The following is a 226620-nucleotide window of genomic DNA, read 5'->3' on the forward strand; positions in this document are numbered from 1 at the left end:
AACACTCTCTTAGTTCACGCCGCTTTTGGTTCCAAAAACTTTGACGACGGACAGTCACGGACAAGGAGGCCCAGCTGCCCAAAGAACCCGGCTTTCTCTTTGCCAATCTCTGGGCCGTGGACAAATCCGTCCAATCCTGGGCCGGTCTCGCGCCGGACGGCACCACCGCACAAGCCTTTGTTGGCGAAGTGACATTTGCGCCGCTGGAAACACTCACGGCCGGTATATACTCCGCAAGGCCATTTCTGCGACGGGTCCCCTAGAGGGCCGCCATCACCTCATCGATTACTCAGAAACTCAAGGTTGGTGGAAGCCGCAAAGCTCTTTTCGGCAGAGCCGGTGACCGCCATAGCAGAGACCGCCAGCACGGTCAGCGTCACAAACATCATTGCGCGTTTTTGCATCACAAGTCCTCTACTGACACCACTCCCCCGAGTGCCTTCATCGTGGCTGGATTCGGTAAAGCTGGCGTGAAGAAATCCGCCTTTCCTCTCCACAAAAGCAAAGGCCGGCGTGCGATCTCCGCACCCCGGCCTTTGTCAAATCTGTGCGTGTTTGGAACGCCCGTCAGGCAGACTGACGATAATCCTCTTCATAAGCCGTAGAGGACGCACCCCCAACAGAAGACGGACGGAAGCTTGCCACCAGTTCGGCCAACTCGCGGGCCGCTTCTTGCAAGGCCCGGCCTTGCGCGCTGGAGCGGTCCACCAGGCTGGCATTCTGTTGCGTCACGCGGTCCAAATCCATCACACCGGAATTGATCTCGGTGATCGCGGTCGCCTGATCGCGCGAGCTGTCGGCAATCTGCACAGCCAAGCGGCTTACTTCCTGGATTTTGGTGATGATACCCTCGATCGCCTTCCCTGCCTGATCGACAAGGTCCACACCCACTTCCACCTGATCCGCCGATGTGTCGATCAACTCTTTGATCTCATGCGCACTTGTTGCTGACCGCAGCGCCAGAGAGCGCACTTCGGAGGCCACAACCGCAAAGCCGCGACCACTGTCACCAGCCCGTGCCGCCTCAACCCCGGCGTTCAATGCCAACAGGTTGGTCTGGAAGGAGATATCTTCGATCACGCGGTTGATTTCGCTGATCTTACCGGCGCTGTCCTTGATGTCCTGCATCGCATCCACGGCAGACTTCACAATCTCGCCGCCGCGCAGAGCCTCGGCCTTGGTGGCATCCACGGTGTTTTCCACCGACTTGGTTTGATCAGACGCAGTCTGCACCCCATCAGTGATCGAACCAATCGCCGCCGCAGTCTCTTCCAACGTTGCCGCCTGCGCCTCAGTGCGTTTGGCGAGGTTCTGCGTGCCCTCCGCCATCTCGCCGGTCTCGTCCTCGATCTGCGAAATGGTGCCCAACACGCGGCCAATCACATCGTCCAACGCCTCGGCAGTTTTGTTGAAGTCCGCCCGCAGCATCTCATAGTCGCTGCTAAATTCAACGCTAATGCGGTGGCTCAACTGCCCCTGCGCCAGCTGGTTCAACCCGTCGGCCAGCTCATTCACAACTTCGGATTGCTCCCGCGCAGACTCTTTGGCCTGATCTTCCATTGCCTTGTTGGCTTTGATCGTCTCCACAAACTCGCGCACGGCCCGCGCCAACCGGCCCAATTCGTCCTTACGCTCGGTTGACGGCACATCGCTTGCGGTGTCGCCCTCACGCAGCGCCGTGATCCGGGCCACGATCCGCGCCAAGGGACGTGTCACACCAGCCGCGGAGAAGTAGACAATCGCCGACATCACCAGACAGATCACCGCAACCGCAATCAACGACTGCATGTATAGCTCATTCACCACCGCCGCGATCACGCCGTCGTAAAAGCCCATGACCATCTCGGCCACAACTGTGCCGTCGGTGTGGTGGATCGGGAATTTCACATAGGCCACATGATTGGCTTCCAACCGCGCCTCTGCCTCTTCCATCGCCAGGATCTCTGCGATGCCTTCTTCCCAGCCGGTTTGATCGGCGCCTTCCACGGACACTTCCGCGAATTGCTCGCCGTCCACGAACACTTTGGCAAACAAAGCGTTTTCCATCTGGGTCACACCCGCAATCGCGCCCGCGGCGCCATCGGTGTTGAAATCCCATACCGCTGCGGCCACAGGCGGCGCCACAAAGGTCTGCGACAACGCCAATTCACTCTCAAAGGCCTTGATCAGTGTGTTGCTCTGTTTGGTTACCCAAAACACGGTGGTCGCAATGAAGGACACCAAGATACAGGCCACGATCGGCAGCAGCAGCCGCCCCATGATCGACAGCCCAAAGGACCGCTTCTTCTCACCAGTCATTATTCGCTCCGGCCAGACCGTCGCTACATCCTGTAGCGGAGCCTGATTAGGCGCCAGCTTTTTGGCGCAGTTTCAATCTGTTACGCGCTCCCTCCCTGCCAATTGCGCAGACCGGAAGCCTCATCCCCCCAGCCGACGCAACGCCGGATGAGAAACCGTTACCTCTGTGTGTGTCTCTGTGCTTTGACATGGAAACCGCAAATTCGGCCGGCCAAAAGACGCAGAGACGCCTTTAGTTCCTCGGTCAAACTAGACTTGCTGAGTTAATAGAGACTTACGGGGTGCGACAGAAATTCACAGGTGACGCGCTTGGCACTTGACCCTTTGGCCAAGAGCCATTTTTTCGCAACTGCGTGGAGCTAATATCTTGCATAGGCACGTTCACAAAGGCCCAAACCGGGGCATCCTGACGACTCAGCGCGCGGCTGTTGCGCGGATGGAGTTGCGCGCGCCGAAACACTTGCGCCGCCTTGGCTGTGCGCGCCTCGATCCGGTCCCCCGGCCGCGCCAGCACCCCAACGGGCACCCGCGCCATGATGTCCTGCCAGTCTTTCCAGCGGTGAAACTGCGCCAGATTATCCGCGCCCATCAACCAGACAAACCGCGCTTGCAGACATGTGTCCTGCAACACCGCCAGGGTCTCCGCCGTATAGCGCGTGCCGACATGGCTCTCAAAGTCACAGATATGCACGCGCGGATGGTCCATGATCTCCCGCGCCGCCGCCATACGCCGCGCCAGCTTGGCCGGCCCGCGATCTTTGAGCGGATTGCCCGGGCTCACCAGCCACCAGATCTGATCCAGATCGAAGCGCTTCAGCGCCTCTTTGGTGATATGCACATGCCCTGCATGCGGCGGATCAAACGATCCCCCAAGCAGCCCAATCCGCTGGCCGCGCGCAACATATGGCAATCCGTAAGGCACGGGGTTTAGTGGGCTTTTGTGATGGGAAGGTCAACTCTAAGTGCAAACGACAGCTCTATTTAATAGGTCGACCCAGTTTGTCTGATGTTGTGATAATCCAACGACAAAGTTGCCATCCTAGAAACAAAAAACTCCTGTTGGTTCGGCCACAATTTTTGATTATCAAGTTCCAATGAAACATTACCGCGACATGACCAAAAGTGAGCAAGTTCGAGTTGATTTGACCTGCTATATCGCAATTTGCACGATGTTCCTTCTCTTCTCGGACGACCTGCCACAAGGCGACGGCATCGCAGTGGCCAGAGCATCCCTCTTTGTCATGCCGTTCTACATAGCGCACCAATTTTACCTCCTTTGGAGGGAGACGCGGAAGAAAAAGTAAGACTCCTAATTTTTGTTGTCTGCGCCTGTACAACTGGCAATTTCCGCATAATGTCGCCGCGACCAAAATTGGAACTTGGATGCAACGTAAAGCGTGAAAAACGAAAGAAAAGAAGAGGCTCGGCGCGTTGATGATCGTCTTTTTGTGCGCGCTCTGCCTCGCCGGTTTCTATTCGGCATACATTTGGGAAAGTCGGCATGAGACGCACCTTTACAGTGACACGACGATGAAAACAGCTTTCTGGGTAAGTTTGTTTTCGGCAATTTTTCTCATATCCAAAATCCTTCCTGCAATATTTTCAAGGGAAGACTAGCTGGAGGAGCTTTGCACGGGAAATGAACTACCTATCTCGCATTGCAGTTTTTGCAGTCTTTGTGCTGGTTGGCTATTTCGACGATGCGCGCATTAGCGTTTTCGACCTTTTTGGCTTGTTCATGATCGGACTGTGCTTGGTGTTTTATGACCAAAGTCGGAAGTTCCTTGAGCCGTTCATTGGGCCACCGTCATAGGCTAGATTGAGAACCACTTTTGAATTCTAGGGCAAAACAAACATGGCGAAGGGCACTATGATCCGAGGCTTGAAAGCGATCTATCTCATATTGCGGATTGTTCTTTTTGTGATTTCTTTTTTGGGGCCCATAATTTACCTGCTTTTGGGGGCGGACATCGGCCTCAAAGAAGTATCTGCATGTATAGCATATTATGCCGTCATTGGAGTCAACGTGCTTGTTCGACGCACTGAAAGGCGTGCTGAGGACAAATGAATTACCCATCCGTGCCTTTCAACAAAGCGAACGAAAACTCCATGTCCCATGAAACCGCCTCAAACCTTTTCTCGAAGGCAAATTTAGTGAGCTACCTGAGTAACCGCCTACGCCAAACAGGCGGCAAACGAAAAGCGGTAGTTCTTTTTGTGATCTATTTGGGAGGGATTTGCACCCTGCTTTTTACAACTGAAGACACGATGCGAGACACTTATGGGCGCTCCATTGACCACGTGAAGACCGTTACTTTCTGATACATGCACGGTCAACTTTTTGCACAAGTCGTCTCGTGGAAAGTTCAGAAACACACGGATACTACGTTGACCAACATACAACCCATAGCTTAGATTTGACCAGCAGTATCTATCTTGTAACTAGCGAATACCGAAAAAATGCAACCTCCAAAACAAAAACTCCCACAACTACCACTATGGTTGGATTTAACGGTGAGCGCTGTGGTTTATGCTGCTGCATTTTCATATTGGCACTTCATCGCGAGACATATTGAAAACCCTCACTTCTACACCCGTCAACTTTATACAATTGTTTGGCTGTATCCGATACTGTCCTTGGTATATTTTTTGAGGAGGTATTTGAGGAAGTATAAGTAAGTGTTCAGGAATGAGATCCGGCTTCGACAAGCGACAACTAGAAAACACAGAGAATGTCTAAGTTTTCCTACAAAAACCTTCCACCAAAAGAACAGCTGAAAATCGATCTCATCGGCTATGCGCTCGCTTTGATCCTTTACTGCTTACCTTATGTTGGAGTGGACTTCGGAGGCAGCGATAGGTTTCTGCGCATCGCCGTTTTTCTTGGCCCCTTCTACTTAGCTTTTCAGTGCTACCGCGTGTTGCAGCGAAAGTGATTTATCTTTTGGCCTTAGCCAATGCGCGCTCCCAATCAAACGACCAGCACACCAACCTCCATTGCCCCCGCCCCCGCCCTCCGCTATCACACCTCCCAACGTGAATTCTGGCGAACGGAGTCGTCCCAATGGCCTCATATCAGTACGTCTACCATATGCAGGGTGTGTCCAAGACCTACCCCGGCGGCAAAAAGTGCTTTGAAAACATCCACCTGTCCTTCCTTCCGGGCGTGAAAATCGGTGTCGTCGGCGTCAACGGCGCCGGTAAATCGACCCTGATGAAAATCATGGCCGGTCTGGACAAGGACTTCACCGGCGAGGCCTGGGCCGCTGAGGGCGCCAAAGTCGGCTACCTGCCGCAGGAGCCAAAGCTCGACGAAAGCCTCAACGTGCGCGAAAACGTCATGCTGGGCGTGGCCGAGAAAAAGGCCATTCTGGACCGCTACAACGAACTCGCCATGAACTACTCGGACGAAACCGCCGAGGAGATGGCCAAGCTGCAGGACGACATCGACGCCCAGAACCTCTGGGATCTGGACAGCCAGGTCGACATCTCCATGGAAGCCCTGCGCTGCCCGCCCGATGACGCCGCTATCGCCGACCTCTCCGGTGGTGAAAAACGCCGCGTCGCGCTTTGCAAACTGCTGCTTGAAGCGCCTGACATGCTGCTGCTCGATGAACCAACCAACCACCTCGACGCGGAAACCATCGCCTGGCTGCAACAGCACCTGATCGACTACAAGGGCACCATCCTCTGCGTCACCCACGACCGCTACTTCCTCGACGACATCACCGGCTGGATCCTCGAGCTCGACCGCGGCCGCGGCATCCCTTACGAGGGCAACTACTCCGCATGGTTGGAGCAAAAAGCCAAACGTCTGGAGCAGGAAGCCCGCGAAGACAAATCCAAGCAGAAAACGCTGGAGCGCGAACTGGAATGGATGCGTCAGGGCCAAAAAGCCCGTCAGGCCAAGTCCAAAGCCCGTATCGCGGCTTACAACGATCTCGCCAGCCAGTCTGAGCGCGAGAAAATCACCCGCGCGCAGATCGTCATTCCAAACGGGCCGCGTCTTGGTTCCAAAGTCATCGAGGTCAACGGCCTCTCCAAACACTTTGGCGACAAGCAGCTGATCGAAAACCTCGAATTCTCCCTGCCCCCGGGTGGGATTGTCGGCGTGATCGGCCCCAACGGCGCCGGTAAATCCACGCTCTTCAAAATGCTCACCGGTCAGGAACAACCGGACGAAGGCACCGTGGAATACGGCGACACCGTAAAGCTCTCCTACGTCGACCAGTCCCGCGATGACCTGAACGACAAAGACACCGTCTGGGAAGCCATCTCCGGCGGCGCGGAAATCATCGAACTGGGCGACGCCCAAGTGAACTCCCGCGCCTACTGCTCGTCCTTCAACTTCAAAGGCGGCGATCAACAGAAACCGTTGAACCTGCTGTCTGGCGGTGAACGCAACCGTGTGCACATGGCGCGTCTCTTGAAAGAGGGCGGCAACGTCCTCCTGCTCGACGAACCGACCAACGACTTGGACGTGGAAACCCTCCGCGCGTTGGAAGACGCCTTGGTGGATTTTGCCGGCTGCGCCGTGGTCATCTCCCACGACCGCTTCTTCCTCGACCGCATCTGTACTCACATCCTCGCCTTCGAAGGCGACGCCCATGTGGAATGGTTTGAAGGCAACTTTGAGGACTACGAAGAAGACAAGAAACGCCGCCTCGGCCCGGATGCCTTGGAGCCCAAGCGCCTGAAGCATAAGAAGTTTACACGGTAAGTGTTTGACCCCGTCAAACACTTACCGCGCGTGGCAGGGTTTTGGCGCAGCCAGAACCCGTACGCGCCCCGGTGAGACGGCACCCAAACGCTGAGTGACCCAAAACTAAAAACACCCGCGCCCCGCCGCGGGTGTTCTTTTTTCTACAACATCCAAAACTGCCACCCCAAAGCCCGCAAAGCAGGCTTACGCGTCCGACCCGCCCCCACGGGCGGGCGCGTTCGCACCCACCCTCGGTTCGGACGCGATTGGCAAAACATCCAAGCTTTCGAACACCACAACTTGAAGGCGATAACGCCCGTAGTTATGTTTCAGGTCATGACATCACTGAATCGCTTCAAATCGCTGAAATTCTGGCTCAAGCACGCAATATGGTTCGTCCCAACCGCGTATGTCTTAAATTTCATTTATGCCATCTCTTCCGATCAAACGGGGGGCACATTTGGCGACACCTTCGGCGCTGCGAACGCTCTGTTTTCTGGGACCGCCTTGTTGATGCTTGTGTTGGCAGTCACTCTGCAACGCGAAGAGCTTGAGCAGGTGAAAGAAGAACGCAACGATACAAGAGAACTTCTAAAAGGGCAGGAAGAACTTACGGAACTTCAAAAGAAAGCGCTTGAAAAGCAAATTTTTGAACAAACTTTTGGCTCGTTTTTGACCTCAGCGCTTAGCGAGAAAGCAAGACTGGACATAAAACCAGTCGTCAACAACCGGGAAGAGTCCTCACCGTATTTTAACGCAGCGCTGTTTGCCAAGCGCCTGCTTGAGATGGCAGCCAATGACGAAGACCCCTTTAATCAGAATAGCGTAAATGCGGCGGCCTACGTAACCAAATGCTTCATACTCGCTAATATGCTTCTTCACATAGATAATCTTATACGACGCACTTGTCCGGAAGACGAGTTGGTCCACCTTTCCGCATTTTTTGAATCTTTGATTGAAGACGAAATTGCTTACTGCATTGCTTGGTTTGCGTGTAAGGCAAAGCACGAACACCAAGACCAAAAATCGCTCGAAGAGTTTATTGAGAGGTATAAGTTTGAGGGCCGTTTGTCGGCGGCTGCGTGGAGTGGCTACAAAAAACTAATTTCTTAAGCGCACGCAGGCTATTGGGCTGAAAGGCTTGCTTCGCAAGCCGCTGGGCATTGCCCCACTGACCGACAGGGTCGTGCGCAGCAAGATCCCGAGAGGTGACCTCCCCCACGGGAGGGCGATCTTGCACCCGTTGCACCACAAACCACCGCCAGAAGTTTTGGCACACAGCGCCCCAAGCCATGCACCAACCCTCGCCCACCCGAGGTCGTTCGACGCCCAGCCCTCCTACACCAATCATCACACCCCCGCCATCCCACTGTAACACCTCTTAAAACCACCACACCGCGCCCCCATCCTCAGTACACCACCACTCACGAGGATCCCCCCATGCGTCATCTGCTCCCCGCCCTCATCGCCGCGCTCGTCATGGCCGCGCTCATCGCGCTGGACATCGCCCGCCCCCTCGGTGCGCACCCATGGTGGAGCCAAAAAACCCTGCTCGTCGGCGCGCCCATCGGCCTGATCCTCGCCACCCTCGCGGGCCTCAAACTGCGCCCGATCTCGCTCACCGTCACTTTGACCATCACCACAGCCCTAGCATTCGCCACCGCCAAATACGGCCAAACCCAATTCGCCGCCTCCTATGCCGAGGACGCGCTTGCCGGCAAGCTCTGGTATTTCGGCTGGATCGCCACAGGAGCCACCCTTGGCGCGACCTTCACGGCCATCGTCTCAGCCCTCTTCAAAACCCGACGCCCCGACAAACCCAGATAAGTTTTAGCCACCGCCCACAGCAAAGCCCCAACCGTGCCACATTTGCGCCCCATTTCACCCTAGTAATGGTTAACGACATCAACCGGAGACGCAGACATGGCCCTCATCCTCATCTTTGCTGGCAGCATCGCAGGCATCCTGCTTGGTGGCATTCAGATGATGTTTCAGGACGCCTCGGTCTGGACCGCCCTCACCACTTACCTGAGCTTCTCCCTCGGCTTCCCGCTCAGCGCTGGCCTCATTGGCCTCACGCTCACCGCCCTGCGCGGCCGCTTTGCCGAGCAAGACGAGTTTGGCCTCTACAAAGCCTAAACCCTTCACAGTCTGAAAATATCCTGGGGGAGGCCCTGCCCCGCAGGGACGGGGGCAAGGCCCCTAATCCCGCAACCGCGCCGCCAGATGCGCGTCCAGTTGCACCTCCTCGGCAATCTTCATCTGCGCCCAGGTCGCGAGCAACCGATTGATGCGCGCCTAATAGCCCTGCCCCATGGCGCGGTAAAACTTCGCCACCGAACGATCCAGATACAGTGTCACCTTCTCCTTCGGCTCAGCCACATCCAAATCCTGCTCCAGCGTGTGCCACGCCTCCGGTACCGCCTCCCGCAAGGCCTCCGTCACCCAGGTCTCTGACGTCAACACTAACAGGTTGCGCCCCAACGCCTCCCGCGCCATGCGCTGCGCCTTTGTGCCTTTGCTGGCCCGCTGAAACAGCGGCAACTCTTCGCTCTGATCCTCAGACATCCTGCGCCTCCTCAGAACAGACCCTGCCCATCAGAGGTTAAAGCCGCAAAACCCCACCGCCCGCCGCCGTTGCGGAGGCCAAAAAATGCACCTCCGCAAAACAGCCGCGATACAGACGCAATACCGACGTGCAAATCCGCCCTAATTAGCGTGGCGGCCAGGCCGCATCTTCTTCGGGCACAGGCCGCGGTTTGCCATCTTCATCAATCGCCACATAGGTGAACACCGCCTCTGTCACCTTCTCCGAAACACCCCGCCGATGCCGCACCGCCCAGGCCTCGATTTTCACGCCCATAGAGCTGCGCCCCACGCGTTCCACCCAGGCCCAGACGCAAAGCACATCGCCCACTTGCACAGGCCGAATAAACTGCATCGCATCCACCGCCACCGTGGTCACCCGTCCCTTGGCCCGTTGGGCGGCGACAATGCCGCTGGCAATGTCCATCTGGCTCAACACCCAGCCGCCAAAGATGTCGCCATTGATGTTCACATCTGACGGCATCGCCAGCACCCGCAGGGTTGCTTCTCCGTCTGGTTGTGTCTCGTCACTCATGGCGCTTCCTTTCTTGGCTTCCCCCACCCTAACCCTCTGGCGCCGCCGCGAAAAGCTGGTAGAAACCCGCCCCAGAAGGACACGCGCATGACCCAGTTTGACATCATTGTAATTGGCGCAGGCCCCGCCGGCAGCTCTGCGGCCACCTGGGCGGCAAAACAGGGCCGTTCTGTGGCTCTGATCGACAAGGCGACCTTCCCGCGCAACAAACTCTGCGGCGGGCTGTTTACCGAGCGCAGCCGAACCTATTACCACGAGATTTTTGGCCAGGATGTTAACCTCGCCCACGCTGTCACGCGCGAGGAAATTGCCTTCTGGCATGACGGGCGCGAGCTGGCCGTGCTCTCTGACATCCCGCCCTTGCATCTGACCATGCGACTGGATCTCGATGCAGCGATGTTTGCCCATGCGCTGGACGCAGGCGTCGAGGATTTCACCGGACAGGCCATCGCGGAACTCACTGAAACCGCGGTGAAATTGCGCGACGGCACCACACTGACCGCCGCTGTGATCATCGGTGCGGATGGCGTAAACTCAATTGTCGCCAGGCAGCTATTTGGCAAATCCTTTGACACCAAAACCATCGGCTTTGGTCTCGAAATCGAGGCGCCTTTGTCGGCGCAGGACCCAGCGGAGCAGCCTTTGCGCATCGACTTTGCCGCCGCCACCTGGGGCTATGGCTGGTACTTCCCCAAACAAGGCTCCACCACGGTGGGCGTCGGTGGTCTGCGGGCACCAAACCCGGACATGAAAGACCACATGCAGCGCTACATGCGCACGTTGGGCCTGCCCTCTGAAGCCGTGAAAATCAAAGGCCACCACCTGCCATTTGGCGACTTCCGCCCCACCCCGGGGCGCGCCCATATCCTGCTGGCGGGCGACGCCGCTGGGCTGGTGGATCCGATCACCGGAGAAGGCATTGCCTTTGCGATGAAAAGCGGCCAGCTCGCCGCGCAGGCCGCCTGTGACGCGTTCAAAGCCAACGCGCCCCACACCGCCATCAATCTGTATAAAACCGAGCTCAAAGACATGCACCGCAACCTGCGCATCGCCCGCAACCTGCGCCGCATCATCTTTGCACCCCGCTGGCAGAAAGCCTTCATCGGCACCTTCCGCCGCTCCGGCACTGTGCGCATGATGTACATGCGGCTTCTGGCGGGCGAAGTGGAATATCCGGAACTGGCCCGCCGCGTGCTGGCCCGCCTGCCGCGCTACCTGCTCAACGCCCTCAGACGGACGCCTTGACCCACTTCACAATTGCGGCTTTGGGCATCGCGCCGGACTGCCGTGCGCGCTCTTTTCCGTTGGTAAACGCGGCCATGGTTGGAATACCCCGGATGCGATACTTGGCCCCCGCATTTTTATACGCTTCGGTGTTGAGCTTCACCAAGCGCACCGCGCCTTTGACCTCCTGTGCCGCCGCCTGATACTGCGGCGCCATCTGCCGGCACGGCCCACACCACGGCGCCCAGAAATCCACCACCAATGGCACATCATCCGTGCGTACAGCCTTCTCAAAGGTTGCGAGATCAACCTCCGCCACCTTGCCACTCATCAGCCCTTTGCCGCAGGTGCCGCACTTCGGCCCGGCACCCAACTTGTCATATGGCACACGGTTCACCTGGCCACAGTCAAAACAGGTCAGCTTCTTACCGCTCATAAAAAGTCTCCGCCGTCACATTCCGCAATCCACATATGTGGCGCGCTACAAAATTGGAACCCTGCCACCAAAGAAAAGGCCGGGCAAAACCCGGCCTTTCCGCACGCCTGAAACAGATCTTAGTTCAGCGCTTTGTCGGTGATCGCGTGGGTCCACGCGCCTTCCGGCTTCTTGGTGATCACAGGGTCAGAACCACCAGACATCAGGCTGTCCACAGTACGCTCATAATCCGCCACATCGAGCGCGCCGTTGCTGCCTGCGGTCAGCTTGGCAATCTCGCTCATCATGCGCACCTGATGCTCTTCGGTCTGTGCACCGGAGGCATCGTTGTCCAGCACGATCAGCGCCGCCTCTTCCGGGTTCTCTTCCGCCCACTTCCAGCCTTTCATGGACGCACGCACAAAGCGCACCATCTTGTCCTCAAATGCCGGATCGGCCAGCTTCTCTTCCATGACGTACATGCCGTCTTCCAGCGTCGCTACGCCCTGATCTTCATATTTGAACACCACCAGGTCATCTGGGCTCAGACCCGCATCAATGATCTGCCAGTATTCGTTATAGGTCATGGTCGACACACAAGCCGCCTGCCCCTGAAGGATCGGGTCCACGTTGAAGCCCTGCTTCAGAACCGTCACACCACCGTCAGAGCCGTCTGTTGCCAGGCCCAGCTTGCTCATCCAGCTCAGGAACGGATACTCGTTGCCAAAGAACCAAACGCCCAGCGTCTTGCCGGCGAAATCTTCCGGCGAGGTCACGCCGGCGTCCTTGCGGCAGGTCAGCATCATGCCGGAGGATTTGAACGGCTGCGCAATGTTCACCAGCGCGAGACCCTTTTCGCGGGACGCCAAAGCAGATGGCATCCAGTCCAGCACCACATCGGCACCACCACCGGCAATCACCTGCGCCGGGGCAATATCCGGGCCACCCGGCTTGATGGTCACGTTCAGGTCTTCTTCGGCATAAAAGCCTTTGTCCTGCGCCACATAGTAGCCCGCAAACTGGGCCTGCGTGACCCATTTGAGCTGCAAGGTTACGTCATCTGCGGCCTGCGCCACGCTGGCAGCCACGCCCAGCGCCGCTGCTGTCAGAGCTTTCATCATCGTTTTCATTTTGGCTTATCTCCTTGTTGGTTTTAGCTATTTTATAGTTGTCACACCGTCTCTGCGGCGTTTGTTACAAAGCTGAACCCCTTGGGGTAGCTATGAAAATCGTCAAAATCACCTTTGCCAATAGCCACGCCCTGCGCCCGCAGGATCGCGTAGCCCATGTTCAGATGAAAAAAGAAATTTGGCATCCCGTAAAGGGTGATGAAGTCGCAAGCCGGCTGGGTAAGCGTGGCTTCGCCGGCCACATGGGTCACTGCGCGGGTCTCCGCCCCCGCAAAATCCGCGGGCGTCAGGGCCGCAATCTGCGCCCGTACAAACGCCCCGCGCAAGTTTACATCCGCCACCGAACTGGCCTCTGCCAACTCCGGCACCTCCCGTCCCAAAAACGGAAACAGACTGCGCAACACATAGCCCTGCGCAATCGCAAAGTTCTCCAGCGCCGTGAAACTCTCCGGCGTCAACCGCCCTTCCAACGCTTCCGGCGTGGCCTGTGCCATCAGGTACGCGATGCGCTCCAGATAGTGCTCAAACACACGCACGTAAGAGTGGAAAGACGTGTCGCTCATCGCGATTTCCTCTGTGAGGGATGCCAGAAGGTCACAGACTTCTCAAGCAAGGCCACACCGCCGTAAAACAGCGAGCCTGCCAAGGCTGCGACCACAATCTCCGCCCAAACCATATCCAGCGCAAGCCGACCAACCTCTGTCGAGATCCGGAAGCCCATGCCTTTGATCGGACTGCCAAAAAATTCAGCAACGATCGCCCCGATCAAGGCCAGCGTGGTGGAGATTTTCAATCCATTGAAGATAAACGGCATCGCCGCAGGCAGCCGCAGTTTCATCAACGTCTGACCATAGCTGGACGCATAGGTCCGCATCAGATCCCGCTGCATATGATCCGTCGCTTGCAGGCCTTCCACCGTGTTCACCAACATCGGAAAGAACACCATGACCACAACCACGGCGGCCTTGGATTGCCAGTCAAAGCCAAACCACATCACCATGATCGGTGCCATGCCAATGATCGGCAGCGCGGCGACAAAGTTGCCCACCGGCAGCAAGCCCCGTTGCAAAAACGGGAAACGGTCAATCACCAGCGCGGTCAGGAAAGCTGCACCACAGCCCAGAATGTACCCAGACATCGCGCCTTTGATCACCGTCTGCACAAAGTCTTCCCACAGGATCGGGATCGACGTGGCAAACTTCAGCGCAATCGCCGTGGGCGCAGGCAGAAGCACCGGGTTGATCTCAAACCCGCGCACCGCGCATTCCCAAAGCACCACAATGGTCAGACCAAATATCACTGGCACCGCCAACGCGCTAAACTGCGTCCGCGGACGATGGGACAGGTAAGAATTCACCCGCCAGCCCACCAGCCACGCAACTAGTCCAAAAACAATCCAACCCATCACGCCATCCCCATCCGTTTGAGAACCACTTTCTGGATCACGCCAATGATCGCCACCAGTGCCGCCGCAAGGGCCGCTGCCGTGATCAACGCGCTCCAGATCTGGATCGTCTGTCCATAGTAACTGCCTGCCAGCAACCGCGCGCCCAATCCGGCCACAGCCCCCGTCGGCAATTCCCCCACAATGGCCCCCACCAGCGAGGCCGCCATGGCCACCTTCAACGAGGGGAACAGGAACGGCATCGAGCTTGGCAAACGTAGTTTCCAGAACTCCTGGCCTTTGGTAGCGCTCCAGGTCTTCATCTGATCGACCATCATATGATCCGGGCTGCGCAGGCCTTTCACCATGCCGACAACCACCGGGAAGAAGCTGAGATACATGGAAATCACCGCTTTGGGCAGCAGGCCGGAAATGCCAATCGCGTTTAAAACCACAATAATCATCGGCGCAATCGCCAGGATCGGAATGGTCTGACTGGCAATCACCCAGGGCATGACGCTCATGTCCATGGTGCGGTTGTAAACAATCCCCACCGACAGAGCGACGCCCAACCCCGTGCCCAGCGCAAAGCCCAAAAGGGTCGCGGAGAGCGTGATCCAGCTGTGATAAATCAGGCTGCGCTTGGAAAATGCGCGACCTTTGGCGACCATCTCGCCGGTGGTTTTCCAAATTTCCTTGCCCACCTGATGCGGTGCCGGAAGCTTGGGTTTCTTTTGCTGCATCGTGTCGGCCACCATCTCAGAGAAGGTGATCTCCACATTGGCGCGTTTGGCTTTGTCATAGGCCCAAGGCGCATTGAGCGCGACGGCCCCCGCATACCACAGCACAAAGATCGCAGCGACAACGGTCAGGATCGGTCCGATATTCCTCATGCCCGCCACTCCATCCGCACTTCACGCACCGTGTTTGGTGGCTCCGCGTCATGACGACTAACCTCTTCAAACCCTTCACGTTTGTAGAACTTCTGCGCCCGCTCATTTGGTTCATGCGTCGTCAGCCAGACAAAGTCACGCCCTGCTTTCGATTTATCCATCAACGCCTTGCCCACACCAGCGCCCGTGGTCTTGCAGTACAGGCCACCAACACGCGACACGCTCGGATCAAACGACAGGTAGCCCTCAATCGGCTCACCCGCGACCCAAATCTCACGCTCCGGCATCGCCTCGCGAATAAACCCAGCAATCTCTTCGGGACCATAAGGCGACTCCATCCAATCCGTGGCCGCCTCCCAGTCACAGACGATCTGCGCCATTGCAGGCACATCCGCCTCCACCGCCAGTCTCACGGCAACCTCAGTCATCGCCATGCCCCGCACGCAGACCATCCCGCACGCGATGTGCAATTTCGATGAACTCAGGGCTGTCGCGAATGTCCAGCGGCCGCTCTTTGGGCAATGTGCTTTCAATCACATCATGTATGCGCCCCGGACGGGGGCTCATCACCACAATCTTTGTGCTCAAATACACCGCTTCCGGGATCGAGTGTGTCACAAAGCCAATGGTCTTATTGGTCCGCGCCCACAGCTCCAAAAGCTGCTCATTGAGGTGATCGCGCACAATCTCATCCAGCGCACCAAACGGCTCATCCATCAACAGAATGTCGGCCTGAAACGCCAACGCCCGCGCAATCGACGCCCTCTGCTGCATCCCGCCAGACAACTGCCAGGGATACTTATTCTCAAACCCTTCCAGATGCACCAGCTCCAGCACTTCCTTCACGGACTTGTCCTGCTCGGCTTTATCAACGCCCATGATCTCCAACGGCAGGCGAATGTTGCCACCTATGGTGCGCCACGGGTACAGCCCCGCATGCTGGAACACATAGCCATAAGCCCGCGCCTTACGCGCCTCTGCCGGGCTCACCCCATTGACGGTGATCTCCCCCGCTGCGGGCTGTTCCAGATCGGCCATACAGCGCAGGAATGTGGTCTTGCCACAGCCCGACGGCCCGATGAAGGAGACAAAATCCCCTTTGTTGATCTCAAGGTTGATGTCCTTGAGCGCATGCACCGGCCCATCGTTGGTCTGAAACGTCAGGCTCAGGTTCTTGGCGCTGATCACGCTTGACACACCGCTCTCCACTTCTCTGATAGTCTTATTGTTTTTGTCCACTGCGGGAAGGAGCCCCCATGTCGACCCCCATGCCCACCACCTGTCAAAAGCTGCGCCTTGGCGAGACTTATGACGGCAAACAAGGGTTTAGTTATTTTCAAGGCATTGCGCGCGAAACCACCGGAGCGCAGGGCATTTGTATGCACCTCCTGCGCATCCCGCCCGGCGGCCGCGCCAAAGCCCATCTGCACGAAAGCCATGAAACCGCGATTTACGTGCTCGAAGGCAATGCCGTGATGTATTGGGGCGAACAGCTGGAGCACTTTATGTGCACCGATCCGGGTGATCTGGTCTACATCCCCGCCGGCGTGCCGCATTTGCCGATCAACACCGGCGAGGTTGAGGCGGTTGCTGTGATCGCCCGCACCGACCCGCACGAACAAGAAAGCGTGCGCCTCCTGCCCGAACTTGAAGATTTGGTACCAACCTGAAGCGCCACGCTCAATTCTTGAGTACAGCCCTCGTCCGCGGGTGGGGGCAAAGCCCCCGCCCATGGGAGCGGTCGGGGGCTGCCCGGCCAAAGGCCGGGCCATGTCTTCAACAACCTGCATCACGAGGCCACTTTTTTCTTCGAGTATGTGAAGCCCCAGCGTCCTCATGACGTGACCTCAGCAGCAGACAAGGCCCGGCTGCGACGCCAGATACGTACCATGATCACCCCAAGGCAAAGTACAGCTGCAGGGCCAACCATATATAGATAAACCCGATCCACTATGCCGCCTGCACTGTCGCAATTGGCGATGATCTGGCCTTCGCCACCCTCGCTCGGCGAAGGCGGTACATAGACCGGGTCTTCATTGCAATAGGCGATGCCACGGGCAATGTTTTGAACAAGATACAAAATGGCAGCAATGCCCACACCCATAGCTGCATAGAGATGCAACCATCGGTCAGCGGCCCACATGATGCCCCAGATAAGAGCAACAGTAACCGCTGAAAAACCGATCAAAGCTATGAGCATCACGCCTAGCATCACACCCCCGTCGCCGGAATACCGGACCGCTGTACAGGCTGCGGCGAGGTCAGCTCTTTCCAGGTGGACAGCGCCTTGTTCACCGTGGTGTTGGCCTCGCGCGCCACAAACTGGCCGTGGCCTCCCTGCGTGCGAATTTCACCGTCATGCACCGCCACCTGACCACGGGTCAGCGTAAAGCGTGGCAGACCTTTGACCTCATGACCTTCAAAGACGTTGTAATCAATCGAGGACTGCTGGCTGCCTGCCGTGATGGTCTTAGACTTCTCCGGATCCCACACCACAAGGTCTGCATCCGCGCCCACCAAAACGGCACCCTTCTTCGGGTAGCAGTTCAAGATTTTGGCAATGTTGGTCGAGGTCACAGCCACAAACTCATTCATCGTCAACCGGCCGGTGTTCACCCCATGGGTCCAGAGCATCGGCATCCGATCCTCAAGCCCGCCGGTCCCATTCGGAATTTGACTGAAGTCTTTAAGACCAAAGCGTTTCTGCTCCGTGGTAAAGGCACAGTGATCGGTGGCCACCACACTCAGCGAGCCAGATTGCAGACCGGCCCACAGGCTGTCCTGATGCTTCTGATTTCGGAACGGCGGCGACATCACACGGCGCGCAGCATGGTCCCAATCCGGGTTGAAATACTCGCTCTCATCCAGCGTCAGGTGCTGGATCAGCGGCTCACCCCAGACGCGTTTGCCCTGCATGCGCGCCCGGCGAATGGCCTCATGCGCCTCTTCACAGGAGGTGTGCACCACGTAAAGTGGTACGCCCGCCATATCGGCAATCATGATCGCCCGGTTGGTGGCTTCCCCTTCAACCTGCGACGGACGAGAATAGGCATGCGCCTCCGGCCCGGTGTTGCCCTCGGCCAGCAGCTTCGCGGTCATTTCCGCCACCACATCGCCGTTCTCGGCATGCACCATAGCAATCCCGCCCAGCTCTGCCAGACGGTTGAACGAGGCAAACAGCTCGTCGTCATTCACCATCAACGCGCCTTTATAGGCGAGGAAGTGCTTAAACGTGTTGATGCCGCGCTGCTCGATCACGGTTTTCATATCGTTGAAAACCTGCTCGCCCCACCAGGTCACCGCCATGTGGAAGGAGTAGTCACAGTTCGCGCGGGTCGATTTGTTGTCCCACCGCTTGATCGCGTCCAACAGGCTCTCGCCCTGGTTCGGCAGACAGAAATCCACCACCATCGTGGTGCCGCCCGCAAGACCAGCCCGCGTGCCGCTTTCAAAATCATCGCTTGAATAGGTGCCCATAAACGGCATCTCAAGGTGCACGTGTGGGTCAATCCCGCCCGGCATCACGTAACAGCCGGTCGCATCCAGCGTCTCGTCGCCTTTGAGGCCTTTGCCAATCTCAATGATCTGCCCGTTCTCAATCAGCACATCCGCCTCATAAGACAAATCCGCCGTCACCACGGTGCCGTTCTTAATGACTTTTGTCGCCATATCGTTTTCTCCCTGCTTGCGCCTGCGCGCACTATCCGAATTTTCGGTCTTTGATGCTGCCGAGCACTGAAACTAAAGCAACCTTCTCCAGATCAGCCGAGCAAGCCATCCCCCGAGAGTGGCCCCTATTAAGACCGGGGCGAAGTAGATGGGCCCAGCATAAGGCGCCAAAGGCCCGCTTTGCTCAACGATAAGCCAGCCGATGATTGCTCCAACAGCAACTCCCAAGCTAACAACGATGACGCGGACCACTGGCTTACTCCACAACTTCCGCTGTCTCGAGCACCGCGTGCAACATCACATCCGTGCCTGCGCTCGCCCACTCTTTGGAAATCTCTTCCGCCTCATTGTGGCTCAGCCCGTCCACACAAGGACACATGATCATCGCGGTCGGCGCCACATCATTGATCCAGCAGGCATCATGCCCCGCGCCGGAGACAATATCCATGTGGCTATAGCCCAGACGCTCCGCCGCTTCGCGCACCGCGCCCACGCAGGTCTCGTCAAAGGCGGGCGGATCAAACTGGCCGACAATCTCCCAGTCCAGACCCACTTCGATCTCTTCACAAAGCTGCGGCGCCTTCTCAGCAAACTCCGCCAACATCGCGTCAATCACCTCTTGCAGGTGGCTGCGGAAATCGATGGTGAAGACCACCTTGCCCGGAATGATGTTGCGCGAGTTTGGATAGACATCCACATGCCCAATCGCGCCTACCGCATTGGGCTGATGCTTCATCGCAATTTCATGCACCAGCTCGGTGATCCGCGCCAAGCCGCGCCCAGCGTTCTTGCGCATCCGCATCGGTGTGGAACCCGTATGGCTTTCTTTACCCGTCACGGTACACTCAATCCAGCGCAGGCCCTGACCATGGGTCACAACCCCGATGTCCTTGCCTTCCGCTTCCAGAATAGGCCCCTGCTCGATGTGCAGCTCAAACATCGCGTGCATCTTGCGGGCGCCAACCTCTTCGTCGCCAACCCAGCCAATCCGCTTCAGCTCATCCCCAAACTTCTTGCCCTCAGCATCGACGCGATCATAGGCCCAATCCTGCGTGTGCCGCCCGGTGAACACACCGGATGCCAGCATCGCTGGCGCATAGCGCGTGCCCTCTTCGTTGGTCCAGTTGGTGACCACAATCGGGTGTTTGGTCTTGATGCCCAGATCATTCATCGAGCGCACAACTTCCAGCCCGCCAAGCACACCCAGCACGCCGTCATACTTGCCGCCGGTTGGCTGCGTGTCGAGATGGCTGCCCATATAGACCGGCAGCGCGTCGGGGTCCTCACCTGGGCGGGTGGCAAACATATTGCCCATCGTGTCCACGCCCATGGTCATGCCCGCGGCCTCACACCACGACTGGAACAGCGCGCGGCCTTCCGCATCTTCATCGGTCAATGTCTGGCGGTTGTTACCACCGGCGATACCGGGGCCAATTTTGGCCATTTCCATCAGGCTGTCCCACAGCCGATCCGCGTTCACCTTAAGGTTCTCACCCGGTGCACCCATAGCATCTACTCCCTATTATCTGGCCCGGGCTTGCGCCCAATTGGGCTGCCCTTGCTGGTGGGGCTCTTGATCTCACGGCCTTCCTGACCGTATGGTCAAATTCAGACGAGCACACCCTGACCAACCGGTCAAGATTTTTTATCAGGGCATTTTTGATGGCAGAGACCACAGCGGCATCCCCCAAAGCGACCAGCAAAAAAATGCGCCGCCAAGAGGCAGAGGCGCTCATTTTGTCAGCAGCAGAAAAAGTCTTCGCCGAGGCTGGCTTTGGCGGGGCCACGATGCAGCTCATTGCCGACGTCGCCGGACTGCCCAAGGCCAACCTGCATTACTACTTTCCTACCAAGGAGTTGCTCTATCGGCAGGTGGTGCAAAAAATCTTCCAAATCTGGCTCCAGGCAGCCGATATCTTTGATCAGGCTGACGGCCCCGAAGAAGGCATTGGCGCCTATATCGACGCCAAAATGGAGATCTCCCGCCGCCATGCGGATGGCTCCAAAGTCTGGGCCAGCGAGGTTATGCACGGCGCGCCGGTGATTCAGGATTATCTGGAGACCACCCTCACCGATTGGACCAACGGGCGAATCGAGGTGATCGAACGCTGGATCGCAGAGGGCCGTATGGCGCCGATAGATCCGCGCCACCTGCTCTACATGCTTTGGGCCACCACCCAGCATTACGCCGACTTTGGCCACCAGATCGACACCCTTAACGGTGGCAGCCCCCTCAACGACAAACAGTGGGAAGCGGCCAAAACCAATATCAAAACCATCATCCTGCGCGGGATTGGTGCCGTTGAGTAAGGCTTTCCTATCCTAAATCCCTGTAGACCCACGCCTTTGGCTGCATTAGCCTAAAAGGCAAAGAAATACGGAACGTTACCTATGGCCGAGGCATCGACGCGCAAACCCAGCCGCATTCAGCAGCGCAACCGCAAGCGCATTCTGGACGCCGCTCTCGAAGTGTTTTCCCGCCACGGCTATCGCGGCGCCACGCTGGACCTGATCGCCGAAGAGGCTGGTCTCTCCAAGCCCAACATCCTCTATTATTTTGGCGGCAAGGAAGACATCCATGTCACCCTGCTCAACCAGTTGATGGAAACCTGGCTCGACCCGCTGGACCACATGGATCCGGACGGCGAACCGCTTGAAGAAATCCTCGACTACGTGCACCGCAAATTGGAAATGAGCCGCGAATTCCCGCGCGAAAGCCGCCTCTTTGCCAATGAAATCCTGCAAGGCGCGCCGCGTATGGAGCCGCATCTGGAAAGCGACCTGAAACCGCTGGTCGACAAGAAGACCGCGCTCATTCGCGCATGGATCGCCCAAGGCAAACTGGCCGATGTGGACCCGCGCCATCTGATGTTCTCGATCTGGGCCACAACCCAGCATTACGCCGATTTTGACGCGCAGGTGCAGGTGCTCAGCGACCGCGACACCGACGCGCTCGACGGCGCCGACACTTTCCTCGATCAGATGTATCGCAAGCTGCTGACGCCTTAATCCGCGCTGTGCAAGACCGCCATCACGGCCCCCATCATCTGGGCAAACGCACCTTCCGCGCCGGGGGTGACCACCTGCAGTTCCGCCCGTGCACCAATGAAGGCCTCCACCGGCAGGTCACCCTCTGACACGGCCAGCAAATCCTCATATCCAGCGGTCAAAACCACATCCGGCGCCTCATGCGCACCGTAGCTGGCACGCACCGCCCCATCCGCCACATCCAGTTGCATCATCTCACCATCCACAACCAGCCCAACGCGCAGCGCGATGTCGCCAAGCTCGGCCCGCCGCGCTGCCGCCAGCAACGTGGTGACTACTGTGCGCAAATTGCCCGGTTTGACCACCTCGCCCTCAGGCTCAAATTCCGCGCCAAACACCGCCAACTCGAACAAAACATCCAGCGTCCGCGCCCCCAAAGGCGTCAGCGCATAGGTCTCCTCCTTTGACACCAGACCATCCGCCACCAGTTTGTTGAACCGGTCGGTCAACAAGTTCGCCGCAATCCCCGGCAAGCCTTTCTGTAGCTCACCAAACCGCATCGGTCCCGCGTGCAAATCCCGCAGGATCAGCAACGTCCACCGGTCCCCAATCCGATCCAAAGCCCGTGCTATGGGACAGAGCAATTTATACGACCGCGCCTTTGCCATCTTCGACCTCACGAAAGCGTTGCTTTATTTTTTAAAGTGATAACTTTAAATTTTAAAGCACACTACCACATCCCTCCCATCGGTCCAAGACCAACCGATGACCTATTGAAAACAAGGAGCAATTATGTCCAACACATCCACCCTACTCGAACGCAATCAGGCATTCGCGACCAATTTTGCCGAGGCGGATCTCTCCGTCTTCCCCACGCTTAACACCATGATCCTGACCTGCATGGACGCCCGCGTAGACCCGGCCCATATCTTCAACCTCGACCTCGGCGAAGCGGTTGTGGTGCGCAACACCGGCGGACGCGTCACCCCGGCTGTGATCGACGAAATCGCTGCGCTTTCGGTGATGATCAACCAAATCAACGGCGGACAAGACACCCCGTTTGAACTCATCCTGATGCAGCACACCCACTGCGGCTCCGAACGGCTCACCGACCCAAATCTGGCGGCCGCGATCAAATCCAAAACTGGCGTCGATGTTGCTCCCCTGGCCATCCACGACCATGAAGACAGTCTTCGTGAAGACCTTGAGACTCTGCGCACCTCCCCCGCCGTAGCGGACTACTTGACCGTGTCCACCATGATCTATGATGTGAAAACCGGCCTTGTTTCAACACTCACCCCACCGGCGCAACTCACCTAACGATCGCACAAACAAAAAACCGTCGCGGGGGACACCGCGACGGTCAGTTTCAGGAAGGGAAGATCCCTGAAAAGCGGGCCAAACCGCCCTGTGTGAAGCTTACTCCGCTGCCGTGGACATCGGGTTGTTTGGATGCGCGGTCCAGTTGCCGTAATCGGCCTCCACTGGTGTGTTTGTGCGCTCATCCATCTCACCCGGCTCCAGTGTGCGCATGGTGATACAGTTCTCCACCGGACACACGTTGACGCAGAGGTTACAGGCCACGCATTCATCGTCTTTCACGGTGAACACACGGTCCTCAGACATCTCAATCGCCTGGTGAGACGTATCCTCACACGCCGCGTAACAGCGGCCACAGCTGATGCAGTCATCCTGATTGATCACCGCTTTGGTGACGTGGTTCAGGTTCAGATACTGCCAGTCGGTCACGTTTGGCGTCGCCATGCCGACAAAATCTGCGGTGGAGGTGTAGCCCTTCTCGTCCATCCACTGGGAAAGACCAGAGATCATCTCCTGCACAATCTTGAATCCATAGGTCATCGCCGCGGTACAAACCTGCACGTTGCCTGCGCCCAGCGCCATGAATTCCGCCGCATCGCGCCAAGTGGTCACGCCACCGATGCCGGAAATCGGCAACTTCGCCGTTTCAGGGTTGCGCGCAATTTCCGCGACCATATTGAGCGCAATCGGCTTTACAGCTGGGCCGCAATAACCGCCGTGCGTGCCTTTGCCGTCAATCATCGGCTCCGGGCTCATCGCATCCAGGTTCACAGAGGTGATCGAGTTGATCGTGTTGATCAGGCTCACCGCATCAGCCCCACCGCGCAGCGCCGCTTCCGCAGGATGCAGGATGTTGGTGATGTTTGGCGTTAGCTTCACGATCACCGGCAGGTCGGTGGCTTCTTTACACCAGCGCGCAACCATTTCGATATAGTCTGGAACCTGCCCCACAGCGGAGCCCATGCCGCGCTCCGCCATACCGTGTGGACAGCCAAAGTTCAGCTCAAACCCGTCACAGCCGGTCTCCGCGATCATGGGAAGGATGCGTTTCCACTCTTCCTCTTCGCACGGCACCATGACCGAGGCGATCAGCGCGTGATCGGGATAATCCCGCTTCACCCGCGTCATTTCTTCAAGGTTCACTTCCAGCGGACGGTCGGTGATCAGCTCGATGTTGTTCAAACCCAGCAACCGGCGGTCTGCACCGTGAATTGCGCCGTAGCGCGGTCCGTTGACGTTCACAACGGGCGGCCCTTCCGCACCCAGAGTTTTCCACACAACACCGCCCCAGCCCGCTTCAAAGGCACGGCGCACGTTGTATTCCTTATCCGTTGGCGGCGCCGAGGCGAGCCAGAACGGGTTGGGGGATTTGATCCCTACAAAGTCACTTTCGAGATTGGCCATATGCTTATCTCCTTTTTTGCTTGGTCCCGCCGCGCCCCGAACCTGATCCGGGGCCTCTAACCATCGCGCAGCCGGCGCGAGGTCCCGGGTCAAGCCCGGGACGGGGCCTATGGTGTCAACCGGCGCTCAAAGCCGCATGAATATCCTCAGCCGCGTCACGACCCTCAGCCACCGCAGTCACGGTCAGATCATCGCCGCCCGTGGCACAGTCGCCACCAGCCCAGATGCCATCCACGGACGTGCGCCCGTTGTCATCCACTTTGATCTTGCCCCACTCCAGCGCTGGCAGGCCCTCGCCTTCCAGTGTCTGGCCGATGGCTTTGAACACCTGATCCGCCGCCAGACGAATGGTCTGTCCGGTTGGTTTCAGATCGTTGTCGGTGTATTCGAACTCGATCTCGCGCACCGCGCCGTTGCCAATCACCGCTCTGGGCGAGGCATTGGTGATGATCCGCACGCCTTTGGAAGCCGCCAGATCCTGTTCAAACTCGGACGCATTCATCCGGTCTTTACCGCGACGATAGACAAGGCTCACGTTCAGCGCGCCCAAGAGCTTCGCTTGCACAGCTGCATCCACAGCGGTCATGCCACCGCCAATCACCACAACGTCCCGGCCAATTGCCATTTTGCCGAGGTCATCCGCCTGACGCAGCTCCGCGATGAAATCCACCGCATCATCGACGCCGTCTTTGTCTTCGCCATCCACGCCGAGCGCGTTCACGCCGCCCAGACCAATGCCAAGGAACACCGCGTCAAACTCCGCATTCAGACCATCCAGCGACAGCCCGTCGCCCAGCTTCTTGCCGGTCTCAACCGTGATGCCACCAATCTTCAGCAGCCATGCGACCTCGCGCTCGGCAAAGCTCTCAACCGATTTATAGGCCGCGATGCCAAATTCGTTCAGACCACCCGCTTTTGGACGCGCATCATAAACGGTGACATCATGCCCATGCATGGCCAGACGGTGCGCCGCGGACAGACCCGCTGGCCCCGCGCCGACCACAGCGACTTTCTTGCCGGTGCTGTCGGCTCGGCCAAAAGGGTGCAGACCCGCATCCACCAGCTTATCAGTGGCATAGCGCTGCAGCCGGCCAATCTCGACCGGATTGCCTTCGGCGGTTTCACGCACACAGACCTGCTCACAGAGCGTTTCCGTAGGACACACCCGGGCGCACATGCCACCCAGAATGTTCTGATCAAAGATCGTCTTGGCCGCCGCTTCCGGCGTGCCAGTGGCGATCTGACGAATGAACAGAGGAATATCGATGTCTGTCGGACAAGCCGTCATACAGGGCGCGTCGTGACAGAAATAACAGCGATCCGCCGCCACAAGGGCCTCGTGATCGTCAAACCGGGGGTGCAAATCCCCAAAATTCTCGGACAATTCCGCAGAGTCTAAACGCCCCGCTTGGATGCCGTCGCTGAACGGTGTGTTGGACATAGGACCTCCCCATACACCTTGTTGGCTACCCATTCAGGCTTGCACAGGTTTTTTGACCAATCAATAAAAAAATTTACCACATGGTCAAAACATGACAAACGGCTCCAATGCGCGCGCTTCAAGGCAACCTGCTCAAAACTTTGGCAGTACGCAAATCCAGGCGTCATTCTGCGCAAACCTCCCCGCTGGGGTGCGGCACCCCGCTTGTGGCAAGCAATGCCATGAAATTTTTGTAGAATCTGACAAGCTAAAACACTTATTGCACAAAAAGTCCTTGTTTTCTGCGGGCGTTGTTATCACATGGGGGGTGCGCAGTTTCTATTTTCGACCCCCTGCTCCTAACCGGCTCAGCTTTCGATCAAGATACCCGCCGGGTTGCCGCATGTCGCGGGCGACACAAAACATGGAGAAACGACGATGGCTACTGGCACCGTCAAATGGTTCAACACCACCAAAGGCTTCGGCTTCATTGCACCTGATGAAGGCGGCAAAGACGTATTTGTACATATTTCTGCTGTTGAGCGTTCCGGCCTGACCGGCCTCGCAGACAACCAGAAAGTCAGCTACGAGCTGCAGGCTGGCCGCGACGGCCGCGAAAGCGCTGTGGATCTGGCCCTGCTCTAAACGAGCGACGGATCAGACATGAGAAAGGCGCCATACGGCGCCTTTTTTGTTGCCCTAAAACCGCCAACGTCCTTTTGTGTTCATGTGAGCCCATTTTCACCCAACAACGTGAAATCACACACAGTCGGTGCCCCGAGCCCTCAATTTCGCGTGTAAATCCGCGCGGCTTTCAAAACTGGCTCAATGTAAATCCCATAAAGCGACCGATAGTCTTTGGTTTCCTCACCAATGCCAAAATTCAGCTCTTCACGCCCATTCGGCACATAAAGCGTGCCGCCCAAGCGATCCCAGATCGCCAATCCACCACCCATGTTTTTGTCCCAATGCTTCGGATCACTGGAATGGTGGATTTGATGCATTGCGGGCGAAATCAGCCATTTTTCCAACCGCGGCCCATAGCTTACCCAAGCTGGGCTGTGCCTCAACACCCCCCCTATCAGGTTTGACGCAAAGAAAATGACGTTTGCACCGCCCAATTGGTAAACCGTCAGATGCTCCCCAAACAGTCCGACAAAAACACCATTCACAATCGCCGCCGCAGTGACCGTCCCAAAAGAGAAAAACACCGCGTCAAACGGATGGTGCCGTTCTGCTGTGGCAAAATTCAACTGCTCCGCAGAGTGGTGGATTTTGTGGAACTCCCACAAAACAGGCACCTTGTGCTGCAGGTAATGCAACCACCAACGCATGAAGTCATTGACCACATAAAGCGATACGGTCAACGCCACCGCAACCCAGATAGAGCCCCCCTCCGACTGTAGGTCCACGCCCAATGCTCGGATTGCATCCGCGACAACAGGCACAAGCTGCCACAAAGTCCGCAATAGCCAATCCAAAACAAAAACCAGCAAGATCGGATTAAGCAGCAGGATGGAATAGTCGATCAACGCAGATCGAGAGCCCCAGACTTGCTTGTTAAAAAAGACAGAACGAAACTTTCTGTCGTCTCCACCAACCCGATGCGCAACGACAGCAATTCCCATTCCACAAAGGACATAGACCCAGAAATGACGCAAGTTCGCATTGGTCGTCATGCCGGTAATTTTGGACAGAGCCAATTGAGCAATTTCAGAGAGTTCCATTCTGGCTCCGCTACTTAACGTTCAACTTCAGGCGCCCAAAAAACTCACATGAACAGCAAAAACAGCACCTTTTGATCTACCTAGCTTACTTGCTACGGCTTTGAAAATTGTAAATTCTGCCCGGCCCAGCCAACGGGCCAAAAGGGGCAAAAACGTAGCCTGACAGCCACGCCTTTCCCTTGTCCGTCATAGCTCCGCCTACGTAATCAGATAGTTTCCAGATACCCATGGCCCAAGGCGTCCAGAGTTCCGGTCGGCACCGTCGCATCGCGCAGGGATTCCACTTCTGCACCAGACGACATGGCCATGAACTGATCACATAATCGCCGCCGGAATTTTGCGCGCGCGCCCTGCAAGCCACCAGCGCCGTCATTCCCAAGAAGAAATCGGTCATGCGCTTTTCCGGTGTCTGCGCCGGGCACATGATTTTCCAATCGGTTCCCATCTTGGGCCCGCGCCTAGATGGTATTGCGGCAGCTCCGTCCCAACCACTCTGCGCGCGGAGCGGATCGATCCAAATGTCTTTGATCGACAAATAGCCCGAGCACTTACAAAATCGCCTTCAACGAGGAGCTGTGACCGAAGCAGTCAATCACATACCTGGCCAAAAGCAGACCACTGCCCGATCAAGCGGGCATGCGCTGCAGACGCGGATCCTGTGCCTTTTCGCTACCAGGCATCCATGGTTTTGCGCACCCGCCCAAAAGAAAAAGACGCAGCCGGAAGGCTACGTCTTTTTTCTTTTCCTCTGGGAGGAAAATGGTCGGGACGGCAAGATTCGAACTTGCGACCCCCTGTACCCAAAACAGGTGCGCTACCAGGCTGCGCTACGCCCCGACTTGTGAGGCAGGGTTTACCCCCACTGTTCCGGAATGAAAACCCCCTAACAACGCCAGTTTGCAATTTCTTGTAAAAAATTTTGGTGGCGCATTTCACTGCCAACAGAAATCCCCATCGCCTTGGCCAAACCGCCATTTATTTCAAGCACATAGCGCACAGAATTGCCGCCAAAAATCGGGGTTTCGTCTAGTGGAATGGCGTTGCTGTGAATGTGTTGGATCACCCCATGCTCGTCTGCAAACAGCATATCGAGGGGAATCAGAGTGTTGCGCATCCAGAAAGATGCAGGCCGTGTGGTCTCATAGATAAACAGCATGCCCGCGCTACTTGGCATGTGAGATCGATGCATCAATCCCTGTGCCCGCTCGGCCTCTGTGTCTGCCACTTCTACGGAGAATCGCGCCTGACCAAAGTCGCCTCGTATCAACAGGCTGCTTTCGTCACAGGCGTCTTGGGCTTGGGCGGGCAAGGAGATCATGAACCCTGCCGCCAGCCACAAAAATCCGGCGCCGATCATGCGACCCGCGCCAGAGAATTTTAGTCGTTTTCCAAAACTGCGTTTTCCCACGCCAATACCTCGGTTGCCATGCGACCACGTTTACCGTCGATCACACGCAGCGCCAAGGCTTCGCCAGGCTGTAGGTCTGACAGACCTGAGCGGCGCAATACTTCGATGTGCAGGAAAATGTCTTCCGGGCGGCCAAACACATTGGCAAAGCCAAAGCCTTTGCCTTTGTCGAACCACTTCACCCGCGCGGGCTCCAGCGGCGTCGCGCGAATATCATCCAGATCCATGCCCTCAAAATCGGACAACGCCACCGGCGTTTCCGTTTCCGGTGCTTCGATCTTATACACTTCGACTGCCTGCGCCCCGCGCTGTGTCACTTGTACGGACACTTCAATCGCGGACCCGTCTGCAACAGAGCTCTGACCGAAATTGCGCAGCACGTTTGCATGCAACAGAATATCCGGCCCGCCGTCGTCAGACACAATAAATCCGAATCCCTTGACCGGATCGAACCATTTCACCACGCCCATCACCTGCGTGACGTCATTTTCTAGAGTACTCAATGCCTCAACCTTAGTTTGTATCATCCCCATGATCTGCGTGACTGTGCTGCATCAAGACGACTTCGGCAAGCGCAAAATTTCCATGCTTTTCATGCGCTTGCCACGAAAATTTTTAACTAATTAAGGGTTAAGACGCTGAATTTCCCACTGTTTTTCAGGGGCTTCACGGGTCCATCGGAAGCGGTCGTGTAACCGAAAGGCCCCATCCGCCCAAAATTCAATTTCGGCTGGAATAAGCCGATATCCGCCCCAGAAAGGCGGGCGTTTGGGATGGGTACCGTGCGCAGCTGTCATTTTTGCCACTTTTGCTATTAATTCTGTACGCGAATTTAGAGGTTGAGACTGTTCCGACGCCCAGGCGCCCAGCTTGCTCTTCAAACTGCGCGACTCAAAATATGCATCCGCCTGCGGACCCTCTTCCCGCATAACGTGTCCCCTGACCCGAATTTGGCGGCGCAAAGATTTCCAGTGCATCACAAAGGACGCCTTGCCTGCGCCGTCCAGTTCCTGCGCTTTGGCGCTGCCATAATTTGTATAGAACACAAACGCCGCATCCTCGATGTCCTTCAAGAGCACCATGCGGGAATTTGGCATGCCGTCCGCGTCCACTGTCGACAACGCAATCGCATTGGGGTCATTTGGCTCGCTCTTCTCAGCCTCCGCCAACCATGACCGCGCGATCTCAAACGGGTCCTCGCCCGCAAAAATCCCTGTTCTCTCGCTCATCACTGCCTCCAAATGCATCATCCAGCCTCTCAGGCTAGGCATATTCCACGTCGGCGAAGACCTTGATGCGACAGGGTCAATCGCCTAAACGTCACGCATAACCAAGTGGGACGGAGTTCACCGGATGTCAAATCAACTCATGGCAGGCAAACGCGGTCTGATTATGGGACTTGCCAATGACAAGTCTATTGCCTGGGGTATTGCCAAAGCCTGTGCCGACGCCGGCGCCGAACTGGCATTCTCTTATATGGGTGACGCTTTCATAAAGCGTGTGGTCCCGCTCGCTCAGCAACTCAATGTTGACACGCTGATCGACTGTGATGTTTCCGACGCAGCCTCCATCGACGCAGCCTTTGCTGAGATCGAAGAGAAATGGGGCAAAATCGACTTCATCGTGCATGCCATTGGCTTCTCGGACAAAAACGAGCTGCGCGGCCGCTATGTCGACACCTCCAAAGACAACTTCCTGATGACCATGGACATCTCCGTCTATTCCTTCACCGCCGTGATGCAGCGCGCGGAGAAGCTGATGACGGACGGCGGCTCTGCCCTCACTCTCACCTACTACGGTGCCGAGCAGGTCATGCCGCACTATAACGTCATGGGTGTCGCCAAGGCCGCCCTGGAAGCCTCCGTGAAATACCTCGCGGAAGACCTCGGTAAAGACGGCATCCGCGTGAACGCCATCTCCGCAGGCCCGATCAAAACCCTCGCGGCTTCTGGTATCGGCGATTTCCGCTACATCCTGAAATGGAACGAGTTGAACTCCCCACTGCGCCGCAACGTTGGCATCGAAGACGTGGGCAACTCCGCGCTTTACCTGCTGTCCGATCTGGGCAGCGGCGTCACCGGTGAGAACTTGCACGTGGATGCTGGCTATCACGTTGTAGGCATGAAAGCGGTCGACGCGCCGGACATCGACGCCGTGGTGGGCCGCAAATGAGCCTCGCCGCCTTTATCGCCGCCGTCTCTCTTTGCCTGATGGCCGCCGTCAGCCCTGGCCCCGCCGTGCTCATGGCCGCCCGCGTGGGTCTGCAACAAGGCCTCAAAACCGGCGCGGCGCTCTCGGTGGGCATCGGCCTCGGCGCGGTCTTCTGGGCGGCCTCCGCCCTCTTTGGCCTTGCCTTGCTGTTTGAATACGCACCGTTCCTGCTGACCGTTCTCAAGATCGGCGGCGCAGCCTTCCTGATCTGGACCGCGTTCAAAATGTGGCGTGCAGCGGATGAACCTCTGGAAGACAACGGCGCCGAAGTTGCCGCCATGACACCTTTGTCCGCACTGCGCCTCGGCATCTGGACCCAGCTCGCCAACCCAAAACCCGCTGTCTTCTTTGGCGCGGTCTTTGTCGGCACCGTGCCAACTGACGCCACCCCGCTGGCGCTGGCGCTACTGCTGGTATGTATCTTCCTCGGTGAATTCCTCTGGAACACCTCCGTGGCGCGTCTGTTCTCTCTGGACCGCACCCGCAAAATCTACATCGGCCTCAAGCACCTGATTGACCGCGTCTTTGGCGGCCTTCTGGCGGCTCTAGGTGTCAAGATCGCGGCCACCTAAGCCGCGCTCGGACCATGCGCAAACTCCTCAAGGCTCTCTTCTTTTTGCTCTGCATCATGAGCGCCTTGGGGATTTTTGCGCTCTACCGTCCGCATTTCATTCCGCCCCCGATCAAAGACGCCATATGGCCGCGGGACAACATCGCCGTGGTACGCGCCCGTCAAACGCCTGTTCTGAACGCGGGCTTTGCCGCTCACAACACCACCCTTGGCGCGCCGGTCTACATCCGCATTTTCAAAGAAGAACGCGAGTTGGAACTCTGGGTACAAACCCCAAGCGACACCTACGCCCTCTTCAAAACCTATCCGATCTGCAACCACTCCGGCGACCTCGGCCCCAAGCTCAAAGAAGGTGACCGCCAATCGCCTGAGGGCTTTTACACGGTCACCAAATCCGCCTTAAACCCAAACAGCAGCTACCACCTGTCTTTCAACTTGGGCTTCCCCAACCGCTTTGACCGCGCACACGACCGCACCGGCAGCTTCCTGATGGTACATGGCGACTGCGTCTCTATCGGCTGCTACGCCATGACCGATCCTGCGATCGAGGAAATCTACGTCGCCGTCGAAGCGGCCCTGAACAACGGTTTATCCTCAGTGCCCGTGCACGCCTTCCCCTTCCGCCCCATACCGCAACGCATGGCGGCGGCATCCGGTCACAAGTGGGAAGACTTCTGGCAGCAGCTCGCCCCCGCCTACCACGCCTTTGACAAAACCGGCCGCCCGCCCAAAATCACGCTGAAAGAAAACAAATACCGCGTCACCGCTTGGTAGGCACGCAAACAGTTTGCGCCGCCCTTCCCGTCTGCTAGAACAGCCCAAATCTGCGACAAAGGGGTGAGTCCACATGAGCGAGCGTCTGCCACACGAAAAAGGCTTCCACATCAGCTGGGATCAAATCCACCGCGACAGCCGCGCGCTGGCATGGCGTCTGGACGGCAAAGGCCCAAATGATGGCGCATGGAAGGCCGTCGTGGCCATCACCCGTGGGGGCATGGCCCCGGCGATGATCGTCAGCCGGGAACTCGACATCCGTACCGTCGATACCATCTCCGTAAAATCCTACTACTCCGGCGGTGGTGCACAGGACAAACAGCGTGAGGCGCAGGTCCTCAAAAGCCCGGACGCAGAGCTGATGGGCGACGGTGAAGGCATCCTGATCGTCGACGATCTGGTGGATTCCGGCAAAACCCTCGAACTGGTGCGCCAGATGTTCCCTAAGGCCCACTTCGCCACCGTATACGCCAAACCTGCAGGCGAGCCGATGGTCGACACCTTCATCACCGGCGTCAGCCAGGACACCTGGATTTTCTTCCCATGGGACATGGCGTTGCAATACGTCGAGCCTTATCGCGGCACCGATTGATCGCACCGGTTGGTGGGCTTGGCCCACATCACAAACCGCCCAATTCGGACCGCAGCGAGGCGCCTCGCTGCGGTTTTCTTTTGCCCGCTTTTGCCTGAGAGATTGACCAAATGACCCTCACCCGCACCGCCGCCACCTTTGCCCCGCCCGTGATGGAGGCCCGCCGCTGGCTCGAAGGCGTGACCTTTCCGGCCGACCGCCCGCTGATCAACGTCAGCCAGGCCGCCCCTGTCGCCGCCCCACCGGAGCCCCTCCTGCACCACATCGCAGACACCGCGCTCAACCATCCGGAGGCCCACCTCTATGGCCCTGTGCTAGGGTTGCCCGAGTTGCGCGCCGAAGTCGCCACGCAATGGTCCGCCGCCTACGCAGGCGACATCGCCCCGGCGCAAGTCGCCATCACCTCTGGCTGCAACCAAGCCTTCTGCGCCACCCTCACCGCAATTGCTGGCGAAGGAGATGAGGTCATCCTACCAACCCCATGGTACTTCAATCACAAAATGTGGCTCGACATGCAGGGCGTCACCACCGTGCCGTTGCCCACCGACGCCCATCTCCAACCAGACCCAGAGCACGCCGCCGCCCTGATCACAGAGCGCACCCGCGCCATTGTACTGGTCACGCCCAACAACCCCGGCGGCGTCGAGTATCCGGCAGAGCTGGTACGCGCCATGTATGAGCTTGCCAAATCCCGTGGCATTCGCCTGATCGTCGATGAAACATACCGCGATTTTGACAGCCGCACCGGCGCACCGCATAACCTCTTTGGCGACCCGGATTGGCAAGACACATTGGTGCAACTCTACTCCTTCTCCAAAGCCTATCGCCTCACCGGCCACCGTGTCGGCGCCATGGTAGGCAGCGCGACGTTGCTGGCGGAGGCGGAAAAATTCCTCGACACCGTCACCATCTGCCCCAACCAACTCGGCCAGCACGCCGCGCTCTGGGGCATGCAAAATCTGAGCCAATGGCTCGCCGGCGAACGCGCCGAAATCCTCGACCGCCGCGCGGCAATTGCCGACAATCTGCCCCTGCTCACCGACCAGGGTTGGGAACTTCAAGGCGCAGGCGCCTACTTCGCTTACATGAAGCATCCCTTCGCCCTGCCATCTGACCAATTGGCGCAGCAACTGGTGCAAAGCCACGGCATCCTGACCCTGCCAGGCACCATGTTCACGCCTGAGGGCGATCAGGCGGGCAAAGACACCCTGCGTATCGCCTTTGCCAACGTCGATCGCGCCGGAATCGGCGATCTCTTTGCCCGTCTGGCCACGGTCAGCGCCTGACGCAACCACTACACAGGGGCGACAAGCCAATCATGCTTGCCCCCCCTGCCCCAACCGCGTAGACCTTCGCAGAAGAAACTTGAACGATTACAGGGCGGACATCGGACATGGCGCAGAGCAAAACCTCCAAAACAGCGGTCTGGATTCTCATGGGCTTGCTCATTCTGGGCTTGGGCGGTTTTGGCGCGACCAGCCTCACCGGCACCGTGCGCACCGTGGGCACCGTGGGCGACAAAGACATCTCAGTCGACGATTACGCCCGCGCCCTGCAAGAAGAGCTGCGCGCGCTTGAGGCCCAAACCGGCCAGTCGCTGCCATTTGTGCAGGCACAGGCCTTTGGCATCGACCGCATGGTGCTCTCCCGCCTTTCCACCACCCGCTCGATAGATGCGGAGAATGAACGCCTCGGCATCTCCATTGGCGACGAAAACCTGCGCCAGGAGCTGATGAACATCCCGTCCTTCCAAGGGCTCGACGGCTCCTTTGATCGCGACGCCTACAGCTTTGCCATCGACCAGGCCGGCATGAACGAATCCGAGTTTGAAGACAGCGTGCGCGAAGACACCGTGCGCTCCCTGCTGCAAAGCGCCGTGGTCTCCGGTCTGGTGATGCCCGATGTCTACGCCGACACCGTGATCAAATTTGTCGCCGAAGAGCGCGACTTCACCTGGTCCAAGCTCACAGCCGACAACCTGACCCGCGCCGTGGACGCCCCCACCGAGGCCGAGATCGAAGCCCACTACACCGAAAATCAGGACCGCTTTATGCTGCCCGCCACCCGCCAGATCACCTACGCGTGGCTGTCGCCTGAAATGATCATCGATCAGGTGGACGTGGACGAAGCCTCCCTGCAAAACCTCTATGATGAGCGCGACGCCGAGTTTAACCGCCCGGAGCGCCGTCTGGTCGAGCGTCTGGCCTTTGCCGACGAAGCCGCCGCGCAAGCCGCCATGGACCAGATTGCTGCGGGCACCGCCACCTTCACCAGCCTGGTTGAAGGACGTGGCCTGTCGCTGTCTGATGTGGACCTTGGTGACGTGACCAAAGCGGACCTTGGCGAAGCCGGTGAAGCTGTCTTCCTCGCACCCGCCAACGGCATCGCCGGTCCTGCGCCGTCCAACCTCGGCCCAGCCCTGTTCCGCGTGAACGGTGTGTTGGCCGCGCAGACCACCACCTTTGACGAAGCCAAAGAGCTGCTGCGCGAAGAGCTCGCCGCAGATCGGTCCCGCCGCCTGATCGACACCCAGATCGGCAACATCGACGACCTGCTCGCCGGTGGCGCGACCCTGGAAGAACTGGTGGCCGAAACCGACATGGAGCTTGGCACCATCAATTGGCACCCGCTGTCAGAAGATGACCTCGCTGGCTACGAAGGCTTCCGCGAAGTGGCTTCTACCGTGACCGTCGAAGACTTCCCACAGATCGAAGTGCTTGAAGACGGCGGCATCTTTGCCCTGCGTCTGGAGGGCGAAACCCCAAGCCAGCCTGCCCCATTGGCAGATGTGGCCGAAGAGGCCGCCGCGCAGATCACCGCCGACCGCACCACCGAAGCGCTCAAAGGCCTGATCGAAACCCTGAAGCCACGCCTGAACGACGGCACCAGCTTCACCTCCTTTGGCTTCACCGCCAACGAAGAGGTCGAAATGGACCGCGCCGCCTTTGTGCCGGGCACCCCTGCAGAATTCCTCTCCGAAATCTTTGAGATGGAAGTGGGCGAGCTGCGCACACTGGACAGCCCGGACGGCCTGATTGTGGTGCGCCTGAACGCCATCACCGAGCCTGCGACCGACGATCCAGAAGTCACCGCGCTCAAGGCGGCGATCACCGCACAGCTCTCCAGCGGCATCTCTCAGGACGTCTTCGCCGCCTACGCACAGGCGCTGCAAGGCATGTACCCGACCCAGATCAACCAGCAGGCACTGAACGCGGTGCACGCGAACTTCCAGTAAAGAAAGGCCGCCAAGGTGGACCTGACTCCCTCGTTTGAAGATTTTGCCAAAGCCTATGAGGCCGGTGAAAATCAGGTAGTGTACACGCGGCTCGCCGCCGACCTCGACACCCCAGTGTCGCTCATGCTCAAGCTCACCGGCGCTCACAAAGACGCCTTCATGCTGGAGTCTGTGACCGGTGGTGAAGTGCGTGGACGGTATTCCATGATTGGCATGAAGCCCGATCTGATCTGGCAAACCCACGGCACCGAAAGCCGCATCAACCGCACCGCGCGGTTTGATCCCGATGGCTTCACCCCACAGGACGGCGACCCGCTCACCAACCTGCGTGCCCTGATTGCCGAAAGCAAAATTGACCTGCCCGAAGACCTGCCACAGGCCTCCGCCGGTCTGTTTGGCTACCTCGGCTATGACATGATCCGGCTGGTGGAGCATCTGCCCAACATCAACCCGGACCCGCTTGGCCTGCCCGACGCCTGCATGTTGCGCCCTTCTGTGGTGGCCGTGCTCGACGGCGTGAAAGGCGAAGTCACCGTGGTTTCTCCCGCTTGGGTCAGCGACGGCCAATCCGCCCGCGCCGCCTATGCGCAGGCTGCCGAACGTGTCATGGACGCCGTGCGCGATCTCGAACGCGCCATGCCCCAAGCAGCGCGTGATCTGGGGGAAGCGCACGAAGTCTCCCCGCCGGTCTCCAACTTCACCAAAGAGGGCTACCTGGCCGCTGTGGAGAAGGCCAAGGAGTACATCAAAGCCGGCGACATCTTCCAAGTGGTGCCCGCCCAACGCTGGACGCAGGATTTCCCGCAGCCACCATTTGCGCTCTACCGCTCCCTGCGCCGCACCAACCCGTCACCGTTTATGTTCTACTTCAACTTCGGTGGGTTTCAGGTGGTCGGCGCCAGCCCGGAAATCCTCGTGCGGGTGTTTGGCGACGAAGTCACCATCCGCCCGATCGCAGGCACCCGCCCCCGTGGCGCCACGCCAGAAGAGGACAAGGCCCTCGAAGAGGATCTCTTGGCGGACAAGAAAGAACTCGCCGAGCACCTCATGCTCTTGGATCTGGGTCGCAATGATACTGGCCGCGTTTCCAAAATCGGCACCGTGCGCCCCACCGAGAAATTCATCATCGAGCGCTATAGCCACGTGATGCACATCGTCTCCAACGTCGTCGGCGAATTGACGGAAGACAAAGACGCGCTGGATGCTTTCTTTGCCGGCATGCCTGCGGGCACCGTCTCCGGCGCCCCTAAAGTGCGCGCGATGGAAATCATCGACGAGCTGGAACCCGAAAAACGTGGCATCTATGGCGGCGGCGTTGGCTACTTCAGCTCAGGCGGCGATATGGACATCTGTATCGCGCTGCGCACAGCGATTGTGAAAGACCAGAAGCTCTACATTCAGGCCGGCGGCGGCGTTGTCTATGACAGCGACCCGGAGGCCGAATACATGGAAACCGTGCACAAATCCAACGCCATCCGCCGCGCCGCTGCGGATGCTGCGCGGTTCACCGGCAACGGCAACTCCTAACAGCACCCCTAAAAGAAACCACGCGCCCCGGACCTGATCCGGGGCCTCTTTTTTTGCGCCACAACGCCCGTTGCGTTAACGCCTTATCGCCCTAAAACGCACCTCCGCAAAACAGTCGCGATACCGACAGAATACCGACGTGGTTTTGACCTCCAAAACCGCCGGTTAACGCGCAGACATCCGCCCATGTCTCAGAAATTTGTCCGCGCGGTCAAATCGCTGTTACACTCCCTGCATTATTCCAAAAACAAACCCGCCTCGGCCCCAGCCGTGCGGGCAATATCTATTACAACAGAGAGCACCAAAATGGCCCAATTCACCCTGTCCCGCCGCCACTTCCTGGCCTCCACCGCAGGCTTCGTCGTCCTGCACCCCTTCTCGGCAAATGCTGCGCAAAATCAAGCACATCTGCGGATTATGGAGACCACGGACCTGCACGTGCACGTCTTCCCGTACGACTATTACGCCGACAAACCGCGCGACACTGTAGGCCTCGCCCGCACCGCCTCGCTGATCAAAAACATCCGCGATGAAGCCACCAACTCGATGCTGATCGACAACGGCGATTTCCTGCAGGGCAACCCAATGGGCGACTACATCGCCTATGAGCGCGGCATGAAAGAAGGCGACATGCATCCGATCATCACCGCGATGAACGCTGTGGGCTATGACGCCGCCACAATCGGCAACCACGAATTCAACTACGGCATTGATTTCCTGATGAAATCCATGGCTGGCGCGGACTTTGAAACCGTGCTCTCCAACATCTCTCTGGAGCAAGGCGGCACCCCGCGCGAAGACAAAACCATGTTCAAACCCTATTCCATTCTGGAGCGTGAACTCACCGACGGTGCGGGCGAGAAACACATAATTAAGGTTGGTGTGATTGGCTTTACCCCTCCCCAAGTCATGAACTGGGATCGCCGCCACCTCGAAGGCAACGTACAGGCGCGTGACATTGTCGAAACCGCCAAAGCCTTCGTGCCGCAGATGAAAGAAGAAGGCGCCGACATCATCATCGCGCTCAGCCACTCCGGCATCGGCGCCGCAGATCATTCCGATGGCATGGAAAACGCCTCCGTGCCGCTTGCCGCTGTTGAGGGCATCGACGCCGTCCTCACCGGCCACCACCACCGCGTCTTCCCGTCCTCCGCGTATGACGGCATGGCTGGCGTGGACGTGGCAAACGGCACCATTATGGGCAAACCAGCGGCCATGGGCGGTTTCTGGGGCTCACACATGGGTCTCATCGACCTGATGCTGGAACGCTCTGGAAATGAATGGAAAATCGTCTCTCATAGCACCGAAGCGCGCCCAATTTCCAAGCGGAACGAAGACCGCTCCATCACCGCGCTGGTCGAAGACCAACCAGACGTTCTGGCCAGCGTCCAGAAAGAACACGACGAGACGCTGGCGTATGTCCGCCGCGCCGTTGGCAAGACCGACGCGCCTCTGCACAGCTATTTCGCGCTGGTGGCCGATGACCCATCGGTTCAGATCGTCTCCATTGCCCAGCTCTGGTACATCGAACAGATGATGAAAGGCACCGAACACGAAGGCTTGCCCATCCTCTCCGCCGCTGCCCCATTCAAGGCCGGTGGCCGTGGTGGTCCGGAGTATTACACCGACGTGGCCAAAGGCGACGTGGCGATTAAAAACGTCTCCGACCTCTACCTCTACCCCAACACCGTCCGCGCCGTGCGCGTGACAGGTCAGGAGGTCAAAGACTGGCTGGAACGCTCCGCAGGCATCTTCAACCAAGTCGAGACTGGCAAAGCCGATCAGGTGCTGCTGAACCCAGAATTCCCGTCTTACAACTTCGACGTCATGGACGGTGTGACCTATGAAATCGACCTGTCCCAACCATCCAAATTCGACCCCAAAGGCAACCTGATCAACGCCGATGCCAACCGCATCACCAACCTGATGTTTGACGGCAAGCCTTTGGACATGAACGCAGAATTCATCATCGCCACCAACAACTACCGCGCCGGCGGCGGCGGCAAATTCCCCGGCGCCATGGGTGACACCATCGTGTTTGAAGGCCCGGACACCAACCGCGACGTGATCGTGCGCTACATCGTGGAAAAAGGCACCATCAGCCCCCGCGCCGAAGCCAACTGGACCTTCGCGCCGCTGCCAGGCACCTCGGTCCTGTTTGACACCGGCCCTAAGGCGGCAGACTACAGCGACAGCGTGGAAGGCGTCTCTATTGAGGCTGCAGGCGAAGGCCCCGACGGTTTCGCCCGCTTCCGCATCCAACTGTAAAGACACACGAAACCACAAAAGGCCGGAGTTTTCTCCGGCCTTTTCTACCCCCTGTCTCGTTACAAGACTATTTAGCGAACCATTCTAGCTTCGCAGACGGTTTTGAAGCTCTTCTCTCCGCAGTTTCTGGTAGTGATGTAGCACGGCCGCATCCAGCTCTCGCGCATTTTCAATTTTTGGTTTTACACAAAATCCATGAGCAAGAGCCCAAACTACGGAAAGTGTCATACTCAACGCCACCCACACAATCATAGGTCGTATCTGTAGCAACTCCGACATTGGCAAAACTAACCGGTTGCCCAATACAAACAACATCACCATGATCAGCGCAAAACCAGCCGTCAAAATGAGCATCACCTCCGATCGGAAGTTACGTTTTGCCGTGCGCGAGATGCGCTGTCTTTCAGCGCCGGTAAGCTTGGACACATCTTGGGCCATAAAATAACCTCGTAGCGTTATTCTCAAAACAATACTTGCTTTGTCGCCCAAATATTGATGCCAAGCAGGGAAGGAATTCAAGTGGTCCAGCGTAATAGATTTAATTAGATTTAGCTTTCTAAGACTGAGCCTATTCAGGCCTTTTTACAAGTGCTCAAAGGCAGGTCCACGTCTCCACATCATAACGCGGAGCCGGCATCTCTGGCCAAGCTTCCGGCGCCCCGCTTGGATCGCGCAGCAGCGGATCAAACTGCTCTTTCCGGTTGCGCAAACTCTCCGGGTCCAGTGCCAGTCGCTGACACTTTGCCAAGTCGCTGATGGTTGTGCCTCCGGTCTGCGTGAGGTCAATCATATGCCCCCGCCGCTGACTCATCGTCGCGCGAAAGCGCAACGTCTGATCCAGCTTGAACAAATGCGTGTGCACCCCAAACATCCGCGCCTCGCCCTGCCACTCTTCGCCAGAAGCAAACACCAGCTCAAACCGCCCAGGCGGCACCAATACCTGAAAGAACTCCCCACCCCGCACGTAAGCGGCCAGCACGACTTTGTCGCGCTCAACATCCCGTAAATTCAGGAAATAATCCGCACCGTCGTTGGTCTTGATCAACAACGGCAAAGTCGCAGGCAACCCCGAGCGGTTCCACATAAGCCCCTGCGGCCGCTCTTCTGCCAAGGCAGACCAAGCGGACACCGAAAGCACAAAAACCAAAAGCAACCGTATCATGCCCAAAGGCTACCGAGCTTTACGCCAAACAAAAAGGGCCGGAGTTGCCTCCAGCCCTTCTCTATTATTCTCAGCACCTTACGCCGCTTCAGACGGCTCCGCCTTCTTGTTGGTGCCCTTGACCCACTCCCGCATGCCTTGCAGCAACACGTAAAGGATCGGCACAATCACCACCCCAATCACGGTCGCCGCCAGCATGCCGCCAAACACGGCCACACCAATGGCCTTCTGGCTTGCCGCCCCGGCGCCATTGGCCACCAACAGCGGCACCACGCCCAACAGGAACGACAGCGCCGTCATCATCACCGCACGGAAACGCTGGCTCGCGGCCTCAATTGCGGCCTCCTTGATGCTCAGCCCCGCGGCACGCCGCTCCATCGCAAATTCCACGATGAGAATGGCGTTTTTGGAGGCCAGACCAATCAGCATGATCATCCCGATCTGGGTGTAGAGGTTCACATCCCCACCGGACACAAGCACCGCCGCCAGCGCGCCAAACAGCGCCACGGTGACCGAGAGCAGAATGCCCACCGGCATGGTCCAACTCTCGTACTGCGCCACAAGGAACAGGTAGCCAAAGACCACCGCCATGATCAGGATCAGCACCACAAGACCGCCTGCGGCTTGCTGCTGCTGCGCGGTCCCGGTCCACTCAAAGGCATATCCCGGAGGCAGAGCCGTCGCGGCCTCCTCTTCCAGAACGCGGATCGCATCCCCGGTCGACAGGCCTTCTTTTGGCACCCCGGTCACAGTCGCAGAGCGGAACATATTGTAGCGGTTCAGCGCCACCGGCCCCAACTCATTGCGCACCGTCACAAGCGTACCCATAGGCACCATCTCGCCGCTTTGGGACCGCACATACAGCGCATTGATGTCCTCGACTTGCGAGCGGAATTCACCGTCCGCTTGAATCATCACACGATAGACGCGACCAAACAGGTTGAAGTCATTCACATAAATCGAGCCCATATAGCCCTGCAGCGTGGTGAAGACGTCGGCAATCGACACGTTGAGCGACTTCGCCTTTTCCCGATCCAGGTCGACATAGACCTTTGGCACGTTGGCGCGGAAGGTCGAATAGCTCTGTGCCATCTCGTCCCGTTGGTTGGCCGCATAGACCAGCGAGCCAACAGCGGCCGCCAAGTCCTGTGCGGTGCCGCCACCGGTTTGCTGCACCTTCATTTCCACACCCGCACTCAGACCAAGGCCAGAGATCGGCGGTGGGTTAAAGGCAATCACGCTGGCGGAAATCTCCTGATTGGCAAGGCCATAAACCTTGGCCAAAATCCCATCCGCGCTCAGCTCATCTGTCTGGCGATCATCCCAAGGCTCCAGGTTCAAAATGATCATCGCCCCGTTGGAGCCAGACCCGTTCAGCAAACTAAAGCCGTTCACAAGCACAGAGCCAGCCACGCCTGGGATTTCCATCAGCTGCTCGTTCAAACGTGTGGTGACCTTCTCGGTCCGCTCAAGCGAGGCCGCATCCGGCAGCTGAACATCCACAAACAGCGTGCCGTTGTCTTCCAGCGGGATGAAGCCTGCAGGGATCGATTTGATCAACGTGCCGGAGCCCGCCATCATCGCGCCAATGATCACAAGCGCCAGGATTGGGATACGCACAAACCGACGTACAATCCCAACATAAGCGCCCCGCGCGCCGTCCACGCCTTTCTCAAACGTCGCCATCAGGCCCTTAGGGCCACCCGGATCACGCGGCTTCAGGATCAGCGAGCACAACGCCGGAGACAGCGTCAGCGCGTTGATCGAGGAAATCACCACAGCGGTGGAGATGGTCACGGCAAACTGCGTGTAGAGCCGCCCGGTGATGCCCGGCATGAAGGTCACCGGCACAAACACCGCCAGCAATACCAGCGTGGTTGCAATCACCGGCCCGGTGATCTGTCCCATCGCCTTGCGGGTGGCGTCCGCCGCAGACAGCCCCTCTTCCGCAATGATGCGCTCAACATTCTCCACCACAACAATCGCGTCATCCACCACGATCCCGATCGCAAGCACCAAGGCAAACAAGGAGATCGTGTTCAGCGACATGCCGAACAACAACAAGAAGGCAAATGCACCAATCAAAGACACTGGAATGGCCACCGCAGGAATGACCGTCGCCCGCACATTGCCAAGGAAGATGAATACCACCGAGATCACGAGGATGAACGTCAGGATCAAGGTCGAGACCACATCGCTCAGCGACTGCTCCACAAACAGTGTGCTGTCATACGGAATGGCGTACTCTACATCATCCGGGAAGGCGCTCGACAGGCGTTCGACTTCGGCCTTCACAGCCTCCGCCACCGCCAAAGCGTTTTCGCCCGGCGCCTGATAGATCGCCAGAACCGTCGCCGGGTTGCCATCCGCTCGGCCAGAGGCATTGTAGTAGTTCGCTCCCAGCTCGACCCGCGCCACATCTTTCATGCGCACAATGCTGCCCGCCTCGCCGGTACGCAGCACGATCTCTTCAAATTCCTTCACCGTGGTCAGACGGCCTTTGGATTTGATGGTGTATTGAAACTGCTGCCCGGTTGGGATCGGTGGCGTCCCAATTTGACCAGCAGAGACCTCAAGGTTCTGCTCACGAATGGCCGCTACCAGATCCCCTGGTGTGAGCCCCAACCCTGCCATACGGTCTGGATCCATCCACATCCGCATGGAGTATTCAAAGTTGGTCATCACGTCCGCTTTACCGACGCCTTTCACACGTGCCAACGCATCGCGCAGGTTGATCGAAGCGTAGTTGGACAAGAACACCTCGTCATAGGTGCTGTTTGGCGAGACCAGCGTGACAATCATCAACATGTTGGTGGAGGACTTCTGTGTCACCACCCCGCTGTTGGTCACCTCGGTTGGCAAAGACGACGTCGCCTGTGCCACGCGGTTCTGCACGTTCACCGAGGCAATGTCCGGATCTGTTCCCACCTCAAAGGTCACAGACAGGTTGTAGGAGCCGGTGTCCGTACTGTCCGACGACATATAGATCATGTCGTCCACCCCGTTCACCTGTGCCTCAATCGGCGCGGCCACGGTGTTCTCCACAGTTTCGGAGTTCGCGCCAGTGTAGTTGGCTGACACGGTCACCACAGGGGGCGTGATGTCCGGGAACTGCTCCACAGGGAGCGCATTATACCCGATGAACCCCATAATGGAGAGCACCAGAGAAATCACAAACGCCGTTTTCGGGCGCCGGATGAAGATCGCTGAAAACACGGGTTACTGCTCCTCTGTCGGCTGACCGGCCAGCACCGCATCAACGGTCACACCGGGGCGCACACGCTGGAGGCCTTCGACAATCACGGACTCGCCTTCACGCATGCCATCCTCAACCACCACCGCGGTTTCGACCTGACGGCCTAGGGTCACATAGCGCTGCTCCACAGTCTGTTGTTGGCCAACCACCAGCACAAAGTCCCCACGCTGGTCTCGTTGCACAGCGGCCTGCGGAATCATCAACACTTGACTTGGGGCCGCACTGGCAATGCGGATGTTCAGGAACGCGCCGTCCAGCAACAGCCCACGCTCATTGGCAAATTCCGCGCGCAAGGTGATGGTGCCGGTTGACGGGTTGATCCGGTTGTCGACAAAGACCACCTGTCCAACTTCATCCAGTTCGTCGCCGTTGGGCAAGATTGCAAAGACCTTTGGCGCCTTCTCTCTATCTGACAATTCCTGAAGTTCCGCTTCGTGGTGTTCCATCACCTCCACCAGCTGCTTTTCAGTCAGGGAGAATTCCACAAAGATCGGCGCGGTACGCACGATGTTGATCAGATAGGTGGTGTTTGGACCAACCAACTCGCCCACGCTGACGTTGGACCGGCCGATGCGCCCGTCAAACGGCGCATGGATTTTGGTGTAGTCCAGATCCAGCTGTGCCTGCGCAATGGCAGCTTTGGCTATCGACACCTGCGCCTTGGCCACCTCGTTGTTGGCCACGGCCACATCGCGATCCGCCTCGGTGCCGACATCCCGCTCAAACAGCTCGGTCTTTCGCACCAACTCGACCTCTGTCAGACGCAGATTGGCTTCCGCCTGTGCCAGGTCCGCCTGCCGCGCATCCACGGCCGCCTGATAGACCTCCGGCTCGATCTCAAACAACAGATCGCCCTCAGCCACCTCGTCGCCGTCCTGCCCGTGGATCTTCTCCACAAAGCCGCTCACGCGGGCCACAAGGTCCACTTTGTCCACGGCTTCGCCTTTACCGATAAAAATCACTTCATCCACCAACTCGTCAGTGTAGGCGGCAGCTATTGCGACTTTTGGAGCTGGCGCATCCTGCGCCGCCGCGCTGGTCGCCAATAAGCTGACCGAGAGCATGGCCGCAGAGAGAGAGGTGAAAATCGGAAACTTCATGGTGTCTTATCCCAATAGCTTGGAGATCAGGGCCAAATGAAACGGCGGTGATCACATGACAATTTTTGCCATAGAACCATGGCCCGCCTCAGGCGGCAAGAGTGCGTTAACCACAAAAGCCAAGCATCTGGCAGAAAAAGCAAAAACGCGCCGACGAGCGGCGCGTTTTTCCGAATATTTCAGGTATCAAAACGATCAGTCGTTGTCGTAATAGGCGGGCGGATCATCATAAATCGCCCAGCCAAATTCCCCTTCAGAGCCTGGCAGCTCCTCCGGCTTCATCTTCGCCTGAATGTAAGTTTTTGCGACAAAATGCGCGCTCACCGGCGCGGTCAGGAACAGGAAGATCGTGATCAGCAACTCGTGAAACGACAGCGTGCCTTTCACCAGCAGGAAGTACAGCATCGAGGCGATCAATACGCCGCCCACTCCAAGCGTGGTCGCCTTGGTGGGGGCGTGTAGCCGTTGCATGGTGTCTTTGAGTTTGAGCATGCCAAAACTGCCGACCAGCCCAAACACTCCGGCCAGCACGATGAAGAAGGACACAAGGATTTCTGCAAACATCTGTCTCTCCTTTACTCGATGATGTCGCCGCGCAGTACGAAGCGGCAGTAGGCAACCGTTGACACAAACCCGACCATAGCCACCAGCATGGAGGCCTCGTAGTAGATCGCCGTCCCTTTGTGCACGCCGTACAAGATCAAAAGCGCAATCGCGTTGATCACTATGGTGTCCAGCGCCAAAATGCGATCCGCCGCGGTGGGGCCTTTTGCGATGCGAAACACGCACATCAACATGCCAAGTCCAAAGCAGGCAAAGCCAAAATAGAGAGCCATTGTGATCATGAGAAAATCTCCTTCAACCGGCGCTCGTAGCGGTTTTTGATCTCATCGCGCACCGCCTCCGGATCTTCACAGTCCAGACAATGCACCAGCACGCTTGTGCCATCCGCGGACAACATCGCCGACACCGTACCCGGGGTCATGGTGATGGTGCCTGCCAGAATGGTGATCGCCTCCGGTGACGTGACATCCAACGGCACGGTGACCCATTTCGCGTGAATGTCCTTGTTGCGCTTGAACAGAATGATCGCGGCGACGTGGAAGTTCGCGACCACAATGTCCCATAGCACCACCAGCACATATTCCACCACTTTGAAGTAGTTTTGGATATGTGGGCGTCCCGGCCAATAGGGCGCAGTCAGAATAGGTACGATCACCCCAAAAATCGCCCCCAAGAGCACGTTACCGACCGTCACCTTGTTGACCAGCATCAGCCAAATCACCAACAAGGTCAGGCTCAAAATCGGGTGTGGTAGAAGTTTCCGTCTCATTTCAGATCCTCCCCATTCTGCCCAAGCACCGCGTCAACATAGCCTGACACATCAAACAGCTGAGCTGAGGTTTGCTCCAGATAGCCCATCACAGGCCCGGCAAACGCCGCCAACAGCACCAAGGTAGCCAAAGACAAACTCACACCGGTCAGCGCATTTACACCAATTGTCGCTGCGTCTTTCGGCTCTTCCGCCTCAGGATCGGCCAAAGCTGTGGCTTTCCAGAACACCACGCTGCCCGCTCGCGCAAAGCCCACAATGGTCACCAACGAGCCGATCAGGATCGCCGCCCAGGCCGTCGCCATCCATGGCATGTCGCGCACCCCGTCTAGCACCAGCAGCTTGCCCAGGAACCCGCTCAGCGGCGGCATCCCCGTCACGCCAATGGCGCCCACAAAGAAGAACGCTGCAAACAAGCCGTTCTGATAGATTGGCGGCTGGGCTGACAAAGCATCGCTGCCGCGTCGTGTCACCACCAGATCCGCCAGCAGGAACAGCGCTGCCGCCGCAAAGGTCGAGTGCAGCAGGTAGTACAATCCCGCCGAAATCGCCTCAGGCGTAAACGCCGCTACCGCGAGCAACAATGTGCCCATGGAGCCTACCACTGCAAAGGACAGCATCGGCATCAACCGCCGTGCACCCAACACGCCAATCGCGCCCACCGCCAAGGTGATCACCGCCGCGGGCATGACCCAGCTTCCGATCAGCCCGTCCACCGCAGCCACATCCGGCCCAAACACCAATGTGTAGAAGCGGATGATCGCGTAGGCACCGACTTTGGTCATGATCGCAAACAACGCCGCCACAGGTGCTGGCGCATTGGCATAGGTCGCGGGCAGCCAAAACTGCACCGGGAACAGCGCTGCCTTGATGGCAAAGACCATCAACAGCAACACCGCCGACACGCGCAGGATAGCGGCCTCTTCCACCGGAAGTCCCCGCACTTTCACGGCCAGATCCGCGATGTTCAGCGTGCCGGTCGACGCATACAGCCCGCCAAGTGCAAACAAGAACAGCGTGGAGCCCGCAAGGTTCATCACCACATACTGCAGGCCTGCTTTCAGCCGCACCTTGCCACCGCCGTGGATCATCAAACCATAGGAGGCGATCAGCAGCACTTCGAAGAACACAAACAAGTTAAACGCGTCACCGGTCAGGAAGGCACCACAGACCCCCATCAACTGGAACTGGAACAGCGCGTGGAAGTGCCGTCCGCGGTTGTCCCACTCCGTGGCAATCGCATGCCACAGCACAATCAGCGCCAAAATGGTTGTCAGAAGCACCATCATCGCCGACAGGCGGTCGAGTACCAACACAATGCCAAAGGGCGCAGGCCAGTCGCCAAGGTAGTAGACATGCGTCTCACCATCTGCCGCCATCGCCAGCAAGCCGAGCGAAATCGCCGCCAACATCACCGTGCCCGCCACCGACGCATAGCGCGCAAGCTTAATGTCGTGCCGCATGACATAAGCGATCACCGGCGCCAACAGCGCTGGCAGCACAACAGGAGCAATAATCCAGTGGTTCATACGCCCTGCCCCTCTGTGTCCTGCGCACCATCGTCGTCTGTCATGTTGATCTCATCACTGTCCGCCTCAAGATAGGCGCCCAGCGCGATCATCACCAAAACCGCGGTCATGCCAAAGCTGATCACAATCGCGGTCAACACCAAGGCCTGCGGCAGCGGATCAGAATAGCTGACATCAGCATATTTGTTCAGGATCGGCGGTGCGTTCACCGCCAGACGCCCGGTGGCAAATAGGAACACGTTCACCGCATAAGACAGCAACGCCATCCCGAGGATCACAGGAAAGGCCCGCAGGCGCAGGATCAGGTAGATCCCCCCCGCCGTCAGCACGCCAATGGCACTGGCAACAATCATCTCCATGTCATTGGCCCTCCTTCTGTTCTTGCTCGTCTACGCCATCCTCCGGCGCCTCGGACGGGTCGTGATCCATAGGGGTCACGTTGATGGTTTCCCCGGCAAACCGCGCAATCCGCGACAGGCTGTAGAGCATCAGCATCACCGCGCCCAACACCGCCAAGAACACGCCCAAATCAAACGCCATCGCCGTGGCCCACTCAAACTCTTCGATAGGTGGGAAGTGCAGATAGCCATAGGCGCTGGTCAGGAACGGTTTGCCCGCCAGCCACGCACCCGCACCGGTCAACCCGGCGATGATGACGCCCCAGCCAATCATCGAGTGATACTCGATCCGCTGCCGCAACTGCGCCCAGGCAAAGCCCGAGGCCATGTACTGCATCAGCAAGGCAATGGAGATCACCAGACCCGCAACAAAGCCGCCACCAGGCTGGTTGTGCCCGCGCAAGAAGATGTAGAGCCCCACCATCACTGCCATCGGCAGCATGGCCCGGGTCGCCACCACCATCATCAGCGGGTGACGGTCACGCGACCGATCTGGCGAGAACGCCCGATCCCGCAAACGCTTCGCCGCTGGGCCCCGCAACAGCGCGTCCATCAACGCAAAGATCGCCAGGCCCGCAATGCCCAGCACGATGATCTCGCCGTAGGTATCATAGCCCCGGAAATCCACGAGGATCACGTTCACCACATTGGTACCGCCGCCGCCTTTATAGGAATTGGCCAGGTGATAGGCCGAAATGCTGTCCACATCGCGTGTCAGGAAGGCCATCGCCAAAGCGGCCACTGCGCCGCCGCCAGCAATCGCCACCACAGCATCACGCAGCCGCTTGCCGTTGCTGCTTTCCGCTGGCGTGTCTTTTGGCAGGAAGTAGAGCGCCAAAAGCAGCAGCATGATGGTCACGGTCTCAACCGAAATCTGCGTCAGCGCGAGGTCCGGTGCGGAGAGGTACACAAACCCACCCGAAATCACGAGGCCGATGATCGAGATAAACACCAAAGAGCGGAAGCGATTGCGGTGCTGGCTCACCACCAGCCACGTGGCCGCAATCAGCGACAACCAACCAACCCAAACCAAAGGCGGCACCGGCAGGATCTCTCGTGTTGGCGCGCTGATACCACCGGTGAAATAGGCATGTGCGCCCACCCCGACTGCAGCCACAACCAACAACGCCAGATAGCGGCTCATCACGCCATTATGGGTACCTCGGGCAATGGCTTTGGCCAGCGCCACGCAACTGTCCATGATCGCATCAAAGATCGCTTTCGCCTCAGGCCGACGTGCCCGCAGCCAAATCGCATCCAGCTTGCCGTGCACAGCCAACAGACCACCGCCCACAACAAATGCAATCACCGACATCCACAGCGCCGGTGTCACACCGTGCCAAAGCTTCAAATGCGGATGCGTATCCAAGCCGGTCACAGCATTGGCCGCCACGGTCACCAGCGGCTCTGCCAAAAACGGCATTGCGCCAATGCCAACCACCAGCACCGTCAACAGCGCAGGCGCGGCGTAGAGCCCAAAGGGCGGATCATGTGGCGTGGACGGATAGTCATCGCGCACCGGCCCGCCAAACACGTGGAAGATAAACCGGAAAGAATAGGCCACAGAGAAACAGGCCCCCAAAGTTGCCAGAACCGGTACAATCCAAGGGTTGTTATACCACACCGTGTGCGCCGCTTCTTCAAGCATCATCTCTTTGGAAATAAACCCATTCAGTGGTATGGTCCCCGCCATCGACAGCGCTGTGATCGTCCCGATGATCGCGGTGATTGGCATCAGTTTGGCCAAGCCACCCAGCCGTTTGATGTCCCGCGTGTGCGCCTCGTGGTCGACAATCCCAGCGGTCATAAACAACGCAGCCTTAAAGGTCAGGTGGTTGATGATGTGGAACACAGCCGCAATCACCGCGGCTTTGGTGCCAAAGCCCAACAACATGGTCAGCAGGCCCAAGTGGCTCACGGTCGAAAACGCCAACAAGCCTTTGAGATCATCTTTGAACAGCGCAATCACAGCACCCAGCACCATCGTGATCAGGCCGGTGGTCGCCACGATATAGAACCATGGGTCCGTGCCCGCCAAAACAGGCCACATCCGGGCCATCAGGAACACACCAGCTTTCACCATAGTGGCAGAGTGCAGATAGGCCGACACCGGGGTTGGCGCCGCCATCGCATGTGGCAGCCAGAAGTGGAACGGGAACTGCGCGGACTTGGTGAATGCGCCGATCAGGATCAGGATCAGTGCCAGCATATACCATTCACTCGCCTTGATCACATCGCCCTGCGCCAGAATGTCGGTCAGGTTGTAGCTGCCCACGATGTTTCCAAGGATCAGCATACCGCCAATCATCGCCAAGCCACCTGCGCCGGTCACGGTCAACGCCATCCGTGCGCCCTGACGGCCTTCTGGCAGGTGCTTCCAATAACCAATCAACAAGAAGGACGAGAGGCTGGTCAGCTCCCAGAAAATCAACAAAAGCAGGATGTTGTCGGACAAAACGATGCCAAGCATCGCGCCTTGGAAGAGCAGCAAGTAGGTATAAAACTGCCCCATCGGATCATCACCGGATAGGTAGAACCGGGCATAAAGAATGATCAACAGGCCAACCCCAAGGATCATCCCGGCAAAGAGCAGGCCCAAGCCGTCTAAAAAGAAGCTTGCGGACAAGCCAAGCTGTGGCAACCACTGTATGGTTGTACTCACAACCTCGCCCCGCATCACCGCCGGAGCTTGCGTGCCCAACAGGATAAGCGCCAAAATGGTTGGCACGGCGGTAAATGACGCACAGGCGTTACGCCCTGCACGGATCATAATGCCTGGAACCAACGCACCTAAAAAAGGAAGAATGGCAATCACTGCCAAAACACTGCCGTCGCTCATCCGCGCCCTCCCGTAAAATTAATCCCGAGTGATACTCGTCTCATCGGGCTTGCACAACCGGATGCCGGTCAAAGCTTGCTATGACTGCGACCTCCTACACAGGCTTTCGCCAACTTACCACACTGATTTTTCAGAATTGTTCCGCCAATTGCCGTAAATCCGGATCATCAGGGTTGTAAACCAGCGCCTGACGCATACGTTTCTGCGCTGCGCGACGCCCTTCAACCTGCGCCGTCATCCGGATCAAGCTGCTCCAGGCCTGCGTGTTTTGCGGATTGAGCTTAACCGCCTCCGACAACGCAGCAACGGCTGAGGGGATGTTGCCCGATACCATGGAATAGCCTGCAACCTGCAAATGCGCCTCGGCAAAATCCATCTGGTTTTGAACCACAGAGCCAAATTCCCGATAGGCTTGCCCCAAGGCGGCACGGAGGTCATCCGGCAAGCGATCCGGCCGCTGGCTCATAATGGCCCGCGCCGCCGCCAAGCGCACTGCTTTTACGTCATCATTCAAGCCTTGCAACAAATAGGGCGCGGTCGCCACGACGGCCCGTGCACGCAACGCATTGAGCGCCCCAACCCGGATTTGCGGATCGTCGTTCTGCAAAAACGCCCCCAGATCTTCCAAATCCAGCGTTGTCGCCCCCGGCCCCAACAACCATAATGCCGTCGCCCGCACCAAATTTGGCTGTTCCTCATCTTGTGCCAGCCCCATCAAATCACCCGCAGCGGCTTGCGGATTGGCGCGCCCTTTGGCCAACACTTCGCCGTAGTGAGGCTCCTGCCAGCGGCCATTAGGGAACCAATCGCGCACCTTACCTGCCGCCCACTCGTTGCTCTTATCGTCATGGCAGGTGATGCAGGCGTTGGGACTGTCCAGCGCATCGCTTAGGTCAGGTCGCGGCACGCGAAAGCTGTGATCCCGGCGCGGATCGGTGCCCATATAAACCTTATCCACCATATGACAGCTCACACACTGCGCCGCTTCGGTGCCTTCAGGGTGGTTGGTATGCGCCACATCCTCATAATCTGCCAACCGCAAACTTTCGAAGTCCGGGTTGCCCGCTGGCGAGTGGCACTGCGTACACACGGCATTATCCTCTGCCAAAACCTCTGCGGTATGCGGATCATGACAATTGGCGCAGGTCACGCCTTTCTGAGACATCTTGGACAGCAAAAAGGAGCCGTAGACGTAGACCTCATCCAAAATCTGCCCGTCGGCATGATACAACCCTGGCCGCAACATGGAGAGGTTGTAGTTGTCCGCAAATGCCTCCCCCGGCAACGGATTGCCGTTGCCAAAACCTTCGCGCCGCGCATGGCAACCTGCGCACTGCTCCATCGCCTCGGCCGGCTCTGACATCGTCGCCGTGAAGCCCCAATCGTCCAAACTGACAGCAAAGCGCTCCGGCCGCTCACCGGCCACAATCTGGACATGCGCTGCCCCCGGCCCGTGACAGGCTTCACACCCCACCCCTATTTCAACTTGTGTGCTGGCGTAGCGACGGGTCCGAAAATCATAGTTTTTCTCAAATGCGGTCGCATGACACTCTGCGCAGCGCCCGTTCCAGTTTTTATAAACACCCGTCCAATGATACGCATCTTGCGGTGGCAAGTCCTGATCCGGATAGAGATGGTACCAGCGCTTCTGTTCCACATCCCAGACCACATCAAAACTCTGCAACCGCCCTTTGCCGGTCGACAGGATCGGATGCTCCAATGGGTGTACCCCGCCCACCGAATGCATCTCATATGTCGCTTCAACACCGTCTTTCTCGCGCACAGTCACAACATGGGTTTCACCGTCCTTAGTAAAGGTGGCACGCATGCCATCATGCTCAAAACTCTCGCCTTCAAAAGCCCCAACAAAACTGTCCTCGCTCGGCATCCGCCAGGCTTCGCCGTGGTGCGAGGTTTTCCAATCATCGTAGGCATCTGTGTGACAATCGCGACAGGTCTCTGACCCCACATATGCTGGCACGCCTGCGCCGTGTGGTGTTTGCGTATTCCCGGCACTCCCCAGCGTCAAGCACGCCAGGACCACGCCGAAAAAAGTCTTTAATGTCATAAACCTGTCTTTCAGTTCTGATGCGTGGAGACCGGATTGAGCGGCGGCAAATCCGGAGTCTTCGTGTCGCGACGATAGCGGGTTTCGCGGTGTTTTCTATGGCAGAGTGTTTTGAGGTGATCCCAAGCCTGCGCTTCCTCGGCGGTACCGGCAGTACCGAACCGCGCCGCGCCAATCTGCAAGAATGCCTCCTCAATGCCGAGTTCGGTTTCCTGCTCCGCAAGCGGCACCTTCTGCGCCCAACGCAAATAGGCCGGTTTGGCGGCACTCAAATCCCGTTTCTGCACCGCCTGTTTCAGCAAGCCGTAAGCATAGCCCGCACTTTGCAACCGCCGTTCCTGTGCTAAGCCCCAAGACCGGCGCAAAACCGGCACGCCCCAACGCGCAAAAGCCCATGCAACAAATAACAGCGCCACCAAAGCCACGCCCCACCGTACGATTTTCTCGACATCCAACGGCTCCGCACTGGGCGCCAAAACCGGCGCATCCGCCTGCACGTCAATGGCTTCCGCCGTGGCTTCTTCCACTTTGCCAGTCTTCAGATTGAACCACTGCAAACGCGCCTCAGGCAGCGTGCCTTCCACGCCACCTTCCACCACATAGACCGTCTTCTCCACCCTCGAGCCACTCACCACGCCGCGGTTTTCCGTCTCCTCGGCCACAGGACTTTCTGGATAGGCACGCAGCCCTGCAAGCCCTTCCTCCGGCGTCACAGTTGGCAAAAACATCGGCGACACGCCTTCGATCTTCACCTCAAGAACCCGCGTAAAACTTGCACCGGCATCCAACCCCGTGGTCTCCCCCTCAACAGCTTGCGTCAGGGTCAGCTTCTCGGCGGCCACAAACGGATCCATCGCTTCCGCGCCTTCCGGCACAACACCTGTCACTGTCTGCGCGGGGACCGGCAGCGTTGCCTCGAGCACTTCGCTACCGTCAAGCGCGCGATACCGTACCTTCACCTCTCCCGCCGGAATCTCAAACGTTCCCGGCACCACCGGTGTGATCTGATAGCGCCGCGAAATGCCGGACCAGGTCTCCCCGCCGATGCTCTTGCTGGTCGGCGAGCTCGCCTTGGACGGCAGCCGTACCATCAGGTTCGGGGTCTCAAAATCCGGCCACACTGGCGGGTCCGGCATAAACGTTGGCACCAACACCGTCAGCCGCAGGGTTAACGGCTGTCCCGGCACGGTCTCGCTTTCCTCAAACGTCACCTCCAGCTTGGGCTGAACATCTTGCGCCCAAACCGCCACAACGCTCACCACCCAGAGCACAAAGGCAAAGCCCCATCTCATGGCCGCTCCCCCCGTGCCGCTTCCAACCGGAACCGTTGTTTCAGGAAATCCTCTGTGCGCGTGTCCACCGTGCGCATCCATTGTTCCGTCGACAAATGCGCCGGCGCATCTTCCTGCGGCACTTCGATCTGCGTGTCTTCCCCGCGCCCACTTTCGTTGTCAAACACCACATCGTCCGCGCCAATCCCGGTGTCCTCGCCCGTGTCAGACTGCTCCCGCGTGGTATCCACATAGTCCACGATGGCTTTGGAGATCGGCAGGTTCTGCTGTGCATCCTTGTGCTCGGGATTGATCTCCAAAGCCCGCTCAAACGCCCGCACCCCATCGCGATACCCGCGCGACTTCAGATGCGCCATGCCCTGCAAAAACGCTGCCTCCGCCGTGTCCAGCCGCGCCATCTCCTGCGCTGCCGTCTCATATTGCCCACTGCGATATAGCGCCACGCCGCGCAAATACGGGTCTTCGAACGCCTCCGCAGCAACGGCGTAGTCCTTACGCTCAAACGCCCGCCATCCCTGCTGATCCGGCGTCAAAAACCAATCGCGCCAGCCATCTGCCTGCGCCTGCCCCGGCTGCAACATCCACAGCACCAAGGCCGCTTGTCCGGCCCAACGCACCGCCATCCCGCGCCGGAACCACAGCAGCATCAAAGCCAACGCCGGCCAGGCCAACCACGCGCCGCGATCCTCCCACGGCTGCGCCTCATCTTCCAATTGCGCCCGCCGATAGGCCGAGGCCAACGTGCGCTCCACCTCCGCGACATCCCGATTGTCTGGCGTCACGCGTGTTGCCGAGGCCCCGTCCGGCACCTGTGGCAGCTCAGTACCTTCAGGCAGCATGAACAAAAAACTCATCGAAGCCACAGTTTCAGAGGCTACCGCCTCCTCCGCACCAGAATCAGCTTTGCCCCCAAGCCTCCGCCAGTTCCGCCGCCGCGCTGGCGGATAGCTCATCGACCATAAACACCACGCCCCCCGGCGCACCCTCCCGCGCCAAAAGCGCCTGCGCCGTGGCTAACCCGGCCTGAATGTCCTGCCCTTCAATCGGCATGACAGCCGTGGTCAGCCCCTCCAAATAAGGCTGCATCACCCCGGGGTCTTCACTCATCGGCACCACCACATGCGCAGTCCCTGCAAAGGCCACCAATGCCGTACGCGCTCCGCTGCGCAAGGCAAGCAAATCCATCGTCTTCTGCCGCGCCCGCGCCAGCCGCTGTGGCGCCACATCGGTTTGCTCCATCGACGGCGTGACCTGCATCACCACCACCAGTGGCGCGGTCTGGGCCGCAAAAGGTGTCGGTGCGCGGGTCCAGCTCGGCCCAGCCACAGCGAGAACCAAAAGCAGCAAAACAACCGAGATCACATCAATCGGCTGAACCCGCCCCGCCGCATTCCCGGGCACAGTCAAAGCCTCGGCCAAATGCGGTGCAAGCCAGCAGTCGTTGCCGCCTGTCGCGCCGCGTCGTTGCCGCAACCGGCACCAGGTCACCAATACTGGCAATCCCAACACAAGCAACCAAGGCCGCAGGAAATGAAACGCCTCAAGGAACAGCGACAAGTCAAAGGTCATGCCCGCGCCCTCCCGTGATCCCGCACCCAAAGCGACATCAACAAGATCAACCCAATCGCCATAGCCGCCATCAAAGGCCAATGCGCCAAGTTTTGCTGAGGCCGCCAACTCAATGTCTCGATCTCCTGCGGGTTCAGCGCGTCAATTTCATCGTAAATGCTGTCCAACGCGTCCGCATCGGCGGCAAAATAAGCCTCCCCCCCCGTGCGTTGTGCCAAATTGTTGAGCAACGCCATATCCAGCCGATCCTCGCCGCTAGCCTCCGGGTCACCAACCCCAATCGCAAACATGCGCACGCCCTTGTCCCGCGCAATCTCGGCGGCATTCACCGGGCTCATCCGGCTCGCCGTGTCATTGCCATCGGACAAAAGGATCAACAGCCGTTCCTCAATCTCGCTGGCCTCAAACGTGTTGATCGCCAAGCCAATCGAGTCGCCCAGCGCCGTATGTGGCCCAGCCATGCCCACCTCGGTCTGCGCCAACAACGCCCGCACCGTGTCCAGATCCTCGGTCAACGGCGCCTGCACATAGGCCCGCGTGCCAAACACAATCAGCGCCACCCGGTCGCCAGTCCGATCCGCCAGAAACGCCTCGACCACCTCTTGCACCGCCGCCAGCCGCTGCACCGGTTTGCCGTCCTCACCTGGAAAATCTCGCGTGTCCATGCTGCCGGAAATATCAATCGCCAGGATAACATCCCGCGTCGCCTTGGTGATCTCCTGCGGCGGCCCCAACCGCACCGGCCCTGCCAAGGCCAGCACCAGCAGCGCCCACATCAGGCCGCCCCCAATCAGCGCCCGCCGCTTGTGCGCCACAATCGCAGCTCCGTCTTGAACGGTCAGCCCGGCAGCCTCCGCGATCTGATCAAAAAACGGCACCCGCAGCGCGTCTTGCCGTTGCCGGTATGGAGGCACAATCCGCCGCCAAATCAACGGCAAAGGCAACAGCAACAGCACCCAAGGATGGCTCAGCTCAAACATCCGCCACCTCCGGTGGCTTATGCGATGTAACCCACGCCCGTGCCGCCGCCAGCAACCCCGGATCTGCCTCCACCGGAGCTCTCTGATAGGCCGCGCGCGCCAAGGCCGTCTCCTCAAACTCTCCCGCGCCGGTCTCGCTCAAAAACGTGACCCAAGCCGGCCCACTCAACCCGGCCACACGTCGCCGCCCATAGGCAGCCATCGCCGCACGTTTCAAAATTCCCGAAACAGCCGCCGGATCGTCCCCTGCCTGCGCCAGAGCCTTCAACGCCGCCCGCCGATACGCATTGGCCCGATAGTGCTGCCACGTCCGCCAGCCGCGCCACGCAGAAACAGCCAAGACAATCCCCGCCAACACAAGCCACCCGGCTGTCTGTGGCACCATCGACACCGGTGCCGGGTCCGGCACTTCCGCAAGCTGATTGATCAGCTCGACAAGGCTGTCGTTGTCCACGGCTGCGGTGGCCTCGTCGCTCATCGCGCGCGCCCTCCCAGCAACCGCACCACCTGCGCCAGCGTGTCTTCCGCGGAGGTCAACGGCAGCACCGACAGGCGCATCCGCTTCTGCCACTCTGCCACCTGGTCCCGCCGCGATCCAGTCACCTGCGCCAAGCCCGCACGGACCTCCGCCGCCTGAAAATCCAACAAGGTTTGTTTCTGCCCATCAGACGCCGTCACCTCGCCGGTCTCTGGCACCATGTCCGCGCTGGGGTCACCCACTAGTCCAAGCACCACATCATTGTGCAGCGCAATCGCGCCGAGCCGTCGCTCAGTCTCTTCATCACAGGCGTCAAAATCACTGATCACGATCACCAGATGATCCCGCGTCGCCAACCGCGCCACCGCCGCTAGCACATCGTTAAACGGCATCGGGATCGCTTTTGGCGCATCAGCCTTCAAGCGATGATTGGCCGTCTCCAAACAGGTCAAAAATCGCGTCACCGCCGCCCGTCCCCGTCCGGGGCGCAGCTCATCTATATCGGCATCCCCAAACACCACACCACCCACACGGTCGCCTTGCTTGGCCACCCGATGTGCCACAATCGCTGCGCATTCCGCCGCCGTGACCGCTTTGGTGTTGTGTACCGTGCCGTAAAACATCGACATACGCTGATCGACCACAATCAATGTCGGACGATCCCGCTCCTCGGTGTAAACGCGCACATAGGGCGACCCCGCCCGCGCCGTGACCTTCCAGTCAATCGCGCGCACATCATCTCCCGGCAAGTAGTCGCGCAGCTCTTCAAAGTCCAAACCACGCCCGCGAATGCGTGACCTATGTCGCCCCTGCAACGCTGACCGCGCGGGCTGTTTAGGCAAAAAGGAGATTGCCCGCGCCGCCGCCTCCAAAGACCGCAGCCCCTGCAAACTCACATGGATGCGCGAGTCATCCGCTGCTTCAGACGGCGACCGATCTGGGGCCACACCGGCACGAGACAAAGCTGCACGGTTTCGCATCGCGTCCTCCGCTTACGGCACCGCCACCAAGGTCAACAGCTCGGCCACCACATCATCCGCAGACACCCCACTGCCCTGCGCCTCATAGCTCAGTGCCAATCGATGGCGCAGCACATCCGGCGCAATCGCCTGAATGTCTTCCGGGTCCACATAGTCGCGCCCCTTCATCCAGGCATGCGCCCGCGAGCATCGATCCAGCGCCAGAGACGCCCTTGGGCTACCGCCCAGCTCAATCCACTTGGCGAGGTTTTCACCAAACGCCGCAGGCGTGCGGGTGGCTTGCACAATCGTGGCCATATAGACCTCCATCGCTTCGGCACAGTGCAGACCTGCGATCTCGCGCCGCGCTTGGAACACCACGTCTTGCGAAATCGGTTCACGCGGCGCTTTTGCCGCCTTCTCCGCTGCCTGCTCCTGCAATTGCGCCTGATCTTCACCGCGCACCAGCCGGATCACTTCAATCTCATCTTCCAGTGGCGGATACAGGATGTTCACATGCATCAGGAACCGGTCCATCTGTGCCTCTGGCAGCGGATAGGTCCCCTCCTGCTCCACCGGGTTCTGTGTCGCCATCACCATGAACAGCGGCTCCATCTGATGCGTGGTCCCGGCCACCGTCACCTGCCGCTCTTCCATCGCTTCCAGCAGAGCTGCCTGCACCTTGGCTGGCGCGCGGTTGATCTCATCCGCCAGTACAACGTTGGCAAAAATTGGCCCCGGTTGAAACCGAAACTGGTCTCCGTCGGCCGCGCCTTGCACATACATCTCCGTGCCGGTCACATCCGCAGGCAGCAAATCCGGCGTAAACTGGATACGCGAATAGTCACACTCCAAGTTCTTCGCCAAGGCCTTCACCGCACGGGTCTTGGCCAAGCCCGGCAACCCTTCCAGCAACAGGTTGCCATTGGCCAAAAGCCCAATCAGCAAGCGGTCAATCACATCGCGCTGGCCAATGATGCTCTCACCCATGCGCTCACGAAGCGCATTGATCTCGTCCAGTGCTGCCATCACTCTGCCTCGCCGGTGAAAATCCGCGTCCACTCGTTTTTCATATCCACCAGCACCCAGCCGCGATCTTCGGCCTCATCCAATCCACGATTGAGCACCCCAATGTGCCCTTCTCGGTCATAAGCCCATTCACGCTCACCATCGGTGTGGTGGATATACACCCCCAGCCGCGCGCCCTCACCTGCAGTGGTGTATTCCAGCATCTCAAAGTCGCCGTCTGAGTTGCCCACAGCCATGATCGGCCGTTTGCCGATGTGGTGATTGATTGCCACAGGCTTTCCCGCCTTGTCATCGTTGAAGAACAATGTGTCCTTCTTGATAATCGTCGGCACCCCGTCGACCACTTCATAGGTAGACGTTAACGACGACCCAATCGTCTGCTCTGGCGGGATGCCATAAACGTCCTCGGCAAAGACCCGCATAAAATCGATCCCGCCACCAGAAACGATATAGGTCTTGAACTCCTCGTCCCGCAGATACCGCAGCAGTTCCACCATTGGCTGATAGGTCATCTCATCATAGCCCAACCCCGTGGTCGGATGCTTTGTCTCTGAGACCCACGCGGCCACATCGGCAGAAAAATCATCCAGGCTCTGGTTGGCATGGGACAGCGCCAAAATCTCGATCAGCCCCTCTTTGCCCCCAGCCAAAACACCATCCATGTCGCCCGCCGCGGCAGCCTTCAGCACATCGCTGCTCAGTTTCGACGGATTTTCCGCCCCAATCTTGGCCACGCGATCGAGCGCAAAAAACAGTTGGAAGTACATCGGCTGCTCCGCCCAAAGCGTGCCGTCATTGTCAAAAACCGCAATTCGGTCTGCCGGCGTCACATAGTCGTCGCCGCCAACCTCAGACACCGCTTCGACAAACGCAATGATCCGGTCTTTGGACGCCCCCTGCCAGGACGGCAGTGGATCGGCCAAACCAACACCGGCAACGCCCACCAGAGCCAAAGACAAACAAGTTGTTTTAAACGAAGTCAACAAAATCATGGGACCATCCAAATTGCATTGGGGCCGCGCCCCAGATCAAAAATATCCCTCCCGGCCAAAACCGGCCGGAAGGGTTTTCTCCATCAGGATCTTACTTGGAGCCAATCTGGCTGAAGATCTTGTCCTTGGCATCGCCAATGGTGAAGCTGCCCGGCTTCTGACGTGGTGGGAATTCCTCAAATGTTGCAAGGAACTCGCTCACGTAACCAGCCGCTGGCAACAGCAGGTAGACGCGGTCCAGATACCAATCCCAATAGGTGTTGGAAGTGATGTTGGCGCGTTCATACGGGTCGCGACGCAGGTTGAACAACAGCGGAATACGCAGCTCTGTCCATGGCTCCGCCCAGGCCCGCAGGGTCTGCGGATAGCGGTGCTCGAGGAAGATCACCTTCCAGTCGTTGTAGCGCAGCGCGGTCAGATCACCGTCATCAGAGAAGTAGAAGATCTCCCGACGCGGGGTCTCTTCGGTCTCACCCGTCAGGTATGGCAGGAAGTTGTAGCCATCCAGATGCACCTTGTACTCACGGCCAATCGCCTGAACACCACCGGCTTTGAGCTCTTCCTTGATGTCCGGTTTTCCGGCAACCGCCAGATAGGTTGGCAGCCAATCCATGTGGTGCATGATCTCATTGGAGATCGACCCGGCTTCAATGTTGCCCGGCCAACGCACCATAGATGGCACGCGCCAGCCGCCTTCCCAGTTGGTGTTTTTCTCACCACGGAACGGGGTCATCGCCGCATCCGGCCAGCTGTTCATATGCGGCCCGTTGTCGGTGGAGTAATGCACAATGGTGTTGTCGGCGATGCCAAGCTCGTCCAGCACATCCAGAAGCTGCCCAACATGCATGTCATGTTCGATCATGCCTGCCTGGTACTCATCCATATGTTTGCCAGCGATCTCATCCGCCTTCAGACGCATCTCGTCTTTCACGTGCGTGCGGAAGTGCATCCGCGTACCGCTCCACCAGACAAAAAACGGCTGTCCCTGCTCGTTGGAACGCTTGATGAAGTCAATCGCCGCCGCAACGGTCTCTTCATCCACGGTCTCCATCCGCTTTTTGGTCAGCGGGCCGGTGTCTTCGATTGTGCCATCTGCGGACGACTTGATCACACCACGTGGACCAAACCGCTCGCGGAACTCAGGATCCTGAGGATAATCCTCATTCTCCGGCTCTTCTTCTGCGTTCAGGTGGTAGAGGTTGCCAAAGAACTCATCAAAGCCATGGTTGGTTGGCAGCATCTCGTCCCGGTCACCCAGGTGGTTTTTACCAAACTGCCCGGTGACATAGCCTTCCGCTTTCAGCAGCCCCGCAATGGTCGGATCTTCCACCTGCATGCCCTCAGGCGCGCCCGGCATGCCCACTTTGGACAGACCTGTACGGAACACCGATTGGCCGGTGATGAAAGATGACCGGCCTGCGGTACAGGATTGCTCACCATAGTAGTCGGTGAAAATCATGCCCTCTTTGGCCACGCGGTCGATGTTTGGCGTTTGATAGCCCATCAGTCCCATGGTGTAGGCCGAGATATTGGACTGGCCAATATCATCCCCCCAGATCACAAGAATGTTGGGCTTTTCTTGCGCCGCTAGTGCGGTCGCAACCGTCGTGACCACAGCGGTGACCGCTGATAGACGTACGACAGCCTTCATTGGGTTCAGACCCATAACAAGACTCCCTTAAATAAGCACACCTGAAAAACTTCTTGGCTAAAATCTTGGCAAACAAAAACCGTCAGGTGCCACGCCGAAAAAATGCGCAACCCTCACCCCACTGTCAATTGAAATTACTCCACAATTTGTGGATTTCACAATGTGAAACACAACCCTAAAGAATGCGACATTTAGCCGTGGGACACTGGGTCAACGGAGGTCAGAGGCTGGCAAACCTCGTCGTCAGGTCCTGCGCCTCCGCTTGCAGTCCATAAGGCGCGTTTATGATGAACATGCCTGACCCTATCATACGATGGCCCTCTTTTGCAGGGGGGAATTCCACCTCATGCCGCAGGGCCTTGGGGAAGCTTTTCGCCTCCAGCGCCTCCAGCATCGCTTTGTGCGTGCCGTCTCGCAGGATCGGATACCACAGCGCAATCACACCGACGTTCCACTTGCGGTGCACGTTTGCGATCCAACCCGGCAGGGTTTTGTAGTCGCTCTTGATCTCGTAACTCGGATCAATCAACAGCACACCCCGGCGCGGCGTTGGCGGGCAAATCCCCATGACGGTCTCAAACCCGTCTTTCTGATGCACCTTCGCGCCGCTGCCTTTCATAGCCTGGCGCAACGCCGTCGCTTCCTGAGGATGCAACTCACAAAGCTGCATGCTGTCCTCGCCCCTCAGCAACGCCTGCGCAATCGCCGGCGAGCCGGGATAGGCGGTGTCCCCATGCCGCGCTTGCACAGCCATCAAGGCCCGTTTGTAAGGGTGATCGTCCGCAAACCACCCCGCCACCTTGCCAATCCCGGCCTCGGCCTCACCGGTTTTCACCGCCGCCGCATCATCGAGCTGATAGACCCCGCGCGCTGCGTGGGTCTCTAGATAGCTCATCGGCTTGGGCTTTTGCCCCATATATTCCAGCATCACCGCCAAAAGCGCGTGTTTCTGAACATCGGCCAGATTGCCGGCGTGGAAGATGTGTTGGTAACTCAGCATCCGCTTTCAATAGCCTGCCCGCGCGCCAAAGCCCAGACGGCAGTTTTTGGCCCACCAAAACCGTCAGATTTTGCAACTTCCCGCCCAAGTCTAAGCGGCTTTTTGCGCCCCACTTCAAAGCCTTGTGAGCGCCTGCCACATGGGTCGCGAGACAGACAAGTCTCGCAAAAACAAGACCACCACTCACGCATGAGAGGAAAGACCCATGAACTATCGCACATCCATCTGCGCCGCCGCGCTTTGTGCTCCATTTGCCTTTGCCACCGGCGCTGCCGCCCAAGGCTGGAACTGGTCCTACGGGGCGGACATGACGTCAGACTACATCGACTCCGGTGTGTCCAAATCTGACGGTTTCGCGATCCAACCCTGGGTCGAAGTCGAAAACAGTGGGTTTTACTTTGGCGCCTGGGGCTCCAACGTCGACATCGGCACCGCCGACAAATGGCAATACGACCTGTACACAGGGTACCGCTCCAATGTCGGCACCAACTTTGCCTATGATCTTGGCTTGGTTCGAAAGTCCTACGATGACTCCGGTTACGACAGCAGCGAAGCTGCCGTGGGCCTGACCTACACTTTTGACAACGCCATGTATGTCAAAGGCTACGCCGCCTATGATTGGACCAACAAAAATTACAACCGCTACGCACAGGTCGGCTATGACATTGGCGACCGCTGGAAAACCTCTGCCCGCTACGGCGTAGATGATGGCGCAGCAAGCGACTACTATTGGGATGTGGGCGCGGAATACGCCTTCACCGACAACATCTCCTTCGACATGCGCTACCACGGCCGCGACGGCGACGACGAAGGCGTGGTTGGTATGCTGAAATTTGCCTTCTAAGCGGGCATTTTCGCCTGGATGGCTGCCCTGTGGCCACCCCTCGCGGCGGAATGTCGCCTTTGATTTACTGCGGGTCTTTCACATTGGCCTTCTAGTTCCTATAAGAAGGCCGCCCGGACTTGAGGAGAGTCGCGGGCTTTGGGAATTTCTGGGGAACAAAATCATATGCTGGGAAATTTGGGCGGCCTGTTTACATCCGACATGGCCATCGACCTCGGGACCGCAAACACGCTGGTCTATGTAAAAGGTAAAGGTGTTATTCTCAGCGAACCTTCTGTGGTGGCCTATCACGTCAAAGACGGCGTGAAAAAAGTGCTCGCCGTGGGCGAAGATGCCAAGCTGATGCTGGGTCGGACGCCGGGCAGCATCGAGGCCATCCGCCCCATGCGCGACGGTGTGATCGCCGATTTTGACACCGCCGAAGAGATGATCAAGCACTTCATCCGCAAGGTGCACAAGCGCTCCACATTCTCCAAACCCAAGATCATTGTCTGCGTCCCCCACGGCGCGACCCCCGTTGAAAAACGCGCGATCCGCCAATCGGTGTTGTCCGCTGGCGCACGCCGCGCAGGTCTTGTGGCCGAACCGATCGCAGCCGCCATCGGTGCCGGCATGCCCATCACCGATCCAACCGGCAACATGGTTGTGGACATCGGCGGCGGCACCACTGAGGTGGCCGTTCTGTCCCTGGGTGACATCGTCTACGCGCGTTCCGTGCGTGTCGGTGGTGACCGCATGGACGAAGCCATCATCAACTACCTGCGTCGCCAGCAAAACTTGCTGGTCGGTGAAGCCACCGCCGAGCGTATCAAAACCTCCATCGGCACCGCCCGCATGCCAGACGACGGCCGTGGCGCTTCCATGCAGATCCGTGGCCGCGACCTGCTTAACGGTGTGCCAAAGGAAACCGAAATTTCTCAGGCACAAGTCGCCGAAGCGCTGGCCGAACCGGTACAGCAAATCTGCGAAGCGGTGATGACCGCGCTGGAAGCCACCCCACCGGATCTGGCGGCCGACATCGTGGATCGCGGCGTCATGCTGACCGGCGGCGGCGCGCTGCTGGGCGAGCTCGACCTGGCCCTGCGTGAGCAGACCGGTCTGGCCGTGTCCATCGCTGACGAAAGCTTGAACTGTGTGGCCATGGGCACCGGCAAAGCGCTGGAGTATGAAAAGCAACTGCGCCACGCGATTGACTACGACAGCTAACCCGGCCTCTCAGCGCCGGTTTGGCGTCAGCCTTCCGGCGGTGTAGCATAGCGCCCACCCCTTCTGATCCGGAGGCACCTTGGCCAAAGATCGCACCCAGAGCGAGGATTTCTCCGCACCGCTACGGCGGCTGTTTCTGGGTGTGCTGATCCTGCTTTTGCTTGGCATCTTCCTGATCTGGCGCATCGACAGCCCGCGCGTGGAACGCTTCCGCGCGCAAATCACCGACGCTGTCGTGCCCAACTTCGACTGGGCCATGGCGCCGGTCACCGGCGCGGTCAACATGATGCGCAACTTCCAGAGCTATACCCGCATTGTCGAGCAAAACCGCGAGCTACGCCGCGAGTTGCAGCAAATGAAGGCCTGGAAAGAGGCCGCGATTCAGTTGAGGCAGGAAAATGCCCGTTTGCTTGACCTCAACAACGTGCGCCTTGATCCACAACTCACCTATGTCACCGGAGTGGTATTGGCCGACAGCGGCTCGCCTTTCCGCCAATCCGTGCTGCTCAACATCGGCGCCCGCGATGGCATCATCGATGGCTGGGCCGCGATGGACGGCATTGGCCTTGTGGGCCGCATCTCAGGCGTTGGCCAATCCAGCTCCCGTGTGATGCTGCTCACCGACAGCTCCAGCCGCATTCCTGCCCGCATCCAGCCGTCTGGCCAATCCGCCCTGATCGTCGGTGACAACTCCGTTGCCCCGCACGTGGATTTCCTCGAAACCCCGGACCTCGTGCGTCCCGGCGACCGCGTTGTGACCTCCGGAGACGGCGGCGTCTTCCCCGGCGGGTTGCTGATCGGCCAAGTTGCGGTGGACCCCTCCGGCCGCCTGCGCGTGCGCCTCGCCGCCGACTATGAGCGTCTCGAATTCCTGCGCGTTCTGCGCCACCACGGCCAAGAACGCCTCGACAGCCCCGGTACCGTGATAGCGCCAGACAGCCCCGATGCCTTCTCGGAGACCACCGATGGCTGACGCGGCTCTGTCCAATAAGTGGTTGATGCGGTTTATCTTTGCGCTTTTGTGCCTGCTCTTGGTCTTTGCACAGCTTCTACCTTTGGAAACCACCCCGCGCCGCTGGGCCGGGCCGGAATTCATGGTGGTTCTCGCCTTGGCGTGGGCCGTCCGCCAGCCTGATTATACCCCGCCGCTGCTCATCGCTGTCGTTTTTCTGCTGGCCGACTTCCTGCTGCTGCGTCCCCCGGGACTGGCCGCTGCGATCATGGTGTTTGCCTGCGAAATCCAACGCAACCGCGCCCCCCGCCTGCGCGACGCCACCTTTGCCACCGAATGGCTCACAGCCGCCGTCATCATGCTGGCCATCACCGTAGGGTACCGCCTGATCGGCACCATTTTCCTGCTGCCGCTGCCGTCCCTTGGCCTCATGCTGATGCAAACCATCATGAACATCGCCATCTACCCCGGCGTGGTCTTCCTGTCTCATCTGCTGTTTGGCGTGCGCCGCGCCACAGCCCATGACGCCTTGGGGGCCAACTGATGCGCGCCAAGACCCCCACCGAAATCACCGAGGTCCACGGCCGCCTCTCCCGCCGCGCGCTCCTGCTTGGCGGCACCATGCTGGCCTTTATGACCGGCCTCGGCTTTCGCATGCGCCATTTGCAACTGGACCAAGCGGACCAATACCGCCTTTTGGCCGAAGAAAACCGCATCAACATCCGCCTGATCCCGCCAGCCCGTGGTGAAATTTTTGACCGCAACGGCATTGTGCTGGCCCGCAACGAGCCGTCTTACCGCGTCACGCTGGTGCCCGAAGACGCCGGCGACGTTGACGCCGTGATCGACAAACTGGCGACCTTGGTGGAACTTGACCCCAACGAGTTGGACCGCGCCGTCACCGAGATGCGCCGCTCCCCGCCCTTCCTGCCGGTCACCATTGCGGACCGCGTGAGCTGGGACGAACTCTCCCGCGTTGCCGTCAACACCCCATCCCTGCCGGGCATCACGCCGGAAGTCGGCCTGTCACGCTACTACCCGCTACGCGGCGACATGGCCCATGTGTTGGGCTATGTTGGTCCGGTCTCCGACTACGACCTCTCCAAGATCGACAACCCAGACCAACTGCTGCGCATCCCGCGCTTCCAGATTGGCAAAGTGGGCCTTGAAGGCCGCATGGAAGACGATCTGCGCGGCGTGGCTGGCACCAAACGGGTCGAGGTCAACGCCGTCGGCCGCATCATGCGCGAGCTTGACCGCCGCGAAGGCGAGCAAGGCGACGACATTCAACTCACCATTGACCAGAGCCTGCAGTCCTACGCCCAGGCCCGCTTGGGCGAGGAAAGCGCCGCCGCGGTGGTGATGGACTGCGAAACCGGTGACCTGCTGGCCGTCGCCTCCGCCCCAACTTTTGATCCTAACCTGTTTGTCGAAGGCATCTCGGTCGCAGACTACGGCGAACTCACCGGCAACGACCACCGTCCCCTTGCGGCCAAATCCGTTCAAGGCACCTATCCGCCCGGCTCCACCTTCAAGATGATCACCGCACTGGCGGCCCTTGAAGAAGGCATCATCGGCTTCGACGACACTGTCTACTGCCCCGGCCACATGGAAATCTCCAACCGCCGCTTCCACTGCTGGAAGCGCGGCGGACACGGGCAAATGAACCTTGTGCAGGCTTTGCGTGAAAGCTGCGACGTCTATTTTTACGACATCGCCCTGCAGGTCGGCATCGACAAGATGTCCGAAGTCGCCGCGAGATTCGGGATTGGTGAAAAGTTTGACCTGCCGTTGTCCGGCGTCGCGCGTGGTCTAAACCCCTCGCGCGAATGGAAAAACTCCGTACGCGGCGAAGACTGGGTGGTGGGCGACACCGCCAACGCCTCCATTGGCCAAGGCTTTGTGCTCGCCTCGCCATTGCAACTTGCCGTGATGACGGCACGCCTGGCCACCGGCAAAGCGGTGCCGCCCCGTTTGGTAAAATCCATCAACGGCGTCGAACAACCCATTGCCGAAGCGCCCCGTCTGGACATCAGCCCCACCCACCTCGCGGAGGTGCAACGCGGTATGTATGCGGTCTCCAACCACCGCCGAGGCACAGCCTACAGCAAACGCATCATCGAAGATGAGTACCGCATGGCGGGCAAAACCGGCACCTCTCAGGTGCGCAACATCACCGCCGCCGAGCGTGCGCGTGGTGTGACTCGCAACGAAGACCTGCCGTGGAATCGCCGCGACCACGGCCTGTTTGTAAACTACGCCCCGTTCGAAAACCCGAAGATTGCCGTGGCCGTCGTGGTGGAACACGGCAGCGGCTCCAAAGCTGCCACGCCAATTGGCCGCGACATCACGCTTCAGGCGCTCTACGGCGGCACGCCGCCCCTGTCGGCCTACCCCACCAAAGACCGCAACAGCATCGAGAAACAGCAGGAAGAGCTGGAAAAACTGGTACCGGGCCGCGAAATCACGCGCCGCAACAGGGCATGAGACGCAGATGAGTTATCTCGAATATAACGTCAAACATGTGCCCACCGGGCTGCGTAAAGTGCTGCACCTCAACTGGGCCCTGCTACTGCTGATCACCGCCGTGGCCGGTGTCGGCTTCCTGATGTTGTACTCTGTGGCAGGCGGCTCTTTCCGACCTTGGGCCGAGCCGCAAATGAAGCGCTACGCCCTTGGGGTGTTCGTCATGTTCTTTGTCGCCATGGTGCCAATCTGGTTTTGGCGATCGATCTCGGGTTTTGCCTATCTGGTCACGCTGATTCTGCTGGTGCTGGTCGAGGTCATGGGCAGCGTCGGCATGGGCGCCCAGCGCTGGATCGACCTGGGTTTTATGCGCCTGCAACCTTCCGAGCTGATGAAAATCACCCTCGTGATGAGCCTCGCCGCCTATTACGACTGGCTGCCCACCGAGAAAACCAGCAAGCCGCTTTGGGTGCTGATCCCCGTCCTGCTGATCATCACCCCCACCATGCTGGTCCTGCGCCAGCCGGACCTAGGCACCTCAATCCTGCTGCTCACCGGCGGTGCCATTGTGATGTTCCTCGCAGGCGTACACTGGGGCTATTTCGCCGCTGTGATCAGCATGGTTGTGGGACTGGTGGTCGCCGTGTTCCAATCGCGCGGCACAGACTGGCAACTTTTGAAAAACTACCAGTATCGCCGCATCGACACCTTCTTGGACCCCTCCTCTGATCCGCTTGGTGCTGGCTACCATATCACCCAGTCCAAAATTGCGCTTGGCTCTGGTGGCTGGACCGGGCGCGGCTTTATGCAAGGCACCCAAAGCCGCCTGAACTTCCTGCCGGAAAAACACACCGATTTCATCTTCACCACCTTGGCCGAAGAGTTTGGTTACATTGGCGCGGTCTCCCTGCTGTCGCTTTACGCCCTCATCGTGGTGTTCTGCATCGCCTCTGCGATTTCCAACAAAGACCGCTATTCGTCGCTATTGATCCTCGGCATCGCAGGCGCATTCTTCCTGTTCTTTGCGGTGAACATGTCCATGGTCATGGGCCTCGCGCCGGTCGTCGGCGTGCCGCTGCCTTTGGTCAGCTACGGCGGCTCCGCCATGTTGGTTCTGATGGCAGGCTTTGGCCTGGTGCAATCCGCCCACGTCCACCGCCCGCGCTAACTAAGCCACCTCAACGCCCAAACACCGCCGCAGCAGCTTGATCACTGGCCGCCGCGCCTCGCGCCGCCATGTCAGCAGGCCAACCTCACGCAGTGCGCCGGGAATGGCCTCAAAGACAAGCCCGCCGTGGTGCCGGTCCAGCCCGCCCCATTGTGGCAACACCGATTGCCCCAATCCGTCCTCAACCATCTGCGCAATGATCTCCACGGCATCCATTTCACACCGCACCTGCGGCGCTGCAACCTGCGAGGTCAACGCCCGCCAACAGGCCGCACCGCCCCAAGAAGATCGGCTGTAAACCAGATAGGGCACGTCCTTAGAGTCCGCTTGCGTCACGGACCGCACAAAACCAATCGGTTGTTTCGCCAAGACGTCAAACTGCATCGTCTTGGGCAAAGCAAACGGCGGCGCCACAATCAGCGCCGCATCCAGCGCACCGTCCTCAAACTGACGAAACACCGCCTCACTGGCCGCCGGAATCAACGCCAATTCCACCGCAGGTGCCTCCGCCTCCAGTTGTTGCACCACCGTCGGGCCAAAATCACTCAACGCCGTTGACACCGCGCCCAATCGCAACCGCCCGCCCAACTGGTCCTGCGTTAACCGCCCTGCCAGCCCAGCCTTGAGCGCCACCATCTGCCGCAAATCCGGCAGCAACGCCTCACAATCTGGCGTCGCCGCCATATGCCGCCCATCGCGCACCAAAAGCGGTACTTTTAGCCCTACTTCCAACGCCGCAATCCGCTGTGCCGCCGCAGCAGCCGTAATGCCCTGACGCCGCGCTGCCGCCGCCAAAGTGCCCTCTTCCACCGCCGCCAGCAAAGTTTCCACAAATCTCACATCCATAGTTTTCCTTATGTCTGAAGATGCAAAAACAAGCTACCCTTCTTCACTTTGCGCTTCTACCTATGCACACAGACCCTATTCTGCCCCGCAAAGGAGCCGCGCATGAGCATTTTTCACCTCGCCTACAATGTCCGCGATCTCGACCAGGCCCGCGCCTTTTACGGCGACCTTCTGGGCTGCACCGAAGGCCGCAGCACCGACACCTGGGTGGACTACAATTTCTTTGGTCATCAACTCTCGTTGCACATTGGCGAACCCTTTGCCACCGCCGCCACCGGCAAGGTGGGCGAGCATATGGTGCCCATGCCGCACCTTGGTGTGATCCTGCCCAAAGCAGACTGGGACGCCCTCGCGCAACGCCTCACCGAGGCGGGTCTGGAGTTTGTGCTCAAGCCCTTCACCCGCTTTGCCGGTGAACCGGGCGAACAAAGCACCATGTTCTTCAACGATCCCTTTGGGAACCCCATCGAAATCAAAGGCTTTGCCGATATGTCCGGAGTGTTTGCCACATGATCAACGTCCTCTTTGCCGCCAAGCCCGAACGCTGGGCGGAATATGAAGCCCCGCTGAAAGAGGCACTCAAAGTCGCCGGTGTGGACGCAAACGTGCAAACCCAGTTTGCCCCCGAAGACGTCGACTACATCGTCTATGCTCCCAACAGCGCCGTGCAAGACTTCACGCCGTACACCCGCTGCAAAGCGGTGCTGAACCTCTGGGCCGGTGTGGAGAGCATCGTAGGCAACAAGTCCCTAACCATGCCGCTCTGCCGTATGGTCGATCCCGGCATGACCCAAGGTATGAAGGAATGGGTTGTGGGCCATGTGATGCGCCATCACCTTGGCATGGACCGCAATATCCTTGGCCAAAACGGCGACTGGACTCCCCATGTGCCACCGCTGGCGCAAGACCGCCGTGTGACCATCATGGGCCTTGGCGAATTGGGCCGCGCCTGCGCCGAAGCCCTACGCGATCTGGGTTTTGACGTCGCGGGCTGGAGCCGCCGCGCCAAAGACATCGCTGGCGTTACGTGCCTGCACGGTGATGACGGGTTAAAAACCGCTCTCGCCCGCGCCGACATCCTGGTGCTTCTCCTGCCAAAAACCGCCGCGACAGAAAACCTGCTCAACGCCGAGCGCCTATCGTGGATGCCGCAAGGCGCGATGATCGTGAACCCGGGCCGCGGCCCGCTGATAGATGACGACGACCTGCTGGCCGCGCTCAATAAAGGCCATATCGCCCATGCCACGTTGGATGTCTTCCGCGTAGAACCGCTGCCAAAAGAGCATCCTTATTGGGCACATCCCAATGTCACGGTCACGCCACACATCGCCTCGGAAACCCGCGTAAAAACCTCGAGCGAAGTGGTGGCCGAGAACGTGCGCCGCGGCGAGGCAGGCGAACCCTTTGTGCATGTCGTCGACCGCAGCGCGGGGTATTAGGGGCCAGCCCCTCTGGCGCAGCACGCTGCGCCATTCACCCCGGGATATTTGGGGAAGGAGAAGACGAGGGTCAGCGCAGGATTGGCGGTTTGTCCGGATCGCTGCCCGGGGTGACTGGCACGTGATCTTCGGCTTTTGGTGGTTCTGGCAGGTCAAACCGCAGCCCAACCCGCGCCAACTGCGCCGCCACCGGATCACTGGCGGCAAAGAATCCCACATCCAGCGCGCCCGCCTCGATGCCAGAGAAGGTCAGCGCTTCGTTCACCGCTTTGGCCAGCGCCCCATCCGCGCCCGGCACCACCTCCACAAAGCCCAACATGTGTGAGCGGCTGCCGCTCTCATAGGTCGTCCCCACCAGATACGCCATTTTGGCGAGTCCACCGGCCGTGCTCAGTTTAGCGTCCAGCGCTGTAATGAGCACCTCAGGAAGACCAGCAGGCGGCTCAAAGCTCTCCACTTTGGCCTCAACCTCATCCGGCGCATGCTCCAGCGTGTCCGCCAGCCAGCCAAGCGCCTCATTGGGGATCAGGATCGAGGACGGCGCCACTTCGGGATTGACCGCCAATCCAATGCCCTGCCCCGCCAGCATGTTGGCAATCACGCGACCTGACAGCCCGGCATATGGGGCGATGCGCCCCACAAACTGTGCCAGCCGCTCTTCGGTATCAAACACCAGCACAAAGCTGGCATCGGAGGTTTCAAAAATCTCCGGCGCAATGCGATCATCCTCTGGCTCTTTTTCCAGCAGCAAAAACAGCTCCGCATCCGCCAAACGCTCATAAAACCGCAGACGTGCGGCATCATCTTCCGGCGCCGCTTCCATTGCCGCATGGGCCTTGTCCAGTGGGGTCAGGTCACTCATGTCAGCACCTCCTTGATGCGGGTTTGCAGCACAGGCAACAGCTCAGCCTCAAACCAGGGATTCTTCTTCAGCCATGCCGTATTGCGCCAGGACGGATGTGGCAAGGGGAAGACCGTGGGCGCATGGTCGTGCCAAGCTTGAACTGTATCAGTCACCCCCGCCTTGGTGCCCAAATGCCACTTTTGGGCGTAGCCGCCCACCACAAGCGTCAGTGGCACGTCACCCAACACGTCCATCACTCTTTTTCGCCAGATTTTGGCACAGACCGGCGGCGGCGGAAGGTCGCTCCCGGTCGCGTTGTAGCCAGGAAAACAAAACGCCATCGGCACTATCGCCACGCGGGTTGTGTCATAGAAATCAGCCTCATCCACGCCCATCCAATCGCGCAACCTGTCCCCGCTGGGATCCGTAAACGGCCGCCCGCTCTCATGCACCCGCGCGCCCGGTGCTTGCCCCACAATCAACAGCTTGGGCTTTGCCTCAAACCACACCACCGGCCGTGGCACATGGCCTGTCGCGGTGGCTGCAAACCGGTCTGCACATATTTGGCAGCCCTGTATTTCCTGGCGGAGTGACATGCCCCCTGATAGCCCGCCAAACTTATTTCGACAATATTCGAAATAAGGCTTGCGCGACTCACTTATTTCGATATTTTTAGAAATATGAAACACAGTGACCCAACAGATATCTCCCTCGAAGTGGCTGCCTCCACCTTTGCGGCGCTTGGATCGGAACAACGGCTCTCGGTTCTGCGCTGCCTGGTGCGCGCGGGCCATGAGGGCCTCTCCATCGGAGAGCTTGGCAAACGCAGCGGCGTGACCGGCTCCACCTTGACCCATCATATGAAGATCCTCGCCCAGGCCGGGCTGGTGACTCAGGAAAAACAAGGGCGGTCCATCATCTGCGCCGCCATCGCTTATGACGCTGTGCGCGATCTCTCCACGTTCCTGTTGAGAGAGTGCTGCGCCGATCTCGCCCAAAAGTGCAAGGAGCACGACCATGGCTGATACAACCCAAAACGCCCCCGCCCCGTGGCGATCCCGATGGAAAAAACTCGACAAAGCCTGGCTCGCGGTGGCGATCATCCCGCTGATCCTGCTGCTGGTCGCACCGGAAAAGTTTTTGCCCGCGTCTGAGATCGTCATTGAGGCGATGAGCCACACCGGCATTTTCATCATCATCGCCATCACGCTTGTGGCCTTTGTGAAAGCCAGCGGTGCCGACAACCTGATTGCCAAGGCGTTTCAGGGCAACCAGGTGCGCATGATCATCCTCGCAGCCTTTATGGGCGGCCTGTCGCCCTTCTGTTCCTGTGAAGTCATCCCCTTCATCGCCGCCCTGCTCGCGGTTGGTGCGCCATTGGGGGCCGTGATGGCCTTCTGGCTGGCGTCGCCCCTGATGGATCCGGCCATGTTTACAATCACTTGGGGCGAATTGGGCCTGGACTTCGCGCTGGCCAAAACCGTCGCCGCCGTGAGCATCGGCATGATGGGTGGCTTCCTGACCATGACCTTCTCCAAAAGCGCAGTCTTTGCCGATCCGCTGCGGGAAAAACCGCAGGTCGGCGGCTGCTGCGGCACCAAAGCGCCGTTCTCCGAAAAGCCTGTCTGGAAATTCTGGGGCAACGCGGATCGCCGCTCTGTCTTCCGCGAGACCTGGCTGGAAAATGCGCTGTTCCTCGTGAAGTGGCTGCTCATTGCTTACATGTTCGAGGCGCTGATGATTGTCTATGACACCACGGCTTGGGTCGGTCAGTTCCTTGGTGGCGAAGGCTTTGGCACCATCCTGATCGCAGCGCTGATCGGCATGCCCGCCTACCTCAACGGCTTTGCCGCCGTGGGCTTTATCAGCGGCCTGATGGAACAAGGCATGTCCCAGGGTGCCGCCATGTCCTTTGTGATCGCCGGTGGCGTCAGCTGCATCCCCGCCGCCATCGCGGTCTGGGCCTTGGTGAAACCGCGCATCTTTGCCGCCTACCTCGGCTTTGCCCTAACCGGCGCGCTGATCGCAGGCACCGTCTGGCAAGCGGTTGCGTAAGCCAAAACCTTAACCAAAACCCATGCAAACCACCGGTGCCCCCAAGCATCGGTGGTTTTTTGCATCAGTGCTTAACAAAGCAACTGGAAACACTGAATTTCCCCAAATTTCCCCGGGACTTCTGCATTCCGTTTCAATTTTTTGCATTTCTTGCCCCATTCCCGCCTCAGACAGTTGCTATCTGCCTGACAAATCCGACATATTGGGCAAAACGCCGTCAGAGCGTTAACCACTATGGTGTATAGTTTTGTGCTATAACGGCACGTGAGAGCAGTTTCAGGAGCAGGTAATGCTCGAGTTCGACAATGTGAGTAAGTCCTTCTGGACCGGCACGCAGCGCAAGGTCATCCTTGAGCGCGTCTCTTTTCGTGTCGAATTGGGCAACTCCCTTGGCATCCTTGCCCCCAACGGCACCGGCAAGACCACGCTGATCAATATGATGGCGGGGCTGGAAAAACCTGACGAAGGCACCATCCGCCGCGACTGCCGTATTTCTTTCCCGCTGGGGTTCATGGGTGGCGTGGTGAACAAACACACCGCCGTGGAAAACAGCCGCTACATCGCCCGCCTTTACGGGCTGGACCCGGATTATGTCGAGGCCTTCTGCCGCTGGCTGTGCAACCTCGGCGAATATTTTGATCAGCCACTGGGCACCTATTCGTCCGGCATGCGCTCGCGTTTCACCTTTGCGCTGATGCTCGCGCTGGACTTCGACATCTACCTGATTGACGAGGGCATGCCCTCCTCCACCGATGTGGATTTCAACAAGAAAGCCGGTGAGGTGCTCCGCGAACGCCTGCGCACCACCACAATTGTGATTGTGTCACACCAGCCGCAAGTGCTGGAAAAATTTGCCAGATCGGCGGCGGTGTTGCTGAACGGCAAACTCTATATGTTCGACACCTTGGAAGAGGCCAAGCAGCTCTATGACTACCAAACCCAAGGCTAAGAAATTCCGCGTCCGCCGCAGCGAGACCCCGCCGGCCCAACCGGCTGCGGAAGGTGCCGCGCCGCCCCCTCAGGGCGAGCCGCAACCACGTCCACGCGCTGTGAACCTGCCCAACCCGGGCGCGCAGCCACAGAGCCAAGCCGCGCCGCAACCAACGCCGCAGCCCGCTGCCGCCAACACAGCGCAGCCCACGCCGCAAGGGGCAGAGGCCGCAACTGACGCGATCAAACGCGAAGGTCTCACCGGCCGCCAACTGCGCATGGCCCGCCGCATGGCGCAGAAAAACAATCTGGCGCCTACGTCTGACTATGACGCCGTGCGCCTGCTGCGCGAGGCGGGCATCGATCCGTTCCAGCGCACCAACATGCTGGACCTCATGCCTTCCGACAAAGGGAACAAGCCCCCTGCCAAGGCGGGCAAGGTACAGCTGCCGCAAACCATGCCCATGGGCAAAGCCAACCTGCCATCGACCGAGACCATGTCCCCGGCAGAGATGCGCGCGCTCGAGATTGGCGAAATCCAGAAAGACATTGCCCGCCGCCGTCGCCGCCGCCTGCTCCTGCTGCTGGCACGCCTCTCGGCCTTTGTCTTCCTGCCAACAATCTTTGCTGGCTGGTACTTCTACAATGTCGCCACGCCGATGTACTCAACCAAATCCGCCTTCCTGGTGCAACAAGCCGACAGCACCGGCGGCGGTGGTCTTGGCGGTCTGTTACCCGCGCAGCTCAACTCCAACCAGGACGCTATCGCGGTGCAGGACTACCTGACTAGTAAGGACGCAATGATCCGGCTGGACAGCGATGTGGGCTTCAAGGGGCACTTCTCCGATCCCAACATCGACCCGATCCAGCGGTTGGACGAAAACCCGTCCAACGAAAAAGCCTATAAGGTATACAAGAAATTTGTAAAAATCGGCTACGACCCAACCGAGGGTTCCATCCGCATGGAGGTCAGCGCCGCTGATCCAGAAATCGCAACGCAGTTCTCCAAAGCGCTGATTTCCTATGCCGAACAACGGGTTGACGACCTCTCCCAACGCAAACGCGAAGACCAGCTGCGCGACGCCCGCAAGAGTCTCGAGACCGCCAAAGAAGAGCGCCGCAATGCGCAGGTGGAACTTGTGCGCCTGCAAGAAAGCACCGTGCTTGACCCCGAAGGCGTGATTGCCTCCCTGCGTCAACAGATCACCAATCTGGAAATCCAGCTTCAAGAGAAGCAATTGCAACTCGCCGCTTTGCAAGACAACGCCCGCCCCAACAAGGCCCGTGTCGAAGGTGTACAAGGCGACGTGCGCCGCCTGGAGGCTGCTCTGGCCACCCAGCGCGCCCGCATGACAGAGGCCACCGCAGGTGAGGAATCCCTCGCTGCCAAAACCTCTCAAATCCAGATCGCACAGGCCGACCTCGCCGCTGCTGACCTGCAAATGCAGACCGCGTTGCAGACCCTGAAGCAGACCGAATTGGAAGCCAACCGTCAGGTGCGCTATCTGACCACCTCGGTGGATCCGGTCTCCGCCCAGGACCCGTCTTACCCGCGCAGTTTTGAAAACACGATCTTGGCCTTCCTGATCTTTTCGGGCATCTATCTGATGATCTCGCTGACCGCGTCCATCCTCAGAGAACAGGTGTCTTCGTAATGAAACATGTAAATGTTGGTGCTCTCACCATCGGCAATGACCTTCCTTTGACGGTCATTGCTGGCCCATGCCAATTGGAGAGCAAAAACCACGCCGAAATGATCGCAGGCACTATGAAAGAAGCCTGCGCCAAGGCGGGCGCGCAATATGTCTTCAAAGCCAGCTACGACAAAGCCAACCGCACGTCGCTCACCGGCATTCGTGGCCTCGGCTTGGATGCGGGCCTTTCGGTTCTGGACGGCATCCGCAAGGACTTTGACGTGCCCGTGCTGACCGATGTGCACACCGAAGAGCAATGCGCCCTGGCGGCTGAGGCCGTCGACATCCTGCAAATCCCCGCCTTCCTGTGCCGCCAGACCGACATGCTGCTGGCTGCCGGCAAAACCGGCGCTGCGGTGAACGTGAAGAAAGGCCAATTCCTGGCCCCTTGGGAGATGGGCAACATCGTCACCAAAATCGAAAGCACCGGCAACACCAACATCCTGTTGACCGAGCGCGGCACCTCCTTTGGCTACAACACGCTGGTGGCGGACATGCGCTCCCTGCCGCAGATGGCCAAAACCGGCTACCCGGTGGTGATGGACGCCACCCACTCCGTGCAACAGCCCGGCGGTCAAGGCGGCAGCTCCGGCGGTCAGCGCGAGTTTGCCCCCGTGATGGCCCGCGCCGCTGTCTCTATTGGAACGGCCGCCGTTTTCATCGAAACGCATCAGGATCCGGACAATGCGCCCTCTGATGGCCCAAACATGATCCCGCTTGACCAAATGTCTCATCTGATTGACACATTGATGCAGTTTGATGTGTTGGCCAAAGCCAACCCAATTGCTATTTGATAAACTGATTTTTGAAGAAGAAAGACATTGCCATGAAAAAACCATTGCCCGAAGTGCGCCCGAACACCTGGGAGTTCCTGCGCGACCCGATGATCGCCCCCACAGGCTTCCGTGAATATGACGCCCGCTGGCAATTCCCGGAGGCGATCAACCTGCCGGGCATGACCGCACTTGGCTTTGGCCTTGGCACCCAAATGCAACGTCGCGGCATTGAGCCGGTGATTGCCGTGGGCAACGACTACCGCGACTATTCCGTGTCCATCAAAATGGCGCTGATTGTTGGCCTGATGAAGGCTGGCATCCACGTGAAAGACATCGGCCCTGCCCTGTCCCCAATGGCCTATTTCTCGCAATTCCACCTTGATGCCCCTGCCGTGGCCATGGTGACCGCGTCTCACAACCCCAACGGCTGGACCGGCGTGAAAATGGGCTTTGAAAAGCCGCTCACCCATGGCCCCGATGAAATGGCCGAACTACGCGACATCGTGCTGAACGGCGACTTTGATGCGCATGACGGTGGCAAGCACGAGGTCATCGACGGCGTGCGCGAAGCCTACATCGACGACCTGGTTGGCGACTTCAAAATGTCCCGCCCGCTGAAAGTTGTCTGCGCCACCGGCAACGGCACCGCCGCCGCCTTTGCGCCGGAAATTTTCAAACGTATGGGCGTCGAAGTTGTCGATAGCCACAACCGGCTCGACTACACCTTCCCCAACTACAACCCGAACCCCGAAGCCATGGAAATGCTGCACGACATGTCTGACAGCGTGAAGGCCTCCGGCGCGGACCTCGCGCTTGGCTTTGATGGCGACGGCGACCGCTGCGGCGTGGTGGATGACGAGGGCGAAGAAATCTTTGCCGACAAGGTGGGCGTGATCATGGCCAAAGACCTTGGCAAGCTCTACCCCAACGCCACCTTTGTGGCCGATGTGAAGTCGACCGGCCTCTACGCGGCAGATCCAGACCTTTTGGGCACCGGCGCCAAAACCGACTATTGGAAAACCGGCCACAGCCACATGAAGCGCCGCGTGCACGAACTCGGCGCGCTGGCAGGCTTTGAGAAATCCGGCCACTACTTCCTCGCGGGTGACGTGGGCCGTGGCTACGACTGCGGCATGCGCGTGGCCGTGGAAATCTGCAAAATGCTCGACCGCAACCCGGACATGAAAATGTCGGATATGCGCAAAGCCCTGCCCAAAACCTGGTCCACCCCCACCATGTCGCCCTACGCCGCGGACACAGAGAAATACGACATCCTCGAGCGCATCGTGGCCAAGCTCACCGCCATGAACGAAGGTGGCGAAAAAATCGCCGGCCGCGCAATAAGCGAAGTGGTGACGGTCAACGGCGCCCGCGTGATCCTGGACAACGGCAGCTGGGGCCTCGTGCGCGCGTCTTCCAACACACCAAACTTGGTGGTGGTGATCGAAAGCAACGAAAGCGACGCCGAAATGCGCCAGATCTTTGCCGAAATCGACGCCGTAATCCGCACCGAGCCCGGCGTGGGCGACTACGATCAGACGATCTGAGCAAACCTAGAAAACACCAAATTCAAAGGGCGCCCGCAATCCTGCGGCGCCCTTTTTTGATGCCCCTACTCTTCCTCCGGTACATACTCCAGAATATCTCCCGGCTGACATCCCAGGTGGGCGCAGATCGCTTCCAGCGTATTGAAACGAATGCCTTTCACCTTGCCGGATTTCAGCAAACTGAGGTTGGTCTCGGTCAATCCAATAGCCTGCGCCAACTCGCGCGAGGTCATCTTGCGTTTCACCAGTTCCAGATCGAGGTTGATGCGTATGGGCATAGGGCCTCCTACAGGAACTGGCTGTTCTCGTCAGCAATTTCTTGCGCCTGAGTGAGCGACCGGCTGATGGCAAAAAACACCACCCCAAGCACCAGGAAAACCACATCAATATCGATGTCGATCAACACAAACTCCGGGCGCAACCCTGGTGCCAAATGGGCGCTCAACACCACCGGTTGCATCGACACATTTAGCGCGTTGAGCAGCCAAAACGCCAAGAACGCGTAAGCGCACAGCTGCAGGTGTTTGCCCATCTGCGCAAAGTCCTGCGGATTTTTCAAAAGCAGGATTCGATCCAGCGCCCAGAACCCGACGCCCAAACTGATCAACGCGGGCCACATCATCCCCATGCCAACCAGAATCGCCCAGAGCGGCGGCACCGGCATATCCAGAGGCAAATCAAAGGCATCGGCCAACATTTCGCCCGTGCCAAGGAAGGCGGATATCCACAACACCGCCCAACCAAAGGTGAAATAGACCACCGTGATCAACATGGCGAGACGGGCCACTAGCTTCATGATTTTGCTCCATTAGTTGTTGCTTTTCAATAATCCAATTACGTTTTCCGTGCAAGCTTTTACGTAAAACATAAAACTTTTAGCTTGAAATGAAAATCTCATCCACCTAAATGTCGCTCATCCCAAGACGGACTCATTTTGAAAAGGACCGACCCAAATGACACACAACACATTGATGCTGAGCCTGATTGCCGCCCTGTCTCTGGCTGCTTGCACCGCGCCCGTGGATCGCCCGCTGACAGTGGACGGCACTCGCAACGCCAATTTTGACAGCGATTACAATGCTTGCCACGCACAGGCAGCCTCCTTCACCAACGGCGCCGGGGCCGAAAGCGCTGCGGTTGGCGCGGTGATTGGCGCAGGCGTAGGCGCCATTGAGGCGGATGATGAATGGGAAGGTGCCGTGGTTGGCGCAATCACCGGCGGCGCCATTGGCGCGGCTGAAAACGCCTCCAAAGTGAATGACGAACGCCGCAACGTTCTGATCCGCTGCATGCAAAACCGCGGCCATGACGTGATCGGCTAAGCACACAAAAACACCCGCAGGGGTCCTCCGCCTGCGGGTGTTTTCAAATCTAATTGAAAGAAGGCCTTAGGCCGCCAGGCCGCGCCCTTTCAGGAGCGCCTCAACCCCAGGCAAACGCCCGCGGAATCGTTTATACAGCTCATCCGCCTCCACCGATCCACCTGTCGACAGGATATGTGTCTCCAACGCTTTGGCCGTCTCCGGATCAAACGCGCTCCCGGCCTCTTCAAAGGCCTCAAACGCATCGGCATCCATCACCTCTGACCACATATAGCTGTAGTAGCCAGAGCTATAGCCGTCCCCGGCAAACACATGGGCAAAATGCGGCGTTGCGTGGCGCATGGTGATCGCCGCTGGCATGCCCAGCTCCGCCAGAACCTCCGCCTGTTTCGCCATCGGATCGCTTGGCGCCGCGCCTTCGTGGAAGGCCAGATCGACCAGCGCGGAAGCCACATATTCCACCGTGGCAAAGCCCTGATCAAAGTTCGCCGCGCCCAGCACCTTCTCCAACATCGCCTGCGGCATGGCCTCCCCGGTCTCCGCATGGGTGGCATACTCCGCCAGCACCTCAGGCACCTCCAGCCAGTGCTCATACAACTGGCTGGGCAGTTCTACAAAGTCTCGCGCCACAGAGGTCCCGGAAATGCTCTCATAGGTCACATTGGACAGCATCTGATGAAGCGCATGGCCAAACTCATGGAACAGGGTCCGCGCATCGTCATAGCTGAGCAGCGCCGGATCACCCTTTGCAAAATTGCAGACATTGATCACAACCGGCCCCTGCACTTCCGGAAATTTCGCCTGCCCGCGCATCGCCGAACACCACGCACCAGAGCGTTTCCCGCCCCGCGCAAAATAGTCGCCGATGAACACCGCCACATGCTCCCCGTCGCGTGTCACTTCCCAGGCGCGGCAATCCTCATGGTACAGCGGCACCTCCAACGCTTTGAACTGCAACCCAAACAGCTTGGTCGCACAGGCAAAGCTGGCCTCAATCATCCGATCAAGCTGCAGGTAAGGCTTGAGCGCCGCCTCATCCAGATCATGCTCCGCCTTGCGCCGCTTCTCTGCATAATAGCGCCAATCCCACGGTGCCAGATCGCCGTTGATCCCATCCGCGTGCATCATCTCGGTCAGCACGGCGGCATCCGCCTCCGCCCTTGCCTTGGCAGGAGCCCAGACATCCATCAACAACCCGCGCACCGAGTCCGGAGTTTTGGCCATCTCGGTTTCCAACTTGTAGTCCGCAAAGCTGTCATACCCTAACAACTTTGCCCGCTCTTCGCGCAACGCCAGTATTTCCCCAGCAATCGCGCGGTTGTCGGTCTCGCCCCCATTGGCCCCACGCGCGGCCCAAGCCTCAAACGCTTTCTCCCGCAGGTCGCGGCGCGGCGAGAACTGCAAAAACGGCACAATGATCGAGCGCGACAGCGTCACCACCGGCCCCTCTGCACCTTTTTCTTCGCCAGCCGCCCGCGCCGCGTCCACGGCAAAGGCGGGCAACCCTTCCAGGTCTTCCTCCGCCAGCGGCATGAACCAAGCGCGTTCATCCGCCAGCAGGTTCTGCGTGAACTCGGTGCCCAACACAGCCAAGCGGCCTTTGATCTCTTTCATGCGCGCGTCCGCATCGCCTTCCAGCGCCGCCCCGCCGCGCACGAAGCCGCGATGGGTCAGCATCAACACCCGCTGCTGCTCTTCCGTTAGGTCTAACGTGTCCCGCGCGTCCCAAATGGTTTTGATCCGGCCAAACAGTGCTTTGTTGGCGGAAATCTCCGCCGAATGCGCCGCCAGCTTGGGCGAGAAGTCCCGTTGCAACTCTTCGCGCGCCGGATTGCTGTCCGCCCCGGCCACCGAGAAAAACACCGACAGCACCTTGTCGAGCCCCTCGCCCGCCACTTCCATGGCTTCAATGGTGTTGGCAAAGCTCGGCGCCTCGGCGCTTTCGGCAATCGCCTCCACCTCTGCCTTATGCGCGGTCAAAGCCTCTTCAAAGGCAGGCGCAAAATCGTCGTCAGAAATCTTGTCAAACGGAGCAAGTTTGAACGGGGTGTCCCACGTGGACAGCAGCGGATTTGTCATCAGATGAATCTCCTTTGCCCCACCCTAGGCAGCGCTCCAAGGAGGTGCAATCCACCTCACCAATCCGTGCACTGTTGCACAGGTTAGACGGTCATGTGCAGCCATCGCCACAGTCGCAAAACAGCCGTGATACCGACGCAATACCGACGGGGAAATCAGCCGTTTTTAGCGCCACACGTCGGGCAATCCGAGCGCGGTTTTAACCCAATTTTGCGGGTCTCCCCCCACAGAGCGTCATAGATCATCATCTCCCCACGCAGCGCCGCCCCGGCCCCGGTGATCACCTTCACAGCCTCCGCTGCCATCATCGTGCCGACAACCCCTGGCAGTGGCCCAACCACCCCCGCTTCAGAACAGCTTGGCGCGATACCCGGCCCGGGCGCTTCTGGGAAAATGCACTGGTAACAAGGCGTTCCACTGGCTGTGTCAAACACACTCAACTGCCCTTCCCATTGCGAAAGAGCACCGGAAATCAACGGCTTGCCTTGTGCGACACAGACCTCATTCACCAAATAGCGCGTGTCAAAATTGTCTGTGCCATCCAGCACCAGATCATATGCGCCAATGATCTCCGCCGCATCCTCCTCGGTCAATCGACGGGGGTATGGCACCACCGTCACAAACGGGTTCTGCGCCGTCATCGCTTCCGCCGCCGAGAGCACCTTCGGCGTGCCAATCGCCTCATCTTTGTGGATCACCTGGCGCTGCAAATTGGAGTTGTCGACCACATCGTCATCCACCACCCCAATACGTCCAACGCCCGCCGCCGCCAAATAGAGCAAAACAGGCGATCCAAGCCCACCAGCCCCAACCACCAACACCTTGGCATCTTTAAGCTTTTTCTGCCCCAATCCGCCAAGTTCACGCAGCACGATATGGCGCGCATAGCGGTTCAATTCGGTCTCGGAAAACAGCTCCTGCGCCGCGTTTTCCTGCGCCGCATCTTCGGCTTTCGCGTCCGCTTTTTGGCGCAGTTTTTGCAACATGCTTGAGTAAGCCAAGACCACCGCAACCGCCCCGCCAATCATCAACCACATCGCCAGACTGCCACCGGTCGCGATCACCAACTGATGCTCCGGTGGAAACACCGCCTGCACGCCAACAACAGCTAAGTATAACAGCCCGATCATGGTCCACCGCGCCGATTTTGGCGCGCCCATGGCCATACCAATGCCCCAAAGGCCTGCCGCCATGAACAGCACCAACAGCATCAGGCTACTCCGGTAGAACCAAACCCGCCGGAGCCACGGCTGGTTTTGCTAAGCTCTTGATCTAATGAAAATTCTGCTTGAAAAGCTGGTGCAACAACCATCTGTGCGATGCGCATGCCATGGCTGATCTCGAACGCTTCCTGCCCGGCATTCAGCACGATCACGCCAAGCGGCCCCCGGTAGTCGCTGTCAATGGTGCCTGGGCTGTTGGGCAAGGTGATCCCATGCTTCAGCGCCAGGCCCGAGCGCGGGCGCATCTGCACTTCATAGCCTTGCGGAATTTCAAGAGACAGTCCGGTTGGCACCAACACCCGCGCGCCAGGCTCCAAAGTCACGCCCTCCCGTTGATCTGGCGGGAAATTTGCCCGTACGTCCGCCCCTGCCGCGCCCACCGTTTCATAGGACGGCAAGGCTACGTCCCTGTCCGCATCCCCCAGCCACTTCAACTTAATTGGCACCGCCGTCATGTCTTCTTATTCCTCAAATATCCCCGCCGGAGGCCGCGCGTCAGCGCGTCACTTCTCCAGCGTTTCCGCGATCTTCGCGGCCAATTTCTCCGCCACTTCACGTTTGCCCATGCGTGGCCAAGCCTCTGATCCCGCGTCCGAAATCAACGTAACCGCATTTTCACTGCCCCCCATGATCCCGGTTGCCGGGCTCACGTCATTGGCAACAATCCAGTCACATCCCTTCCGGATACGTTTCGCAGTGGCATTTTCGATCACATCGTCGGTTTCGGCGGCAAAGCCAACCACCAGCCCCGGACGCCCTTCCCCCATCTGGCTTACGGTCGCCAAGATGTCGGGGTTCTCGGCAAACTCCAAGGTTGGCAATCCGCCCTTGGTCTTTTTTATCTTGCTGTCAGAGGCACTTGCCACCCGCCAGTCGGCCACCGCGGCACAGAAGATCGCCGCATCCACCGGCAAAGCCTCCTGCACGGCGCCCAGCATTTCCGCCGCCGTCCGTACTTCAACAACCTGCGCACCCGTGGGCCGCGCCGCATCCGCAGGTCCGGTGACAAACACCACCTCCGCGCCGAGTTTTACAAGTGCATTGGCAACCGCAGTGCCCTGCGCCCCCGACGAGCGGTTCGCGATATAGCGCACCGGGTCAATCGGCTCTTGTGTCGGGCCCGAGGTCACCAAGACCCGCCGCCCCTGCAGCGGACTTTCGGACAGAGCGCGTTGAATCGCATCAACAATTTCCATGGGTTCAGACATCCGACCCGGCCCAAACTCGCCGCAGGCCATGTCGCCTTCATTTGGGCCAACGAAGCTCACCCCATCCGCCTTCAATTGCACCAAATTGCGCTGCGTTGCCGGATGATCCCACATCCGCACATTCATCGCCGGCGCGACCAGCACGGGCGTATCTGTCGCCAACAGCAGCGTTGAGGCCATGTCATTCGCCATGCCGTTGGCCATCTTCGCCATCAAATCCGCTGTGCCCGGCGCCACCACGATCAAATCCGCCGAGCGCGACAATTGGATGTGCCCCATCTCCGCTTCATCGGTCAGATCAAACAGATCGCGATAGACCTTTTCCCCCGCCAAGGACGACACGGACAAAGGCGTCACAAACTCCTCCGCTGCACGGGTCAGCACCGGCGTCACCCACGCCCCTCGCTCCCGCAACCTTCGGATCAGCTCCATGGACTTATAGGCCGCGATTCCACCGGCAATAATCAGGAGAATTCGTTTGTCTGTCAGCATTTAGCAGACCTCTTTCACGCTAAGGTGCCCAAACCTAGGCCGCATGAGCCAAAGGGGCAAGCTTGCTTATTTGAACGCCGCGCAAGGATCGTCCCGCTCGGCCGCCTCCGTCACAATCCAGAGATCATAAGGCGGTTCACTCTCCGGCTCAGCCTCAAGCTGGCCAAAGGACATGGAGGCAATCTCCTTTGGCAACAACACCGGTGCGCCCCAATCGGTGCGCGCATGGCCATTGCCGGTGATCACAGCCACCGGCCCACCTGTCGCATCCAAGGCTTCGGTCACCTCCTGCGCCAACCGCGCATCGCGCAACCGCTGCGCCATGACCATGCCGGGCAACATTTCTTCGGGCAGCGCGTCACAATGCGCTGAAAATTGCAGTGCCTCGCGCGCGTCTTGCTGAGCTTGAGGCAATGGCAGGGTCAACCCAAACTTGCCTCCTGCACCTTCCAGAAGCGCCGACATGTCCCCTCCCTCAAACGCCATCCGTGCCGCCTCACTCGGCACCTGCGCGCCATAGATCTTTGCATCACCCAGCGCGGCAAACACTGGATAATACATGGCAAAATCTGGCCAGCCACTGTCATTCCAGCCCAACGTAGCTTCCAAAGCCTGCGCATCATCTAGCAAATCCGAAGTCACTTTTGCCGCCTGCTCCGGTACCAGCATTTCAAACACCACCGCCTTGGGTGCGATTGCCAACACAGCCTGCGCTTGGTTATCGTGATGCGCCGGATTGTCGTGAACCTCTCCGAGGAACACAACATCCGCATCGCGGAAAAGATCATAGGATACCGCTTGAGCATGGCTGACGCCCGCGATCACGACAAAGGAGAGAGAGGCAAGTATCTGTTTCATGGCGTCACAAAACCCCGCCTCATCACAAGATGCAAGCCCGCCGCCTGTCGCATCCTGCTTTCACGCTTGCTCCGGCACAATGATTGGCGCAGGGTGCCGAACAACCCACTGAGGATACTTACATGTTGCCAAAACTGAGCCTGATTTTGGGAGGCGCGGCCTCGGGAAAATCGGCCTTCGCCGAAGGTTTGGTCATGGCGTCCCCGCAGCAACGCATCTACATCGCCACAGCGCAAGCCTTTGACGATGAAATGCGCCAAAAAGTGCAGAAACATCTGGAACAACGCGGCCCGAACTGGCGCACAATCGAAGCCCCGTTGGATACTGCCGAAACTCTGCGCGACCTGCCCGAAGGCACAATTGTCCTTTTGGACTGCGCCACAATGTGGCTGTCCAATCAAATGCTTGCAGAAAATGATCTCGCTACGGCACAAGCCGAATTGCTCGACGCATTGCAGGCCTGCTCCGCCCATGTGGTGGTGGTCTCAAACGAAGTTGGCCTCGACGTGGTGCCGGAAAACGCCCTCGCCCGCCGCTTCCGAGACGCGCAAGGCGCCCTCAACCAAGCCATCGCGCAACAGGCCGATCTGGCCGTGCTCGTGGTGGCCGGGTTGCCGATGGTGCTAAAAGGAGATCTGCCATGACCGAGCTGCACCTTGTGCGCCATGGCCCGACCCATGCCAAAACCATGGTAGGCTGGTCTGATCTGCCCGCCGACCTGTCTGACACAGCCCAAGTCGCCCGGCTCGCGAACCACCTCCCCTCTGACGGCATTGTGATCAGCTCCGATCTGCAACGCTGTGTCGCCACCGCAGACGCCATCCAACGCGATCGTCGCCGCTTGGCACACGATGCTGCCTTGCGCGAAATCCACTTTGGCGACTGGGAACTCAAAACCTTCGCCGAAATCGAGGCCGCTGACCCAGACCGCATCCGCGCCTATTGGGAAACCCCCGGTGACGTGCGCCCGCCAAATGGGGAAAGCTGGAACGAGGTCACTTCCCGTGTGGATGGCGCAATTGACCGCTTGATTGACGCGCATCGTGGTGCCAAACTGATCGTGGTGGTGCACTTTGGTGTGATCCTCACGCAAATCCAACGCGCCGAGCGGCTCACAGCGGACGAGGCCTTTGCCCACCGGATAGACAACCTCTCGGTCACCTCCATCAAAATTGACGACACGGGCTGGACAGCAAATCCAATCAATCACATTCCATGATGGATTCCGTCAAAATGTTTTAATTTCGTGATGAGTCGTGTCGTGCTAACCTCACCTCATGACCTACGATTTATACATCGGCGACTACGCCTATTCCTCCTGGTCGCTGCGCGGCTGGCTTCTGTTTGAAAAATTCGGCATCGCCCGGAAAACCACTTTGGTGGATTTCTCCGACAAATCTGTGGCAGAGCAACTCACCAAAATCGCGCCAGCGCGCACGGTTCCTGCGGTAAAAACACCCGAAGGCGCGATCCTCTCTGACAGTCTTGCCATTGCTGAAGAGCTCGCCACCCGCCACCCGGATGCGGGTCTTTGGCCCAGTGATCCCGGCGCACGTGCTACCGCGCGCAATCTGGCAGCCGAAATGCATTCCGGCTTTTTCACTCTGCGCAACGACTGCCCGATGAACCTGCGCCTGTCCTATGAAGACAGCAGCCCATCTGAAGACCTTATCAAGGACGTCCAACGCCTTGAAACCATTTGGGAACACGCCCGCACAAACTACGGCGCGGACGGCCCGTGGCTTTGTAGCACCTACAGCGTCGCCGATGCGTTCTACGCCCCGGTCGCGGCCCGCATTGCCGGCTACAACCTACCTGTGGGCGAGGTCGCCCAAGCCTATGTCGACACCCACCTGGCCGACCCGGCGTTCCGCCGCTGGCGCGCCATGGGATTTGCCCGTGGCGCGACCCTGCCATGGTACGCCAAAGACTACCCAACCCGCGCTTGGCCCGGCCCAAAGCCTCTCGCAGCAAAGGCCGTGGACAACGGCACGCCGGAGAACGCCAATTGCCCCTACTCCGGCAAGCCCTCCACGCATCTGATGGAGCTCAACGGACGCACCTTTGGCCTGTGCAACGCCTTCTGCCGCGACAAAACCGTAGCCGATCCGGAAGCCTGGCCTGCCTTCATGGCGCTGCAATAGGCGCATTAACCATTCGCTAACCAACCCTCGCTACAAATAGTTAACGTTTGTTAATCTGTTGTGTGGCGAGGGTTGTGCCGTGGTTGCTCGGGCTTATACCGTGGCTTTTGAAGGGGTTGAGGCGCATCAAGTGGAGGTGCAATGCGCCCTTGCGCCCGGTTTGCCTGCTTTCTCAATCGTTGGTCTGCCAGACAAAGCTGTCTCTGAGGCCCGCGACCGTATCCGCGCCGCGCTTGCCGCCATGGCCATCGCCCTGCCGTCCAAACGCATCACCATCAACCTCTCCCCGGCTGATCTGCCTAAGGAAGGCAGCCATTTTGACCTGCCCATCGCAGTCGCCCTGCTGGCCGCGCTCGGCATCATCCCCGAAGACGCCTCTGAAAGCACCGTCAGCCTTGGCGAACTGTCGCTCGACGGCTCATTGGTTGGCATCACCGGCGCGCTGCCCGCCGCCATGAGCGCCGCTGAAGAGGACCGCATGTTGCTCTGCCCCGCGGTCAGCAGCCCCGAAGCCGCTTGGGTTGCCGCCACGCAAGTGATTGGCGCGGCCTCTTTGGCGGATGTGGTCCGACACTACACAGGCCAATCGCCGCTCGCGCCATCACAACCCGGCGAAGTTCGGGGCGAAAGCAGCACCCTCGACCTGCGTGACGTGAAAGGCCAGGAACGCGCCAAACGCGCCTTGGAAATCGCCGCAGCCGGAAGACATCATCTATTTATGGTGGGTTCCCCTGGCTCAGGAAAATCCATGCTGGCCGCACGGTTGCCTACGATCCTGCCTCCGATGAGCCCTGCCGAAGCGCTTGAAACCTCGATGATCCATTCGGTGGCGGGCATATTGGAGCAAGGCGGCATTTCCCGCACCCGTCCCTTTCGCGAACCGCATCATTCTGCGTCGATGGCAGCCATCGTAGGCGGCGGACGACGCGCCCAACCCGGTGAAATCTCCCTCGCCCATAATGGCGTGCTGTTCATGGATGAGATGCCGGAGTTCTCCCGCCCCGTACTCGAAACCCTGCGCCAGCCCATTGAAACCGGTCAGGTCATGATCGCCCGCGCCAACGCACACGTCACTTACCCCTGCAAATTCATGCTGATCGCCGCCGCCAAACCTTGTCGCTGCGGTCACATGTATGACCCCGCCCAAGCCTGCGCCCGCGTGCCGGACTGTGGTCTGGAGTATCTTGGACGCTTGTCCGGCCCCCTCATGGACCGTCTGGATTTGCGCATCGAAGTGCCCCCGGTCGCCTTCCGCGACCTCGACCTGCCCAACGATGGCGACACATCGGAGAAGGTGGCTCAGCGCGTCGCCAGCGCACGTGCCATTCAAACGGAGAGGTTCACGGGCCACGACGGTATCCGCGTAAACGCCGACGCCCATGGCCAAGCTTTGGAAGAGATCGCCACGCCAGACGCCGAAGGCCGCGCGCTGCTGTCACAAGTGGCCGAACGCTTTGGCCTCACCGCGCGTGGCTATCACCGAGTCTTGCGCGTGGCCCGCACCATTGCGGACCTTGAGGATGCCGAACAAATCCGCCGCCCCCATCTGGCAGAAGCCATCAGCTTCCGCCTCACCACCAGCCAAGAGATTTAGGCCAGCTTGCCTTCAATCGCTTCCCAGATCTTCTCGGCGATATTCACCCCGTCAAACCGCTCCAGCTCTTGAATACCCGTGGGCGAGGTCACGTTGATCTCTGTCAGGTAGTCGCCGATCACATCGATCCCGACAAAAATCTGCCCCTTCTCCCGCAGCAGCGGCCCAATCGCGGCACAGATTTCCAAGTCCCGCTCGGTCAGCCCAATCTTCTCTGGACGTCCACCCACGTGCATGTTCGACCGCGTCTCCCCGGCCGCAGGCACACGGTTGATTGCGCCCACAGGCTCCCCATTCACAAGGATCACCCGCTTGTCGCCGTTGCTCACATCCGGCAGGAATTTCTGCACAATCAGCGGTTCGCGGCTAAACCCAGTAAACAGCTCATGCAGCGAGGTCAGGTTCCGATCATTGGCATCCAGTCGGAACACACCGGCGCCACCGTTGCCGTACAAAGGCTTCAAGATCACATCGCCGTGCTTGGCTTTGAATTCTTTGATGGTTTCCAGATCCCGCGCAATCGTGGTCGGCGGTGTCAGATCCGGGAAATCCAGCACCAGCAGCTTCTCCGGATAGTTCCGCACCCAGAACGGATCATTCACCACCAGCGTGTCCGGCGCCAGCCGATCCAGCAAATGCGTGCTGGTGATGTAATGCATGTCAAACGGCGGGTCCTGGCGCAGCCAAACCACATCGAAGTCTTTCAGGTTCACCCGTTCAAATGGCCCAAGATCCACATGGTTGCCCTGCTCGCGCCGCAGCACCATGGAATGGCCCCGCGCAGTGATCTCACCTTCTTCGTAAGCTAGGTGATCCGGCGAGTAGTAAAACAGCTCATGCCCCCGCGCCTGCGCCTCTTCGGCGATGCGGAAAGAGCTGTCAGCATTGATGTCGACCGAGGTGATCGGATCCATTTGAAAGGCGATTTTCATGTGCGCACCCTGATAATAAGTCCACACTTACATGGCCCATGCCACCCCCGCTTGCAATGGGGCGCATGATCTTACCAAAGCGCATTCTCAAGGATGTGAACCTCACCTTGGCCGTTCACCAAAGCCACATCAAACCGCATCTCGGTCAGCAAACCTTTGGGTTGCCCACCTGCAAATTCCTCCGCCGCGCGCATCAACCGCTCAACTTGTTTAGGCAACAACCGCGCCGCCGCGCTGTCAAAGCTGCGGCTGTGTTTGACTTCGACAAACACCAGGTCATCGCCGTCCCGCAGGATCAGGTCCACTTCGCCCGCCTTGCCACGCCACCGCGCCTGTGCCAGCGTCAGGCCCAGCGACACATAATGGCGCAAAACCGCGTCCTCGGCGGCCTGCCCCGCCAAATAATTGCTGCGCCCGGTGTCTTCCCTGCGCGTGTCACTCATACCAGACCTTTGCTCAATCTCCGGCGAGCTACCCCGCCTTCTGCAACTTCAGAGCCAATTGGTACACTTTGCGCCGGTTGATGCTATAGGCTTTGGCAATCGCGTCTGACGCATCCCGCACTGACAAGGTCTCCAGCGCCTCTTTCAGCGCCCCTTCGATGTCGTCCTCGCTGGCCGCCTCTCCGCGTTGCCGGTCGATCAACACGACAATCTCGCCCTTGATCGTGCGCTCCGGCAAATCTGCTGCCAATTCGTCCAGCGATCCGCGCAGCACTTCCTCAAACTTCTTGGTCAATTCGCGCGCCACAGCCGCCTTACGCCCGCCACCCAGCACCTCGGCGGCGTCTGCCACCATAGTCGCCACCCGTTTGGGCGATTCGTAAAACACAAGCGTGCCCGGCACCTCCCGTACCGCCTCCAAGGCTGTCTGCCGTGCCTTTTTGGCGTTTGGCAGAAACCCTGCAAAGAAAAACGAATCCGTCGGCAGGCCAGCGAGCGACAGGGCCGTGATGATCGCGCTTGGCCCCGGTGCACTGGTCACCAGATGGCCAGCTTCCGCCGCAGTAACTGACAGGTGATAGCCCGGATCGGCAATCAATGGCGTACCGGCTTCTGACGCGTAAGCCACCGTTTTCCCGGCCTCAAGATACCCCAAAAGCTTGCCACGCGCCCCTTCACCAGAGTGATCGTGATAGGCCAACACAGGCCGCCCATTGAGCGGCACCCCATGTATTTCAAGGAGTTTCTTCATCGACCGCGTGTCTTCCGCCGCAATCACATCGGCGCTGGCCAAAATGTCCAAAGCCCGCAAAGTGATGTCGCGCGCACTGCCTATAGGTGTGGCGACAAAGTACAAACCGGGCTGCAATTTCACGGTCTGGTGATTCATAGCTGGACCCGCCTTTTCACTCGTTTATTATTCGGCAGCAACGCGGCCGGACCTCAATCACGGGCGTGACCCCAACGGGAGTGGAGCTTACCTATGTTGTCTTTTCTTAAACCCGCCCAACGCTTTGTGAAAGGGGCGGTCGCAGGGCTTGCCGCGCTGGCACTGGCCTCTTGTGACGAAACCGGTGGAAGCTCCGGTCCAAAAATCGACGCCTCCGCCCCCGTGCCTGTGGCGCTTCTGGTGCCAAAAGGCTCGAGCAACTCTGGCGACGCACTGCTGGCACAAAGCCTTGAGAACGCAGCCAAACTGGCAATCGCAGATCTGGGTGACGTGAAAATTGATCTGCGTGTCTACGCCACGGCAGGCGATCCCAACACCGCCCAAGCCGTCGCCGTACAAGCGGTGAATGAAGGCGCCAAAATCATTCTGGGACCGGTGTTTGGCGAAGCTGCCAACGTCGCGGCCACGGCAGTGGCCGCGCGCAATGTGAACGTGCTGTCCTTCTCCAACAACACCACCATCGCAGGCGGCAACCTGTTTGTGCTTGGCCCAACCTTTGACAACACCGCCGACCGGCTGGTGGGTTTCGCCAAAGGTCAAGGCAAAGGCAACATCATGACGGTGCATGCCAACAACTCCGCTGGTCTGCTGGGCAACACCGCCATCGCCAACGCCATCACCCGCAATGGCGCAAACAACGCGGGCGCAGTAGGCTATGAGTTTTCGCAAGAAGGCGTGATTGCCGCTGTCAGCCAGATCAAGCTGAACGCAGAGCAAAACGGCGCTGACACATTGTTCCTCACCGCCAACACCTCCGGCGCCCTGCCCCTGCTGACCCAGCTTCTGCCAGAAGCAGGCCTCAGCCCGGCCACCATCCAGTACATGGGCCTGACCCGTTGGGACATCCCGGCGCAAACGCTGGAACTGCCCGGCGTACAGGGTGGTTGGTATGCGATGCCAGACCCAACCCTGACCAACCAATTCCAAACCCGCTACGCGCAGGCGTACGGCGGTCTGCCCCACTCTATTGGTGGTCTGGCCTATGATGGCATTGCGGCAATCGGCGCGCTGGTCAAACAAGGCAAATCTGATGCACTGACAACAGGCGCATTGACACAAGGCGCAGGCTTTCAGGGTGTGAACGGCATCTTCCGCCTGCGCACCGACGGCACAAACGAACGCGGGCTGGCCGTGGCCACAATCCGCGACAAGAAGGTGGTAATCATTGACCCTGCCCCAACCCGATTTGGAGGCGCTGGCAGCTAAGGCCAGCGACATCTTTCCAGCCCCGCCCAGCGCGGGGCTGATCTGCTCAGCTGACGAGATTTTCAATTGCGCCGAAGTGGCCGCGGAACTTGCCGAAATCCTGAAACAGGACGGCAAGGAAAGCGACCTGCGCAAAGAAATCGTGCCTCTTCTCATGGCCCGCCGCAAAGCGGCCATGGCTAAAATTGCAACGGCGTTCCGCGACCAACCGCGCGCCGCCCGCGCCATGACGCGCTCCTATACCTGGCTCACCGATTGCCTCGTCAGCTGCGCCTTCTACGTCGCCACCGTCCGATTCTACCCACTGCACACCCCCACCGAAGCCGAGCGCCTCGCCCTCTTTGCCGTCGGCGGCTATGGCCGTGGGGAAATGGCGCCGCAATCCGACGTAGATCTGCTGTTTTTGACGCCCTACAAAGTCACCCCATGGGCGGAGAGCGTGATCGAATCCATGCTCTACCTGCTCTGGGACCTGCGTCTCAAAGTTGGCCACAGTTCTCGTACCGTGAAGGACTGCCTGCGTTTGGGACGCGAAGACTTCACCATCCGCACGGCCTTGCTAGAAAACCGCTTCCTGCGCGGCCATGAGCCGCTTGACGAAGAGCTCAACACCCGCCTTGAAGAGGAACTCTTCAAAGGCACCGAACAGGAATTCATCGAAGCCAAGCTCAACGAACGCGACGAGCGCCACAAAAAGCAGGGCCAGCGCTACGTGGTGGAGCCCAATGTCAAAGAGGGCAAAGGTGGCCTGCGCGACCTTCAATCGCTCTTCTGGATCGCCAAATACGTCTACCACGTCTCTGATGTCTCTGAACTTGTTGAGAAAGACGTGCTGCTTCAGGAAGAGCTTGAGCGCTTCATCGCGGCGGAAAACTTCCTCTGGGCGGTGCGTGGTCACCTGCACTTGACGGCCGGTCGCCCCATGGAGCAGTTGACCTTCGACGTGCAAGTCGAGATCGCCGATCAGATGGGCTACACCGACAAAGGTGGCCGCCGCGCGGTGGAACACTTCATGCAAGAGTTCTTCCGCCAAGCCACCGCTGTTGGCGACTTGACCCGCATCCTGCTGACCAAGCTGGAAGCTAATCACGCCAAAGCCGAACCGCTGCTAGAGCGCATCTTCCGCCGCCGCCCACGCATGAAGCCCGGCTACAAAATGGTGCACAACCGTCTGGATGTGGCGGATGAAAAGACCTTCCTCGACGATCCGCTCAACCTGCTGCGCCTGTTCGAAGAGGGCCTGCGTACCGGCATGTTGATCCACCCGGACGCCATGCGGCTGGTGACGGCCAATCTGCACCTGATCGACGACGACTTCCGCGCCAACAAAGAGGCGCGCCGCCTGTTCCTCGACTTACTACTGAAACACGGCAACCCCGAACGCGCCCTGCGCCGCATGAACGAACTGGGCGTGCTCTCAGCCTTCATTCCGGAGTTTGAGCCTATCGTCGCGATGATGCAGTTCAACATGTATCACTCCTATACGGTGGACGAACACACCATTCAGGTGATCTCCAACTTCATGGACATCGAACGCAAAGACCTTGAGGACGAGTTGCCGCTCAGTTCCGAAATCCTCGCCTCCGGCGGCATCAACCGCAAAGTGCTCATGGTCGCCATGCTGCTGCACGACATCGGCAAAGGCCGCGACATCGACCACTCTGTGCTCGGCGCGCAAATCGCCCGCAAGGTCGCGCCGAACCTGGGCCTCAACAAAGCCGACAGTGAAACCGTGGAATGGCTGGTGCGCTATCACCTGCTGATGTCAGACACCGCGCAGAAGCGCGATATCGCTGACCCGCGCACCGTGCGCGACTTTGCCAAAGCTGTGAAAACGGTGGATCGCCTCAACCTGCTGACCATCCTGACCGTGTGTGACATCCGCGGCGTTGGCCCGGCTACCTGGAACAACTGGAAAGCTGTTTTGATCCGCGCCCTGCATGGTCAAACCAAACTGGTGCTGGAGGATGGCATGGAGGCCATCACCCGCGAAAACCGCGGCACCAAGGCCAAGAAACTCCTGCGCGAAGAACTGTCCGACTGGCCCAGCAAAGACCTCAAGAAAGAGACCGCCCGCCACTATGAGCCGTATTGGCAGGGCCTGCACATCACCGCCCACAAAGTGTTTGCGGACCTGCTGCGCGACATTCCGGACAACGAAGTCCGCATCGACCTGCACCCGGACGATGACCGCGACGCCACCCGCGTCTGCTTTGCTATGGCGGACCACCCCGGCATCTTCTCGCGCATGTGTGGCGCATTGGCTCTGGTGGGCGCCAACATCGTCGACGCCCGCACCTTCACCTCCAAAGACGGCTACGCCACCGCCGCCTTCTGGATTCAGGATGCGGAAGACAAGCCGTATGAGGCCGCCCGACTGCCGCGCCTTCGAAAGATGATTGAGCGCACCCTGGCTGGTGAGGTTGTCACCACCGAGGCCATCAAATCCCGCGACGTGATCAAAAAGCGCGAACGGGCCTTTAAGGTGCCGACCACGATCCTGTTTGATAACGAAGGCTCAGAAATCTACACCATCATTGAAGTGGACACCCGCGATCGCGCAGGCCTGCTGTTTGACCTCACCCGAACCTTGGCCAACAGCAACGTCTACATCGCCTCCGCCGTGATTGCGACTTTTGGCGAGCAGGTGGTCGACACCTTTTACGTCAAAGACATGTTTGGCCTGAAGTTCCACGCCGAAGGCAAACAAAAGGCGCTGGAGAAGAAACTGCGCGAAGCCATCCAGCAAGGCGCTGAAAGGGCCAACGCATGAAGCCCATCCGCCTGATGCGCGGCTTTCTGACCGTGGGCTTCTGGACTCTGCTGAGCCGTGTGCTGGGCTTTGTCCGAGAGATCTTGATTCTGAACTACATCGGCCCTGGCCCTCTACTGGACGCCTTTGTGGCGGCCTTTCGCCTGCCCAACATGTTCCGCCGCTTCTTTGCCGAAGGCGCGTTCAACGCCGCCTTTGTGCCGATGTTTTCCAAAAAGCTGGAGGGCGAAGAAGACGCGGAACATTTTGCTAGCGAGGCCCTGAGCCTGCTGTTTGCCGCAGTGATGACCCTCACCGCTCTCGGCATGATCTTCATGCCCGCGCTGGTCTGGCTTACGGCGGAAGGCTTTGCCGGAGACGCGCGGTTTGACCTGACGGTGGGCTATGGCCGCATCGTCTTCCCCTACATCTTTTTCATGTCCTTGGGCGCGTTGTTCTCCGGCGTGCTCAATGCCACCGGCCGCTTTGCCGCCGCCGCAGCAGCCCCGGTGCTGCTCAACATTCTGATCATCCCTGCCCTGATCCTCGGGCATCTGTCGGGTGGCCCTGTCATCACCTGGCTGATCTGGACCATTCCCGTCGCCGGCGTGGCCCAGCTTGCTTTGGTCTGGATTGCCAGCCGCAAAGCCGGCCTGCGCATCAAACTGCGCCTGCCCAAATGGACGCCCGACATGGCCCGCATGGTCCGCGTCGCTGTGCCCGCCGCGCTGGCCTCCGGCGTAATGCAGATCAACCTTGTGGTTGGGCAAATCGTGGCCTCCAACACTGAAGGCGCCGTGAGCTGGCTCTATGCCGCAGATCGCCTGTACCAACTGCCCCTTGGTGTGATCGGCATCGCCATCGGCATTGTTCTGCTCCCAGATCTCTCCCGTCGCTTGAAAGCCAACGACGATGTCGGGGCTCAAAACGCCTTCTCGCGCGCCAGCGAGTTTGCGATGTTCCTGACCCTCCCCTGTGCCGTGGCATTCCTCGTCATCCCGCTGCCGATTGTCTCCGTGCTTTATGAACGCGGCGCAACCGGCTCTGATGACACCGCCGCCATCTCGGTCGCTTTGGCGATTTACGCGCTTGGTCTGCCAGCTTTCGTCCTGCAAAAGCTATTGCAACCGCTGTTTTTTGCCCGCGAAGACACCAAGCGCCCGTTCCACTACGCCGTCTGGGCCATGGTGGTGAACGCCGTGCTGGCCTTTGGGTTGGCGCCCTACATCCAATGGATGGCCCCTGCCATTGCCGCCACCGTCTCCGCCTGGATCATGGTGGCTCAACTCGGCTTTGGCGCGCGCGGCTACGGTCAAGTGGCCAAGTTTGACACCCGCCTGCGCAAACGCCTTTGGCGCATCTGTCTGGCCTCCGCCGCCATGGGCGGCGCGCTCTGGGTGACCTGGGTCATTCTGGTGCCGTGGTTCGGCCTTCCCGGCTGGCGCTACGTGGCTTTGCTGATCCTGCTCACGCTCGGCGCGGTTGTTTATTTTGCCGTCGGCCGCCTGATTGGCGCCTATGTTCCCAGCGAATTGAGGGCTGCTGCCCGCCGTGGTTGAGCGGGCACAAACCGACAAATAGACTCAGAAACCAGTTGCTCCCGCCCCCTAATGTGCCGTTAACCTTAGGCATTCTTTAATCTCGGGAGTGAGACATGAATAATTGGATCGTAATGTTGATCGTCGGCATCTTGGCCGTGGTCTTGGGTGTTCTGGCCTTAGCCAACCCTTTCGCCGCCTCGGTAACCGCCACAGTCTTTGCAGGCTGGAGCTTCCTTTTCCTGGGCGCATTTCAAACCTTTGCCGCCTTTAGCGCGCCGTCGACTGGCGCAAAAATCGCCGGTGTGATCCTGGGTGTACTCGCCTTGGTCATCGGCGTGCACATCATCGCACAACCGCTTCAGGGCCTGCTTTCCCTGACCTTCGCCGCAGGCATTCTGTTCCTTGTATCCGGCGTGTTCAAAGGCGTGTTTGGCTTTTCCAACTTCGAAGGCAGCGCCCGCTGGGCCTTGCTGCTGTCCGGTCTGGTCTCGGTGATCCTGGGCCTGATGGTGCTGAACAACTTCCCACAATCCGCAGCTGTTCTGCTGGGTGTGTTGCTGGCCATCGAACTTCTGTCCAACGGCATCAGCGCCATCGCACTGGCCTTTGCCGTGCGCAGCGCCAACAACGCCGAAGAGACTCCTCAAGAAGACGCCGCCTAAGCGGTCATATCACTGGCGGCGGATCTTTTCGCGGATCCGCTGCCACCCTCCAGGGATCAGCGCAAAAGACATCAAGAACCCTGCGCCAAAGCCGATCACATCGGCGACCCAATCCGGACTGCCTCCAAAAATCAGGTTAAAGCCCAACTGAATGGCCACCAGCATGCCAATCAGCGAAAACGCTCGAGCTTGTGGTGCGCCCACCTCTCCGAGGCTGGTCCACAGCAAAAACGTAAACGCCCCGATCAGCCCATAAACACCAGGGTAGCTGCCCAATAGCGGCGTCGGGCTGTCTAAAATCACCGCGTAGCCCAGCGCACCTACGACACCGGAAAGCACAAAGATCGCCAAGGTTGCCCAACCGGAGAACACCTCCCCGACCATCTTGCCCATTGCTAATAGCAACACACCGCCAAACAGCGCATGGGTGAAGTTGTAGTGCACAAACAGATAGCTCACAAAACGGATCATATGTTCTGCCGGATACACTCCGTTGGAGACCATCCAATCAAAAATGTCCGGAGAAAACGCGTAGCGCTGAATGGCATCCAGCCGCCAACCCACCGATGCCGGTCCTCCGACAATGCCTTGGGCACCAAACCACAAGGTGGCTTCCACACCGACCAGCAACAAAAACAACGCCGTCACCACCGGCGGCAACGGGTTCACGGGGCTTTGATCATCTGGGTGCGACATGCCTGTACTCCTTACCCGCCCTGCTTGCCGGTCCGGCTTGACGGTGTTTGGCCTCGGAGATAAGCCAAGCAGGCTAACAAATCCAGATGGAGTATTTCCAATGAACGAGGCGGTCCAAACGTCCTCCACCTTTACCCCACGCGTCTTTTCCGGGATTCAACCCTCGGGCGGTCTGACGCTGGGCAATTACCTCGGCGCGATGAAGCGCTTTGTTGATATGCAAGAGGCTGGCACGCATGAAACTGTGTTCTGCATGGTTGACCTGCACGCCATCACAGTCTGGCAAGACCCTGCCAAGCTGCAACGCGCCACCCGCGAACTCTGCGCCGGTTTCATTGCCGCAGGCATCGACCCGAAAAAATCGATCTTGTTCAACCAATCCGCCGCGCCGGAACACGCACAACTGGCATGGATCTTCAACTGCGTCGCCCGCATGGGCTGGATGCAGCGCATGACCCAATGGAAAGACAAAGCTGGTAAAAATTCGCAAAACGCTTCGCTGGGCCTGTTTGCCTACCCGGCGCTCATGGCGGCGGACATTCTGATCTACCACGCCACCCACGTGCCCGTGGGCGAGGACCAGAAACAGCACCTTGAGTTGACGCGCGATGTCGCCACCAAGTTCAACCACGACTATGGCGTGGACTTCTTCCCAATCACCGAACCGGTGATCGAGGGCGCGGCCACCCGTGTGATGTCCTTCCGCGATGGCACCAAAAAGATGTCCAAGTCCGACCCGTCCGATGCTTCCCGCATCAACATGACCGACGACGCGGACACCATCGCCAAGAAAATCCGCAAGGCCAAAACCGACCCGGAAGCTCTGCCATCTGAGGCCAAAGGTCTGGAAGAGCGTCCCGAGGCCCGCAACCTGGTCAACATCTACGCAGGTCTGTCTGGCCTGACCGTGGATCAGGTTCTGGCCGATGTCGGCGGCAAGCAATTCTCCGAGTTCAAGCCAATGCTCTCTGACCTCGCAGTGTCCAAACTGTCCCCAATCAGCACGGAAATGGCCCGCCTGATGGAGCATCAGGACGAGATCGACAAGATCCTCGCCCACGGCGCAGGTCAGGCCCGCGAAATCGCCGCGCCAATCCTGAAAAAGACCTACGAAATTGTCGGCATGGTCGGCGCGTAAGTTTTCCACATCACTGCAAACAATCAGCCCCGCCACTGGCGGGGCTTTTTGTTGGCCCTCAGTTGCCCCCCAAAGCGCGCTCCAAAAACAGCGCCTCCTGGTCCCCAAACGTGCCCGTCACCGGGTTGTCAAACCCAACCTTTTCAGCCACCCGCACAGACGCCGCATGGGCCGGATCAAAGATCGCACAGGCCATCGGAAACTCCTTGGCGAGCACATCATCCGCCCAGGCCATCACCGCCCTAACAGCCTCCGTCGCCAGCCCCTGCCCCTGCGCCGAGGTTTTTAACGCCCAACCGGCTTCCGGCTTGCCATGCACGCTTGGCTGAGAGTCCCGATGGTAATCCGCCAACCCGGCCTCGCCCACAAACGTGCCATCCACCTTGCTCTCCAGCACCCAGTAGCCATAGCCCAGCGCCTGCCAATGCCCGATATACCGCAACAGTCGCGACCACGACTCCGCCGCTGTCGACGGCACACCCGAAATCCGCGCCACAACCTCCGGATCCGCCCACATCGCGGCGCTATCCTCAAAATCCGTCAGCTCATGCCCGCGCAGGATCAGCCGATCCGTTTCAAGCCTTGGTACCATTGCTGTCATTTTCTCTCCCTCGCCGCGTACTTTGTTGTGGCCAACTTCGACCAATACGCGCGATATGTAAGCTCTCACTGCCGCCCATCAAAACGAAGTCCTCCCTCCGCATTTCCGCACATAATCCGCGCCAAATCGCAAGTTTTCAGCGCCCAGCGCCGCGCCTACCTTTGTTGCCAACAAAGGAGACCTCTCATGCCCGCGCCTTACGCCCCCTCCGCCCGCATTGGCCACGTACATCTGAAAGTCGCCGACCTTGACCGCGCGATCGCCTTCTATGCCGATGTCCTGGGCTTCGAAGTCCAAACCCGCCTCGGCAACGATGCCGCCTTCCTCGGATCAGACGGCTACCATCACCACATCGGCCTCAACACCTGGCGCAGCAAGGGCAGCGGCCCCGCGCCGGAACACCACACCGGCCTGTTCCACACTGCCATCCTCTACCCCTCTCGCGCCGACCTCGCGACCGCCGTGCAGCGGGTCATTGCCGCCGGCTATCCAGTGCTGGGAGCCTCTGATCATGGCGTGTCCGAAGCCATCTACTTCAACGACCCAGACGGCAACGGAGTCGAACTTTACCGAGATCGCCACACCGCCGAGTGGCCGCGCCACAAAGATGGCAGCCTACAAATGTACAGCCATCCACTGAAACTCGAAGCCCTTCTGGCAGAGGCGGCTTAACGCCGGGCAGCGTCACAAAACTGCAAACAGCTTGTCACGAATCTGAATCAGCGACCTCCTAGTCTTGGCATCAACCAAAGATCCAAGCCTACGGAGCCAGGAATGTCCTCTGACCACCAAATTGACGACCTGTCATTTGACGAAATCGACGAGCTGATCTCGCCTCGCGCGGAAGAAACCGACTTTGACCGCATCGTGGAAACCGCCTTCTCTCGTCGTGGCTTCCTGGGCGGTGTGATGACCTTTGGCCTCGGCTCTTTTCTGGTCGGCACAACAGCCCTGACCCGCGAGGCCGTGGCCGCTGGAGATCGCTTTGGCTTCACCCAGGTTGCCGCCAACACAGAGGACACCATCACCGTGCCAGACGGCTTTGAGTGGGAACAAGTTGTGACCTGGGGCGATCCGCTCTTCTCTGACGCCCCGGCTTTTGACGAAGCCACACGCGGCACCGCGGCTTCTCAGGCGCGTGCCTTTGGTGACAACAACGACGGCATGTCGATCTTCACCAAAGATGGCCGCACCGTCATGGCCATCAACAACGAATACACCAACCGCAAAATCCTTTGGGGCAACAACCCCGAGGGCAAGTGGGTGTCCGACGACGATGTGCAAAAAGGCATGAACGCCCACGGCGTGTCTGTCTTCGAAGTGGCCCGCGACGAGAGCGGCAACTGGCAGGTGGTGGTCGACAGCGACCTGAACCGCCGCATCACACCGCAAACCGATATGGACCTGACCGGCCCTGCCGCTGGCCATGACCTGTTGAAAACCGAGGCAGATCCTACCGGCACCACCACCAAAGGCACCTGGAACAACTGCGGCAACGGCGAAACCCCGTGGGGCACCTACCTGACCTGCGAAGAAAACTTCAACGGCTACTTCTCCGCTGAAGATGAAGCGCATGAGGTCTCTGCAGAGCTGAAGCGCTACGGTGTATCCTCCAAAGACTGGGGTTACGGCTGGGCCAAGGTGGATCCGCGCTTTGACGTCTCCAAAAACCCAAATGAGCCAAACCGCGCGGGCTATGTGGTCGAAATCGACCCGTTTGACCCAACCTCCACGCCAAAGAAACGCACCGCTCTGGGCCGCTTCAAGCATGAAAACGCCGCCGTGGTGTTGGCGGCCAACGGCAAAGCGGTTGTCTACCTCGGCGACGATGAGCGCGGCGAATTCCTCTACCGATTTGTCTCTCACGGCACCTACTCTGCCACCGGCGACAACAGCGATCTTCTGGAAAGTGGCGACTTGTTTGTCGCCAAGTTCTTTGATGACATGCGCGGCGAATGGCTGGCCCTAACGCCCGACACCACCGGCATGTCCGACGCGGAAATCCGCATCCATACCCGTCAGGCCGCGTCCAAAGTTGGCGCAACCACGATGGACCGCCCAGAATGGGTGGCGGTGAACCCAACCAAGGCAGAAGCCTTTGTTGCGCTCACCAACAACAAGAACCGGGGCAAAAAGCCAAACGCTGGCGGCGATGACACCTCGGCCAACGGGCCAAACCCACGTGTCGAAAACCACTACGGCCAGATCGCCCGCTGGATGCCCGACAACGAAGACCACAGCGCCAACGGTTTTAGCTGGAACCTCTTCGCGCTGGCCGGGAACCCGGATGTGCATGATGATGCATATGCAGGCAGCGAGAACATCAATGCCGGAAATATGTTCAATTCCCCGGATGGCATGGCCTTTGACAGCACCGGCCTGTTGTGGATCCAGACCGACGGCAAATATTCTAACGAAGGCGACTTTGCGGGCATGGGCAACAACCAGATGCTTGCGGGCGACACCGTCACCGGTGAAATCCGCCGCTTCCTGGTTGGCCCCAAAGAATGTGAAGTCACCGGAGTTTGCTGGTCCCCGGATCGCCGCACCATGTTTGTCGGCATTCAGCACCCGGGTGAAAAAGGCAACTCCCACTTCCCGGATGGCGGCACCTCCGTGCCACGGTCTGGTGTTTTTGCGGTACGTCGCACAGACGGCGGCCTCATTGGATAACAACGACGCAAATTCTGACTACCCAAATACCTTTTTACATCCCGCTTTTTAGCACCAAACCTTTGGCCCCTGACCACCCCCTGGTCGGGGGCTTTCCTTTTACAATGGGAGCGCTTAACCGCGCCCGATGTAAGGCATCTTGGTCGCCATCACTGTCATGAACTGCACATTTGCATTGAGCGACATCTCCGCCATATGCAGCACAGACCGCGCCGCATCCTGCACATCCATCGTGGCATTGGGGGCTTTGCCATCCGCCACCAGCGCCGCGTTCAACCCCGCCACCATATCGGTCTCCGCGTTGCCAATATCGATCTGACCACAGGCAATGTCATACGGCCGCCCGTCCAGCGACAAGGCCCGGGTCAGCCCGGTTACCGCATGTTTTGTGAGCGTGTAGCATACCGAACCTTCGCGTGGCACATGCGCGCTGAGTGACCCATTGTTGATGATCCGCCCGCCCTGCGGCACCTGCCGCCGCATCTGCGCATAGGCCAGCTTGGCGGCAATAAACATGCCGCGCACATTGATATCCAGCACCTGGTCAAAGCCGCCCAGATCGATCTCATCAATCGACCCGGCAGGGCCAAACATGCCTGCATTGTTGAACAGCGCATCCAGACGTTCGGCGCGCGCCACAAACCGCGCAAACGCGCTCTCCATCGCCGCCGCGTCGGTCACATCCGCCACCAACGGCACCGCGTTCACATACTCGTCGGCTATCGCTTGCAGCTTCTCTTCGCTGCGCGCCAACACACCAACCCGCCAACCAGCGTCCAGAAAGGCCACCGCTGTCGCCCTGCCAATCCCCTGGCTCGCGCCGGTCACAATGATGCTCTTCACGCGCTTTCCTCCTGCGCCATCAACTCCAGCGGCGCAGGCGCCACCGTCAAATCACTCACGTCCAGCGGCCCCGACGGCTTTGCCAGCCGATTGCGCACCACCCAATGCAGCCGCTCGCTCGCCCGCGTAATCGCCACATAAGCCAACCGCTTCCACAACGGCTGCCCCGCCTCGCTGCGGTTCATGCGTGCAGCCACATAAAGGTCCGGCGCAAACACCTGCACGTTCTCCCACTGAGAGCCCTGCGCCTTGTGAATGGTCACCGCCGCCCCGTGCAGGAACGTTGCCCCCATCCGCGCCGCATAGGGAATAAACGGCTCTTCTTCATCCGGCATCTCGATCTTCACAATCGACGCCGCCGACACGCGCGGATCCTCCGCGCCCATCACATGCAGCCGCGAAAACCCCGGCTTGCGGCCCGGCCCCAGATAAATCACCTGCGCGCCTTTGATCAGCCCCCGCGCCTCCAGATCCAGCCGCTTCTTACGGTGTTTCATCGGCAACTCGATCCCGTCACAGATCAGCGGCTCGCCCTCAAGCAGCTCATCTTCCGGCGCGTCATGCACCATGCGAAACGCGTTGATCAGCCGGATACGCGTCGCATTGCGCCACACCAACACCGGCGAGCGCGCCATCAGGTCGACCTCAACCCGCTGGGCAAACTGCACCCGATCATCCTTGCGCGCGGTGTCCTCCACCATGCGCTCAAAGTCATGGAACTCCAGCTGCGGGTCGGCCAGAGCATGCGCCAGATCCAAAATCGGATTGTCCGCGTCCTGGCGGTGAATGCGCTCCAGATTATAGACCGCCGGTGCGGGCAACTTATCAAACACCATCGCGCCCGATTGGTTCACCGGCGCCAGCTGCGCGGGATCTCCAAACAGCACCAACGTGCTGAAAATCTCTTTCAGATCGTCAAACTGCTTGTCATCCAGCATCGAGCTTTCGTCGATAAACCCGATGTCCAGCGGATCATCCCGCCGCTTCCAACCGGTGATGAAATCACTGCCCCGCAGCCCAGCCGCCGCCAAAGCGCCTGGAATGGACTTGTGCAGCTTGTAAAACTCCGCCGCCCGATCCAGAGCCTCATCTGTGAGCCCCTCAATATCCGGCCGCTCACCATTGTCCGCCAGCCACTCGGCGATCTTCTCATACTCAGGGTCATAGACCGGCGTATAGATGATCCGGTGAATGGTCGTCGCCGGCACGCCGCGCATCCGCAACACACTCGCCGCTTTGTTGGTCGGCGCCAAAATCGCCAACGTCCGGTGATCTTTCTTGCGCTTGCCTTCATAGTCGCCGGAGACAATATCCACCCCCGCGCCTTCCAGCGCCTTCACCATCTCCGACAGCAACAACGTCTTGCCCGACCCGGCCTTGCCGGTTACCGCGGCAATCGCCTGTTTGCCTTCGGTGGCAGGCGTCAAAAGACCCTCGTCCAAATCCACCCCCAATCCTTTCAGCAAGGCGGAGATATTGTCGAAGGCCTCGGCCTGGTCATGGCTGAATGTGATGGAGGTACTGCTCATGGCGCGACCCTATAGCGGGCAGCGATTGGGGGCCAGCGGGTTTCGTCTTGTACCCGAAACAAAGGCCACAAACGCGCCGTCAGACAGCGCCAGACCTCCCCAACTATAGACCCCCTTTAATTTGCCTTTCTAATCCCTTCGCCTCTCACTAAGTCGTGACATCTTTTTTCGTTGAGAATGTCAATTGATACGCTTTGTACGCTTCAATGCAGGTATCAAAAACATATTCAAATTCGAACTTCACAGGTTCATTTTCGTAGAAAGCAAGGAAACATTTCACATCAGGAGATTGCGACAGGTATCGGCAAATCGCCTGGCGGTACTTCCATGGTTTCGCCCTTTTCGGAAGTCGCGAGAGCCAATGCGCGTTTGGTCTTCCCGGAAATGGCCACCCTTCAAGCAATGAGGGACCGGAAGGAAGTGGATTGCGCCCCATGACTTCCAGAAACAATCTGAGCTCTTGCGGCGTTGCAAACAGCAAATCCACTTTCTGGAAATGCACATGCATCAAACACCACTTTTTCCTTTGAACCAGAAATGGGTGTGAGACGGAATCTGGCCTCATTGGCTGTCCACTTTTCGTGAACTTGAGCACCCACCCCACTGACTTTGCGCCTGCCCAGCCGCTTAAGGGCGTCCAGGGGAATTCGTTACAATAATGTAGGTCAATGCGCTTCATGTCTCGTTCCCCCAACATGTCTAACAGAGCACTGGCAATAAAAAGCCCCCGTTATTGCAGACGAAGGCTCTCTTTAGAAATGAAGTATTGGAAGTTACTTCGCGTGCGCGTCCCAAGCATCCCGCAGGGCTTCCCCGTCAGGATGCTGGCGAGAAAACAGGACATAGACAGGAGCGGATCGCACCTCAGCTGCCTCGCCAATATCACTTGCTTCGTCGCCCAGAACCTCATTCAAAGACAACTCACCAACAACTCTGTTTTCGATCAGCACATCCGCCCGGCCGGACTGCAACATTTTCCACGCACTTTCTGCAGATGTCACTGTGCGCATGTCCATGCCGCGCTTCTGGTATTCCGCTTCATACCAATATCCCGCATAGCCAATGACAGAGAGGCCCTGCGCTTGAATGTCGTCAATTGAGGTCACATTCAAGCCGTCTGGATACTTGGTCCGGCTGTAAAAAATCACATCTGTCTGACCGTCCACTGGCACTTCTGGGTAGTAGAACTCATCCACACGTTCGTCCGTGCGTGACCAAGAAAACGTCGCAACAAAGTCGCCTTTCTTGGTCATCTCAAAGGATCGCTTCCACGGCATGTACTCAAGCTCAATGTCATAGCCTGCCGACTTCATCACTTCGCGTACACGCTGAGTATGCAGGCCATTGTCTGGCAACTCTGAGCCGATATAAGGCGCCCATTCGCCTGCTGCAAAAGTAAGGGTCTCGGCCATTGAAGACGCCGCAGCTAAGACGGAAAAGGCACATGCCGCAAGGGTGGTTTTGATGTTCATTTTGACACTCCGCTAAAAGACTAATGCAAAGGCCTAAGCGGGAGACCTTTCCAAAAAGTGAAATGCCCAAACAAGAAATTGTGCGGCCAATTGAAACCTTGAGCCACCGGGCGAAGAGGCCAACGCGGGAAACCGCTTTTTTTCGATCCGCGCGAGTTTCCTGCCTGCGTCAAACATAATGTTCCGCGCGCACCGGTTGGCTGCTTGCTGCCGGTAGGCGAAGGCACTTTGCCCCCTAGACACCCTCCTCCTCAAAGATCTCCTCAATCGATAGCTCAAACACCCGCGCAATCCGAAAGGCCAAAGGCAACGATGGGTCGTACTTCCCGTTTTCAATGGCGTTTATCGAATTGCGCGAAACGCCAAGCGACGCGGCCAGATCGGCCTGTGTCCATCGTCGCTCAGCACGCAGCACCCGAATTTTGTTCTTCATGACACCACTCCGTTTTGCTGGCCTAGCGCCTAGACACCCACCAAAAGGATTGGCTGATCACAAACACGGCGCTCATCACAATCATCGCAAAGGTGACGCCCAGGCCAAATCCAACCGCCGAGAGTGGCAATCCACTGCCAGACATCGCCGCGACACTGGAAACGACATTCTGCAAAGCGGGCATCGTCACCATCAGCATGACAAACGCCAATGACAGCGGCACCCCAACGGAACTTGCCGTGGCCAATGCGTAGCGCACACTGGCCCACTTCAACTCATCCTGATCCCGGAAAATCGAGAAAAACACCCAACCGGCCCACAGAATGCAAAGCGCAGAAAAGATGATGTCGGCCACAAAAGACACCTCAAAAACAAAGAAAAACGCGACTCCGATACAGACGGCGACAAACACGGAAATTTGCGAATACGTGGAACTGGGCATGACTAGCATCCTTCTCTAAATGACAAGTTTACTTGTCGTGATTCGCACCAAGTGGTCAAGCGCTCAGCGCAAGACGCCCTGCAATCACCACGGTCCCAGACATGAAAAGACCCCCGAAGCCAGGCGGCTCCGGGGGCTGGAGGAAAACGGGGGAAACCGTTTTATGATCCGTGCGTGTTACTTGCCCGCGTCGAGCACATCTTCCAGCGTGCGCAGCCCGGTCTTTGGCGCCTGCACCAGCACCGACATGTTGCCCGGCTTGTGTTCGTTGCGATACATTTTCATGTGCGCTTCCGGCAGCTCGGCCCAAGGGAACACTTCAGACATGCATGGGTCCAGACGACGCTCCACCATCAACTGGTTGGCGGCCGCAGCCTGCTTCAAGTGGGCAAAGTGGGAGCCCTGCAGACGCTTCTGATGCATCCACATGTAGCGCACGTCAAAGGTACAGTTGAAGCCAGACGTACCGGCGCAGATCACAACCATGCCGCCTTTTTTACAGACCAGCGAGGACACAGGGAACGTCTTCTCCCCCGGGTGCTCAAACACCATGTCCACGTTCACGCCTTTGCCGGTGATCTCCCAGATCGCCTTGCCAAATTTGCGCGCCTCTTTCAGCCAGTCGTTGTATTCCGGCGTGTTCACGGTTGGAAGCTGACCCCAGCAGTTGAAGTCGTTGCGGTTGATCACGCCTTTCGCGCCAAGCCCCATGACAAAGTCACGCTTGCTCTCGTCCGAAATCACGCCAATCGCGTTGGCGCCAGCGGTGTTGATCAGCTGGATCGCATAAGACCCCAGACCACCGGACGCGCCCCATACCAGAACGTTCTGGCCTGGCTTCAGATCGTGTGGCTCGTGGCCAAACAGCATCCGGTAAGCAGTTGCCAGCGTCAGCGTATAACAGGCTGCTTCTTCCCAGGTCAGGTGCTTGGGACGCGGCATCAACTGCTGTGCTTGCACACGGGTGAACTGAGAGAAGGAGCCGTCAGGCGTTTCATAGCCCCAGATGCGCTGGCTGTCGGAGAACATCGGATCGCCGCCGTTACAGTGCTCGTCGTCGCCGTCATCCTGGTTGCAGTGGATCACAACTTCGTCGCCCACTTTCCAGCGCTTCACCTTGTCACCCACGGCCCAAACGATGCCGGACGCATCGGAGCCTGCGATGTGATAGGGCTGCTTGTGCACGTCGAACATGGAGATCGGAACACCGAGGCCGGCCCAAACACCGTTGTAGTTCACGCCCGCGGCCATCACCAGAACCAGCACTTCGTGGCTGTCCAGCGTTGGCACGTCGACAACTTCCTGCAGCATCGCCTGGTTCGGCTCACCTTGACGCTCGCGGCGGATCGCCCACGCGTACATCTGTTTTGGGACATGTCCCATCGGAGGCATTTCGCCCACTTCGTACAGGTCTTTCTGTGGTGCGTCGTAGGTCGCAATGCCGTTTTCAGTATCCAGAGCCATCTTCGCCTCCTGATTGGTCGTTTCGCCGCGATGCAGAATCGCGTTCCTGCCACCGTGATACGGATGGCGAGGTAACATTGCAACCTTCATGAAGGTGTTTTTGTAATTTTATGACCCAGCAGGCGCAGCATGAATTGCTGCAATCGCACAATCATCCCATCAAATGCCTTATGGAATTGGCGTAAAACCGCAGGATCTCCGCCTGGTCCTTGTTCACAGAAAACGTGCCGTCACTCTCCAACAGCACCCGCCGCCCCACCAAAGTCTTCAGCGCGCTGTCTATCGCCTCCTCCGGCACCTCCCGCATAAACCGTGCCCGAGACTGCGGCAGCGCCGCCAGCCGCGCCGCAAAGGCGTCTTTCACATCCTTCTGCGACAAAGGCCCGGCGGCCTGCTCAAAAATATACGCCATCAGCGGCACCGGCAAGATTGGCACCACCCCGTTGATGCGCCGCATCAACTCCACACCCAGCGGTTTGGCCACATCACCGGATACGTCCTTGGAGAACTCCGTGAGCGATACAGGCCGTCCAAAGCGCACCGTGGCATTGCCAAAGCGATGCACTTTTCCGCGCAGCCGCAACAACAGTTGTTTGAAGAAGAACCCCACAATCACCGAAATCCGCGCCCGGAACCCCTTCCCGCCCCGCGCCGCCGATTCCAACAGGATGCGGTCTTCCAGCACGCGGTCATAATTTATCGCCACCGGCACAAACACCACATCGCGCCCCTCAGGCTGGTACGCATCGGTGATGTATTTGATCAGCCCCAGCTTCGGGTCCTGCGGCGCCCCGGTCAGCGACAACCGCCCCTCCGGGAACATCGCCTGGGCTACCCCCGCTTCGGTCGCCAACCGGACATAAGCCGCCAGCACCTTGCGATAGAGATCGTTGCGCGACTTGCGCCTGATAAAGTACGCCCCCATCGCCCGGATCAACCGGCTGAGCGGCCAAACCCGCGCCCATTCCCCCACCGCATAGGACAACGCCCCGCGCCGCGCGGCCAGATAGGTCACCAACACATAATCCATGTTGCTCTTGTGATTGATCACATAAACGATGGTGCTCTCCTGCGGGATCGCGTCCAGCGCCGCCTCATCCACATGGGTCAACCGCACACGATAAAATGCCCGGCTCAGGAATCGCGCAATCTTGATGGCGACGCCAAAATACATGGTGGCCGAAAACGACGGCACAATCTCGCCCGCGTAGCGCTTGGCCGTCTCAAAGGCCACGGCCTCGGGAATCCCTTCCTCTGCTGCGTGTTCTGCAACTGCGCGGGTCACATCGGGCTGATAGATCAGCCGCTCGATCATGTCGTGGCGCTGCGCCAGCTTGAACGGCTCAATGGGCCGCTCCAACCGCTCGTTCAGCCGCGCCACCACGCGCTCCATCCGACGCCGGAAGAACCAGCGCACCGAGGGGAAAAGCAAGTGACTGGCCGCTGTGACCACCGCAAACAGCAGGATCAGTACAAAAAGCCAAAGGGGGAGCTCAATCGTCGATGTCATGAAATGACTCTGACTACACCGCGCGCGCGGGCGCAATAGACTTCGCGCACGCGTACCCCAGTGATCTCCCCACCAACAGAACGATTTTGCCGCAACGCAGCGAATTGACTTGCAAAGGATGTTTCGCGTACATACGCTCAAACGAAAGATTGTTGCTAGGTCCACGTATGACCCCCAGCAGAGGAATGAAACATGTCGCAGACGCAGCAAAACCAGCCCGCCGATAAACCTGCCAAGGATCGTCCGTGGTTGATTCGAACCTACGCCGGCCATTCCACCGCTAAGGCGTCCAACGCGCTCTACCGCTCCAACCTAGAAAAAGGCCAGACCGGCCTGTCCGTGGCCTTCGACCTCCCCACCCAGACCGGTTATGACAGCGACCACATCCTGGCGCGCGGCGAAGTGGGCAAAGTCGGCGTGCCGGTCTGCCACCTGGGCGACATGCGCACCCTGTTTGACCAGATTCCGCTGGAGCAGATGAACACCTCCATGACAATCAACGCCACCGCGCCTTGGTTGCTTGCGCTCTACATCGCCACGGCCGAAGAGCAAGGCGCCGATGTCGCCAAGCTGCAAGGCACGGTGCAAAACGATCTGATCAAAGAGTACCTGAGCCGCGGCACCTACATCTGCCCGCCGGAGCCCAGCCTGAAGATGATCGCGGATGTGGCCGAATACTGCTACACCAACGTGCCCAAATGGAACCCGATGAACGTCTGTTCCTACCACCTACAAGAGGCAGGCGCGACGCCAGAACAGGAACTGGCCTTTGCCTTGGCCACCGCCATTGCAGTGCTTGACGCGCTAAAGCCTCGCGTGGCCGAAGAAGACTTCCCACGCCTTTGTGGCCGTATCTCCTTCTTTGTGAACGCGGGCATCCGCTTTGTGACTGAGATGTGCAAGATGCGCGCCTTTGTGGACCTCTGGGATGAAATCCTGGTGGACCGCTATGGCGTGACTGACCCCAAATCCCGCCGCTTCCGCTATGGGGTGCAGGTCAACTCTCTGGGCCTGACCGAACAACAGCCAGAAAATAACGTCTACCGTATTCTCATCGAAATGCTGGCTGTGACCCTGTCCAAAAAGGCCCGCGCCCGCGCCGTGCAATTGCCCGCCTGGAACGAAGCGCTTGGATTGCCACGCCCATGGGATCAGCAATGGTCCATGCGCATGCAACAAATCATGGCCTTTGAAACCGATCTTCTCGAATACGACGATCTGTTTGACGGAAACCCGGCGGTGGATTCCAAAGTCGAAGAGCTAAAAGACGGCGCACGCCGTGAATTGGCCAATTTGGAAAGCATGGGCGGCGCGATTGGCGCGATCGATTATATGAAATCCCGCCTTGTGGACAGCAACGCCGAACGCCTCAACCGCATCGAAGCCGGTGAGACCGTGGTGGTGGGCGTGAACAAATTCCAGAAAGGCGAGGCCTCTCCGTTGATGACCGGTGATGGTGGCATCATGGTGGTGGACCCAGCCGTAGAGCAGGAACAGATTTCTCGTCTGTCCGAATGGCGCAATCAGCGCGACAGCGCGGCCGTTGAAAAAGCCCTCGCAGATCTGCACGCTGCGGCGGCCAATGGCGACAACGTCATGCCCGCTTCTATTGCCGCCGCCAAGGCAGGTGTCACAACTGGCGAATGGGCCGCACAAATGCGCGTTGTGCACGGCGAATACCGCGGCCCGACCGGCGTATCCGGTGCCCCCTCCAACAAAACCGAAGGTCTCGACGATCTGCGCAATGCCGTGGACGCCGTGTCTGACAAACTGGGCCGCCGCCTAAAATTTGTCATTGGCAAACCGGGACTTGACGGCCACTCCAACGGTGCCGAGCAAATCGCCTTCCGTGCCCGCGACTGCGGCATGGACATCACCTATGACGGCATCCGCCTAACACCCGAAGAGATTGTGGCCAAAGCGTTGGAAGACGCGGCCCATGTGGTGGGTTTGTCGATCCTGTCGGGCTCGCACATCCCGTTGGTTGAAGACCTGATGCAGCGTATGCGTGATGCCGGATTAGGCGACACGCCTGTTATCGTCGGCGGTATCATTCCTGACGAAGACGCAGAGCGTTTGCGCGCCATGGGTGTGGCGCGGGTCTATACCCCAAAGGACTTCGAACTCAACACCATCATGGGCGACATTGTCACATTGGCGAATCCCGACGCTGTGGCGGCCGAGTAAGCGTTGGTGCACCGAGAAAGCGGTCTCAAAAAATGAGACCAGCGCAGATTTTGCGGGTAAGGAAAACCATACTCGCAACTTATAATTGTAGAATTCAGAACCCATCACGCAAAAATAGTCTTCCGCCTTGCATATCCCTATTTCTGCCTGTGAAAATGTAAGTCAATCGGAATAAGCGAATGGACGGTCCAAAATGAATTTGGAAGATATGAGCCGCGAAGCGTTGATTGACCTGCGCGCGCAGATCGATATCCAACTGGAAAAACGCGAAGCCCAACGCAAAACTGATGCGCTGAAAGCCATCGAGGAAGCCGCCGAAAAATACGGCTTCTCTTTGGAAGAGCTGGCCAGCGTCTCCGGCAAAAAGCGCGGCGGGTTGATGAAAGGCGTGCCAAAATACGCCCATCCAGAAGACAAAACCAAAACCTGGACCGGCAAAGGCCGCAAGCCGAAGTGGTTTGACGAAGCCCTAGCAGCAGGCATTGCGCCGGACGCCATGGAAATCTGATCCCGGTTTCCGAGCCAACCGACAAAGCCGGAGTGCGCCATCAGGCCCGCTTCGGCTTTTGCTTTTTCCAGCAGATGTTTTTCAGATTTTTGCCTTGTGCCGCGCTAGAATTTTGACCATCTGATTCACTCTTATACGTTTGCCCAAAGGGCAACGCTCTGCGCCCATAGAAAAACAAAAGGAATTGCCATGACTGTACACATCGGAGCCCAACCCGGAGACATCGCAGAAACCGTTCTTCTGCCAGGCGATCCCTACCGCGCCAAATGGGCGGCGGAGACCTTCCTCACCGATGTGAAACTGGTGAACGAAGTGCGTGGTATGCTCGGCTTCACCGGCATGTGGAAAGGCAACCGTGTCACCATCCACGGCTCCGGCATGGGCATGCCGTCCCTGTCGATCTACGTCAACGAGCTGATCAAGGACTACGGCGCCAAAACCCTGATCCGCATTGGTTCCGCAGGCGGCATGCAGGAGCACGTCAAGGTGCGCGACGTTGTCGTTGCCATGACTGCCTCCACCCTCTCCACCCCATCACGCGGCATCTTTAAGGAGCTGAACTTCGCCCCATGCGCCGATTACGGGCTGTTGCGCGCTGCGGCTGATGCGGCCGAAGCCAAGGGCACCCCAACCCATGTTGGCGGCATCTACAGCTCCGACGTGTTCTATGACGAGCGCCCGGACCTCAACGAACAAATGGTGCGCCACGGCATTCTTGGCGTCGAGATGGAAGCGGCCGAACTTTACAATCTCGCCGCCCGCCACAACGTACGCGCGCTGGCCGTTCTGACCATTTCCGACCACCTTCTGACCGGCGAAGCCCTGCCGTCTGAAGACCGCGAAAAATCCTTCGGCGATATGGTCGAAATCGCGCTCGAAGCCGCCTTCGCCTGATCGGCAACACATCCCTTCAGGCGGCCACGCGCATCTTGCGACAGGCCGCCTGACATGCCACACACGCCCCTAACTGCTGCAGCCGCAGCCACCACAGACAAGGGGCCCTCCATGACACGTGTATTGCAAGCTCAACGCAAGGAACCGGTTTCCGGCGAAACCCGCTCTGCGGTGATTTTCCTGCACGGCTACGGCGCCAACGGCGCGGACCTCATGGGCCTAGCCGATCCGCTGGCCGAGCACCTGCCCGACACGCTCTTCCTCGCGCCAGACGCGCCCGAAGAAATCCCGGGCATGCCGATGGGCCGCCAATGGTTCCCAATCCCCTGGATCGACGGCTCCTCCGAAGAGGAAAGCGAACGCGGCATGATGGCCGCCGTCGAAGACCTCAACGCCTTCCTGGATGCCGTGATGGTCGACGAAGACCTCCTGCCGGAACAGGTTGTGCTCTTTGGTTTCTCGCAAGGCACCATGATGAGCCTGCATGTCGCCCCCCGCCGCGAAGACGAACTCGCCGGCATCGTCGCCTTCTCCGGCCGACTGCTTCAGCCAGACCTGCTCAAGGACGAAGCCATCAGCAAACCGGCGATCCTGCTGGTGCACGGGGACCAGGACGACGTGGTGCCGCCGCAATCCCTGCCTCAGGCCGCCGAAGCCCTGCAAGAGGCCGGCTTCACCGATGTCTACGCCCACATTATGAAAGGCACGGCCCACGGCATTGCACCCGACGGTCTGAGCGTGGCGCTCGCCTTCATGCGCGACAAACTGGGCCTTTAAGGCCACGGCCTGCGCATTTTCGCAGCAATCGCAGTCCCGATAGCGCAAAAGCCTTTTGCGCCATCGGCCCCCTGCGGTAAGAAAACCTAAGATTTGATGTATTGGATTTCACCGTGTTGCACTCTGACAGCCCCAAAACGCCCGCATTCCGCCTGACCTCCAACAGCGCCAAGCTTGCCGGCTTTCTTTGCGCCACCGCTTTGATCCCTGCGACGACTTCGGCCCAAAGCGTCAATCCGCTGGACAACGGTCCAACGCGCATTGTCTCGCTTGAAACAGGCAACCTCTACCCAAAGGGCACGCTGGAGCTGACCGTTGGCGCCCGCCAGACCAGCCCAAGTGACCGCGCAGGCACCGGCAACCAGAACTACCACGGCGGCGGCGTCTACGCCTTCTCCGACCGCTTCAACCTCGGGTTTGAGCTGCAAAACTACATTGATCCGGTGGGTGGCCCAATCAACGGCTTCCCCGGCGTCGGTCCGGAGCGCATTCCACAGCTCGAAACCAACCAGCTCGCGCTTTGGGGCAAATACCAGCTCTACAAAGATGACCGCTGGGCCATCGCCGCCCTTGGATCGGCTGAGGTCTTCACCAAAATGCAGACCGACCTCTGGGGCAACTTTTTCCGCCCGCAATCCAACGTCGCCATCGGCGCGTTAAAAATGCCGATCACCTACACTGCCAATCCAAAGCTACAGGTGCATTTCACCCCGGGCATCACTTTGGGTCCGGATGAAATCGACGGCGGACAATTCTACGGCAATATGGTCACTATGGGCGCCGGTGTGTCCTACAAGGCCCACCCCCGCCTGTCCCTGTTTGGCACCGTCGAATCCTCCGTGGGAAGCCCCAACACCATAGCGAGCAGTGGCGAATGGGTGACCAAACCGGTCTGGTCCGCCGGTGGCCGCTACAACGTCACCCCACGCGTTGCCTTTGAAGGCTATGTGACCAACGGCTTTGGCGTCTCCCCAGCCACAAGCACCTGGACCTTCTGGCCGGACGGCGACCACCTGATGGTTGGCGGCCGCCTGATCTATACGCCGGGCGACAAGCGAGATGAAAGCTACCGCACACTGTCCCTGCCAACGACCCGGCCACAGCTCAACGCCCAGCAGGACGGGTTCACCCTCGGCTCCGCAGCCACGCTGGACCCAGGCCTTGTCCGCGCCGACCTCTGGTACGGCAGCGAAAACAATGCCGGTGCCTCGATTAACTTCAGCCCGGATCGTGACGTTGAGCTGCAGTTCATCTTCGAGCAATTCGCAGACAACGCCACCGCAAACGCCAATCTGGTGCCAACCACAAACGTGCGCTACATGATTGGTCCGAAACTGCGCCTGATGGATCAGAACAACGGCAACCCGTTTTCTCTGGCGGGTCGTATGCTTTACGGCCGACAGATCAGCTCTGCCTCGCAAAAAGTAGGTGTCTTTTATACGGACCTGACAGCCAATTATCGCGCGCGCAACGGGTTCTCCCTCACGGCCAGCCCAAAGATTGCCGCCTGGGGCAGCACGGAACTTGTCGGTCTTGGCATGGGCATTGGATACAATTTTGACAACGGCCTTGAGCTGATGGCGGAAGTCACGCCTATCGGTCGGGACGGCAACGACACCACCTGGGCGGCAGGCGCGCGCTATCACCTTGGCAACTCCGGCTTTTCGGTGGACGCACAGGCGACCAACGCCATCGGCCGCCACGGCATCGGCGGCATGATCGCGCAAGACGAGACCCGCTTTGCTCTTACGCTCTCCAAAACCTTCGACATCTCGGGCGCCAAATTCTGGTAAGCGACCACGGCGCAAAGCTAAACCAACTCCTCACCCCGCCCGTAAAACAGGTGGGGTGAATGCGGTTTAGGCATCTGACGTCATAAATCCGTCACCCATCCATGAAACTCTGCACCTGCCTTATCACAAATGCAGATCACGCATATTGTGAGGCTTGTCAGAGTTGAGACACGAGATATAGTGGTCATAGGCCTCGTGCCACTGCGGCACGAACGCAGCGAGGGAGTACCCTTATGGACGGCGATTTTAGGACGGAATTCACGCGACATCCCGGCGGATTGAAGCATCATCCGGCATTGGTTCTCAATGCAGACTACCGCCCCCTCTCCTACTACCCGCTGTCGCTATGGCCTTGGCAGGACGCGATCAAAGCCGCTTACATGGATCGGGTCGATATCGTGGCCGAATACGACCATGTGGTGCGCAGCCCTTCTACTGAAATCCGGATCCCTTCCGTCGTGGTGCTCAAAGACTATGTGAAATTGCAAAAGCGCGTGGCCTTCACGCGCTTTAATCTTTTTCTGCGGGATGGTTTTTGTTGCCAGTATTGTGGCTCACGGGGCGACTTGACGTTTGACCACGTGATCCCTCGCGCCGCAGGCGGGATCACCAGTTGGGAGAACGTGGTTGCGGCCTGCTCCCCCTGCAATCTCAAAAAGGGCTCCAAAAGCCTCCGGCAAGCCCGCATGAGCCTGCGCAAACCGCCGCGCCAGCCCGGCTCCGAAGAACTGCGCAACATGGGTCGCAAGTTCCCCCCCAACTTCCTGCATGACAGCTGGATGGACTACCTCTATTGGGACGCGGAGCTACAGGCATAAGGCAAAGCACCCTAGCAAAGCAAGTTAGCACCATCTCCGAGTAAGCTTCGATGCTTTACACCGCGGGCATCTGCTGTGTCGCACAATGAATGCCGCCGCCCATTTCTCCCAACAGGTCGACATTCAGCATCACAATGTCGCGCCCCGGATAGTGGCGCGCCAGCGCCGCCCGCGCGATCTCGTCTGTCTCCCGATCACCGAACTCCGCGGCAATGACAGCACCGTTGCAAACGTAGTAATTCGCATAAGATGCGACAAAATCATAACTCTGTACCCGACGTTCATATGGCTCAGGGATCACCTCAACTTCCATCCCTGCCGCCACAAGACGGTCATGGGTCTTGATCCCTGCCAAATGGAAGGGGTCGTGCGGATCCGCGTCATCCGGTAAGTTTATCAAGACGCGACCAGGTCCGGTAAAACGCGCCAAACTGTCGATGTGGTAGTCTGTGATGTCTTCGTTCCAAACCCCTTCTGACCAAATCATCTGCTCTGCACCATAGGCCCGAAGAAGCTTCTCTTCGACCAGGTCACGCGACATCCCCGGGTTGCGGTTTTCATTCACCCAGCTGCTCTCATGCGCCATCAGTAGACCATGGCCGTCTTGCTCAACGCCCCCGGCCTCGCCCCGCAATCCTGATGGCAACAACGGCAGCCCCAGTCTTTCTGCAACCCTTCTGGCTATCTGACTGTCCTGCCGGTTGACCTGCTTCTCCCCCCAACCATTGAACTGAATATGGCTAACGGCTAACTCCTCCTGGCCGTTTGTCACAAAGATCGGCCCAGAATCCCGACACCACAAGTCCTCGGTCGGAATATCCCAAAGTAAAACCGCTTCAGCCAGCATCGCACGCGCTTCGCGATGATCTTCCGCAGCAGCCAGCATGACCACTTCCTCAAACTCGGAAATCGAATTGGCAATATCAGCTATGGTTTGCTGTGCCATTTTTCGAAACACCGGATCAGAGTGAACCTGACGGCTCGCGGGCCATTGCATGAAGGTTCTCTGATGTGGCTCTTCTTCGGCAGGTACAAAGAAACCGCCAGACGCTGCCGAACCCAACGTTCCCCAAAGCCCCGATAGCCCCACCGCACCGCTTGCCAAAATCATTTCTAGACGCATCATCAAATTACCGTCCCTTTTCTCAGTTTCAGCGACGTGCCAAGCCGGCATCCGCCGTGCTTAAACGTTAACGCGGCTCTGCGCCCCAAAACGCGCACCTCCGCGATACAGTCGTGATACCGACACAATACCGACGTGGTTTTTTGAAGGTTAACGCGCCAGTCCGTGGCTTCTATCGTAGCCATTGATCGTGGGCGATTTCCAATCCCTCAAGGTGCCCTCTTCCGGTGCAAACACCTCCACCAACATCGGGTAACACGCCGCCGTGTCGGAGCTGTGCTCACTGGAACAATCGCCCCCCGGACAGGCGCTCAGCGCCCCCAAAAGATCAATCTCGGCAAAGAACTCCAGATAGTCTCCCGGCCGCACGGGACTGGCTTTCATGAAGTATTGCCCGGTGTCGCGCGTGAAGCCGGTGCACATGAAAACATTAAGAACATCATGCACATAGGGCTCTGCCTCCTGCAGCGACATGCCCGTATGCGCTGCCAAAGCACGGGTCAGATTGGAGTGACAGCAATAGTGGTAATGATCCCCCGCCAACAGGTTGCCGGTGTAAGGATCACAGCGCGTGCCAATGACGTCGTGCACCGACCCGCCAAAGGCATCGATGCCGTACCAGCCCAACGTGTCCTCGACGATGGTCGCCATTGGCCGCAAGGTCGGCAGGCTGGTCCACATCCGCTCACCCGTGGTAATGTGCGTACCGTGCAAAGCCCTTGTTTTGCCGGAGAAAAACCGCTCACTCAGGTCTTTGGAATTCCACAGATTCAGGTCCCCAACCTGCGGGCCTTCCACAGAGGAAATCCGAAAAAACTGCCCCGCAGGCACCTCCAAACACCGCGCATCCCGCGCCGGTATCAGAACCTCATCCACCTTTGTGGCAGTCGCACGCGCCGCCTTATAAAGCGCCAATGGCGCCTCCGGCAGAGTCTCATTTGGATAGCAGATCACCGGCTTGATCGCGCGGCGGTCGTCTGCATCGGCGGGGGGCAAAGGCATGTCTGTCATGCCCCGATCCTGCCCCCGACCAGACGGTCTTGCAATGCAAAAAGCCGTGTTATTTCACGGTGATGGTGATCACCTCAGACACCACAGGCGGGTTGTGTGGCACGTGAAATTCATCCCCCAAAACCAGCTGCAATGTGTGCGTGCCAGCAGGCAAATCCAGCGTCACCTCGGTCTGACCTCCACCAAAATGCCGATGGTTGTCGTCCGTTGGCACGCCGTTCTCCATCAATTCCGCATCCTCTGCACCTTCACCAAGCGGCGGGCGGTTGATGAAAATATGGTGATGCCCGGTGTTCTCTTTCTCCGTACCGGCAGGCGCAACCCCCATCCCGGACAGGCCAAAATTCACCACAAACGGTGCCTCCACAGAATCGCCATCGCTGAGGTTGATGAAATACACCTTCGCCCCATCCGGCGACGGCGTTTCCCCTGCAAAGACCTGAGAACTCAGCATAATCGCCAATGCGGCCACAAGTTTCTTCATAACGTTTCCTCCCAACTTTTTAACAATATTGGGAGGATAACACAGATCAGAAAGTGGTCTAGACGCTCCGTCCTGCCGCTCTTCCGGAGAAGATGCAGCCCCCTAAGAAGGTCCCTTCCAAGGCGTTGTAGCCGTGATACCCACCACCGCCAAAGCCCGCGACTTCACCGGCCGCAAACAGCCCCTCAAACGCGCTCCCATCCGGCCGCAACACCTGTCCGGTGACATCCGTGTGCAACCCACCCAGTGATTTGCGTGTTAGGATGTTCAGGCGCACCGCAATCAACGGACCGTTCTTCGGGTCTAGAATGCGATGCGGCTTGGCGGTGCGGATCAGACGGTCTCCCCGATAGTTCCGCGCACCTCGAATGGCGGTCACCTGCGCGTCCTTGCAGTATGCGTTGTCAATCTGGGCATCCCGCGCTTCAATCTGAGAACGGATTTTCTCAAGGGTGACAGGCACATCCGGCGTGATCTTGTTCATACCAGCAACCAACTCTTCCAACGAGTTGGCCACCACGAAATCCTCACCATACTCCTTAAACGCCTCCACCGGCCCCGGCGCGCCTTTGTTCATCAAGCGACGCCTAATCACCTCCGACCACTTGCCAGAGGTCAGGTCCGGGTTCTGCTCAGACCCTGACAAGGCAAACTCTTTTTCGATGATTTTCTGGGTCAGAATGAACCAGCTGTGCTCATGCCCCGTCGCCAAAATCCGTTTCAGCGTCCCCAAACTGTCAAAGCCCGGCAGATACGGCGCTTCCATCCGGTCGCCCAAGGCATCAAACCACATCGAACTTGGCCCCGGCAAAATGCGTATGCCGTGGTTGGGCCAAATCGGATCCCAGTTTGCCAAGCCTTCAGTGTAATGCCACATCCGGTCGCCATTGATGATACCTGCGCCAGCCCCTTCGGCCACCCGCTGCATCTGCCCGTCTACGTAATCCGGTACCCCGGCCACCATGCGCTTTGGTGCCTTACCCAGCCGCTCCTCCGGCCAATATCGCCGCACCATGTCATGGTCGCCGCCAATCCCGCCGGAGGTGATCACCACCGCCTCGGCCCGATGCTCAAACTCGCCGACCACCTCCCGGGAGGTCGAGCGCCCACGCTCCGCACCATCCTGAGAAAGCACCTGCCCACGCACGCCTTTTACAACGCCATTTTCCACAATCAGATCAGTGACTTTGCGCCGGAATGCCAATTCCACACGCCCGCCAGAAATGTGCTCTCTGACCAGCCGCTCAAACGGTGCAACCACACCCGGCCCTGTGCCCCAGGTGATGTGAAACCGCGGCACCGAGTTGCCATGGCCATGCGCCATCTCGCCGCCCCGCTCGGCCCAGCCCACAATCGGAAACCAGCGCATGCCGATGCTTTTCAACCAGCTACGCATCTCCCCCGATGCAAACTCCAGATAAGCCTCCGCCACCTTACGCGGATTGGCATCTTCTGCCCGATCAAACTGCGCCGAGCCCATCCAATCGGCAAGCGCCAATTCCGGGCTGTCCTTGATGCCCATACGCCGCTGTTCCGGCGTATCCACCATGAACAAACCACCTAAAGACCAAAACGCCTGCCCCCCCAGGCTTTGCTCGCCTTCCTGATCCAGCAGCAGCACCTTGCGCCCGCGGCTGGCCGCCTCATTGGCCGCCACAAGCCCTGCCAAGCCGCCGCCCACGATGATCACATCGGTCATGGCTCATCCTCCCCTGTTTCGGGAAAGGCTAGCCGCAGGCGGCCCACAGCAACAAGCCAGACCTAACGTCAGCGCCCTGGAGCAAACAAAAAGCGCCCCGAAAATTCGGATCGCTCCTCATCTCAAGCACATGTGGCTTAGGCAACCTTAACATACTCATAGTAGGTCTCGCTAGACGGTTTCACCTCTGCAATGCGCGGTGGCTGGGTGTAATAGCCATAGGCCTGTTCCAGAACTTCCTGCGCGCGGACGGCAAAATCTTCAGGGCTCTCGTTTTTAGACGCGGACATTGGGGTACTCCATGTAAATCCGGTGTCCTCCCTCGCCCGCCAATTTAAGTTGGATTACGCGCCCGTAAACCGCTGATCCTGCAACGATGCTATGCAAAAATTGCAAATGTATGCGGTGGGATACATCTTTGCCCAAAACAAAAGCCCGCCTGAAACAGACGGGCTTTCGATATTTCTGAAACGGCGCTTTACACGTGACGTTCGATCAGCATCTTCTTGATCTCGCCAATCGCCTTTGCCGGGTTCAGACCTTTCGGGCAAGTCTTGGCACAGTTCATGATGGTGTGGCAGCGGTACAGCTTGAACGGATCTTCCAGTTCGTCCAAGCGCTCGCCCGTGGCTTCATCACGGCTGTCGATGATCCAGCGATAGGCGTGCAGCAACGCCGCTGGGCCGAGGTATTTGTCGCCGTTCCACCAGTAGCTTGGGCAGGAGGTGGAGCAAGACGCGCACATCACACACTCATACAGGCCATCCAGCTTTTTACGATCCTCGATGGACTGGCGCCATTCTTTTGCTGGACGGTTGGTCTTGGTTTCCAGCCACGGCATGATCGACGCGTGCTGCGCGTAAAAGTGGGTCAGATCCGGGATCAGGTCTTTCACAACCGACATGTGTGGCAGCGGGTAGATTTTCACGTCGCCCTTGATCTCATCCAGACCGTAGATACAGGCCAGCGTGTTGATCCCGTCCACGTTCATCGCACAGGAGCCACAGATGCCCTCACGGCAAGAGCGGCGGAAGGTCAGCGTTGGATCAATTTCGTTTTTAATCTTGATCAGCGCGTCCAGCACCATCGGGCCACATTTGTCCATGTCGAGGAAATATGTGTCGATCTGCGGATTCTTACCGTCATCCGGGTTCCAGCGGTAAATGCGGAACTTACGCACGTTGGTCGCACCTTCTGGCTTGGGCCAGGTCTTGCCAGTCACAATCCGGCTGTTCTTGGGGAGGGCAAATTCGACCATGGTCTTTCCTTCCTATACGTGGGCGCGCGCGATGCGCATACCTTCGTTCCTGTTCAGGCTTTCTGTGATGGCATCGGACCATCGGCAAAAAGCGTTTGATTGTTCTTAATCAGCTCGGCCACCTGCTTGCGGGCGGGCTGCGCGAGCGCCAACTCGTTGAGTTGGCGCATAAACTCTAAGGCCCCGGGGTTGAGGCTCTGGTTGGACCGCCCGGCCAGCGGCTCTAGCGTATCGATCTCGGCATCGGTCAATCCGGCAAAGCGCAACAGCTGCCGCCCCGGCCGTTCAGGCGTGGTCTCGTCTTCCAGCGCAAACACACGCACGCGGTCCGCCCCCACCAGACCTTCCATCTCGGCCTGAACAGCGCCCCAGCCCCGGCTGTCTGCGGTTTCGGCCAGGAAATTCTCCAGCGTGCCCGCATAGCCATCGGACTTCACTGCCTGATTGTGCACGCTGCGCTTCCAGCCCTGCATCTCCCGGGTGTAGAGCACGTAGTCCGGTACAAACGGCGCCAGATACTGTTCAAACAAGCGCAGGATGTTGGACAAACTCGGGAACACCTCCCGCACGTCCGAACGCCCCATCATCGCACCACAGATGTTCTCGTGGCTGATGACACAGACCCGATCGTCACCGTCCAGCTCATCACGCACCTGCCTTATCAGCGCGACAAGGTCCGCCTCATGTTTCGCAGGCCGCATACTGTACAGCGTGCAGGTCCGCCCCAACTCCCGCGTCAGAGAGCCTTTGGACGGAACACGAATATCCAACCGTTCCGCCAAAGCGTCCCGGTTGCGCGCCAGAAAGCGGTGCAGCGAGGTGGACCCTGTCTTCTGGGCCCCAATATGCACAATCACGCGACGCGAGGACATCACAGGTCCTCCCGCAGCACAGCGTGCAGATCATATGCCATACAGCTTACCGGCAATAGCGGCTCCCACCGTGCATCACGTCCGCATGTTTGGGACAGCCGGTCGCGACATCAATCTGCTTGCCGCTCCGGAAATTCGGATCTGCCAGCTGGTCACAGGACATCTTGTACTTGATCCCCCGGCCAATAGACGCCCCACCAACACCGGCACCAAACAGCAGCCAGAATTCGTTGGCGGTGCCCACAGCGGCAAATGTCGCAGCCGTGACAATCGTGCCCACGATCAAATGCGCGTTGCCTTTGCGACGGCATTGCGCCACCAACTCTTTGCGCGCCTCATTGCTCGTGGACAGCGCCGCGCTGAACTGCACATCATAAGTGTCCGCCAGACAATCGTTGATTTTCACAACGCCTGCCTCGGTACCACCTGTGGCGGCCATAACGGTTGGCACCTCTTTGTGCACCGCCACCAGATAGCTGCCAGGCGCATGGGTTTTGGGCATACACGACTGCACCTGATCAACAACAACAGAGGTCTCTGCCGAAACCTGTGTCGCCAAACCGGCCACAGCCATGCAAATTCCAAAACCCAGCGCTTTCATCAGAACGTCCGTGCCTTTGGTGCAATTTTCTTCAGGCTGATACCGCCCTCATCTTCGTTTGTCAGAGGATCAACGATCACTGGGCGGTAGCTCAGGTCCACTTTGGTACCGGTTTCATCAACACGGCTCACAGTGTGCACCCGCCAGTTCTCGTCATCCCGATCGGGATAGTCCTCATGCGCATGCGCGCCGCGGCTTTCATGGCGGGCTTCTGCCGAAACGATAGTTGAAATCGCCGACGGCATCAGGTTGGTCAGCTCCAGCGTTTCCATCAGGTCTGAGTTCCACACAAGCGACGTATCCGTCACGTGTAGATCGCCCATCTTGCCCGCGATTTCCGTCATTGCCTCAACGCCTTCTTTCATCGTCTTGGCGGTCCGGAAAACAGCCGCGTCGCGCTGCATGGTTTTCTGCATTTCCAAACGCAGATCGGCCGTCGGGATTGCGCCCTTGGCGTACCGCAGGCTGTCAAAGCGCTCAAACGCCTTGTCGATCTGATGCTGCGGCGGTGTTGGCACCGGCGCATCCCGATCCACAACCTGCCCAGCGCGGATCGCGGCTGCACGGCCGAACACCACAAGGTCAATCAGAGAGTTCGAGCCCAAACGGTTGGCACCGTGTACCGATGCACAGCCCGCTTCACCCGCCGCCATAAGGCCTGGTACAATTTTTGTTGGATCGTCAGTTGTTGGATCCAGCACCTCACCCCAATAGTTGGTTGGGATGCCACCCATGTTGTAGTGCACCGTTGGCAGAACCGGGATCGGCTCTTTGGTCACATCAACGCCGGCAAAAATTTTCGCACTTTCGGAGATGCCTGGCAGACGCTCCGCCAGAGCATCAGCGGGCAAATGGCTCAGGTTCAGGTGAATGTGATCGCCTTCGTCGCCCACACCACGGCCCTCTCGGATTTCCATGGTCATAGAGCGAGACACGTAGTCACGCGGCGCGAGGTCCTTATACTGCGGCGCATAGCGTTCCATGAAGCGCTCGCCTTCCGAGTTGGTCAGGTATCCACCTTCACCACGTGCGCCCTCGGTGATCAGACAGCCAGAGCCGTAGATGCCGGTCGGGTGGAATTGCACAAATTCAAGGTCCTGCATCGGCAGGCCAGCACGCATTACCATGCCGCCACCGTCACCTGTACATGTATGCGCAGATGTTGCGGAGAAGTAGGCGCGACCGTAGCCACCGGTTGCCAGCACAACCATCTTGGCGTGGAACACGTGCATGGTGCCGTCATCCAGCTTCCAGCACACCACCCCCTGACACTGCCCATCGTCAGACATCAGCAGGTCAATCGCGAAGTATTCAATGTAGAATTCGGCGTTGTTCTTGACCGACTGACCATAGAGCGTGTGCAGGATCGCGTGGCCGGTCCGGTCCGCTGCCGCACAGGTCCGCTGTACCGCAGGCCCTTCACCAAACTCGGTGGTGTGACCACCAAACGGACGCTGGTAAATCTTGCCTTCCTCAGTCCGGGAGAACGGCACACCATAGTGGTCCAGTTCGTAAACCGCCTTTGGCGCTTCACGTGCGAGGTATTCCATCGCATCTGTATCGCCCAGCCAGTCAGAGCCCTTCACAGTGTCATACATGTGCCACTGCCAGTTGTCCGGCCCCATGTTGGACAGGGACGCCGCGATACCACCCTGCGCCGCAACCGTATGCGAGCGGGTCGGGAAAACTTTGGTCACACACGCGGTGCGCAGGCCTTGTTCTGCCATACCCAACGTCGCGCGCAGACCGGCGCCGCCAGCGCCCACCACCACGACATCATATTCGTGGGTTTCATATTCATATGCTGCAGTCATCTTCTTAGATCCTCACGCAGGGGTCACAGGGCGAGCTTCACAAGCGCAAACAGGCTTGCTGCGATCAACGCAAAGCAAAACGCCTTATTTGCCACCAGCAACAGTTTGCCAGCCGTGCCATGCACATAGTCTTCAATCGCTTCCTGTGCTTCGGCCATAAGCTGCACCAGGCCAATAACCAGACCAAGGCCAGTTACAATCGCGGGGAACGGACGGCTGAAGTAGGCGATCACCTCTTCATAGGACCCGCCAATGCCAAACCCGACGGTGAAGATGAATAACGGTGCCAGAACGCCCATGATCACAGAGCGCACCAGCATCTGCCAATGCCCCTCTGTTCCAGAGCGACCAGAACCCAGGCCCATCGCACGTTTGCGGTCAGTCAGATATCGCATTCTGTCTCTCCTTACACCACAAGCACGGTGATGATGGTCAGCACAGTTGCGCCGACAAACATGCCCAGGCCCATGCGTTCGGACGTTTTCACGTCAAAGCAATAGCCCAGATCCCAAACCACGTGACGCAAGCGCCCCAGCGTGTGATACCACAGGCCCCAGGTTGCCGCGGTCAGCACCAGCCCACCAAGCCAGCTGCGCACCAAGCCATCGATCAACGCGAAGGCACTCTCTGAGCTTGCAGCAGCCAAAAGCCACCACACAACAAACAGAGCGACACCCAGCACGCCGAGACCACTAATGCGAACCATGATGGACGACCCGGAGGTCATCTGTGGACGGTAAATACTCAAATGAGGCGAAAGCGGGCGGTTGCCCCGATTGACATCGGCCATATTGGCTCCTTTCCGGTTAGCTGAGTTCGTTTTACCGCTTTTTTGCATCTTGTCACGGTTACGATACCCTAAATACCGTGGTTTTTTGGCGCAATACCATGGATTTTTTTGCTTTTGTGATCACGCATTTTTAAATGTGATCACATAGATGAACTTAACTCTTTTTGTCGGGAAATTCTAAGGCAGTTTTGTGGAATCTGTGAACAACAGGCCGCTTGGCCATGTTTGCGCTCACAATTGCAACACCAAAACTGAGCTTCATTCTAAGGCAGACAACTGCTGCGCCACCTCCCGCACCAGCTTTTGCCGAATTCGTTTGGGGTATTCTTCAAAGCCATTGGCCGTCACCACAAACGCCCCAGGCCCTGTGATCACATTTTCCCAATAGTATCCAGTGAGGTCCTCTTCATCCGTTTCGATGACCAACCCATTGACCGTCGCCCCCATAATCCCAAGCCGCTTACGCCCCTCATCCGGCGCTGAGCCTTCATTGGACGGCCCATCTCCGGACACATCCAGAACCATACGACGACACGTCGGCCCCACCTCAAACTCCTGTGCCGCCCGCGTCAGCGCATCTCCAATTGCTGTGGAGTATCGCCGCCATCCCCGAGGCGCGGCGTCCACCGCCGCCGCCAAGGCCGCCGCCTCTGCCCCATTGCGCACCCGCATCCAGGGCACCGACATCACCTGACGGTCCGCCCCGGTCCATTGCATCACCGCCACCGCCGCTTCCGCCTTGATCAAGGCCTCCACCACAATGCCGTCGCGCAATCCTGCCGCCAGTCCGCCCATTTGAATGTCATATTCCGACGCATCCACGCTGCCAGACACATCCACCGCCAACAACAACGCCAGATCGCAGGCACGGGCCATAGGGGCCTGGGCACAAAGCAAAAGTAAAAAGCAAAGCCGTAGGATCATACCGCCACCTTAGCGCAGGTCGCGTAAAAATCCTCTCACGTCCTTGTGTGGCTCACATCTCCGGCGACATCTCCACCAGCGCATCAGCAAACTCGGTACACATCACGATCTCGACCCGCTGCGGATCGTAATAGGCATTGGCCTCGCCACAGGGGATCACAGAAATCAGCAAATCCTCAGGCAGGCGGAACTCTTGATTGAGCGCCGCGACCTCTGCCCGCACAACGTCCGCCGTCAGCGAACCGCCATCGCTGTCCACTTCAAAATCGCCCAACGCCAGGGTTTTGCCACCCTTGTCATGCACAATCTCATCCAACGCCCCGCCCCAACTTTGCGCCGCCTGATCGTACTCTTCCGGACAGTATTCGGCGCGCTCTTCCGGCAGCCCAAGATCCTGTGCAACGTCTTCGCGCTCTTCGGGATTGGCCCCATAAAAAAGGCACACGGTGTTGTAATAGCGCTGCAAATCCGGGCCATGCACGTCCCAGAAAGCAATCTCTGAGTTTGCCTCTGCCTCCCCAAGGAAGCCAAAGGCCGCATCATAGGCCAGCTGCACCGCACTCTCTTCTTCATAGAACGCGTCGATTAGAAAAATCGACAACACATCCGCCGCATCTTCCTCTTGCCCAAAGATTGGCAAACCCAAAATGTCGATCAGCGCATGCCCCAGCTCATGATAAAAAATCCCAAGCAGGTTACTTTCAACATAAGCGATGGTGTCATCGCTCGTGGTGTCAAAGGAAAGCTCGGCCTGTGCGGGACAGGCCAGAGCAAGTGCGGCGGCGGTGCAAAGAGGTCTCAACATGAGACTGATCACATCGGCATCAACGCCCAATAGTCAAGGTCAAGCAGCACATCCGGCTGGTATTTCCCGTCCTCGCCTTTGAGCGCAAACGGCTCCCCGCCTTTTGTCGCGACCAGACGCAAGCGGATCGCACCTACACCCGGTGCGGAGGTCTCCGCTTTGTCCAGTACCTCAGACCACGCTTTGACCGTCAGACCAGAGAACGCCGGGTTAGCATGCGCGCCACCGTTCAGGCCAACAATCATCTGTGCGTTGGCCAGACCGTTGAAGCTCAGCGCGCGCGCCAAGGAAATGATATGCCCGCCATAGATCAGGCGCTGCCCATCTGGACGGAAAGTCGCATCAAAATGCACCTTGGCGGTGTTCTGCCACAACCGCGTCGCCATCATGTGCTCGGCTTCCTCCAGCGTCACACCATCAACGTGATCAATGGTCTCGCCAACCTCATAATCGCTCCAGCGATGGGCTTCCCCCGCCTGCGCAAAATCATAGTTGGAAAAATCCAGCCCCTCCGGGATCACCAGATCGGCAGGATCAATCACTTTGGAGAGCTCCGGCACCACCGTCTCTGGCGCCGGGGCATCCACATCGCGTTTGCGCACCATAACCCAGCGCACATATTCCATGACAACCTCGTCACGCTGGTTCATGCCGCGTGTACGCACATAAACCACGCCGGTTTTGCCGTTGGAATTCTGTTTCAAACCAATCACTTCGGATGTGCTGCGCAACGTGTCCCCGGCATACACCGGTTTCAGCCAGCGCCCCTCGGCATAGCCGAGGTTTGCCACTGCATTGAGCGACACATCCGGGACCGTTTTGCCAAAGACCACGTGAAACGCCGCCAGATCATCAAGCGGCGACTGCGGCAGGCCAGAGGCCCGCGCAAACTCGTCACTCGAGTACAGCGCATGACGCGCGGGATAGAGCGCATGGTACAGCGCCCGCTCCCCTGCCCCCACGGTGCGTGGCACCGCGTGCTCGATCACTTGACCCAGCGTGTAGTCTTCAAAAAACCGGCCCGGATTGGTCTTGGCCATCAGTGTTCTCCCAGTTTGGTCTCCGGGGTGTAGGTGCCGTCCACTTCCTTCACGACCGCCTGACCACAGCGCATAACGCCGGTGGCCTGACAGAAGGTCTGTGTTGGAGAGCCATGCAGCTCCCACCCCTTGTTAAGCGCGTCCGTCACCTTGTGACAAAACGCCGATGTGTCTTCCTCAGATAGAAAACGATAAAGTTTCATGCTGTTAGCCTCCAAATACCGGGTAACCGAGCCAGGTGTGCACCCAGCCGATTGCCGCCATTAGCACAAGGGAGGCCACAAAGAACATGCCGTCTTTGGCAATGCTGCCGGTTTCTGTGGGCGTCCAGTCCGGTTCCGCGCGGTTGATCACCACAATCTCCAGCACGGCCCAAAGCAACAGACCGCCAAACAGGATCAGCGAGGCCACATCGCCATTCACCAACAGATGCGCAAACGCCCACAGTCCAAAGCCCGTCAGCTGCGGATGGCGCATGTTGTTGAACAACTTGCCTTTGCGTGGCGCCGGGCTCATCAGGAAGATCGCGATCAGCACCAACAGATTGTTGATGTGACGCAGGAAGCTCTCCGGGTACCAAACGTCGATATGCGGCGCCATGCGGAAGCCAAAGATCATCAGCACCACCGAGACCAGCAACGCGAGGGCCACAGGCCCGCGTCCCTTGTCGCCCATACTTGCGCGCACCTCCGGCATAGCCCGTCTGAACAAATGGGCTCCGGCCCACAATAGCACTCCCAAAACCAATAATGTCATCTTGCTCCCTCGCTGGATTAAGACGCACGAACTGCCTCGTGCGTCACTCTTGCTATGGGATTAGAGTTAGCCTTCCAGCGCGGCGATTGCATCTGCCTTCGCCAAAATTTCACGCGCGGTGACAACGTGCAGGTTTTCGACAATCTTGCCATCCACCACGGCCACGCCCTGCCCGCTGGCTTCACACTCCTCAAACGCCGCAATCTGTCGCTTCGCCAGATCGATCTCGGCCTCGCTTGGCGCAAAGGCCGCATTGGCCACATCTACCTGCGCCGGATGGATCAGTGTTTTGCCGTCAAAGCCCATGTCTCGGCCCTGATCACATTCCACCTTCAGCCCATCCGCATCTTTGAACGCGTTGTAGACGCCATCGACGATCACAATGCCTTCGGCCTTTGCGGCCAGAAGGCACAGACCAAGCCCTGCCATCATCGGCAAACGATCCGGGCGGAAACGGGTTTGCAGTTCTTTGGCAAGGTCATTGGTGCCCATCACAAAGCCGGTGAGCTGAGGGTGCGCCGCAATCTCCGCCGCACTCAACATGCCGCGCGGTGTTTCCATCATCGCCCAAATCGGCTTGTCGCCGATCAATGCGGCCAACGCGTCAACTTGCGCCGCACTTTCCACCTTAGGCAACAGCACCGCATCGCAATCCATAGACGCCGCAGCCTTGGCGTCCGCTTCGCCCCATTGGGTGTCCAGACCATTGATCCGCACAATCCGCATCCGGCTGCCATACCCGCCCTGAGTCAGCGCATCGGCCAATGTGGCACGGGCGTTTTCCTTCTCATCCGGTGCCACAGCATCTTCCAGATCAAAGATGATGGCATCCACCGGCAACCCGCGTGCTTTTTCCAAAGCGCGGTCCTTGGACCCGGGAATGTAAAGAACCGAACGATAGGGGCGCGCGCGCTGATCCATGACTCTCTCCGCAATTATGTTGCGCAGAGAGGTGCATTTTTCTCAGAAAACTTCAAGAATATTTTTGCCGCATCGCAGAAAAGTCTCGCGCCTTCTCAAGCAGATGCGCCAAATGTCGCGCTTTTGGAAACAATAAAATCGTTACGTTAACCATTTTTAAGCCCCGACCTGCGCACACTCATCCCATCGCTTCCTGTGGGAGGAACGCAAAGACGGTTCAAAAGGACCGCGATCATAAGAAGAGGCGAGAGCTTTGAAATCCATGGCGTGCAAAAGGCGCGCACATGCCTTCTTTATGAGAGGAAACCAGATGAAACGCACTTTTTTGACCCTGACGGCCGGTCTTGGCCTTTCGATCTGCGCCACCTCAATCGCCCAGGCACAGAACCTGCAACACTGCGCCACCCGCGACCTTGTTGTGGAACGTCTGGCCCAGAAGTACGGGGAATCCCGTCAGGCGCTTGGTCTTGGCACGCAGGGCGCCATGGTGGAGATTTTTGCTTCGGAAGATTCCGGCAGCTGGACCATCACCGTCACCATGCCAAATGGCTCCACCTGTCTGATGGCAACCGGCCAAGCCTATGAAAAGCTTGCCGAAGCTCTGCCAGCCAAAGGTGACGACGCCTGATGTCATACGCCTTTAGAAAAGCGCGTCAAAAATCAGCTTCACGCCGGTGATCGACAAGAGCGTATAGGTCAACGCGAAAAAGACCCGCTCTGAAACGGCGTGATGCAGCTTCACACCACCCCATGCCCCAAGCAGCGCGAATGGTGCCAAAAGCGCACCCGCGCGCAGGGTCTCGGCGGTAAACACCCCGAGAAACGCATAGGGCACAAACTTAGCGATATTGATGGCCCAGAACACCAATACGGTGGTGGCCTGATAGGCAGTTTTGCCCATCCCCCGAGACAGTAAGTAAACCGCCGCCGGCGGTCCACCCGCATGGCTGACAAAGCTGGTGAACCCGGCCACAGCCCCCGCGAGCAATCCGGCCCGCACTGGCATCTTTTTTCGCGCTTGCCCCCGCGGCCAGAGTTGCCAGATCACAAAACCAAGCGAAACAGCGCCAATCAACAGGCGCAACACATCATCATTGGCGACCCGAAACAGCGCAACGCCGCCCGCAACTCCCGGCAATCCACCCAGAATCAGCACCCTTGCCTCCGGCCAGCGCCACTTGCCCCAATAGGGCTTCAGCGTCACCAAATCGACCAGCATCAACAGCGGCAGCATCAACCCCAACGCCTGCACCGGCGGCAGAATCAACGCCAGGACAGCCGCACTGGCAAAGGCCGCGCCAGAGCCAAATCCGGCTTTGGAGACACCCGCAAACAGCACCGCAACCGGTGCCAATATCCAGAATGTGAGAGAATCAGTCATACAAAAACAGGCGCACCCAAGGATGCGCCTGCTGCAAATCGAGGCAACTCATGCTGCAAAGCAGCGTAAGAGCGCTTACTTGCCGTCAAGAATCTTCTTACGCTGATCCTTGTATTCCTTCTCTGTCACCAGACCGTCCGCATAGGCTTTTTCCAGCGATGCCAACTGGTCGCCAACGCTCACAGCCTGCACGTTTGTGGTCGCGTTGCCGCCGCCACATGCAGAGACGGTCATGGCCACCAAAGTCAGCGCCATCAGGGTTTTCAGAGTCGTTTTCATATTTTTGGTCCTCAAAGAAGCCTGTGAATTGTCCCGCACATCTACTCACAGCCGTCGCGCCAAATCAAGCGTGCCAAACCATACAAATTGCGCGAGAATTTGCCCCTCTGTGCCGTGATCACAGGTGCGGCAGCTGGGCTGCCTCCGGCTTCAAACACTTGCGTCAACGCGAAATTCGACTTAAGCCACCCCCCGATAATCAACCGGACCGGAGATAGATCCCATGGCACGACCAAAGATCGCCCTCATCGGCGCAGGTAACATCGGCGGCACGCTCGCCCACCTCGCTGCAATCAAAGAACTTGGTGACGTTGTACTTTTTGACATCGCTGACGGCCTGCCACAGGGCAAGGCGCTCGACATCGCAGAATCCGGCCCGGTCGAGAAAATCGACGCCGCGATGTCCGGCTCCTCCGACTACTCCGCGATCGCCGGCGCAGACGTCTGCATCGTGACCGCAGGTGTGGCACGCAAGCCAGGCATGAGCCGTGATGACCTGCTGGGCATCAACCTGAAAGTGATGAAGTCCGTCGGCGAAGGCATCCGCGACAACGCGCCAGACGCATTTGTGATCTGCATCACCAACCCGCTGGACGCAATGGTTTGGGCGCTGCAGAAATTCTCCGGCCTGCCAACCCACAAAGTCTGCGGCATGGCGGGCGTTCTGGACTCCGCACGCTTCCGCCACTTCCTGGCCGAAGAGTTCAACGTGTCCATGCGCGACGTAACCGCCTTTGTTCTGGGCGGCCACGGCGACACCATGGTGCCTTCCGTGCGCTACTCCACCGTAGCCGGCATCCCTCTGCCAGACCTGATCGAGATGGGCTGGACCACGCAGGAAAAACTGGACGCCATGGTTCAGCGCACCCGTGACGGCGGCGCCGAAATCGTTGGCCTGCTGAAAACCGGCTCCGCCTTCTACGCACCAGCGGCCTCCGCCATCGAAATGGCCGAAGCGTACCTGAAAGACCAAAAGCGCGTTCTGCCATGTGCCGCCTACTGTGACGGCGACCTCGGTGTGAAAGACATGTATGTTGGCGTGCCAACCGTGATCGGCGCCGGTGGTGTTGAGAAGGTTGTGAACATCAAGCTCAACAAAGAAGAGCAGGAAATGTTCGACACCTCCGTGAACGCTGTAAAAGGCCTCGTGGACGCCTGCAAAGGCATCGACGGCTCCCTGGCCTAAGCCAAAGCACGACAGATTTGAAAAAGGCGCCCATTGCGGCGCCTTTTTTGTTTTAGAAACTGGTGGGCACCCGCCCGTCTTGAATATCCTTGAGCGCAGCGTCAACCGCCGCCGGGGACAGATCTACATGTGCTTCCGGGAACACCTTCTTGATCTTGGCGGGCACATCGACGCCCGACGAGGTCATGCGTCCCAACAGACGCAGGACCAACGCCTGAAAACCGCTGATCTCTTTGACGTGACGGTACAGGTCATCCAGATAGTCGCTGTCGTCGCGATGGTCCCACACATCCTGCGCCTGATTGATCCGCGCTTGGTTGTGTGGCTGAAGCACTTTTCCATTCGGCACTTTTTTGCGCAGTTTATCAAGCCAATGCGCCTTGGTCATTCCGTCAAAATGCAAGATCGCACGCCCTGGAAAACGGCCCTGAACGTCTTCCTCAACAACATCCTCAGGCAATTCGGCGCGGTGCAATGCCAAAGGCAGCCCGGAGGACACCCGCGTGAAGGCTTTGCCGTGCCAATACCCCGCAACCCCTTTTTGCAAGTAGCGCGCGTATCTGCCGTATATGAGAGGCTGCGCTCGATGCACGATCCGCGGAAATGGCACCCGAAAGCCTCCCGAAAAGACATGTGGCTGAGGTTGGCCACGCACGTGTACCCGTTCACTGTTAAATGCAACAATACTTAGGATTTGATCCGGCTGTTGTGCCAGAAACGCAAACAGCGCCGCTGCGTTTGTGACGTATTCGTCCGCATCAATATGTGCGATCCAATCAGCATCACTTTGGGACATCGCAGAATCTGCATTGACCGATTGACGCACACGAAAATCCCAGGGGCGTTTACCCTTGACGCTGTCCTTCCAATACGCACCGTCACAACGCACAACCTTGATCTTCTCATGTCCGGAGACAATATCTTCCAGCTCTTTGTTGGGTGCGTCCAGATGCAACCAAATGCGGTTCACGCCCAAATCCACATGATGCGCCAGGAACCCCAACGTCACCGCCGTCGGCTCAAACGCCGTTGTCACAATATCCCAACGCAAATGTCTTCTCCAAGCCGATGCGAGACCGGCGCCAAATATGCTCCCAGCATGGGGGAGAAAGCATGCCGTGTAAAACAACAATGCGCCCGCGGCTGTCGAATTCATCCTTTTGGTTGCGCTGGCCACCAAACTGCCTACACTTTCTGCTTGTAGGCGCTCCGGCGCCCCAGTCTTTTGACCAATCTGTTTGAGGTCCCAAATGTTTCATCGCCTAGCTCTGCCCGTTACCTTACTCTCGCTTGCAGCCCTCGCCGCCTGCGGCAACCCGCAAACCACCTCGGATCGCAGCGTGCGCGCGGGACCGCAAGCCCAATCGCCGATCACCCCAGGCCCCAACAACACCTTTGCTACGCCTGGCCTGAACCAGTATTTCAACGCACCCGTTGTAGAGTGATGTTTCGGCCCGTTAAGACGGGTCAATACAATCGCAGAGCCGATAAAATCGCTGGCCGCATATCGCCAATCCGTTTGCGGTAACGCTGCACTGCAATCCGAGTCGTCGGCGCATCCCCTTATTTCACAGGCAATTTATTTAACTTGTGCGACTTTCCGCCGAGGAAGGCTCATTTGTGATCACACATTTTCTCACTGTGATCACAAATAAGAAAAAATCCACCATTCCTGTCGAATTTGCTTATCGGCTCGACCGGACTGTGCCAGAACCGCTTCAATCGCAGCAAGATGGGACAGTTCCATGAACATCCACGAATATCAGGCGAAAGCCCTGCTTCGCTCCTACGGCGCTCCGGTGTCCGAAGGCCGCGCCGTTCTGAAAGCAGAAGACGCAAAAACCGCCGCCGGCGAACTTGACGGCCCACTATGGGTTGTGAAGGCGCAGATCCACGCAGGTGGGCGCGGCAAAGGTTCTTTCAAAGAAGCCGACGCTGGTGAAAAAGGCGGTGTCCGCCTCGCCAAATCGGTCGAAGAAGCCGCCGAAGAAGCCAAAAAGATGCTGGGTCGCACCCTTGTGACCCACCAGACCGGCCCAGCGGGCAAACAGGTCAACCGCATCTACATCGAAGACGGCTCCGATATCGAGCGTGAGCTGTATCTGGCTCTGCTGGTCGACCGTCAGACCTCCCGCGTGTCCTTCGTGTGCTCCACCGAAGGCGGCATGGACATCGAAGAAGTGGCCGAAGCCACTCCTGAGAAAATCCTGTCCTTCTCCGTCGATCCGGCCACCGGCTACCAGCCATACCACGGCCGCCGCGTTGCCTTCTCCCTGGGCCTTAAAGGCGCACAGGTTAAAGAATGCGTGAAGCTGATGGGCATTCTCTACAAAGCCTTCATGGAAAAAGACATGGAGCAGCTGGAGATCAACCCGCTGATCGTCATGCCAGGCGGCGCACTGAAAGTGCTCGACGCCAAAGTGGGCTTTGACGGCAACGCCATCTACCGCCACGCGGACATCGCCGAACTGCGCGATGAGACCGAAGAAGACCCAAAAGAGCTTGAGGCGTCCAAATACGACCTGAACTACATCGCTCTGGACGGTGAAATCGGCTGCATGGTGAACGGCGCGGGGCTCGCGATGGCTACCATGGACATCATCAAACTCTACGGTGCAGAGCCTGCCAACTTCCTCGACGTGGGCGGCGGCGCCACCAAAGAGAAAGTGACCGAAGCGTTCAAGATCATCACCTCTGATCCAAACGTCAAAGGCATCCTCGTGAACATCTTCGGCGGCATCATGCGCTGCGACGTGATCGCAGAGGGCGTTGTGGCCGCGGTTAAAGAAGTTGGCCTGCAGGTTCCACTGGTTGTGCGCCTCGAAGGCACCAACGTGGAAGCCGGCAAAGAGATCATCAACACCTCTGGTCTTGATGTAATCGCAGCCGACAACCTGTCCGACGGCGCCGAGAAGATCGTGAAAGCGGTTAAGGGCTAAAGTATGAGCGCGGTCAAAACAACATCTCTGTCGGCTACACGCTCGATCAGTGTGATCGTTGCGGCCGCGCTATCGATTTTTGGGCAATCGGTGGAAGCGGAAACCAAACTTAAAAAGGCTCGCCTTTCAAGTTTGGTGACCCCCTTCATCAAAGTTTGCGGACAATATCCGTCATATAAGGACAGCGAAAGCACGCTAAAGTCGATCGGCTACAAGTCCGATGGTAATGGCGATTTTTTTCTGCCCGGATTTGATGTTCGATTTTCGGTCGAAAAAAATCGAAAATGTGAAATGCGAGCAAGATATGACGGCACACCGCACCGCGCGGATCGTGACTTTCGCCCCGAGCAAGCCGTAAGTTGCAAGGACGGAAATGCTATTGTGGTGACGCGCACGATTGAAAACTATCGCGGCCCGGAACCTAACTTTTTCCGCGCCGCCGTTTCCCCAGATCAAACAGCTCACATAAGGCGTAAATGCCCCATTGCGAGCACATCATAGGCTCTACTCCGCAAGACACACGCACCAGACTTACCGCCCTTTGCGGCGATTACAGAAATGAAAGAAGGAACCACAATAAATGGCTATCCTCGTAGATGAAAACACCAAGGTTATCTGTCAGGGCTTCACCGGCTCTCAGGGCACCTTCCACTCTGAACAAGCCATCGCATATGGCACCAAAATGGTAGGCGGCGTGACCCCGGGCAAAGGTGGCATGGAACACCTCGGCCTGCCGGTCTTTGACTCGGTACACGACGCCAAAGCCAAGACCGAAGCCAACGCTTCCGTGATCTATGTACCTCCGCCCTTCGCAGCGGACTCGATCCTTGAGGCCATCGATGCGGAAATGGAACTGATCATCTGCATCACCGAAGGCATTCCTGTGCTGGACATGATGAAGGTACAGCGCGCGCTGGAAGGTTCCGCGTCCCGCCTGATCGGTCCTAACTGCCCAGGTGTGATCACCCCTGACGCCTGCAAAATCGGCATCATGCCAGGCCACATCCACAAGCGTGGCTCCGTGGGCGTTGTGTCCCGCTCCGGCACCCTGACCTACGAAGCGGTGAAACAGACCGCAGACATCGGTCTGGGCCAGTCCACCGCTGTGGGCATCGGCGGCGACCCAATCAAAGGCACCGAGCACATCGACGTGCTGGACATGTTCCTGTCGGATGATGAGACCCAGTCCATCATCATGATCGGTGAGATCGGCGGCTCTGCGGAAGAAGAAGCCGCTGAATTCCTCGCCAACGAGCGCAAAAAAGGCCGCTGGAAGCCAACCGCTGGCTTCATCGCAGGCCGCACAGCGCCTCCCGGCCGCCGCATGGGCCACGCCGGTGCGATTGTTGCCGGTGGCAAAGGTGGTGCCGAAGACAAGATCGCCGCGATGCAGGAAGCTGGCATCGTCGTCGCAGACAGCCCAGCCGGCCTCGGCGAAGCTGTGCTCAAAGCGATCGGTTAAGCATGCTTGGTTGGCCCCCGACATATGCCCATAGGGCAGCGCCTGACCGCGGGCGGGGCGAAAGCCCCCGCCCGTCAAACCGAAGGTTTGCCTTCGGCAAGGTATGGCGGTCGGGGGCTGCCCGACAGTGCTGGGCTATTTCAAGCTCAAAAAGCAACGAAGCCTCCGCTCTTCTCCACGTATCAGCCACGCGATTTCTTGAACGCGCTGTTAACTCAACCGAGTTATGGCGACTAAAGGGAGTTGCTAATGTTTGAAAACGCTAAAGTTGTTTTTTTGCGTGGCCTTGATTTCAAGGGTCGGTCGGACCGGTATGAACTATGGAGCTTTGTGTGGCTCCTCTTTTTGACTTCAATCGCGCTCACCATATTTAATTCGGTCGTTTTTGGCCCCACCGTGACGGAACAGTTTACCATCACAATAGAAAACGGCGTTCAAAGAGAAGGAATCGTGCATCATACCAGTTACGATAGCGGTTGGTTTGGCACGGTTCTTCAAATCGTTGTTGCTTTACCACTGCTGGCGGTTTGCTGGAGGCGCATTCAAGACTTGGGAAGACCTAACTGGATTGTCCTTGCCCCGTTTGCCGCAGCAGCGATCTGTTTTGGGTTGTTTTACGTTACGAGCGAAACAGTCCCCCTAGACCTCTCCTCTGTGCCTGAGGGGCTTGAGTTTCCTACGGAGGTGCGGGCGCCTTCCAGTGGTGCGCTATTCATAACTCTGTGGCTCTTCTCCGCCGCTACCTTAATCCTGACAATTGTGCTCCTTGCACGCCCGTCCCAACCCGGTCCCAACAAATACGGTCCCAACCCACATGAGGTGCCATCATGACCGAACAGTCGCCAAACGACATCTTCCACGCCTCCTCCTTTATGCAGGGGCACAATGCGGAATACCTCGAACAGATGTACGCCCGCTACGCCGCCGACCCCAATGCGGTTGACGAAGTCTGGCAGGAGTTCTTCCGTCAGCTCGGCGATGCGGAGCTGGACGTAAAGGCAGAGGCCGCGGGCCCTTCCTGGGCGCGCGCGGATTGGCCGCCACAGCCCAACGACGACTGGACCCAAAGCCTGACCGGCGAATGGGCGGAACCGGCGGAGGCCAAGGCCGCTGGCAAAAAGATCAAAGAGAAAGCCGCCGAGAAAGGCGTTGAGGTCTCTGACGAAGCCATCAAACGCGCGGTTCTGGATTCCATCCGCGCCCTGATGCTGATCCGCGCCTACCGTATTCGCGGCCACCTGATCGCCCACATCGACCCGCTGGGCATGCGCGACCAGACCCCACATCCGGAGCTTGATCCAAAATCCTACGGCTTCACCGACGCCGACATGGATCGCCCAATCTTCATCGACAAAGTACTCGGTTTGGACATCGCCACGATGCGCCAGATCATGGACATCGTGAAGCGCACCTACTGTGGCACCTTCGCGCTGCAATACATGCACATTTCCAACCCTGACGAAGCGAGCTGGCTGAAAGAGCGCATCGAAGGGTACGACAAAGAAATCCGCTTCACCCGCGAGGGCCGCAAAGCGATCCTGAACAAACTGGTCGAAGCCGAAGGCTTTGAGAAGTTCCTGCACGTGAAATACATGGGCACCAAGCGCTTTGGTCTGGACGGTGGCGAAAGTCTGATCCCGGCCATGGAGCAGGTGATCAAACGCGGCGGCAACTTGGGCCTGAAAGAGATCGTGATCGGCATGCCCCACCGTGGCCGCCTGTCGGTTCTGGCCAACGTGATGGCCAAGCCCTACCGCGCGATTTTCAACGAATTCCAAGGCGGCAGCTTCAAACCTGAGGATGTCGACGGCTCCGGCGACGTGAAATACCACCTCGGCGCCTCCTCGGATCGCGAGTTTGACGGCAACCAAGTGCACCTGTCTTTGACCGCAAACCCCTCCCACCTTGAGGCAGTAAACCCGGTTGTTTTGGGCAAAGTCCGCGCCAAGCAGGACCAGCTCAACGATGACGAGCGCACCGCAGTGATGCCAATCCTGCTGCACGGCGATGCCGCCTTTGCGGGTCAGGGTGTTGTAGCTGAGTGTTTTGCGCTTTCCGGCCTGAAGGGTCACAAAACCGGCGGCACCATGCACATCGTGGTGAACAACCAGATCGGCTTCACCACCGCCCCGCACTTCTCCCGCTCCTCGCCATATCCAACCGACAACGCGCTGGTTGTGGAAGCGCCAATCTTCCACGTGAATGGCGACGACCCAGAGGCGGTTGTACACGCGGCAAAAGTGGCCACCGAGTTCCGTCAGAAATTCCAGAAAGATGTCGTCATCGACATGTTCTGCTACCGCCGCTTTGGGCACAACGAGGGCGACGAGCCCATGTTCACCAACCCGGTGATGTACAAGCGCATCAAGAAGCATAAAACCACGCTCACGCTCTACACCGAACGCCTGGTGAAAGACGGCCTCATCCCAGAGGGCGAAATCGAGGACATGAAAGCCTCGTTCCAGGCTCACCTGAACGAAGAGTTTGAGACTGGCAAAGAGTACAAGCCAAACAAGGCAGACTGGCTCGACGGCCGTTGGTCCCACCTGGACAAACGCGGCGAAGACTATGAGCGCGGCCAGACCTCGATCAAGCCAGAAACCATGGCGGAAATCGGCAAGTCCCTGTCCACCGTGCCAGATGGCTTCCCACTGCACAAAACCGTGGGCCGACTTCTGGACACCCGTGGCAAGATGTTCTCCTCCGGCAAAGGCTTTGACTGGGCCACCGCCGAAGCCATGGCCTTTGGCTCTCTGCTGACCGAAGGCTACCCGGTCCGCCTCGCAGGTCAGGACGCCACCCGTGGCACCTTCTCCCAGCGTCACTCCGGTATCATCAACCAGGACACGGAAGAGCGCTACTACCCGCTCAACAACATCCGCGCCGGTCAGAGCCAGTACGAAGTCATCGACTCCGCCCTGTCTGAATACGCGGTGCTGGGGTTTGAATACGGCTACTCGCTGGCAGAACCAAACGCGCTGACCCTCTGGGAAGCTCAGTTTGGCGACTTCGCCAACGGCGCGCAGATCATGTTCGACCAGTTCATCAGCTCCGGCGAAAGCAAATGGCTGCGCATGTCCGGTTTGACCGTTCTGCTGCCACACGGTTTTGAAGGCCAAGGCCCAGAGCACTCCTCGGCCCGCCTGGAGCGCTTCCTGCAGATGTGTGGTGGCGACAACTGGATTGTGGCCAACTGTACCACGCCAGCCAACTACTTCCACATCCTGCGCCGTCAGCTGCACCGCACGTTCCGCAAGCCGCTGATCCTGATGACGCCAAAGTCTCTGCTGCGCCACAAGCTGGCCATTTCCGAAGCGGAAGACTTCACCGATGGCTCCTCCTTCCACCGCGTGCTGTGGGATGATGCTGAAAAAGGCAACTCCGACACCAATCTGAAGAAGGACAAGGACGTCAAACGCGTCGTGATGTGTTCCGGCAAAGTCTACTACGACCTGCTGGAAGAGCGTGACGCCCGCGGCATCGACGACATCTACCTGATGCGGATTGAGCAATACTATCCGTTCCCGGCCCACTCGCTGATCAAGGAGCTTGAGCGCTTCAAAGATGCCGAAATGGTCTGGTGTCAGGAAGAGCCCAAGAACCAGGGCGCGTGGTCCTTCATCGAGCCCAACATCGAATGGGCCCTGACCCGCATCAAAGCCAAACACACCCGTCCGGCATACGCAGGCCGCCCGGCCTCCGCCTCCCCTGCCACCGGACTGGCAAGCCAACACAAAGCCCAACAAGCAGCGCTGGTGGATGCCGCGCTCTCCATGGAAGGAAATTGATCCATGACCGAAGTTCGAGTCCCTACCCTTGGCGAATCCGTCACCGAAGCCACTGTTGCCACCTGGTTCAAAAAGCCGGGTGATGCGGTTGCCGTGGACGAAATGCTCTGCGAGCTGGAAACCGACAAGGTGACCGTCGAAGTGCCTGCCCCTGCCGCGGGCGTTCTGGGTGAAATCGTCGCTGCCGAAGGCGACACCGTGGGTGTTGACGCCCTGCTGGCGATGATCAACGCCGGAGAAGGCGCCGCCCCTGCGCCAGCCGCAGCGCCTGCCGCCGCAGCCCCCGCTGCCGGTGGTGGCGACGCGGTGGACGTGATGGTCCCAACCCTTGGCGAATCCGTGACCGAGGCCACCGTCTCCACATGGTTCAAAGCCGTGGGTGACACCGTTGCGCAAGACGAGATGCTCTGCGAGCTGGAAACCGACAAGGTCTCCGTTGAAGTGCCCGCGCCTGCCGCCGGTGTGCTCTCCGAAATCCTCGCTCCAGAAGGCACCACCGTGGACGCATCTGCCAAGCTGGCTGTGATCGGTGGCGCATCTGCCTCCGCAGCCGCAGCTCCTGCTGCCGCTCCAGCCGCCGCAGCCGCACCTGCCGGGTCCGCTGATGTGGAAAACGCCCCCTCCGCCAACAAGCTGATGGCAGAAAAAGGCATCGACGCCGCTTCTGTAACCGGCACCGGCCGCGACGGGCGCATCATGAAAGAAGACGTGCTGAAAGCCGCGCTGGCGCCAGCCGCCGCAGCCCCTGCCCCAGCCGCCGCCCCACGTGCACCGGTTGCTGCTGACGACGCGGCCCGCGAAGAGCGCGTGAAGATGACCAAGATGCGTCAGACCATCGCCCGTCGTCTGAAAGACAGCCAGAACACCGCCGCCATGCTGACCACCTACAACGAGGTCGACATGACCGAGGTGATGGCGCTGCGCAGCCAGTACAAAGACCAGTTCGAGAAGAAGCACGGCGTGCGTCTCGGCTTCATGTCCTTCTTCACCAAAGCCTGTGTGCATGCGCTGAAGGAAGTGCCTGAGGTGAACGCAGAGATCGACGGCACCGACATCGTGTACAAAAACTATGTGCACATGGGTGTGGCCGCCGGCACGCCGCAGGGTTTGGTTGTGCCCGTGATCCGCGACGCGGACGCCATGTCCTTTGCGGACATCGAGAAAGCCATCTCCGAGAAAGGCAAGCGCGCCCGTGACGGCAAGCTTTCCATGGCCGAAATGCAGGGCGGCACCTTCACCATCTCCAACGGTGGTGTCTACGGCTCCCTGATGTCCTCCCCGATCCTGAACCCGCCGCAGTCCGGCATCCTCGGCATGCACAAAATTCAGGACCGTCCAATGGCGATCAACGGGCAGGTTGCGATCCGTCCGATGATGTATCTGGCCCTGTCCTACGATCACCGCATCGTAGACGGCAAAGGCGCCGTGACCTTCCTCGTGCGCGTGAAAGAAGCGCTGGAAGACCCACGCCGCCTGCTGATGGATCTGTAAAAACCGTGACCGACCGCCCCCAACATAGGGCAACGCCTGACCGCGGGTGGGTGCTGAAAGCACCCGCCCATGGGGGCGGTCGGGCGCTGCCCGAGCCACACGTGGCCCGTGCGGAGAGGTGATATGAAGTCAATGCGCTCCTCCCAATGGCCTGTCAAAGTGGCGCGATTGTTCTTGATCGCCATCTTAATTGAGCGCCTGTGGCCATATTTCTATTTGGCGACAGTAAGCAACTCACTCCAAGGGTATCTGGCTCTGATTGACCGACAGGGCGCGCACTTTGCCGTCGTGACGATGATCGTCTTACTGGTCATTCTCCGCTGGTCCAAAACCGTCGTCGCAACAGTGTCAGCCATGTTTGCAATCGCCGGACTGCACGACGCGGTGTTTTATGGTGTCGACTTAAGCAATGGCTACGCACGCAGTGAACTGTTTTGGGGAACCTGTTTCGCCATAGCAGCATTCCTTCTGAGTATCGCAATCTTTGGAGAGAGGCGTGCAAATGCCACGGCTCAGGAGAATAACTAAGTGTTAAACTCCAATCGCCGACCAAATTCTTCTAACCCCAAATCTCCCGGGGTAGAGGCATCCCAGATGCCTCAGGGGCAGCGCCCCTTCCCGCACTTCGCCACCCATTTCCCCACCTCCGCGATACAGACGCAATACCGACGCTATGCAGACGTGCAAAAATCGCCCAAACTGCCCCTATTGGAGAGACGCGCATTTCCCCTGCCCGCCGCTGGCCCCGCGCCGCGCGAGATGCAGAACATAGGAGGATAGACCATGCCCACCCATGTGCTCTGGCAAGCTGATGTTGCCGATTTTGACGCCTGGCTCACCGTCTTCCGAAAGGACAGCGCCAACCGCAAAGCCGCCGGGATTGTGGACCTCAACGTCTGGTCCGATCCCGATCATGAAAACCATACCATCGCGCTGTTTGCCATCGTCGAAAAAGACAAGGCCCGCGCCTTTTTTGACAGCGAGGAACTCGCCATGCACATGGAGCGCGACGGCATCACCAACGTCACCGTAAAACTGTTGAAACCCGAATAGAGACCAACCATATCAAGCTCTTCATTGTGAGAGCTTTCCCACAAGACGGGGCATAATGCCCCTGCAATAGACCAAGGAAACACACCTATGGCTCAATATGACGTCATCATCATCGGCGCAGGCCCTGGCGGCTACGTCTCTGCAATCCGCTGCGCGCAGCTGGGTCTGAAAACCGCCATCGTGGAAGGCCGTGAAACACTGGGCGGCACGTGCCTGAACGTGGGCTGTATCCCGTCCAAGGCGCTGCTGCACGCGACCCACATGCTGCATGAGGCCGAACACAACTTCGCTGACATGGGCCTGAAGGGCAAAAGCCCGTCGGTCGATTGGGACCAGATGAAGGCGTATAAGACTGATGTTGTTGGACAAAACACGGGCGGCATCGAGTTCCTGATGAAGAAGAACAAGATCGACTGGCTCAAAGGGTGGGCCTCTATCCCGGCTGCCGGTCAGGTCAAAGTTGGCGATGACGTGCACGACGCCAAGAACATCGTGATCGCCTCGGGCTCCGTGCCGTCTTCCCTGCCAGGTGTTGAAGTCGACAACGACAAAGGCATCGTGGTCGACAGCACCGGCGCGCTGGACCTGCCAAAGGTACCAAAGAAGATGACCGTGATCGGCGCTGGCGTGATTGGCCTCGAACTGGGCTCAGTCTATGCCCGCCTCGGCGCAGAAGTGACCGTGGCGGAATACATGGACGCGGTCTGCCCCGGCATGGACGCGGATGTACAGCGGACCTTCAAGCGTATCCTTGAAAAACAAGGCCTTAAGTTCATCATGGGCGCGGCTGTGCAGGGCGTGGACGCCACCAAAACCAAAGCCAAAGTGCGCTATCAGCCTAAGAAAGGCGGCGACGAAGAGGTTGTGGACGCAGATGTGGTGCTGGTTGCCACCGGCCGTAAACCATTTGCAGAAGGCCTGGGTCTGGACGCGCTTGGCGTGAAAATGACCGAACGCGGCCAGATCGCTGTGGACGGCAAATGGGCCACCAACGTGCCGGGCATCTACGCCATCGGCGATGTGATCGAAGGCCCAATGCTGGCGCACAAAGCCGAAGACGAAGGCATGGCCGTGGCTGAAGTTCTGGCCGGGAAACATGGCCACGTGAACTACGGCGTGATCCCGGGCGTGGTCTACACCACCCCAGAAGTGGCCACCGTCGGCGCCACCGAGGCCGCTCTGAAAGCCGAAGGTCGCAAGATCAAAGTTGGCAAGTTCATGTTCATGGGCAACGCCCGCGCCAAAGCGGTACACCAAGGCGAAGGCTTTGTGAAAATCATCGTCGACAAAGAGACCGACCGCGTGCTTGGCGCTGCGATCATCGGCCCGGCGGCTGGCGACATGATCCACGAACTCTGCGTGGCCATGGAGTTTGGTGCTTCAGCGCAAGACATCGCCCTGACCTGCCACGCGCACCCAACCTACTCCGAAGCGGTCCGCGAAGCCGCACTGGCCTGCGGCGACGGCGCAATCCACAGCTAAGCTGTCTAAAATGAACAATAAAGGGCGCCTCTTGGGGCGCCCTTTTCATTTGAAATTATGGCCCATAGGCCACTACCACATCGTCTTCGCAGCCCGCGCGGCCCAGCCCTCATCGTAGGGCGTACCGCCCTCGGCCCCATCGGTCTGCTCGGCCAGAATCTGTCCCACTGTAGGCAAATCGGCGCTTTCATCCTCCGAGGCCCACAACCCGGCCCGCATCACCGCCCGAGCACATTGCGTGTAGATCTCGCCAATTTTTATCACAATCACCGCACGCGGGTGTCTGCCTTGCACCTCAAAACTTTCGCACAGAGCGGCATCTGTGGTCACCTTGGCAAGCCCATTGACCCGCACCACATTGTTGGAGCCCGGCACCATGAACAACAGCGATATACGCCCGTCCGCCACAATGTTGCGCAGCGAGTCGATCCGGTTATTCCCACGCCAATCCGGCATCGCAAGCGTGCGTTCGTCCAGCTCGCGCACCACAGGGCCATCGTCCCCGCGTGGACTGCCGTCCGTGCCCTCCGGCCCCACCGTCGACACCACACAGAACCGCGACGCCATGATCCATTTGCGGTAAAGCGGCGTCATCTGCAGCGCCACTTTATTGACCGACGCCGAGGCCGGTTTGCCATAAAGCGCCTCTAACTCCGCAAGATCACTGACGTACTGCATCCGGATCAAACCCCGCTTCCACCATCAACGCATTGGAGCGGGTCTCAATCACCTTTTCCAACCGCGTCATGAATTCTTTTTGGTCTGCGCCCTGCTCGATTGGCTCCAGAAACTCAACCACAGCCAGGCCCGGCTTGCGCAGCATCGTGCCCTTGGGCCAGAACATCCCGGCATTGGTTGCCACCGGCACCGCCGTCTGCCCAGTCTCTTTGTAAAGAACGTATGGGCCAACCTTATACGGCACATGCTCGCCAACAGGCACCCGTGTGCCCTGCGGATAAATCACCAACTGGCCCGGCGGCACCCGACCGCTTTCCACATCCGCCAACATCGCTTTGATCGCCGCACCCCGCTTGCCGCGCCGCACAGGCACACAGCCCAAACGCCACGCGTACACCCCGATGATCGGCGTGAACAGCAACTCATATTTCATGATGAAGCGCGGCTGCGGCACCGCTTTGAAGATCATCATAATATCGAGAAACGACTGGTGCTTCGCAGGCACCAAAACGGCACCACTCGGCACCTCGCCACGCACCTCGGATCGAATGCCCACCAACCAGCGCGCCGACCAGATCGCCCAAGTGGCGTAGGTGTTGCACGCCGCCATGGCCCCTTTAGAGGACAACAACGCCCAGGGGAAAAACACAATCCCCATCGCCAGCATCACAATCGCATTCTGAACCACATAGATGATCGACATCACCCATTGAAACGCCAAGCGCATCAGGTCAACTCCCCTAGTGTACGTCGTGCCGCCGCGCCGGTGGCCAGATAGGCCACCACGCCCGCCAGCGGCGGGATCAGCGCCAAGAACGCCCAGCTCATGCCTTGGAACCCTAGCCCGGTCAGAAAGCCGCCGCTCTCTTGCGCCGAAGGCAGCAAGAAGACGGCCAAGGCCCCCATTGCGGTGCCCACAGCGGCGCCCAGAAGGGCGCGCAGGGTAAAGCGCCGCACAAAGGCGCGTGCAATGTAGCTGTCCCTTGCGCCAATCAAGCGCAGCACCGAAATCACCTGCGCATTAGCCGCCAACGCCGCATTGGCCGCCAAGGTAATCATCGCCGCCGTGGCCGCCCCAATCAGGCCAATCGACACCCAGCCCAGCAGACGCAACCGCCCAGCGGCACGCTCCAGCGGACGCCGCCAACGGGTGTGGTCATCCAGCACCGCGCCCGGCACCTCCGCCTGCAATCGCAGCCGCAACCCGGCGCCGTCATAGCCCTCTTCGGTCTCGACAATCTCGATCAACTGCGGGATCGGCAGGCTGTCCAGCGGCAGGTCCGGCCCAAACCAAGGCGCCAGCAAGCCGCGCTGCTCGTCAACACTCAAGGCCCGCGCCGAAGCAATTCCCGGCGTGCTCTCCAGCACGGTCAGTGCCGCCGCTGTCTGAGCCGCCATCTGCTCTTCCGGCGCGGAAATCCGCAACGTTGAACTCTGCGCCAGCTCATCACCCCACCGCGCCGCCAGTCGGCCCGAGGCCAAGGACAACGCCAAAGCAAACACCGTCAAAAACGCCATGGCCCCCGCCGCAAACAACGTCAATCGCGCGGTAAATCCCGTTGGCGGCACCACGCGGTCTGCCTGCGCGTCGCCCATAATCAGCTTGGAAAGCTGCAGACCTTTGCTCATAGATCTGCCCCCGCCAGTTGCAACTTACGCCCCGAAATCCGCAGCACCCGTGCCTGCACGTGATGTTTGGCCGATCGGATTAAGTTCAGATCATGGGTCGCAATCAAGATGGTCTTGCCCATCTTGTTCAGTTCCACCAGAAGCTGCAGCAACCGTTGGGACATTTCCCAATCCACATTGCCGGTTGGCTCATCCGCCAAAACCACATCCGGCGACATAATCACCGCCCGCGCCAAAGCCGCCCGCTGGCGCTCCCCGCCTGACAGCTCCGGCGGCAAGGCACTGGCGCGATGCCCCAAACCCACCCAGGTCAAAAGCTCTTTCAGGTTGGAATGCTGCTCCAAAGAATCCCTGTCCGAAACCGTTAGCGGTAAAGCCACATTTTCTCGCACCGGCAGGTGGTCCAAAAACTGGCAATCCTGATGCACCACGCCGATCTGGCGCCGCGCCAAAGCGTGGTCATCCCGATCCATCTCACGCACATCTTTGCCAAACAGCTGCACCCGCCCCGCCGTCGGGGTCAGCGCGCCATAACACAGTTTCAAAAACGTGGTCTTCCCGGACCCGGACGGCCCGGTCAAAAAATGGAAAGATCCGGGTGCCAGCTTCAGGGACACCTCGCTCAGCAACTCGCCGCCACCATAGCTATACGCAATATTGTCTAGTTCGATCACATGAGACCTCATTTGTCCCGATTGTTGTGCACGAGCATCGCCTTGGTTGCAATCTGTTCCACGCCGCCTTTGCACTTTCGCCAAGCGATGTTTCAGAATATGGTTCCTGAATAAAAGCAAGAACTTCGACAGCAGGGGACGAGTATGCGGCTCACTTGCCCAAATTGCGGGGCACAATATGAAGTGCCTGACGACATCATCCCGACCGGTGGGCGGGATGTGCAATGCTCCAACTGCGGCAACACCTGGTTTCAGGTGCACGCGGACATGCAGGCGGAAGAACCCGTTGAGAACGCTGTTGCCGATGTGGTCGCTGCGGCTAGCGAAGAGGCCACGCAAGACGACGCTGCTGCGCCCGAAGAAGAAGTCTTTGAAGAGGTCGAACCGCCAGAGCTCTCTATTGAAGCAGAGCCGGAGGACAATCAGGACTTCTTCGATGACGAGGAAGAAGAAAACCCCGATGATCTGGACCTAGGGGGCGAAGACTGGGATCTGGAAACCGAGGAAGACTGGGCCGAAGAGAGCGCGCCTCAGCACGAGGAGGCTCCAGCAGACGCTGAAGAGCACCGCGAAGACATTGCCGAAACACCGGACGCGCAGGAAGAAGAGAGCGAGCCCGTCCCAGCGCCTGAACCGGACGACGAAGATGAACTGGAAGTCGCCGCAGATCTGGAAGACGACCTTGAGACCGACGCCCTCTCGGAAGACGACGGCGCAGTAGATGCAGAGCCAGAGCCTGCCCCCAAGCCACGTGGGCTGGACGACTCAGTCAAAGACATCCTGCGCGAAGAAGTGGAATACGAAAGCCGCGCCCGCGCGGCCGAACAACCGCAAAGCCTTGAGACACAGGGTGATCTAGGTCTCGACCAGGGCGAAGACCGCCCCACAGCCACAGACCGCCGCGCGGATGAAGCCGCCAACCGGCTGCGCCGCCTAAGGGGGCAAGACGATGCCGCCACCGCAGCGGCAGTGGCCGCAACCGTCCGCAGCGCCAAGGACACCCGCCGCGACCTGCTGCCGGATATCGAAGAGATCAACTCGACCCTGCGCACCTCGGGCGACACACCGCGCAATCCGGATTTAGGGCAGAAAACCAACAACAGCGCCAGCCGTGCGCGTGGGTTCCGTCTCGGATTTGCACTGGTGATCCTGCTCGCGGGCGCAGCGGTGTTTGTTTACAGTTCGCATGACAGTCTCAGCAAAAGCTACCCGCAGGCCGCGCCTTACATCGACAGCTTTATGGCCTCAGCAAACGGTGCCCGTATCTGGCTGGACGACAAAGTGGCTGGTCTGTTTCTGAAACTCAACGCCCTGACCGGACAGTCCTAACCGGCTGTCCAGCGCATGCCTTAGAACCGCTCCAGCAAACGTTCCAGATAGTTACGCTCTGACTCAGAGCGCTCTGTCTCTCCGGCACGGCGGCGGATTTCGTCCAACAGACGACGCGCCTGACGATACACATCCTCGCCCTGCAGCAACCCTTCATCGGTACCTGCCGCTCCGCGATTGCCTTGGCTGCGCCCAAGCGGGTCTTGCGCCTGGCCCTGCGCCTCGGCGGTGCCTTGTTGGCCTTGCTGTTGTTGTTGCGCCATGGCTTCACCAAGGTTGCGCAGCCCCTCCCGCAGGGCATCCATCGCTTCCGCTTGCCGATCAATTGCCGTGGCCAGATCATCCTCACGCAACGCCTCTTCGGCACCTTCCATGGCACCTTCCGCATTACCAAGCGCTTCCCGCGCGGCATCCCCCTCTGGCGTGCCCTGCCCCGGCAAGTTCTGCATCTGACGGTTTAACTCCTGACGCAATGCCCGCTGGCGGTCCTCCAGCGCGCCTTGCTGGCCCTGTTGATCGCCATTGGATTGGCCGGTCTCGCCCTCACCTTCGCCGTTACCCTGACCTTCGCCACCAGTGCCGTCATGCGCCTGACCACGCCCTTCGCCACCACTGTACCCTTGGTTTTCCTGTGACTGTCCGCTCTGAGCGTTTGGGTTGAACTGTTCCTGCAACTCGCGGAAAGCCTCGTCAGACAGGCCTTGCTGATTGCGCAGCGTTTCAGCCAGCCCTTCCATGGCCTGCTCGCCCTGGTTCTGTTGACCTTGGCCTTGGGTGACGCGCATGTTCTCCATCAGCCGCTGCAACTCTTCCAGAGCCTGCTGCGCCTCTGCCATGCGGCCCTGTTCCATCAGTTCCTGAATGCGGTCCATCATGCGTTGCAGATCGTTTTGATCCATCTGCATCGAATTCTCTGCGCTCTGCTGATTTTCGCCTTCTTCGCCGTCCTGCTGCTGCCGCCGCGCTAACTCGCGCATGTAGTCTTCAGTGGCCTCGCGCAACTCCTGCATGAGACGCGCAATCTCCGCATCACTGGCACCGTTTTTCATCGCTTCGGACAAGCGCTCCTGCGCCTGTCGCAAACGCTCCGCCGCGCTGCCAAGATCGCCATCTTCCAAGTCCAGCGCCAATTGCCACAGCGCCTCAGCCAGTTCGTCGCGTTTCTCTTCAGACAGCCCATGCGTCACGTTCACTTCCAACCGCCGCAAAATGGTCCGAAACCGCAGGTAATCTGTCTCGCGCCGAAACACGCCATCCTCAGGCCGGTGCGACACCGCCCGCATCAACTGCGCCACGCGTTTGCCATTCTCCCGTGACCACAACAAATCCCGCCGCATCTCGATCACTGCCGCCGCCAACGGGTCAAAGAACCGCCGCGCCGGCAGTTCAAACCGCAAGTCTCCGGATTGTCCTTCAAGCCCCGCGTCATCCTCTACAGTCAGCGTGACCTTCACCGGCAAATGCGCCCAAGGGTGTTCGGAAAAGTCCTCAATCAAGGTCTCTTCAAACGACGCCCGATCGCCGGAGATCGGCAAGGGCAGTTCGACCACCACCGCCTCACGAGGTTCAGGATCGACCCGCACCCCGTACTGTCGGGACACGCCGTCGAGATCCAGCTCCACAACCGCTGTTCCGCCGACCACGCCATAATCGTCAGACGCATGAAACGGCAGGGTCATCTCACCACGCCCAGAGGCCTCCACCTGCCCGCTCAAAATCACTTTCGGCGCAAGGTCATCCTGCATCACAATATGCCAGGCAGCCCCGCCCGGCCCGGCGATCTCCAAATCACCTGTCTGACGCACATCAAAGCTCTGCTCCGGCTCGGCCGCGCTCTCAATCGCCCCAACCCGGCCGGACACGGTCTCCGCCACGGTCAGAGCACCGACTTCTCCGTAAAGCCGCAGCAAAACCCGGCTGCCTTCCGGCAACACCAACTTGCCCTCAGGTTGATCATTCAGGTAAAGCGCAGGTTTGCCGGTGTAACTCGGCGGCTCAATCCAACCTTCCCAGGTTGGCCCACTTGCCAAAGCTGCCCCGCCTCCGGGCCCCAATTCCCTCACGGACGATAGATTTGAAAACGATCCACCGACAAAGGCCATCATCAACAACAGGATCGCTGTGTAACGCAACCCAAACGGGTCCAACCGCGAAATCCGCAAATCCGGCTGCACCGCTTTGGCGCCCTTGGTGCGCGCTGCCATGCGTTTCTGGTGGGCCATCCAAAGCGCCTGAGAGGCGGCGTCGTCCTTGCCCACCGCCGGCGCATCGCGCAGCGCCGCAATCGGCCGTCCTGGCAAGGTTGCATCCAGCCGCGCAATCGCCATGTCACGGGACGGCAGCACCAACTGCCGCGCCCCACGCACCAAAAACACGAGCATCCCAGCCGCAGCCAAAAAGCCGCAAATCCAGATCATTTCCAGCGGCAGATGGTCCTGCAGCCCCACCATCAGTGCGGCCAGCACCACAAAGGCAATGGTCCACACCGGCCAAAACGCACGTGTGAATGATTCTGCAAACAGACCCAACCGGGTCAGGCCAATGACCCACCGAAGGTGCAACAGGGCTGCATCTGAAGGGCTTTGACGGGTCACGGCGCTCCTATCGGTTGGCTCTTAGTCGCTGGTCTGATCCAGCCACTCTGGGATGCTATCGCGGTTTATCATCTCTTCATAGGTTGGACGTCGGCGGATAACCGCAAATTGATCGTCCTTCACCAGAACTTCTGGGATTAAGGGCCGCGTGTTGTACTCGCTGGACATTACCGCGCCATAGGCCCCTGCACTGCGGAACGCGATCAGATCGCCATCGGCAAGCTGCGCCATATTGCGCCCTTTGGCAAAGGTGTCGCCAGATTCACAGACCGGCCCCACGATGTCATATTGCGCAGGCTCCTGCCCCGGTTCGGCCTCAACGACCGGCACAATATCATGATGCGCCTCATACATCGCCGGACGGATCAGGTCGTTCATCGCCCCGTCGACAATCAGGAACTCACGGTCTTCGCCGGACTTCACGTAGATCACCTTGCACACCATGATGCCCGCGTTGCCCGCGATCAAACGACCCGGCTCAATCTCGATCTCGCAATTCAAGTGCCCCAGCACACGCTTTACCATCGCACCATATTCCACCGGCAGCGGCGGCGCAGAGTTGGAGCGCTCATAGGGAATGCCCAGGCCACCGCCCAGATCCAACCGCTTGATGTCGTGCCCTTCGGCCCGCAACTGTTCAGTCAGTTCCGCGACCTTCTTATAAGCCGCCTCAAACGGCGCCAACTGGGTCAACTGACTGCCAATGTGCACATCAATACCAATGACTTTTAGGCCCGGCAAAGACGCCGCCAGCGCATAAACCTCTTTGGCGCGGCTGATTGGGATGCCAAATTTGTTCTCCGACTTACCGGTCGCAATTTTGGCGTGGGTTTTGGCATCCACATCCGGGTTCACCCGAATGGTGATTGGCGCCTCAACTCCCAAACGGCTCGCCACGGCACTGATCGCCGCCATTTCCGGCTCGCTCTCCACGTTGAACTGGCGGATGCCACCAGTCAGCGCGAGTTCAATCTCATCTTCGGTTTTACCGACACCGGAGAACACAATCTTGTTGCCCGGCACCCCCGCGGCCTTGGCGCGCGCATATTCGCCGCCCGACACCACATCCATGCCCGCGCCCAGTGCGGCCAGAGTTTTCAAGATCGCCTGATTAGAGGCTGCTTTCATGGCGTAGCACACCAGATGATCCGTGCCTTCCAGTGCTTCGTCAAACAGGCGGAAGTGGCGTTCAAAGGTCGCGGTGGAATAGCAGTAGAACGGCGTGCCAACCTGCGCGGCAATTTCCTTTACCGGCACATCTTCGGCAAACAACTCCCCGTCGCGATAAAGAAAATGATCCATAGTGCCGTCTCCTGCGTGCCGCTAGCGTAGTTCGGCCTCCCTCATACGCCGCGGCGCAGCGCCGATCAATGCTCCTGAGCCGACTTACTTCACCGGCTTTGCCCGCAGGAACAGATAAAGCGGCAGGCCACAGCTCACACCAATCATCCAAGTCGCTGGAATCGCCAATAGCGCAATCCAATTGCGCCGCACCCAGACCTCAACCAGAACCCACACCGTGAGCGTGATGGCAGAGATCACAAGATCCCAATAGATGCCGGTCACCGCGTCATTGGCTTTCCACAGCGCCACCATGGCCTGAAGATCCAGACCGTTCTCGGCAATCCACGGCCCAAAATACATCATCGGATGGATCGCGCCCCAAATGGCCAATCCCAAAAATACCCAACGCAAAGGTGACATGTGTTCCCCAATCCCAAAAAGTAAGCGGCACCACAGGTACGGCGCCGCCTTTGCTTCGGATCAGAATGTCCCGATTGGGACTGAGCTTTCAAGAGGCTAAGCCCTTAGCAGCCATACCAGCGACAGCCACCGCCAATTGAGATGCTCACGGTGCCGTTGGTCACGCCCACGCTGCCGGATGTGTGCACCCCGTCAGAGCCGATTCCGATATTGGCGTTGGCACGGGGTGTCCAAGGCTCTCCGTCCACACCACACGCGGACACAACAGCCAAACTCAAACAGGCAAAAACAACGCGGAACATGTGGGATCTCCCATGGCAGCAGCGTCAACAGGACCTAATGCACCCCCCGGTGCAAATGCCGTCGACGCGTCCACCATACGGAAAAACCGCGCGGATTGGAAAGGGGAAACACCGCCCTCCGGCGTCATCTCCCCAAGGGCTTAGCTGTCCAGCTTGGCTTTCCAAGCGGCAATCTGCTCACGCACACGGGTGGGCGCGGTGCCACCATAGGACATGCGCGAGGACACCGAGTTGTGTACGCCCAGCACACCAAACACATCTTCCGTGATCGCCGCATGCACAGACTGCATGTCTTCCAGCGTCAGGTCTGGCAGGTCGCACTCCTTGCTTTCCGCCATGGCAACCAGCGAGCCGGTAACATGGTGCGCGTCGCGGAACGGCATGTTCAGCGCCCGCACCAGCCAGTCGGCCAGATCAGTTGCGGTGGAGAAGCCACTGCCGGCTGCTGCTTCCAGGCTATCCTGGTTGGCAGTCATGTCCTTGACCATGCCTTCCATCGCCGCCAGCGCCAGCATCAGGTTGTCCGCCGCATCAAAGACCTGCTCTTTGTCTTCCTGCATGTCCTTGGAGTACGTCAACGGCAGGCCCTTCATCACCATCAGAAGCGCAGTGTTGGCGCCAAAGATCCGGCCAATCTTGGCACGGATCAACTCTGCCGCATCCGGGTTTTTCTTCTGCGGCATGATGGAGCTGCCGGTGGAGAAGCGATCAGAGAGCGTCACAAAGCGGAACTGCGCGGAGGACCAAATCACCAGCTCTTCGGCAAAGCGGCTCAAGTGCATGGCGCAAATGCTGCTTGCGGACAGGAACTCCAACGCAAAGTCACGATCTGCCACCGCGTCCAAAGAGTTCGCCGCCGGACGGTCAAAGCCCAGCGCCTTGGCCGTCATCTCACGATCAATTGGGAAAGACGTCCCAGCCAAAGCCGCCGCGCCCAGAGGGGATTCATTCATCCGTTCCCGCGCGTCTTTGAAACGTGACAAGTCACGGCCAAACATCTCCACATAAGCCATCATGTGGTGGCCCCATGTCACCGGCTGCGCGGTCTGCAGATGGGTAAAGCCCGGCATCACCCAATCCGCGCCCGCTTCAGCCTGCGACACAAACGCACGGATCAGCGCCTCGATGCCGGCAATCGCCGCATCAATCTGATCGCGCACCCAGAGTTTAAAGTCCGTCGCAACCTGGTCATTCCGGCTCCGGCCTGTGTGCAAGCGCCCGGCAGGCTCGCCAATGATCTCTTTCAGCCGCGCTTCCACATTCATGTGAATGTCTTCCAACGCCGTGGAAAATTGGAACGTGCCGCCCTCAATCTCTGACAACACCGTGAGAAGCCCTTCCCGAATGGCCTCCGCATCGCTATCTGTCAGAATGCCTGTCTTGGCGAGCATCGCCGCATGGGCCCGAGAGCCAGCAATGTCCTGCGCCGCCATACGTTGATCGTAGCCAATAGACGCGTTGATCGCTTCCATAATGGCGTCCGGTCCGGCGGCAAAACGGCCACCCCACATCTGGTTTGAGGTATCTTTGGTCATGAGAAGCCCTTTTGGAGGGAAGATGAAAGTAAATGGGTCCGCGCTGGTTTATACAGGCTTGGCAGCAATCGCAATTGCCGCCCTCTCCTTTGTTGCTCTGAAACCTTCAGCCAAGGCTGAAACCCGCGACTTTTCCGCCGTCGTTGACATGCGCGAAGGTGACATGCGCAAGCTCAACTTCCACTCTGCCCCCAAAGAGGTCTCGCAAAACAGCTTCCTCACAGAAGACGGCGGCGAAGCCACCTTGGGGGACTACAAAGGCAAAGTGGTGCTTCTGAACTTCTGGGCCACCTGGTGCGCCCCCTGCCGCCACGAAATGCCGATGCTGTCAGAACTGCAATCCGAGCTCAGCGGCGCAGATTTTGAGGTGCTGACGCTCGCCACCGGCCGCAACATGGTCCCCGCGATGCAGAAGTTCTTTGACGAGATTGGCGTGAACAACCTCCCCTTGCATCGCGACCCCAAGCAAGCCGTTGCGCGGGAAATGGCTGTCTTTGGCCTGCCCGCCACCATCATTATGGACCGCGACGGCAAGGAAATTGCACGTTTACAAGGGGATGCAGACTGGTCGAGCGAAAACGCCCGTGCTATCCTTTCCGCCGTAATCGCCATGGGGAACTCCTGACACGCCCCAAAGCCCTGACGACTGGCACATAAGAAGAGACCCCTATGATCCGCCACGCCTTGGCTTTTCTCCTCCTTCTGGGCGCCCCCGCCCAACTTGCCGCGCAGGACATTCAACAGCACGGCAGACACACCAAGATCGAAATGGTGAAACGGTTTGAGCTGCGCGGCGATGCCCGCGCCGCCTTCCGCCAGTTCAAACGTAAATCCGACTACTTCGGGGCGATCTACATCAACCGCCCGGAACGCCACGCTGGCGTGCACGCCAACGCCAACTCCCTCTGGCTGGCCGAAGCTTATGCGCAGACCCTGTGCCACAAACAATCGCGCAACCCGGACTACTGCGTACTGTACGCCCGCAGCGTGCCCAAAGACTACGACCGTACCGCCTTTGGCGTGACCCTGTCCCACGCGGCCAACAAAGACTTCCGCGAATACAAAAAGCTGCAAAACAAGAAACGCTCCGGTGCCTTTGCCGTCGCCGACAACGGTGCCATCGGCTATTCCTGGGCCGAGCCCTCCTCCATGGTGGCGCGCGAACAAGCGTTGCACCGCTGTGCCAAAGCCTCCGTCAAACTCCTGCGAGCGGCACCCCAGGATCTCTTGCCACTGCTGTCGAGCCCCGCGCGTCAAACCTGCCACATTGTGCACACCTCCAACTGACCGGCGTCGGAAACCGCTTCTTAAGCCCTGTGGCACATACTGGGCGAACCGCCCTCTATTCGCCTTAAGTTAGTTAAAAACAGGGCTAAAACACCCCTGTTCAGCGCCGTCCCAGAGCGTCATTTTAAGACATGGTTCATGTCTGTGTTCTTAAATGGGCACGCTGCTAAATGGGATGATGGGAAGCCTGCTATGGATCGCCCAAACAAAAAGAAACGCAAGGCTGGCGCGAAGCAAGGGCATCGCAGCCCGCTGGCGTACGCCCTGGACACACGGGATTCCTCCACGCTGGACATGGTCCGCGAGGCAATCGCGCACAAGCAGGTTCTGCTCGCCTACCAACCGATTGTTCAGGCTTCCAACACCAAGCGTCCCGCGTTTTACGAAGGGCTTGTGCGGGTGCTGGACGAAACCGGCCGCATCATTCCCGCCAAAGATTTCATGGGCGCCGTTGAAGACAGCGAACTGGGCCGCCAACTCGATGTGCTTGCGCTCGAGCTTGGCTTGCAAGCTCTGGCGGAACAGCCCGGCCTGCGCCTCTCAATCAACATGTCAGCCCGCTCGATCGGCTATGCCCCCTGGATGGATTGCCTACAGCGCGGCCTGACCCGCGCCGCCACCATTCCGGAACGGTTGATCTTTGAAATCTCGGAAAAATCCGTGGTGCAGGTCCCGGAAATTGTTCAAGGCTTTATGGAAGAGCTGCAGGTCAAAGGCATGTCCTTTGCACTGGATGACTACGGCTCCGGCCTGACCACGCTGACCGTCTTCCGCGACTTTGATTTTGACATCATCAAACTGGACGGCAGCTTCAGCCGCAACATTTCTCTGGATGGCAGCAATCAGGTGATTGCCTCCGCTGTCGCTGCGATTTGTGAGCGCTTTGACATGCACTCCGTTGCCAGCCGTATTGAAAGCCCGGCAGATGCGCAGATGATGGCGGACCTCGGCTTTGACTGCCTACAAGGCTTTGCCTTTGGCGCGCCAACCATTTCCCCACCGTGGAAACAGCGCAAAAGTAACGCGGCCTAACTCCCCTGCAAAACCTCCTCTTCAGTGCTTCGCCTACACGCGACGGGCGCATTCTCGCCATGCGACTTTAGCCCTGTGACAGCCTGACCGTTGCCGCAGTGCGGCAAATGCGCTATTGACGCTACGGAAACGGAGTTTTGCGGGTTGCCTGAGGGGGGCGGTCCCGCACATGCTCCGCCCAGCATTTTGTAGAGGATTTGCATATGACCAACGTAGTGATTGCTTCCGCGGCCCGGACCGCCGTCGGTAGCTTCAGCGGCTCCTTCGCCAACACCCCCGCACATGATCTCGGCGCCACCGTGCTTAACGCACTGGTAGAGCGTGCCGGCATTGAAAAGGCGGATGTGTCTGAAACCATTCTCGGTCAGGTTCTGACCGGTGGCCAAGGTCAAAACCCGGCCCGCCAGGCGCACGTCAACGCCGGCCTGCCAATCGAAAGCGCCGCTTGGGGCATCAACCAGGTGTGTGGCTCCGGCCTGCGCGCCGTGGCTCTGGCTGCACAGCACATCCAACTGGGTGACGCGTCTATCGTGGCCGCCGGAGGTCAGGAAAACATGTCCCTGTCTCCCCACGTGGCGCACCTGCGCGCAGGCACCAAAATGGGCGATGTGAAATACATCGACTCCATGATCCGCGACGGCCTGTGGGATGCGTTCAACGGCTACCACATGGGCCAAACCGCAGAGAACGTGGCTGAGAAGTGGCAGATCAGCCGCGAAGCCCAAGACGAGTTCGCCGTGGCTTCCCAGAACAAGGCCGAAGCCGCTCAGAAAGCTGGCAAGTTTGCCGACGAGATCGTGCCGTTCACTGTAAAAACCCGCAAGGGTGACATCGTTGTGGACGCCGACGAATACATCCGCCACGGCGCCACCATCGAAGCCATGCAGAAACTGCGCCCAGCCTTCGTCCGCGACGGCGGCACCGTCACCGCGGCCAACGCCTCCGGCATCAACGACGGCGCGGCTGGCGCTCTGCTGATGACCGCTGATGAGGCGGAAAAGCGCGGCATCGAGCCTCTGGCCCGCATCGCGTCTTACGCCACCGCCGGTCTGGACCCGTCCATCATGGGTGTTGGCCCAATCTACGCTTCCCGCAAGGCACTGGACAAAGCCGGCTGGTCCGCCGAAGAGCTGGATCTGGTAGAAGCCAACGAAGCCTTTGCCGCACAGGCCTGCGCCGTGAACAAAGACATGGGCTGGAACCCTGAGATTGTGAATGTGAACGGCGGCGCCATCGCCATTGGTCACCCAATTGGCGCGTCTGGTGCGCGTATCCTGAACACACTGTTGTTTGAAATGAAGCGTCGCGACGCCAAAAAAGGTCTCGCAACCCTCTGCATCGGCGGCGGCATGGGTGTGGCCATGTGCCTTGAGCGTCCTTGACGCAACGCCCCTATGCGTTTGAGAATGAGAGGGGCGTCCATCGGGCGCCTCTTTTTTGTACTGGGAGGTCATTTTTCGCACAAGCAGCAAAAAATATCTGCAGTGCGGCAATTCATCACGTAATTATGTTGCGTAATGTGATTTAAAAACGTAACAGAGTTACCGACACATTTACTCACTTGGAGGACCATCATGGCAAGAGTAGCACTCGTCACCGGCGGCAGCCGCGGTATCGGTGAAGCCATCTCAAAAGCACTGAAGGCTGAAGGCTATGAAGTTGCAGCAACCTATGCCGGCAACGACGAGAAGGCCGCCGCCTTCACCGAAGCCACCGGCATTAAGACCTACAAATGGAATGTGGCCGACTATGAGGCGTCCAAAGCAGGTCTGGCGCAGGTCGAAGATGATCTCGGCCCAATCGACGTGATTGTTGCCAACGCTGGCATCACACGTGACGCCCCATTCCACAAAATGACCCCAGAGCAGTGGCACGAAGTGGTCGACACCAACCTGACCGGCGTGTTCAACACCGTGCACCCTGTCTGGGCTGGCATGCGCGAACGCAAATTTGGCCGCATCATCGTGATATCTTCGATCAACGGTCAGAAAGGTCAATTTGCTCAGGTCAACTACGCTGCCACCAAAGCTGGCGACCTTGGCATCGTGAAATCCTTGGCCCAGGAAGGCGCCCGCGCGGGCATCACCGCCAACGCCATCTGCCCTGGCTACATCGCCACCGAGATGGTGATGGCCGTGCCAGAGAAAGTCCGCGAGTCGATCATTGGCCAGATCCCAACCGGCCGTCTGGGTGAGCCAGAAGAAATCGCGCGCTGCGTGACCTTCCTCGCCTCCGATGACGCAGGCTTCATCAACGGCTCCACCATCTCCGCCAACGGTGGCCAGTTCTTCGTGTGATCCCCACACGACTCACAAACCAAAAGGGCCGGTCAAACGACCGGCCCTTCTCTTTTGCCCCGTAAGTGCCTGTCTCAGGCGCAGCGGGACGGTTCCGTAAGAACACCATGGTTCAGCGGAACGGATTTGCCACCAAACAGAACTTTGAAAAAACCAACAAAGGCAGCGCTACGGGCAGCATGCGCGTCCTGGTAGGCTTGCTGAGTGCGGGCGGTGATAGCAGTCTCGATCATGATAGCCTCTCTTCTGTTTGACGATGGAAAACTTAACTGACCCCAATATGGCGCCAACACAGCTTCGCGACAAACGAGACTTTCCCTAGCCTCACTTAAACTGTATTTAACCGAACATGACCGATCGCCTGCCCCCACTCACCGCGCTGCGTGCCTTTGATGCCGCGCAACGCCATATGTCGTTTGCCAAAGCCGCCGATGAGCTGCACGTCACGCCCGCCGCGCTCAGCTATCAGATCAAATCACTTGAAGAGCACCTCGGCGCGCCGCTGTTCCACCGCCTGAACCGCGCCGTGGCCCTGACCGAGATCGGCGAAACACTTGCCCCCGGCATTCAGGAAGGTTTCCAAACCTTGTCCTCTGCCTGGCGCGCCGCCCAACGCCAGATGGATGACGCCACCCTCATGGTGACCGCAGGCCCGGCTTTCACCGCCAAGTGGTTTGCGCCTCGGTTTTACGAATTTGCCCGCGCCCACCCGGAAATCGACCTGCGTTTCTCCGCCACCCTGCGCAACCTCGACTTCAACCGCGACGAGGTCGATGTGGCCATCCGCTTTGGCCTGCTGAAAGACGAACCCGGCCTTTGGACCTACCCGATGGCGCGCGAATGGGTCACCCCGGTTATGACACCTGAAATGGCCGAACGTTTCCCCACGCCGGAAAGCCTGAAATCCGCCACGCTGATCCACGACGAATCCATCGACTTCCTGCGCCCCCGCGCGGACTGGGCCGCCTGGTGTCGCCTGATGCAGCTTAACATCGACACCTCTCATGGTCCCCGCTTCACCGGCGCGGATCACAGCATCGACGCCGCCCTGGCTGGCGCCGGCATCGCTCTTGGGCGCCGCGCTCTGGTGGTCAAAGACATCCACGAAGGCCGCCTTGTCGCGCCTTACAAACACGCCATCTGGCTGCAGGCCCGCTTTCGCTTCCTCTGCCGCGAAGGCACCCAGGACCGCCCCCACATCGCCGCGCTGCGCGAATGGATGATGGCAGAGATAGACAAAACCGCCGAAGTGACCGAGAACTTGATCATCACGCCGATCGAGGAGATTCCCCCCGCATGACCCGCGCCAAAGCGACCGCAGTTGGCTTCATCGCCGTGCTGCTCTGGGCTTTGCTCGCCCTCTTCACGGTTGGCAGCGCCCCAACGCCGCCGCTTATGCTCAATGCACTGTGTTTCACCATTGGCGGCACGCTGGGGGTCGTCTGGGCCATTGCCACTGGCGAGTGGCGCGCCCTGCGCAGCATCCCCCTCAAGGTCTACCTCTTTGGCAGCCTCAGCCTGTTTGGCTACCACGCGCTTTACTTCTCCGCCCTACGCCTCGCACCCGCGGCCGAAGCCGGACTGATCGCTTACCTATGGCCCCTTCTGATTGTATTGATGTCCGGCCTGCTGCCCGGTGAACGCCTGCGCGCCGGCCACCTGTTTGGCGCTTGCCTTGGTTTCTTGGGCGCAGCGCTGATCATCGGCGGCGGCGGCCTCGGCTTCAACCCGACCCACCTGCCCGGCTATGGCCTCGCCCTTGCCTGCGCTTTCACGTGGTCCAGCTATTCGGTGCTCTCCCGTCGCCTCGGCGACATCCCCACAGTGTCCGTGGTGGTCTTCTGCCTCGCCACCGCCGTGCTCTCCACGCTGCTGCACATTGCGCTGGAGGATACCGTCTGGCCCGCCGACATGCTCACCTGGGTGTCAGTCTTTGCCCTCGGCCTCGGCCCTGTTGGACTGGCGTTCTATGTCTGGGATGTGGGGGTGAAACGTGGCGACATCCAGCTCTTGGGCACCGCCTCATATGCGGCTCCGCTGCTGTCGACTTTGGCTCTGGTGGGGGCTGGGTTTGCCGAGCCCACGATACACCTGGGCGCGGCGGCTTTGCTGATCACTGGCGGCGCGGTCCTCGCCACGCGCGCCAGCTTGAAATCTGGCTAGCGCTTACGCGGATAATCGCGTGATTTCTTCTTTGAGGCGGAGTTTCTGTTTCTTGAGTTCAGCGACGTCAAGATCACTGCTGCCGGGGGCGCGTTGCTCTTGTTCGACTTGCTCAGAGAGGGCTTCGTGTTTGCGTTTCAGCTCTTCGAGGTGTGCGCTTACGCTCATCATGTTCTCCTATGCAAACAATATGTAGTGAAACCAGTGCAGCACAGTTTTTGCCGCAAGTCACGCGCCACTTGTGACATATTCTTAACACTGGAGAATTTCCGCCGACGCTGTCGTAAAACAGTCGTAATACCGACGCGATACCGACGTGGTTTTTTGCCGAATCGGACAGCCTTACTGACCCGAGCGTTGCGTTAACGTTTTAAGGGAAAAGCAGCGCCGCCCCGTCTCGCAAAACCGCGCTGATTTGGGCTGTGTAGCTCTCCCCATCTTGGGTGTGTTTGTCACCCTCATGCAGGCGCACAGGCGCATGCAGACGAAACGCGGCCCGCCCGCCTTTCACCCCGCGCACCAGCACCAGATTGGCGTCCCGTCCGGCCCGCGCCTGCAATGGCAATACCTGCAGCGAACCAAGCACATCCTGCATGCCCGAAAGCAAATCCGGCAGCCGCTCCGCACGATGCACAAAGGTCGCTGTGCCTTTTGGTGCAAGGCGCTTGGCTGCCACCTCAATCCAAACTCGCAACGGCGTGTCTTCCCCCATCGCCACATCGCGTCCCGCGTCCTGCGCTGCCGTGCTGGCGGTGCGATCAAAATACGGTGGATTGGCCAGAACATGGTCAAACTGCATTTGCCGCAATTCTAGTGGCAAAGCCGCCAAATCTGCTTCCCAGATGGTTGCATCCGCCCCGTTGTCCTTGGCATTGCGCTGCGCCAAAGCTGCGTATTCCGGCTGCAACTCGACCGCATGCACCGTCAGATCCGGCACCCGCGCCGCCAGGCACAAAAACGCCGCCCCGGCCCCGCTGCCCAGTTCCAAAACCTGCTGCCCAGGCTTTGCCGGGATCGTTGCGGCCAACAAAACTGGATCAACCCCAGCGCGATATCCGTCCTTGGGTTGCCATAAGGTCACGCGTCCGCTCAAAAAATCGTTCTGCGTCAGCGCCGCACTCACAAGGACCGCCCCAATGCAATCTCGTTATCCAGCATAACCCGTTCAGCTTGCTGCAAATCTTGGCTCCGCACCATCAACCGGCGCGGCAGTATGCCAATGCTGCCCTCCAGGACGCTCATGTTTACGTCCATTTCAAAGCAGTCTATACCCTCTCCCTGAAGCAGGGCGGTGGCGAAGGCGATGGTGGTCGGATCTGTGCTACGCAAAAGCTCTTTCATAATAACGATCTAAGGTTAGGGAGCGGCCAATGTCGACCCCTCGCGACAGGAAGTCCAAAATGAGTCTCGATCACGCTGCCAGCAAGCCGCATGAAGCCCTCGCAGTTCTGCTGCGCGATGATATGGAAGCGGTGAACACGCTGATCGAAGAGCGTATGGCCTCCAAACACGCCCCACGCATTCCCGAAGTCACCGCACATCTGGTTGGCGCTGGCGGCAAACGTCTGCGCCCGATGCTGACTTTGGCCGCGGCAAAACTCTGCGGCTACGACGGCCCCTACCATGTGCATCTGGCCGCAACGGTCGAGTTCATTCACACCGCAACCCTGCTGCACGATGATGTGGTCGACGAAAGTGAACAGCGCCGTGGCCGTCCGACAGCCAACCTGCTCTGGGACAACAAAAGTTCGGTTCTGGTGGGGGATTACCTGTTTTCGCGCAGCTTCCAGCTGATGACCGAAACCAACAACATCGACGTGTTGCGCATCCTGTCCAATGCCTCCGCCACCATTGCGGAAGGCGAAGTGTTGCAGCTCACCGCCGCCACAGACCTCTCCACCAACGAAGATATTTACCTGCAGGTGGTACGAGGAAAGACCGCCGCGCTGTTTTCTGCCGCCACCGAAGTCGGCGGCGTGATTGCGGGCGCGTCTGCGGAGGATGTGCAGGCCCTGTTTGACTACGGCGACGCCCTCGGCATCGCCTTCCAAATCGCGGATGACCTGCTCGACTACCAGGGCGACTCAGCCCAGACCGGCAAGAACGTGGGCGACGATTTCCGCGAAAGAAAGTTAACGCTGCCTGTGATCAAAGCTGTTGCACAAGCCAGCGACGAGGAGCGCAGCTTCTGGGAACGCACAATTGAAAAAGGCCGCCAAGAAGACGGCGACCTAGATCATGCGTTGGCCCTGATGGACAAATACAACACTTTGAATCGCACCCGCGACGACGCATTGGCTTGGGCAGAAAAAGCCAAGGACGCGGTGAAAAAACTTCCGGACCACGAAATCCGGGGACTGTTGTCAGACATCGCCGACTACGTTGTCGCCCGCCTGAACTAAACAAACCGCGCCGCCAGTTTTCAACTGGCGGCGCAAAGGCTTTAATTACCGTCTTTGGCCGCCAAAGGCTCCGCGCCTTCCTCTTCCAGTACGACGTCCAAACCAACTTCAAGCTTGCGGCGAATACGATCTGGCTTGGCTTCTTCAGCCGTTTCCTCGTCCACAAAGCTCAACGCTCGCCGCCACTGAAACTGCGCCTCAAGCTTGCGACCAACCGCCCAATATACGTCGCCTAAGTGATCCGTTACGACTGGATCAACAGGCATCAATTCCGTCGCGCGTTCCATATGCCCAACGGCTTCTTCATAACGGCCAAGACGGAACAAAACCCAACCAAGACTGTCCACGATATAGCCGCTGTCCGGGCGAGCGGCGACGGCGCGCTCGATCATATCCAGCGCCTCATCAAGCTTGATCTGCTTCTCTACCAAGGAATAGCCAAGGTAGTTCAACACCTGCGGCTGCTCGGGGTTTAGCTCCAGCGCTTTTCGAAAATCTGCCTCGGCAGCCTCCCAGTTGTCGAGCCGCTCATGACTGATCGCGCGGGCGTAAAACAAGAACCACTGCCGCATCTCCAGCGTGTCATAGAGGCTGATAGCGGTGTCATAAGACGCAATCGCCCCTTCAAAGTCTTTCTCCTGCCGACGCAGATCCCCGAGCGCGGTGTGCACGTAAGGCAAGTCCGGTTGGCTTCGCGTCAGCGATTCCAGAACCTCCATCGCCGCCTCGATTTTGCCAGCTTCACGCAGGGCTTCTGCACGACCAAGCTCCGCCGCATGAAAAGACGGATCATCGGCAGACACTTTCTGATAGGTCTGTGATGCCAACTCATATCGGCCAAGCGTTTCCAGCAATTCCGCCGTTAGCAACAGAGCTTCTGTGTGGTCCGGCCGCAGAAACTCCGCCAAACGCGCATAGAGCAAGGTGTAATCCGCATTGGCTTCATTTCGCAGCGCATTGGCGATCGAGAAGTACACTTCCGCAATCCCATCAGCTGCCGAGCCAACATGCGTGAATGGCAACACCTCGCCCGCCTCAAGACGCTCGCGCAGCATGCGCAGTTCCGGATCAAGGTCTGCCCCAAAGGCAGTGTCCAGACGCTGGATAGCCTCTTCATTGCGCTCTAGTTGAGACAGAATCTCCACTTCGCTCACAACCCCACGGCGGGTCGACTGCATGCCATTCATGGCACCTTCGAGGAAAATCGCATGTGCTCCCTCAAAGTCCCCTACAGATGCCAGAGCCAAAGCTTTGTGATAGGCCGCAAAGCCTCCAAGTCCTTGCTCCTTAGACACTTCGTCAAAAGCGGCGAGGGCTTCGGACATTGCCCCGCGGCCAATCTGCGCCCAGGCTTTCATCAGTCCGTCCACTAGGGGGCCAACCCCTGCACTTTCCAAACGCGCGGCCAGCTCGGCATAGTTTTCGTCCTCAACCAAGCCTGCGGTGATCGCCATCTCCGCTAGTTGGCTTTGATGCCCATCCGAATCCATCTTCCGCGCGATCGGCATCGCGCGATCGATCTGGCCAAGAGACAAAAACGCCAACACTGCGTTTTCCTGCAACAACGGGTTGCTCGGATCTTTGGTCAATGCGTCACTGTAATAGCGCGCTGCTTCGGCATAATCCGAGCCATAGCTCGCCTGTCGCGCAGCCAAGTAGGCCCCGGCCATGCTGTCCGCATGAACCGGCAAAGACGTGGTTGCCAATAGCGCGGTGATCGCCACTGTTTTTAGAAATTGACCGGCCACGTGAGACTCCCATGCACTGACTTTCCAGCAAAGGTAGTCGGGGGGCTGCCAACACGCAATGGGGCGACCCGTTGGCCGCCCCATGTTTTGGTAAAATTTCCGCGTGTTAGATCACATGTTCGGGTAGTTAGGCCCATCGCCACCTTGTGGCGTAACCCACGTGATGTTCTGGCTTGGATCTTTAATGTCGCACGTTTTGCAGTGTACACAGTTCTGGAAGTTCACAACAAAGCGAGGGTCTTTACCCTCCTCTTCGACCACTTCGTATACACCAGCGGGGCAATAGCGCTGTGCAGGCTCCGCAAACTTCGGCAGGTTCACCGAAACCGGCACACCGCCGTCGGCGAGACGCAGGTGACACGGCTGACTTTCTTCGTGGTTGGTCATCGAGAAGCTGACGTTTGTCAGGCGGTCAAAGGACAGCTTGCCGTCTGGCTTCGGGTATTCAATCGGCTTGTGTTTGCTGGCTTCCTCGGTCGCGTCGGCATCATTTTTGCCATGCTTGACGGTACCAAAAAGAGAGAAACCAAATGTGTTGGTCCACATGTCCAAGCCGCCAAGCATCAAGGAAGCTGTCAGACCCCATTTGGACCAGATCGGCTTCACATTGCGCACCTTCTTCAGGTCCTTGCCAATCGCACCGCTGCGCACCTCGGTTTCATATGCGGTAAGCTCGTCGCCAGAACGCTCAGCCTTGATCGCATCAAACGCTGCTTCAGCGGCCGCTTTCCCGGAAAGCATCGCATTGTGGTTGCCTTTGATACGCGGCACGTTGACCATACCCACGGAACAGCCCAGGAGCGCCACACCAGGCGCCACCATTTTCGGCATGGATTGATAGCCACCTTCCGAGATTGCCCGCGCGCCGTACGCAACCCGCTTGCCGCCCTCCAACAGCTCGGCAACCTTTGGGTGGTGCTTGAAGCGCTGGAACTCCATGTAAGGGAAGAGGTGTGGGTTCTTGTAGTTCAGGTGCACCACAAAGCCGACATACACTTGGTTATTTTCCAGGTGATAGATGAAGGACCCGCCGCCCGCGTTCTTACCCAGCGGCCAGCCCATCGTGTGGGTCACTTCGCCGAGATTGTGCTTGGCAGGGTCGATCTCCCAGATCTCCTTCATGCCAACGCCAAACTTTTGCGGTTCTTTGCCGTCCTGAAGATTGTATTTCGCAATCACCTCTTTGGCGAGGGACCCACGTACGCCTTCAGACAGGAACACGTATTTGCCGTGCAGTTCCATTCCTGGCTCGGTGTTTGGTCCGTAAGATCCATCTTCTTCCAAACCAAAGACACCGGCGACCACGCCTTTGACTTCACCATTGTCGCCATAAACCAGCTCAGAGCAGGCCATACCTGGGAAGATTTCAACTCCAAGCTCTTCCGCCTGCTCCGCCATCCAGCGGCAGACGTTGCCCATGGACACAATGTAGTTGCCGTGGTTGTTCATCAGCGGCGGCATCGGGAAGTTTGGCACGCGAATTTCGCCCGCCTCGCCCAGCATATAGAAATTATCTTCCTTCACCGGCGTGTTCAGCGGCGCGCCTTTGGCCTTCCAGTCAGGAATCAGCGCGTCCAAACCACAAGGGTCCAGAACAGCACCTGAAAGAATGTGCGCACCCACCTCGGACCCTTTTTCCAAGACCACAACATCAAGGTCCGCGTCCAATTGCTTCAGACGGATCGCTGCCGATAGGCCAGCAGGACCTGCACCAACGATGACAACGTCATACTCCATGGCTTCGCGTTCGATTTCCGACATTGGCTTCCCCTTTCGGATCGCTGGGTAATAATCTTTCGCACCTGCTAGCCCGACTATAATCAATACGTCAATCGGAACCCCACGACATTTCGCCTCATTTGCGTAATTTTGCGGCGGCACAACGTATTTCTACTTGCATTGTTTCCCCCTCTTGCATTTGAAAGAGGTCTCAGGGCACTCTGCCGTGCTAGTACATAAAACATACTCGCCGCCCGGCCTTTTAGGCGGCCAAAGACCAACGGGACCGCACCCATGGAAAAAATACCAATGACCCGCGCCGGGCACTCGGCGCTCGAAGCGGAATTGAAGCAGTTGAAAACGGTGGAACGCCCCGCGATCATCGAGGCGATTGCCTCTGCGCGCGAGCTAGGCGACCTGAAAGAAAACGCAGAATACCATTCTGCACGTGAAAAACAGGGGTTCATCGAAGGGCGTGTAAAGGAACTGGAAGCGGTGATTGGCCTGGCGGAAGTTATTGATCCAGCGTCCCTCTCCGGTGCTATTAAGTTTGGCGCAACCGTCACATTGGTGGACGAAGACACCGACGAAGAAAAGACCTGGCAGATTGTCGGCGAACATGAAGCCAATGTCGAAAAAGGCCTGCTCAACATCAAATCGCCCATCGCACGTGCTTTGATTGGCAAAGAAGAAGGCGACAGCGTCGAAGTCCGCACGCCGGGCGGCGAGAAAAGTTACGAAGTTCTCAGTATTTCTTATCAGTGAACCAGATAGTTAAGATGCGGCCCCGCATGACAGACGACACCGATTCCCAGCCAACGCCGCTGGGCATCTATGACAAACCAAACGGCCCCAAAGTCACTTCAATCGAGTTGATTGCGGTGGGCCTAAGCTTTGTTTGGCTGGTGGGGTCTGTGGTGTTTTTCCTGGTGCTGGAGCACAATCCGGTTGATGGCAGCAGCGGCCTGCAGTTCCTCATGACGCTATTGGCAGTCTTCATGCCGGTTGCGATGATCTGGGTGGCGGCCACAGCTGCGCGGTCTTCCCGCGTTATGCGCGAAGAGAGCGCCCGCTTGCAGGCGGCGATCGACGCCATGCGCCGCACTTATGTCAATCAGGCTCAGGGCGTGCAGGCACAGCAAGGCGTGGAGCCTTCGGTCGCGAAGAAGCTCGACGAGATTGCGGCGGCGACGCGGAAAACGGAAACTGCGCTGGCGACTTTTTCGTCGAGCCGCGAACGTGATGATGGCATCCGCAAATCACAGGAAGCCGAGCCTGTGAAGGACGACCAGGCGGATCAGGGCACCCTGGCCTTGGGAACACCTGCTGAAGAACTGTCCCCGCCTCTGCCCCGTTCAGATTTCATCCAAGCCCTGAACTTCCCGGAAAACGCCGATGATGCCGAAGGCTTTGCCGCGTTACGCAAAGCGCTGCGGGACCGTCAAGCGGCCCAACTGATTCAAGCCAGCCAGGATGTTCTGACGCTACTGAGTCAGGACGGCATCTACATGGACGACCTGCGCCCAGACTTAGCACGCCCGGAAATCTGGCGCCGGTTTGCAAGTGGCGAACGTGGGAAGCCAATTGCGGCCTTGGGCGGTGTGCGTGACCGCAGTTCGCTGGCGCTGGCTGCAGGTCGCATGAAACAAGACCCGATCTTCCGCGACGCCGCGCATCACTTCTTGCGCCGTTTTGATAAGTGCTTTGTGGAGTTTGAAGAAACCGCATCAGACGCGGACATTGCGGCCCTCTCGGAAACCCGCACCGCCCGCGCCTTTATGCTGCTAGGCCGCGTGGCCGGGATCTTCGACTAAAAAAGGCGCTCCATCGAGCGCCTTTTTCACATCTACAGCCCAAACGCGGAGTAAGGGTAGTAAAGCACCTCCGTGCCCTCCTCTACGTCCATGGCGTCGTCTGGTAGCTCCACCAACCCTTCAGCCCAGCTCAACCCACTGATCCGCCCGGAACCTTCGGATTTGAACACCTCCGCCCGCCCGTCCCGCAAGCGCGCGCGCAGATATTCGCGCCGCCCAGCTTTCTTGGACTTTGCAAAAGCCGCGGGTACCCGTTGCGCCACCGGTTCCTGCCATCCGGCACCGCCCAAAGCGTCCATAGCGGGTTTGGCGAAAATCAACGTGCAAACCTTTGCCGCCACAGGGTTGCCCGGCAAGCCAAACACAGGCGTGCCAGCCCACATCCCCAGAGCCAATGGACGGCCCGGTTTGATTGCCAGCCGCCACAGCGTCATGGAACCGGTTTCATTGAGCAAGGCGGACATGTGGTCCTCATCGCCCGCAGAGGCACCGCCGGAAGTCAGGATCATATCCGCAGAACTTGCAGCTTCATCCAAGAAACTTTTTAAGGCGTCACGATCATCCGGCGCGCGGCCCATGTCTATGGGCTCAAAACCAAATTGGGCGATCATAGCAAGCAGCATGGGGCGGTTCGCGTCAAAAATCTGATCTGGCCGCGCGTCCTGACCTGGCTCCGCCAACTCGTCTCCGGTGGAAACCACCGCCACACGCAAGCGCTTGAACACCAACAGCTGTGACACGCCTGTTGCGGCCGCCAAGGCCAGATCGGCAGGCGTAATGCGCTGGCCTTTGGCGAGGATGACACCGCCGACGGCTACGTCCTCCCCTGCCTTTCGGGTATTGCTGCCTTTTTTGAGCGGACCGTGAAAGGCAATTGCCGTGCCATCGGTGGTCACGTCTTCTTGCAGGATCACAGTGTCCACGCCTTCAGGCACGGTGGCCCCTGTGAGGATGCGTACAGCGTGAGCGGAAGGCAGTTCTCCTTCAAACGGGTCACCCGCAGCTGATCGACCTGCCACCAATGGCAGCGTTTGCGGCCCTTCAATGATATCGGCATGATGCAGCCCGTAGCCATCCACCGCAGAGTTCGGCTGTGGCGGATTGGACCGCCGCGCGACAACATCCTCTGCCACGATCCGGCCCAAGGCTGCAAACAGCGGGACCGTTTCCGTGTCAACACATACATGAAGTCGTTCCTTTAGAAGCGTCAGGGCTTCAGACACAGGCGTCCAATGCGTGTCCGCGGGCAAAGAAAAACAATCGTTTTTCAGAGGCGGCGGCACCAGTTCATTTTGCTTGGACATATGGGCCTCCTAACCGGCGGGTGACGCGCTCATCCCCAAGTCAGACAGAATAAAATCAGCAATTGCCTTTGTATCGTTCAAGTCAAATACCGGTTTGTCGTTTTCCAGCGCCACGTCGCTGGCAATTGCGCGAATGGTCGGATCTTCCGGCGAAATCAGCGCGTTGCCGGTCTCCTGACGATGCGCTTCGACCTTGGGGTGGGCATCCCGTTTATAGCCTTCCACCAGCACCAGATCGACATCTGAGAGCTTGGTGAGCAGGTCCTCAAGCGTTGGCTCATCTTCATCGCGCAACTCATGCATCAACGCCCAGCGGCTTTTGGACGCCAACAAGACCTCCCGCGCCCCAGCCACCCGATGGCGGTGGCTGTCCTTACCCGGGTGATCCACGTCAAAGCTGTGATGCGCATGTTTGACTGTGGACACACTAAAGCCGCGCCCCGTGATTTCGGTCACCAAACGTTCCATCAACCCGGTTTTGCCCGAATTTTTCCACCCGACAACGCCATAGATTTGCATTGTTATTCCATCTCTCCAGCAATCCGGCGCGCCTCTTCAAGATCTTCCGGTGTATTCACATTAAAGAAAGGGTCTATCCCGCTTTGCACAAAGGCGGCTTGACCTGCATCATGTTTGTCCGTCCAGATCACAACTTTTCTCAAGCCTGCTTCCAAGGCTGCCCTCAAGTCCTCCCGCAGAGCCACGGGCCAGAGCCCAAAGGTCGGCTGTCGCCAGAGTTTGCCGCCCGGCTTTCCCGAAGCGGCCAAGGCGAGCGGATGCGGTCTGGCTTCAGAAGCCAGCAAGAGTTGTGGCACCAAATCACAGGGGAAGAATGGCGTGTCGGCTGCGGCCGTCACAATCGCATCCGCCCCCTGCTCTGCCGCCCAGTCCAGACCGGCCAACACACCAGCCAAAGGCCCAGGAAACTCCGCCAGAGAGTCCGGAATTACAGGTAGTTCCAGATCCGCAAACCGCGCTGGGTCGCCATTGGCGTTGAGCGCCATGCCAGCCACCTGTGGCTCCAAACGGTCGATCACGTGCTGCAAAATGGTATTGCCACCTAAGGCCAAGCGGCCCTTATCGCCACCGCCCATGCGGGTGGCCTGGCCTCCCGCCAAAATCACGCCAAGGGGTTGTTTCATCGACCATATCCCCCTTTACGCGCGTGCTTTTTGCCCTCGTCCGGCACACTGGCTGGATCAACATCGCGCAGCAAGCGCTCCTCGCCACTGAGGCAGACAAAACGCTGGCCTCGCATCCGGCCAATTACGGTAAGCCCCACTTGGCGCGCGATCTCCACGCCCCAAGCGGTGAACCCGGAACGAGATGCAAGAACGGGAATGCCCATCAAGGCGCATTTGATCACCATCTCGGACGTGAGCCGACCGGTGGTGTAGAGCATCTTATCCGCCGCTACTTCTCCGTGCTGAAACATCCACCCAGAGATTTTGTCGACCGCATTATGCCGGCCAACGTCCTCCATATAGACCAACGGCCGCGCGCCTTGGCAGAGCACAGTGCCATGAATGGCACCGGCCTCCAGATACAGCGACGGCGTGCGATTGATGGTATTGGCGAGCGCATAGAGGTCGCTGGTTTTGACCTGCGTCTGAGGCAGCTCTACCCCTTCCAAGCCTTCCATCATGTCGCCAAAAACGGTGCCCACGGCACAGCCCGATGTACGGGTCTTTTTCTTGAGTTTCTCTTCGTGATTGGTCTCTGTTTCGGTGCGCACGACAACCACTTCGAGCTCTTCATCATAGTCCACCCGCGTGACAACATCACCGTCGCGCAACATGCCCTGATTGCGCAGAAAACCAACCGCCAGATACTCCGGATAGTCGCCAATGGTCATGGCTGTCACGATTTCCTGGCTGTTGAGGTAAATCGTCAGAGGCCGTTCTTCTACAACGGAAATTTCGGTTTCCTGCCCAAGGTGATCCACGCCAGTGACGGCGCGGGTCAAGCGTGGCGCTTTGGGATCAGGGGCAATCAGATATTGTGCCAAGTCCGGCGCGTCTGCCATGGGTGTCCTCCGTTGATTAGTGGGCAAACTAGTGATGATTTTTTTGTATTGCCACCATCAAAAACTTTGCTGCGACCTTGCGTTCACAACGCTTGCGCAGCCGTGGCCAACTCGCTACCCCGACTAAGGTACATTTCAGCGAGGCTTTTATGGCGTCATATTGGGATAGATCCATCTTCTGGCGCGGCTTCCGGGATGGGTTGCCGTTTGTGCTGGTGGTCGGGCCGTTTGGCATGTTGTTTGGCGTTGTGGCCACCGAGGCAGGACTGCCTTTGGTGCAGGTCATGAGCTTTTCGATTGTGGTGATCGCAGGTGCCGCGCAGTTCACAGCGCTGCAGTTGATGGCGGACAATGCGCCAACCATTGTGGTGATCGCCTCAGCACTGGCAGTGAACCTGCGGATGGCGATGTACTCGGCCTCTATGACGCCGCACCTTGGGCCGTTGCCAGTGTGGCGGCGGGCGTTAGTAGCTTATAGTCTGGTAGATCAAAGCTATGCGCTTTCGGTCATGGAATATGAGAAGCGTCCGGAGATGACGCTGGCGCAAAAAACCTCTTATTTTGCAGGGGTTATCGCGCCGGTTCTGCCAAATTGGTACCTTGCAACGCTGGTAGGTGCTTTAGTGGGACAGTCCATTCCAGACAGCTTTGCGCTCGATTTTGCGGTGCCCATCACCTTCCTTGCGATGATTGGTCCAATGCTGCGCACCAAGGCGCATGTTGCGGCGGCAGTGGTCTCGGTCATCTGCGCGCTGCTCTTCGCCTTCCTGCCCTGGAACCTGGGCCTGATCGCGGCAGGGATTGCAGGTATGATGACTGGGGCCTTTGTGGAATTGCGCACCGAAAACAAGGACATGGCATGAGTGAGAGCACAACCGTCTGGGTGATCATTGTCGCCATGGGGATGGGCAGCTTTGGGTTGCGCTTCCTGTTTTTGGGCGTGATCGGCGACCGGGAATTGCCTGAGTGGGTGCTGCGCCATTTGCGCTATACGGCTGTGGCTGTACTGCCAGGGCTGGTGGCACCACTTGTGCTGTGGCCTGCGGCAACGGAAGGGCAACCGGACCCAGCGCGGCTGGCGGCGGCGGCAGTGACGCTTGGCGTGGGCTATGCCACTAAGAACGTTTTGGCGGCGATTTTCAGCGGCGCGGCGGCGTTGTTTCTGGGGCTGTATTTCCTCTAAAATCCACGTCGGTATTGCGTCGGTATCACGGCTGTTTTGCGACTGTGGCGATGCGCTTCTGTGCATCATTTTCGAGATCTTACTGACGTTCGTATTCCGGGACAAAGGCGGCGAGCACCTTGGACTTGTCGTCGTCGTCGTACTCAAACAGACGATCATAGGTCGCGCCTTTGTCGGCAAAGTAGTCCATCAACTTGCGCGGATAATAAGACTGCGGCGCATCCTCAAAACCCGGCAAGGTCTTCAACAGCGCAGAGGTAGATTTTGCACATTGTGCCTCGGTCACCGGACCCAGCGACTCGGCGCCGCGCAGGGCCATCTCCGCAACCTGCGGGCTCACGTCGATGGACTGCACCACCACATGGTAGGTCTCGCGCGCATGAAAGCGGGTGTACTGATCCACCATATAAGGTGTCATGCCGTAGACCACATCGTTTTTTGCAACGATCGCGTCCTCTTTGCGGAAGGAGCCAGCCGGGTCAAAAGCCACGCGCTGGCTGCCATTGATCATCAACGAGGTATGCGCGCCGGAGCCGCTCTCGTTGGAGATCATGGTGTAGAGCGTCAGCTGTTTAGGGCCGTCATGCACATAACGCGCGGCCTCCACAGCGGCGTCCGGCGAGTTGCTGGACGCCGGATTTCGCACCGAACAGGCCGACACTGAAGCGACCAGCGCCACAAGCGCCAAACCACGTACCAAAACATTCATACCTGAGAACCCCGGCGAGACGCGATCAGCTGTTGAACAGCGCCAGGAAAATCAAAACGGCAATCGCGGCAACCGACACGTAGGTGGACCATTTGATAAAGCCTTCAAATGCTTTTTCCTGTGCTTCGATGTTCATCGAGCCGTGCTTGTGTTCTGCCATCTGGGTAATCCTTCCTGTTGCTAGAGCGCTGGATAGCTGATTCATCTGGCCCTGTCACCCACTCAGGTGTCGCAGGGTGGTGCATAGCGTTTAGGCGCTGTCTTTCTTCAGCCCCTCGGCCAATCGGAAACCAATCCGGGAGGGGGCCTCGCCAGTGTCTTTCTGTTTTGGCAAAGCCCGAAGCATGACGTTGAGCTGGCTAACGTGCTGCACCAATTGGGTTTTGATGCCGCTGCTGTCGGTGCCATAAAAGGTCACGATATCTGGATCAAAGAAGCCCATGCCCTCGATGCGCAACACACCCGCTTCGCCGCCGACAAAGCCCATGGCCACTTCGTGCTCGTTATCGAGCTGCTTTTCGAAGTTCTGAATGTAGAGGATCAGGCGTTCATAGGCCCATTCCGCCGCACTTTTCTGTTTCACCGGCTGTTTGGCGATGTCGTCGGGCACCGCAACGGTTTCCGCATCAGGGTCAGAATGCACCTCGTACAAGCGTGGCAAAGCCTCCGCTTCGATGGCTTCCGCGGTGGTTTTGATCTCATCAGTCATAGGTGTTCGCGCCTGTCAGTCTATTCGTTGCCACAGATACGCGCCGTCTTCGCGCGTCGTGCGGCTTGCAGCGCCAACTTGGTAAAGATGGTTGAGATGTGCAAGGGCTTCGACCAAAGCAAGACCGTAAGCCCCCCCATCAATTTGGCGTTTGAACAGCGGAAGGAAGCACTCTGCGGCGGTTTGTGGCGTGTCCAGATGCTCCAACAGGCGCTTGAGTGCACCGTGGTGGTTTTCGATCAGTTGCTTCATCCGCAAAGGCGCACCGGTGAAGGGCAGCTTGTGCCCCCCGAGGATCAGTTGATCGTCCCGGGCATATTGCTTGAGACGTTCGCAGGCTTCGAGCCAGTCGGCAACCGGATCGGCCTCGGGTTCGGTCGCGTAGACGCCAATGTTGGAGCTGATCGAGGGCAGAATTTGATCGCCCGACAGCACAAGGTTGTCATCCTGGGACCAGAAGGTGGCGTGCTCCGGCGCATGGCCGTTGCCGATATGTACGGTCCATCTGCGACCGCCCATCTCGATCACGTCATCCTGCTTGATGCGTTTGAAACCCAGAGGCATCGGCGCGACGACGTCGGCAAAATTGAACGGGCGTTCGCTGGCACGTTGGTTGTAGATTTCCTCGTCCATGCCGCAGGCGCGATAGAAATCCAGCGTTTCCTGACGTGGCACCGCCTGTTCGTCCAGTTGCAGCATGCGCGCAAAGAGCCAAGCCGTACGGGTGGTCCAAAGGCTGGCGCCGTGCTCGGTTTGGAACCAACCGGCGAGGCCAACATGATCGGGGTGGTGGTGGGTGACCACAACGCGCGAGATCGGTTTGCCGCCCAGCGGACCGGCCATCAGGGTTTCCCAGATGGCGCGGCCACGTTTGCTGTCAAAGCCGGTGTCGACAATGGTCCAGCTGTCGCCTTCGTCCAACGCGTAGATGTTGACGTGGTCGAGCTTCATCGGCAACGGCAGGCGCATCCAGAGGACACCAGTGGCCACTTCGATGGCCTCCCCCTCCGCCGGAGGGGTGTCCCATGGGTAGCGAATGCCTGCCGCGCCGTCTTTCATCAGGCTGCGCCCAGATCTTCTGGCGTGATCGCATAGAGGTCATCTGCGCCCTGCATCGCGTGCACCAGCACACCGGCGTGTTCCGGCAGCAGGCGCTGCATGTAGAAACGGGCCAGGCGCGTGCGTGCGCCGTCGCCGCCTTCGGCAATGGCGGCGCGCAGGTGGAAGTAGCCGCCCAGCACGCGAGCAAAGCCGCGCAGGAAGGGCACGGAGCCGGCAAAGCGGTCGTTCATGTTGCCTTGCGCAACCATCCATTCGGTGGCTTCGCGCAGGGTCTCGGTGGCCTGCCACAGCGGCTCGGCCAAATCAGACATGCTCTCGCGGACTTTTTCAGCGCAATCTTCGATTTCATCAAGCAGCGCATAGGCGGCGTCGCCCCCGTCCATCAGCTTGCGGGCCACGAGGTCCATGGATTGGATACCGTTGGTACCCTCATAGATCGCTGTCACGCGCACATCGCGGGAATACTGCGCCGCACCGGTTTCCTCGATGAAGCCCATACCGCCGTGGACTTGCACACCATCTTCAGAGACCTTGATGCCCACATCGGTGCCGAAGGCCTTAGCAATCGGGGTCAGAAAGGCGGCGCGGGCTTTCCAATCCTTGTCACCGGTGGCGGTGCCCATGTCGATCGCCACGGCACAGGCCATTTCGATGGCGCGGGCGGCAAAGATGTCTGCCTTCATACCGGCCAGCATGCGGCGCACGTCAGCGTGGTCCACAATGGTGCCGCCGCCTTCAACCGGAGTGCGGCCCTGTTTGCGCTCCATCGCGTAGTCCAGCGCCTTCTGGTAGGCGCCTTCCGCAGCGCCAACACCCTGACCGCCCACACCCAGACGGGCGTTGTTCATCATGGTGAACATGCATTTCATGCCGTCATGCGCGTCGCCTACGAGCCAGCCTTTGGCGCCATCAAACTGCATCACCGCCGTAGGGGAGCCGTGCAGACCCATTTTGTGCTCCAGACTCACCACTCCCAGAGTGTTGGCCACGCCGGGGTTGCCGTTTTCATCCGGGATGTATTTCGGCACTATGAAGAGGCTGATGCCTTTGGTGCCGGGCACGCCATTGGGCAGACGGGCCAGCACGAGGTGGCAGACGTTGCCGGTGAAGTCGTTGTCGCCCCAGCTGATGTAAATTTTCTGACCTGTCACGGCGTAAGAGCCGTCGCCATTGGGCTCGGCTTTAGAGCGCAATGCACCGACATCGGAGCCTGCGGCAGGCTCGGTCAGGTTCATGGTACCAGCCCATTCACCGGTGATCAGCTTTTCCAGATAGGTGGCTTTGATCTGCTCAGAGGCATGATGCTCTAGCGCTTCGATCTGGCCTTGGGTCATCAGCGGGTTGAGTTGCAGCGACAGGCAACCAGCCGCCATCATCTCATTCACCGCGGTGGTGATGGTGTGGGGCAGACCCATGCCGCCGTATTCCGGCGAGGCGGAAGTGGAAATCCAGCCGCCTTCGGCAATGGCTTTGTAGGCTTCGGCAAAACCTGGAGAGGTGCGCACAACGCCGTTTTCCAGAACCGCCGGGGTCAGATCGCCGTTGCGGTTGATCGGCGCCATGACCTCCTCAACCATCTTGCCCGCTTCCAGCAGGATCGCCTCGGTGGTGTCGCGGTCCGCGTCGGCAAAGCGCTCGGTGGAGGTGACTTTTGCAAAATCCACCACGTGGTCAAAAAGGAACTGAATATCGGTTACTGGGGCGCGAAAGGGCATCGGTCTCTCCGGCAGGCTTGGCATTACTTGCGGCTGCTTGTATGCAGCTTTGGGCCTTACGATAAGGGCCTTGTTGAACCGATCACAGAAAAACGCAGCGTCACAGGAGCGCCCCGTGGACACAGAACCCCTCTCCCCCGACGCCACTGGCTTTGCGCGCGCAGCATCGGTTTTGCAGGGGGGCGGATTGGTGTCTTTCCCGACGGAAACGGTATACGGGCTTGGCGCAGACGCGCGTCAGGACAAAGCTGTAGCGCGGATTTTTGAGGCCAAAAACCGCCCCACTTTCAATCCGTTGATTGTGCACGTGGCGGATGTGGCTGCGACAAAACGCTACGTGCATTGGAATGACATGGCAGACCGTCTGGCCGCCGCCTTCTGGCCCGGGCCGCTCACCCTTGTGCTGCCACTGCGAGATGATTCTGGATTGTCGCCACTTGTGACGGCCAACCTGCCAACCTTGGCGATCCGCGTGCCGGAACACCCGGTGGCGCAAGCTTTGCTGTCCACATTTGACGGGCCAGTGGCCGCACCGTCCGCCAATCCATCGGGCAAAATCAGCCCCACCCGCGCGCAGCATGTGATCAATGGCCTATCCGGTCGGATCGAGGCTGTGGTGGACGGCGGCGACTGTGGGGTTGGCGTGGAAAGCACCATTCTGGGCCTGTTTGACGAGCCCACTTTGTTGCGCCCCGGTGGGTTGCCACAGGAAGCAATTGAAGCCGCTCTGGGACGTCCGGTTGTGATCCGCTCGGAAGCTGATCCGCTTATGGCACCGGGGCAAATGCTGTCTCACTACGCGCCTGGCGCGTCGGTGCGCCTGAACGCGGTCGAGATCGTGAACGGCGAGCGCCTGTTGGGGTTTGGCAAGGTTGATGGAGCGACTTTGAACCTCAGCGCAGCCGGCGATTTGACCGAAGCCGCCGCCAACCTATTCCACCACCTGCACGCGCTGGACGCCGATGGCGATGCGCCTATTGCGGTCTCGCCCATTCCGGACCATGGACTTGGGCGCGCAATCAATGACCGGCTGCGCCGCGCGGCTGCACCCCGGGATACATAAAATAGAAAAAGGACTTACGCGTGTCCTGCCGCGGAGCTGAGCGTTAGCGGATCCACCCCAATGCTCTTAAGCGCCTCGGCCCATTTGTCCGAGTTCTTGGTGTCAAAGACAATCTGATCGGTGGCATCCGCAATCAGCCAACCATTGTCGCTGATCTCGTTTTCCAATTGCCCTGGCCCCCAGCCGCTGTAGCCCAGCAAGGTGAGCGCCTTATGCGGCCCCAAATCCTGCGCCATGTCGTCGAGAATGTCCTGTGTTGTGGTCAGGGCAAAGGTCGCGCCAACTTCGAGATTAGACAGGTCGGATTTGTATTCTGGCGAATGCAGCACAAAGCCACGCCCGGTTTCAACTGGGCCGCCAAAATGCAGAGAAGAGGCCGACTCAGGGGATTTGGGTTTGATCGAGAGCTGCTCAAACAAATCCGAAAGCTTCACGCCATCAATCGCCTTGTTCACGATCAACCCCATGGCGCCATCTGACGAATGTGCACAGAGGAACACCACCGAATGGGCAAAACGCGGGTCACTCATGCCAGGCATGGCGATGAGCAGCTGTCCGGTTAAATCCATTTGTGTGTCAGTGTCTTGTGTCGTGTCCAAGGGGACCTCATACGTTGAATGTCGACGTCTTCTTTCAACATGTGTTTCCCAGAGAGTAGACGCAAGAGGTAAGCAAACTGTTTCAATCGCTCTCGGTTTTCTGATCGGATTGTGAGTTGGATTTTAACCCGGTTTGGCCCATGTGTGGGGCATGAAGACACACTCCCTCCTCCCCTCGCTGGCGCTAGCCGCGCTGATCGCCCCTGCCCTTTTGCCTGCAAGTGCATCTGCGCAATCCTTTGATCAGGTGGTGCAGGCCGAGGTTTTGCCCGGCTGGCGCGACGCGGAGGGCAACCATATGGCGGCGGTGAAGATCACCCTGAACCCCGGCTGGAAGACCTATTGGCGCGCGCCGGGGGACGCGGGCATTCCACCGCAGATCACCTGGAGCGGATCGCGCAATATGGGCAGCGTGGCGCTGGAGTGGCCTACACCGGAAGTGTTTAACCAAAACGGCATGCGCTCGATTGGCTACAGTGATGAACTTGTGTTGCCGGTGCGGATTGCGCCGAAAGATGCAGGCAAGCCGGTGCGGTTGAAAGCCACGTTGGATATAGGTGTTTGCCGCGATATCTGTGTGCCGCAACGCCTAAAAGTGAAAGCAGAGCTGCCGCCCAGTGGCGCGCGCGATGCGGAGATTACAGCGGCGCTGGTGGATCAGCCGTTAACGGCACGCGAAGCCGGCGTCGGCAAAGTGACTTGCAAACTGTCGCCAACCTCAAACGGTGTGGCGCTAAAGGCGACCATTCACATGCCCAGCGCTGGCGGTTCTGAAGTGGCGGTGGTGGAAACCGCCGATCCCCATGTCTGGGTGGCGGAAGGCACCACCAAACGCCAGGGCGGCGCATTGGTGACCGAAACCGAGATGATGCATGTGGACGCCAGTTCTTTCATGGTGAACCGCGCCGATCTGCGGTTCACCGTGCTGGGTGCCAACCATGCGGTGGATATTATTGGCTGCTCAGGCTGATGCTGATTTGTTGCGTCCGCGCAGCATCATCCAGGCGACGCCGACCAAATAGCCTCCGAACGAAATTAACCATGCCCCGACGAGGAACAGCAACAGCGCTGGGAAAGTGCTGTTGAAGGTTTCCGTGGGCAGGCCAGCTTGCGCCAGAAGCGGATGAATCTCACCGTTCAGCAACACCCAGCCGAAAGTTGCCACCAGCCATGCAGCGATAACTGTTGCACACAAGAGCACGCCAGCGCGTATGCCTTTGGCACGGGGGGCGCGGCGCAGGGCCTGCATCTGGCGGGTGACATCATACTGGATCGCCACCAAAGCCGGCACCACCAGAAGCACAAGCAACATGCCAAAACCCAACCCGTAGACCAGTGTGATCACGGTAGGTTTGAGAAACTGCGCCTGCGCGCTGCGTTCAAACAGCAGAGGAGCAAGGCCCAACACGGTGGTGGCCGTGGTTAGGAACACTGGGCGCAATCGGTCGGCGGCGCCGTCAATGATCGAAGGGATCACCCCGCGGTCTTTGGCGTAGTCGTCAATTGTGGTGATCAGCACGATGCTGTCGTTGATGATGATGCCGGTCATGCCCAGCAGGCCAACAACCGTGAACATCGACAGCGGCACGTTGTGCCACCAATGGCCATAGATCGTACCGACCAGACCAAAGGGAATGATCGCCATAACCACCATAGGGCGGGTCCAGCTTGAGAACACCCAGGCCAGCACCAGATAGATGCCGGCAAGACAAAGGATCAGTCCTGAGCGGGCGTCATTGAGGAACTCGTCTTCCTGCTCCGCCAAGCCTGCGAGTCGCCATTCGACCTGCTTTTCGCTGGCAATGGTCGGTAGAATGTCGCTGCGCAGCTGTTCCAGGATGGCTTCGGCGCGGGCCGGGTCATCCTCAGAGATATCGCCGGTCACAGAGATCAGGCGCACGCCGTTTTCACGGCGCACGGTGGAGAAGCCGGTGCGACTTTGCACGGTCACAACATCTGCGAGCGGCACGTAAGCCCCGTTTGGGGTGCGCATCAGGCTGCCTTCTAGGAAGTCTGCGGTGAGTTCCCCTTCGGGCAGCTCAATGCGGATCGCGGCGCTGCGGGGGCCGTCGGGATAGGTGGCAGCTTCGATGCCGTTGAGGCGATGGCGCAAGACCTTACCTAGGGCGTCAATGGAAAAGCCCAGCGCGCGACCTTGCGGGGTCAGCTCTAGGATCAGCTCTTCTTTGTCGTAACTGAGGTTGTCCTCGACGGCGGAGACCTCACCAAACTCTTCCAGCGCGGTTTTTAAGGCTTCGCTGGCGGATTTGAGCGTTTCGCTGTCAGCGCCGGAGAACTGTACGTCCAGCGCATCACCGCCGGGACCGGAGCGCCAGCCTCGGAAGCTGATGGTTTCCACCAAGGGGTGGCGCGCGACACGGTCTTGCAGCTCGCCGACGAAGGCAAAGCTGGAATAGGGGCGCAGGTCGGCATCGATGAGTTCAATGGCAATGCTGCCCAGCAGATCAGGATCAAGGCTCTCTGAGCCGGGAATGGAGCGGCCGGAGTTACCGCCTATCTCCGCAATGACATAGTCCAGAGGGTTGGTACCAAACCGCTCCTCGTAGTCTTTGCCCAATTCTTCTGTGGCCCGTTGCATCTCTTTCATCATCGCCAGGCTGTCGGCGCGAGAGGCGCTTGGCAGCATGGCGAAGTTACCGGTCACCGAGCCGCGTTCCGGCGCGTTGAAAAAGCGCCATTTTACGTCACCGCCTATGAACAGCGCCGCTTGCATGGCCAGAGCAACCACGGCCACCGCCATGACAGGATACCGTGCCCAGATCACAAAGCGCATGAAGGGGCGGAACAGAGTTTCGCGCACCCAGCGGAAGCCGCGGTTCACCACGCGGGAGGGCACATCGTACCAATGCTCTTTGGCGGAGTTTTTAATGGCATGTGCCATGTGGTGTGGCAGGATCAGGAAGCATTCGACCAGAGACGCCATCAGCACCACAATCACTGTGAACGGGATGTCCGCAATCAGATCGCCAAAGCGACCGCCAATAAAGGTTAGGCCAAAGAAGGCAATCACGGTGGTGATGGTGGAGGAAAACACCGGCAGCGACATGCGTTTGGCGGCGTTTTCGGCCGCTACAAATGGTGTCTCATTGAGGCGGCGCGCGCGGGCGTCAGCGTGTTCTCCCACCACAATTGCATCGTCGACCACAATACCGAGTGTGATGATCAGGCCAAACAGCGAGATCATATTGATCGTGAGCCCGGCCGCATACATCAGAGCTACGGCGGCAAACATCGCCGTTGGAATACCAGCGGCCACCCAGAAGGCCGTGCGGGCATTCAGGAACAAGAACAACAGCACGATCACCAGAGCCAGCCCCATCAGACCGTTGTCAATCAACAGGTTCAAACGTCCGGTAATCGCCTCTGAGCGGGTGCGGATCAGCTCGATTTTCACGCCTTGCGGCAAGGTCGCCTGCATCTCGGCTGCAACATCTTCAACCACCGCCTGCATCGCAATGGCATCCCCGGCCTCTGTCCGATCTACACGAACTGAAATTGCTGGATCTTCGCCAACAAAATAGGTGCGGTTGCGATCCACGCCCTCAACGCGCAGAGTGGCCACGTCGTCCACGGTCAGTTTGGTGCCATCGGAATTGGAGCGCAGCACAATGCCGGCGATCTCATCCGGGGCGCGTTTTTCCACCCCTGTGCGCACACGAGCAAAGGCCCCCGTTACGTCGCCAGCCGGGTCTGCGTTGACCTCTTGCGTCACGGCCTGCGCGATTTGCTCCATGGAGATGTCGTGGGTGATCAGATCCACAGAGGATACTTCGACAATGGTCTGCCGTTCAGCCAAGCCGCGAATGGTGGTGCGGGTGACACCCTCGGTATAAAGCCGCGCGACAAATTCATCGGCAAATCGCGCGATCTGATCAATGTCCAATGGACCGGTGATGACCACATCGGTGACACGATCACGCCAAGCGCCGCGCCGGACCGTTGGGTCTTCAGCTTCAGTTGGCAAGGTGTTTACCGCGTCCACGGCAACTTGGACGTCATCGGTCGCGCGGGCCATATCCCAGCCGGGCTCAAAATCCAGCGTGATGCGGGCGCTGCCCTCGGTGGAGCGCGAGGCGGTGCTCTCCACACCTTCCACAGCAAGCAGGGCAGGCTCCATCACCTGTACAATCGCCGCATCGACATCTTCGGCCCCTGCCCCCTCCCAGACAACCGAAACTGTCACGTTGTCAACAATCACATCCGGAAAGAACTGCGCCCGCATGCGTGGCATAGCGGCGATTCCCGCCAATATCAGCACCACCAAAAGCAGGTTGGCGGCGGTGGCGTGGCGGGTGAAGTAGCTCAGAATGCCGCTGGCGCGGTCGCCGATTTCCCGCATGGCTTAGCCCCCCATCCGGCTGCGCAGGCGTTCCACCATACGCGCGGGCACTTCCGGTTGGCTGAGCGCCTGCAACATGCGTTTTTTGGCGTCTGACGGAATGCGCCCATTGGCCTCAATTGCGGCGACAAACTTGGCGCGCTCCTCCTCACTCAAGGCGACCATGGCTGGGGCGTCGGGGATTTTTTCCTCACCGGTCAGGGGCTTCACCGCGATGCCTTCACCCAAAAGCGGTGTGCGACGCGACACCACCTGTTGCCCTGCCAAACCACGTCCGCGCACCAACACGTCGTCGCCTTGCCGGCGCACAAGGCGGACTTTTTGGGTGGTCAAGCGGTTGCCTTCGCCCACAACCAGCACCTCATGGGCGGCGTTGATCGCGGTGGCAGGCAAACGCACAACGTCTTCCAACTCGGGTTCGCGTACGCGCACGGTGACAAAATCGCCGGGCTTCAGGCCGCGCGGGCCATCAAGGCGGGCATAAAGTACGCGCCCGGTTTGGCCTTCGCCCACGGCGGCGGCATCGCGGGTAATCACACCAGTTGCCGTCAGGTCTGCACCCAGTACATCCATAGCCACTTTGACTTCCGCGCGTTGCAGGTTGTTGGCGTCATCCAAAAGCCGTGCGTATTGCGTGGTGGACACACGGAAAGCCACTTCCAGAGCTTGTGCATCGATCAAAGTCGCAAGGCGTTCGTTCATAGAGACCAAACCGCCCTGCACGATGTTGACCTCCGACAGCGTGCCGGAGAAATCCGCGGTGATGATGGTGTCGTCGAGGTCTTTCTGCGCCTCGGCCAGCAGGATCTTGGTGCGGTCCAGGCGGGTTTTGGCCTGATCCACGCGGGCCTCAGCCTGTGCCAAAGCACGGCGGTTGGACAAGACAGACTGACGCGCGGCGGCTTGCGCCAGCTCAGCCACTTCGACAGCAGCCGCGGTGCCCACGCCACGCTCTTGTAGGTCGATCTGGCGATCAAAGGCTTTTTGGCGCAAACCCAACTGCGCCTCGGCGGATTTCAGTTCGTCCTGCGCCAAGATCAGCGTGCGGTCCGCGTCGCGCTGTTCCGCTTCTGCGTCCAGAAGGTCCGCAGCGATGCGGTCCAAGGCATAGCGGGCCTTGGTGGGGTCAATTTTGGCGAGCACTTCGCCCGCTGAGACATTGGCACCGTCCTCAAAATTCTCGGATAGGAAAATCACCGTGCCTGCGGCAGCGGCGCGGACTTCCAAAGAGCGGCGGCTTTGCACCTCACCAAAGGCGACCAATTCCGGTGTCTCTGCGCCGGGCTGTGCGGTTTTTACATTGACCGTAAAGACACGCTCGCGCGCAGGCGGACCTTTGCTGTCGCGGGCCATACGCTCTTCGACAGCGTTAAAAACAAGGCTGCCCGCATAAAGGATCAAAGCCACTGTAGCGGAGAGCAAAAACAGCCCCGTCAGACTTTGCCGCAAAAATCTCATCTGCCTCGCCTCCCAGCGTCGGTGGTATGGTCCATGATGCGCTTGCCCGGGTCAAAAGCCAAGGCACGCATAGGTGATACGGACAGGTGCAAACGTTCCGTCACATTTTCTGTCAAAAAGTTTGGCGGAGGCCTGAAATTACTTGGACCGCTTCAAGTGCTCGTCCAGCCGCGGCATGATTTCCACAAAGTTGCAGGGCATGTGGCGGTAGTCGAGCTGGTACTTCAGGATTTCGTCCCAAGCGTCTTTGCAGGCACCCGGGCTGCCGGGCAGCGCGAAGAGATAAGTGCCGTTGGACACGCCGCCGGTGGCGCGGGATTGCACAGCGGAGGTACCGATTTTCTGCATCGACACCATGGTAAAAACAGTGCCAAAGGCCTCGATTTCTTTTTCATAAACGTCGCGGTGCGCCTCCACAGTGACGTCACGCCCGGTGAGGCCGGTGCCGCCAGTGGAGATGATCACGTCGATGGCCTCATCCGCGCACCATGCGCGGAGTTGGTCGGCAATTTCGGCGCGTTCGTCTTTGATGATTGTGCGGTCGGCCAGAACGTGCCCCGCCTCTTCCAGCCGAGCCACCAGTGTGTCGCCAGATCGGTCTTGGCTGAGGTCGCGGCTGTCACTCACTGTCAGGATGGCGATCTTCACGGGGATGAAGGTTTTGCTTTCGTCGATGCGGCCCATGGCGGTCTCCTAGGCGGATGGCTCTATGTCAAACCACGTGCCGGTGGGTCCGAGGTTCACAACTTTGGACGGGCCAACCTGCGACGACTGGCCCCAACAATCGTGGATATGACCACATAGGACCAAGGGCGGCGCAATGCGCTCTATTGCCTCAAGCACTGCGGTGGAGCCAAGTGAGAGGCCGGTGGAGGTCACATCAACATGGCCCTTGGGTGGCGAGTGGCTGATCAGGATGTCGGCGGTTTCGCAGGCGGTGAGCATGTTGGCGGCGGTTTGCTCGTCGAGGTCGCAGGACCAGTCTTTGAAGGGCGTGACAGGCACGGCATAGCCGAGGCCAAAGATATTGAGGCCCTCGAAGGTATTCGCCTCACCGTGAAGGACCGTGGCGTTGCTGGGCGCAGCGGCGCGCAATTCGTCTTCGCTTTCGTTGTTGCCCGGCACCATGAGGATCGGCGCGGTGATGCCCGCGATCAGGTCTAAGGCTCCGGGCAAATCTATGCGGTGGTTTGTAAAATCCCCTGCCGCAATCACCAGATCTGCGTCCTGGCTCATCTCAACAAGGCGACGGGCCGCAGGGGCAGCACGGTGCAGGTCGGAGAAGGCGAGAATCTTCATGGGGTCGCGTCCAGTTTGGCTTTCAGGCTCAATAGGTCGGCCCATGCTTCACGTTTTAGAGCCGGACGGCGCAACAGCTCCGAGGGGCTCATCATCGGCAGCACCGGTTTGTCAAAGTATGTCTGCCACTCGCCACGGGCCCGGTTGATGCCACGCTTGCCGGTGGCGCACTCCAAGGCGGCGTTGCCCATCACCACAATATAGTCGGGCGCGACCAGTTGCACATGGCGCTCCACAAAGGGACGCATCATGGCCAAAACGGCTGGCGGCACTTCGCCCCCCCGTTGCGCCCGCCAGGGCACAACCGGCACGATGTAGACGGCGTCTTTGCTCAGCGGCACATCGCGGCCCATGTCCAGCGCGGCAAACATATTGTCAAACAAAGTGCCAGCGCGGCCCATGTAGGGTTTGCCTGCGCGATCCTCATCCCGATCCGGCGCGTCCCCAAGCACCATAACGCGCGCGGCGGGATTGCCATCAGCAAAGACCATTTTGCGCGCGCCGCGTTTGAGGGTGCAATGTTCAAACTGCGCCAAGGCTTGTTCCAGCGCAGCAAGATCCCCTGCGGCTTTTGCGGCCTTTTCAGCCTCCGCCACCGGATCGATCGCGGGCTTACGAACCGGTGCGGCAGGCGCCTCCGGCATGGCCGCAGCGGCTTTTTTCTTGGGGTCTTCTTTGGGGACTTCGTAGCGGTCCAGAGGCGCGTCCAGAATGGCTTCGGTGGCGCCAAGTTCCACATGCCATTCCAGCAAGGCGCGCGCCGTATGATAGTCCAATGCCGATTCCATAGCCGCAGAGTAGACCGGCTGATCGACAGACAAAAGGGCGCATAGTCTTCGATCCCGACGACGGGTGCTTGCCCCGCCTTCTCCGCCTTCATATAAGCAGGCCAATCTCGGCAAAAGGAGCAGCACATGCGCTTTGATCACAAGCATCTTTTGGGGATCGAGCCTTTGCGGCCCGAAGAGATCACCACCGTGCTGGACCTCGCGGATCAATACGTCGATCAGAACCGCCGCGCGCAGAAGCATTCCGATGCGCTGGCCGGTCTCACGCAGATCAACATGTTCTTTGAGAACTCCACCCGCACACAGGCGAGTTTTGAGATCGCGGGCAAACGTTTGGGCGCCGATGTGATGAACATGGCGATGCAGGCGAGTTCGATCAAAAAGGGCGAGACGCTGATTGATACGGCGATGACGCTCAACGCGATGCATCCTGACCTGTTGGTCGTGCGTCACCCCCATTCCGGTGCGGTGGACCTGCTGGCGCAGAAAGTGAATTGCGCCGTGCTGAACGCCGGAGATGGTCGACATGAGCACCCAACACAGGCGTTGCTTGATGCCCTGACCATTCGCCGCGCCAAAGGCCGGTTGCACCGCCTGAACATCGCGATCTGTGGCGACATTGCGCACAGCCGTGTGGCGCGCTCCAACCTGATCCTGCTCGGCAAGATGGAAAACCGCGTGCGCCTGATCGGGCCGCCGACATTGGTGCCCGGCAATTTCGCCGAGTTCGGTGCGGAGATTTATGAAGACATGGAAGAAGGTCTCAAGGATGTGGACGTGGTGATGATGCTGCGCCTTCAGAAAGAGCGTATGGACGGCGGGTTTATTCCGTCGGAGCGCGAGTATTATCACCGCTATGGTCTGGACGCCGCCAAGCTGGCCCATGCCAAAGACGATGCGATTGTGATGCACCCCGGCCCGATGAACCGCGGCGTGGAGATCGATGGCGAGATTGCCGACGACATCAACCGCTCGGTCATTCAGGAGCAGGTGGAAATGGGCGTGGCCGTGCGTATGGCGGCGATGGACCTGTTGGCGCGCAACCTGCGTGCCTCCCGCCAGACAGAGGTGATGGCATGAGCGAAGATCCCAAAGACCCGCGCATGTCCGGCATGGTCGCCACCGTGGCGCTATTGGTGATGTTTGCCTTTGTCGGCCTGATGATCTGGATCGGGGGCTAAGGCACGTGCAGGTCTCCTCTTCAGAACGTGGCTTGGTGAGGCTGTTTGCCGTTGATCTGCCGTCTGAGGACATGGACACATTTCGTGCACAGAAGACTGGCGCAGATGGCGCGCTGCTGTCCTGGCCTTTGAAGGAGGCGCTTGGTTTCACCTATCTGGATGAAGACTTCATCGAGCTGTTCCCGGTGAGCGACCTCGAAGAGCTTGGCCTGACCGGCTACATGGTCGAAGGCCTTGGCATTGCCCAAAAGGACGTGGACGAAGACGCCGCGCGCTTGGCGGCGCAAAAGGGCTGGGTGCTGGTTGTGCTGTCGGCGGCCTTTGATGGCGTGGCGCAGACATTGTCCCCCAAAGCGCCGCTGCGCTGGATTGGCACCTACAAAGAAGATGGCGCGCCGGTGCATTTTGAACCGCTGCCGGATGCAAGCGCCAAAGGCGCGGCCCCGACCGGTGGGGAAACGCCACCCGCCCCGTCCTCCAACCCACATATGACACTTTTGCTGGCCCTCGTGGCCCTGCCCCTTGTTGCGCTTGTACTGGGCGTGCTGCTGTTCTGGATTTTGTGATGCCTGATCTTTTGACACCCACCGCAGAGCTTTTGGACGGCGAGACCGTGATGCAGAGCTTTCAAGGCGAACGCAGCAGCTATGTGCGCACCAACGCCTGGATCGCCGCCGGAGCCATGGCCGCCGGCATGGGCATCTTGTGGGCCGTGGGCAACCCTTATGTCTGGACCGGTGCCGTTGGAGGCTTGGCCGCGGTTGTGGTGCGCGCGGGCTACCTGATGTCTGATGAATTGGCCGTGCGCTGGGATTTGACCAACCAACGGCTGCTTGGCCGCGGCGGGCGGGCGATTGCGCTCACCAACATTGCCGAGCTGAACAAATTGGGCAGCTTTGTCCAGGTGGTCACGAAAAACGGCGACAAGCACCTGATCAAATACCAAGCGGACCCGCAGGCCACCATGGCCGCGATTGAGCGCGTGAAAGGTGCATAACATCATGAACGACGATTTGTATGGATACGAATTGGAAGATGGGGAAAGCATCGTCTTTGCTCAAAACCAAAGCTACAACATACGACCGGCTTACGTGCTTTACGCAATTATGTGTGTCGCATGCCTGCTCTACTATTTCTTTGTGGTCGATCTGTTGCCAGAAAACATGCTCGACAGATCTGCGCTTCACATTTTGACATTTTTGATAATTGCGCTCGGGATCACCCCTCTTGCGACACGCCTTCATAGAAAGCTCACACAAGGTGTTTTTGAACGGCCCGTTGTCGTGACAAACCGGAGAACACTGCTCCCAAATGGTGATCGACTGACGCATCAGGCAGTAACCGAAGTCACGGCAAGCTATGACACCCTTAAGGTGAAAGGCTCCAAGTTGGCAGACGGGCTCAAAATTACTGGATTGCCCAACCCTCAAACCCTCAAAACCGCCATCGAAAGGCACCTACAATGAGCACGCTCTTCACAAACGCCCGTTTGATTGATCCGGCCAAGGACAGCGACGCCCTTGGGTGGGTCTTGGTGGCCGATGACGTCATTGCAGAGGTGGGCTATGAGGCCGCGCCACAGGCAGATGAGGTTGTCGATTGCGGTGGCAAATGTCTGGCGCCGGGGATTGTGGATATTGGCGTGAAGGTCTGTGAGCCAGGGGAGCGCCACAAGGAAAGCTACAAATCCGCTGGCGCAGCGGCGGCGGCGGGTGGTGTGACCACCATGGTCACGCGTCCCGACACGCTCCCGGCGATCGACACGCCGGAGGTGCTGGAGTTTGTCGAACGCCGCGCCAATGAGGCCGCTCCGGTGAATGTGCTGCCGATGGCGGCGTTGACCAAAGGCCGCGACGGCAAAGAGATGACGGAGATCGGCTTCTTGTTGGATGCGGGCGCGGTGGCCTTCACCGACTGCGACAACGTGGTGACCGACCCCAAGGTGCTGTCCCGCGCGTTAAGCTATGCGCGCTCTTGTGGCGCGTTGGTGATTGCGCATCCGCAGGACCCGGGCCTGTCCAAAGGCGCGGCGGCCACGGCGGGCAAGTTTGCAGCGCTGCGCGGTTTGCCAGCGGTGTCGCCGATGGCAGAGCGTATGGGGCTGGACCGAGACATGGCGCTGGTGGAGATGACCGGCGCAAAGTACCACGCCGATCAGATCACTGCCGCCCGGGCCCTGCCCGCTTTGGAGCGCGCCAAGAAGAACGGGCTGGACGTGACGGCGGGCACGTCGATCCACCATCTGACACTGAACGAGTTGGACGTGGCGGACTATCGCACGTTTTTTAAAATCAAGCCGCCGCTGCGGGCGGAAGAGGATCGATTGGCGCTGATCGACGCGGTGAAATCCGGGTTGATTGACACAATTTCCTCGATGCACACGCCGCAGGACGAAGAGAGCAAGCGCCTGCCGTTTGAGGAAGCAGCCTCTGGTGCAGTGGGGCTGGAAACCCTGCTACCAGCGGCACTACGACTCTATCACAACGGCAGCCTGACGCTGCCGGAACTGTTCCGCGCCATGGCGCTGAACCCGGCCAAACGTCTGGGGCTCAACAGTGGCCGGTTGGAAGCGGGGGCGCCTGCGGATCTGGTGCTGTTTGACGCGGATGCGCCGTTTGTGCTCGACCGGTTTAAGCTGAAGTCCAAATCCAAAAACACGCCGTTTGACGGCGCCCGCCTGCAGGGTAAGGTGCTGGCAACTTACGTGGCCGGTGCGGCCGTATACCGGAGAGATTGATGCCCGTCTTGGAAACTGCGTTGCCTGCCCTGCTGCTCTGGGCGGTTGTTGGCTATGTGCTGGGGTCGATCCCCTTTGGCATGGTTTTGTCCAAGGTCATGGGGCTGGGCAATCTGCGCGAGATTGGATCAGGTAACATTGGCGCCACCAACGTGTTGCGCACTGGCAGCAAGAAGGCGGCGGCGCTGACCCTGATCCTAGATGGCGGCAAAGGAGCGGTGGCCGTGCTGATCGCGCGGGCCATGGCTGGCGAAGACGCGGCGCAGGTGGCGGGGCTGATGGCCTTCCTGGGCCACTGCTATCCGGTGTGGTTGAAGTTCAAAGGCGGCAAAGGGGTTGCGACCTTCCTCGGCCTGATGTTGGCTTTGGCGTGGCCTGTCGGCATTGCCTGCTGTCTCACTTGGCTGGCGACCGCTGCGGTGAGCCGGATTTCATCGCTCTCCGCTTTGGTGGCGGCGGCCTCCAGCGCCGTCTGGATGCTGATTTTAGGCTATGGCAGCGCAGTCGTTCTGGCGATCCTGCTAGCGGTGATTGTTTTTGCCCGCCATCATGAGAACATCGCCCGTCTGCGGGCTGGCACCGAGCCGAAGATCGGTGCCAAGAAAGGCTAAGCGTTCTACTGCGGCCGCATGGTGGCGACGAGTTCCGCCACCTTCAGCCCAAATTTGCGCATCTCTGAGCGGTTCATGATCACGCCGCTTTCGGTCAGATAGAGCCAATCGGTCACGTTGAGTTTGTGACCGCCGGAGTCCTCAGGCAGCACGATGGTGTAGTCCATGCGGATCGTTGCGCCAGACACCTCGCCGGTGGCCTCGCCGACAATGTCATCGGCCGTGGCGGTAAACCGGTTGTCGTTGCCCATGGTCAGGAACCATTTGCGGTTCTGTTGTTTGCCATTGGAGTAGGTAAACGCCTCGCTCAGCGTGCCTTTGTTGCCTTCCCATTGGCCGACCATTTTGGCGACAAAGCTGTTGGTCACACGCCCGTTGGGACCGTAGATCAGACCTTCTGACAGGATCTCTCCGTTCAGATGCTCGCGCAGGGAAATTGCGGGGCCGAGGCCAGCATAATCCGAAGCCGTTTGGGCGCGGAAGCTAAACAGCCGGGATTTCATATAGACCAGTCCGAGGGTCATCATCAGGAAAAGGGTGAACAGTTTCATGCCACTGCCTCCTTGGTGGGCAAAGTCAGCACAAGGGCCAACGCAAAAAGTTTCAACACACAGGGCACCACAGCGTAGGCAATGGTCAGCATTGTCAGCGGTTCTGGCGCGTTGGGTTGGCCCGGCTGAAACCCGGCGGCCTGCAACAGCGGCAATACAAAGAATGCCGCCAGAGCAAGGGCCAGTTTTCCAGCAAAGGACCAAACGCCAAAGGCCAACGCTGCGTTGAGCCCTGCATTTGCGAGGGATACGGAGAAGAGCGCTGGAAGGATCACCATATCCGCGCCCAAAGCTGCGCCAGACGCCAAACAGATCACCGCAAAGCCCGCCATTTGACCCGGCGCCAAAAAGGCCGCGCCAACAAAGCTGCCGATTGCCAACGGCATAGCAATCAGGAGCGCTTGGCGCCCACCCACGCGGTTGGCCAGTCGAGTCCAGAGCGGCACGCTGAGACCTGCCGAAAGGAAAAACAACACCAGAAGCGGGCCGGCTTGGCCTGCGAGCATCAGGCGGTCCTCGACAAAAAACAGGAAGAGCGTGGACGTAATTGCGACCGGCAGGCTGTTGACCAAGGCCAGCAGCAGGAGCTTAAGCGCGCCGGCTTGTGCGAGGCCTTGCAACGAGGGTTTTTCGCCTTTGATCACCGGGCGTTGCCAGATCGGATAGCTGATCACCGCAGCCACCACGGCCACGCCGCCCAGCGCCCAACCAAAAGCGCCATAGCCTTCACCTGCAGCCCCCATGCCTACCAAAAGCGCCGGTAACATGGCCGCGAGGATCACACCGGTGAGCATCCCGCCCTCACGCCAAGCCGCCAAACGCATCAGGTCCGGTGTGGTGGGCGTTTTGGCCAAAGTGGCGCTGCGCGCATAGAGTAGGATCATGCCAAGGCTGTAGGCGGAGAACAGCAAGATCAGAACAACGGTGAGGCGCAGCATGCCGCCTTGCCCCGTCACGGAAAACAACAGTGGAAAGCCGATGGCCAGCCCGGAGGCTGCGCTCAACGCAAAGAAATTTTGCGCTTTGGGGAAGCGATCAATCGCCCAGCCGATCAGAGGGTCTTGCACCAAATCGATCACCCGCAGCGCCAGCAGCAAGCTGCCCAGCGCCGCCAATCCTATGCCCAGCTCAACCGAGGCAAAGCGCGGCAAATGGATATAGAGCGGGATGCCCGCCGCAGCGAGCATCAGGGCATAGAGGCTCACCCGTGGGTAGCCATATTTATATTGATTGGGTGAAGACACGATCAGCTTGCGTCGCGCAACCACGCTCCGTTTGCGGCTTCGCGGGTCTGGGTCAGATCCGTTGGCGCAGCAACCTGCTGCGCGCCGATCAAGTCCACAACCGCCATCGCGCTGGCAATGCCGTCCTCGTGGAAGCCATGCCGGTTATACGCCCCCGCAAACCACGTGCGGTTGAGGCCCTGCATCGCCGCGATGTCTTTTTGGGCCTTGATTGCGGCCTTATCGAACACCGGATGGGCAAAAGTGACGTCGTCGTAAACCAGCTCCGCAGGGATTTCAGACGTCGGGTTCAGAGTGACAAACAGCGGATCGCTTTCGTCGATGTTTTGCAGCCGGTTCATCCAGTAGCTCAGGCCAATTGCGCCGTTTTGGGAGCGGTAGGACCAACTGGACCAGCAATCGCGCGCCTTGGGCATAACGCTGTCATCGCGGTGTAGCACCGCGCGGTTGGGCTGGTAGCGGATCGCGGACAACGCCGCCCGTTCCGCTGTGGTGGCCGCATCCCCGAGGATCGCCAGCGTCTGATCGGAATGACACGCAAAAATGATGTCGTCGAACTCTTGCGCCTCAGCGCCTTTGATCGCCACCTGCACACCCGGCGTTGCACGCCCGTCAAGCATACAACGTGTCACGCTCGTGACCGGCGCGCCGGTGCGGATTGTGACACCACGCCGAACCATCGCCGCCTCGAGCCGACGGACATATTCAATGCTGCCACCATCTACGGTCCACCATTGGTGCGGCGTGCTGCCAGCTAACAAAGCGTGGTTTTTGAAGAATTGCACCAGAGATTTGGCTGGGAACTGGTCGATATCCGCAATGGGCGTGGACCAAATCGCCCCACACATCGGCATCATGTAGTTGTCGCGGAACCATGTGCCGAGCTTGAGCTGATCCACCAACTCACCAATGGTGATGTCATCGGTGTCCGCAGCGGTTTCGGCATATTTGCCAAACTTCAAAATGTCGCGGATCATCCCGTAAAACTTGGGACGCAACAGGTTGCGCTTCTGTGCTGTGATGGCTTTGAGGTTGTTGAGGCCATACTCCAGCCAACCGTCATTGATCGAAGCGCCAAAGCTCATTTCGCTTTTCGCCACCGGTACATCGAGTTCCTCAAACAGGCGGGTCAGATAGGGATACGTGGCATAGTTGAACACAATAAAGCCGGTATCGACCGGCTGATCACCGTTTTTGCCGGCGACCACCGTGCGCGCATGTCCCCCCAGACGTGGCGCAGCTTCGATGAGGGTGACATCATGCTGTTCAGACAGATAATAGGCCGCCGACATGCCGGAAATCCCGGCGCCAACGATGGCGATCTTGCGGCGGCTGCCGATGCTCTGATCAAACATGGTGGTCCTCTTTTTCTGATCGTTTGAAAGGGGATACGGCGCGCCAATTTGATTGGTTCACTCTTTCAAAAATCCATATGTGTTGGAGAACAGGAGTGAACCAAACCGGTTTGATAGGCGTAACACTCATATGACTTTGGACCACATTCAAGCAGAGACGATGCATGCCCGCCGTGGCGGGCTGAAAAACGCCTTCAAATACGGCGTGGACTTTGTTGTTGTCGATCTCGACGCCCCCGGCAAATTGCCTGCTGTGCTCTCGCGCAACGGGTTTAACCTCTGGTCGCTGTGGGATCACCGTCATGGTGGCGCACGTGATCACGGCAGCGGCTTGGAATGGTTTCGGGACGTGTTGCTTGAGCGTGGATTTCCCGTTGAAGAAGCACAACTTTTGCTACTCACCCAGCCGAGTTTCCTTTGGTTCCATTTCAATCCGGTGAGTTTCTGGGTGGCCGTCATTGACGATCAGCCCTGTGCCTTTGTGGCAGAGGTCAACAACACGTTTGGCGACCGGCACTGCTACTTCTGCGCTCACATGGATTTTCGCCCGATTGCGCCCTCTGATCGCCTGACCGCAAAAAAGCTGATGCATGTCTCCCCGTTTCAAAAGGTTGAGGGGCACTACCGTTTCAACTTCGCGTTTACCCCTGACCTGGTGCGCATCCGGATCGCCTATGAAAACGGTGACCAGGGTGTGATTGCCACTTTGGCCGGGCCACGAAAACCTGCCCGCAGCCGCAGCTTATTGTGGGCCGCACTGCGCCGTCCCCTCGGCGCGGCGCGCGTTGTGGCTTTGATCCATTGGCAGGCGATCATCTTATGGGTCAAAAAAGCGCCGTTTCTCAAAAAGCAACCGGCGCCGACCACCCTGTTGTCTGAGAACACCCCAACCACGGCGCCGGGCGAATGATTGAGTTTGCAGGCAAAACATATTGGCTGATCGGGGCAAGCGAAGGGCTGGGCCGCGCGATTGCGGAACAACTCAGCGAAGAAGGCGCGCAGGTGATCCTATCGGCCCGCAATGGCGAGCGGCTGGCCAGCTTGTGTTCCGCCCTGCCTGGCACCCGCGTGTTGATCCTGGATGTGACCGATACCGACGCGGTGCGGGCTGCCGCCAAATCTGTCGGACGGATCGACGGCGTGATCTACAATGCCGGCGCTTATGACCCAATGCCCGCCACGGACTGGGACAGCCATGCAGCCTTGCAAATGGCGGATGTGAATTTCATGGGCGCGATGCGGGTGTTGGGAGAGGTCACCCCCAAGTTTGTCGCGCAAGGCCATGGCGACATCACCTTGATTGGCTCCCTGGCTGGCTATCGCGGCTTGCCCAAGGCCATTGGGTACGGCGCGAGCAAAGCCGCGTTGGTGAGCCTGGCAGAAACCATGCGCCATGACCTGAAGGACACCGGCGTGACGGTGCGCTTGATCAACCCTGGCTTCATCAAAACCCGCTTGACCGAGAAAAACAGTTTTGCGATGCCGATGTTGATGCAGGCCGAGGACGCCGCCGCTCGGGTGGTTCAGGCAATGCGTACCGAACGGTTCCGCACCGATTTCCCGCGCCCGTTTTCCTGGGTAATGAAGAGCCTGCAATTCCTGCCGGACTTGCTGATCTATCGCGGTAAGTAGATGTTGATTTTGATATAATATAACACTACCTATACGGGCCGCTGTCACCCCCAATTCCAAAGGTGCCCCATGCCCGAAACACGCCTTCCCGTTACCCTGCTCACGGGCTTTCTCGGCGCGGGAAAGTCCACGCTTCTCAACAATATTCTATCTTCAGACAATCCTGATCGCATCGCGGTGATTGTGAATGAATTTGGCGAAGTTGGACTGGACCATGATCTTATTGAGGTCGCTGACGAGGAAGTGGTCCTTATGGCCTCCGGCTGCCTCTGTTGCTCCATCCGGGGAGACCTGTCCCACACCCTGACCAACCTTTTGGATCGCCGCGAACAGGGTGACTTGGCCTTCGACAGAGTGGTGATTGAAACCACAGGGCTCGCCGACCCGGTGCCAATCCGGCAAACACTCTTGATGGATTATGCACTGGTGACGACATGTGTTTTGGACGGGGTGGTGACTTTGGTAGATGCCGCCAACGGACAAAAGACTCTGGACGCGCAATTTGAAGCCGTCTCTCAGGCGGCCACCGCAGATCTCTTGGTGCTCAGTAAAACCGACTTGGTGTCTGGCGCTGAAGTCGCCGCACTTACAGCCCGCCTCAAAGACACCAATCCCACGGCACAAATCATCACTGCGACGGATGTCGCCTACGATCCCCAAAAGATGTTTGGCCTGTCCGGCATTCGGCGCGAGGCAACAGGCCCCCAAGCGCTAGCCTGGATGACACGACAAGAGCCAAGCCCTGCGCCAACAGACCCTTTGGCCAATCTATCCGGTTTGTCTAAAGCGCCGTCCCAACCTGTGTTTTCGCCGCATAATGCAAGCATTCAATCCGGGTCCATCACGTTGGACACGCCGGTTGCTGACGAGGTTTTTGATAACTGGCTGGACACTTTGGTTGCCTTGAAAGGACCGAACCTTCTGCGCGTTAAGGGCATTGTCTTTCTCAAAGACATTGAAACACCGTTTGTGTTTCACGGTGTTCAACACATCTTTGATCGTCCAGAGCCTTTGACCAATTGGGACCCAAACGACACCAAAACGCGGATTGTTGTCATTGCGCGCGATATGACTCAAGCCGAGGTCGAGCGCAGTCTGGACATGTTACGTGCCACACAGAGTGAAAAACCACGGCCCAAGGTGTTTCCCGGTTGGGATGCCGTCAAACCTTAAGGGCTGGGAAACAGCGCAAGTGCGACCATTGACACATGCAGGCGCCTAGATGCGGAACAACGGCTGCAGCAATCTAGGTACAAAGGCGTTGAACTTTAGCCGGGCGTCCGTGGCGGCAAGGCAGATGCAAGCCTCCCCTGCCCCGGCAATGGGCGTGTGTTCCAACGTCTCGTCGGCCACTTCCACATCTCCAACACCAAAGTGTCCAGTTTCGTCACTAAAGCTGCCTTGCAACACAAGCGTCATTTCCAGACCGTTGTGACCGTGATCCGGAACCGCCTGTTCCGGTGGAATGTAGAGCAGCCGGACGGACCCAAACTCATCTTCGGCCAAAATGTCCTGTTTCACACCCATGCCAAGCGTTTTCCAACGTGGTTCCCGCCCTTTGAGCGCTTCCATCACCGGCGCAGGGTACACGCCATTGCGTGTATACACCGGTTCTTCCGGCATAGGATCATCGAGCATCGACAGGAGGTTGGACTTCATATTGTCAGACACAGCCACAGAGCTGGTATCCTCCAGAACAATACCGCCCACGGCTTCATGCGCCTGAAGGGTGGCACGCGCCTCCGCGGACATGGAAACTTGCGTGGCCACCACAAGGGAAAACGCATGCGGCAGGGTGCCGGCGGCGTAGGCGGCCATCATTGGCTCTGGGATATGATGAGTGATTGCGGGCATAGGCTGGCTCATTCCGAGAGATCTTTGAGTTCGTGTCGAAGGCGCTGCAGCCCGAGACGTATGCGTGATTTGATGGTGCCAAGCGGCAGGCCGGTTTGGTTGCTGATCTCCTGATGGGTCAGCTCGCCCAAATAGGCCTTTTCTATCACCTCACGCTGCTCCGGGCGCAGCTTGGCAAGCGCGGCACGCAATTGTCCCGTTTCCTGTTCAATCGCCACAATCTGCGTCGCATCGGGCTCGGCCTCCGGCTCTTCTTTGAGAGCTTCGGGCATGGGCCGGTTTTCCTTGCGGGCGACGTCGATCTGACGGTTGCGAACAATTTGATAAACCCAAGCCGAGACCTGTGCGCGATGCGGATCAAACATATGAGCCTTACGCCACAACGTCAGCATCACGTCCTGCACGATCTCCTCCGCTTGCGCGGCGGAGGTGCCGTTTCGCATCACAAAGCCTTTCAACCGTGGTGCGAAATGGGCAAACAGAGACGCAAACGCAGCCTTGTCGCGATGATCACGCACGGCAATCATCCACAGGGTTTCCTGCGAGGGCGCGGCTTTGGCTTGCGACACACGCTGCCTTTCGTTGCGACGCACCTTCGGCTTTGCGGCCGAGGCGCGGGGGATATCAAGTGTTGCACTCACCATATGCTCAATACGCGGTCCTGTGCAAAGCGGATCATACGGGTGGAGAGAAAATCGTAACACCTTGTGGCAGAACGATTACTTTTCATCCTCAGCAAAGACCCGCTTGGCCACACGGAAACACTCCAGCGCCTGAGGCACCCCACAGTAGATGCCAACCACATGGATGATGGACTGCACCTCGTTTTTGCTCACGCCATTGGATAAAGCCCCGCGCAGATGGATCTCCCACTCGGTCATCTTTCCAAGCGCCGCAATCATTGACAGGTTCATCATCGAACGGGTTTTGGCATCAATCGTGTCGTCTCCCCACCCAAAACCCCAGCACCAAGCGGTCATTGCCTCCTGAAACGGGCGATGAAAGTCATCAGCGTTGTCCAAGATGTTCTGCACATACTCTGCCCCCAACGTGGCCTTACGTGCCGCCAGCCCCTTTAGGAACATCTCCTCATCCAAACTCATGTCACGTCCTCCCAAAACAAATGTTGTGAGAAGCTTAGGGGCAGAGAGGCCATCTCGCGAGCGTTCTTTACAGGTGCCTTTACGCCCGCCCAAAATCCAATCACCAAATTTCTGACTTTCGTGAGATTTGGGCCTTGTGTCTGCGGGAAGTGCCAAATATACGGGTCCGCGGAGACGTGGCCGAGTGGTCGAAGGCGCTCCCCTGCTAAGGGAGTATACCGGAAACGGTATCGAGGGTTCGAATCCCTTCGTCTCCGCCATTACCCATCATTCCGGCCTAGCGGCAACCCGCTGTTTTTCCAAAGAAGCTATCGATACACTCAAGACTACGCCAATCTTGAGATCTATTTTGCTATACAAATCGCTGTACATTCTACTCTACATCGACTGATCAGTGGCGAGGTGACAATGGCGATTAAACGCCGAGGTAAGAAGTTATCCCTCTACAGGAGGGTTCCCAAAAGGTATGAATCGGTCGAACCACGCAGGTTCATCTGGCAGTCATTGCACACGGACAGCATGTCCGAGGCTGAGGTGAAGGCAGGTCCCGCGTGGGAGCAGCTTTTGGCCGGGTGGGAGGCCAAGCTAGCCGGTGACACCTCTGATGCCGAGCAGCGCTTTGGAGCGGCTCGAGAACTCGCAGAGGCGCGCGGCTTCCGCTACATGCGCGTAGACAGGGTCGCCAAACTACCTACTGACGAGCTTCTGGATCGGATCGACGCCATTCCGGCGGGCAAGGGTAAGCCAGATCTCCGGGAGGCAGCTGCGCTGCTCGGAGGCGCCAAGGAGCCCGCGATCGCTATTACACGCGCTCTAGAGCTCTACTGGGACCTGGCCCGAGAGAAGACCTTGGGTAAGAGCGATGACCAGGTCCGCAAGTGGCAGAACCCTCGAAAGAAGGCCATTAAGACCTTCGTCACTGTCGTGGGCGACAAGCCCATATCCGAGATCACTGGCGATGATATGCTTGATTTCCGCACTTGGTGGCTAGACAGGATCGAAAACGAAGGCCTTTCTCCTGGCAGCGCCAACAAAGACCTCATTCATCTCGGCGACGTTCTGAAGACCGTAAACAAGATGAAGCGTTTGAACCTAATTCTCCCTCTGTCTGATCTTAGTTTTAAAGAGGGAGAAGCCGAGTCTCGACCGCCGTTTTCGGACGCCTGGATAAAGGAAAAAATCTTGGAGGCCGGAGCCCTGGACGGGCTGAACGAGGACGCACGCTGCATCCTGCTGGCCATGATAAACACAGGCGCCCGACCCAGCGAGCTAGCAGCCTTAACAGCCCCTCAGATATGCTTAGACGGTAACGTGCCGCACATTTCCATCGAGCCGGTGGTTCGCCAGCTCAAGACCGCCAACGCTCGGCGCGTGATACCGCTCTGTGGCATCAGCCTAGAAGCAATGCGCGCGCGTCCGGACGGCTTCACACGCTACAGGGACAGCTCCGCCAGCCTGTCGGCGACCGTGAACAAGTTCCTGCGCGAGAACGGCCTGATGGAGACACCAAAGCATACGCTCTATGGCCTGAGGCACAGCTTCGAGGACCGCATGTTGGCGGCAGGAGTTGATGAGCGCATCCGACGTGATCTCATGGGGCACGCGCTCGATCGCGAAAGATATGGCAAAGGGGCGAGCCTAGCGCACCTGCTCCGGCTCATTCAGGCGACCGCTTTGTAGCGTTCGGCGATGGCCTTGGCCCTCTGGATTGCGTCATCCCGTTTTTCGAAAAAGGAAATTTCGCGTTCGATCCGCTCGAAGACCGGCAGGTAAACCGGGTCCTCGATAACCAAGGCAGCCGTTTTGCTGTATGCGGCTTTCAGTTTCTCCAGATCAACGCTCATGCTTCTGCTATAGCAACGAGCCGACGGGAGGCAGAAAACTCCGGAAAATTTCTCGACTTGTTTCGGTTGTGTCACACCCCTTCGATGCACGGGCGGCAGGGCAGCGTTTGCGTGCAATACCTAGTCTTGATCATTCCCAAATTATTAAAACGCTCCCGCCACACATCCCCATCCATGCCCTCGCTACAATGAACATGTGCAGCATGTGCTGCGTTACTTTTGAGAAAATAGCGATGACAAAGAAACCCCACGAAAACACTCAGATGGCAAAGTATGTTGAGCGCCGAGTTCTTGAACTGAAACCAACTAAGAGCCAAGCCAAGATCGCCGAAGAAGCCGGATACACGAATCCTAACATGATTACTATGATCAAGCTGGGCAGCACGAAAGTTGCCTTGGATAGAGTGCCTTCCCTTGCTATTGCCCTGGACTGCGATCCGGCATTTTTGATGTGCCTTGCACTAGAACAAGCCATCGGCAAAACGGCGGCTGAAGCTGTACTTGAAATCTTAGGCGAGCCGGTCACTTCGAATGAAATGGGATGGCTAAAGGCGATACGAGATGCGTCGAAAAACAGCGACCCGCGAATAACCAGCAGATCCCACGCAACACTTCGAGCGATATTTGGGAGGTAGGTGGAATGTGCGAGACGCAAAACGTTCTGACCCGCACCGAGCGTACCTGGCTGCTCTTATCTCGGGAAATAAGTTGTCAAAGCGACCCTGTTCTCTCATTGCAAATTGTCCAACTCTTACGACAGCTTTGCAGGGAGCAATTAAGGAGGAACAGATGCTCTGGAGAAACGGCTTTCGTGTGTCATTGAAGGTCACATCTGGCCCAACGTGGTATTTGAAGTATCGCTCAGCCAAAGCGGACACAACAATCCTGCACCTTGGACGGTGAACGAGTATTCGCTGCGAACAGCTTGAAAGCCCGCTTTGGTATGAAAAGTCGCTCCTCGCTATCGACGCGAAATGACCGCCTCTCCTGGGCGAAAAACCATTGTCGTGGTTTCACAATCATAGGGTTTCGGACGCTAAGCCGCTCTAGACTGATCGAAAGTCAATACCAGATACACTTCGTGTTGCCGGCTCCAAAAAACATATGTCAACTCAAATCTATATATTGACGATGATCGCTTGGGGTACTCTATATAGTGTTGCTTCGGTTCCTTCGATTCTGGTCGAGGGCTAAGAGGGAAGCCGGTGAAAATCCGGCACTGCCCCCGCAACTGTTAGCGGTGAGCAAGGTTGATCACGCCACTGAAAGCTTGGCTTTCGGGAAGGCCAGCCAAGCTGAGATCCGCGAGTCAGGAGACCTGCCGTCCGCATGGAAAAGACCACGAACGGAGGGTTCGGGGGCGTGCAATGGGTCTGGCCCGGCACTGCGTCCTCGACTTTGACAACAGAAAGAGGACAGATGAGCATCATCGTTTATTCCAAACCCGCTTGCGTACAATGCACTGCCACCACCCGTGCGCTGGATGCAAAGGGCATCAGCTATGACGTGGTGGATTTGACCGAAGACACCACCGCGCTGACCCGCGTGACTGAGATGGGCTATCGCCAAGCACCGGTAGTGGAAGCCAACGGAGAACATTGGTCTGGGTTCCGTCCGGACATGATTGCCCGCCTGGCCTCCTAAAGTGGCGGGCCGCGATCCGGCACTTGTCTATTTCTCATCTGCTTCTGGCAACACACACCGCTTTGTGACGCGGCTTGATTGGGCTGCGACGCGTATCGCTGTGGAGCCTGAAGCGCCTTTGCCGGTGGTGGATGCGCCTTTTGTTTTGGTGTGTCCGACGTATGCGGATGGCCAGGGCCGAGGCGCGGTGCCTAAACAAGTGCTCCGCTTTCTCAACGACCCGGCACGGCGCAGGCATATTTGCGGTGTGATCGGCACAGGCAATCGAAACTTCGGTGCGACCTACGCGCTTGCAGGCCGCATCATCTCTGAAAAATGCAACGTGCCGCTGCTCTACACTATGGAGTTGGCAGGCACCGACACAGATATCGCCCGCGTGACAGACGGGCTGCGAAAGTTGGGGGACAACCTATGCTCGACAGTGAGCTGAGCACTTTGGATTATCACGCGCTGAACGCGATGCTGAACCTTTATGACGGGGATGGCAAAATCCGCTTTGACGCGGACCGCATGGCGGCGCGGCAGTATTTCCTGCAGCACGTCAACCAAAATACGGTGTTTTTCCACTCATTAGATGAAAAGCTCGGCTACCTTGTGAGCGAAGGCTACTATGAAGAGGCGGTGCTGGATCAATACTCCAAGAACTTCATGCGCAAGATCTGGGATGAGGCCTACGCGAAGAAGTTCCGCTTCCCAACTTTTCTTGGTGCGTTCAAATATTACACTTCCTACACACTCAAAACCCGCGACGGGCAGCGGTTCCTGGAGCGCTATGAGGACCGCGTTGTGATGACAGCCCTAACGCTAGCGCGCGGTGACGAAGCGCTGGCTATGTCCTTTATGGAAGAAATCCTCGAAGGGCGTTTCCAACCCGCGACGCCAACTTTCCTGAACGCCGGCAAGGCCTCGCGTGGCGAGTTGATCTCCTGCTTCCTGCTGCGCCTGGAAGACAACATGGAAAGCATCGGACGTGGCATCAACTCGGCGTTACAGCTGTCTAAGCGTGGGGGCGGCGTGGCACTTTTGCTCACCAATATCCGCGAACATGGCGCACCGATTAAGGGCATCGAAAACCAATCCTCCGGTGTGATCCCGGTGATGAAGCTGCTCGAAGACAGCTTCTCCTATGCCAACCAGCTCGGCGCACGTCAGGGCGCCGGCGCGGTATACCTCAACGCGCACCACCCTGACATCATGCGATTTTTGGACACCAAGCGTGAAAATGCGGATGAAAAAATTCGCATCAAAACGCTGTCGCTTGGCGTGGTGATCCCGGACATTACCTTTGAGTTGGCCAAGAAGAACGCTGATATGTATCTCTTCTCTCCGCATGATGTAGAGAAGGTCTATGGCGTGCCATTCTCGGAAATCTCGGTCACCGAGAAATATCAGGAGATGGTTGAGGACAAGCGCATTCGCAAATCCAAAGTCAATGCGCGCGAGTTCTTCCAGACCATTGCCGAAATCCAGTTTGAGAGCGGCTACCCATACGTGATGTTTGAGGACACGGTGAATCGGATGAACCCGATCGCGGGCCGCATCAACATGTCCAACCTGTGTTCCGAAATCCTGCAGGTGAATGAGGCGTCTGAGTTCAACGATGATCTTGGCTATGCAAAAATGGGCAGCGATATCTCCTGTAACCTTGGCTCGCTGAACATCGCTAAGACCATGGATGGCAACGACCTTGGCCGCACCGTTGGGGCTGCGATCCGTGCGCTGACCGCGGTGTCGGAAATGTCGGCCATCGATTCTGTGCCATCCGTGCGCAAAGGCAATGATGACAGCCATGCGATTGGCCTGGGGCAGATGAACCTGCACGGCTATCTCGCGCGTGAACGGGTGCATTATGGCAGCGCTGAAGGGGTAGAATTTACCTCGGTCTATTTCGCAGCGGTGGCCTATCACGCGATCCGTACGTCCTGTGACCTCGCTCAAGAACGCGGCGCGAGCTTCAAAGGCTTTGAAGCGTCCGACTATGCCTCCGGTGTCTTCTTTGACAAATACACAGACCGCGATTGGTTGCCGGAAGGCGATACAGTGAAGGCGCTGTTTGACGGCGTTGATCTTCCGACGCGGGAGGACTGGGCGGCTTTGAAAGCGGATGTGATGAAACACGGGTTGTTTAACCGCAACCTTCAGGCGGTGCCGCCCACCGGCTCGATCTCCTACATCAACAACTCGACCTCCTCGATCCACCCGATCGTGTCCAAGGTCGAAATCCGCAAAGAGGGCAAGATCGGTCGCGTCTACTACCCCGCGGCCTACATGAACAACGACAACCTCGACTATTACCGCGATGCCTATGAAACCGGCCCCGAAGCGTTGATCGATACCTATGCGGCAGCCACCGAACATGTGGATCAGGGCCTGTCGCTGACGCTGTTCTTCCCAGCAGAGGCCACCACACGAGACATCAACCGCGCCCAGATTTACGCGTGGAAAAAAGGCATCAAAACAATCTACTACGTGCGCCTGCGCCAGGATGCCCTTGAGGGCACAGAGGTTCAGGGCTGCGTTTCCTGCTCGCTGTGATCGGAGAGAGACCATGAAAGATATGCTAGACACCAAGATCACCCGCGCGATCAACTGGAACCGGATGAAGGATGAGAAGGACCTAGAGGTTTGGAACCGTCTGACCGTGAATTTCTGGCTGCCAGAGAAAGTGCCGCTGTCCAATGACATCCCAAGCTGGGCGACGCTGACCGATCATGAAAAGCAGTTAACTATCCGCGTCTTCACCGGCTTAACGTTGCTCGACACGATCCAGAACACCGTCGGCGCACCGTCCCTGATGCCCGACGCGGTCACGCCGCACGAAGAGGCCGTGCTGACCAACATCGCCTTTATGGAGGCGGTGCATGCGCGCAGCTATTCCTCGATCTTCTCGACATTGTGCTCGACCAAAGAGATCGATGAGGCCTTCCGCTGGTCCGAGGAAAACCCGCATTTGCAGGCCAAGGCGCGCACCATTCTGGACACTTACGCGCCGGGTAATGACCCGCTGAAGCGCAAGATCGCCAGTGTGTTTCTGGAGAGCTTCCTGTTCTATTCGGGATTTTATCTGCCGATGTACTGGTCCAGCCGCGCAAAGCTAACCAACACCGCGGACCTGATCCGTCTGATCATTCGGGATGAGGCGGTGCATGGCTACTATATTGGATATAAGTTCCAGCGCGGCTACGAGAAACTGTCTGAAGACAAACAGCAAGAGTTGAAAGACTACGCCTTCAACCTGATGTTTGAGCTGTACGGCATCGAAAACGAATATACCGAAGAGCTTTATGACGGCATCGGACTGACCGAGGATGTGAAAGTCTTCTTGCACTACAACGCGAACAAAGCCCTGCAAAACCTCGGCTTTGAGGCACTCTTCCCACCAGAAGTGTCGGAGGTGAACCCGGCGATCTTGGCTGCGCTCAGCCCGGACAGCGAGAACCACGATTTCTTCTCTGGGTCTGGTTCGTCCTATGTGATTGGCAAGGCCGTGGCGACGGAAGACGAAGACTGGGACTTTTAATGGTTCAAGACGCGCTGACTATTGTGCGAGAATGGCATGAGGCGTTTGGGGTGCCGGTGGAAGCCGACCCAACGATCTCGAAATCACGGGCGCAAATGCGGTTGGCGATCCTCGAAGAAGAGGTCGCCGAGCTGCGCGCGGCGGTGGAAGCAGGTGATATGGTCGAAACCCTCGATGCTCTTTGCGACATCCAATACGTGTTGGATGGCACCTTCCTCGAATTTGGCCTGCACGGCGTAAAGCAGGATGCCTTGGAAGAGGTGCACGCCTCCAACATGTCCAAACTTGGCGCAGATGGCCAACCGGTCTTGCGAGAGGATGGCAAGGTATTGAAAGGGCCAGATTTCCGACCACCAGATTTGCAGAAGTTTCTACCGCGGACATGAAAAATGGGGCCGTCGCATCGCATTGGCCCCTTTCTTATTTTCAAACGTCGACCGAGACTTTGCCGATTGGGTTTGAACAGCAGGCGAGAATATAGCCAGCCTCAATGTCATCCTCGGATATCCCGCCATTGTGCACCATGTGCACCTCTCCGGCTGTCTTCTTGACCTTGCAGGTGCCGCACACCCCAAAGGTACAGCCTGACGGGATGTTTAAACCTGCAGCGCGGGCAGCAATCAGCACGGTGTCAGTTTCCGCCACTTTGGCCGTAACGCCTGATGTGGCAAAGTGGATTTCTGCCACCGCGTCATCATCGGGGACAACGTCCTCCAGCGCGGGTTGTTCCGCGACGCTTTCCACAGGCGCGCCGAAGCTTTCCTGATGATAGCGATCCATGTCAAAGCCGAGACCAGCCAAGGCCTCTCGCACAGCGGTCATAAATGGTTCAGGGCCGCAGCAATACACCTCCCGCTCCAGATAGTCCGGCGCCATCAGACCGAGCATCAGCTGATTGAACAGGCCCTGATAACCGGTCCATGGACGATAGGGATCGGGTTCTTCCACAACAAACTTTAGATCTAGCCCCGGTGAACGGCTTGCCATCTGTTCCAATCGCTGACGGAATATGATCTCAGACGGACGTTTGGCGCAGTTGATGAAAACGATGTCCAAATCGCGCCCTTCGTCCCACATGCAAGTGGTCATCGACATCATCGGGGTGATGCCCGAGCCTGCCGACAGGAACAGGAATTTGTCGGATGTGCTTTGAGCGTTGGTGAAAAGCCCCGCCGGACCAACCGCCCGCAGTCGCATGCCGGGCTTGAGGTTGTCCAGCATCCAGCGCGTGCCCATGCTATCGGACTGCGCCTTGGCGGTAATGGTGATGGATCGAGGGCGCGAGGGCGCTGAGCTGATCGTATAGGTGCGATGTACCACGCCGCCTGGCTGGTCCGGCGCCGGGATCTCTAACGTCAGGAATTGACCCGAGTCATAGGCAAAGAGGGCTCCGGAGGGCGCGCGGAAGGTGAAGCTGGCGGTGTCGGCCATTTCGGGTACCACCGACACGCATTCCAGCATCTCGCCATCATCCCAGATGGCAGGGGCGGTTGCAGGGGTAAGTTCGTTCATAACCGTCACTCCGCCGCCATAACATCAGGGGACAGGCGCGCAGCCAATGTGGCGCAGTACCAATCCACAAATTGCAACACGCCCGTTTCCTGTATTGGCGAGTAAGGACCGGGCACATAAGCCGGGCTGTTGATGCCCTGCTGATTGTCCTCAACCACCTGTCGGTCTTCGTCGTTGGTGGCGTCCCAGACTTCGGTAAGGCGTTTGAGATCATAGTCGACACCTTCCACTGCGTCCTTATGGACAAGCCATTTGGTCGTGACTTCGGTCTCCGTCGGGCTGATCGGGGTCACGCGGAAAACGATGGAGTGATCCGCAAGAAAGTGGTTCCAGGTTGTTGGGTAATGGAATTTGAGCAGCGAACCTGCGTCGGCAAACGGCGACCGCCCCAACCACCGGCGCACAGCGGATTTGCCATCTAAGGTGTAGCTTTCCGCCCCTTCCTTGAGCGGCATACGGGCGAGGCGGTATTGGCCGTCGTCGCTGAGGTGAAACTGCGATGGCAAGCCAACGGCTTCGCACCGCTCAAAATGCGCTTGAAGCGCTGCTGGCGTCTCACCAGCCTCGATACCCGTTACCGCTGGGTCGTCCGGGAATGTACGGCACAATGCCGGATGGTTGCCGCCACAGTGATAGCATTCGCGGTTGTTTTCCCACACCAGCTTCCAGTTGCCCTTCTCAATGATGCTGCTTTCGTGCGCGACTTTGGCGTTTGCAAGGTCATGAGCCGCCAAATAAGGGCGAGCGACATCGGCAAAAACGTCGAAATCGGGTGCTTGATCGGCAAGGCAGATGTAAACAAGACCAGCAAGCTCTCGGCAATGCACCGGCTTCAAGCCGTGTTGGGTAGGGTCAAAATCTGCACCCATGTCGCGCGCCCAAAGGAGCGAGCCGTCCAGTTCATAAGTCCATTGATGGTAGGGGCAGACCAGCTTGGGCGCGTGGCCTTTGTGGGCTTTGCAAATCACCGAGCCGCGATGGCGGCAGGTGTTGTGAAACGCGCAGATCTGATTGTCGCTGCCCCGCACTAGGATCACATTGAAGGCGCCCACCTTGTAGGTCACATAGCTGCCCGGTTTTTCGAGTTCACAGGCGGCAATGGCAAACAACCACTCCCGATAGTGAATGGTTTCAAGATCTGTCTGAAAGACGTCCTGGTCCGCATAAAACGCCTGTTCCAGTGCATAGCCCGGCACACGCCGCGCCAACAACTCGATTGTTGAGGTCATTTGTGGCTCTCCTGCCGCACCCCGCGGCCTTGCTTGGGCGGAAGACAGGAGGACATTGGCGGAGAGCTTGAGGAGGCCAACCGACACACGTGCCCCCACTGCCACCCGCAGTTTGACATAGACGCAAGGCTGGTTTCCGGACTTGGAAGGAACTTTCGCGCGGTTCTGGCACCTTCCCGGGCTCCTCGACCCAGTGGCTGATTGCCGTCACCTAACCTTCGTTACCGTTGCGGGGGCAGTGCCGGAATTACACCGGCTTCCCAATTCTCTGCCGGTCGTTGTTGTCGAAGCGGCAGCACCTTACACGGAAACGATAGATCTTGTCATCGTATGCGATTGATCGCAAACGACATCTAAAGACTCAAATGCGGAACACTAACTTAGCTTAACGCACAATTGGTGCTTCGGTCGTAGGCACTTCGATTCTCCATTGCGATACGAAAGGAACCCAACCATTCGGTGTATGGTTGGTAAGCGATCTTTCGCTGCATCTTTTGCTATCGACAGCTTTTGTTCAGAGTTGCCCATGATCAAGGGTGGAAAACCAACTCTCCCGCTCTGTCTTTCAACGTAGACACCTTGATAAGACATCGGCCATGTCTTGAATAATGTTATATCATAACATACTAAATTACTCCGACTGATCGACCCTTCAGGTTGACTGCCTAAAGGCAGCTTTTTTGACGACTACCACTTTGACAGGAGTCAGCTATGCCCGCCACACGCGTCCCCGTCACCCTGCTCACGGGCTTTTTAGGGGCTGGTAAAACGACCCTTTTGAATGCGCTTCTGGCTCATCAAGAGAACGGCCGGATAGCAGTAATTGTGAACGAGTTTGGCGAAGCTGGACTGGATCATGATCTGATTGAAACTGCCAAAGATGATGTTGTTTTGATGCAGTCTGGCTGTTTGTGTTGCACTGTGCGTGGAGAGTTGTCCGACACCATGGCGGGGTTGATTGCGCGGCGGGATGCGGGCGAGTTTGCGTTTGATCGCGTTGTCATTGAAACGACAGGGCTGGCAGAACCGGGGCCAATTTTGCAAACGCTTTTGGTGGATCGCTCTTTGGCGCAGATCACAAGAATGGATGGGGTTGTGACGCTGGTGGACGCCGCAAACGGCGGGGCCACGTTGGATGCTCAGTTTGAGGCTGTGTCGCAGGCAGCGATTGCCGATCTCATCATTCTCAGCAAGACAGACTTGGTTCCGCCGGAAGAGGTCATTGTTCTGGAGGAACGGCTGCGCGGATTGAACCCGACGGCCAAGATCATTCGTTCGGTACGTGGAAAAGGCATTGTGGATCAGCTCTGGGGGCTGAGTGGATTGCGTAAGGATGCCAAAAATACTGATGTGCTTGCTTGGACAACCGGCAGAAAGTCAAAAGCAGATCCGCTGGTCAATCTGTCTGGGTTTGCGCCGGCTGCGCAGCCGACAAACGCGTTTTCTCCACATGACTCCCGGATCGGTTCGGCCTCGATTGTGCTGGACGAACCCTTATTAGACGCGGCATTTGACAAGTGGCTGGATACGCTGATCGCTTTGCGTGGCAACGATATTTTGCGCGTCAAAGGCATCGTGTTTCTCCAAGGCATCGACGCGCCCTTTGTGTTTCACGGCGTGCAAAACATCTTTGATCCGCCAGTGCAGATGAAAGATTGGCCCAAAGACGACCGTCGCACTCGCATCGTGGTGATTGGTCGAGATATTTCTGAGAAAGAGCTGGCTTACAGCTTCAACATGCTGACAGCCGTCCCAAAACCGGTGAACGCGTGAAACGGACAATTTCGAAGTCTCGTTTTTGGGCAGCGGTCCGGCATGTAGCGCCTGTCATTGCCTTGACGGTGTTCACTCTGAGCAGCGCCAATGCAGTACGGGCCCACCCACATGTGTTTATTGACGGCGGCGTCGACTTTCACCTGTCCGAAAACGACACGCTCAAAGCTCTGCGTGTGACGTGGCTCTATGATGCGTTTGAAACGCTCTACATGTTGTCGTCACACGACATGTCGTTGACGCAAGACGGCGTGCTGAGCGAAGACGACCGCGTGGCGCTTACAGATCGGTTGAGCAACTGGCCGGATGACTTTGACGGATCTGCGCACCTGACCGTGAACGGTCAGGCCGTCAATTTGGCATGGCCAAGCGGCTTGGATGTGCAAATAATCGATGGACGCCTCCGTCTCACCTTCTTGCGCGGCCTTGAACCCCCTTTGCCGCTCAAGGATGCCGACGTTGAGGTCGCGTTTTATGAATCAACCTATTTTTTCGATTTTTCGATCACCAAAACGCCCGAAGTGATCGCCAACAAAGATAATTGCCGGGCCACCGTCATATCGTTTGAACCCAACAGTCATGACCCATTGCTCAAGGCTTTGGCGAAACTCAGCCGCGAAGAAACACCAACAGAGGCCAATGTAGGCGCAAATTTTGCTGACAGGATCTATTTGAGATGCGGACAATAGCTGTATTGGCCATACTTGCGCTTCTCTTTGGCGGTGCGCTTATGGTCATTGATTTTGATGCCATCGCGCAATGGGCCGCGACGGAGCAGCGTGGATTTCAAAACGGCATGGCTGATGCCATTCGCGCCCTTCGCATGGGGCAGACAGAAGCGCTTTTGGCCTTGTTTGCAGGCGCGGCTGCCTACGGTTTTTTCCATGCAGTCGGGCCTGGTCATGGCAAGGCGTTGATTGGTGGTGTCGGATTAGGCACCCAAGTGTCCGCGTCTCGCTTGCTGTTGCTTTCGGTGGCGTCCAGTTTGGCGCAATCCCTCTGGGCCATTGTTTTGGTCTACGGCGGCTTTTGGATCTTGGAAGTCTCAGCAAATCATATGACGGCCCTCGCCGAAGATTTTCTGGCGCCGTTGAGCTATCTTGCCATCGCGTCTGTGGGCGCGCTTTTGGTGTGGCGTGGCGCACGGTCCCTGCCGCAGGCCACGGCCCAACATCACGATGCCGATCACCACCATCATAATCACGATCACCATTCCGATCACGATCATTCAGACTGTGGCTGTCACGCACACGGGCCATCCCCCTCGCAAGTGGCGCAGCTGAGCAGCCTTCGAGAGACCGTCGCCTTGATCACGAGCATTGCGATACGCCCTTGCACGGGCGCCATCTTCCTGTTGGTCATAGCCTGGCAAATGGATCTTCATTTGGCCGGAGTTTTGGCAGTCTTGGTTATGGGACTCGGTACCGCCTCCTTCACCGGGTTGGTGGCTGTGTCCAGCGTGGCAGCCCGCACGGCCGCCTTGGCCTCAGCAGATAACTTCAAAGCGGCAGGTGTAGCCTTTGCAGGCTTGCAAGTCCTCACCGGACTATTGGTGATTTGGATGAGCCTGTCGCTCCTACGCTACACACTCTGATTTTGCCGGCGCGCCGCGCTGGCCCAAAAGGACAACGAGATGACGACCTTCAATATTGAAGACCTAAAGTTTGATGATCGCGGGTTGATCCCGGCGATTGCCCAAGAGGCGGAGACCGGCGAGGTCTTGATGATGGCTTGGATGAATGCGGAGTCGATCCGCGAAACCATTGAGACAGGGCGAGTTGTGTATTGGTCGCGCTCGCGTGCAAACCTCTGGCGCAAAGGTGACACGTCCGGACACATACAGAGCTTGGTGGACCTGCGGTTTGACTGTGACAGGGACTGTATTTTGCTCATGGTGGAACAAATAGGCGCGGCCTGTCACACCTTCCGCAAGAGCTGCTTTTACACGGCCGTGCGAAACGACGCCGAAGTGGAACTGATGAAGCCAATGGCTAACGTCTAAACAATGGCCTGCCCTCCTGAAGCAAAGGACAGGCTATTTTGCCCGACAATCAAATACGTTGGTACGCATCTTCCACATCAAAAATCGGGTCCAGCACAAGCAACAATCGGGTTTCCCCTGTGCCTTCAATAGGAGGGGACCGATGCAGCAGGCCAGCGCTTGGGCTTTCTGGCCAAAGCGTTCCGCGCAACACAATTGGGTTGCCCGTCTGCACAGTGCCAAAGTACGCCGGATCACTTCGGTCCGGCGAGTTTCCGTATTGTGTGCCAGTGCCCCGATAAGTGCAGACCAAGCGAGACATAACCGCATCGATGTGAAACTTGCGACAGGCGTTTGTCGTCACCACATCGAGCCGCAAGCGAAGGTAGGGTGCGTTTGTGGTAGCCGCGAAAGTTTCCGCGAGATGTGCGAAATCCACGATCATGGCTTCGCGTTCACCACCGTCTGGCGTGCCTGCCTCTTGGCAAGCCAGTTCGACCTCAGCCGCAATTTGCGCAGGTTTGACAACCACACGCGTTTTGGGAAGCTGGCTTGGCGATAACGCCGCCAACCACGCGGTAAAATCTGGCGCATCTCGCTCCCAAACCACGGCCGCACATCCAGCATCTTTGATGGCAGAAAGCCCTTCAGCCGTGTCCGAAAAGCCAACGCCAACAATCGCGTCCGTTTCAACGTCCAGAAATTGAGTCATGCGACTTCCTCGACGCGGCGCCACCCCGGGAACGGATCTGGCAGATCAAGCGGCAAGTCATTTGGCCCAGACGCCGCCACGACTGGAAGCAGACAGGCATCCAGCTTAGCTTTAATGGCATCCCAATCGATACCGGACCCAATGAACACCAGTTCTTGCCGCCGGTCGCCCCAAGGCTCCACCCAATGCTGATCGAGATAGGGCTGCGCTGCCCCACGATCTGGCCAGCGCTCCTTAGGGACGGTCGCCCACCATGTGCCGATGGGCTGAACGCTGGAAAGCGCGCCAGCCAACGAATACTCAGCAACCCACTCAGGCCGCGTCGCAATCCAGAAGTGCCCTTTGGCGCGAATGACACCGGGCAATGCGCCGTTCAAAACCGCGTGGATTTTCTCGGGAATAAAGGGTTGGCGCGCGCGGTAGACAAAGCTGCCAACACCGTACTCTTCAGTTTCTGGCACGTGGTCGGCAAAACCATAGAGTTCTTTCGCCCACATCGGATGCTCGTGTGCTTTGTCAAAGTCGAACAGTCCGGTGTCCAAAATCTTGTCCGCCGCAACACGGGAATGGTTGGTTTCAACAATCTCCGTGTCGGCATTCAGGCTGCGGATGATCTTGCGTGCGGCATCCACTTGGTCCGGCGTGGCGTCCGCGACTTTGTTCAGGATGACAACGTCTGCGAACTCCATTTGATCTGTCAGGAGGTGCACCAATGTGCGCTCGTCTTCCTCGCCCATCACTTCGCCGCGGTCATGTAGGAAATCGTGGCTGGAAAAGTCCTTCAGCAAGTTTACTGCGTCGACAACGGTGACCATCGTGTCCAGTCGCGCCACATCGGAAAGGCTTTCGCCAAACTCGTCGCGGAACTCAAATGTGGCCGCCACGGGCAACGGTTCCGAAATGCCCGTGGATTCGATCAACAGGTAGTCAAAGCGCCCTTCTGCGGCGAGGCGACGCACCTCGTCCAGAAGGTCATCACGGAGCGTACAGCAGATACATCCGTTGGACATTTCCACCAAAGTTTCGTCGGTGCGGCTCAACTCTGTGTCGGCGCGCACGAGGTCCGCGTCGATGTTCACTTCGGACATGTCGTTGACGATGACGGCCACGCGCCGGCCCTCGCGGTTATTTAAGACGCGATTGAGAAGCGTGGTTTTTCCGGCGCCAAGAAAGCCGGAGAGGACGGTGACGGGAAGACGCGTGTCGGTCATTGGGTTTCCTGCTGCGTGTTGTTGAATAGAGAGAGTTCTGGCGGTTTGCTGCGCAACACCTGAAGGCTGCGTTCCAACCGGCTTTGTGGGATGTCGCGCGCAATGACGACAATGCGCGAGCGGCGATCCTCGCTTGGCCAATCGGAGAGCGGTTTGGGCGGATCAAAGACGTGCTGCACGCCGTGAAAAACCTGCGGCTCCTCTTGGGATTCCAAAAACACAATGCCCTTGATGCGGAGAATGTCGTTGCCCCGCATGCCGATAAGTGAGTTCAGCCAACCATGGAAAACGTCATCGAAGATGGGAACATCCAGAATGATAGAGGCGGAGCTTATGCGCCCATCATTCTGGTTTAGCGACGCGGTCGTTGGAGCGCTTGGCGCAAGGCCTGAAAGGTCTTCGAGTGGGTCTTGCTTATGGGGTGTGCCAACTGCCCAAGTCACAACATCTGACGTTGGCGCATTCGGCTGTGACGCGCTCAATCCCCAAATTTGACCGGCGACGCCCTGTCCTTTGACGATGGGGATAATCCGCACCCGCGGGTTGAGCGCGGCAAGCCTGTTTTTGAACTGTTCTGTTTCGGCTTCCGTTGTCAGATCGGTTTTGCTCAGCACGATCAGATCGGCCATGGCGGCTTGTGAAACCGCCTCAAACTGAGCGTCCAACGTTGCCGGGCCATTCACAACATCGGCAACGGTGACAACCCCATCCATGCGCGTGTAGCGGGCCAAAAAGGGATCTGCGACCAAAGTTTGCAAGATTGGTCCTGGATCGGCCAATCCGGTGGTTTCGATCACCACGCGGTCAAAAGCGATCTCCTCTTGTGCACGTCGTTGCAACATATGTACCATGGTCTTGGCGAGATCGCCCCGGATCGAACAACATAAGCACCCCGAACTCATCAGCACGATTTCTTCGCTGCTTTCGGTGATCAAATCGTGATCGAGCCCGGCCTCACCGAACTCATTCACAATGACGGCCACGCGCCCCGATGAACTGTCCGCCAGCACGGCGTTGAGCAAGGTTGTCTTGCCCGCGCCGAGGAAGCCGGTGAGCAGTGTGACTGGGACGCGCGACTCTTCCATTTAGGAGCCCAAGGCCTGGGACAGGGTCACCACGTTGTGGCGCATCATGTCCAAATAGGTGGCGGCGGGACCATCCTCGCCAGACAGCGCATCCGAATAGAGCGTGCCGCCAATTACAGCACCGGTCTCATTGGCGATCTGTTTCAGCAAGCGGTCATCGGTGATGGATTCCACAAACACCGCGTTAATGCCTTCCTCACGGATTTGCTCAATCAGCTTTGCAACATCCGCGGCGGAGGCCTCGCTCTCGGTGCTCAGACCTTGAGGCGCCTCAAACCGAATGTTGTAGGATTGTGCGAAGTATCCAAAAGCGTCATGCGGCGTCACCACGGTGCGCTGCTCAGCAGGCAAAGCGCCGATAGAGGCTTCAATCTCAGCTTCCAATGCTTCAAGCTCAGCGACATACGCGGCGCGGTTCGCTTCGAAGGCCGCTGCGTTCTCAGGGTCGGCTTTGGCAAGTGCTGCGGCGATGTTGTTTACGTAGATGACCGCGTTATCCACGCTCTGCCACGCGTGCGGATCAAAGGCGCCGTGGTTGTGGCCATGGTGATCGTCATGCCCCTCTTCGGCGTGGTCATCGTGATCGTCATGGTCATCATGCCCATGCGCGTGGTGATCACCTTCAGGCTCCTGTGCAATCGGCTCGACATCAGCGCCAGACGTGTCTTTGAAGAAATGCGCATCCGCTTCGAACTCGAACGGCATGTGCTCGGTAAAGAACGCGTAAGTGCCGTCTTCTGTGATCTCGACAGTGAACAGGGTGATGTCCTTGTCCGCGTCAAAGGTAAGCGCATAAGCCATATCAGCCGCAATCAGCGTGTCGCCGCCCATTTTGATGTCAGAGGCGTCCGCTTCGAGCAGGCCCTCAGCCGCTTCTTCAACAGCTTCAATGTCGCTCGCGGCCAACATGACCATCTTCATGGCGGGGTCAGCGTAGTCGCCGTCTACTTTGGCAAAGGACCACTGGTACGTGCCGGCCTTCAGGTCGAACAATCCGGCCCACTCAAACGCATGGGCGCCATGACCGTGTTCATCACCATGGTCATCGTGATCTGCGTGATCATCATGATCGTCGTGGCCATCATGTTCGTCGCCATGTTCATCGTGTTCATCAAAGGCAATGGCTTCGATGCCATCGGTAGCGACAACTTGCATGCCGCCAAAACCGGAGGATTCAACCAGTCGCTCCATCCAGCCTTCAAACTCAAGCCCGTTCACAAAAAGCACTTCCGCCCCGGCAACAGCACGCGCGTCTTGTGGTGTTGGCTGATACACATGCGCGTCACCATCGGCGCCAACGAGTGTTGTCAGCGCGATGTGCTCGCCACCAACTTGCGCGACCAAGTCACCAAGAATGGAGAACGACGCGACGACCGGCAGCGGTTCGTCCGCCCAAGCGGAGCCGGAGAATGGCAGCGACAGCGCGGTAACGGCGGCCGCTGAGCGCAGAATAGAGCGACGTGAAAACATGAGAGTTCCTTCGTTAGGTTTCAAATCGGCGGCGCGGCAGGGTCTGGGCGATCACGCCCCCCTCCGGGCCAAAAAACAGGGACAGCGTGTAGATCACCCCGGCGACAAGAATGATCGCGGGGCCGGACGGCAAGCTGTAGTGAAAGGACAAAAGCAAACCGGAAAGGCTTGACAGAAACGCGATGGCCGCAGCGGCGGCGATCAGGGTGCCAATACCCCCCGCCCAGAAACGGGCAGCGGCAGCAGGCAAGATCATGATACCAACGGCCATCAATGTGCCAAGTGCATGAAATCCGGCAACCAAGTTCATCACCACCAACATGAGGAAGGTGAAATGGGTTGCCGCGCTGAGTTTGCTGACAGAGCGCAAAAACTGCGGATCCGCACATTCAAGCACCAACGGACGGTAGATCAACGCAAGGACCAAAAGCGACAGGCTTGCGAACGAGCACAGAAGCACGAGGGACGCATCATCCAACGCCAAAACTGTGCCAAACAGCACGTGCATCAAATCCACATTACTGCCGCGAGTCGAGACTATTAGAACGCCCAAAGCCAAAGAGATCAAATACAAGGCTGCCAAGCTGGCGTCTTCGCGCAGTGTGGTGAACCGCGCGACAAAACCTGATCCCAAAGCGACAACCATACCCGCGATCAAACCGCCAAGTGTCATTGCACCGAGCGACAGACCAGAGACCAAATACCCAATCGCGGCGCCCGGTAGGATGGCGTGTGACATCGCATCCCCGGTCAAACTCATGCGGCGCAACATCAGAAAGACACCAACAGGCGTGGCACCAACTGCGACAGCGACGCAGCCCAGCAGCGCGCGGCGCATGAACCCAAAGTCCGCGAATGGCGCCAAAAACAGATCCCAGATCATGCAGCGGACTTTCCACAGACATGAGGCGTGCTTGCACAGGCCTCACACATTTGCCGCGCTCGAAACTGATTTTCGGACGTTAGCACCGTCTCAGTTGGGCCGTGCGCAACAAGCTCACGGGCCAACATCAGAGTCTCGGGGAAGTGGGATCTCACGGTGGTGTCGTCGTGCAAAACCGCAAGAACCGTTCGGCCTTCTCCGTGCCAACGTTCGATGATGCCAATCAAGTCTGCCATTGTTTTCATATCAATAGCGGAAAAAGGTTCGTCTAAGAGCACCAGCTCTGCGTCCTGTAAAAGCAGACGCGCAAACAGGGCTCTTTGAATTTGTCCGCCGGAGAGAGAGCCAATGGCTCGGCTTTCAAACCCACGCAGTCCAACCGCGGCGATAGCTTGCTCAACCCGGCCACGCATCTTTCGGCCAACCTGGCCAAAAGCACCAATCTCACGCCACAGGCCCATCGCAACCAGATCCAACACCGAAATTGGAAAACTCCGGTCGATTTCAGATTGCTGCGGCAAATAGGCGATGTCATCCGCGCGCAAATTGGACACCTCGATATGCCCCTCAATCGGCGACAACGATCCAGTCAAGCCTTTCAGGAGTGTGGATTTTCCAGCGCCATTGGGACCAACGATGGCCGTCAAACTGCCTTGTTTGATCTCAGTATCAAGTTGCTGAACTGCAGGCAGGCGTTCATAGCCAAGTGTTAGGTTTTTGAAAGCAACCGACGTACTCATAATGCCCCCGGCGTGGTGGTGGCCCAGAAGAACCCCAGCCATAGCGCGACAATCACCGCTGCTGCGACGAGCAGTCGGGGGAGGACACCAACAAGCAGGATGCGCTGGATTTCAGCTTTCTCCATCAGATACCGTCCTCTGTTTCCTTGCAGTCAGCACATAATCCGTGGACCTCAATCACGTGGTGATCCGCCGTAAAGCCGGCCTCGCCCAATGCAGAGGAAAGGTGCGAGAACACGGCCGGTGCATCGCGCTCATCTACGGATCCGCAATCGCCACAGATCGACATGATCGACGGATGATGATGACCATCATCGGAGCAAGCAACATAGGCATTGAGAGACTCAATCCTATGCACACTGCCTTTTTCCGTCAGAGACTTGAGTGCACGGTACACAGTGGTAGGGGCCATTTTCGGGCTTTCAGACCGCAACTCCTCCAGAACACCGTAAGCAGAAACGGGCTGATCACGTTGGCGAATGATCCCCAGCACTTTCTCTGCCCAAGTTTCATTTTTCTTACTCACAGGCGGACCCTCAATAGACTCGCACCTGATATGTTATGTTATAACGTAATGCAAATAAATTTCGTTCACCTTAGCTTTCACTCCTCACAGCAAAAACCATCAAGCATGCATTCTGACGGTTGCTGCGATCTGCTTTGCGGACATTCGATTGCGGGAAACAAAGTGTCAGCTTTGGGCCGAGAGGGCATCAAGCGCTGCGTTGTAAACTGGCACTTCGCGTCAAAATCGGCATGCCCAAATTTATTTGGTGCTCTGTAAAATGGAGGCCGAATGCAACGCTTACGTAGGTTTGACCTCTCCGGTGAGTTCGCGCCATGATACTTTGATCGCAAGAATGAAGGAGCATCGCACATGAATGAGACTAGACGAGCCGCCATTGATACAGCCAGCGACGCCAGCTTGCGTACCTCAATCGCGGAAATGAACGTAATTCAGTCACAAGTTTTTGCACGCCGAGAGGTCTTTATGATGCTTTGCGGCTCTGCGTTTACTCTGGGGATGAGTACGCTTGTTAAGTGGCTGATTGATCTGGGTTTGTTGTGAAAGAGGCAGAGGGCAGTATCGCAAAGGGCAAACACGTCGGTGGGAGTCATCATAGGCTGTCCGCACCATTCGGCTGTAGGATTTCCATCTTTGTGTGAGCGGCATCGGACTTTAGCGAAGAGCGCAATAAGAGCGATGGCATCCTTTGGGCGAATGGTTACTAGGAATGGCTCAGCGGAATTATGGCGCTGGGTCCCTATATGACTTGTCTGACGTTGACATTTGTTTACCTAATCCGCGTCGGATGTTTACATGAGTAATCTAGTTGGAAACATGTGGGCCTCGAATTTGCGCCAATACCACCGAATTTCGCCGATTTCCGGTGGGCAATGTTGTCCCCATGTTGTCCTAATGTTCACATGAGAACCTAGAACTTAGATTTTTGGGGCAAAATGTAAACGTTGGGTTCGCAAAAAGCCCAATAAAACGAGGACAACCGCGTTTGACAAGTTGTCGGTTATCAGAACTTCGATGATTCAATTTCATTGGAAGTGGCAATCGAATAGATACCTCTCGGACTAAATCGCACTGCGCGAAGCACATTGCGGTGCCTGGCTGGCTTGGGCGTAGCAGAACTGTTAGATGTTTACGCCGCACGATCGTGCTCTGAGCGGCGGACCAATTCTATCGAGTTGGTAACTTTCCAACCGAGAGATCAGATTATTACCATTCGTCCATAGGAGCCTTAAGGAACGAAGAAATGGACACATTGAATACCCAACGCTAGGGGCAAGCCTCCGTCCAATGTCCGGGCTTTTGGTGTATTCGCTGGTCTAGACTGCACGCCCCATCGAACATTTTTGGACGGCCAGCGTGACGGAGTCCTAGGAAAAATTCGAATACTTAAAGGGGATGGGTTCTGGCGTCATAGCGTAACTGAGTTGAATGCTCCCATTCAAGCCAGTCCGTGGCAGCTGACATCACACTGAAAAGAAAATCGTCTCCTCCGGCCGCATTTCTAGACCGACTTGCTATAATCATTCATGAGTGGTGACAAAGAAAAGAAAGCGAGCATGAAGGATTGGACTAGCCCGATTTTCGAAAGTGGTGCAGAGGGGCGTTCTCTGCATCAACGTTTGAGGCTGGAGCTCCGCAAAAAGCTTCTCACGTATTGATCCTCCCCCACTGAAGTGGTCCGCCCGTATAGTTAGGAAACCCCGGTCAACAACCAACTTCAAACGGCCGAACTTTCTGTGCGCTTGGATTTAGGAAGTGCATATCAGAAGAAATTCGTAGGCTCATTGCTTTAGTCATGAACACACGTGAAGTCGATATATTACAAACAGTTATCACACGCTCCAAGAACGATCCAACAAAGGAAACCTTAAATGCAAAACGTGATTGGCTACATCCGCGTTTCTACCCGACGACAGGCCGAGGAAAACGAGAGCTTAGATGAGCAGGCTTACTCTGTGCGGGAATTTTGCGAGGAAAAGAACCTTAAGTTGATATCAATCGAAGAAGATGACTGC

General features: G+C 58.5%; 235 protein-coding genes, 2 tRNA genes and 2 riboswitches (1 of these 239 only partly in view). Of the genes, 102 read left to right on the forward strand and 135 right to left on the reverse strand.

Going from position 1 to position 226620, the window contains the following annotated elements; all coding sequences use genetic code 11:
- The first annotated feature begins 116 nt into the window (after nt 1-116).
- On the forward strand, nt 117-263 hold the full coding sequence (locus MK208_RS09730) for a hypothetical protein (protein ID WP_294116265.1): 147 nt from the start codon (nt 117-119) through the stop codon (nt 261-263).
- Nucleotides 264-278: 15 nt separating this feature from the next.
- Here the strand turns inward: MK208_RS09730 and MK208_RS09735 are convergent, their stop codons facing one another.
- From MK208_RS09735 to MK208_RS09745, 3 genes are all read right to left on the reverse strand, one after another.
- Entirely contained in the window at nt 279-404 is a 126-nt protein-coding gene (locus tag MK208_RS09735) for a hypothetical protein (protein WP_294116266.1), read from the reverse strand.
- A gap of 163 nt (nt 405-567) precedes the next feature.
- A complete protein-coding gene (locus MK208_RS09740; protein WP_294116267.1) occupies nt 568-2298 on the reverse strand; it encodes a HAMP domain-containing methyl-accepting chemotaxis protein in 1731 nt (576 codons plus the stop codon).
- A 274-nt stretch (nt 2299-2572) separates the two neighbouring features.
- Entirely contained in the window at nt 2573-3220 is a 648-nt protein-coding gene (locus tag MK208_RS09745; protein ID WP_294116268.1) for a nicotinate-nucleotide adenylyltransferase, read from the reverse strand.
- A 1810-nt stretch (nt 3221-5030) separates the two neighbouring features.
- Between MK208_RS09745 and MK208_RS09750 the strand changes: the two genes are divergently transcribed.
- From MK208_RS09750 to MK208_RS09770, 5 genes are all read left to right on the forward strand, one after another.
- On the forward strand, nt 5031-5234 hold the full coding sequence (locus tag MK208_RS09750; RefSeq protein WP_294116269.1) for a hypothetical protein: 204 nt from the start codon (nt 5031-5033) through the stop codon (nt 5232-5234).
- A 128-nt stretch (nt 5235-5362) separates the two neighbouring features.
- Nucleotides 5363-7018 carry an energy-dependent translational throttle protein EttA gene (gene ettA / locus MK208_RS09755; protein WP_294116270.1) on the forward strand — a complete coding sequence of 552 codons (1656 nt, stop codon included), beginning with the start codon at nt 5363-5365 and terminating at the stop codon, nt 7016-7018.
- Between the two features lie 318 nt (nt 7019-7336).
- On the forward strand, nt 7337-8113 hold the full coding sequence (locus MK208_RS09760; protein ID WP_294116271.1) for a hypothetical protein: 777 nt from the start codon (nt 7337-7339) through the stop codon (nt 8111-8113).
- Between the two features lie 327 nt (nt 8114-8440).
- On the forward strand, nt 8441-8827 hold the full coding sequence (locus MK208_RS09765; RefSeq protein WP_294116273.1) for a hypothetical protein: 387 nt from the start codon (nt 8441-8443) through the stop codon (nt 8825-8827).
- Between the two features lie 96 nt (nt 8828-8923).
- Nucleotides 8924-9139: a hypothetical protein gene (locus tag MK208_RS09770; protein WP_294116274.1), complete on the forward strand. Its 216-nt coding sequence runs from the start codon at nt 8924-8926 to the stop codon at nt 9137-9139.
- Between the two features lie 159 nt (nt 9140-9298).
- Here MK208_RS09770 and MK208_RS09775 read toward each other — a convergent pair whose 3' ends face one another.
- Together MK208_RS09775 and MK208_RS09780 are read right to left on the reverse strand one after the other, a co-directional pair.
- Nucleotides 9299-9568: a BrnA antitoxin family protein gene (locus MK208_RS09775; protein WP_294116275.1), complete on the reverse strand. Its 270-nt coding sequence runs from the start codon at nt 9566-9568 to the stop codon at nt 9299-9301.
- Nucleotides 9569-9713: 145 nt separating this feature from the next.
- Nucleotides 9714-10121 carry an acyl-CoA thioesterase gene (locus MK208_RS09780; protein ID WP_294116276.1) on the reverse strand — a complete coding sequence of 136 codons (408 nt, stop codon included), beginning with the start codon at nt 10119-10121 and terminating at the stop codon, nt 9714-9716.
- 87 nt (nt 10122-10208) lie between these two features.
- On the opposite strand from MK208_RS09780, the gene MK208_RS09785 reads away from it, so the two are divergent.
- Nucleotides 10209-11366, forward strand: coding sequence for a geranylgeranyl reductase family protein (locus MK208_RS09785; protein ID WP_294116277.1), 1158 nt, complete (start codon nt 10209-10211; stop codon nt 11364-11366).
- On the opposite strand, the gene trxC is transcribed toward MK208_RS09785, so the two are convergent.
- The 7 genes from trxC to MK208_RS09820 form a co-directional block, all read right to left on the reverse strand.
- Nucleotides 11350-11781, reverse strand: coding sequence for a thioredoxin TrxC (gene trxC / locus MK208_RS09790; RefSeq protein WP_294116278.1), 432 nt, complete (start codon nt 11779-11781; stop codon nt 11350-11352). The two genes, MK208_RS09785 and trxC, sit on opposite strands and share 17 nt — an antisense overlap.
- Before the next feature lie 119 nt (nt 11782-11900).
- Nucleotides 11901-12881, reverse strand: coding sequence for an ABC transporter substrate-binding protein (locus MK208_RS09795; RefSeq protein WP_294116544.1), 981 nt, complete (start codon nt 12879-12881; stop codon nt 11901-11903).
- Between the two features lie 50 nt (nt 12882-12931).
- Entirely contained in the window at nt 12932-13453 is a 522-nt protein-coding gene (locus tag MK208_RS09800; protein ID WP_294116279.1) for a DUF1993 family protein, read from the reverse strand.
- Entirely contained in the window at nt 13450-14295 is an 846-nt protein-coding gene (locus MK208_RS09805) for an ABC transporter permease (RefSeq protein ID WP_294116281.1), read from the reverse strand. The genes MK208_RS09800 and MK208_RS09805 overlap by 4 nt, the downstream gene beginning before the upstream one ends.
- Nucleotides 14295-15167, reverse strand: coding sequence for an ABC transporter permease (locus tag MK208_RS09810; RefSeq protein WP_294116282.1), 873 nt, complete (start codon nt 15165-15167; stop codon nt 14295-14297). The genes MK208_RS09805 and MK208_RS09810 overlap by 1 nt, the downstream gene beginning before the upstream one ends.
- Nucleotides 15164-15601: a GNAT family N-acetyltransferase gene (locus tag MK208_RS09815; RefSeq protein ID WP_294116284.1), complete on the reverse strand. Its 438-nt coding sequence runs from the start codon at nt 15599-15601 to the stop codon at nt 15164-15166. The genes MK208_RS09810 and MK208_RS09815 overlap by 4 nt, the downstream gene beginning before the upstream one ends.
- Nucleotides 15588-16364: an ABC transporter ATP-binding protein gene (locus tag MK208_RS09820; protein ID WP_294116286.1), complete on the reverse strand. Its 777-nt coding sequence runs from the start codon at nt 16362-16364 to the stop codon at nt 15588-15590. Before MK208_RS09820 ends, MK208_RS09815 begins: the two co-directional genes overlap by 14 nt.
- Nucleotides 16365-16423: 59 nt before the next feature.
- On the opposite strand from MK208_RS09820, the gene MK208_RS09825 reads away from it, so the two are divergent.
- The gene (locus MK208_RS09825) at nt 16424-16837 is read left to right on the forward strand and encodes a cupin domain-containing protein (RefSeq protein ID WP_294116287.1); all 414 of its coding nucleotides are present in this window, start codon (nt 16424-16426) and stop codon (nt 16835-16837) included.
- Nucleotides 16838-17001: 164 nt separating this feature from the next.
- Here the strand turns inward: MK208_RS09825 and MK208_RS09830 are convergent, their stop codons facing one another.
- The 3 genes from MK208_RS09830 to MK208_RS09840 form a co-directional block, all read right to left on the reverse strand.
- Nucleotides 17002-17379, reverse strand: coding sequence for a hypothetical protein (locus MK208_RS09830; RefSeq protein ID WP_294116288.1), 378 nt, complete (start codon nt 17377-17379; stop codon nt 17002-17004).
- Nucleotides 17379-18836, reverse strand: coding sequence for a dihydropyrimidinase (gene hydA / locus MK208_RS09835; RefSeq protein WP_294116289.1), 1458 nt, complete (start codon nt 18834-18836; stop codon nt 17379-17381). The genes MK208_RS09830 and hydA overlap by 1 nt, the downstream gene beginning before the upstream one ends.
- 256 nt (nt 18837-19092) lie before the next feature.
- Complete coding sequence (locus tag MK208_RS09840; RefSeq protein WP_294116290.1) at nt 19093-20343, reverse strand: Zn-dependent hydrolase; 1251 nt, start codon at nt 20341-20343, stop codon at nt 19093-19095.
- A gap of 155 nt (nt 20344-20498) precedes the next feature.
- Here MK208_RS09840 and MK208_RS09845 point away from each other — a divergent pair, with 155 nt between their 5' ends.
- Both MK208_RS09845 and MK208_RS09850 read left to right on the forward strand, forming a co-directional pair.
- On the forward strand, nt 20499-21146 hold the full coding sequence (locus tag MK208_RS09845; protein WP_294116291.1) for a TetR/AcrR family transcriptional regulator: 648 nt from the start codon (nt 20499-20501) through the stop codon (nt 21144-21146).
- 81 nt (nt 21147-21227) lie between these two features.
- On the forward strand, nt 21228-21845 hold the full coding sequence (locus tag MK208_RS09850; protein WP_294116293.1) for a TetR family transcriptional regulator C-terminal domain-containing protein: 618 nt from the start codon (nt 21228-21230) through the stop codon (nt 21843-21845).
- Here the strand turns inward: MK208_RS09850 and MK208_RS09855 are convergent.
- The gene (locus MK208_RS09855; RefSeq protein ID WP_294116294.1) at nt 21842-22492 is read right to left on the reverse strand and encodes a helix-turn-helix domain-containing protein; all 651 of its coding nucleotides are present in this window, start codon (nt 22490-22492) and stop codon (nt 21842-21844) included. The genes MK208_RS09850 and MK208_RS09855 overlap by 4 nt on opposite strands.
- Nucleotides 22493-22616: 124 nt before the next feature.
- Between MK208_RS09855 and MK208_RS09860 the strand changes: the two genes are divergently transcribed.
- A complete protein-coding gene (locus MK208_RS09860) occupies nt 22617-23144 on the forward strand; it encodes a carbonic anhydrase (protein ID WP_294116295.1) in 528 nt (175 codons plus the stop codon).
- Nucleotides 23145-23243: 99 nt separating this feature from the next.
- Here the strand turns inward: MK208_RS09860 and preA are convergent, their stop codons facing one another.
- Together preA and MK208_RS09870 are read right to left on the reverse strand one after the other, a co-directional pair.
- Nucleotides 23244-24548, reverse strand: coding sequence for an NAD-dependent dihydropyrimidine dehydrogenase subunit PreA (gene preA / locus MK208_RS09865; protein ID WP_294116296.1), 1305 nt, complete (start codon nt 24546-24548; stop codon nt 23244-23246).
- Between the two features lie 115 nt (nt 24549-24663).
- A complete protein-coding gene (locus MK208_RS09870) occupies nt 24664-25989 on the reverse strand; it encodes an NAD(P)-dependent oxidoreductase (RefSeq protein WP_294116297.1) in 1326 nt (441 codons plus the stop codon).
- A gap of 417 nt (nt 25990-26406) precedes the next feature.
- Here MK208_RS09870 and MK208_RS09875 point away from each other — a divergent pair, with 417 nt between their 5' ends.
- Complete coding sequence (locus MK208_RS09875; protein ID WP_294116299.1) at nt 26407-26613, forward strand: cold-shock protein; 207 nt, start codon at nt 26407-26409, stop codon at nt 26611-26613.
- 140 nt (nt 26614-26753) lie between these two features.
- Here the strand turns inward: MK208_RS09875 and MK208_RS09880 are convergent, their stop codons facing one another.
- From MK208_RS09880 to pdxH, 6 genes are all read right to left on the reverse strand, one after another.
- Nucleotides 26754-27695 (reverse strand): sterol desaturase family protein, encoded by a 942-nt coding sequence (locus MK208_RS09880; protein WP_294116301.1) that lies wholly within the window; start codon nt 27693-27695, stop codon nt 26754-26756.
- 206 nt (nt 27696-27901) lie between these two features.
- Nucleotides 27902-28117, reverse strand: a complete 216-nt coding sequence (locus MK208_RS09885) for a hypothetical protein (RefSeq protein ID WP_294116302.1) — start codon at nt 28115-28117, stop codon at nt 27902-27904.
- Between the two features lie 338 nt (nt 28118-28455).
- Nucleotides 28456-28532: transfer RNA gene (locus MK208_RS09890), tRNA-Pro, on the reverse strand.
- A 46-nt stretch (nt 28533-28578) separates the two neighbouring features.
- Nucleotides 28579-29013: a DUF192 domain-containing protein gene (locus MK208_RS09895; protein ID WP_294116545.1), complete on the reverse strand. Its 435-nt coding sequence runs from the start codon at nt 29011-29013 to the stop codon at nt 28579-28581.
- Nucleotides 29014-29072: 59 nt separating this feature from the next.
- A complete protein-coding gene (locus tag MK208_RS09900) occupies nt 29073-29630 on the reverse strand; it encodes a cold shock domain-containing protein (protein WP_294116303.1) in 558 nt (185 codons plus the stop codon).
- A 96-nt stretch (nt 29631-29726) separates the two neighbouring features.
- Entirely contained in the window at nt 29727-30332 is a 606-nt protein-coding gene (gene pdxH / locus MK208_RS09905; protein ID WP_294116304.1) for a pyridoxamine 5'-phosphate oxidase, read from the reverse strand.
- Between the two features lie 124 nt (nt 30333-30456).
- On the opposite strand from pdxH, the gene fabI reads away from it, so the two are divergent.
- From fabI to MK208_RS09945, 8 genes are all read left to right on the forward strand, one after another.
- Nucleotides 30457-31275 carry an enoyl-ACP reductase FabI gene (gene fabI / locus MK208_RS09910; RefSeq protein ID WP_294116305.1) on the forward strand — a complete coding sequence of 273 codons (819 nt, stop codon included), beginning with the start codon at nt 30457-30459 and terminating at the stop codon, nt 31273-31275.
- Nucleotides 31272-31886 (forward strand): LysE family translocator, encoded by a 615-nt coding sequence (locus MK208_RS09915; protein WP_294116306.1) that lies wholly within the window; start codon nt 31272-31274, stop codon nt 31884-31886. The genes fabI and MK208_RS09915 overlap by 4 nt, the downstream gene beginning before the upstream one ends.
- A gap of 14 nt (nt 31887-31900) precedes the next feature.
- A complete protein-coding gene (locus MK208_RS09920) occupies nt 31901-32659 on the forward strand; it encodes a murein L,D-transpeptidase family protein (protein ID WP_294116307.1) in 759 nt (252 codons plus the stop codon).
- Between the two features lie 73 nt (nt 32660-32732).
- Nucleotides 32733-33251, forward strand: coding sequence for a xanthine phosphoribosyltransferase (gene gpt / locus MK208_RS09925; RefSeq protein WP_294116308.1), 519 nt, complete (start codon nt 32733-32735; stop codon nt 33249-33251).
- A gap of 110 nt (nt 33252-33361) precedes the next feature.
- The gene (locus MK208_RS09930; RefSeq protein WP_294116309.1) at nt 33362-34537 is read left to right on the forward strand and encodes an aminotransferase; all 1176 of its coding nucleotides are present in this window, start codon (nt 33362-33364) and stop codon (nt 34535-34537) included.
- A gap of 107 nt (nt 34538-34644) precedes the next feature.
- Nucleotides 34645-36486, forward strand: a complete 1842-nt coding sequence (locus MK208_RS09935) for a peptidylprolyl isomerase (protein WP_294116310.1) — start codon at nt 34645-34647, stop codon at nt 36484-36486.
- Between the two features lie 15 nt (nt 36487-36501).
- Entirely contained in the window at nt 36502-38013 is a 1512-nt protein-coding gene (trpE, locus tag MK208_RS09940) for an anthranilate synthase component I (protein ID WP_294116311.1), read from the forward strand.
- Nucleotides 38014-38319: 306 nt separating this feature from the next.
- Nucleotides 38320-40281 (forward strand): bifunctional 2',3'-cyclic-nucleotide 2'-phosphodiesterase/3'-nucleotidase, encoded by a 1962-nt coding sequence (locus MK208_RS09945; protein ID WP_294116312.1) that lies wholly within the window; start codon nt 38320-38322, stop codon nt 40279-40281.
- Between the two features lie 84 nt (nt 40282-40365).
- Here the strand turns inward: MK208_RS09945 and MK208_RS09950 are convergent, their stop codons facing one another.
- The 21 genes from MK208_RS09950 to rlmJ all read right to left on the reverse strand — a co-directional run bounded on the left by MK208_RS09950 (nt 40366) and on the right by rlmJ (nt 63916).
- Entirely contained in the window at nt 40366-40719 is a 354-nt protein-coding gene (locus MK208_RS09950; protein ID WP_294116313.1) for a hypothetical protein, read from the reverse strand.
- A 154-nt stretch (nt 40720-40873) separates the two neighbouring features.
- Nucleotides 40874-41443 (reverse strand): hypothetical protein, encoded by a 570-nt coding sequence (locus tag MK208_RS09955; RefSeq protein ID WP_294116314.1) that lies wholly within the window; start codon nt 41441-41443, stop codon nt 40874-40876.
- A gap of 78 nt (nt 41444-41521) precedes the next feature.
- Nucleotides 41522-44659 (reverse strand): multidrug efflux RND transporter permease subunit, encoded by a 3138-nt coding sequence (locus tag MK208_RS09960; protein ID WP_294116315.1) that lies wholly within the window; start codon nt 44657-44659, stop codon nt 41522-41524.
- Nucleotides 44660-44662: 3 nt separating this feature from the next.
- A complete protein-coding gene (locus MK208_RS09965; protein ID WP_294116316.1) occupies nt 44663-45799 on the reverse strand; it encodes an efflux RND transporter periplasmic adaptor subunit in 1137 nt (378 codons plus the stop codon).
- Nucleotides 45800-45994: 195 nt separating this feature from the next.
- Nucleotides 45995-46363, reverse strand: coding sequence for a Na+/H+ antiporter subunit G (locus MK208_RS09970; protein WP_294116317.1), 369 nt, complete (start codon nt 46361-46363; stop codon nt 45995-45997).
- 11 nt (nt 46364-46374) lie between these two features.
- On the reverse strand, nt 46375-46644 hold the full coding sequence (locus tag MK208_RS09975) for a K+/H+ antiporter subunit F (RefSeq protein WP_294116318.1): 270 nt from the start codon (nt 46642-46644) through the stop codon (nt 46375-46377).
- Nucleotides 46641-47132, reverse strand: coding sequence for a Na+/H+ antiporter subunit E (locus tag MK208_RS09980; RefSeq protein WP_294116319.1), 492 nt, complete (start codon nt 47130-47132; stop codon nt 46641-46643). Before MK208_RS09980 ends, MK208_RS09975 begins: the two co-directional genes overlap by 4 nt.
- Nucleotides 47129-48661 carry a monovalent cation/H+ antiporter subunit D gene (locus tag MK208_RS09985; protein ID WP_294116320.1) on the reverse strand — a complete coding sequence of 511 codons (1533 nt, stop codon included), beginning with the start codon at nt 48659-48661 and terminating at the stop codon, nt 47129-47131. The genes MK208_RS09980 and MK208_RS09985 overlap by 4 nt, the downstream gene beginning before the upstream one ends.
- Nucleotides 48658-49020 carry a Na+/H+ antiporter subunit C gene (locus tag MK208_RS09990; protein ID WP_294116321.1) on the reverse strand — a complete coding sequence of 121 codons (363 nt, stop codon included), beginning with the start codon at nt 49018-49020 and terminating at the stop codon, nt 48658-48660. Before MK208_RS09990 ends, MK208_RS09985 begins: the two co-directional genes overlap by 4 nt.
- A 1-nt stretch (nt 49021) precedes the next feature.
- Nucleotides 49022-51898: a monovalent cation/H+ antiporter subunit A gene (locus tag MK208_RS09995; RefSeq protein ID WP_294116322.1), complete on the reverse strand. Its 2877-nt coding sequence runs from the start codon at nt 51896-51898 to the stop codon at nt 49022-49024.
- Between the two features lie 130 nt (nt 51899-52028).
- Nucleotides 52029-53966, reverse strand: a complete 1938-nt coding sequence (locus MK208_RS10000) for a multiheme c-type cytochrome (RefSeq protein ID WP_294116323.1) — start codon at nt 53964-53966, stop codon at nt 52029-52031.
- Nucleotides 53967-53977: 11 nt separating this feature from the next.
- Nucleotides 53978-55258, reverse strand: coding sequence for a hypothetical protein (locus MK208_RS10005; protein WP_294116325.1), 1281 nt, complete (start codon nt 55256-55258; stop codon nt 53978-53980).
- On the reverse strand, nt 55255-56112 hold the full coding sequence (locus MK208_RS10010; RefSeq protein ID WP_294116327.1) for a hypothetical protein: 858 nt from the start codon (nt 56110-56112) through the stop codon (nt 55255-55257). The genes MK208_RS10005 and MK208_RS10010 overlap by 4 nt, the downstream gene beginning before the upstream one ends.
- Nucleotides 56113-56155: 43 nt before the next feature.
- Complete coding sequence (locus MK208_RS10015; RefSeq protein WP_294116328.1) at nt 56156-56827, reverse strand: VWA domain-containing protein; 672 nt, start codon at nt 56825-56827, stop codon at nt 56156-56158.
- On the reverse strand, nt 56824-57807 hold the full coding sequence (locus MK208_RS10020; RefSeq protein WP_294116329.1) for a VWA domain-containing protein: 984 nt from the start codon (nt 57805-57807) through the stop codon (nt 56824-56826). The genes MK208_RS10015 and MK208_RS10020 overlap by 4 nt, the downstream gene beginning before the upstream one ends.
- Nucleotides 57800-58285, reverse strand: coding sequence for a DUF4381 domain-containing protein (locus MK208_RS10025; protein WP_294116331.1), 486 nt, complete (start codon nt 58283-58285; stop codon nt 57800-57802). The genes MK208_RS10020 and MK208_RS10025 overlap by 8 nt, the downstream gene beginning before the upstream one ends.
- The gene (locus tag MK208_RS10030; RefSeq protein ID WP_294116332.1) at nt 58282-59265 is read right to left on the reverse strand and encodes a DUF58 domain-containing protein; all 984 of its coding nucleotides are present in this window, start codon (nt 59263-59265) and stop codon (nt 58282-58284) included. Before MK208_RS10030 ends, MK208_RS10025 begins: the two co-directional genes overlap by 4 nt.
- Nucleotides 59266-59277: 12 nt before the next feature.
- A complete protein-coding gene (locus MK208_RS10035) occupies nt 59278-60273 on the reverse strand; it encodes a MoxR family ATPase (protein WP_294116333.1) in 996 nt (331 codons plus the stop codon).
- Nucleotides 60273-61265: an HAD family hydrolase gene (locus MK208_RS10040; RefSeq protein WP_294116334.1), complete on the reverse strand. Its 993-nt coding sequence runs from the start codon at nt 61263-61265 to the stop codon at nt 60273-60275. The genes MK208_RS10035 and MK208_RS10040 overlap by 1 nt, the downstream gene beginning before the upstream one ends.
- 91 nt (nt 61266-61356) lie before the next feature.
- Entirely contained in the window at nt 61357-62931 is a 1575-nt protein-coding gene (locus MK208_RS10045) for an arylsulfatase (protein ID WP_294116335.1), read from the reverse strand.
- 205 nt (nt 62932-63136) lie between these two features.
- Nucleotides 63137-63916, reverse strand: coding sequence for a 23S rRNA (adenine(2030)-N(6))-methyltransferase RlmJ (gene rlmJ / locus MK208_RS10050; RefSeq protein ID WP_294116336.1), 780 nt, complete (start codon nt 63914-63916; stop codon nt 63137-63139).
- Nucleotides 63917-64121: 205 nt separating this feature from the next.
- Between rlmJ and MK208_RS10055 the strand changes: the two genes are divergently transcribed.
- The 6 genes from MK208_RS10055 to rodA all read left to right on the forward strand — a co-directional run bounded on the left by MK208_RS10055 (nt 64122) and on the right by rodA (nt 70552).
- Complete coding sequence (locus MK208_RS10055; protein ID WP_294116338.1) at nt 64122-64760, forward strand: TorF family putative porin; 639 nt, start codon at nt 64122-64124, stop codon at nt 64758-64760.
- Nucleotides 64761-64925: 165 nt separating this feature from the next.
- Nucleotides 64926-65966, forward strand: coding sequence for a rod shape-determining protein (locus tag MK208_RS10060; RefSeq protein ID WP_294116339.1), 1041 nt, complete (start codon nt 64926-64928; stop codon nt 65964-65966).
- Nucleotides 65967-66045: 79 nt separating this feature from the next.
- Complete coding sequence (mreC, locus tag MK208_RS10065) at nt 66046-66939, forward strand: rod shape-determining protein MreC (protein WP_294116340.1); 894 nt, start codon at nt 66046-66048, stop codon at nt 66937-66939.
- Nucleotides 66932-67462, forward strand: a complete 531-nt coding sequence (locus MK208_RS10070; protein ID WP_294116342.1) for a rod shape-determining protein MreD — start codon at nt 66932-66934, stop codon at nt 67460-67462. Before mreC ends, MK208_RS10070 begins: the two co-directional genes overlap by 8 nt.
- Nucleotides 67462-69405, forward strand: a complete 1944-nt coding sequence (gene mrdA, locus MK208_RS10075; protein WP_294116343.1) for a penicillin-binding protein 2 — start codon at nt 67462-67464, stop codon at nt 69403-69405. The genes MK208_RS10070 and mrdA overlap by 1 nt, the downstream gene beginning before the upstream one ends.
- A 7-nt stretch (nt 69406-69412) precedes the next feature.
- Entirely contained in the window at nt 69413-70552 is a 1140-nt protein-coding gene (rodA, locus tag MK208_RS10080) for a rod shape-determining protein RodA (protein WP_294116344.1), read from the forward strand.
- Here rodA and MK208_RS10085 read toward each other — a convergent pair whose 3' ends face one another.
- Nucleotides 70553-71398 carry a LysR family transcriptional regulator gene (locus MK208_RS10085; protein ID WP_294116345.1) on the reverse strand — a complete coding sequence of 282 codons (846 nt, stop codon included), beginning with the start codon at nt 71396-71398 and terminating at the stop codon, nt 70553-70555.
- A 102-nt stretch (nt 71399-71500) separates the two neighbouring features.
- Between MK208_RS10085 and MK208_RS10090 the strand changes: the two genes are divergently transcribed.
- The gene (locus MK208_RS10090) at nt 71501-71911 is read left to right on the forward strand and encodes a VOC family protein (RefSeq protein ID WP_294116346.1); all 411 of its coding nucleotides are present in this window, start codon (nt 71501-71503) and stop codon (nt 71909-71911) included.
- Nucleotides 71908-72837 carry a glyoxylate/hydroxypyruvate reductase A gene (locus MK208_RS10095; RefSeq protein WP_294116347.1) on the forward strand — a complete coding sequence of 310 codons (930 nt, stop codon included), beginning with the start codon at nt 71908-71910 and terminating at the stop codon, nt 72835-72837. Before MK208_RS10090 ends, MK208_RS10095 begins: the two co-directional genes overlap by 4 nt.
- A 70-nt stretch (nt 72838-72907) precedes the next feature.
- Here MK208_RS10095 and MK208_RS10100 read toward each other — a convergent pair whose 3' ends face one another.
- Nucleotides 72908-73699: an SseB family protein gene (locus MK208_RS10100; protein WP_294116348.1), complete on the reverse strand. Its 792-nt coding sequence runs from the start codon at nt 73697-73699 to the stop codon at nt 72908-72910.
- Nucleotides 73696-74277 (reverse strand): uracil-DNA glycosylase family protein, encoded by a 582-nt coding sequence (locus MK208_RS10105; protein WP_294116349.1) that lies wholly within the window; start codon nt 74275-74277, stop codon nt 73696-73698. Before MK208_RS10105 ends, MK208_RS10100 begins: the two co-directional genes overlap by 4 nt.
- A gap of 84 nt (nt 74278-74361) precedes the next feature.
- Here MK208_RS10105 and MK208_RS10110 point away from each other — a divergent pair, with 84 nt between their 5' ends.
- The 6 genes from MK208_RS10110 (at nt 74362) to MK208_RS10135 (ending at nt 80683) form a co-directional block, all read left to right on the forward strand.
- Nucleotides 74362-74706, forward strand: coding sequence for a metalloregulator ArsR/SmtB family transcription factor (locus tag MK208_RS10110; RefSeq protein ID WP_294116350.1), 345 nt, complete (start codon nt 74362-74364; stop codon nt 74704-74706).
- Nucleotides 74699-75736: a permease gene (locus tag MK208_RS10115; protein WP_294116351.1), complete on the forward strand. Its 1038-nt coding sequence runs from the start codon at nt 74699-74701 to the stop codon at nt 75734-75736. The genes MK208_RS10110 and MK208_RS10115 overlap by 8 nt, the downstream gene beginning before the upstream one ends.
- Nucleotides 75737-76025: 289 nt before the next feature.
- A complete protein-coding gene (locus MK208_RS10120) occupies nt 76026-76685 on the forward strand; it encodes an ATP-binding cassette domain-containing protein (protein ID WP_294116355.1) in 660 nt (219 codons plus the stop codon).
- Nucleotides 76663-78321: a capsule biosynthesis protein gene (locus MK208_RS10125; RefSeq protein WP_294116356.1), complete on the forward strand. Its 1659-nt coding sequence runs from the start codon at nt 76663-76665 to the stop codon at nt 78319-78321. Before MK208_RS10120 ends, MK208_RS10125 begins: the two co-directional genes overlap by 23 nt.
- Nucleotides 78321-79154: a 3-deoxy-8-phosphooctulonate synthase gene (gene kdsA / locus MK208_RS10130; protein WP_294116358.1), complete on the forward strand. Its 834-nt coding sequence runs from the start codon at nt 78321-78323 to the stop codon at nt 79152-79154. The genes MK208_RS10125 and kdsA overlap by 1 nt, the downstream gene beginning before the upstream one ends.
- A gap of 32 nt (nt 79155-79186) precedes the next feature.
- Nucleotides 79187-80683 (forward strand): phosphomannomutase/phosphoglucomutase, encoded by a 1497-nt coding sequence (locus tag MK208_RS10135; protein ID WP_294116359.1) that lies wholly within the window; start codon nt 79187-79189, stop codon nt 80681-80683.
- 65 nt (nt 80684-80748) lie between these two features.
- Here the strand turns inward: MK208_RS10135 and MK208_RS10140 are convergent, their stop codons facing one another.
- Nucleotides 80749-80961, reverse strand: coding sequence for a helix-turn-helix transcriptional regulator (locus MK208_RS10140; protein ID WP_058241470.1), 213 nt, complete (start codon nt 80959-80961; stop codon nt 80749-80751).
- Nucleotides 80962-80969: 8 nt separating this feature from the next.
- On the reverse strand, nt 80970-81479 hold the full coding sequence (locus MK208_RS10145) for a hypothetical protein (RefSeq protein WP_294116361.1): 510 nt from the start codon (nt 81477-81479) through the stop codon (nt 80970-80972).
- 157 nt (nt 81480-81636) lie between these two features.
- Here MK208_RS10145 and MK208_RS10150 point away from each other — a divergent pair, with 157 nt between their 5' ends.
- Entirely contained in the window at nt 81637-82005 is a 369-nt protein-coding gene (locus MK208_RS10150) for a glycine zipper family protein (protein WP_294116362.1), read from the forward strand.
- A 66-nt stretch (nt 82006-82071) separates the two neighbouring features.
- Here MK208_RS10150 and MK208_RS10155 read toward each other — a convergent pair whose 3' ends face one another.
- From MK208_RS10155 to MK208_RS10175, 5 genes are all read right to left on the reverse strand, one after another.
- Nucleotides 82072-84084, reverse strand: a complete 2013-nt coding sequence (locus MK208_RS10155; protein WP_294116363.1) for a M3 family metallopeptidase — start codon at nt 84082-84084, stop codon at nt 82072-82074.
- A gap of 155 nt (nt 84085-84239) precedes the next feature.
- Complete coding sequence (locus MK208_RS10160) at nt 84240-85295, reverse strand: HesA/MoeB/ThiF family protein (RefSeq protein WP_294116364.1); 1056 nt, start codon at nt 85293-85295, stop codon at nt 84240-84242.
- Nucleotides 85295-85762: a dUTP diphosphatase gene (dut, locus tag MK208_RS10165; RefSeq protein WP_294116365.1), complete on the reverse strand. Its 468-nt coding sequence runs from the start codon at nt 85760-85762 to the stop codon at nt 85295-85297. The genes MK208_RS10160 and dut overlap by 1 nt, the downstream gene beginning before the upstream one ends.
- A 48-nt stretch (nt 85763-85810) precedes the next feature.
- On the reverse strand, nt 85811-87007 hold the full coding sequence (gene coaBC, locus MK208_RS10170; protein ID WP_294116366.1) for a bifunctional phosphopantothenoylcysteine decarboxylase/phosphopantothenate--cysteine ligase CoaBC: 1197 nt from the start codon (nt 87005-87007) through the stop codon (nt 85811-85813).
- A gap of 66 nt (nt 87008-87073) precedes the next feature.
- A complete protein-coding gene (locus MK208_RS10175) occupies nt 87074-87865 on the reverse strand; it encodes a ChaN family lipoprotein (RefSeq protein WP_294116367.1) in 792 nt (263 codons plus the stop codon).
- A gap of 122 nt (nt 87866-87987) precedes the next feature.
- Here MK208_RS10175 and cobU point away from each other — a divergent pair, with 122 nt between their 5' ends.
- The 4 genes from cobU to MK208_RS10195 all read left to right on the forward strand — a co-directional run bounded on the left by cobU (nt 87988) and on the right by MK208_RS10195 (nt 91603).
- A complete protein-coding gene (gene cobU, locus MK208_RS10180) occupies nt 87988-88509 on the forward strand; it encodes a bifunctional adenosylcobinamide kinase/adenosylcobinamide-phosphate guanylyltransferase (protein WP_294116368.1) in 522 nt (173 codons plus the stop codon).
- The gene (locus MK208_RS10185; protein WP_294116369.1) at nt 88506-89084 is read left to right on the forward strand and encodes a histidine phosphatase family protein; all 579 of its coding nucleotides are present in this window, start codon (nt 88506-88508) and stop codon (nt 89082-89084) included. The genes cobU and MK208_RS10185 overlap by 4 nt, the downstream gene beginning before the upstream one ends.
- A gap of 58 nt (nt 89085-89142) precedes the next feature.
- Nucleotides 89143-90009, forward strand: coding sequence for a glutathione S-transferase (locus MK208_RS10190; RefSeq protein ID WP_294116370.1), 867 nt, complete (start codon nt 89143-89145; stop codon nt 90007-90009).
- A 79-nt stretch (nt 90010-90088) separates the two neighbouring features.
- Entirely contained in the window at nt 90089-91603 is a 1515-nt protein-coding gene (locus MK208_RS10195; protein ID WP_294116371.1) for a YifB family Mg chelatase-like AAA ATPase, read from the forward strand.
- Here MK208_RS10195 and gshB read toward each other — a convergent pair.
- The 3 genes from gshB to rsmI all read right to left on the reverse strand — a co-directional run bounded on the left by gshB (nt 91600) and on the right by rsmI (nt 93867).
- Nucleotides 91600-92535 (reverse strand): glutathione synthase, encoded by a 936-nt coding sequence (gshB, locus tag MK208_RS10200; RefSeq protein WP_294116372.1) that lies wholly within the window; start codon nt 92533-92535, stop codon nt 91600-91602. The two genes, MK208_RS10195 and gshB, sit on opposite strands and share 4 nt — an antisense overlap.
- Nucleotides 92536-92606: 71 nt before the next feature.
- On the reverse strand, nt 92607-92978 hold the full coding sequence (locus tag MK208_RS10205) for a YraN family protein (protein WP_294116373.1): 372 nt from the start codon (nt 92976-92978) through the stop codon (nt 92607-92609).
- A gap of 28 nt (nt 92979-93006) precedes the next feature.
- Entirely contained in the window at nt 93007-93867 is an 861-nt protein-coding gene (gene rsmI, locus MK208_RS10210) for a 16S rRNA (cytidine(1402)-2'-O)-methyltransferase (RefSeq protein ID WP_294116374.1), read from the reverse strand.
- Nucleotides 93868-93960: 93 nt separating this feature from the next.
- Here rsmI and MK208_RS10215 point away from each other — a divergent pair, with 93 nt between their 5' ends.
- The 4 genes from MK208_RS10215 to MK208_RS10230 all read left to right on the forward strand — a co-directional run bounded on the left by MK208_RS10215 (nt 93961) and on the right by MK208_RS10230 (nt 100088).
- Nucleotides 93961-95133, forward strand: a complete 1173-nt coding sequence (locus tag MK208_RS10215) for a penicillin-binding protein activator (RefSeq protein WP_294116375.1) — start codon at nt 93961-93963, stop codon at nt 95131-95133.
- The gene (locus MK208_RS10220) at nt 95114-97906 is read left to right on the forward strand and encodes a [protein-PII] uridylyltransferase (RefSeq protein ID WP_294116546.1); all 2793 of its coding nucleotides are present in this window, start codon (nt 95114-95116) and stop codon (nt 97904-97906) included. Before MK208_RS10215 ends, MK208_RS10220 begins: the two co-directional genes overlap by 20 nt.
- A complete protein-coding gene (murJ, locus tag MK208_RS10225) occupies nt 97903-99444 on the forward strand; it encodes a murein biosynthesis integral membrane protein MurJ (protein WP_294116376.1) in 1542 nt (513 codons plus the stop codon). Before MK208_RS10220 ends, murJ begins: the two co-directional genes overlap by 4 nt.
- 95 nt (nt 99445-99539) lie before the next feature.
- Complete coding sequence (locus tag MK208_RS10230) at nt 99540-100088, forward strand: HdeD family acid-resistance protein (RefSeq protein WP_294116377.1); 549 nt, start codon at nt 99540-99542, stop codon at nt 100086-100088.
- Nucleotides 100089-100097: 9 nt separating this feature from the next.
- Here MK208_RS10230 and MK208_RS10235 read toward each other — a convergent pair whose 3' ends face one another.
- Complete coding sequence (locus MK208_RS10235) at nt 100098-100784, reverse strand: rhomboid family intramembrane serine protease (RefSeq protein ID WP_294116378.1); 687 nt, start codon at nt 100782-100784, stop codon at nt 100098-100100.
- Between the two features lie 100 nt (nt 100785-100884).
- Between MK208_RS10235 and trpS the strand changes: the two genes are divergently transcribed.
- Nucleotides 100885-101922: a tryptophan--tRNA ligase gene (trpS, locus tag MK208_RS10240; protein WP_294116379.1), complete on the forward strand. Its 1038-nt coding sequence runs from the start codon at nt 100885-100887 to the stop codon at nt 101920-101922.
- A gap of 58 nt (nt 101923-101980) precedes the next feature.
- On the opposite strand, the gene MK208_RS10245 is transcribed toward trpS, so the two are convergent.
- A complete protein-coding gene (locus MK208_RS10245; RefSeq protein WP_294116380.1) occupies nt 101981-102523 on the reverse strand; it encodes a GNAT family N-acetyltransferase in 543 nt (180 codons plus the stop codon).
- A 186-nt stretch (nt 102524-102709) separates the two neighbouring features.
- On the opposite strand from MK208_RS10245, the gene MK208_RS10250 reads away from it, so the two are divergent.
- Complete coding sequence (locus MK208_RS10250) at nt 102710-103195, forward strand: VOC family protein (protein ID WP_294116381.1); 486 nt, start codon at nt 102710-102712, stop codon at nt 103193-103195.
- 102 nt (nt 103196-103297) lie between these two features.
- Entirely contained in the window at nt 103298-105196 is a 1899-nt protein-coding gene (locus tag MK208_RS10255; protein ID WP_294116382.1) for a PhoX family phosphatase, read from the forward strand.
- Nucleotides 105197-105310: 114 nt separating this feature from the next.
- On the opposite strand, the gene MK208_RS10260 is transcribed toward MK208_RS10255, so the two are convergent.
- From MK208_RS10260 to MK208_RS10295, 8 genes are all read right to left on the reverse strand, one after another.
- Nucleotides 105311-106039 (reverse strand): SDR family oxidoreductase, encoded by a 729-nt coding sequence (locus MK208_RS10260; protein WP_294116383.1) that lies wholly within the window; start codon nt 106037-106039, stop codon nt 105311-105313.
- Nucleotides 106036-107568 (reverse strand): AAA family ATPase, encoded by a 1533-nt coding sequence (locus tag MK208_RS10265; RefSeq protein ID WP_294116384.1) that lies wholly within the window; start codon nt 107566-107568, stop codon nt 106036-106038. The genes MK208_RS10260 and MK208_RS10265 overlap by 4 nt, the downstream gene beginning before the upstream one ends.
- Nucleotides 107569-107716: 148 nt before the next feature.
- Complete coding sequence (locus MK208_RS10270; protein WP_294116385.1) at nt 107717-108247, reverse strand: hypothetical protein; 531 nt, start codon at nt 108245-108247, stop codon at nt 107717-107719.
- A 94-nt stretch (nt 108248-108341) separates the two neighbouring features.
- Nucleotides 108342-109040 carry a transporter substrate-binding domain-containing protein gene (locus tag MK208_RS10275; protein ID WP_294116386.1) on the reverse strand — a complete coding sequence of 233 codons (699 nt, stop codon included), beginning with the start codon at nt 109038-109040 and terminating at the stop codon, nt 108342-108344.
- Between the two features lie 235 nt (nt 109041-109275).
- Entirely contained in the window at nt 109276-109473 is a 198-nt protein-coding gene (locus tag MK208_RS10280; protein ID WP_294116387.1) for a helix-turn-helix transcriptional regulator, read from the reverse strand.
- A 22-nt stretch (nt 109474-109495) separates the two neighbouring features.
- Complete coding sequence (locus MK208_RS10285; protein WP_294116388.1) at nt 109496-109915, reverse strand: hypothetical protein; 420 nt, start codon at nt 109913-109915, stop codon at nt 109496-109498.
- A 177-nt stretch (nt 109916-110092) separates the two neighbouring features.
- Nucleotides 110093-111379 (reverse strand): crotonyl-CoA carboxylase/reductase, encoded by a 1287-nt coding sequence (gene ccrA / locus MK208_RS10290; protein WP_294116389.1) that lies wholly within the window; start codon nt 111377-111379, stop codon nt 110093-110095.
- Nucleotides 111380-111530: 151 nt separating this feature from the next.
- The gene (locus tag MK208_RS10295) at nt 111531-112889 is read right to left on the reverse strand and encodes a 1-acyl-sn-glycerol-3-phosphate acyltransferase (RefSeq protein ID WP_294116390.1); all 1359 of its coding nucleotides are present in this window, start codon (nt 112887-112889) and stop codon (nt 111531-111533) included.
- Between the two features lie 192 nt (nt 112890-113081).
- Here MK208_RS10295 and MK208_RS10300 point away from each other — a divergent pair, with 192 nt between their 5' ends.
- From MK208_RS10300 to MK208_RS10325, 6 genes are all read left to right on the forward strand, one after another.
- Entirely contained in the window at nt 113082-115076 is a 1995-nt protein-coding gene (locus MK208_RS10300) for a protein meaA (protein WP_294116391.1), read from the forward strand.
- 193 nt (nt 115077-115269) lie between these two features.
- Nucleotides 115270-115584, forward strand: a complete 315-nt coding sequence (locus MK208_RS10305; RefSeq protein WP_294116392.1) for an H-NS histone family protein — start codon at nt 115270-115272, stop codon at nt 115582-115584.
- Between the two features lie 189 nt (nt 115585-115773).
- Nucleotides 115774-116478, forward strand: coding sequence for a purine-nucleoside phosphorylase (gene deoD, locus MK208_RS10310; RefSeq protein WP_294116393.1), 705 nt, complete (start codon nt 115774-115776; stop codon nt 116476-116478).
- Between the two features lie 111 nt (nt 116479-116589).
- Entirely contained in the window at nt 116590-117255 is a 666-nt protein-coding gene (locus MK208_RS10315; RefSeq protein WP_294116394.1) for an alpha/beta fold hydrolase, read from the forward strand.
- A gap of 113 nt (nt 117256-117368) precedes the next feature.
- Nucleotides 117369-119048, forward strand: coding sequence for a hypothetical protein (locus MK208_RS10320; RefSeq protein ID WP_294116396.1), 1680 nt, complete (start codon nt 117369-117371; stop codon nt 119046-119048).
- Nucleotides 119049-119281: 233 nt separating this feature from the next.
- Complete coding sequence (locus tag MK208_RS10325; protein WP_294116398.1) at nt 119282-119866, forward strand: HNH endonuclease; 585 nt, start codon at nt 119282-119284, stop codon at nt 119864-119866.
- A 55-nt stretch (nt 119867-119921) separates the two neighbouring features.
- Here MK208_RS10325 and MK208_RS10330 read toward each other — a convergent pair whose 3' ends face one another.
- The 17 genes from MK208_RS10330 to MK208_RS10410 all read right to left on the reverse strand — a co-directional run bounded on the left by MK208_RS10330 (nt 119922) and on the right by MK208_RS10410 (nt 133964).
- Complete coding sequence (locus tag MK208_RS10330; protein WP_294116399.1) at nt 119922-120992, reverse strand: agmatine deiminase family protein; 1071 nt, start codon at nt 120990-120992, stop codon at nt 119922-119924.
- Between the two features lie 147 nt (nt 120993-121139).
- On the reverse strand, nt 121140-122000 hold the full coding sequence (locus MK208_RS10335; protein ID WP_294116400.1) for a DUF1989 domain-containing protein: 861 nt from the start codon (nt 121998-122000) through the stop codon (nt 121140-121142).
- Nucleotides 122001-122049: 49 nt separating this feature from the next.
- Nucleotides 122050-122484: a DUF4399 domain-containing protein gene (locus tag MK208_RS10340; protein WP_294116401.1), complete on the reverse strand. Its 435-nt coding sequence runs from the start codon at nt 122482-122484 to the stop codon at nt 122050-122052.
- A gap of 58 nt (nt 122485-122542) precedes the next feature.
- Nucleotides 122543-124183 (reverse strand): FAD-binding dehydrogenase, encoded by a 1641-nt coding sequence (locus MK208_RS10345; protein ID WP_294116402.1) that lies wholly within the window; start codon nt 124181-124183, stop codon nt 122543-122545.
- A 137-nt stretch (nt 124184-124320) separates the two neighbouring features.
- Entirely contained in the window at nt 124321-124473 is a 153-nt protein-coding gene (locus tag MK208_RS10350; protein WP_294116404.1) for a hypothetical protein, read from the reverse strand.
- 188 nt (nt 124474-124661) lie between these two features.
- Complete coding sequence (locus MK208_RS10355; protein WP_294116405.1) at nt 124662-125441, reverse strand: succinate dehydrogenase iron-sulfur subunit; 780 nt, start codon at nt 125439-125441, stop codon at nt 124662-124664.
- Between the two features lie 53 nt (nt 125442-125494).
- Complete coding sequence (locus MK208_RS10360; RefSeq protein WP_294116406.1) at nt 125495-126313, reverse strand: hypothetical protein; 819 nt, start codon at nt 126311-126313, stop codon at nt 125495-125497.
- A gap of 46 nt (nt 126314-126359) precedes the next feature.
- A complete protein-coding gene (locus tag MK208_RS10365; RefSeq protein ID WP_294116407.1) occupies nt 126360-126914 on the reverse strand; it encodes a hypothetical protein in 555 nt (184 codons plus the stop codon).
- Nucleotides 126914-128728 (reverse strand): succinate dehydrogenase flavoprotein subunit, encoded by a 1815-nt coding sequence (gene sdhA / locus MK208_RS10370; protein ID WP_294116412.1) that lies wholly within the window; start codon nt 128726-128728, stop codon nt 126914-126916. The genes MK208_RS10365 and sdhA overlap by 1 nt, the downstream gene beginning before the upstream one ends.
- Before the next feature lie 23 nt (nt 128729-128751).
- The gene (locus MK208_RS10375; RefSeq protein ID WP_294116413.1) at nt 128752-129123 is read right to left on the reverse strand and encodes a succinate dehydrogenase, hydrophobic membrane anchor protein; all 372 of its coding nucleotides are present in this window, start codon (nt 129121-129123) and stop codon (nt 128752-128754) included.
- Nucleotides 129124-129134: 11 nt separating this feature from the next.
- Nucleotides 129135-129518, reverse strand: a complete 384-nt coding sequence (sdhC, locus tag MK208_RS10380) for a succinate dehydrogenase, cytochrome b556 subunit (protein WP_294116414.1) — start codon at nt 129516-129518, stop codon at nt 129135-129137.
- A gap of 258 nt (nt 129519-129776) precedes the next feature.
- Nucleotides 129777-130394: a DUF1194 domain-containing protein gene (locus MK208_RS10385; protein WP_294116415.1), complete on the reverse strand. Its 618-nt coding sequence runs from the start codon at nt 130392-130394 to the stop codon at nt 129777-129779.
- Between the two features lie 100 nt (nt 130395-130494).
- Nucleotides 130495-131247: a DUF4344 domain-containing metallopeptidase gene (locus tag MK208_RS10390; protein WP_294116416.1), complete on the reverse strand. Its 753-nt coding sequence runs from the start codon at nt 131245-131247 to the stop codon at nt 130495-130497.
- 8 nt (nt 131248-131255) lie between these two features.
- Nucleotides 131256-132287, reverse strand: coding sequence for a MaoC family dehydratase (locus MK208_RS10395; protein WP_294116418.1), 1032 nt, complete (start codon nt 132285-132287; stop codon nt 131256-131258).
- Nucleotides 132287-132490 carry a DUF1737 domain-containing protein gene (locus tag MK208_RS10400; RefSeq protein ID WP_294116420.1) on the reverse strand — a complete coding sequence of 68 codons (204 nt, stop codon included), beginning with the start codon at nt 132488-132490 and terminating at the stop codon, nt 132287-132289. The genes MK208_RS10395 and MK208_RS10400 overlap by 1 nt, the downstream gene beginning before the upstream one ends.
- A 4-nt stretch (nt 132491-132494) precedes the next feature.
- Entirely contained in the window at nt 132495-133043 is a 549-nt protein-coding gene (locus MK208_RS10405) for an NnrU family protein (protein ID WP_294116422.1), read from the reverse strand.
- 66 nt (nt 133044-133109) lie between these two features.
- A complete protein-coding gene (locus MK208_RS10410) occupies nt 133110-133964 on the reverse strand; it encodes a CoA ester lyase (protein ID WP_294116423.1) in 855 nt (284 codons plus the stop codon).
- A gap of 310 nt (nt 133965-134274) precedes the next feature.
- On the opposite strand from MK208_RS10410, the gene MK208_RS10415 reads away from it, so the two are divergent.
- Entirely contained in the window at nt 134275-134592 is a 318-nt protein-coding gene (locus MK208_RS10415) for a hypothetical protein (protein ID WP_294116425.1), read from the forward strand.
- A 12-nt stretch (nt 134593-134604) separates the two neighbouring features.
- Here the strand turns inward: MK208_RS10415 and MK208_RS10420 are convergent, their stop codons facing one another.
- Entirely contained in the window at nt 134605-135345 is a 741-nt protein-coding gene (locus MK208_RS10420) for a sulfite exporter TauE/SafE family protein (protein ID WP_294116426.1), read from the reverse strand.
- A gap of 75 nt (nt 135346-135420) precedes the next feature.
- Nucleotides 135421-135624 (reverse strand): hypothetical protein, encoded by a 204-nt coding sequence (locus MK208_RS10425; RefSeq protein WP_294116428.1) that lies wholly within the window; start codon nt 135622-135624, stop codon nt 135421-135423.
- A 223-nt stretch (nt 135625-135847) separates the two neighbouring features.
- Here MK208_RS10425 and mdh point away from each other — a divergent pair, with 223 nt between their 5' ends.
- Nucleotides 135848-136810, forward strand: a complete 963-nt coding sequence (gene mdh / locus MK208_RS10430; RefSeq protein ID WP_294116429.1) for a malate dehydrogenase — start codon at nt 135848-135850, stop codon at nt 136808-136810.
- 52 nt (nt 136811-136862) lie between these two features.
- On the opposite strand, the gene MK208_RS10435 is transcribed toward mdh, so the two are convergent.
- The gene (locus tag MK208_RS10435; RefSeq protein WP_294116431.1) at nt 136863-137861 is read right to left on the reverse strand and encodes a glycosyltransferase family 2 protein; all 999 of its coding nucleotides are present in this window, start codon (nt 137859-137861) and stop codon (nt 136863-136865) included.
- Nucleotides 137862-138060: 199 nt separating this feature from the next.
- Between MK208_RS10435 and MK208_RS10440 the strand changes: the two genes are divergently transcribed.
- The 10 genes from MK208_RS10440 to lpdA all read left to right on the forward strand — a co-directional run bounded on the left by MK208_RS10440 (nt 138061) and on the right by lpdA (nt 149025).
- On the forward strand, nt 138061-138255 hold the full coding sequence (locus tag MK208_RS10440; RefSeq protein ID WP_294116432.1) for a hypothetical protein: 195 nt from the start codon (nt 138061-138063) through the stop codon (nt 138253-138255).
- A gap of 300 nt (nt 138256-138555) precedes the next feature.
- Complete coding sequence (gene sucC, locus MK208_RS10445) at nt 138556-139749, forward strand: ADP-forming succinate--CoA ligase subunit beta (protein WP_294116434.1); 1194 nt, start codon at nt 138556-138558, stop codon at nt 139747-139749.
- Nucleotides 139750-139752: 3 nt separating this feature from the next.
- Nucleotides 139753-140250: a hypothetical protein gene (locus MK208_RS10450; protein WP_294116435.1), complete on the forward strand. Its 498-nt coding sequence runs from the start codon at nt 139753-139755 to the stop codon at nt 140248-140250.
- 79 nt (nt 140251-140329) lie between these two features.
- Nucleotides 140330-141211: a succinate--CoA ligase subunit alpha gene (gene sucD / locus MK208_RS10455; RefSeq protein ID WP_294116436.1), complete on the forward strand. Its 882-nt coding sequence runs from the start codon at nt 140330-140332 to the stop codon at nt 141209-141211.
- A gap of 249 nt (nt 141212-141460) precedes the next feature.
- Entirely contained in the window at nt 141461-142042 is a 582-nt protein-coding gene (locus MK208_RS10460; RefSeq protein ID WP_294116437.1) for a DUF805 domain-containing protein, read from the forward strand.
- The gene (locus tag MK208_RS10465; RefSeq protein ID WP_294116438.1) at nt 142039-144999 is read left to right on the forward strand and encodes a 2-oxoglutarate dehydrogenase E1 component; all 2961 of its coding nucleotides are present in this window, start codon (nt 142039-142041) and stop codon (nt 144997-144999) included. The genes MK208_RS10460 and MK208_RS10465 overlap by 4 nt, the downstream gene beginning before the upstream one ends.
- A 3-nt stretch (nt 145000-145002) precedes the next feature.
- The gene (gene odhB / locus MK208_RS10470; protein WP_294116439.1) at nt 145003-146490 is read left to right on the forward strand and encodes a 2-oxoglutarate dehydrogenase complex dihydrolipoyllysine-residue succinyltransferase; all 1488 of its coding nucleotides are present in this window, start codon (nt 145003-145005) and stop codon (nt 146488-146490) included.
- 123 nt (nt 146491-146613) lie between these two features.
- Nucleotides 146614-147018 (forward strand): hypothetical protein, encoded by a 405-nt coding sequence (locus MK208_RS10475; protein WP_294116440.1) that lies wholly within the window; start codon nt 146614-146616, stop codon nt 147016-147018.
- 255 nt (nt 147019-147273) lie between these two features.
- A complete protein-coding gene (locus MK208_RS10480; RefSeq protein WP_294116442.1) occupies nt 147274-147543 on the forward strand; it encodes a hypothetical protein in 270 nt (89 codons plus the stop codon).
- Between the two features lie 87 nt (nt 147544-147630).
- Nucleotides 147631-149025, forward strand: coding sequence for a dihydrolipoyl dehydrogenase (gene lpdA, locus MK208_RS10485; RefSeq protein WP_294116444.1), 1395 nt, complete (start codon nt 147631-147633; stop codon nt 149023-149025).
- Nucleotides 149026-149097: 72 nt separating this feature from the next.
- Here the strand turns inward: lpdA and MK208_RS10490 are convergent, their stop codons facing one another.
- Genes MK208_RS10490 through MK208_RS10505 form a run of 4 tightly spaced genes read right to left on the reverse strand, consistent with a single transcriptional unit; the run spans nt 149098 to nt 152006 of the window.
- Nucleotides 149098-149703 carry a pyridoxamine 5'-phosphate oxidase family protein gene (locus tag MK208_RS10490; protein WP_294116445.1) on the reverse strand — a complete coding sequence of 202 codons (606 nt, stop codon included), beginning with the start codon at nt 149701-149703 and terminating at the stop codon, nt 149098-149100.
- Complete coding sequence (locus MK208_RS10495; protein ID WP_294116446.1) at nt 149687-150430, reverse strand: lysophospholipid acyltransferase family protein; 744 nt, start codon at nt 150428-150430, stop codon at nt 149687-149689. The genes MK208_RS10490 and MK208_RS10495 overlap by 17 nt, the downstream gene beginning before the upstream one ends.
- Nucleotides 150430-151332 (reverse strand): FtsX-like permease family protein, encoded by a 903-nt coding sequence (locus MK208_RS10500; RefSeq protein WP_294116447.1) that lies wholly within the window; start codon nt 151330-151332, stop codon nt 150430-150432. The genes MK208_RS10495 and MK208_RS10500 overlap by 1 nt, the downstream gene beginning before the upstream one ends.
- Nucleotides 151329-152006: an ATP-binding cassette domain-containing protein gene (locus MK208_RS10505; RefSeq protein ID WP_294116448.1), complete on the reverse strand. Its 678-nt coding sequence runs from the start codon at nt 152004-152006 to the stop codon at nt 151329-151331. The genes MK208_RS10500 and MK208_RS10505 overlap by 4 nt, the downstream gene beginning before the upstream one ends.
- Nucleotides 152007-152150: 144 nt before the next feature.
- Here MK208_RS10505 and MK208_RS10510 point away from each other — a divergent pair, with 144 nt between their 5' ends.
- The gene (locus MK208_RS10510; protein ID WP_294116449.1) at nt 152151-153335 is read left to right on the forward strand and encodes a zinc-ribbon domain-containing protein; all 1185 of its coding nucleotides are present in this window, start codon (nt 152151-152153) and stop codon (nt 153333-153335) included.
- Between the two features lie 20 nt (nt 153336-153355).
- Here MK208_RS10510 and MK208_RS10515 read toward each other — a convergent pair whose 3' ends face one another.
- From MK208_RS10515 to argH, 5 genes are all read right to left on the reverse strand, one after another.
- Nucleotides 153356-155929, reverse strand: a complete 2574-nt coding sequence (locus MK208_RS10515; protein WP_294116450.1) for a TIGR02302 family protein — start codon at nt 155927-155929, stop codon at nt 153356-153358.
- Between the two features lie 21 nt (nt 155930-155950).
- Nucleotides 155951-157231, reverse strand: a complete 1281-nt coding sequence (lysA, locus tag MK208_RS10520) for a diaminopimelate decarboxylase (protein WP_294116451.1) — start codon at nt 157229-157231, stop codon at nt 155951-155953.
- A gap of 84 nt (nt 157232-157315) precedes the next feature.
- Nucleotides 157316-157633, reverse strand: a complete 318-nt coding sequence (locus MK208_RS10525; protein ID WP_294116452.1) for a DUF2834 domain-containing protein — start codon at nt 157631-157633, stop codon at nt 157316-157318.
- A gap of 104 nt (nt 157634-157737) precedes the next feature.
- A complete protein-coding gene (locus tag MK208_RS10530) occupies nt 157738-157935 on the reverse strand; it encodes a hypothetical protein (protein WP_294116453.1) in 198 nt (65 codons plus the stop codon).
- Between the two features lie 140 nt (nt 157936-158075).
- On the reverse strand, nt 158076-159470 hold the full coding sequence (argH, locus tag MK208_RS10535) for an argininosuccinate lyase (protein ID WP_294116454.1): 1395 nt from the start codon (nt 159468-159470) through the stop codon (nt 158076-158078).
- A gap of 22 nt (nt 159471-159492) precedes the next feature.
- On the opposite strand from argH, the gene MK208_RS10540 reads away from it, so the two are divergent.
- The 5 genes from MK208_RS10540 to phbB all read left to right on the forward strand — a co-directional run bounded on the left by MK208_RS10540 (nt 159493) and on the right by phbB (nt 164086).
- A complete protein-coding gene (locus MK208_RS10540) occupies nt 159493-160095 on the forward strand; it encodes a TlpA disulfide reductase family protein (protein ID WP_294116455.1) in 603 nt (200 codons plus the stop codon).
- Nucleotides 160096-160139: 44 nt separating this feature from the next.
- On the forward strand, nt 160140-160757 hold the full coding sequence (locus MK208_RS10545; protein ID WP_294116456.1) for a hypothetical protein: 618 nt from the start codon (nt 160140-160142) through the stop codon (nt 160755-160757).
- Nucleotides 160758-160949: 192 nt separating this feature from the next.
- On the forward strand, nt 160950-161789 hold the full coding sequence (locus tag MK208_RS10550; protein WP_294116457.1) for an EAL domain-containing protein: 840 nt from the start codon (nt 160950-160952) through the stop codon (nt 161787-161789).
- Nucleotides 161790-161992: 203 nt separating this feature from the next.
- Entirely contained in the window at nt 161993-163171 is a 1179-nt protein-coding gene (locus MK208_RS10555) for an acetyl-CoA C-acetyltransferase (protein ID WP_294116458.1), read from the forward strand.
- A 192-nt stretch (nt 163172-163363) separates the two neighbouring features.
- Nucleotides 163364-164086, forward strand: a complete 723-nt coding sequence (phbB, locus tag MK208_RS10560; protein WP_294116459.1) for an acetoacetyl-CoA reductase — start codon at nt 163364-163366, stop codon at nt 164084-164086.
- Between the two features lie 74 nt (nt 164087-164160).
- On the opposite strand, the gene MK208_RS10565 is transcribed toward phbB, so the two are convergent.
- Nucleotides 164161-164319, reverse strand: coding sequence for a hypothetical protein (locus MK208_RS10565; protein WP_294116460.1), 159 nt, complete (start codon nt 164317-164319; stop codon nt 164161-164163).
- Between the two features lie 116 nt (nt 164320-164435).
- On the opposite strand from MK208_RS10565, the gene gcvA reads away from it, so the two are divergent.
- Both gcvA and MK208_RS10575 read left to right on the forward strand, forming a co-directional pair.
- Nucleotides 164436-165386: a transcriptional regulator GcvA gene (gene gcvA / locus MK208_RS10570; protein ID WP_294116461.1), complete on the forward strand. Its 951-nt coding sequence runs from the start codon at nt 164436-164438 to the stop codon at nt 165384-165386.
- Entirely contained in the window at nt 165383-166249 is an 867-nt protein-coding gene (locus tag MK208_RS10575; RefSeq protein ID WP_294116462.1) for an EamA family transporter, read from the forward strand. The genes gcvA and MK208_RS10575 overlap by 4 nt, the downstream gene beginning before the upstream one ends.
- Nucleotides 166250-166252: 3 nt before the next feature.
- Here MK208_RS10575 and MK208_RS10580 read toward each other — a convergent pair whose 3' ends face one another.
- The 3 genes from MK208_RS10580 to MK208_RS10590 all read right to left on the reverse strand — a co-directional run bounded on the left by MK208_RS10580 (nt 166253) and on the right by MK208_RS10590 (nt 167590).
- A complete protein-coding gene (locus MK208_RS10580) occupies nt 166253-166417 on the reverse strand; it encodes a DUF465 domain-containing protein (RefSeq protein ID WP_294116464.1) in 165 nt (54 codons plus the stop codon).
- 202 nt (nt 166418-166619) lie between these two features.
- Nucleotides 166620-167330, reverse strand: coding sequence for a methyltransferase (locus MK208_RS10585; protein ID WP_294116465.1), 711 nt, complete (start codon nt 167328-167330; stop codon nt 166620-166622).
- Between the two features lie 38 nt (nt 167331-167368).
- Entirely contained in the window at nt 167369-167590 is a 222-nt protein-coding gene (locus tag MK208_RS10590) for a DUF2007 domain-containing protein (protein ID WP_294116466.1), read from the reverse strand.
- 59 nt (nt 167591-167649) lie between these two features.
- Between MK208_RS10590 and MK208_RS10595 the strand changes: the two genes are divergently transcribed.
- Entirely contained in the window at nt 167650-168651 is a 1002-nt protein-coding gene (locus MK208_RS10595) for a polyprenyl synthetase family protein (protein WP_294116467.1), read from the forward strand.
- Nucleotides 168652-168692: 41 nt separating this feature from the next.
- Here MK208_RS10595 and MK208_RS10600 read toward each other — a convergent pair whose 3' ends face one another.
- Both MK208_RS10600 and MK208_RS10605 read right to left on the reverse strand, forming a co-directional pair.
- On the reverse strand, nt 168693-170399 hold the full coding sequence (locus MK208_RS10600) for a tetratricopeptide repeat protein (protein WP_294116468.1): 1707 nt from the start codon (nt 170397-170399) through the stop codon (nt 168693-168695).
- A 111-nt stretch (nt 170400-170510) separates the two neighbouring features.
- Nucleotides 170511-172160, reverse strand: a complete 1650-nt coding sequence (locus tag MK208_RS10605; protein ID WP_294116469.1) for an electron transfer flavoprotein-ubiquinone oxidoreductase — start codon at nt 172158-172160, stop codon at nt 170511-170513.
- A 252-nt stretch (nt 172161-172412) separates the two neighbouring features.
- Between MK208_RS10605 and greA the strand changes: the two genes are divergently transcribed.
- Nucleotides 172413-172883, forward strand: a complete 471-nt coding sequence (gene greA, locus MK208_RS10610; protein ID WP_294116471.1) for a transcription elongation factor GreA — start codon at nt 172413-172415, stop codon at nt 172881-172883.
- Nucleotides 172884-172909: 26 nt separating this feature from the next.
- Nucleotides 172910-173932: a hypothetical protein gene (locus MK208_RS10615; protein WP_294116473.1), complete on the forward strand. Its 1023-nt coding sequence runs from the start codon at nt 172910-172912 to the stop codon at nt 173930-173932.
- A 32-nt stretch (nt 173933-173964) separates the two neighbouring features.
- Here MK208_RS10615 and glp read toward each other — a convergent pair whose 3' ends face one another.
- Genes glp through MK208_RS10635 form a run of 4 tightly spaced genes read right to left on the reverse strand, consistent with a single transcriptional unit; the run spans nt 173965 to nt 177262 of the window.
- Complete coding sequence (gene glp, locus MK208_RS10620) at nt 173965-175236, reverse strand: gephyrin-like molybdotransferase Glp (RefSeq protein ID WP_294116474.1); 1272 nt, start codon at nt 175234-175236, stop codon at nt 173965-173967.
- A gap of 9 nt (nt 175237-175245) precedes the next feature.
- Nucleotides 175246-175755: a molybdopterin-guanine dinucleotide biosynthesis protein B gene (mobB, locus tag MK208_RS10625; protein WP_294116475.1), complete on the reverse strand. Its 510-nt coding sequence runs from the start codon at nt 175753-175755 to the stop codon at nt 175246-175248.
- A 2-nt stretch (nt 175756-175757) separates the two neighbouring features.
- Complete coding sequence (gene mobA, locus MK208_RS10630) at nt 175758-176378, reverse strand: molybdenum cofactor guanylyltransferase MobA (protein WP_294116476.1); 621 nt, start codon at nt 176376-176378, stop codon at nt 175758-175760.
- Complete coding sequence (locus MK208_RS10635; RefSeq protein ID WP_294116478.1) at nt 176375-177262, reverse strand: formate dehydrogenase accessory sulfurtransferase FdhD; 888 nt, start codon at nt 177260-177262, stop codon at nt 176375-176377. The genes mobA and MK208_RS10635 overlap by 4 nt, the downstream gene beginning before the upstream one ends.
- 149 nt (nt 177263-177411) lie before the next feature.
- Here MK208_RS10635 and MK208_RS10640 point away from each other — a divergent pair, with 149 nt between their 5' ends.
- Together MK208_RS10640 and MK208_RS10645 are read left to right on the forward strand one after the other, a co-directional pair.
- Entirely contained in the window at nt 177412-178125 is a 714-nt protein-coding gene (locus tag MK208_RS10640; protein ID WP_294116479.1) for an AzlC family ABC transporter permease, read from the forward strand.
- Nucleotides 178122-178445, forward strand: coding sequence for an AzlD domain-containing protein (locus tag MK208_RS10645; protein ID WP_294116481.1), 324 nt, complete (start codon nt 178122-178124; stop codon nt 178443-178445). Before MK208_RS10640 ends, MK208_RS10645 begins: the two co-directional genes overlap by 4 nt.
- Before the next feature lie 79 nt (nt 178446-178524).
- Here MK208_RS10645 and MK208_RS10650 read toward each other — a convergent pair whose 3' ends face one another.
- The 5 genes from MK208_RS10650 to MK208_RS10670 all read right to left on the reverse strand — a co-directional run bounded on the left by MK208_RS10650 (nt 178525) and on the right by MK208_RS10670 (nt 182640).
- Nucleotides 178525-179154, reverse strand: a complete 630-nt coding sequence (locus MK208_RS10650; RefSeq protein WP_294116482.1) for a hypothetical protein — start codon at nt 179152-179154, stop codon at nt 178525-178527.
- A gap of 25 nt (nt 179155-179179) precedes the next feature.
- On the reverse strand, nt 179180-179314 hold the full coding sequence (locus MK208_RS10655; RefSeq protein WP_294116483.1) for an aa3-type cytochrome c oxidase subunit IV: 135 nt from the start codon (nt 179312-179314) through the stop codon (nt 179180-179182).
- A gap of 90 nt (nt 179315-179404) precedes the next feature.
- On the reverse strand, nt 179405-179863 hold the full coding sequence (locus MK208_RS10660; RefSeq protein WP_294116484.1) for a DUF6173 family protein: 459 nt from the start codon (nt 179861-179863) through the stop codon (nt 179405-179407).
- Between the two features lie 15 nt (nt 179864-179878).
- Nucleotides 179879-180922, reverse strand: coding sequence for an MBL fold metallo-hydrolase (locus MK208_RS10665; RefSeq protein ID WP_294116485.1), 1044 nt, complete (start codon nt 180920-180922; stop codon nt 179879-179881).
- Nucleotides 180922-182640, reverse strand: a complete 1719-nt coding sequence (locus MK208_RS10670) for an acyl-CoA dehydrogenase (RefSeq protein WP_294116486.1) — start codon at nt 182638-182640, stop codon at nt 180922-180924. The genes MK208_RS10665 and MK208_RS10670 overlap by 1 nt, the downstream gene beginning before the upstream one ends.
- A 115-nt stretch (nt 182641-182755) precedes the next feature.
- Between MK208_RS10670 and MK208_RS10675 the strand changes: the two genes are divergently transcribed.
- Nucleotides 182756-183703, forward strand: a complete 948-nt coding sequence (locus MK208_RS10675; RefSeq protein WP_294116487.1) for an L-threonylcarbamoyladenylate synthase — start codon at nt 182756-182758, stop codon at nt 183701-183703.
- Nucleotides 183704-183717: 14 nt separating this feature from the next.
- On the opposite strand, the gene MK208_RS10680 is transcribed toward MK208_RS10675, so the two are convergent.
- Complete coding sequence (locus tag MK208_RS10680) at nt 183718-184302, reverse strand: YqgE/AlgH family protein (protein WP_294116488.1); 585 nt, start codon at nt 184300-184302, stop codon at nt 183718-183720.
- A gap of 151 nt (nt 184303-184453) precedes the next feature.
- Between MK208_RS10680 and MK208_RS10685 the strand changes: the two genes are divergently transcribed.
- On the forward strand, nt 184454-185272 hold the full coding sequence (locus tag MK208_RS10685; protein ID WP_294116489.1) for a protein-disulfide reductase DsbD domain-containing protein: 819 nt from the start codon (nt 184454-184456) through the stop codon (nt 185270-185272).
- Here MK208_RS10685 and MK208_RS10690 read toward each other — a convergent pair.
- The 5 genes from MK208_RS10690 to MK208_RS10710 all read right to left on the reverse strand — a co-directional run bounded on the left by MK208_RS10690 (nt 185264) and on the right by MK208_RS10710 (nt 192207).
- Nucleotides 185264-188662, reverse strand: a complete 3399-nt coding sequence (locus MK208_RS10690; protein ID WP_294116490.1) for an efflux RND transporter permease subunit — start codon at nt 188660-188662, stop codon at nt 185264-185266. The genes MK208_RS10685 and MK208_RS10690 overlap by 9 nt on opposite strands.
- Before the next feature lie 3 nt (nt 188663-188665).
- Nucleotides 188666-190120 carry an HlyD family efflux transporter periplasmic adaptor subunit gene (locus MK208_RS10695; RefSeq protein WP_294116491.1) on the reverse strand — a complete coding sequence of 485 codons (1455 nt, stop codon included), beginning with the start codon at nt 190118-190120 and terminating at the stop codon, nt 188666-188668.
- A gap of 138 nt (nt 190121-190258) precedes the next feature.
- Nucleotides 190259-190804, reverse strand: a complete 546-nt coding sequence (moaB, locus tag MK208_RS10700) for a molybdenum cofactor biosynthesis protein B (protein ID WP_294116493.1) — start codon at nt 190802-190804, stop codon at nt 190259-190261.
- A 9-nt stretch (nt 190805-190813) separates the two neighbouring features.
- The gene (locus tag MK208_RS10705) at nt 190814-191419 is read right to left on the reverse strand and encodes a metallophosphoesterase (RefSeq protein WP_294116495.1); all 606 of its coding nucleotides are present in this window, start codon (nt 191417-191419) and stop codon (nt 190814-190816) included.
- Nucleotides 191416-192207 (reverse strand): uracil-DNA glycosylase, encoded by a 792-nt coding sequence (locus MK208_RS10710; RefSeq protein ID WP_294116496.1) that lies wholly within the window; start codon nt 192205-192207, stop codon nt 191416-191418. The genes MK208_RS10705 and MK208_RS10710 overlap by 4 nt, the downstream gene beginning before the upstream one ends.
- A 126-nt stretch (nt 192208-192333) precedes the next feature.
- Here MK208_RS10710 and MK208_RS10715 point away from each other — a divergent pair, with 126 nt between their 5' ends.
- From MK208_RS10715 to plsY, 6 genes are all read left to right on the forward strand, one after another.
- Nucleotides 192334-193287 carry an aspartate carbamoyltransferase catalytic subunit gene (locus tag MK208_RS10715; protein WP_294116497.1) on the forward strand — a complete coding sequence of 318 codons (954 nt, stop codon included), beginning with the start codon at nt 192334-192336 and terminating at the stop codon, nt 193285-193287.
- A gap of 172 nt (nt 193288-193459) precedes the next feature.
- Nucleotides 193460-193954, forward strand: coding sequence for a hypothetical protein (locus MK208_RS10720; protein ID WP_294116499.1), 495 nt, complete (start codon nt 193460-193462; stop codon nt 193952-193954).
- Nucleotides 193954-194385, forward strand: coding sequence for a hypothetical protein (locus MK208_RS10725; RefSeq protein WP_294116501.1), 432 nt, complete (start codon nt 193954-193956; stop codon nt 194383-194385). The genes MK208_RS10720 and MK208_RS10725 overlap by 1 nt, the downstream gene beginning before the upstream one ends.
- Nucleotides 194386-194389: 4 nt before the next feature.
- On the forward strand, nt 194390-194854 hold the full coding sequence (locus tag MK208_RS10730) for a hypothetical protein (RefSeq protein WP_294116503.1): 465 nt from the start codon (nt 194390-194392) through the stop codon (nt 194852-194854).
- On the forward strand, nt 194851-196125 hold the full coding sequence (gene pyrC / locus MK208_RS10735; RefSeq protein WP_294116504.1) for a dihydroorotase: 1275 nt from the start codon (nt 194851-194853) through the stop codon (nt 196123-196125). The genes MK208_RS10730 and pyrC overlap by 4 nt, the downstream gene beginning before the upstream one ends.
- Nucleotides 196125-196736: a glycerol-3-phosphate 1-O-acyltransferase PlsY gene (plsY, locus tag MK208_RS10740; RefSeq protein ID WP_294116505.1), complete on the forward strand. Its 612-nt coding sequence runs from the start codon at nt 196125-196127 to the stop codon at nt 196734-196736. The genes pyrC and plsY overlap by 1 nt, the downstream gene beginning before the upstream one ends.
- A 5-nt stretch (nt 196737-196741) precedes the next feature.
- On the opposite strand, the gene MK208_RS10745 is transcribed toward plsY, so the two are convergent.
- Genes MK208_RS10745 through MK208_RS10755 form a run of 3 tightly spaced genes read right to left on the reverse strand, consistent with a single transcriptional unit; the run spans nt 196742 to nt 199886 of the window.
- Complete coding sequence (locus MK208_RS10745; RefSeq protein ID WP_294116506.1) at nt 196742-197287, reverse strand: DUF3833 domain-containing protein; 546 nt, start codon at nt 197285-197287, stop codon at nt 196742-196744.
- Complete coding sequence (locus MK208_RS10750) at nt 197284-198474, reverse strand: MFS transporter (protein ID WP_294116547.1); 1191 nt, start codon at nt 198472-198474, stop codon at nt 197284-197286. Before MK208_RS10750 ends, MK208_RS10745 begins: the two co-directional genes overlap by 4 nt.
- Before the next feature lie 59 nt (nt 198475-198533).
- Entirely contained in the window at nt 198534-199886 is a 1353-nt protein-coding gene (locus MK208_RS10755) for an FAD-dependent oxidoreductase (protein ID WP_294116507.1), read from the reverse strand.
- Between the two features lie 130 nt (nt 199887-200016).
- Here MK208_RS10755 and MK208_RS10760 point away from each other — a divergent pair, with 130 nt between their 5' ends.
- The 3 genes from MK208_RS10760 (at nt 200017) to MK208_RS10770 (ending at nt 202691) form a co-directional block, all read left to right on the forward strand.
- Nucleotides 200017-200796: a DUF1365 domain-containing protein gene (locus tag MK208_RS10760; protein ID WP_294116508.1), complete on the forward strand. Its 780-nt coding sequence runs from the start codon at nt 200017-200019 to the stop codon at nt 200794-200796.
- Nucleotides 200793-201518, forward strand: coding sequence for an SDR family NAD(P)-dependent oxidoreductase (locus MK208_RS10765; RefSeq protein WP_294116509.1), 726 nt, complete (start codon nt 200793-200795; stop codon nt 201516-201518). The genes MK208_RS10760 and MK208_RS10765 overlap by 4 nt, the downstream gene beginning before the upstream one ends.
- 69 nt (nt 201519-201587) lie before the next feature.
- Nucleotides 201588-202691 (forward strand): GTP-binding protein, encoded by a 1104-nt coding sequence (locus MK208_RS10770; protein ID WP_294116510.1) that lies wholly within the window; start codon nt 201588-201590, stop codon nt 202689-202691.
- 45 nt (nt 202692-202736) lie between these two features.
- Here the strand turns inward: MK208_RS10770 and MK208_RS10775 are convergent, their stop codons facing one another.
- From MK208_RS10775 to MK208_RS10785, 3 genes are all read right to left on the reverse strand, one after another.
- Nucleotides 202737-203372, reverse strand: a complete 636-nt coding sequence (locus MK208_RS10775) for a ChrR family anti-sigma-E factor (protein WP_294116511.1) — start codon at nt 203370-203372, stop codon at nt 202737-202739.
- Between the two features lie 8 nt (nt 203373-203380).
- Nucleotides 203381-204016: a sigma-70 family RNA polymerase sigma factor gene (locus tag MK208_RS10780; RefSeq protein ID WP_294116513.1), complete on the reverse strand. Its 636-nt coding sequence runs from the start codon at nt 204014-204016 to the stop codon at nt 203381-203383.
- 75 nt (nt 204017-204091) lie between these two features.
- Nucleotides 204092-204475: a carboxymuconolactone decarboxylase family protein gene (locus MK208_RS10785; RefSeq protein WP_294116515.1), complete on the reverse strand. Its 384-nt coding sequence runs from the start codon at nt 204473-204475 to the stop codon at nt 204092-204094.
- A gap of 170 nt (nt 204476-204645) precedes the next feature.
- Between MK208_RS10785 and MK208_RS10790 the strand changes: the two genes are divergently transcribed.
- Nucleotides 204646-204735 (forward strand) — tRNA-Ser (locus tag MK208_RS10790).
- Nucleotides 204736-204883: 148 nt separating this feature from the next.
- Nucleotides 204884-206155, forward strand: a complete 1272-nt coding sequence (locus MK208_RS10795; protein WP_294116517.1) for a tyrosine-type recombinase/integrase — start codon at nt 204884-204886, stop codon at nt 206153-206155.
- On the opposite strand, the gene MK208_RS10800 is transcribed toward MK208_RS10795, so the two are convergent.
- Nucleotides 206137-206319 carry a hypothetical protein gene (locus MK208_RS10800; protein WP_294116518.1) on the reverse strand — a complete coding sequence of 61 codons (183 nt, stop codon included), beginning with the start codon at nt 206317-206319 and terminating at the stop codon, nt 206137-206139. The genes MK208_RS10795 and MK208_RS10800 overlap by 19 nt on opposite strands.
- A 233-nt stretch (nt 206320-206552) precedes the next feature.
- Here MK208_RS10800 and MK208_RS10805 point away from each other — a divergent pair, with 233 nt between their 5' ends.
- From MK208_RS10805 to MK208_RS10830, 6 genes are all read left to right on the forward strand, one after another.
- The gene (locus MK208_RS10805) at nt 206553-206954 is read left to right on the forward strand and encodes an XRE family transcriptional regulator (RefSeq protein WP_294116519.1); all 402 of its coding nucleotides are present in this window, start codon (nt 206553-206555) and stop codon (nt 206952-206954) included.
- Nucleotides 206955-207467: 513 nt separating this feature from the next.
- Nucleotides 207468-207660, forward strand: a riboswitch (cobalamin riboswitch).
- Nucleotides 207661-207738: 78 nt separating this feature from the next.
- Complete coding sequence (gene nrdH, locus MK208_RS10810; RefSeq protein WP_294116520.1) at nt 207739-207963, forward strand: glutaredoxin-like protein NrdH; 225 nt, start codon at nt 207739-207741, stop codon at nt 207961-207963.
- Nucleotide 207964: 1 nt separating this feature from the next.
- A complete protein-coding gene (nrdI, locus tag MK208_RS10815; RefSeq protein WP_294116548.1) occupies nt 207965-208393 on the forward strand; it encodes a class Ib ribonucleoside-diphosphate reductase assembly flavoprotein NrdI in 429 nt (142 codons plus the stop codon).
- The gene (gene nrdE, locus MK208_RS10820) at nt 208375-210498 is read left to right on the forward strand and encodes a class 1b ribonucleoside-diphosphate reductase subunit alpha (RefSeq protein WP_294116521.1); all 2124 of its coding nucleotides are present in this window, start codon (nt 208375-208377) and stop codon (nt 210496-210498) included. Before nrdI ends, nrdE begins: the two co-directional genes overlap by 19 nt.
- 13 nt (nt 210499-210511) lie before the next feature.
- Nucleotides 210512-211483 carry a class 1b ribonucleoside-diphosphate reductase subunit beta gene (nrdF, locus tag MK208_RS10825; protein ID WP_294116522.1) on the forward strand — a complete coding sequence of 324 codons (972 nt, stop codon included), beginning with the start codon at nt 210512-210514 and terminating at the stop codon, nt 211481-211483.
- Nucleotides 211483-211869, forward strand: coding sequence for a nucleoside triphosphate pyrophosphohydrolase family protein (locus MK208_RS10830; protein WP_294116523.1), 387 nt, complete (start codon nt 211483-211485; stop codon nt 211867-211869). The genes nrdF and MK208_RS10830 overlap by 1 nt, the downstream gene beginning before the upstream one ends.
- Before the next feature lie 40 nt (nt 211870-211909).
- On the opposite strand, the gene MK208_RS10835 is transcribed toward MK208_RS10830, so the two are convergent.
- Together MK208_RS10835 and MK208_RS10840 are read right to left on the reverse strand one after the other, a co-directional pair.
- On the reverse strand, nt 211910-212995 hold the full coding sequence (locus MK208_RS10835) for a hybrid-cluster NAD(P)-dependent oxidoreductase (protein WP_294116527.1): 1086 nt from the start codon (nt 212993-212995) through the stop codon (nt 211910-211912).
- A 5-nt stretch (nt 212996-213000) separates the two neighbouring features.
- A complete protein-coding gene (locus MK208_RS10840) occupies nt 213001-214224 on the reverse strand; it encodes an aromatic ring-hydroxylating dioxygenase subunit alpha (RefSeq protein WP_294116528.1) in 1224 nt (407 codons plus the stop codon).
- Between the two features lie 109 nt (nt 214225-214333).
- Nucleotides 214334-214542, reverse strand: a riboswitch (cobalamin riboswitch).
- A 393-nt stretch (nt 214543-214935) separates the two neighbouring features.
- On the opposite strand from MK208_RS10840, the gene MK208_RS10845 reads away from it, so the two are divergent.
- The 4 genes from MK208_RS10845 to hisI all read left to right on the forward strand — a co-directional run bounded on the left by MK208_RS10845 (nt 214936) and on the right by hisI (nt 217999).
- Nucleotides 214936-215997: a GTP-binding protein gene (locus tag MK208_RS10845; protein ID WP_294116529.1), complete on the forward strand. Its 1062-nt coding sequence runs from the start codon at nt 214936-214938 to the stop codon at nt 215995-215997.
- Nucleotides 215998-216065: 68 nt separating this feature from the next.
- Nucleotides 216066-216686 carry a DUF1007 family protein gene (locus tag MK208_RS10850; protein ID WP_294116549.1) on the forward strand — a complete coding sequence of 207 codons (621 nt, stop codon included), beginning with the start codon at nt 216066-216068 and terminating at the stop codon, nt 216684-216686.
- Nucleotides 216674-217591, forward strand: a complete 918-nt coding sequence (locus tag MK208_RS10855; RefSeq protein ID WP_294116530.1) for a hypothetical protein — start codon at nt 216674-216676, stop codon at nt 217589-217591. Before MK208_RS10850 ends, MK208_RS10855 begins: the two co-directional genes overlap by 13 nt.
- Nucleotides 217592-217630: 39 nt before the next feature.
- On the forward strand, nt 217631-217999 hold the full coding sequence (gene hisI, locus MK208_RS10860) for a phosphoribosyl-AMP cyclohydrolase (protein ID WP_294116531.1): 369 nt from the start codon (nt 217631-217633) through the stop codon (nt 217997-217999).
- A gap of 49 nt (nt 218000-218048) precedes the next feature.
- Here hisI and MK208_RS10865 read toward each other — a convergent pair whose 3' ends face one another.
- The 8 genes from MK208_RS10865 to MK208_RS10900 are packed head-to-tail and all read right to left on the reverse strand — an operon-like array spanning nt 218049 to nt 224605.
- Entirely contained in the window at nt 218049-218690 is a 642-nt protein-coding gene (locus MK208_RS10865; protein WP_294116532.1) for a DUF1826 domain-containing protein, read from the reverse strand.
- Nucleotides 218687-219901 (reverse strand): GTP-binding protein, encoded by a 1215-nt coding sequence (locus MK208_RS10870; RefSeq protein ID WP_294116533.1) that lies wholly within the window; start codon nt 219899-219901, stop codon nt 218687-218689. Before MK208_RS10870 ends, MK208_RS10865 begins: the two co-directional genes overlap by 4 nt.
- The gene (locus tag MK208_RS10875; protein ID WP_294116534.1) at nt 219898-220986 is read right to left on the reverse strand and encodes a GTP-binding protein; all 1089 of its coding nucleotides are present in this window, start codon (nt 220984-220986) and stop codon (nt 219898-219900) included. Before MK208_RS10875 ends, MK208_RS10870 begins: the two co-directional genes overlap by 4 nt.
- Nucleotides 220987-222456 (reverse strand): zinc ABC transporter substrate-binding protein, encoded by a 1470-nt coding sequence (locus MK208_RS10880; protein WP_294116535.1) that lies wholly within the window; start codon nt 222454-222456, stop codon nt 220987-220989.
- 13 nt (nt 222457-222469) lie between these two features.
- On the reverse strand, nt 222470-223339 hold the full coding sequence (locus tag MK208_RS10885) for a metal ABC transporter permease (RefSeq protein WP_294116537.1): 870 nt from the start codon (nt 223337-223339) through the stop codon (nt 222470-222472).
- Complete coding sequence (gene aztA, locus MK208_RS10890) at nt 223336-224079, reverse strand: zinc ABC transporter ATP-binding protein AztA (protein WP_294116538.1); 744 nt, start codon at nt 224077-224079, stop codon at nt 223336-223338. Before aztA ends, MK208_RS10885 begins: the two co-directional genes overlap by 4 nt.
- Nucleotides 224076-224204, reverse strand: a complete 129-nt coding sequence (locus MK208_RS10895; RefSeq protein WP_294116539.1) for a hypothetical protein — start codon at nt 224202-224204, stop codon at nt 224076-224078. The genes aztA and MK208_RS10895 overlap by 4 nt, the downstream gene beginning before the upstream one ends.
- Nucleotides 224204-224605 (reverse strand): transcriptional repressor, encoded by a 402-nt coding sequence (locus MK208_RS10900; RefSeq protein ID WP_294116540.1) that lies wholly within the window; start codon nt 224603-224605, stop codon nt 224204-224206. Before MK208_RS10900 ends, MK208_RS10895 begins: the two co-directional genes overlap by 1 nt.
- A gap of 351 nt (nt 224606-224956) precedes the next feature.
- Here MK208_RS10900 and MK208_RS10905 point away from each other — a divergent pair, with 351 nt between their 5' ends.
- Entirely contained in the window at nt 224957-225148 is a 192-nt protein-coding gene (locus tag MK208_RS10905) for a hypothetical protein (protein ID WP_294116541.1), read from the forward strand.
- Between the two features lie 1328 nt (nt 225149-226476).
- Nucleotides 226477-226620 carry the 5' end (the start) of a recombinase family protein gene (locus MK208_RS10910; RefSeq protein ID WP_294116542.1) on the forward strand. 588 nt of this gene lie beyond the right edge of the window, so the window shows 144 of its 732 coding nt (coding positions 1-144); the start codon lies at nt 226477-226479; its stop codon lies beyond the right edge, outside the window.

This window comes from Shimia sp. (assembly GCF_022448905.1).
GTDB lineage: Bacteria > Pseudomonadota > Alphaproteobacteria > Rhodobacterales > Rhodobacteraceae > Shimia.

Bases quoted from the DNA above. Each gene is read 5' to 3' on its own strand.
- MK208_RS09860 (WP_294116295.1), top strand. From the start codon at position 22,617: ATGTCCAACACATCCACCCTACTCGAACGCAATCAGGCATTCGCGACC.
- ettA (WP_294116270.1), top strand. From the start codon at position 5,363: ATGGCCTCATATCAGTACGTCTACCATATGCAGGGTGTGTCCAAGACC.
- mobA (WP_294116476.1), bottom strand. From the start codon at position 176,378: ATGAAACAACCCCTTGGCGTGATTTTGGCGGGAGGCCAGGCCACCCGC.
- MK208_RS10235 (WP_294116378.1), bottom strand. From the start codon at position 100,784: ATGTCGCACCCAGATGATCAAAGCCCCGTGAACCCGTTGCCGCCGGTG.
- MK208_RS10070 (WP_294116342.1), top strand. From the start codon at position 66,932: ATGGCTGACGCGGCTCTGTCCAATAAGTGGTTGATGCGGTTTATCTTT.
- MK208_RS10150 (WP_294116362.1), top strand. From the start codon at position 81,637: ATGACACACAACACATTGATGCTGAGCCTGATTGCCGCCCTGTCTCTG.
- MK208_RS10395 (WP_294116418.1), bottom strand. From the start codon at position 132,287: ATGGCCAAGACCAATCCGGGCCGGTTTTTTGAAGACTACACGCTGGGT.
- MK208_RS10345 (WP_294116402.1), bottom strand. From the start codon at position 124,183: ATGACCGATGTGATCATCGTGGGCGGCGGCTTGGCAGGGCTTGTGGCG.
- MK208_RS10730 (WP_294116503.1), top strand. From the start codon at position 194,390: ATGAACGACGATTTGTATGGATACGAATTGGAAGATGGGGAAAGCATC.
- MK208_RS10400 (WP_294116420.1), bottom strand. From the start codon at position 132,490: ATGAAACTTTATCGTTTTCTATCTGAGGAAGACACATCGGCGTTTTGT.
- MK208_RS10710 (WP_294116496.1), bottom strand. From the start codon at position 192,207: ATGGAATCGGCATTGGACTATCATACGGCGCGCGCCTTGCTGGAATGG.
- MK208_RS09815 (WP_294116284.1), bottom strand. From the start codon at position 15,601: ATGGCGATGACTGAGGTTGCCGTGAGACTGGCGGTGGAGGCGGATGTG.
- MK208_RS10375 (WP_294116413.1), bottom strand. From the start codon at position 129,123: ATGCGATATCTGACTGACCGCAAACGTGCGATGGGCCTGGGTTCTGGT.
- nrdE (WP_294116521.1), top strand. From the start codon at position 208,375: ATGCTCGACAGTGAGCTGAGCACTTTGGATTATCACGCGCTGAACGCG.
- MK208_RS10500 (WP_294116447.1), bottom strand. From the start codon at position 151,332: ATGAGCAAAGGTCTGCAGCTTTCCAAGCTGATTATGGGCGACGCGCAG.
- MK208_RS10355 (WP_294116405.1), bottom strand. From the start codon at position 125,441: ATGGTCGAATTTGCCCTCCCCAAGAACAGCCGGATTGTGACTGGCAAG.
- MK208_RS10350 (WP_294116404.1), bottom strand. From the start codon at position 124,473: ATGTCCGCGTCTAAAAACGAGAGCCCTGAAGATTTTGCCGTCCGCGCG.
- cobU (WP_294116368.1), top strand. From the start codon at position 87,988: ATGTTGCCAAAACTGAGCCTGATTTTGGGAGGCGCGGCCTCGGGAAAA.
- MK208_RS10085 (WP_294116345.1), bottom strand. From the start codon at position 71,398: ATGGATGTGAGATTTGTGGAAACTTTGCTGGCGGCGGTGGAAGAGGGC.
- MK208_RS10525 (WP_294116452.1), bottom strand. From the start codon at position 157,633: ATGTCACCTTTGCGTTGGGTATTTTTGGGATTGGCCATTTGGGGCGCG.
- MK208_RS10000 (WP_294116323.1), bottom strand. From the start codon at position 53,966: ATGACATTAAAGACTTTTTTCGGCGTGGTCCTGGCGTGCTTGACGCTG.
- MK208_RS10510 (WP_294116449.1), top strand. From the start codon at position 152,151: ATGCGGCTCACTTGCCCAAATTGCGGGGCACAATATGAAGTGCCTGAC.
- MK208_RS09770 (WP_294116274.1), top strand. From the start codon at position 8,924: ATGGCCCTCATCCTCATCTTTGCTGGCAGCATCGCAGGCATCCTGCTT.
- MK208_RS09970 (WP_294116317.1), bottom strand. From the start codon at position 46,363: ATGTTTGCAGAAATCCTTGTGTCCTTCTTCATCGTGCTGGCCGGAGTG.
- MK208_RS10750 (WP_294116547.1), bottom strand. From the start codon at position 198,474: ATGCTCGCTGCGGCGGGCATCCCGCTCTATATCCATTTGCCGCGCTTT.
- mobB (WP_294116475.1), bottom strand. From the start codon at position 175,755: ATGCAAATCTATGGCGTTGTCGGGTGGAAAAATTCGGGCAAAACCGGG.
- MK208_RS10335 (WP_294116400.1), bottom strand. From the start codon at position 122,000: ATGACAGACATGCCTTTGCCCCCCGCCGATGCAGACGACCGCCGCGCG.
- MK208_RS10100 (WP_294116348.1), bottom strand. From the start codon at position 73,699: ATGAGTGACCTGACCCCACTGGACAAGGCCCATGCGGCAATGGAAGCG.
- MK208_RS09995 (WP_294116322.1), bottom strand. From the start codon at position 51,898: ATGAGCGACGGCAGTGTTTTGGCAGTGATTGCCATTCTTCCTTTTTTA.
- MK208_RS10450 (WP_294116435.1), top strand. From the start codon at position 139,753: ATGAGCGCGGTCAAAACAACATCTCTGTCGGCTACACGCTCGATCAGT.
- MK208_RS10300 (WP_294116391.1), top strand. From the start codon at position 113,082: ATGTCGCAGACGCAGCAAAACCAGCCCGCCGATAAACCTGCCAAGGAT.
- MK208_RS10285 (WP_294116388.1), bottom strand. From the start codon at position 109,915: ATGCCCAGTTCCACGTATTCGCAAATTTCCGTGTTTGTCGCCGTCTGT.
- MK208_RS10325 (WP_294116398.1), top strand. From the start codon at position 119,282: ATGGACGGCGATTTTAGGACGGAATTCACGCGACATCCCGGCGGATTG.
- kdsA (WP_294116358.1), top strand. From the start codon at position 78,321: ATGAAACATGTAAATGTTGGTGCTCTCACCATCGGCAATGACCTTCCT.
- MK208_RS10265 (WP_294116384.1), bottom strand. From the start codon at position 107,568: ATGAGCAGTACCTCCATCACATTCAGCCATGACCAGGCCGAGGCCTTC.
- sdhC (WP_294116414.1), bottom strand. From the start codon at position 129,518: ATGGCCGATGTCAATCGGGGCAACCGCCCGCTTTCGCCTCATTTGAGT.
- MK208_RS09825 (WP_294116287.1), top strand. From the start codon at position 16,424: ATGTCGACCCCCATGCCCACCACCTGTCAAAAGCTGCGCCTTGGCGAG.
- plsY (WP_294116505.1), top strand. From the start codon at position 196,125: ATGCCCGTCTTGGAAACTGCGTTGCCTGCCCTGCTGCTCTGGGCGGTT.
- MK208_RS10135 (WP_294116359.1), top strand. From the start codon at position 79,187: ATGAAAAAACCATTGCCCGAAGTGCGCCCGAACACCTGGGAGTTCCTG.
- MK208_RS09950 (WP_294116313.1), bottom strand. From the start codon at position 40,719: ATGGCCCAAGATGTGTCCAAGCTTACCGGCGCTGAAAGACAGCGCATC.
- MK208_RS10845 (WP_294116529.1), top strand. From the start codon at position 214,936: ATGCCCGCCACACGCGTCCCCGTCACCCTGCTCACGGGCTTTTTAGGG.
- sdhA (WP_294116412.1), bottom strand. From the start codon at position 128,728: ATGACTGCAGCATATGAATATGAAACCCACGAATATGATGTCGTGGTG.
- MK208_RS10725 (WP_294116501.1), top strand. From the start codon at position 193,954: ATGCCTGATCTTTTGACACCCACCGCAGAGCTTTTGGACGGCGAGACC.
- MK208_RS09830 (WP_294116288.1), bottom strand. From the start codon at position 17,379: ATGCTAGGCGTGATGCTCATAGCTTTGATCGGTTTTTCAGCGGTTACT.
- MK208_RS09845 (WP_294116291.1), top strand. From the start codon at position 20,499: ATGGCAGAGACCACAGCGGCATCCCCCAAAGCGACCAGCAAAAAAATG.
- MK208_RS10160 (WP_294116364.1), bottom strand. From the start codon at position 85,295: ATGCTGTTGGTGCTGTTCATGGCGGCAGGCCTTTGGGGCATTGGTATG.
- moaB (WP_294116493.1), bottom strand. From the start codon at position 190,804: ATGGGCCGCATCGACGAAAGCAAAACCTTCATCCCCGTGAAGATCGCC.
- MK208_RS10005 (WP_294116325.1), bottom strand. From the start codon at position 55,258: ATGAGATGGGGCTTTGCCTTTGTGCTCTGGGTGGTGAGCGTTGTGGCG.
- MK208_RS09920 (WP_294116307.1), top strand. From the start codon at position 31,901: ATGCGCAAACTCCTCAAGGCTCTCTTCTTTTTGCTCTGCATCATGAGC.
- MK208_RS10255 (WP_294116382.1), top strand. From the start codon at position 103,298: ATGTCCTCTGACCACCAAATTGACGACCTGTCATTTGACGAAATCGAC.
- MK208_RS10775 (WP_294116511.1), bottom strand. From the start codon at position 203,372: ATGCCCGCAATCACTCATCATATCCCAGAGCCAATGATGGCCGCCTAC.
- MK208_RS10785 (WP_294116515.1), bottom strand. From the start codon at position 204,475: ATGAGTTTGGATGAGGAGATGTTCCTAAAGGGGCTGGCGGCACGTAAG.
- MK208_RS10480 (WP_294116442.1), top strand. From the start codon at position 147,274: ATGCCCACCCATGTGCTCTGGCAAGCTGATGTTGCCGATTTTGACGCC.
- MK208_RS10685 (WP_294116489.1), top strand. From the start codon at position 184,454: ATGAAGACACACTCCCTCCTCCCCTCGCTGGCGCTAGCCGCGCTGATC.
- MK208_RS10715 (WP_294116497.1), top strand. From the start codon at position 192,334: ATGCGCTTTGATCACAAGCATCTTTTGGGGATCGAGCCTTTGCGGCCC.
- MK208_RS10280 (WP_294116387.1), bottom strand. From the start codon at position 109,473: ATGAAGAACAAAATTCGGGTGCTGCGTGCTGAGCGACGATGGACACAG.
- MK208_RS09985 (WP_294116320.1), bottom strand. From the start codon at position 48,661: ATGAACCACTGGATTATTGCTCCTGTTGTGCTGCCAGCGCTGTTGGCG.
- MK208_RS10405 (WP_294116422.1), bottom strand. From the start codon at position 133,043: ATGACATTATTGGTTTTGGGAGTGCTATTGTGGGCCGGAGCCCATTTG.
- MK208_RS10670 (WP_294116486.1), bottom strand. From the start codon at position 182,640: ATGCCCTTTCGCGCCCCAGTAACCGATATTCAGTTCCTTTTTGACCAC.
- MK208_RS09955 (WP_294116314.1), bottom strand. From the start codon at position 41,443: ATGATACGGTTGCTTTTGGTTTTTGTGCTTTCGGTGTCCGCTTGGTCT.
- MK208_RS10465 (WP_294116438.1), top strand. From the start codon at position 142,039: ATGACCGAACAGTCGCCAAACGACATCTTCCACGCCTCCTCCTTTATG.
- mrdA (WP_294116343.1), top strand. From the start codon at position 67,462: ATGCGCGCCAAGACCCCCACCGAAATCACCGAGGTCCACGGCCGCCTC.
- MK208_RS10415 (WP_294116425.1), top strand. From the start codon at position 134,275: ATGAAACGCACTTTTTTGACCCTGACGGCCGGTCTTGGCCTTTCGATC.
- gshB (WP_294116372.1), bottom strand. From the start codon at position 92,535: ATGAAAATCGCCTTTCAAATGGATCCGATCACCTCGGTCGACATCAAT.
- MK208_RS10870 (WP_294116533.1), bottom strand. From the start codon at position 219,901: ATGACCGACACGCGTCTTCCCGTCACCGTCCTCTCCGGCTTTCTTGGC.
- MK208_RS10440 (WP_294116432.1), top strand. From the start codon at position 138,061: ATGTTTCATCGCCTAGCTCTGCCCGTTACCTTACTCTCGCTTGCAGCC.
- MK208_RS10020 (WP_294116329.1), bottom strand. From the start codon at position 57,807: ATGTTTGAGCTGAGCCATCCTTGGGTGCTGTTGCTGTTGCCTTTGCCG.
- MK208_RS09930 (WP_294116309.1), top strand. From the start codon at position 33,362: ATGACCCTCACCCGCACCGCCGCCACCTTTGCCCCGCCCGTGATGGAG.
- MK208_RS10875 (WP_294116534.1), bottom strand. From the start codon at position 220,986: ATGGAAGAGTCGCGCGTCCCAGTCACACTGCTCACCGGCTTCCTCGGC.
- MK208_RS10590 (WP_294116466.1), bottom strand. From the start codon at position 167,590: ATGAAAGAGCTTTTGCGTAGCACAGATCCGACCACCATCGCCTTCGCC.
- MK208_RS10095 (WP_294116347.1), top strand. From the start codon at position 71,908: ATGATCAACGTCCTCTTTGCCGCCAAGCCCGAACGCTGGGCGGAATAT.
- MK208_RS10495 (WP_294116446.1), bottom strand. From the start codon at position 150,430: ATGCGCTTGGCGTTTCAATGGGTGATGTCGATCATCTATGTGGTTCAG.
- glp (WP_294116474.1), bottom strand. From the start codon at position 175,236: ATGTCCAAGCAAAATGAACTGGTGCCGCCGCCTCTGAAAAACGATTGT.
- MK208_RS10275 (WP_294116386.1), bottom strand. From the start codon at position 109,040: ATGAACATCAAAACCACCCTTGCGGCATGTGCCTTTTCCGTCTTAGCT.
- murJ (WP_294116376.1), top strand. From the start codon at position 97,903: ATGAAGCCCATCCGCCTGATGCGCGGCTTTCTGACCGTGGGCTTCTGG.
- odhB (WP_294116439.1), top strand. From the start codon at position 145,003: ATGACCGAAGTTCGAGTCCCTACCCTTGGCGAATCCGTCACCGAAGCC.
- hisI (WP_294116531.1), top strand. From the start codon at position 217,631: ATGACGACCTTCAATATTGAAGACCTAAAGTTTGATGATCGCGGGTTG.
- MK208_RS09870 (WP_294116297.1), bottom strand. From the start codon at position 25,989: ATGTCCAACACACCGTTCAGCGACGGCATCCAAGCGGGGCGTTTAGAC.
- MK208_RS10880 (WP_294116535.1), bottom strand. From the start codon at position 222,456: ATGTTTTCACGTCGCTCTATTCTGCGCTCAGCGGCCGCCGTTACCGCG.
- MK208_RS09795 (WP_294116544.1), bottom strand. From the start codon at position 12,881: ATGATGAAAGCTCTGACAGCAGCGGCGCTGGGCGTGGCTGCCAGCGTG.
- MK208_RS10800 (WP_294116518.1), bottom strand. From the start codon at position 206,319: ATGAGCGTTGATCTGGAGAAACTGAAAGCCGCATACAGCAAAACGGCT.
- trpS (WP_294116379.1), top strand. From the start codon at position 100,885: ATGAACGAGGCGGTCCAAACGTCCTCCACCTTTACCCCACGCGTCTTT.
- greA (WP_294116471.1), top strand. From the start codon at position 172,413: ATGGAAAAAATACCAATGACCCGCGCCGGGCACTCGGCGCTCGAAGCG.
- coaBC (WP_294116366.1), bottom strand. From the start codon at position 87,007: ATGCTGACAGACAAACGAATTCTCCTGATTATTGCCGGTGGAATCGCG.
- MK208_RS10755 (WP_294116507.1), bottom strand. From the start codon at position 199,886: ATGTTTGATCAGAGCATCGGCAGCCGCCGCAAGATCGCCATCGTTGGC.
- gpt (WP_294116308.1), top strand. From the start codon at position 32,733: ATGAGCGAGCGTCTGCCACACGAAAAAGGCTTCCACATCAGCTGGGAT.
- MK208_RS10780 (WP_294116513.1), bottom strand. From the start codon at position 204,016: ATGGTGAGTGCAACACTTGATATCCCCCGCGCCTCGGCCGCAAAGCCG.
- MK208_RS09800 (WP_294116279.1), bottom strand. From the start codon at position 13,453: ATGAGCGACACGTCTTTCCACTCTTACGTGCGTGTGTTTGAGCACTAT.
- fabI (WP_294116305.1), top strand. From the start codon at position 30,457: ATGTCAAATCAACTCATGGCAGGCAAACGCGGTCTGATTATGGGACTT.
- MK208_RS09855 (WP_294116294.1), bottom strand. From the start codon at position 22,492: ATGGCAAAGGCGCGGTCGTATAAATTGCTCTGTCCCATAGCACGGGCT.
- MK208_RS10795 (WP_294116517.1), top strand. From the start codon at position 204,884: ATGGCGATTAAACGCCGAGGTAAGAAGTTATCCCTCTACAGGAGGGTT.
- MK208_RS09740 (WP_294116267.1), bottom strand. From the start codon at position 2,298: ATGACTGGTGAGAAGAAGCGGTCCTTTGGGCTGTCGATCATGGGGCGG.
- MK208_RS10185 (WP_294116369.1), top strand. From the start codon at position 88,506: ATGACCGAGCTGCACCTTGTGCGCCATGGCCCGACCCATGCCAAAACC.
- MK208_RS10315 (WP_294116394.1), top strand. From the start codon at position 116,590: ATGACACGTGTATTGCAAGCTCAACGCAAGGAACCGGTTTCCGGCGAA.
- rodA (WP_294116344.1), top strand. From the start codon at position 69,413: ATGAGTTATCTCGAATATAACGTCAAACATGTGCCCACCGGGCTGCGT.
- MK208_RS10865 (WP_294116532.1), bottom strand. From the start codon at position 218,690: ATGACTCAATTTCTGGACGTTGAAACGGACGCGATTGTTGGCGTTGGC.
- pyrC (WP_294116504.1), top strand. From the start codon at position 194,851: ATGAGCACGCTCTTCACAAACGCCCGTTTGATTGATCCGGCCAAGGAC.
- MK208_RS10885 (WP_294116537.1), bottom strand. From the start codon at position 223,339: ATGATCTGGGATCTGTTTTTGGCGCCATTCGCGGACTTTGGGTTCATG.
- MK208_RS10545 (WP_294116456.1), top strand. From the start codon at position 160,140: ATGATCCGCCACGCCTTGGCTTTTCTCCTCCTTCTGGGCGCCCCCGCC.
- MK208_RS10035 (WP_294116333.1), bottom strand. From the start codon at position 60,273: ATGGCAGCACTGGACGAGATCAATGCGCTTCGTGAGCGCATGGGTGAG.
- MK208_RS10045 (WP_294116335.1), bottom strand. From the start codon at position 62,931: ATGGGTCTGAACCCAATGAAGGCTGTCGTACGTCTATCAGCGGTCACC.
- dut (WP_294116365.1), bottom strand. From the start codon at position 85,762: ATGACGGCGGTGCCAATTAAGTTGAAGTGGCTGGGGGATGCGGACAGG.
- MK208_RS10420 (WP_294116426.1), bottom strand. From the start codon at position 135,345: ATGACTGATTCTCTCACATTCTGGATATTGGCACCGGTTGCGGTGCTG.
- pdxH (WP_294116304.1), bottom strand. From the start codon at position 30,332: ATGAGCGAGAGAACAGGGATTTTTGCGGGCGAGGACCCGTTTGAGATC.
- MK208_RS10830 (WP_294116523.1), top strand. From the start codon at position 211,483: ATGGTTCAAGACGCGCTGACTATTGTGCGAGAATGGCATGAGGCGTTT.
- argH (WP_294116454.1), bottom strand. From the start codon at position 159,470: ATGACCAAAGATACCTCAAACCAGATGTGGGGTGGCCGTTTTGCCGCC.
- lpdA (WP_294116444.1), top strand. From the start codon at position 147,631: ATGGCTCAATATGACGTCATCATCATCGGCGCAGGCCCTGGCGGCTAC.
- MK208_RS10745 (WP_294116506.1), bottom strand. From the start codon at position 197,287: ATGAAACTGTTCACCCTTTTCCTGATGATGACCCTCGGACTGGTCTAT.
- MK208_RS09850 (WP_294116293.1), top strand. From the start codon at position 21,228: ATGGCCGAGGCATCGACGCGCAAACCCAGCCGCATTCAGCAGCGCAAC.
- rsmI (WP_294116374.1), bottom strand. From the start codon at position 93,867: ATGAATCACCAGACCGTGAAATTGCAGCCCGGTTTGTACTTTGTCGCC.
- MK208_RS09945 (WP_294116312.1), top strand. From the start codon at position 38,320: ATGGCCCAATTCACCCTGTCCCGCCGCCACTTCCTGGCCTCCACCGCA.
- sucC (WP_294116434.1), top strand. From the start codon at position 138,556: ATGAACATCCACGAATATCAGGCGAAAGCCCTGCTTCGCTCCTACGGC.
- rlmJ (WP_294116336.1), bottom strand. From the start codon at position 63,916: ATGCTGAGTTACCAACACATCTTCCACGCCGGCAATCTGGCCGATGTT.
- MK208_RS10110 (WP_294116350.1), top strand. From the start codon at position 74,362: ATGAAACACAGTGACCCAACAGATATCTCCCTCGAAGTGGCTGCCTCC.
- MK208_RS09895 (WP_294116545.1), bottom strand. From the start codon at position 29,013: ATGATCTCCTTGCCCGCCCAAGCCCAAGACGCCTGTGACGAAAGCAGC.
- nrdH (WP_294116520.1), top strand. From the start codon at position 207,739: ATGAGCATCATCGTTTATTCCAAACCCGCTTGCGTACAATGCACTGCC.
- MK208_RS10330 (WP_294116399.1), bottom strand. From the start codon at position 120,992: ATGATGCGTCTAGAAATGATTTTGGCAAGCGGTGCGGTGGGGCTATCG.
- aztA (WP_294116538.1), bottom strand. From the start codon at position 224,079: ATGAGTACGTCGGTTGCTTTCAAAAACCTAACACTTGGCTATGAACGC.
- MK208_RS10105 (WP_294116349.1), bottom strand. From the start codon at position 74,277: ATGTCACTCCGCCAGGAAATACAGGGCTGCCAAATATGTGCAGACCGG.
- MK208_RS09780 (WP_294116276.1), bottom strand. From the start codon at position 10,121: ATGAGTGACGAGACACAACCAGACGGAGAAGCAACCCTGCGGGTGCTG.
- MK208_RS10360 (WP_294116406.1), bottom strand. From the start codon at position 126,313: ATGTCCTCGCGTCGCGTGATTGTGCATATTGGGGCCCAGAAGACAGGG.
- MK208_RS10030 (WP_294116332.1), bottom strand. From the start codon at position 59,265: ATGCGAAACCGTGCAGCTTTGTCTCGTGCCGGTGTGGCCCCAGATCGG.
- MK208_RS10840 (WP_294116528.1), bottom strand. From the start codon at position 214,224: ATGACCTCAACAATCGAGTTGTTGGCGCGGCGTGTGCCGGGCTATGCA.
- MK208_RS10650 (WP_294116482.1), bottom strand. From the start codon at position 179,154: ATGAATGTTTTGGTACGTGGTTTGGCGCTTGTGGCGCTGGTCGCTTCA.
- MK208_RS10575 (WP_294116462.1), top strand. From the start codon at position 165,383: ATGACCCGCGCCAAAGCGACCGCAGTTGGCTTCATCGCCGTGCTGCTC.
- MK208_RS10660 (WP_294116484.1), bottom strand. From the start codon at position 179,863: ATGACTGATGAGATCAAAACCACCGCGGAAGCCATCGAAGCGGAGGCT.
- MK208_RS10295 (WP_294116390.1), bottom strand. From the start codon at position 112,889: ATGACATCGACGATTGAGCTCCCCCTTTGGCTTTTTGTACTGATCCTG.
- MK208_RS10270 (WP_294116385.1), bottom strand. From the start codon at position 108,247: ATGAAGCGCATTGACCTACATTATTGTAACGAATTCCCCTGGACGCCC.
- MK208_RS10060 (WP_294116339.1), top strand. From the start codon at position 64,926: ATGCTGGGAAATTTGGGCGGCCTGTTTACATCCGACATGGCCATCGAC.
- hydA (WP_294116289.1), bottom strand. From the start codon at position 18,836: ATGGCGACAAAAGTCATTAAGAACGGCACCGTGGTGACGGCGGATTTG.
- sucD (WP_294116436.1), top strand. From the start codon at position 140,330: ATGGCTATCCTCGTAGATGAAAACACCAAGGTTATCTGTCAGGGCTTC.
- MK208_RS10460 (WP_294116437.1), top strand. From the start codon at position 141,461: ATGTTTGAAAACGCTAAAGTTGTTTTTTTGCGTGGCCTTGATTTCAAG.
- MK208_RS10490 (WP_294116445.1), bottom strand. From the start codon at position 149,703: ATGCAGTACGTCAGTGATCTTGCGGAGTTAGAGGCGCTTTATGGCAAA.
- MK208_RS10645 (WP_294116481.1), top strand. From the start codon at position 178,122: ATGAGTGAGAGCACAACCGTCTGGGTGATCATTGTCGCCATGGGGATG.
- MK208_RS10215 (WP_294116375.1), top strand. From the start codon at position 93,961: ATGTTGTCTTTTCTTAAACCCGCCCAACGCTTTGTGAAAGGGGCGGTC.
- MK208_RS10055 (WP_294116338.1), top strand. From the start codon at position 64,122: ATGAACTATCGCACATCCATCTGCGCCGCCGCGCTTTGTGCTCCATTT.
- MK208_RS10385 (WP_294116415.1), bottom strand. From the start codon at position 130,394: ATGGCCCGTGCCTGCGATCTGGCGTTGTTGTTGGCGGTGGATGTGTCT.
- MK208_RS10555 (WP_294116458.1), top strand. From the start codon at position 161,993: ATGACCAACGTAGTGATTGCTTCCGCGGCCCGGACCGCCGTCGGTAGC.
- MK208_RS10025 (WP_294116331.1), bottom strand. From the start codon at position 58,285: ATGAGCGACGAGGCCACCGCAGCCGTGGACAACGACAGCCTTGTCGAG.
- MK208_RS10040 (WP_294116334.1), bottom strand. From the start codon at position 61,265: ATGATTTTGTTGACTTCGTTTAAAACAACTTGTTTGTCTTTGGCTCTG.
- MK208_RS10155 (WP_294116363.1), bottom strand. From the start codon at position 84,084: ATGACAAATCCGCTGCTGTCCACGTGGGACACCCCGTTCAAACTTGCT.
- MK208_RS10140 (WP_058241470.1), bottom strand. From the start codon at position 80,961: ATGCCCATACGCATCAACCTCGATCTGGAACTGGTGAAACGCAAGATG.
- MK208_RS10615 (WP_294116473.1), top strand. From the start codon at position 172,910: ATGACAGACGACACCGATTCCCAGCCAACGCCGCTGGGCATCTATGAC.
- MK208_RS09775 (WP_294116275.1), bottom strand. From the start codon at position 9,568: ATGTCTGAGGATCAGAGCGAAGAGTTGCCGCTGTTTCAGCGGGCCAGC.
- MK208_RS09900 (WP_294116303.1), bottom strand. From the start codon at position 29,630: ATGATACAAACTAAGGTTGAGGCATTGAGTACTCTAGAAAATGACGTC.
- MK208_RS10390 (WP_294116416.1), bottom strand. From the start codon at position 131,247: ATGTTGAGACCTCTTTGCACCGCCGCCGCACTTGCTCTGGCCTGTCCC.
- MK208_RS10475 (WP_294116440.1), top strand. From the start codon at position 146,614: ATGAAGTCAATGCGCTCCTCCCAATGGCCTGTCAAAGTGGCGCGATTG.
- MK208_RS10175 (WP_294116367.1), bottom strand. From the start codon at position 87,865: ATGAAACAGATACTTGCCTCTCTCTCCTTTGTCGTGATCGCGGGCGTC.
- MK208_RS10530 (WP_294116453.1), bottom strand. From the start codon at position 157,935: ATGTTCCGCGTTGTTTTTGCCTGTTTGAGTTTGGCTGTTGTGTCCGCG.
- MK208_RS09915 (WP_294116306.1), top strand. From the start codon at position 31,272: ATGAGCCTCGCCGCCTTTATCGCCGCCGTCTCTCTTTGCCTGATGGCC.
- MK208_RS10015 (WP_294116328.1), bottom strand. From the start codon at position 56,827: ATGACCTTTGACTTGTCGCTGTTCCTTGAGGCGTTTCATTTCCTGCGG.
- MK208_RS10425 (WP_294116428.1), bottom strand. From the start codon at position 135,624: ATGAAAACGACTCTGAAAACCCTGATGGCGCTGACTTTGGTGGCCATG.
- phbB (WP_294116459.1), top strand. From the start codon at position 163,364: ATGGCAAGAGTAGCACTCGTCACCGGCGGCAGCCGCGGTATCGGTGAA.
- MK208_RS09965 (WP_294116316.1), bottom strand. From the start codon at position 45,799: ATGAAGTTTCCGATTTTCACCTCTCTCTCTGCGGCCATGCTCTCGGTC.
- MK208_RS10580 (WP_294116464.1), bottom strand. From the start codon at position 166,417: ATGAGCGTAAGCGCACACCTCGAAGAGCTGAAACGCAAACACGAAGCC.
- MK208_RS10090 (WP_294116346.1), top strand. From the start codon at position 71,501: ATGAGCATTTTTCACCTCGCCTACAATGTCCGCGATCTCGACCAGGCC.
- MK208_RS10120 (WP_294116355.1), top strand. From the start codon at position 76,026: ATGCTCGAGTTCGACAATGTGAGTAAGTCCTTCTGGACCGGCACGCAG.
- MK208_RS10250 (WP_294116381.1), top strand. From the start codon at position 102,710: ATGCCCGCGCCTTACGCCCCCTCCGCCCGCATTGGCCACGTACATCTG.
- mdh (WP_294116429.1), top strand. From the start codon at position 135,848: ATGGCACGACCAAAGATCGCCCTCATCGGCGCAGGTAACATCGGCGGC.
- MK208_RS09880 (WP_294116301.1), bottom strand. From the start codon at position 27,695: ATGGAACTCTCTGAAATTGCTCAATTGGCTCTGTCCAAAATTACCGGC.
- MK208_RS10765 (WP_294116509.1), top strand. From the start codon at position 200,793: ATGATTGAGTTTGCAGGCAAAACATATTGGCTGATCGGGGCAAGCGAA.
- MK208_RS10905 (WP_294116541.1), top strand. From the start codon at position 224,957: ATGAATGAGACTAGACGAGCCGCCATTGATACAGCCAGCGACGCCAGC.
- MK208_RS09810 (WP_294116282.1), bottom strand. From the start codon at position 15,167: ATGAGGAATATCGGACCGATCCTGACCGTTGTCGCTGCGATCTTTGTG.
- MK208_RS10835 (WP_294116527.1), bottom strand. From the start codon at position 212,995: ATGAACGAACTTACCCCTGCAACCGCCCCTGCCATCTGGGATGATGGC.
- MK208_RS10410 (WP_294116423.1), bottom strand. From the start codon at position 133,964: ATGGATCAGCGCGCGCGCCCCTATCGTTCGGTTCTTTACATTCCCGGG.
- MK208_RS09765 (WP_294116273.1), top strand. From the start codon at position 8,441: ATGCGTCATCTGCTCCCCGCCCTCATCGCCGCGCTCGTCATGGCCGCG.
- MK208_RS09735 (WP_294116266.1), bottom strand. From the start codon at position 404: ATGCAAAAACGCGCAATGATGTTTGTGACGCTGACCGTGCTGGCGGTC.
- MK208_RS09750 (WP_294116269.1), top strand. From the start codon at position 5,031: ATGTCTAAGTTTTCCTACAAAAACCTTCCACCAAAAGAACAGCTGAAA.
- MK208_RS10690 (WP_294116490.1), bottom strand. From the start codon at position 188,662: ATGCGGGAAATCGGCGACCGCGCCAGCGGCATTCTGAGCTACTTCACC.
- MK208_RS10635 (WP_294116478.1), bottom strand. From the start codon at position 177,262: ATGGCAGACGCGCCGGACTTGGCACAATATCTGATTGCCCCTGATCCC.
- MK208_RS10540 (WP_294116455.1), top strand. From the start codon at position 159,493: ATGAAAGTAAATGGGTCCGCGCTGGTTTATACAGGCTTGGCAGCAATC.
- MK208_RS10550 (WP_294116457.1), top strand. From the start codon at position 160,950: ATGGATCGCCCAAACAAAAAGAAACGCAAGGCTGGCGCGAAGCAAGGG.
- MK208_RS09990 (WP_294116321.1), bottom strand. From the start codon at position 49,020: ATGGAGATGATTGTTGCCAGTGCCATTGGCGTGCTGACGGCGGGGGGG.
- MK208_RS10760 (WP_294116508.1), top strand. From the start codon at position 200,017: ATGACTTTGGACCACATTCAAGCAGAGACGATGCATGCCCGCCGTGGC.
- MK208_RS10230 (WP_294116377.1), top strand. From the start codon at position 99,540: ATGAATAATTGGATCGTAATGTTGATCGTCGGCATCTTGGCCGTGGTC.
- MK208_RS10705 (WP_294116495.1), bottom strand. From the start codon at position 191,419: ATGAAGATTCTCGCCTTCTCCGACCTGCACCGTGCTGCCCCTGCGGCC.
- MK208_RS10010 (WP_294116327.1), bottom strand. From the start codon at position 56,112: ATGAGTTTTTTGTTCATGCTGCCTGAAGGTACTGAGCTGCCACAGGTG.
- MK208_RS10115 (WP_294116351.1), top strand. From the start codon at position 74,699: ATGGCTGATACAACCCAAAACGCCCCCGCCCCGTGGCGATCCCGATGG.
- MK208_RS10895 (WP_294116539.1), bottom strand. From the start codon at position 224,204: ATGGAGAAAGCTGAAATCCAGCGCATCCTGCTTGTTGGTGTCCTCCCC.
- MK208_RS09935 (WP_294116310.1), top strand. From the start codon at position 34,645: ATGGCGCAGAGCAAAACCTCCAAAACAGCGGTCTGGATTCTCATGGGC.
- preA (WP_294116296.1), bottom strand. From the start codon at position 24,548: ATGGCCAATCTCGAAAGTGACTTTGTAGGGATCAAATCCCCCAACCCG.
- MK208_RS09980 (WP_294116319.1), bottom strand. From the start codon at position 47,132: ATGAGACGGAAACTTCTACCACACCCGATTTTGAGCCTGACCTTGTTG.
- MK208_RS10190 (WP_294116370.1), top strand. From the start codon at position 89,143: ATGACCTACGATTTATACATCGGCGACTACGCCTATTCCTCCTGGTCG.
- MK208_RS10565 (WP_294116460.1), bottom strand. From the start codon at position 164,319: ATGATCGAGACTGCTATCACCGCCCGCACTCAGCAAGCCTACCAGGAC.
- MK208_RS10145 (WP_294116361.1), bottom strand. From the start codon at position 81,479: ATGAAGCTAGTGGCCCGTCTCGCCATGTTGATCACGGTGGTCTATTTC.
- MK208_RS10720 (WP_294116499.1), top strand. From the start codon at position 193,460: ATGGACACATTTCGTGCACAGAAGACTGGCGCAGATGGCGCGCTGCTG.
- MK208_RS10205 (WP_294116373.1), bottom strand. From the start codon at position 92,978: ATGAGTGACACGCGCAGGGAAGACACCGGGCGCAGCAATTATTTGGCG.
- MK208_RS10640 (WP_294116479.1), top strand. From the start codon at position 177,412: ATGGCGTCATATTGGGATAGATCCATCTTCTGGCGCGGCTTCCGGGAT.
- MK208_RS09975 (WP_294116318.1), bottom strand. From the start codon at position 46,644: ATGATCACAATGGCTCTCTATTTTGGCTTTGCCTGCTTTGGACTTGGC.
- MK208_RS09875 (WP_294116299.1), top strand. From the start codon at position 26,407: ATGGCTACTGGCACCGTCAAATGGTTCAACACCACCAAAGGCTTCGGC.
- MK208_RS10655 (WP_294116483.1), bottom strand. From the start codon at position 179,314: ATGGCAGAACACAAGCACGGCTCGATGAACATCGAAGCACAGGAAAAA.
- deoD (WP_294116393.1), top strand. From the start codon at position 115,774: ATGACTGTACACATCGGAGCCCAACCCGGAGACATCGCAGAAACCGTT.
- MK208_RS10305 (WP_294116392.1), top strand. From the start codon at position 115,270: ATGAATTTGGAAGATATGAGCCGCGAAGCGTTGATTGACCTGCGCGCG.
- MK208_RS10245 (WP_294116380.1), bottom strand. From the start codon at position 102,523: ATGACAGCAATGGTACCAAGGCTTGAAACGGATCGGCTGATCCTGCGC.
- nrdF (WP_294116522.1), top strand. From the start codon at position 210,512: ATGAAAGATATGCTAGACACCAAGATCACCCGCGCGATCAACTGGAAC.
- MK208_RS09805 (WP_294116281.1), bottom strand. From the start codon at position 14,295: ATGGGTTGGATTGTTTTTGGACTAGTTGCGTGGCTGGTGGGCTGGCGG.
- MK208_RS10340 (WP_294116401.1), bottom strand. From the start codon at position 122,484: ATGAAGAAACTTGTGGCCGCATTGGCGATTATGCTGAGTTCTCAGGTC.
- MK208_RS10695 (WP_294116491.1), bottom strand. From the start codon at position 190,120: ATGAGATTTTTGCGGCAAAGTCTGACGGGGCTGTTTTTGCTCTCCGCT.
- MK208_RS10605 (WP_294116469.1), bottom strand. From the start codon at position 172,160: ATGTCGGAAATCGAACGCGAAGCCATGGAGTATGACGTTGTCATCGTT.
- MK208_RS09785 (WP_294116277.1), top strand. From the start codon at position 10,209: ATGACCCAGTTTGACATCATTGTAATTGGCGCAGGCCCCGCCGGCAGC.
- MK208_RS10855 (WP_294116530.1), top strand. From the start codon at position 216,674: ATGCGGACAATAGCTGTATTGGCCATACTTGCGCTTCTCTTTGGCGGT.
- MK208_RS10665 (WP_294116485.1), bottom strand. From the start codon at position 180,922: ATGAAAGACGGCGCGGCAGGCATTCGCTACCCATGGGACACCCCTCCG.
- MK208_RS10365 (WP_294116407.1), bottom strand. From the start codon at position 126,914: ATGAAAGCGCTGGGTTTTGGAATTTGCATGGCTGTGGCCGGTTTGGCG.
- MK208_RS10770 (WP_294116510.1), top strand. From the start codon at position 201,588: ATGCCCGAAACACGCCTTCCCGTTACCCTGCTCACGGGCTTTCTCGGC.
- MK208_RS09840 (WP_294116290.1), bottom strand. From the start codon at position 20,343: ATGGGTGCACCGGGTGAGAACCTTAAGGTGAACGCGGATCGGCTGTGG.
- MK208_RS10125 (WP_294116356.1), top strand. From the start codon at position 76,663: ATGACTACCAAACCCAAGGCTAAGAAATTCCGCGTCCGCCGCAGCGAG.
- MK208_RS10595 (WP_294116467.1), top strand. From the start codon at position 167,650: ATGAGTCTCGATCACGCTGCCAGCAAGCCGCATGAAGCCCTCGCAGTT.
- lysA (WP_294116451.1), bottom strand. From the start codon at position 157,231: ATGGATCATTTTCTTTATCGCGACGGGGAGTTGTTTGCCGAAGATGTG.
- ccrA (WP_294116389.1), bottom strand. From the start codon at position 111,379: ATGGCTCTGGATACTGAAAACGGCATTGCGACCTACGACGCACCACAG.
- trxC (WP_294116278.1), bottom strand. From the start codon at position 11,781: ATGAGCGGTAAGAAGCTGACCTGTTTTGACTGTGGCCAGGTGAACCGT.
- MK208_RS10805 (WP_294116519.1), top strand. From the start codon at position 206,553: ATGACAAAGAAACCCCACGAAAACACTCAGATGGCAAAGTATGTTGAG.
- MK208_RS09760 (WP_294116271.1), top strand. From the start codon at position 7,337: ATGACATCACTGAATCGCTTCAAATCGCTGAAATTCTGGCTCAAGCAC.
- gcvA (WP_294116461.1), top strand. From the start codon at position 164,436: ATGACCGATCGCCTGCCCCCACTCACCGCGCTGCGTGCCTTTGATGCC.